Raw genomic sequence first — 229,461 nt, 5'->3', positions numbered from 1 at the left:
AGCGGATCCCCGACCCCAAGGTCGTCCACGTCACCACCGGCCTGGTCGAGCACGGGTTCGTCACCCCGTCGCTGGCCGTGCTGACCCACCTCGACCTGGTCGGCCAGAAGGCGTCGACCAAGGACATGCGGCGGTTGCCGTCCCGGCGCCGCAACATGGTCGACCCGCTCCAGCTCAAGGTCGGCGACAACGTCGTGCACGAGCAGCACGGCGTGGGCCGCTACGTCGAGATGGTGCAGCGCACCGTGCAGGGCGCCACCCGCGAATACCTGGTGATCGAGTACGCCAGGGGCGACCGGCTCTACGTGCCGACCGACCAGCTCGACGAGGTCACCCGCTACGTCGGGGGCGAGTCGCCCACGCTCAACCGGATGGGCGGCGCAGACTGGGCCAAGGCCAAGACCAAGGCCAAGAAGGCGGTCAAGGAGATCGCCGGAGAGCTGATCCGCCTGTACTCCGCCCGGATGGCCTCACCGGGACACGCGTTCGCGCCCGACAGCCCGTGGCAGCGCGAGATGGAGGACGCCTTCCCCTACGCCGAGACCGGCGACCAGCTTGAGGCCATCGACGAGGTCAAGCGCGACATGGAGCGCCCGATCCCGATGGACCGGCTGATCTGCGGCGACGTGGGCTACGGCAAGACCGAGATCGCGGTGCGGGCGGCGTTCAAGGCGGTGCAGGACGGCAAGCAGGTGGCCGTCCTGGTGCCGACCACGCTGCTGGTGCAGCAGCACATGTCGACCTTCGCCGAGCGGTTCTCCGGATTCCCGCTCAATGTCAGGCCGATGTCGCGGTTCCAGAGCGACGGCGAGGTCAGCGCCACCTTGGAGGGGCTGCGCGAGGGATCGGTCGACGTGGTGATCGGCACGCACCGGCTGTTCTCGTCCGAGGTCGGGTTCAAGCAGCTCGGCCTGATCATCATCGACGAGGAGCAGCGGTTCGGTGTCGAGCACAAGGAGGCCATGAAGCACATGCGCACCCAGGTCGACGTGCTGGCCATGTCCGCGACCCCGATCCCCCGCACGCTGGAGATGGGACTCACCGGCATCAGGGAGATGTCCACGATCCTCACCCCGCCCGAGGAGCGGCACCCGATCCTCACCTTCGTCGGCCCGTACGACGAGAAGCAGATCGGTGCCGCGGTCCGGCGCGAGCTGATGCGTGACGGCCAGATCTTCTTCGTCCACAACCGGGTGGCCAGCATCAACAAGGTCGCGGCCATGCTGCGCGAGCTCGTGCCCGAGGCCAGGGTCGCCGTCGCGCACGGCCAGATGCAGGAGCACCAGCTGGAGAAGATCATGGTGGGCTTCTGGGAGCGCGACTTCGACGTGCTGGTCTGCACCACGATCGTCGAGTCGGGCCTGGACGTGCCCAACGCCAACACCCTGATCGTCGACCGGGCCGACAACTACGGCCTCTCCCAGCTCCACCAGTTGCGCGGCCGGGTCGGCCGGGGCCGCGAGCGCGGCTACGCCTACTTCCTGTACCCGCCGGAGAAGCCGCTCACCGAGACCGCCCACGAGCGTCTGGCCACCATCTCCCAGCACACGGAGATGGGCGCGGGCATGTACGTGGCGATGAAGGACCTGGAGATCCGCGGCGCGGGCAACATCCTGGGGGCGGAGCAGTCGGGCTTCATCGCGGGTGTCGGCTTCGACCTGTACGTGCGGATGATGGCCGAGGCGGTGCAGGAGCAGAAGGCCAAGCTGGCCGGCACCTACCAGGAGGACGAGCGGCCCGACGTCAAGGTCGAGTTGCCGATCAACGCCCACATCCCGCATGACTACGTCACCTCCGAGCGACTGCGCCTGGAGGCGTACAGGCGGATCGCCGCGATCGGTTCCGACTCCGACATCGGCGCGGTGCGCGACGAGCTCGTCGACCGGTACGGACGACCGCCCCAGCAGGTGGAGAATCTACTGGAGGTCGCCCGCTTCCGGATCCGAGCTCGCCGTGCCGGGCTCACCGACGTCACCCTGCAGGGCCAGAACATCAAGTTCGCGCCGGTGGAGCTGAAGGACTCCCAGCAGGTCAGGCTCCAGAGGCTGTACCCGAAGGCGCTGCTGAAGCAGGCGGCGGGTACGTTGCTGGTGCCCGTGCCCAAGACCAGGCCCCTCGGCGGTCAGCCGTTGCGCGATCTGGATCTGCTCAAGTGGTGCGGCGATCTCGTCGAGGCGATGTTCCTCGAAACCGCGCGGGTAGAGTAAGCACGTTTGTCGTGAAGGGAACGCATGTGAAGTCGACCCGAGTGCGCGTCATCCTGGCGGTCGCCGCCGCCGGTGTCGCGCTGACCGCCTGCTCTCCGAACCAGGTCGGCGCCGCCGCCGTCGTGGGTGGGGAGCGCATCAGCTCCAGCGAGCTGGACAGGAATGTCCGTGAGTACGAGGCGGCGCTGTCCAAGGCGGGTGTCTCCGCCTCGGAGCTGCAGTTCCAGGACAGCGTCCCGCAGCTCGTGCTCTTCCAGCTGGCCAATGCCAAGCAGTACGCGAAGGTCGCCGAGAGCAAGGGCATCACGGCCACCGCCGGCGAGATCGACCAGGTGATCGCGGGTCAGGGTGGTCAGGAGAAGTTCGAGCAGCAGATGCTCCAGCAGGCGGTGGCCCCCTCGCACGCACGCGAGTTCATCAGGTCGCAGGTGCTGATCAGCAAGCTCGTCGCCAAGTACGGCGGCGGCACGGACGAGGCGGCCATCCAGCGCGGCCAGCAGCAGGCGGTCAAGGACCTGCAGGCCATGCCGATCACCTGGAACCCGCGCTACGGCCAGCTCAACCAGCAGCGGAGCCAGGAGCAGCCGAGCGTCTTCGTCGACGCCGGTCGCTTCGGTGCCCCGGCGGCACCCGCCGCCCCTGCCGCCGAGCAGCCCGAGACCCCGCAGCAGTAGCCTCCGGGCATGTCGCTGATCATTGTCACCACCTCGCCCCGGGTCGCCCCGGGGCTGCTCGGCCATCGCGCCTGGCAGGTTCTCGCGGAGGGTCCGGTCCGCACCGGGGCCGCGGACCATCCGCACCTGCCCTACCTGGCGGAGGCCGGGATCGACGTCGAGGTGGTCGCCTGCGACCCGGCCGCGCTGGTCCGCGAGGCGGTGGCGGCGACGGTCGTGTGGCTGGAGGCCGACGAGGCGCTGATGCGCTCCATCGGCCACGCCGCCGTGGCGCTCGAGGACCCGCCGGTGATCGAGGTCTTGCCGGGCTCGTACGACCTGCCGGGCGCGCGGCTGCTCGACCTGGTCTCGGTGATGGACCGGCTACGGGTCGAATGCCCGTGGGACGCCCGGCAGACCCACGAGTCCCTGGCCCCGTACCTCATCGAGGAGGCCTACGAGGTGCTGGAGACCATCGAGGAGGGCGACCACGCGGCGCTGCGCGAGGAGTTGGGCGACCTGCTCCTCCAGGTGGCCTTCCACGCGCGGGTCGCCCGGGAGCGGCCGGACGGGTTCGACGTCGACGACGTGGCCGACGGGATCGTCGCCAAGCTCGTCCGCCGTCACCCGCACGTCTTCGCCGACACCCGGGTGGAGGGTGCGGGCGAGGTCAGCGCCAACTGGGAGACCATCAAGGCGGCCGAGCGCGCGGCCAAGAGCGGCGGTGATCCCGGCTCGGTGGTCGACGGCGTTCCGATGGGCCAGCCCGCGCTCTCCCTCGTCGCGCAGCTCCTGCGCCGCGCCGAGCGCGCCGGAGCTTCCGCGGACCTTCCCGAGGGGGTGCCCGCCGACGGCCTGGGAGCGAAGCTCTTCGAGCTCGTACGGCAGGGGCAGGCGGCCGGTCTCGACCCCGAGGCCGAGTTGCGCGCCGTCGCCCGCGCCTACCGCGACCAGGTGCGTGCCAATGGCGACGCTAACGCGTCGCGGTGAGGCCGCTCTTATCCGGCTCCTTCCCTTGTCGAGGGAGGCCGCTCTTATCCGGCTCCTTCCCTCTCCTCAGTCCAGTCGCCGGCGCGGCCTCACGGGTAGTCCCCCTAAGGGAGAAGCGCGGGGCGCGTCCTCAGGGGGCTCCTTGGGATGGTCTTCTCAGTCCAGTCTCCGGTGGGAGCTGAGCGCCGGGCGGGTCCTGATGTCGGCGGCGGAGCGCCTTCGGGTCCTCATATGGAAATTGCGCGAACATTGTTCGGCGGTATCCCGGTCACCGTACCTGCACATAGATCTCGATAGGCTTCCGAGGCAAACTGTCCTGCGACTTTAGGAGCGCTTCGTGGCTTCCATCGAGGGCGTTACCGCCCGAGAGATCCTTGACTCCCGGGGTAACCCGACGGTCGAGGTCGACATCCTCCTGGACGACGGCAGCCAGGGGCGCGCCGCGGTTCCCAGCGGCGCGTCCACCGGCCAGTTCGAGGCTGTCGAGCTCCGTGACGGCGATGAGCGCTACGGCGGCAAGGGCGTGGAGAAGGCGGTTCTCGGTGTGACCGACGAGATCGCCGACGAGATCCTCGGGTTCGACGCCGCCGAGCAGCGCAGCATCGACCAGGTCATGATCGACCTGGACGCCACGCCCAACAAGGCACGCCTGGGCGCCAACGCGATCCTGGGCGTCTCGCTCGCCGTGGCCAAGGCGGCCGCGGACAGCGCCGAGCTGCCGCTCTTCCGTTACCTGGGCGGGCCGAACGCGCACGTGCTGCCGGTGCCGATGATGAACATCCTGAACGGCGGCGCGCACGCCGACACCAACGTCGACATCCAGGAATTCATGATCGCCCCGATCGGGGCGGAGACGTTCCGGGAGGCCGTGCGGATGGGCACCGAGGTCTACCACGCCCTCAAGGCGGTGCTGAAGGAGAAGGGCTACGCCACCGGTCTCGGCGACGAGGGCGGCTTCGCCCCGAACCTGCCCTCCAACCGCGACGCGCTCGACCTGATCCTGGTCGCCATCGAGAGGGCCGGGTACGTGCCCGGCGAGGACATCGGTCTGGCCCTCGACGTGGCCGCCTCCGAGTTCCACTCGGACGGCGTCTACACCATCGACGGCAAGGGCCTGTCCGCCACCGAGCTGATCGCCTTCTACGAGGACCTGGTCGCGAACTACCCGCTGGTCTCCATCGAGGACCCGCTGGACGAGAGCGACTGGGAGGGCTGGAACGCCATCACCCGCGCCCTCGGCGACAAGGTCCAGCTGGTCGGTGACGACCTGTTCGTGACCAACCCCGAGCGCCTGGCCCGCGGCATCGCCGAGGGAACCGCCAACGCGCTGCTGGTCAAGGTCAACCAGATCGGCACCCTGACCGAGACCCTCGACGCGGTGGACCTGGCCCACCGAAGCGGTTACCGCTGCATGATGAGCCACCGCTCCGGCGAGACCGAGGACACCACGATCGCCGACCTCGCCGTGGCCACCAACTGCGGCCAGATCAAGACCGGCGCCCCGGCCCGCTCCGACCGGGTGGCCAAGTACAACCAGTTGCTCCGCATCGAGGAGCTTCTGGACGACGCGGCCCGTTACGCGGGTCGGGCGGCCTTCCCCCGCTTCCAGCGGTAGTTTCTTCTGGCGGCTCGTACCCGTGCCGAGCGCGGGCGCACATCGGGAACGCCGGCTGCGGTCCGGCGTTCCCGATGTGCGGAGATCGGCATCCGCCGGTGTCGGAGCCGCCGTACGGGGCACGGTGGACGGCGCCGCGAGAACGTGTGGACGAGGAGGGGCGCATGGCGACACGGCCGCAGTTGACGGGACGGGCCGCGGTCCTCGCGATCGTGGTGTGCGCGATCGCCATGAGCCTCGCCTACCCCATCAGGGAGTACGTCGCCCAGCGCCGCCAGATCGCCCAGCTGGAGCAGGAGAAGGCCAGGGAGATCGCCGCGATCAAAGCCCTGGACGACCGCCACAAGCAGCTCCTGGACCCCGGTTTCATCAAGCGGCAGGGCAGGGAGCGGCTTTTCTACTGCGACCCCGGGCAGAAGTGCTACGTCGTCATGGGCGAGCAGCCCTCGCCGGGTAGGGGCACGACCGGTGGGCGGAAGGCCGTCGCCAGGCCGCCGTGGTACGAGACGCTGTGGGACTCGGTCAAGGTCGCCGACAGCGGTGGGGGACAGAAGGCGGCCAGGGCCGCCGGGTGACGCGGATACCCTGGTTGTCATCTTTTGGGGGTGTCACGAATGGTTGATGACCGCGACGTGGCGGCGGTGGAGCGACAGCTCGGCCGGGCGCCGCGAGGACTGCGGGGGGTGGCGCACCGCTGCCCGTGCGGGCTGCCCGATGTCGTCGAGACCGCCCCGAGACTGCCGGACGGATCGCCCTTCCCGACCCTGTTCTACCTCACGTGTCCCAGGGCCGCCTCGGCCATCGGCACGCTGGAGACCTCGGGGATGATGCGGGAGATGCAGGCCAGACTCACCGATGATCCGGAGCTGGCCGAGGCGTACCGGGCCGCTCACGAGGACTACGTGGCGCGCCGTGACAAGGCGGCCGCCGCGGGCGGCCTGGAACCGTTGCCCCGCGACATGCAGAGCACCGGGGGCATGCCCACCCGGGTCAAATGCCTGCACGCCCTGGTCGGGCACGAGCTCGCGGTGCCGGGGAGCAATCCCTTCGGCCGTGAGGCCCTCGACGCGCTCGGCGAGTGGTGGGCCGCCGGGCCATGTGTGGAAGTCGAAGACATAGAGGAGAGCAAGTGATCCGCGTCGCCGCGATCGACTGCGGTACCAACTCCGTCCGCCTGCTCATCGCCGAGGTCGGCAGGGACAGGCTGATCGACGTCGAGCGCCGAATGGAGATCGTCCGGCTGGGGCAGGGGGTCGACGAGACCGGCAGGCTGGCGACGGACGCCCTGGAGCGCACGTTCACCGCCATGCGCGGCTATGCCGAGCTCATCGATCGGCACGCGGCCACCTCGGTCCGCGTGGTCGCCACCAGCGCGACGAGGGACGCCGCCAACCGGCAGGACTTCGTGGACGGTGTACGCGAGATCTTCGGCGTCGAGCCGGAGGTGATCACGGGCGTCGAGGAGGCGGAGCTGTCGTTCGTCGGGGCCACCCGCGAGCTGGTGCGGTTCTCGCCCGAGACGGGACTGCCCGCGCCCGACGGCACCCGCCCCCCGTACCTCGTGGTCGACATCGGTGGCGGCTCGACCGAGTTCGTGCTCGGTTCGACGCATGTGGAGGCCGCGTTCTCCGTCGACATCGGGTGTGTCCGGTTGACCGAGCGTCACCTGCGCGGCGCGGGTGACCCGCCGTCGGCGAAGGCGATCGAGGCGGTGACCGCCGACATCGACGACGCGCTCGACCGGGTCGCGGCCGAGGTGCCGGTGGAACGGGCACTGACGCTGGTCGGGCTCGCCGGCTCCGTTACCACGGTCGCCGGAATAGCCCTTGGGCTGCCTGAATATGATTCGCAGAAAATTCACCACTCGCGAATTTCGGCAGGTCAGGTGCATGACATCGCCGACAGCCTGCTTGGAATGACAGTCGGGCGACGGGCGGCGATTCCGGTCATGCACCCCGGCAGGGTCGACGTGATCGGGGCGGGCGCGCTCATCCTCGACCGGATAGTGACCCGGTTCGGTTTTGGCGAGGTGGTCGCCAGCGAGCGCGACATCCTCGACGGCATCGCGTGGTCTGCTGCCAAATCATAACAAGACCTAGACAATTCACCCGTTTAGGGAGTATTGAGAAAAGCTTCCCGTTTATGGTTAGGTAAAGAAGCTTTAGTGAGACTTTGCCGTGGGCCCGGCACAGCTGTTGCCGGGACGGCAACCGTCTCCGGAGCGAATCTTGCTTCCCAACGAACGGAGCATCCCCTCATGAAGTCCGGACTAGCAAGGAAGCTAGCCGCAGCAGGAGCCGGCGCGGCCATGCTGGCAACCATGGCAGTAGGCATGCTGGCCACGCCCGCAGCGGCGGCCAGTGGGTCGGGCCAGGCGGTCTCGGCCGCCGCCAAGCCGAAGCCCGCGGTGTGGGCGGGCACTCCCAAGGCGTCTCCCTCGAAGTACGAGGGTGAGTGCCCGGTCAAGGTGACCTTCTCCTCGAAGATCAAGGTGAAGGCCGTCAAGGCCAAGACCACCGTCGCCTACCGGTGGTTGCGCGGAGACGGATCCAAGGGCAAGGTCAAGACCTTCACCTTCCGCGGCAAGGGCGTCAAGAGCTTCACCGTCAAGGAGAAGGCGACCTTCAAGGGCGACGTCAAGGGCTGGCAGGCCATCCAGCTCCTGGCTCCGCGTGCCGCCACCTCCGCGAAGGGCTACTTCTCGGTCTCCTGTGGCGCGGGCGAGGATGACCACGAGGTCGTCAGGCCCGGCGTCGGTGCGCAGGTGTGGGTCGACGAGGGCAACTGCAAGGCTGCCCTGATCGGCCGGATCACCACCTCCGACAGCCGCTGGGTGCGTTACCAGTGGGTCGTCAACGGCCGCGTCGTCGACCGTGACGCCGTTCGCGTCGACGGCTCGCGCAAGGTCTACCACGTGATCAGGCCCCGTGACGACTTCAGGGGCTGGGCCTCGCTGGAGATCCTCAGCCCGGTCGAGACCTCGTCCAACCGCGCCTACTTCAAGATCTGGTGCAAGGACACGTCGCCGAAGATCTCGACCTACGTCAGCGCCCCGACCGACTACGTCGGCACCTGCCCGGTGACCCGTACGTTCACCGGCACGATCAGCGCTTCGCACGTCCGTGGCTCTGTGAAGTACCGCTGGATCCGCGACGGTGTCGCGGGCGACTGGCAGAGCGTCTACTTCAGCGGTCACGGCCCGCAGAGCCAGAGTGTGACCGACACCTGGACCGCCTCGACGTCCGGCTACGCCAAGCGTGCGATCGAGATCTACGACGGCCCGACGAGTGGCATCGCGGTGGGCAAGGTCTCCTGCACGCCCGCCCCGACTCCTACTCCCACCCCCACCTCCACCTCCACTCCCAGCGCCTGATGACCTGACAGGTCGCGACAGCGCGCCCGGCGGCTGCCGCCGGGCGCGTCCGGAGTGAGACAGGCGGCGCCCGCATCCAGCGGGCGCCGCCTGTCGCTTTCCCGCCCTGCTCCGCCGCCCCGCCCCGCCCTTTTCCCGCTCCCCGCCCCACTCCGCCGCCCTGTCCTGTCCTGCCCCGCCCCACTCCGCCGCCCTGCCCTGCACCGCCGCCCTGTATCGCCCCGCCCGCCCGGGACAGGGCGGGCGGGAGGCGGGCCGCACGGTGTGGGCACCGCGGCTCCCGGTGTCGGGCACCATCGAACGCATGACCTATGTTCCTCCTGGATCCGGCTGGCCCGATGATCCCGCCCGACCCGACACCCCCGTCGCCCACGACCCCGCCGAGGTGCGCAGGCTCGCGGAGGGGAGCGGCACCCTCGCGGAGCTCACGGCCGCGGAGTCGGTCTGCAGGGCCTGCCCGCGCCTGGTGGAGTGGCGCGAGGAGGTGGCGAGGGTCAAGAGGCGGGCATTCGCCGAGGAGACCTACTGGGGCCGGCCCATCGCCGGATGGGGCGACGAGCGGCCCGAGGTCCTCATTGTCGGGCTGGCCCCGGCGGCGCACGGCGGCAACAGGACCGGGAGGATCTTCACCGGCGACCGCAGTGGTGACTGGCTGTTCGCCTCGCTGTACCGGACTGGTCTGGCCGTACAGGAGACCAGCCTCCACGCGGGCGACGGGCAGAGGCTCGTCGGCACGCGAATGGTGGCGGCGGTCCGGTGCGCTCCGCCCGCGAACAGGCCCACGCCCGCCGAGCGGGCCGCCTGTTTCCCCTGGCTGGCCCGGGAGGTCGCCCTGCTCTCGGCGGACGTACGGGTGGTCGTCGCGCTGGGAGGATTCGCCTGGCAGGCGATCTGGCCCGCGCTGAAGGACGCCGGATACGCCTTGCCCCGGCCGAGGCCGTCCTTCGGGCACGGCGCCGAAGTGGAGATCACCTCCCCCGGGGGAAGGCCCGCACGTCTTCTCGGTTGCTACCACCCCAGCCAGCAGAACACCTTCACCGGCCGCGTGACCGCGCCGATGCTCGACGAGCTCTTCGCCAGGGTGAACGCGCTCCGCAACTTGTGAACTCAATCACAAACAGAAGATCAATGAAAATTTTCGCGAGAAGGGGGCAGGTTTCTAGTCGTTATCGGAAATTCCGTATAGATTGCCGGGATCGCGGCTGGCGCGACCGGGAGTACGCACGTATTCTTGTGAAAGGTTTCACAAGCCTCGAAACTTAAGGATGGCGTCGAAGTGGACCGCAACTCCAAGCACATCGTGGTCGTCGGTGGAGGCTATGTCGGCCTTTATACCGTGCTGCGCCTGCAGCACACGCTCCGTAAGGAACTGCGCGACGGAAGCGTGCGAATCACTGTCCTCACCCCCGAGTCCCACATGACCTACCAGCCCTTCCTGCCCGAGGCGGCCGCGGGAAACCTCTCGCCCCGGCACGTGGTCGTCCCGCTCAGGCGTGTGCTCTCGAAGGCGATGATCCTCAACGGCAAGGTGACCAAGGTCAACCACGCTGCCAAGAGCGTCACCTTCGCGCCCAACGTCGGCACGTCGCACGAGATCGGCTACGACATCGTGGTCATGGCCGCCGGCTCGGTCTCCCGTACGCTCCCCATTCCCGGCCTGGCCGACGCCGCGATCGGTTTCAAGACCGTCGGTGAGGCGATCGCGCTGCGCAACCGGGTGCTTGAGCTCCTCGACCGGGCCGAGAGCGACGACGACGAGGCCCTGCGCAGGCGGGCCCTGACGTTCGTCGTGGTCGGCGGTGGCTTCGCGGGTGTCGAGGCGCTCGCCGAGCTGGAGGACATGGCGGTCGACGCCACCCGCTACTACCGCACCATCTCCCGCGAGGACATGCGCTGGGTCCTCGTGGAGGCCACCGACCGCATCCTCCCCGAGGTCGGCCCCGAGATGGGCAGGTGGACCGCCGAGCAGTTGCGTGAGCGCGGCATCGAGGTCAAGATGAACACCCGCCTCGACTCCTGCGAGGGCGGCCTGGTCAAGCTCTCCGACGGCGACGAGTTCGAGTCCGCCACCATCGTGTGGACCGCCGGGGTGAAGCCCAGCCCGGTCGTCAACGCCGGAGACCTGCCCCTCGACGAGCGTGGCCGGATCAAGACGAGCAGCCGGCTGACCGTGGTCGGCGTCGAGGACGCCTACTCGGCCGGAGACGTGGCGGGTGTGCCCGACGTGACCAACCCGGGCCAGTACTGCGCGCCCAACGCCCAGCACGCCGTACGGCAGGCCAAGGTCCTCGCGGACAACATCACCCGCAGGCTCCACGGGCAGGAGCAGCTCGACTACCGGCACAGGTATGTCGGCTCCGTAGCCGGGCTGGGGCTGTACAAGGGGGTGGCCAATGTCTATGGGATCAAGCTTCGCGGGTTTGCCGCATGGTTCATGCACCGTACCTACCATTTGTCGCGGGTGCCCACTTTCAATCGCAAGGTCCGCGTTACGGCCGACTGGACTCTGGCGCTCTTCTTCAAGCGTGAAACCGTCTCCCTCGGAGAGATCGAGGAGCCACGCACGGAGTTCCGCGCCGCGGCGAGGACCTGAACCCTTCCGGGGGTGGACACTCGCGTCCGCCCCCGGATTGCTCGTTCCCGGCGGTGTGCTATTCCTTGACCGGGTTCCCGAATCCAGCGCGGGTCCGTAGATTTGGAGCGGTGAGTCATGCGACGGTTGGCTTGAGCAGTTACGCATGAGTGGTCTGTTACGTATGATTAGGCGCCCCCGTAGCCCAATGGCAGAGGCAAACCCCTTAAAAGGGTTCGAGTGAGGGTTCGAGTCCCTCCGGGGGTACCGCATTTCCCATTCGACAGTCGGCCTGTGACCAGTGCAAATGTGGCCATGGGCCGATTTTTCTTACTACTTGGGATTCGATGTGACCCTGGTATAAAATGGTAACCATGGGGAACGAGGCGAACCTGGAGTCGATGCTTCGGGCCAATGGGATCGCCCGGCAGGTGATCGATCACATCGGGGACAAGTGGTCCCTGCTGGTGATCGCGGCCCTGGGGCACGAGGCCCAGCGGTTCTCCCGGCTCAAGGTGCGGATCGAGGGGATCAACCAGCGCATGCTGACCCGGACGCTGCGTGCGCTGGAGCGCGACGGCATCGTCGAGCGCAACGTCTATCCGACCTCGCCGCCCAAGGTGGAATACGTGCTCACCCGGATCGGCCGCGACCTCTCGGTCACCGTGACCGGTCTCTGCGAGTGGGCGCGCCGCAACCTCGACGAGGTCGAGGCGTCGCAGCGCCTGTTCGATGAGAGATCGGCGAAGGAGATGTGAGGTCCGGGAACCAGACGTGCCAACCGTTCGTTGACACCATCGGCGGTAGCCGTACGGTCACTTGAACAACATGGATATCAGCACGATACGGCCGTGTGACAACCGATCTAATACGCTGATCGCGTAGGTCGCAGCGTGGAGGCAGCGATGGAGAGCAAGAACCCCGTATTCAGTCGGCAGGCCAAGGGGCCTCAGCAGGGCTGGGGCGTGCCGACCCCCACCCCTGATCAGCTTCAGGGAATGTACAACACGCCGTCATACGCGCCGCCCGCACAGCGGACGATGACGATCGACGACGTGGTCGTGCGTGGCTTCATCACGCTCGGCACGCTCGTTGTCTCGGCGGCGGTCGCCTGGGTGCTCAACCTAGGCATGGTCGCGGCGATCGTCGGCGTCGTCGTCGGTCTGGTGCTGGCCCTGATCATCTCGTTCAAGCAGAGCACCAACCCCGCGTTGATCCTCGGCTACTCGGTGTCGTACGGCGTCGCGATCGGCGTGATCAGTCACGTTTACAACAACCTGTACAGCGGCATCGTCTTCCAGGCGGTGCTCGGCACGGCTCTGGCGTTCGGTGCCATGCTGACGGTCTACGCGTTGCGCATCATCCGGGTGACGCCGAAGTTCACCAAGTTCGTGGTGGCCGCGGGGCTGGGCCTGATGGGTCTCATGCTCGTCAACCTGCTCGCCGGCTTCTTCATCGAGGACGGCATCGGCATCCGCTCCGGTGGCCCGCTGGCCTACGTGTTCAGCATCGCCGCGATCCTCATCGGCTGCTTCTTCCTGCTGCTGGACTTCGACGAGGTCGAGCGCGGGGTGCGGGCGGGCGCCCCGGAGAAGTACTCGTGGCTGATGGCCTTCGGCCTGACCGTCACCCTGGTCTGGATCTACCTGGAGATCCTGCGCCTGCTGAGCTACTTCTCGAGTAGCGACTGACAACCAGGTCAGGAGGCCCCGCCGGACCCGATCCGGCGGGGCCTCCTGTTTTTCTGATCGGGTACGCGAGTGAACGGAAGGCAACGGGGGATAGACGAACCGCGACGGGAGAGAGCATCGCGGGGCTTGCTATCTGCGCTTTCGTGATGCACTGTCGAGCAAAGGAGCCTATCCGTGGAGGTGCCCATGTCGTTGAACCACTCAATGGAGACGCAGAGCAAGCTGATCGCAAGGGTTCCGGATATCACGGGACGCGCACTCCCCGAGTGGTTCCGAGCAATCGACAACGGCCCGTCGTTCCTTCGCTGTGATGAGCGCGCCACCTGGCTCGCCAATGAGCACGGGCTGTCCCACGGCTATGCCGCCGCCATAGTGCACGAGCACGAGCGGCACCGCCGTACCCGCCACCTTTAAGTCGACCGTCTCTGCCAAGCCCGCGCCACCTTGGTGGTGCGGGCTTCGCCGTGTGCGCCATGATGAGGGCATGGATCATGAGAAGGCGCGCGGGTTCATCCGCGCCAACCACCGCGCGATCATGCTGACCTCGCATGCCGACGGACGCCCGCAGCTCTCTCCGGTCGTCGTGGGGCTCGACGCGGAAGGGAATCCGATCGTCAGTACCCGGGAGACCGCGGCCAAGGTCCGCAACCTGCGCAGGGACCCGCGACTCTCGCTCTGCGTGACCACCGACGCCTTCTTTGGCGAGTGGATCCAGATCGACGGCACCGCGGAGATCGTCCCGCTGCCCGAGGCGATGGAGACCCTGGTCTCCTACTACCGCGACATCTCCGGTGAGCACCCCGACTGGGACGACTACCGGGCCGTCATGGAGCGGGACCGGCGGGTGATCGTGAAGATCACGATCACCCGTGCCGGCCCCGATGTCCACGGCTGACCGGAACACCGGCCGGCCCTGGCCTCAGCTGAAGCGTTCCAGGACCATGGCCATGCCCTGGCCGCCGCCGACGCACATGGTCTCCAGCCCGATCGACCTGTCGTGGAAGGCGAGGCTGTTGATCAGGGTGGAGGTGATGCGGGCCCCGGTCATCCCGAAGGGGTGGCCCACCGCGATGGCGCCGCCGTTGACGTTGAGCCTGTCGAGGTCGATGCCGAGGTCCTGGTACGACGGGATGACCTGGGCGGCGAACGCCTCGTTGATCTCGACGAGATCCACGTCGCCGATGGACATGCCCGCCCTGGCCAGGGCCTGCTTCGAGGCCTCGACAGGGCCCAGGCCCATGATCTCGGGAGACAGGCCGGTCACGCCGGTGGAGACGATCCGGGCGAGCGGGGTGATGCCGAGTTCGGCGGCCCTGGTGTCGCTCATCACGATCACCGCGGCGGCGCCGTCGTTCAGCGGGCAGCAGTTGCCCGCGGTGACCGTGCCGTCGGGCCGGAAGACCGGCTTGAGCGTCGAGACGGCCTCGTAGGTGGTGCCGGCGCGGGGGCCGTCGTCCTTGCTCACCACGGTCCCGTCGGGCAGGGTCACCGGGGTGATGTCCTTCTGCCAGAAGCCGTTGGCGATGGCCTTCTCCGCCAGGTTCTGGGACCGGACGCCGAACTCGTCCTGTTCCTGCCGGGAGACGCCCTTCAGTCCGGCGAGGTTCTCCGCGGTCTGGCCCATCGCCACGTAGACGTCGGGCACCTGGCCGGCCTCGCGCGGGTCGTGCCAGATCCCGCCACCACCCTCGGCGGCCCTGGCCGTACGGGCGCGGGCGTCGTCGAACAGTTCGTTCTCCGTGCCGGGCAGGTCGGAGTTGCCCTTGGCGAAGCGGGAGACGCACTCCACGCCCGCCGAGACGAACACGTCGCCCTCGCCCGCCCTGATCGCGTGCAGCGCCATCCGGGTGGTCTGCAGGGAGGACGAGCAGTAGCGGGTCACGGTGGTGCCCGGCACGGTGTCCAGGCCGAGCAGGGTGGCGACCACCCGGCCGATGTTGAAGCCCTGCTCGCCGCCCGGCAGGCCGCAGCCCAGCATGAGGTCGTCGATCGTGGTCGGGTCGAGTTGGGGGACCTTGGCAAGCGCGGCCTGGATGATCTGTACTGTCAGGTCATCGGGGCGGATGTCCTTGAGGGACCCCTTGAAGGCGCGTCCGATGGGCGAGCGCGCGGTCGCGACGATGACTGCCTCGGGCATGTGGCTCTCCTGGGTTCGTGGCTGCTCCTCCAGCGGAGCGTACCGCGCGGTATGCCCAAAGCCGCGCCCAGGGGGGCGTTAAAACAGAACTTTGTACGGGGTGTGCAGGGGCCCGTCCGGGGACGGGCCCCTGCCGCGAGTCGACCGCCCCTGCGGGCTGCGGACGCCTGCTGCGGGGCCGTACGGGGCCGCGCACGCCGACCGTGAATCGGCCGCCTGTGCCGATCGCCTGTGCCGGCTGCCCGTGTTGGCCGCACACCTCGGCCGCGGATGTCAGCCGTACATGCCGGGCAAGGTACCGTCGCCGTCCTTGATTCCGTGGAGGCCGCCCTTCTCGTCGCGCCACATCCGCCAGCCGTTCTGGCTGCCGGTGAACCAGGCGGGCGGGACGCCGGGGCCGGACACCCGCTTACCGTCGGCCAGTCTGAACTCGCACAGCGAGGCCACCGAGTAGAACCCGGAGTTCTGGCCCTTGAGCGCGAGCGGTTTGGGATCGGTCGCGCAGAAGGACCAGCCGTGCTCGTCCTTGACGTCGGCGTTGCGGCCGGTGGAAAGGTCGAAGGTGTTGCCAGGCTTGTCGTGTCGCAGGAAGCCGACCTTCTCCATCCGGGGTGGGAAGGCCAGCCACCAGCCGGATTCGGGAACCTGCTCGGCGGAGATCTGGCCGAGCACCCGGCCGCTGTCGGCCTCCAGCCGGGCGAACCCGCCGTACCGGCCCTGCTGGTCGACGGGGCGGACCACCGGTGCGAAGCCTGGGCTGCCGCTGGGGTAGACGCGGACCACCGACGGGCGCATCCAGTTGACGGTGCCGTCGGCGAGCTTGACGGAGAACAGGCCGAAGGCGGAGACCTTGCTCGTCTTCGGGTTGGTGTAGGGGGCGACGTACCCGACGAGGTTTCCCGCCGTCGCGCCGAAGGACCAGCCGCCCGACAGGTCCACCCCGGAGCCGAGGGCCTGCTCGACGGGGACCCGCCAGATGACCTTGCCGGTCTTCAGGTCGTGTGATTCGAGGACGGGATGGCGGGCGAGGCGGAGGAAGACCACACGGGAGGTGTCGGACCATTCGACCTCGGCGATGCCGGGGAGCTTCCACGCGATCCTGCCGGTGACCGGATCGAGCACCACGACGCGGGCGCTCGCGAGCGCGGTGTGCTCGGCCACGCACACGAAAGCCCCGCACCGCTGGGGGCCGAAGGTGGAGTGCACCGGGCGGCTCCATCTGCGCGCCCCGGTTCTGGCGTCGAGGCCGACGAGAGTGGCCTTCCAGCGACCCCGCCTGGCGGGGTCGATCGTCACCGCGACGGTCTGCCCGGTGGCGGTCTCGACGATCGCGGGAGCGGGCACACCCATGCCCGGCAGGCGGCCCGCCATGGTCGAGGGGTGGGCCCACAGTTTCCTGCCGGTGGTGAGGTCGACGGCCACCGTCTCAAGCGTGCCGTCCGGCTTCATGGAGGTCGTCGTGGCGACGCCGTTGGCGACGGTGGTGCGGCTGACCGCGTTCACCTCGGTGTTGTGCCAGGTGGGATGGTCAGGGGTGGCCGCTTCACTGCCGGAGCAGCCGCCCAGGGTCAGAACTCCGGCGAGCACCAGGGCCGGTTTCGCGAGGGGCCGGATCACGGGTATTCCACTCCAATGCGGGCGAGGCGTTACGGCTTCGCGGCGGAGGGTGACCGTGTTCAGGAGCCGTCGGGTCGCGTTCCGGGCCTCCGGCCGAGCATGGTCACCCACCGTCCGTGAGGTCCGGTCGCTCGACCGGCGACACGGGTCGCGGAGACCTCGGCGCCGGGCTCCTCCGCGGCCTTGGCCGCCGCGAGGTAGATCGACTCAGCGCGCCGGGCACGAGGTTCGGGCCACAGTTCCAACGCACTGCATACGGAAGGTAGCACTGCGTAAGCTATCTGGAGATAGCCTTGGCTAGATGGGTGATAACGATCAAGGCCGAACATCTCCGCCGGGTTCATGTCGAACTCCGGCCCCAGCAGGTCCGCGAAGGCCACGGTCCGCCCGCCCGCCTCGACCACGGCGACGGTCTGCGCGGCGGCCAGCTGGCGGCTCCATCGCCTGGTCACCCGGCGCAGCGGCTGCGCGATCGGCCTGACGGTGCCGAGGTCGGGACAGGTGCCCACGACCACCTCCGCCCCCGCCTCCCGCAGCCGCCGGACCGCTTTCTGCAGGTGTCGTACGGCCTGGGCCGGCATGGTCTGCGAGGTGACGTCCGGACGGCGGTTCCTCCATGCCGTGCGGGCGGCCGACCGCACGGCGGGCCACCATGGCCTCGGCCAGCAGCAGGCCGTAGGCCGCCGCGCCGAGCACGGTGATACCTCCTCCCAGCGCGGCCGCCGCGGCGATACGACGGGCGGCTCGCGCCGTCCCGAATGTCCGGATCACGTGACGTTGCTCCCTCCGTACGGGGCGGTAGCGTTGCCTTGGAACACGATCGAGGTCCCGCCACCCCCATGGGATCACGGCGATCGACACAACAAGCTGACAGAGCTTTGGTATTTCGAGGTGATATTCCGGTGCGCGTACATGACTCGCTCGTCGAACTGATGGGCAATACCCCTCTCGTCCGGCTGTGGAAGGTGACGGAGGGCATCTCCGCCCAGGTGCTGGCGAAGGTGGAGTACTTCAATCCCGGTGGTTCGGTGAAGGACCGCATCGCGGTGCCGATGATCGACGCCGCCGAGAAGTCGGGCGAGCTGCGGCCGGGGGGCACGATCGTGGAGCCCACCTCGGGCAACACGGGGATCGGCCTGGCCATCGTGGCACAGCAACGGGGATACCGGTGCCTGTTCGTGGTGCCGGACAAGGTGGCCCAGGATAAGATCGCGGTGCTGCGTGCCTACGGCGCGGAGGTCGTGGTCTGCCCGACGGCGGTCTCTCCCGACCACCCCGACTCCTACTACTCCGTCTCCGACCGGCTGGCCAAGGAGACGCCGAATGCCTGGAAGCCGGACCAGTACTCCAATCCGAACAACCCTGAGAGCCACTACCGCTCCACGGGGCCGGAGATCTGGGAGCAGACCGAGGGTCGGATCACCCACTTCGTGGCGGGCGTCGGCACCGGTGGCACGATCAGCGGCACCGGCCGCTACCTCAAGGAGGTCTCCGGCGGCCGAGTCAAGATCATTGGTGCCGACCCGGAGGGCTCGGTCTACTCCGGCGGCACCGGGCGGCCGTACCTGGTGGAGGGCGTCGGCGAGGACATCTGGCCGGCCACCTACGACACCACGATCTGTGACGAGATCATCGCGGTCTCCGACAAGGACTCCTTTGGCATGACCCGCCGCCTGGCCCGTGAGGAGGCGCTCCTGGTAGGCGGCTCCTGCGGCATGGCGACGGTCGCGGCGCTGCGCGTGGCCGGGCAGGCCGGACCTGACGACGTGGTCGTGGTGCTGCTGCCCGACGGCGGCCGCGGCTACCTGTCGAAGATCTTCAACGACGAGTGGATGGCCGACTACGGCTTCCTGACCACCTACAGCGACGAGGGCCTGGTCAAGGACGTGCTGACCCGCAAGAGCTCAGGCATGCCGGAGTTCGTGCACACCCACCCGCACGAGTCGGTCGACACGGCCATCTCGATCATGCGCGAGTACGGAGTGTCGCAGCTTCCCGTGATGAAGGAGGAGCCGCCGGTCATGGCCGCCGAGGTGGTCGGCTCGATCCTGGAGCGTGACCTGCTGGACGCCCTCTACCACGGCCGGGTGCGGCCGACCGACCCGCTGGCGGCTCACATGTCGCAGCCGCTGCCGACGATCGGCGCGGGGGAGCCGGTCTCCATCGCCGTCGAGGCGCTGGAGAAGGCCGACGCCGCGGTCGTCCTCGACAACGGCAAGCCCGTCGGGCTGCTCACCCGCCAGGACCTGCTGGTCTTCCTCGCCAATCGCTGAGTGCCGCCCGGACGCCCGCCGGGAGACCCCGGTCGGGGTTCGGGCCGTCTCCTTGCGGTCAGAGAGGAAACTCGGCCACCACCTCCCAGGCACCGGAGTGGGTGGGCCCGGCCATGAGCCTGCCGCCGAGCGCCTCGACGCGCTCGGCCATGCCCACCAGGCCGAAGCCGCCACCGAGGCGGGAGACCCTGATGTCGGACGCCGAGCCGTAGTTGCGCACCCGCAGCCGCACGGCGTCCCCGTCGGACCAGGCCTCCGCGGCGGAGGCGGCACGCCGGCTCCGCTGCTCCTGGCCGTTCCTCGCACGCCCGCTCCCGGCCCAGGCGCGCAGGTCGGAGCCGTCGGTCAGCCTCAGCTCCGCCTCCACCCAGCCGGTGCCCGGGGCATGCCGGCGAACGTTGGTCAGCGACTCCTGGAGGACCCGGTGGAGGGTGGTCATCACCTCGGGGGCCACGGTGCCGTCGGTGATGCCCTGACCGATGTCGAAGGCGACCTGGGGGCCGGCGGTGGAGAAGCGCTCGACCATCGTGCGCATCTCCATGAGCGTGCTGCCCGGTGAGCGGGCGGCCTCGTCCTGCGCGCGGAGCACACCGACCAGGCGGCGCATCGAGGTCAGCGCGTCGGCGCCGGCGCCGGCGATCGCCTCCAGGGCCGGTACCACGGCCTCCGGCTTCTGCTCGGCGACGACCTTGGCGGCCTGTGCCTGTACCACGATCCCGGTGATGTGGTGGGCGACCAGATCGTGCAGCTCCCTGGCCAACTCCAGGCGCTCGGCCCGCCGCACCGCCTCGACGGCCTCCCTGCGGCGCTCCTGCTGGAAGCGGAAATAGGCGCCGATACCCGCGGCGAACGACCAGCTCACGAAGAGCAGGAAGCCGGAGACCACGCTGGCGGTCGTCTCGTTCAGGCGCACGCAGGAGGTCTCCAGTACGACCATCGCGGCCAGCGAGAACAGCGCGGCCTGCCGCACCGGCTCGATCGCGCGCAGCCCGCCGACGGTGAGGACCAGCAGCGCCCCGATCTCGGCCAGCCCAGGACTGCCGTCGGCCTCGGCGATCCCGATGGCCAGGCTGGACAGGAACGACACCGCCAGCAGGGCGACGAATCCGTTGACCCGTCGGCTGCGGCGCCACAGCACCGCCGCGATGCCCACCATGCCGCACACGAGACTCGGCCACGCCGCCCCGTTGGGCTCGCTCGTCACCACCACGAGGTCGATCAGCAGGAGCAGGAGGAGCCAGCCGATCAACGCGATCTCGCTGAGCCTTTTGACCCAGTAGACGAGCCGATTCGTTTCCCCCACGGTCACAGAGCCTAAGCCTGAAGGGGGAGATGTCATATCGACCGTTCGGACGAATCATCCCGGTTCGAACCGGACCTTCAGCGGAGGCGGTGCCAGGTGGGCGTCACCGATGCTTGAGACGTCGAAGTGGGAAGAGAAGGGAGTGAGCCTGGGGGATGGGGCGGTTGCAGGTGCCCTGAGGGCGTCGATGTTGCGAGTAGCGTTGACCTCATGAACCAAGGATTCGAGACGCTGGCCATCCACGCAGGTCAGGAACCCGACCCCTACACCGGGGCCGTGGTGCCGCCGATCTACGCGGTTTCCACCTACAAGCAGGACGGCGTGGGCGGGTTGCGCGCCGGATATGAGTACAGCCGGTCGGCCAACCCGACCAGGACGGCGCTGGAAGAGGCCATGGCCGCGGTCGAGGGCGGCAGCCGAGGTCTGGCCTTCGCCTCGGGCCTGGCGGCCGAGGACACGGCGCTTCGCACGATCTGCAAGCCGGGCGACCACGTCATCATCCCGAACGACGCCTACGGGGGCACCTACCGCCTGTTCGCCAAGGTTCACGAGCGCTGGGGGCTGCACTACGACCCGGTGCCGCTGGGCGACCTGGCGGCGGTGGCGGCCGCGGTGACCCAGAAGACCAGGATCATCTGGGTGGAGACGCCCACCAACCCGCTGCTCGGCATCGCGGACATCGCGGCCCTGGCCCAGCTCGCACGCGAGTGCGGTGCGTTGCTGGTGGTGGACAACACCTTCGCCTCCCCGTACCTGCAGCAGCCGCTGGCGTTGGGGGCGGACGTCGTCGTGCACTCCACCACCAAGTACGTGGGCGGTCACTCCGACGTGGTCGGTGGCGCGCTCGTCGCACGCGACGCCGGGCTGGGCGAGGAGCTCGCATACCACCAGAACGCGATGGGCGCGGTGGCCGGGCCGTTCGACGCCTGGCTGACGCTGCGCGGCCTCAAGACGCTCGGGGTGCGGATGGACCGTCACTGCGAGAACGCCGAGCGGGTGGTGGAGCTGCTGCTCGCCCATCCGCGGGTGACCTCGGTGCTCTACCCGGGCCTGGCCGATCATCCCGGTCACGAGGTGGCGGCCAAGCAGATGAGGCGCTTCGGCGGCATGGTCTCCTTCCGGACGGCCGGGGGGGAGGCCGAGGCGGTCGAGGTGTGTGACCGGACCAGGCTGTTCACCCTGGGCGAGTCGCTCGGTGGTGTGGAGTCGCTGATCGAGCACCCCGGCCGGATGACCCACGCCTCCGTGGTGGGCTCGCCACTGGAGGTCCCCGGCGACCTGGTCCGCCTGTCGGTCGGCATCGAGTCGATCGACGACCTCCTCGCCGACCTCACCCAGGCACTGGGGTAGGAACGCGGGCGCGCTCAGACCGGGTTGAACCAGACCATCAGCGCCAGGATGATCATCCAGATCAGCACGATCACGCCGGAGAGCGCGGCGATCCGGCCGACCTGCACCTGGGCGCCGTCCTCCGGGCTCTCGCTGGAGAGGACCCGGATGGCGGTGCCCTGGTCGCGGACCACCATGACCAGCAGTCCCAGGGTGACGATGAAGAGCGTCATGGACACCGACAGGTACGGCCTGCCGAGGGATCCGCCACCCAGCAGCAGGCCGAACAGGAAGATCCCCAGGGAGGCGAGGCCGTAGATACGGGTGGTCTTGTGCAGGTAGCGCAGGACGCTGACGTTCTTGGCGCGGATGAATCTGGGAGTGGACATCGTGGCGGCGGTCACCGGGCCCAGAGCGAAGATCGCAAAGCCGATGTGCAGCCAGAGCAGCAGGTCTGTCATGCGCCAGACCTTAGTCTTCGCCGATCTTTTCTGAGTACGGCTCGCGCGCACGTCGCCGACCTGGAGCGATCTTTTGAAGGAGGCTCCGGCACAGCGGGCGGGCGTGCCCCGGACCCTTCGTCTCCGGCGGGCGCCGTTCGGGCCGGGTCGGTCGGACACCCGGGGGTGGAGGTCAATCGCCCTCGATGCCGTCGTGCCTGTCGCGGCCGTGCGGGACCATGCACACCTCGAAGCAGACGCAGACGATGAGCATCAGTGCCACGAGAATTCCCGCGAGCATCGGACTCATTCCTCCCCCTTGAATCGGTGAACTTTCTTTACTAGGTAGACGGCGGCCGCCCCGAAGGTGTTGTTACGAAAGGGTCACGTTTCGGGGGGTGGGCGTTGAGGTGGACGTTGCCGGTCGAGGGATGGTCGATCTTCGCATCCTGCTCTGAGCACACCCAGGGATTAGTAGGATCGAGGAAGAGCCCGTTCCCATGTGATGTGAGACCGGCGGCGAAGTCGTGGTCGTGCCGGGCGGGCCTTCCACCGAACAGAGATAGACGGCACGAAGGAGTGCCCGCCGTGGCTGTCAAACACGTTGAGCCGTACACCGAGGAGTGGCGGGACCAGCCGGCCCACTATGTCAGCCTCGCCGTCGAGGCACTGGGTGACCAGGTCGAGAGCTGGTGGCAGGGTCCCTGCGACCCGCGCACCGTCACCGTCCGCCTGACCGGGGGCGACGCGCTGGTCTGGGACGAGGAGAGCGGCTGGCGCCGTGGCCGCTATGCGAGCGGCGACCCGGGCACCCCCACCGTCCTCGCCGACGATCGCTATCTCGGCGGCGGCCTCCTGCTCGCTCCCCGCCGGCTCCCCTCCGCTGTTGCCGACGCCCGCGCGGGCGTCGGCAACAGCACGGCGTGGCGCCCCTGCTACCGCTCCTACCGCCACTACCACGACGGCTTCGACCTGGCACTCGACGGCTACATCGGCTAGGCCGACGTCCGAGGCCCCCGGTGGGTGAATGCCGGGCGGGACCCGTCAGCGCGTGCGGCGGACCCGCAGGAAGTCACTGACGACGTACTCTCCCAGGCGGTCGGCGCCGGGAGAGAAGACCCGGCCGCCGTTGCGCCGCCCGACCTCGTTCACGAAATCCTTCAGACGCTCGTCATCGGCGAGCATGAAGACATTGAGCGTCGCCCTGCGCCGGGTCATCTTGTCGACCTCGGCGAGCGTCAGCTCCAGCGTCTCCTGGGTGGGCGGCCACTCGAAGGCCGCCGAGCCGTTGCGCCGCAGGTGGGCGGTGGGCTCACCGTCGGTGACCACGAGCACGACCGGCTCGAAGTCGGGGTGGCGGTCCAGGTGACGTCCGGCGATCAGCAGGGCGTGGTGCAGGTTCGTCCCCTGGACCATGTCCCACTCCAGGCCCGCCAGTTCGTCGGGCTGCAGCACGCGGGCGTAGTTGGAGAAGCCGATGATCTGCACCGAGTCCTGGGGGAACTTCGAGGCCACCAGCGCCTGCAGCGCCATCGCCGTCTGCTTGGCGGCTGCCCAGGTGCCGCGCAGCGCCATCGAGTAGGACAGGTCGACCAGCAGGCACACCGCCGCCGCCGTGCGTCGCTCGGTCTCGGCCACCTCGAAGTCGTCGACGGACAGGGTCACCGCGCCGGTGCTTCCGCCGCGCCGGACGCCGTTGATCACCGTGCGGACCACGTCGATCGGCTGCTCGTCGCCGAACCGCCAGGGCCGTGAGGAGCCGGTGAGCTCACCGGCCGAGCCCGCGTCCACCTGGTCGTGGTCGCCGCGGCGCCCGCTCTCCAGGGAGGCGAAGACGCGGCGCAGCGCGGTCTCGCCCAGGCGCCTGACGGCCTTCGGGGTGAGCTCCAGCTTGCCGCGCCGGCGCAGCAGGTAGCCCTGCTGCTCCAGTTCGCGCTCGATCTGCCTGAGCGCCTGCAGGTCGTCGACGGCCGCCCGGCCGAGGGCTCGCCGGATCGCGGCCTCGTCGATGTCGTCCATCCGGGCACCGGGGTAGTCCTGGCGGAGCGCGGCCTCCAGCTGGGTCAGGTCGGCGAGCTCGTCCAGCGCGCTCACCGCGTCGGACATCCCCAACGGCTCGTCGCCGCTCAGCCGCTCGGGGGTGTTCCAGGCGAGGTCGGGGCGGCGGGCGTACAGGGATTCGCCCAGGCGGCGCATCTGCTCGTCCAGCCCGGCCTGGGCGAGTGTCTGCTCGATCAGCCGGCCAAGCTCCTCGCGCTGGGCCGGGGTCAGGGAGGCCAGCAGGCGCTGGGTGGCCGCGGCCCGCCGGGCGAGGGTGTCGACCAGCTCTTCCAGGTTCCGTGGTGATTCCGGGAACATGTCCCCATATTTCGACATGAACTGGTCGAAATCTGCCTGAGTGTGCTCACCGCGGGCATCCCGGCCGAGCATGTCGTTCAGGTCGGACATCATCTCCCTGACCCGCTCCATGGCGGCGGGGTCGGGATCGGCCAGAGCCTGCCGCATGCCGCGGAACCGGCTGTCGAGCACCTCCCCGCGCAGCAGGTCACGCAGCTCCTCGAAGGTCTGCCCGGCGGCGGCCGAGCGCCATTGGTAGTCACCCAGCTCCCGGATGGCGCTCGCCGTGTCGTCAGGAAGACCGGCCAGCTCCGCCTCACGCAGCCTGGCCTCGTCCGAGGGGTCGGGGAACAGCTCGGCCCGCTCCTGGTCGATCGCCTTGTCCAGTAGCGCCCTGGCCCGCTCCAGCGTGCCGTCCAGGCGCCCGCGCTCGCGTAGCTCCCGGCGCCGCCGCCGCACCTCGCGGAGCAGATCGTCAAGCCCACGCCGATCCTGCGCGCCCGGCAGGCCCTCCTTGAGCAGGTCGCGCAGGGCGTGGGCGGGGTTGGAACCGGACAGGATCGCGTCGCCCATCCGGTCCAGCGCCGAACGGACGTCGTACGGAGGGGCGAGCGGGTCAGGCCCGTCCCGATATTCGCCATAGCGATAGCTCATGCCAGACACCTCAGGTGCGGTAGATCGTCGTGCCGTCCACCTCGTCCTTGGAGAGCCGACGCAGGAGGTACAGGCCCTCCAGGGCGAACTCCAACGCGGCGGCGGCGTGGCCGGGGGACTCGTCGCCGATGCCGAGCTGGGACATGATCTTCGCCAGGCCCTGCACCGGGCCGATCCTGCGCAGCAGCTCGGCCGCCGGGACCGTCACCCCCGACTCGACCTGGACGCCCTCTGCGAACATCTCCAGCAGCGGGGCCAGGTCCGTGCCGCCGAGCGTGCCGCGGAACGTCTCGGACACCGCCCTGCGGAGCAGGTGTGAGAGCACCTCGGTCTCCCGGCCCTCCTCGCTGACCTCGAACTCCACCTTGCCGCGGAGCGTGTGCACGATCCCCGGCAGGTCGGCGACCCTGGCCACCGCGTGGTCCTCGCCGGTCAGCGCCGCACGCCGTACGGCCGAGGCGGCCGTGGTCTCGGCCGCGGCGATGGAGAAGCGGGCCGAGACCCCCGAGCGCGCGTCCACGGCGGTGGACTCACGGACCAGCCGGGTAAAGCGGGCGATCACCTCGATCAGGTGGTCGGGCAGGTCGGCGCCCACCTGGCCGAGCGCGGCCTCCTGGCGGATCAGGACCAGCTCGGTCTCGATCGAGAGCGGGTAGTGGGTGCGGATCTCGGCGCCGAAACGGTCCTTCAGCGGGGTGATGATCCGGCCGCGGTTGGTGTAGTCCTCGGGGTTGGCACTGGCGATCAGCAGGATGTCCAGGGGCAGGCGCAGGTTGTAGCCCCTGACCTGGATGTCGCGCTCCTCCAGCACGTTGAGCAGCGAGACCTGGATGCGCTCGGCCAGGTCGGGCAGCTCGTTGACGGAGAACACGCCCCGGTTGCTCCTGGGGACCAGGCCGTAGTGGACGGTCTCCGGGTCGCCGAGCGTACGCCCCTCAGCGATCTTGATTGGGTCGATGTCGCCGATCAGGTCGCCGACGGAGGTGTCGGGGGTGGCGAGTTTCTCGCCGTACCGCTCGTCCCGGTGTTTCCAGGAGATCGGCAACTCCTCGCCCGCCTCGTCGGTCAGGCGGCGACAGCGGACGCACGCGGGCTCATAGGGATGGTCGTTGATCTCGCAGCCCTCGACGACGGGGGTCCACTCGTCGAGGAGTCCGGTCACGGTGCGGATCAGGCGGGTCTTGCCCTGACCTCGCTCACCGAGCAGGACCAGGTCATGTCCGGCGAGCAGCGCCCGCTCCAGGTATGGCAGGACGGTGTCGTCGAAGCCCACGATGCCGGGGAACCGCGACTCCCCTGCCCGCAGGCGGGCCAGGAGGTTCTCACGGATCTCGGCCTTTACCGTACGGTGAATATGGCCGCTCGCGCGCAGCTCGCGCAGAGTACGTGGCTCTGGGATTTGAGGCACGGGACTGAGCCTACGTCCACAACGCCCGATCCGACACTCTCATCCATCTTTTGGATCTTGACCTTTGCGAGCCGAGAGGAGGTCAATATTGTGTGGGGCTTCACGCGAGTGCTTGTGTCGGCAGTGGGGAGAATCGCTCCAAGACAAGACACCGGGTGATTCCAGGATCAAGGCGTCATGACGACCTCGGAGGGGACGTCAGGCAGATCCGGCATTCACCAACTTCACGGCAGGCATCGGGCGGGACCGCGGTCACTCCCGGGCGAGCCGTCAGACGAGAGGGAGAGGCGAGACGAGTGGCGCTGATGACAAGCCGTTTCGCCGATGGCCTCGCAGTGGGGTCCGATCTGGTCGCCGCAGCCGAGACCGCGGTGCGTCAAGCTCTGTTCGGCCTGTCCGGACCCGCCGACCTGCTCTGCTTTTTCATCTGCGGAGACGATCCCGACGAGGTCTCCCGCGCCGGACTGCGTGCGATGAGCATGGCGCCGGGCGCCGCCGTCCTCGGCTGTAGCGCCACCGGGGTCATCGGTGACGGGCAGGGGGTCGAGGTCACTCCCGCGGTCAGTGCCTGGGCCGCCACCCTGGGCGGGGCCAGGCTGACGACCTTCGCGCTCGACACGCTGCGGACCGACGACCGCTTCGTCGTGGTCGGCCTGCCCGATCGCGGCCCCGATGATCACGCCGCCATCCTGCTCGCCGACCCCTACACCTTCCCCACCGACGGTTTCGTCGAGCGCTCCGAGGAGGTCATGGGAGACCTTCCGCTGATCGGCGGCCTGGCCAACGCGACCCAGGGCCGCGGCGCGGTGCGGCTGTTCGCCGACGGGAGGATCTACACAGAGGGGGCCGTCGGGGTGCTGCTCAGCGGTGACCTCAACGTCAGCACCGTGGTCAGCCAGGGCTGTCGCCCGATCGGCCCGACGATGGCCGTCACCTCCGTGGAGGACAACCTCCTGCTCGAACTCGCGGGACAGCCCGCCCTGGCTCGGCTGGAGGAGATCGTCAGCGCCCTGGACGAGGACGACCGCGACCTGGTCGCCTCGGGGCTGCAGATCGGCATCGCCATGGACGAGTACGCCGAACGGCACGAGCGCGGCGACTTCCTGATCCGGGGCGTGCTCGGCATCGACCCCGAACGCGAGGCCGTGGCCATCGGCGATGTCGTCGAGATCGGCCGTACCGTCCGATTCCAGGTCCGCGACGCCGCCACCGCCGACGAGGACCTGTACGAACTGCTGGACGCCCACCGCGAGGAGTTCGGCCGGGTGGACGGCGCTCTGCTGTTCTCCTGCAACGGCCGGGGCTCGGCCATGTTCGGCAGCGCCGACCACGACGCCGTCGCCGTCCGCGACACTCTGGGGCCCATCGGGGTGGCCGGATTCTTCGCCGCGGGAGAGGTGGGCCCCGTGGGCGGCCACAACCACGTCCACGGCTTCACCGCCTCGGTCCTGATCTTCTCCACCCGCCCACCCGCCGGCCACCCGTGAGGTCGGCGGGCACCGGTGGTGTTCAGCCGAGAAGGGCCGAGGGTCACAACGAGGGTCACAACGAGGGTCACAACGAGGCGAAGAGTTTGCCCGCGGCGTGGGCCGCCCGGTGTTCGGCGTCCACCGTCCTCTCCAGCACCTCGGGGTCCATGACGATGGCGGACTTGGGGATCTCGGCACGGCTGCGCGGCGAGATGGGCAGGCCGACGGCGGCGAACCGGTCCGCCAGACACGCGAACGCCTCATCGTCGATGCCGGAATCGTTGATCAGCGCCTCCAGGAGGGTGCTTCCCCTCGGGGCGAAGAAGGTGCCCTCGCTGTCGATCGCGACGATCGGCGGCCTCGCCGCCCGCTCATCCGGGTGCAGCCAGTATCCGTACACACCGTCGCCGAGCGAGGGCGAGTTGAACGTCTCCACGGCGGGGAACAGGTGGCTCAACAGCTCCGACCACGACCCGCCGATCTTTCGGTTGGCGTCGTCGTCGAAGACCGGATGGGTGCTCCCCGGCCCCAGCACGGTGATCTCCATCTCGTGCAGCGGGTCGGCGTCCCGGTCCGCACCGGGTGGCCGGGCGGCCTGGATGGCGACCATCCGCAGCAGCTCGCCGGGGATCGGGCGGTCGCCGAGCCGCCGCTTCGCCCATTCGACGTACTCCTCCTCTGTGAATCGCCCTTCCGTCATGTCAGGAAACCCTGCCCTCCGGTGTCGGTCACCGCGTACATCTGCGCTCCGTGTTGTCCAGGAACCGATTCCGTCTCCACCCGAGTCTGCTCGCACCGTCTTGTAAGGCCCTTGTAAGCGACTGGGGCGCCCCTGGACGGTGGCCGAGCCCGTCCTGGCCGTGACTCCCGCTTGATCCGGCGCGAGAGCGCGAGAGCGCGAGAGCGCGAGCGCACGTCGTACGATGGCCCGCATGTCGGAGTCCCGGGTGACCTACGAGGATGTGGTCGCCGCGCGCGAGTTGCTGGCCGATGTCGCCCTGCGCACCCCGTTGCTCCACTCGCACGTGCTGTCGGGCATCGTCGGCGGACCCGTCCACCTCAAGTGCGAGCACCTGCAGCGCTCGGGTTCTTTCAAGATCCGGGGGGCGTACGTCAGGATCGCCGGGCTGACCGAGAGCGAGCGGCGGCGAGGGGTGGTCGCGGCCAGTGCGGGCAACCACGCGCAGGGCGTGGCGCTCGCCTCCGGGCTGGTCGGGGCCTCCTCGACGGTCTACATGCCGCGAGGGGCACCGCTGCCCAAGGTGGCCGCCACCCGCTCGTACGGCGCCGAGGTGATCTTCGCGGGCGAGACCGTGGACGTCGCACTGGAGCGGGCGAAGGAGCATGCCGAGCGGACCGGGGCGGTTTTCATCCATCCCTTCGACCATCCCGACGTCATCGCCGGGCAGGGCACGATCGGGCTGGAGATCGCGGAGCAGCTCCCCGAGGTAGGCACGATCGTGATGTCGCTGGGCGGCGGGGGGCTGGCCGCCGGGGTCGCGCTCGCGGTCAAGTCGCTGAAGCCGGGCGTGCGGATCGTCGGGGTCCAGGCCGAGAGGGCCGCCGCCTACCCTGTGTCGCTGGCCGCCGGGCATCCGGTCGAGGTCCGGCCCGCCTCGACGATGGCCGACGGCATCGCCGTGGGCCGTCCGGGCGAGCTGCCCTTCGAACTGATCCACTACCTGGTCGACAACGTCGTCACCGTCACCGAGAGTCAGATCTCCCAGGCGCTGGTGCTCTGCCTCGAACGGGCCAAGCAGGTCGTCGAACCGGCGGGTGTGGCCGGGGTGGCCGCGATCCTGGCCCACCCACGGATCTTCGAGCCGCCCGTGGTGGCCGTGCTCTCCGGAGGCAACATCGACCCGCTGCTCCTGGCCAAGGTTCTCCGGCACGGTCTGGCCGCCGCGGGGCGCTATCTGACCCTGCGGGTGCCGCTCTCCGACAAGCCGGGCGCGCTGGCGGCGCTGCTGGTCAGGCTGGCCGAACTCGGCGCCAACGTGCTCGACATCGTGCACGAGCGGCTGGGCATGCACCCCGGCGAGGTCGAGGTGCAGCTCCAACTGGAGACCAGGGGGCCGGTGCACTCCGAGGAGGTGCTGGGCTCCTTGCGGGGGGACGGATACAAGATCAGCTTTACCTGAGTCATCAGGGGGGCGAGGGGGCGGACCCGGCCCGCGAGGTCCGCAGCCGGGTCAGGACGGGGGAGGGGATGTCTCGCCCGGGTTCTCAGGGTGGGCCGGACCCGGCCCGCGAGGTCCGCAGCCGCGTCACCAGGTGGACGGCTTCTCCGCGGTGAACAACCAGGCGTCGAAGAGCGCGGAGAGGTTCTTGCCGGAGATCTTCTCGGCCATCGCGATGAATTCCGGGGTCGTGACACTCCCGTACTTGTGTGTGGCGACCCACTGCTTCAGCAGCTTGAAGAACGCCGGGTCGCCGATCCGCTGCCTGAGCGCGTGGAGCGTCATGCCGCCCCGGTTGTAGACGGACTTGTTGAACAGGTCCTCCGGCTTGGCCCGGCCGGGGGCGTAGCTCCAGATGGGGTCGTCGGCGCCGGCGGCGTAGTGCCTGCGGAAGAGTTGTTCGGTGGTGGACCGGCCCTCGTGCTCCGACCAGAGCCACTCGGCGTAGGTCGCGAAGCCCTCGTTGAGCCACAGGTCCTTCCACCGCTTGATGCTGAGGCTGTCGCCGAACCACTGGTGGGCCAGTTCGTGGGCGATGATGTCGTCGCCAGGGGCGAATCCGCCGTACATGGGCTTGGTCTGGTTCTCCAGTGCGTAGCCCGCGGGGAAGTCGTCGACCACGCCCCCGGTGGAGGAGAAGGGGTAGGGCCCAAAAATCGTGCTCCAGTAGTCGGTGACCTTCCCCGACACGTCGTACAACCTCTGCAGCGAGCCGCGGAAGATCGGGTCGACGGCCGCCAGGTTCTTCAGGCCCCCGGCGGTCTTGCCCTGGAGCACCTCGAACCTGCCCAGTGTCATGGTGGCCAGGTAACTGGCCATCGGGTGGCTCTCCCGCCACCGGAAGGTCGTCTTGCCCCCGGCGGTCTTCGGCTCGCCGACGAGCTCGCCGTTGGCCAGCGCCGTCAGCCCCGTGGGCACGGTGAGCTCGAAGTCGTAGCGTGCCTTGTCGGCGGGATGGTCGTTGCCGGGGAACCAGGTCTTGGCGCCGTTGGGCTGACCCGTGACGAACGCGCCATCCCTGGTTGGAATGAAGCCGTACGTGCCCAGATTGGAGGAGTTCCGGACCGGTTTGGGCTCTCCGGCGTACGCGACCTCGACGGCGAACGCCGCGTCGTTCGGGATGGACGCGGCGGGGATGACGGTGAGCTCGCTTCCGGCCCGGTCGAATCTCGCGGGCCTGCCGTCCACGGTGACCCGGCTGACCGTGAAGCCTGAGAGGTCGAGGTTGAAGCTCGCCAGGTGCTGGGTGGCCCGGGCGTCGATCCTGGCCACCCCGGCCAGGTGTTTCGAAGACGGGTTGTAGCCCAGCTTGAGCAGGTAGTGGTCGACGTCGTAGCCGCCGTTGCCGTCTGTGGGGAAGCCGGGGTCGCCGATCCCGGGGGAGCCGGGCTTGGCCCCGCTGTCAGCGGTGGAGCCGGACAGGGGGGACGCGGAGGGGCCCGACAACGCCGAGTTCACCGCCGGGACGCTCTCCCCGCTCGACGCGGCACAGGCGACCGTGCCGACGGTCGCGAGTGTGCTGAGCAGAGCGGCGGTCGCCGTGGTGGCCAGCCGTTTGGACGCCATACCCTCAACTCCCCTTCCACGGCCCGAGAGGCCGAGCCCGTGTACGGCACACTACGCGACTGACCTGCGCCGATCAGGCGTCTACGACAAGGGTCCCGGCCGCGATGTCATGCACGGCCTGCTTGCGCGACTGAAAAAGGATGAAAGCCAGGTCTATCCACCCCAGGCAGCAGGTGACGTACATCACCCACCGGACCAGCTCGCGAATCGCCGTCTGCCCGGCGTCGGCCCTCCGTCCGCCCATGTCGGCCACGCGCAGATGGAAGAGGCGCTTGCCGGGCGTCTGCCCGTTCCAGAAGGCGGTCAGCAGCCAGTAGTACAGAAAGCCGATCACCGCCACCAGGAGGGTCTCCGCGTGGGGCGTTATCGAGACGAAGCCCTCGGAGCCGGTGATGGTGCTGACGGTCCGGTAGCTGAACGGCGCGGAGATGAGGCTGATGATGACGAGGTCGAGGATGCCCGCGAACAGACGGCGCCATCGCCCGCCCAGCCGTATGTTCCCGGCTCCGGGAAGCCCGCTGAAGGGCCCTCCGCCGTAACCGGGGCCGGGACTGTAGCCGGGACCGGGTTCCGGACCGGGACCGGGTTCCGGACCGGGGCCGTAGCCGGGACCGGGTTCCGGACCGGGCCCGTGGCGGGGGCCGGGTTCCGGGCCGGGTCCGTAGTGGGGACCGGGACCGGGGCCCGGGTGGCCCGGTCCCGGTGGAGCGGGCTCCGACCACGGGTCCGATCCCTGGTCATCCGGCGGTGGCGGTACTGATCCCATTTATGGTTGATTGCCGCAAGAGTGCCATCGCAAAGCCAAAGGCGGTTGTGGGTTGCCTCTGAGCCGCGATCACAGATTTCCCCTGAGGTCCTGCTCGCGCTCGATTGCCTCGAAAAGCGCCTTGAAGTTGCCCTTGCCGAAGCCGAGCGAGCCGTGCCGCTCGATCAGCTCGAAGAACACGGTCGGACGGTCCTGCACCGGCTTGGTGAAGATCTGCAGCAGGTAGCCGTCCTCGTCCCGGTCGACCAGGATCCCGCGCCTCTTCAGCTCCTCGATCGGCGCGCGGACCTCGCCGATGCGCTTCCGCAGTTCCGGGTCGTCGTAGTAGGAGGCGGGCGTGTCCAGGAAACGGACCCCGGCCTCGCGCATGTGGTCGACGGTGCCGAGGATGTCGTTGGTGGCAAGCGCGACGTGCTGCACGCCGGGGCCGCCGTAGAACTCCAGGTACTCGTCGATCTGCGACTTCTTCCTGGAGATCGCCGGCTCGTTGAGCGGGAACTTCACCTTGCGGGTGCCGTCCGCGACCACCTTGGACATCAGCGCCGAGTATTCGGTGGCGATGTCGTCGCCGACGAACTCCGCCATGTTGGTGAAGCCCATGACCCGCTTGTAGAACTCCACCCACTCGTCCATCTTGCCGAGTTCCACGTTGCCCACGCAGTGGTCGACCGCCTGGAACAGGCGGCCGTTCTTCACGTCGGGGGCTGGGAGGAGGGGCTCCGCCGGGACATAGCCGGGCAGGTAGGTGCCGCTGTAGTTGGACCTGTCGACGAGGGTGTGCCGGGTCTCGCCGTAGGTGGCGATCGCGGCGAGGACGACCTTGCCGTGCTCGTCCTCCAGCACCTGCGGCTCCGACAGCCCCCGCGCGCCCCGGGCGAGCGCGTGGGTGTAGGCCGCGTCCACGTCGGGGACCTCGATGGCGAGGTCGATCACGCCGTCGCCGTGCTCGGCCACATGGCGGGCGACGCCGGCGCCCGGGCGTACGGCCCCGCGGAACTCGAACCTGGCGGCGCCCGAGGTGAGGACGTACGCCACCTCGTCGCGGCTGCCGTTCTCCGGGCCCCGGTAGGCCACGAGTCGCATGCCGAAAGCACTGGAGTAGTAGTAGGCGGCCTGCTTGGCGTTGCCCACCGCGAAAACCACGGCGTCCATACCGTTCACGGGAAAGATGTCACTCATGCGGATACTGTCTGATTCGCTGGTCTGTTTGTGCAACACTCATTTGAAACAGTGCACAATATGTACAATCACCTGCCGATCATTGCGGAGCGCCTGTACATCATGACGATCGATCAGCTCGACGCCCGCCTCATCGCCCTGCTGGCGGCCGAGCCCAGACTCGGGGTACTGGAGTGCTCGCGGCGGCTCGGTGTGGCCAGGGGGACCGTGCAGGCACGCCTCGACCGGCTGGTCGCCCGGGGGGTGGTCACCGGGTTCGGCCCGGACATCGCCCCCGCGGCGCTCGGCTACGACGTGACCGCGTTCGTGACCCTGCAGATCCGCCAGGTCAGCGGGCACGACCCGGTCGCGGTGCAACTCGCGGCCATTCCCGAGGTGCTGGAGGTGCACACGATCACCGGTGGTGACGACATGCACTGCCGCGTGGTGGCGCGCAGCAATGCCGATCTGCAGCGGGTAATTGACCTGATCGTTGATGTCCGGGGCGTGGTCAGGACCTCGTCGGTGATCGCCTTGGACACCCCTGTGCCATACCGTGTTCTGCCTTTGGTGGCCGATGTCCCGCGCAAGGGGAGGAGCTAGCCGTACCATGCCAAGCAGGGGCCAGACACCGTTATCCATCGTTTACCCTTAACGGTCCGCGCAACCGTCGGGGGTCTGCGGCGGATCCGATCGGGGGGTCACGCGTGCTAAAGGGCGGGACGGGCAGTCCCAGGAGGAAGCTCCTGCGGATCACACTCATCGTCTTCGGCGTCGGTGTCATCTCGGTGATCGGCCTGCTCGGGGTGGTGTGGGCGATGACCCCCATCCCGGACAGCACGCAGCCCAGGGCCACCGCGCAGGGCTCGGTGATCTTCTACCGCGACGGCAAGACCGTGCTGGCCAAGCAGGGTGTCAACCGCAAGAGCGTGACCCTCGACAAGGTTCCGCAGAGCCTGCGGAACGCGGTCATCGCCGCGGAGAACCGCTCGTTCTACAACGACCAGGGCATCTCCCTCAAGGGCACCTTCCGGGCCATGTGGTCCACGGTCACCGGGCAGCAGCTCCAGGGCGGCTCCACGATCACCCAGCAGATGGTCCGCAACTACTACAGCGGCCTCAGTCAGGAACGTTCCATAATCCGCAAGCTCAAGGAGATCATGATCTCCCTGAAGGTGGACCAGTCGAAATCGAAGGACTGGGTGCTGGAGCAGTATCTCAACACGATCTACTTCGGCCGGGGCGCAGACGGGGTCCAGGCGGCGGCCGACGCCTACTTCCGCAAGGACGTGGGCAAGCTGACCCTCGCCGAGGGCGCCTATCTCGCCGCGGTGATCCAGCAGCCCTCCAGGTTCGCAGACCCGCAGGGCGCGGACCTCTACGCGGCCAGGGACCGCTGGAGGTCGGTGATCGACGGGATGGTGGCCATCGGGGCCGTCACCTCCACCGAGGCCGCCGAGGTGACCTTCCCCACCCTCGGAAAGCCCAAGGCGATCTTCGCGCCCAAGGGGCAGGAGGGTTACATGCTCGACCAGGTGGCGGCCGAGCTCAAGAGCAGGGGCTACACCGACGAGGTCATCAACCAGGGCGGGCTGAAGATCGTATCGACCTTCGACAAGAACCTGATGGCCGCCGCCGAGCGCGCCGTCACCTCGGTCCTGCCGGAGAGCACCCCCAAGAAGGTCCGCACCGGGCTGGCCGCCGTCGACCCCGCGACCGGTGAGGTTCTCGCCTTCTACGGCGGTCGCAACTACGCGACCAACAAGTTCGACAACTCGTTCTCGGCCAAGGTGCAGGCCGGATCGACCTTCAAGGCGTACACGCTGGCCGCGGCCCTGAACAACGGCTTCGGCCTCGACACCAGGGTCGACGGCAACTCGCCGCTGCGGATCGCCTCCGCCGACATCCCCAACTCGGGCGGCTACTCCTACGGTCAGGTCAACCTGGTCAAGGCGACCCAGAGCTCGGTGAACACCGCCTTCGTCGACCTCGCCCAGAAGGTCGGCCTGAACAAGGTGGTCAAGGTCGCCGAGGCCGCCGGAATCCCCGGCGAGCAGCTCGACCCACACCGGGGCGCGGCCACCCTCCCGCTCGGCGTGGCCTCGGTGAGCGCCGTGCAGAACGCCTCGGGCTTCGCCGCCTTCGCCGCCGAGGGCGTCCACCACGAGGCCCATGTGATCCGCTCGGTCACCGACGCCGACGGGAAGGTCGTGAAGAGCTCCACCAAGGGCAAGCGCGCCTTCAGCGAGCAGGCGGCCATCGACGCCACCTACGCGCTGACCCAGGTCGTCGAGGCGGGCACCGGCTCGGGCGCCCGCCTATACGACCGCCCGGTGGCGGGCAAGACCGGCACCACGGACGAGTCGGCGGCCGTGTGGTTCGCCGGGTTCACCCCGCAGCTGGCGACGGCGGTCAACATGTTCCGTGACGACAACAAGCCGGTGACCGTGGACGGCAGCGCCCAGTACGGCGGGTCCTATCCCGCCCAGATCTGGCGCGCCTTCATGACCGAGGCGATGAACGGCAAGCCGGTCAAGGAGTTCAAGGAGCCGTCCAGCTACGGCTACTCCAACCCGTACGACGACTACACCTCCGGCGGCCGGTACGACGACCAGGGCGGTGACCAGGGCGGCTTCACCCCCAACCCCACCCCCGGTGAGATGGGCACCCAGGACCCCGGCCAGAGCACGGGCCCCGCGCAGGAGACCCCGCAGGAGACCCCGGGTCCCGGTCGGACCTGGGCTCCCGGCGACGACGGGCAGGGTGGCCCCGACGACGGGGCCGGGGTGCGGGACGGAGGAGGCGGCGACGAGCTCGGCCTCGACGGCCTGGGCCGCCGGATCGAGGCCCCCACGCGGGGCGACTGACCCTACGCCTCCTGCGCCCCGCCTCCTGCGCCCCGCCTCCTGCGCCCCGCCTCCTGCGCCCCCTACGCCTCGCTCGCCAGCTCGGCTCGCAGGGCCATGGGGGTGGTGACGGGCATCTGGCAGGTGAAGCCGCGGCACACGTAGGCCGCGGGCCCGCCCCCCACCAGGCCCCGGCCGGCCAGGAGCGGAACCTCGCCGGAATCGGGCTCTCCGAGCGCCAGGACCAGGCCGGGCAGGGGCGACATCAGAGCAGCCCTGTGCAGGGCCGCCGTCGCCGGATCGCCGGCCGGCCCCACGACCGCGACCTCGATCGGGCCGGCCACCGCGGCCTGTGCCACCGCCAGGCCCCACCCGGCGAACCGGGCGTGCTTGTCGGCCAGGACGGTGACCGTGCCCAGGGCCGCCTCGGCCGCGACCCTGTGCCGGGACGAGCCGGTCAGCGCCGCGTACGACAGCAGTGCCCCCGCAGCGGCGAACTGGCCGGAGGGAGTGGCGTTGTCCGTCGGGTCCTGCGGGCGCTGGAAGAGCCGCTCGGCGTCGTCGGCGGTGTCGTAGAACCCGCCGGAGCCGTCGGGGAAGCGCTCCAGGACGGCCTCCAGCAGCGACTCGGCCCGCCGGAACCAGCGGACCTCCCCGGTCACCCCGAAAAGGGTCAGCAGGCCCTCCGCGAGGTCGGCGTAGTCCTCCAGGACCCCCGCGTTGGTGCCCGCGCGGCCGTCCCTGGACGTGCGCAGCAGCCGGTCGCCGTCAAGATGGAGTCCGTCGATCAGCGAGGCCGCCTCGCGTGCCGCCTCGACGAGATCCGGCCTGTCGAACAGGGCGCCGGTCTCGGCGAGGGCGGCGATGGCCAGGCCGTTCCAGGCGGCCACCACCTTGTCGTCGCGCCCGGGCCGTACCCGGCGGGCCCGCGCGGCCAGCAGCGCGGAGCGCACCCGGGCGAACCGCTCGGGATCGTCAGGGTCGGCGAGGAGCTGGAGCACCGAGGCGCCGTGCTCGAACGTCCCCGTCACCTCGAACAGGTCGATCGCCCAGGCGCCGTCCTCCTCGCCGAGGACCTCGCGGAGCTCTTCGGGGGTCCAGACGTAGAACTTGCCCTCCACACCCTCGCTGTCGGCGTCCAGGGCGGAGGCGAAGCCCCCCTCGGGGGTGCGCATCTCGGCCAGCAGCCAGTCGGCGGTCTCCAGTGCCACCCTCCTGCCTAGGACGGAGCCGCTTGAGCGCCACCAGTGCGTGTAGATCCGCAGGAGCAGGGCGTTGTCGTAGAGCATCTTCTCGAAGTGCGGCACCACCCAGTCGGCGTCCACGCTGTAGCGGGCGAAGCCGCCGCCGAGCCGGTCGTAGATGCCGCCCCGGGCCATGGCCTCCAGCGTCCGGTCGGCCATGGACATCGCCGCGTTCGCGGTCGTCCGCGCATCCTCCCCGCCCGCGGCCGCGCCGTACCTCAGCAGGAACTCCAGGACCATCGACGGCGGGAACTTGGGCGCTCCGCCGAAGCCGCCGCGGGCCGAATCGAAGGATTCGGCCAGGCTCTGCACGGCCCGCGTGAGCGTGCTCGGCGTGGGCAGTGGCCCGGCCGGCATCGCCGACCGCTCGTTCAGCGCCTCCACGATCTTCGAGCTCTGCTCCAGCACCGCCTCCCGGTCGCCGGTCCAGGCGTTCGACACACCGGCCAGCAGCCGCTGGAACTGCTGCCTGGGGAAGTAGGTGCCGGTGTAGAAGGGGTGGCCCTGCGGGGTGGCGAAGACGGTCATCGGCCACCCGCCCTGGCCTGTCATGGCCTGGGTGGCCGTCATGTAGACCGCGTCGACATCCGGGCGCTCCTCGCGGTCGACCTTCACGTTGACGAAGCGCTCGTTCATCAGCGCGGCCGTGCCGGGGTCCTCGAACGACTCGTGGGCCATCACGTGGCACCAGTGGCACGCCGAGTAGCCGATGCTGATCAGCAGCGGCACGTCCCGCCGCTCCGCCTCGGCAAAGGCCTCGTCCCCCCAGGCGAACCAGTCGACGGGGTTGTCCGCGTGCTGCAACAGATAGGGGCTCGTCGCGTCCTTCAAGCGGTTCATAAAGACCCTTTCTGCGTATGTGGTGCGTACGTTCTCCTCGCGAGGTGCGCGGAACTCGGCGCGTCACGGTTTTTCTCACACTAGGCCCTGTCCGGCGGATCTCGCCGTGGCGGGGAGAGATCTCGGGACAGGGCCACCCGCAAGGGAAGGTGTGTTCACCGTGTCTCGCCGGAAGGCCGACCGGCGGTGGTGAGAGACCTCGGGACAGGGCCACCCGCAGGGGAAGGTGTGTTCACCGCGCTTCGGGCGTAGGCTCACTGGGCGTGGATCTCGACTTCGTCTGTGTGCACGCCGGAAGGGCGGCTTCCGAGCTGACCCGGCGTGATGTTGCCCGTGCGCTGCTCGCCGTGCCGTCCGGGGTGGCTCTGGTGGCGCTGCCCGACCTGAGGCGGGCGCTGCTGGCGGCGGGCAACCCGCTGTCGGTGCCCTTCTGGGACTCCGCGAAGGCGACCCTCAGCGCGATCGAGTCCGGCGGCGCGACCGTGGGGGACGTGCAGCGCTGGATGGAGTCCACGGGCACCGAGCCGCTCCTGCTCACCCGCAGTTTCTTCGTCTGGCCTGAGGAGGACGAGCGGGGACCGGTCGGCGAGGAGATGTTCGACAGGCTGGTCGCCTACCTGGAGGAGCGGGTCGCCGCGGGGGAGATCGACCCGGACGCGCTCGCGCGGGGCGACGAGCAGGCCAGGGAGGTCTACGCGGACTTCCAGGAGCGCTGGCTCACCGGTCCGCTGCCCGACGGGCGAGTCCCGGGAACCGCGGTCTCCGACGAGCAGGACGAGGAGATGTTCGCCGCCTGGGACGAGGAGGAGGCGTTCGCCCTGGGCGAGCTGCGCCGCATCCTGGCCGAGCTGCCCGCCCCCGAGCGGCCTGTCAGGGAGCTGCGGGCCGCGGCCGCTCGGCTGCGCGAGGTGCTTGGCCGGCCCGGCTATCCGGGAAACGTGCTTCGGGCCTGCGCCGGGTACGAGGGGGGGCCGCTGCCGGCCGACGACGAGGAACTCTGGCTGACCGTCACGGCGGGTATCGCGGGGCCGATCTCCGACCTGCCGGAGGAGGAGGACCGGCTGGAGGTCTTCTCCGACCTGGACGGGGAGCTCAGCCACGAGGACTCGGTGCTGGCCGCCCTGTGCGCGATCCACCACGCCGACTGGCTGGCCGTGGTCGCGGCCCTGGCCAGGCGCGGCCCCGGGGTGCTCGCCTCGCCCGAGCGGATCGCCCGGCTCATCGCGGAGTCGGAGGACATCGACGTCGACATGGACGAGCCGGAGGACCTGGAAGCGGCCGAGACGCTCTTCAGCTCGGTCACCCCGCTCTGGGCGTGTCTCGGGATCGTCGACAGGACCGAGGTGCTCACTCCGCTGGGCCGATGGGGCCTGCCCAAGGCGCTGGAGCGAGCCTGGTCCTCGACGGACGCCCTGGGAGACTGAGGGCGGCGTGGCCGGGTCATCCGGGCGCCCTCGGCGGCTGACGGCAGGGGCGCGCGGAGGGGTCACGGGGACGGTTGTCGGCCAGGTCCGGGGAACCGGATGTTCGCCGTGCGGTCCCCGAGGTCAGGCGTCCTCGTCGATGTCGTCGGCCATGATCGTCCTCGGAGTGTCGGCCCTGCCGGGCGGGTTTTCGCGCGCGTCATACCCTCGCCGGTCGGGGTCACGGATCCGGCGATGCGGGTTGTCGCCCCCGCTCGCTCCCTGATCGCCCCCGGCGGCCGGGGACGTGCGCGGAGTCGGGCTAGGGGACGGTCGGTGTCGTGGTGGTCTCCTGCTTCCTCTGCTTCCTCAGCTCGGCCTCGGAGGGGACCTCGATCCGGGAGATCTGCTTCCTCATCGACTTGACGAGCATGTAGAGGGCGAACCCCATCGCCGCCACGACGAGGAAGCCCACGAGGCCAGGATTGACGACGGACTCATCGAGGACGTTAGGTGTAATCACACGTCAAGTCTGCCACCGCCACCCCATGGTCGCGTCAGTGGCAGGCGTGCGAGACCGCGTCCGCGTGGATGCCCGTGAACAGGTCGTTCTCGGGAAGCTCGACGTCCACGAGCGCGCGGGCCAGGTGGTAGTCCTCGGTAGGCCAGATCTCACACTGCAGGTCGCGCGGGCAGACGAACCAGAAGCCGTCCGGGTCTACCTGCGTGGCGTGCGCGAGCAGCGCCTCGTCGCGGATCTCGAAGTAGTCGCCACAGGGGACACGGGTGGTCACCGGCCACTTCTGCGGGCGGTCCTCCCAGCGGGAGATCCAGTCGGCGTAGGGGGAGCCCATGCCGCGGGAGTTCATCGCCTCGTGCAGCGCCTCGAACCGGTCCTTGGTGAAACCCATGTGGTAGTAGAGCTTCAGGGGCTGCCAGGGCTCGCCGGTGCCGGGGTAGCGGTCGGGGTCGCCCGCCGCATCGAACGCCTCCACCGAGACCCGGTTGGTCATGATGTGGTCGGGGTGCGGATAGCCGCCGTCGTCGTCGTAGGTGAGGATGACATGCGGCCTGAACTCGCGGACGGCCGCCACCAGTGCGGCCGAGGCGATTTCCAGGGGCTGCAGGGCGAAGCAGCCCTCGGGCAGCGGCTCGCTCTCGTCATCGGGCAGGCCGGAGTCGATGAACCCCATGAAGCGCTGCCGCACGCCGAGGATCTCGCGGGCGCGCTCCATCTCCAGGCGCCGCACCTCGCCGATGTTCTCCAGGATCTCCGGACGCTCCATCTTGGGGTTCAGGATCGACCCGCGCTCGCCCCCGGTGAGCGTACAGACCAGCACGTCCACGCCCTCGGCCACGTAGCGCGCCATGGTGGCGGCGCCTTTGCTCGACTCGTCGTCGGGATGCGCGTGGACGGCCATCAGCCTGAGTGGTGCACTCACGGGCTCGGTGTCTCCTCTGTGTCGGTCACGCTTCGGATCGTCGTCGGTTGCCTCACGGAGGGCCTAACCTGGCCGTATACCCCGCTCCGCTCGACGCGGTGCCCCGCGCGCCCTCGGCTTACGTCACTCTGTAAAGAGGTTAGTTTCTCTTGGGCGGTCGCGAGGGCGAGGCCCCCGCAGGGGACAATTGTCTCGGATAACACCGAGGTAGTGCAGGGAGATTCCGTCATGGCCACCAGCGAGGCCGAGAAGGGCCGTCAGAACGGTCCGGTCCTCGGCACCCCGGACGACTTTCCCGACCGTCCGGAGCGCAGGGGGCGCTTCGTCGTGCACGTCGTGATCGCGATCCTCTGCGCCGTGTGCGCGGGGGGTTGGGGCTATGTGATGTGGGCGTCCAAGGGCAACACGGAAGTCATCGACCAGGTCATCGCGTTCGATGCCGGCCGCGGCGATTCTGCGCAGATCGTGTTCGAGGTCGTCAAACCTTCCGATCGCGCGGCGCTCTGCCGCCTGCGGGCCACCGATGTCGGCCACGTCGAGGTCGGCAGCAAGGAGGTCAATGTCCCGGCTGGTGAGGGGTATGTTCGGCTTACCGAACGGCTAGAGACCAGTGCTCAGGCCACTTCCGTTCATGTCCAGTACTGCTATCTCGTATAGTGAGACATTTGAGGAGGCAGACGTAGGCTTAACTTGTTAGCCTGTCGAGATTCGACCGTCCGCAATCCCCAAGCACGAAGCCCCCTAGAGGAAGCAAGGAGAACCCGTGGCCGACTCCCACAACGAGAGCGTCACCTGGCTCACTCAGGAGGCGTACGACCGCCTGAAGGCTGAGTTCGAGCATCTCTCGGGGCCCGGGCGCGTCGACATCGCCAAGAAGATCGAGGCGGCCCGCGAAGAGGGCGACCTGAAGGAGAACGGCGGCTACCACGCCGCCAAGGACGAGCAGGGCAAGATGGAGGCCCGCATCTTCCACCTCCGTCAGATCCTGGACAGCGCCAGGGTCGGTGAGGCGCCCCGCACCGAAGGCGTGGTCGGTCCAGGCATGACGGTCACCGTCCGCTTCGAGGGGGACGACGAGGAGGTCGCCTTCCTGCTGGCCTCCCGCGAGGAGAGCGGCGCCCCGATCGACGTCTACTCGCCCAGGTCGCCGCTCGGCTCGGCGATCAACGGCAAGAAGATCGGTGAGAGGGCGACCTACACGATGCCGAACGGCCGTTCCAACACCGTCGAGATCCTTGAGGCCGTGCCGTACATCGGCAACTGACCTTCCCATACTCCGTTTGATGTGCTGATCCGCCGGGACGGGTGTCCCGGCGGATTGCCATGTCTTGGAGGATTTGGCAGGGTTTCATCAATCTTGCGGCCGCATTGCAGATAAGACGCTTTTCGATGAGTTCGCGGGCATCACTGGGCGGTGTACGGCACCCTCGTAGGATCGGCCCGGCGGGGAGGGGGGGATATGTCGTGTTCGATCGACGGCCACGCGTCTCCGACCTGATCCGGGAAGCCCGCAAGGATCTCGCCTACCGCCCCCGTCTCCGCCACAGCCGTCGCACCGCCCGCCTGATGAGGCAGGCGGTCCCGATCCTCGCCGTGCTGCTCGTCGGCGTGCTGGCCACCGGTCTGATGATCGTCACGCAGCTGCCGGAGGCCGATCCGGAGAGGGTCACCATGCGCAGGTCCGTCGCCACCGTGCCGACCCAGATGGCGAAGCCCACCCAGATGGCGCAGGCGCCCGCTCCGGTGGCGCCGCTCACCTCGATGCGGAAGCCGAATCTGTTCGTCGTCGCGCCCAGGCCGCTCAGTTCGGCGGTGGTGGCCAAGATCGCCCAGCTTTCCGGGGTGCAGGCGGTGGAGCGCGCCGACGCCGCGGAGGTGACCCTGGACGGTAAGCGGGTTCAGACGCTCGGGGTGAACCCCTCGACGTTCCGCGCCTACACTCCCAAGCCGACAGCGCGCTCCGACCGGCTCTGGCGGAACGTCTCGGCGGGGGAGGTCGCCGTCTCCTTCGTCCTGGGCAACGACGGGGGCATGCCGCTGGGCAAGACGTTCACCACCGCCGGGCGGAATCTGCGAGTCGGCGCCTACGCCACGATGGGCATGGGCGCCATCGACGCGGTGGTCTCCCGGCCGACCGCCCGCGCACTGGGCATCCCGGAGAACAACGCGCTCGTGGTGAGCGCCCCGAAGGCCGACTCTGCGAAGCTGCGCCGCACACTCCTGGGCGTACTGCCCAAGGGGGGGCAGGTCGCTGTGATCAACCCGGTGCTGACGGTCCCCCGGAGCACGAACTGGCCGGACGCCTCCTTCATGACCACTCCCCAGGTCAGGACCGCGCTCACCGCCGCGATCGGCAAGCTCGGCCGCCCGTACGTGTGGGGCGCGGAAGGGCCGGACAGCTTCGACTGCTCGGGCCTGGTCCAGTGGGCGTACGCCCAGGCGGGGATCAAGGTGCCCCGGGTGACGCACCAGCAGTTCGTCTCGGGCCCGCAGATCCCGCTCGCCCAGGCCCAGCCGGGCGACCTGCTGTTCTGGCGGCACGACCCCACCAACCCCGGCTACGTCTCACACGTGGCGATCTACTGGGGTGACGGCAAGATGCTGCACGCACCCAGGACCGGCGACGTGGTCAAGCTCGTCCCCGTCACCACCCGCAACTTCGCCGGGGCCGTGCGCATCAGCCCGGGGGTCGCCGCCCGCGTCCGTTAATGGCGCTACGGCGTGCCGGTGAGCGGAAGGCCGGCGGCGAGCCGGACGAGGGCGGTGTCGAGGAGGTCGGGCAGGTTCTCCGAGGGGTTCGCGGCCCATCCGCCGATTCTCGCGTCTGTGTGAACCTCCGTCCCCCCGTGGACAGCCACTGAAAACGTTGTAATCTAAATTACATGGAAAAAGATGAAGTGATGGAGAAGCTGCACGGCTGGTTCTCCGGAAGGCTGCCTCAGGAATGGTTCGAAGGCGAGCCTGAGATCGTGCTGGACCGTGAGGAGATCTCGGTGGTCGGCAGGCTCAGGCCTGCTGCGCTCGGTGACGACGTCTCGGAGGTGGAACGTTCCGCCGCGCTGGAGGGCGGCATCCTGCGCTTCCGCGAGGAGACCAGGGAGCGGCGGGTGGAGATCGCACTGGAGGCCGAGCACCGATTCCGCAGGAAGGTCTCCTGGGGGGTCGCCGTCGGCGACGAGACGGTGATGTTCACCACACTGTCGGTGCCCGTCATGACCAGGCTCAGGCAGTCGGAACGCCAGGTGCTCGACACCCTCGTGGCCGCGGGGGTGGCCCGCAGTCGCAGTGACGCGCTCGCCTGGTGCGTACGTCTGGTGGGCGACCACACCGACACCTGGCTGGCGGATTTGCGGGACGCGCTGCGGCACGTCGACCGTGTCCGGGCCACGGGCCCCGACGTGAATTCCTGAGGCTGGGCAGCGGAAATGACCGATAAATTGGTCTGAACCTGTGGCCCGATTGGTTTAGACCTGTCTCATTGGCCTATACCACTGCCGGAAAGGCTTTTTTTAGGATCGCTTCTTCTGGGTATGGGCTTCAGAGCCCTGCGGCTCCTGCCAGGCCATATGCCATCGGAGGCGTCGGGCCGGAAGTGCCTTGACATCTGATCGCGCGAATTCACTGGTCTATGCCAATTGGATTAAGTGCGCTTCTTTCCTCAATGATGTTTTGGCCCCGTGAAGCGTAAAGGAGCCCGACTAGTGTCCGTTACCATAGACGTGAACACCGCCAATCCGACCAGCCACGCCGAGCTGGCCGAATGGGTCAGGGAGATCGCCGAGCTGACCCGGCCGGACCGGATCGAATGGTGCGACGGCTCCGATGCCGAATGGACGCGCCTGACGAACCTGCTGGTCAAGCAGGGCACCTTCACCCGCCTGGCCAAGCGGCAGAACAGCTTCCACGCCACCTCCGACCCCAGCGACGTCGCCCGGGTCGAGGACCGGACCTACATCTGCTCGGAGCGCGAGGAGGACGCCGGGCCGACCAACAACTGGGTCGCCCCCGCCGAGATGCGCCGCACCTTTGGCGAGATCTTCAAGGGCAGCATGCGCGGCCGGACGATGTACGTCGTGCCGTTCTGCATGGGGCCGCTGGGCGGTGAGATCTCCCAGCTAGGCGTGGAGATCACCGACTCGCCGTACGTGGTGGTGTCGATGCGCGTCATGACCCGGATGGGCGCGGACGCGCTGCGGCTCATCGAGAAGCGCGGCGGCTACGTCAAGGCGGTCCACTCGGTCGGCGCCCCGCTCGAACCCGGTCAGGCCGACGTGCCGTGGCCGTGTAACTCCACCAAGTACATCAGCCACTTCCCCGAGACCCGCGAGATCTGGTCCTATGGCTCGGGGTACGGCGGCAACGCCCTGCTCGGCAAGAAGTGCTACGCGCTGCGCATCGCCAGCACGATGGCCCGAGACGAGGGCTGGCTGGCCGAGCACATGCTCATCCTCAAGCTCACCCCGCCTTCCGGGGAGACGCGCTACGTCGCGGCGGCCTTCCCGAGCGCGTGCGGCAAGACGAACCTCGCCATGCTCCAGCCGACCATCCCGGGCTGGAAGGTCGAGACGATCGGCGACGACATCGCCTGGATGCGCTTCGGCGACGACGGAAAGCTGCGGGCCATCAACCCCGAGGCGGGCTTCTTCGGCGTCGCTCCCGGCACCGGCGAGTCCACCAACGCCAACGCGATCAAGACGCTCTGGGGCAACAGCATCTTCACGAACGTCGCCCTCACCGACGACGGCGACGTCTGGTGGGAGGGACTCACCGACCAGCCCCCGGCACACCTGACCGACTGGAAGGGCCGCGACTGGACGCCGGAGTCCGGCGAGCCGGCCGCGCACCCCAACGCCCGCTTCACGGTCCCGGCCGAGCAGTGCCCGACGATCGCCCGTGAGTGGCAGGATCCCGCGGGCGTGCCGATCTCCGCGATCCTGTTCGGCGGGCGCCGCGCCAGCGCGGTCCCGCTGGTGACGGAGGCACTGAGCTGGCAGCACGGCGTCTTCATCGGGGCCAACATCGCCTCGGAGAAGACCGCCGCCGCCGAGGGCAAGGTCGGCGAGCTGCGCCGCGACCCGTTCGCGATGCTGCCCTTCTGCGGCTACAACATGGGCGACTACTTCGCCCACTGGCTCAAGATCGGCCAGCGGGAGAACGCCGAGCTGCCGCGCGTCTACTACGTGAACTGGTTCCGCAAGAACGACGAGGGCACGTTCATCTGGCCCGGTTTCGGGGAGAACTCCCGCGTGCTCAAGTGGATCGTCGACCGCCTCAACGGCCAGGCGGAGGCGGTGCGCACCCCCATCGGCATGCTCCCGGCCAAGCTCGACACCGAAGGCCTCGCGGTCTCCGACGAGGACATGCGGACGCTGCTCAGCGTCGATGAGGAGATCTGGAGGCAGGAGGCGTCGCTCATGCCCGCCTTCTTCCAGACCTTCGGCGATCACCTGCCCGCCGAGCTCTGGGAGGAGTACGAGGCACTCGTCGCCCGCCTGGGCTGACGGCGGCGAGAAGTCGAAGACGGGGGAGACTTCTGACAGGCTGTGCGCGTCAATCTGGATAACACGGGACGTCACGCCTGCGCCCCCTTTCCCCCGAGGAGGCGGACATGGGGTCTCCACTGTTCGTCATCGTCCTGGTCACCGGCCTGGTCATCGCCTTCACGGCCATCACGCTCAGCCGTGAGCACCGACGTGTCCGCTCGGCGGTGGCCCGCTACCATGGCGGGCCACCGACCCCGTACGAGCTCGCCTATCTCGCCGGAGGCCAGCGCCGTGTGATCAACACCGCGCTCGGCATGCTGACCAGGGCCGGGGCGATCCGGGTCTCGCGGGGCGGCCAGGTCAGCCTGGTCGCCGGGGCCGTGCCCTCTTCACACCCGATCGAGCACAGCGTCACGGAGGCGCTCGCCCGGCGCGGCGGCTCCGCCCCGGTGGGCGAGCTCCGCCACGCGGTGGCGGGGGGACAGGCCGTCGACGGCCTGCGCTACCGGCTGCTGGGGCTGGGCCTCCTCGTGCCCGAGAGCGTGCTCGACTACGCGGAGGGGCTGCTGAACAGGCTTCTGGTCGCCTCGGTCGTCGAGACGGTCGTCGTGGGGGTGACCCTGGCCACGGGGGCCGCCGCGGGAGCCGGCGTTCTGGCGTTGCTGGTGGGCCTGCTCTCGGCGTTCGCCGGTTTCACCGTCCACTTGCGGCAGAAGCGGGCACTGCGCGACGTCCTGAGCCACGCGGGCCGCGACGTGCTCGCCTCCGCCCGCAGGACCTACGTTCGGGGCGCCCGCCCCGTCGCGCCCGACCTGGCCCTCGCCGTCGGCATTCCCGTCGCCCTGTACGGGCTGGGGGAGCTCAACGAGCCGGGACTGGAGGAGGAGAGCCAGAGCCAGAGTCAGAGCGTGAGCGGCTCGGGGAGCGGGTAGGCGGTCGGTCAGGTTGAGCCGGTACATGATCGGGCGCCTGTGTCGGGAGTGACCGTGGGGAAGTTCGTCGATCACGCGGCCCGCTCGTCTTCGCCCCGGTCGCCATGACCTCGCCGGACGGGGAGATCGCCCACTTCCCGCGTGCCCTGTGCCGGTTCGAGGCCGAGGACGGGCGTCTGGGGGGATGGAGCGAATGGCACCAGCCGCCCGGCTGGAGGGGACATGGATGGCGTTGATCATGTTTTGATGGTCTGAGCCGGGGATACCCTCTCTGAGGTGGGGGGACTGCGTTGTCTTGATGGTTCTTATCTGACCGTTACGCCGGTGGCGTGCCGGGACAGCGTCGGCACGCCGTACGAGATAACGCTTGAACTCCATCGCGACGGCGCGCTGTACGGGACGGTGGGCGAGCGATGCGGCTGGATTCTCACCCGCCTGGCGCGGGAGGTCGCCGAGGCCCGTGTCGGCCACGAGACGCGGTGGCCCGATCCCGACGACCGCTTTCCCGGCGACGCGGAACTGTTCGCCTTTCGTTACCGGGCCAGGAACGGTGTCGTCGACGGGGGCGAACTCCGCTGCCAACTGCGCACCATCCCGATCTGGGTGCCCGGGGGGCGAGGGCCGGCCGGGGCGTGGCGGCTCACCAGGAGGGCGTTCCTGGAGGCGTGGGGTGGCGGCGGGGTGGGCATGCGCGCCGTGCTCACCTCGGCTGAGCTGGGGGTTTTCGTGGAAGAAATCATCGCGGAGGCCGAAGAGTGCCTAGGGCCATATAAGTCTGGCAAGTCGGTCAGATCCCTGTAGAGGGGGCGGAGGGGTCCGCGGGACAGCGATAATTGCCTGTCAGCACCCATTCATGGCGGGTGCTGAGGGAGGGGCTCCAATGGGCGTGCGCGATCTCGTCTATCGACTGTACGAGCGCCGGCTCGAAGCGAAACTGTCCCGTCAGCGGGAGATGGCTCCCCGGCATGTCGGCGTGATCGTCGACGGCAACCGGCGATGGGCGCGCTCGATGGGCATCGACGACGTGAGCCGCGGGCATCGCAAGGGCGCGGACAAGATCTCGGAGCTGCTCGGCTGGTGCCGCGAGGCCGGTGTCGAGGTCGTCACCGTGTGGCTGCTCTCCAGTGAGAACATCAACCGCTCCAAGGACGAACTGGATCTTCTGGTGAAGATCATCGAGGACGTGGTCCAGGAACTCGTGGCCGACGGCTGGCACGTCAAGCCCATGGGTGCGCTAGATCTTTTGCCGGATCACACGGCTCGTGTGCTTAAAGATGCAAAAGAAGCGACATCACATCGTCCCGGGTTGATTGTGAACGTTGCCGTTGGGTATGGAGGAAGGCGTGAGATCGCTGATGCGGTGCGCTCCCTTCTTCAGGAGCACGCGAGCAAGGGCGCGAGCATCGAGGACCTTGTCGAGGTCCTCGATGTGGAGCACATCGCGGAGCATCTCTACACGCGCGGTCAGCCCGACCCGGATCTGGTCATCCGGACATCGGGAGAGCAGCGGCTCTCCGGCTTCCTGCTCTGGCAGAGCGCCCACTCCGAGTTCTACTTCTGCGAGGCCTACTGGCCTGACTTCCGCAGGGTCGACTTCTTGCGGGCCCTCCGCTCCTACGCCGCGCGGCACCGTAGGTACGGTTCCTGAAACACCATATGAACAGCCCCTTTCGGTCAGTCTTAAGCAGTTGGAAGTAGGGCATTCAGGACGTACCTTAAGAAGTAGGAGAGTGCAGCTCACCTACGCCGGAGAGGGTCCGCCTTTGCGTCACGAGTCGCTGAGGAGGGCCGGTCACCGGTCCCTGCTCGGTGTTCTCGTGAGCGGGTCCGAGGCCGGTCCGCATCCCAGCTCATGGCAGGGCGCCGTCCTTGGCGCCCGGGGGAGAACGCGTGGCAAACCCTTCGTCCTCACCCACGTCGCCGGCAGTCAAGCGGCGCACGTACGTCCTGGACACCTCGGTGCTCCTGGCGGATCCAACGGCGATGAGCCGTTTCGCCGAGCATGAGGTGGTCATCCCGATCGTCGTCATCACCGAGTTGGAGGGCAAACGCCATCATCCAGAGCTCGGATACTTCGCGCGCAAGGCGCTGAGGTACCTCGACGACCTGAGGGTGACGCACGGACGGCTGGACGAGCCCATGCCGATCGGCGAGGGCACCATCCGGGTCGAGCTGAATCACAGTGACCCGTCCATCCTGCCCGTCGGGTTCCGGCTCGGCGACAACGACACCCGCATCCTGACCGTGGCCCGCACCCTCGCCGCCGAGGGGAACGACGTGGTGCTGGTCTCCAAGGACCTGCCGATGCGGGTGAAGGCCGCCTCCATCGGGCTCGCGGCGGACGAGTACCGCGCCGAACTCGTGGTCGAGTCCGGCTGGACGGGCATGGCCGAGCTCCAGGTGACCTCCGAGGACGTCGAGGCGCTCTTCGAGCACGGCAGCACAGACCTGGAGGACGCCCGAGACCTGCCCACCCACACGGGTCTGCGGCTGCTGTCGAGCAGGGGGTCGGCGCTGGGCAGGGTGCTGCCCGACAAGTCGGTGCGGCTGGTGCGCGGCGACCGCGAGGTGTTCGGCCTGCACGGCCGTTCCGCCGAGCAGCGGATCGCGCTCGACCTGCTGATGGACCCCGAGGTCGGCATCGTCTCGATGGGCGGCCGGGCGGGCACCGGCAAGTCCGCGCTCGCCCTCTGCGCGGGCCTGGAGGCGGTGCTGGAGCGCCGTCAGCACCGCAAGGTCATCGTCTTCCGCCCGCTGTACGCCGTGGGCGGCCAGGAGCTGGGCTACCTGCCGGGTTCCGAGAACGAGAAGATGGGCCCGTGGGGGCAGGCCGTCTACGACACCCTGAGCGCGGTCACCACACCCGAGGTGATCGAGGAGGTGATGGACCGGGGCATGCTGGAGGTGCTCCCGCTCACCCACATCCGCGGCCGTTCCCTCCACGACGCCTTCGTCATCGTGGACGAGGCGCAGTCGCTTGAGCGCGGGGTGCTGCTCACCGTGCTGAGCCGGATCGGCGCCAACTCCCGGGTCGTCCTCACCCATGACATCGCCCAGCGCGACAACCTGCGGGTGGGCCGGCACGACGGCGTCGTGGCGGTGGTGGAGAAGCTCAAGGGGCATCCGCTGTTCGCGCACGTCACGCTGACCCGCTCGGAGCGTTCGCCGATCGCGGCGCTGGTCACCGAGATGCTGGAGGACATCACGATGTGACGGGCGTCCAGGACCGATCGCGGAGCGCGGCCGCGGATGTCGTACGACATCCGCGGCCGCGCTCCGCGCGTCAAGGGGTGCTCACGGCGGCAGTCGCACGCCGGGGGCCGCGAGCTTGCGGTACTCGAAGCAGGTGTGCTCGCCCATCGACTCCGGGACCCCGGGGAAGAGCCGGGTGATCTCGACGCTCCAGATGCTCTCCTGCTTGTTCTGCCGGATGGTGCAGGTGATCTGGGCGAGGCCCTCCTTGGAGATCTTGCCCTCGCCCGTGATGATCACATTCAGCCGGTAGCCCAGGCTGTCGTCCGGCTCGCTGCGCTGGTCGGTGCTGTCGGAGTATCGGGTGGTTTTGGTGTCGTAGTGGCTGAAGCTGTTGAGCGCGCTGGTCAGCCCCGGTTTCGGCGGCTGCTTGCCCGCCCGGAAGAGGGTGTCGATGATGTTCTTGGCCGAGTCGGAGACCACCGGGATCCTGGCCGGTTCCAGCCGTCCGTCACGGAGCAGGTAGACGGTCACCCAGGTCGGGCTGTAGCTGATCACCGGCGGGCGGCCGTAGTCCTGGACCTCGGTGGGAGAGATACCGCAGCCGCACAGCACCGCGAGGGCGGCGAGCAGGCAGGTGAGCCGCCTCATACCGGGGGGAGCCAGACCGTGAAGAGGGTTCCCGGCCGCTGCACGCGGACCGAGATCGTGCCGCCGTGCAACTGGGCGTTGGCCCGCGCGATGGACAGACCGAGCCCGCTGCCGTCGCCCCGGGCGCCCGCCTTGTAGAAGCGGTTGAACACGAACGGCAGATCCTTCGCGGGGATGCCCTTGCCGTGGTCGCGCACCTTCACCTCCAGACCGTTCGGGGTACTGCGGGCGGTCACCAGTACGGGGGGCTCCCCATGGCGCAGGGCGTTGCCCACCAGATTGGCCACGATGACGTCGAAGCGCCTGGGGTCGACGGAGAAGACCAGTCCCTGGGGCACGTTCACCCGTACCTGGTCCGACCAGCCTCGCATCTCCAGGCAGTCCCAGATCACGTCGATGATGTTCACCGTGTCCACGTTCAGTGTGGCGGTACCCGAGTCGAACCGGCTCGCCTCGATGAGCTGCTCCACCAGGGTCCGCAGCCGCGCGATCTCCCGCAGCACCAGCCGCACGGCGGCCGCGGGTTCGGGCGGCAGCCGCTCGGCCTCCTCGGAGAGCATGTCGGTGACCGCGGTCATCGCGGTCAGCGGGGTCCTGAGCTCGTGGGAGACGTCGGCGACGAAGCGGCGGGACATCGCCTCCAGCGAGCGGAGCTCGGAGACGCTCCGCTCCAGGGCGGCGGCGGTGTCGTTGAACGTGGCGGTGAGTTCGGCGAGCTCGTCCTGGCCGCGCACGGGCAGGCGGGTGTCCAGGTGACCGGCGCCGAGCGCGCGGGCCGCGGAGCCGAGCCGTCTGACCGGCAGCAGGACTCGCCGGGCCGACACCAGCCCCAGGGCCAGCGCGATGATCAGCATGGCGACGCTCGCGACGGCCAGCGGCTGCCGCAGGCCGCTGAGAAGGCGCTCCTCCTCGACGAGAGGGGCGAACACGAAGACGGTCATCCCGGTGGGCTGGGCGGTGTGGATGGGCTCGATCCGCCAGACGGGTGTGCCGATGAGCAGCCACATGTCACCGTCGATGGTCTGCCGCTTGGCGACCATCCGCTGGGTGGCCCTGGCGGAGAGGTCGCCGGGGACGTTCCTGATGCCGAATTCGCCGTCGGGGTAGAAGAAGTCCTCGTAGCGGACCACCACCCTGCCGCCCTGCGGGCGCAGGCTCTTCTGTAGCGCGCTGATCTCGTCGTCGGTCGGCGGGCTGTCTCCGGGCCAGAGCGCGCCGATGGGCACCCTGATGCCCTCCAGGACGTCGCGTACGCCGTTCACGGCCACCTGCTCGGCGCGCCCGATCATGCGGCTCTTGACGAGCTCGTAGCCGATCCCCGCGACCAACGAGGAGGCGGCGACGGCGATCAGAGTGAAGGTGATCACCAGACGGCCGCGCAGACCGCTGTAGGCCCGCTTCACGGTGGGCTGAACCGGTAGCCGAATCCCCGTACCGTGTGGATGAACTCGGGCTCGGCGGGAACCACCTCGATCTTGGCGCGGACCCGCTGCACGCAGGCGTCGACCAGCCGGGAGTCCGCGACGTGTGTGTGGTCCCAGACGGCCCGCAGCAGGTACCTGCGGTTGAGCACCTGGCCGGGATGGCGGACGAGTTCGAGCAGGAGCCGTAGTTCGGTGGGGGTGAGGTGGACCTCACGACCGCCCAGCGACACCTTGAGCGCACCCCTGTCGATGACCAGGTCGCCGAAGGTGATGCGGTCGGAGGCGACCGACTCCATCCGGCGCAGGACGGCGCGGATGCGGGCGTCCAGCACGCGGGGCTCGACCGGCTTGACCACGTAGTCGTCGGCCCCGGCCTCCAGCCCCACGACCACGTCGAGGTCGTCGCCCCTGGCGGTGAGCAGGATCACCGGCAGTTGGTCCAGCCTGCGGATGCGGCGGCACACCTCGACGCCGTCGATGCCGGGCAGCATGACGTCCAGGATGGCGATCTCGGGGCGGCGGGACTTGATGTGCTCAAGCGCCTCCTCACCGCTGGCGTATGCGGTGACGGAGTGGCCCTGCCGGGTGAGCGCGAGCTCCAGCCCGGTCCTGACCGAGGGGTCGTCTTCGACGAGGAGGATGCCTGCCACCGGGTAATCATTCTCCCAAGGCTTGGATGGATCTGCCAGGTCACGAACCTGACATAAGGCAAACAGTACCTGAATAAGGTGGTCAAGCCACGATTCAGGCACTTCCGTGATCACATAGAGTGGCTAAGTGGTGTCGCCGGGTAAAATGTGAGCAAAGTCACTCCCATCTTCTCCTTGCCGGGAAAGCGGCTGTGGCCTGGCGGTTAGCTTAGGAGAAGCTCGGCGGATCTCGTGGGGCGCAGGCCAACTCTCCCGTTCCGGTTGCGGACCACCCCCCTCCGCACGGCAAGCTCATAGGTCGTGAGTCCAGGATCACAGCAACTGAAGGACCGCTCGGCGCCCCGCGCTCGCCGTGCGAACCGCAGAACGGCCCGGACGAAGGGGCCAGGCCGGTTGACTCCCAAGCGTGTCCTGATCCTGGGCACCGTGCTCGTGGTCGTGGTGGGTGGTGGAGCCTTCACCGCCTACACCGCGATCCAGAACGCCTCGGCGCCACCGGCGCAGCCGCTCAGCCTGGACGAGATGGCGCAGATGCTCGGCTCCGACCCGTTCGGCTCCGACCTGGAGTCCGACATGCTGAAGGCCCAGGCCGCCCAGGCGCTCAAGGCCCAAAAGATCGCCGCCGAGCGGGAGAACCGCAAGGTGCTCAACCCGGTCAAGATCGTTGACGAGGCGCCGGGCGGTGGCGGGTTCAACCCGCAGCGGCTTCCCCCCGGCACCGCCAACCCGACCGGCAACAGGGCACTGGGCAAGCAGATGCTGGAGTCCCGCGGCTGGGCCGACCAGTGGGGCTGCCTGGAGAAGCTCTGGATGAAGGAGAGCGGCTGGAACGAGCGCGCCATGAACACCTCCAGCGGCGCCTACGGCATCCCCCAGTCCCTCCCCGGCCACAAGATGGCCAGCTCGGGAAGCGACTGGCAGACCAACCCGGCCACCCAGATCGAGTGGGGGCTCACCTACATCAAGGGCCGCTACGGCACGCCCTGCGGGGCCTGGGCCCATTCCCAGGCCAAAGGCTGGTACTGAGAGACCAGAACTCGGCAAGTCTGACCGCCTCCCGGCCCTGGGCATCGCACCCTTGGCCGCATGGATGTGAAGGTCAGCGTGGTAGTGCCGGTGCACAACCCCGGTGATGGCGCCGACGCCTGTATCCGGTCGGTGCTGGAACAGTCGATGGCCTCCGAGGACTACGAGGTGATCTTCGCCGACGACGGCTCCGACGACGGGACCCGGCAGCGCCTCGACGCCGTGGCCACGGCGCGATCGAACGTCAAGGTGCTTCACCTGGAGCGGACCGGTTCGCCGATGCGCGGCCGCAACGTCGCCCTCATGGTGGCCAGGGGCGACTACATCTACATGCTCGGCCAGACCGACCGTCTGGAACGGATGGCGCTGGAACTGATGTACCGGCGTGCCGTGGAGACCGAGGCCGACATCCTCGTCGGGCGGCTGGTCGACGACCAGAAGCCGCCCTCCCCGGTCTTCGACGCCAACCGTGAGCGTGCCGACGTCGTCAAGGACCGGTTGCTCACCCTGCTCACCCCGCACAAACTCTTCCGCCGGGCCTTTCTCGACGACGAGGCGCTGAACTTCTCCGACCCCGGCGGGCGCCTGGCCGAGCAGGCCTTCGTCGTCCGCGCCTACCTGCGAGCCAAGATCATCGTGGTCATGGCCGACCAGATCTGCTGTCACGTCACCGAGCGGCCCGAGCCGGAGGAGGACCCGTACGTCTGGGCCGCCGAGCTGCGCGAGCTGCTCGACATCATCGACGACGAGGTCCCGGAGGGCCGCCGCCGCGACCGGATGTACGCCCAGTGGTTCCGCACCGCTGTGCTGCGACGGCTCGGCGGGGGCATGTTCGCCACCTCCTCTCTGGGCAGGGCGGCCACCTTCACGACCCTGCGCGAACTGGTGGTCCAGCGCTTCCCCCCGCGCCTTGACCCTCTGCTGCCGGTGCAGTTGCGGGCCCGTGCCGCGCTACTGCGGGCGGGAAGGCTCGACCAGCTCGTCATGCTGGCCGGAGCCTCCCGCGGTATCCACCTCCAGGCCGACCTGATGGACGTCGTCTGGGACGACGGCGTGTTCACCATGGGGCTGACCGTGGAGATCATGCAGGCGGACGGCACCCCGATGCGCTTCATTCCCTACGGAGAGGACGGCCTGCTCTGGGAGCCTCCGGTCCCCCTCGACGGGCTCCGCCTCCCACCCGAGATGGCCGATGTCAGCCAGGCGGCGGCCAGGGCGCGGTTCGAGGTCTACATCAGGCACGAGGAAACCGGGGGCGTCTACTTCCTGCCCGTGGAGTGCTCGATGATCCGCTGCCGTCACCGCAACGGGGTCAGGCTCCAGGTCACCGGCACGGCCCGGCTGGACGTCGACTCGGTGGCCGTGGACGGCCCGCTGCCGCCGGGACTCTGGGAGATCCACGTGCGCATGTACGGGGGGGCTCAGCAGGCCCGCACCCGGGTGACCGGGTCACCGCTGAACTGCACCGGGGTGGTCGCCGACTACTCCAAGCGGCTGGTCGTCCCCTGGTGGTCCGACAGGGGAGAGCTGGGGATCTGCGTGGAGCCCCGCTCGTTCTCCGAGTCGATAGTCCTGGTCTCGCCGGGTACGACGGTCATCAGGCAGCGCAAGCACGTCTTCGTGGTCGTGCCCGTGCCGTACGTGCCACCGAGCGGGGGGCCGCCCGTGGAGCTGGTGCTTCGCCAGACCATGGGCAGGAAACGCGAGGTCACCGCGCCCGCCCTGGTCGAGCCGGGCGTCCCCGGGCAGCTCGCCGGGCGGCTGATCGCCAAGATCCCGACCCGGCTGGCGTACCGGGAGGGGTTCCTCGCGCCGGGCGTCTGGGCGCCCTTCCTGCGGGTGGACGGCAAGGAGACCGGGCTCCGCTTCAAGATGGAGATGAACCGCGGCGGGCGAGTGGAGATCCTCAAATCCGCCGCGGTCCGGCCTCCCGAGCCCTGGTACCCGCTGCTGAAACGCCTCGCACTGCGGATACCGTGGGTCAGGAACGCGGTCCGGGTCACCAGGACCGTGCAGCGGCGCTACATGCTCAACTGAGGCCGGTCATCCGTACCGCGACAGCCGCCTCAGGCACCCGGCCGGCACTCGTTGGGCAGGTCGTCGCCCGAAGGCCTCGGCAGGGTCGCGCCCGGCGGCGGGCTCTGCCCGCGCTCCCCCCGGCTCTCATGTTCGGCGAGAGGACTGCCGGGTTCACCCGGCAGGTTTACGGTTCCGGTTCACCCGGCAGGTTTACGGTTCCGGTTCACCCGGCAGGTTTACGGTTCCGGTTTACGGTTCCGGTGTTTGAAACGGTGTCAGCCGCTGAGGCGGTGCAGGCGGAGGGCGAGTTGGATCTCCAGGGCACGGTCGGGGGCCTGCCAGTCGTCGCCGAGGAGTCGGCTGATCCGATCCAGGCGCTGGGTGACCGTGTTGACATGGATGTGCAGGGCCTCGCTCGTACGCGACAGTGAGCCGCCCCCGCCGAAGTACGCGGTGAGCGTCCGCACCAGCGTGGTGCCCTTGCGGGCGTCATAGTCGATCACCGGGCCGAGCGTCGAGGTGACGAACGCCCCGATGTCGCGTCCCTCACCGACCAGCAGTCCGACGAAGCCGAGCTCCCTGGCGTCGGCACCGTCTCCGGCCCGCCCCAGGGCCACCAGGGCGTCGGCGCAGCGCTGCGCCTCCCGGTGCCCCGCGGCCACCGCCGCGGCGCCGCGTACGGGCCCTCCGGCGCCCGCCGTGGCCGGCTGGCCCAGCGAGGCGCTCAGTTCGGTCGCCACCCGCTTCGCCAGAGGGCCGGGCCGGTCCCCCGGCAGCAGCAGGACCACCTCGTCGCCACGCTGGGCGGCGAGGCCGTGGTGCAGGGCCGCCTGGGAGGACGCCCAGAACGCGGCCCGCTCCCGCCCGCCGCCGTGGCGGACCACGACCACCACGTGGTCGGCGTCCAGGTTCACGCCCACCCGCCGGGCACGGTCGGCCAGGCCGTCGAGGGCGGGCCGCGAGATCAGGTCGTCGAGCAGCTCACCCCTGACCCGGCCCTCCGCCTCGGCCACCGTACGCCGGAACAGCAGTAGCAACGCGGTGACCAGCGCGGCCCGTTCCAGGATGCGATGATCGGCGTCCGACGTCTGGCCGCCGTTGCGCAACACCAGCGTGCACAGCGGTTCCGCTCCCACATCCACCGAGGCGACCAGCAGGTTCCCCCGCCACACGGTGCGCCCGAGCGTCCTCGACGACCGCGCGGCGTCCGCGATCACGTCCGCCGCCTTCCGCGGCGACTGCCCGGCGCCCTCCTCCCGCCCGGCGCCGGCCCCCCGCGCCGGTTTCCGCGCCGACCGTCGTGCGGATCTCGGTGCGGATCTCTGCTCGGATTCCGTCTGGTCGAGCGTCTCCTCGTCCAGCGTGCCCTCCAGCACGCTCGCGTCCCCGGCGATCGGGCGCCCGGCGCCGTCGAGCACCGTCAGCGAACCGCCGAGCACCTCCGTCACCACCGCCGCCACGTCTTCGATCCCGCCGCCGCGCAGCACCAGACCGGTCATCCGGTCGTGCGCGAGAGCCGCGCGTTCCACGGCCTGGCTGTGCGCGTTCACCTGCCGGCTGGCCTCGCTGAGCTCCTCCAGCGCGTTCCTGGTCTCCTGCAGCAGCCGGGCGTTGTCGATCGCCACCGCCGCGTGCGCGGCCAGTGAACCCAGCAGCACGACCTCGTCCTGGGTGAAGGGCCGCACGCTCCGGTTGGCCGCGAACAACACCCCGATCACCCGGGTGCCCAGCTTGAGCGGTACGCCGAGGATGGCGACCAGCCCCTCCTCAAGCACCGCGTCGTCGATGTCGGTCTTGTGCCGGAAGCGCGCGTCGGCGAAGTAGTCGGCGGTCGAGTACGGGGTGGCGGTCTGGGCCACCAGCCCGCCGAGACCCGCGCCCATGGGCAGCCGTAGCGCCCGGAAATTCGCCGAGACCGAGCCGTCGGTCACCCGCATCCAGGTGTCGCCTCGCTCGGGGTCGTGCAGCGTCATGTAGGCGGCATCGGTCCCGAGCAACTGCCTGGCCCGGTGCACGATGGCCTCCAGGACGGCGTCCAGATCCCGCAGTCCCGCGAGGTCGCCCGCCGTGTCGAACAGCGCGGACAGCTCCGCCTCACGCTTCGCCCTGCGCCGCAGCAGCGCCCGTACCCTCAACGCGGTGAGCTTGGCCTCCTCCAGCTCGGCCAGCGCCTCCGCGCCGACCCCGCCGCTCCTCGCCGCGAGAACGGGGCCCTCGAACTCGACGGCGGACGCCTCCCTGGCCAGCAGCTCAAGAAAGACTGTGTTGTTGGCGACGCTGGCGCGTCGCGGTTCGGCCGCTGGGATCCGGCTCCTTCCCTCGTCGTTCATCCGCTTCGCTCTGTGTTGTTGGCGACGCTGGCGCGTCGCGGTTCGGCCGCTGGGATCCGGCTCCTTCCCTCGTCGTTCATCCGCTTCGCTCCTTCACTCCTCAGTCCAGTCACCGGCGCGGCCTCACGGGCACTCCTCAGTCCAGTCACCGGCGCGGCCTCACGGGCACTCCTCAGTCCAGTCACCGGCGCGGCCTCACGGGCACTCCTCAGTCCAGTCGGCGCGTCGCGGTTCAGAGGTTGGCACGGTCTCATGGGGATCAGCGGGCGGTCCAGCCGCCGTCGAGGGGGAGGGAGGTGCCGGTTATGGAGGAGGCGTGCGGGCCGCAGAGGTAGGCGACGAGTTCGGCTACCTCCGCGGGTTCGATGAGCCGTTTGATGGCGGCGGGGGCGAGCATGATCTGCTCGACCACCTCGTCCCTGCCGATGCCGTGGGTCCCGGCCTGGGCGCCGATCTGGTTCTCCACCAGGGGGGTGCGGACGTAGGCGGGGCTGACGCAGTTGGAGGTGACGCCGTGCGGGGCGCCCTCCAGGGCGATCACTTTGGACAGCCCTTCGAGGGCGTGCTTGGCGGTGACGTACGCGGACTTGTAGGGCGAGGCACGGAGCCCGTGGACCGAGGAGATGTTGACGATCCGGCCCCAGCCGCGCTCGTACATTCCCGGCAGCGTCTCCCTGACCAGTAGGAAGGGGGCCTCCACCATCACTTTGAGTATCTTGGAGAACACCTCGGGGGGGAACTCCTCGATCGGGGCGACGTGCTGGAATCCCGCGTTGTTCACCAGGATGTCCGTGCCGGGCGGGATCGCCCGGGTGAAGTCCGGTGCCGACAGGTCCGCGACGACGGGTGTCCCCGAGATCTCCGCGGCGACCTTGGCCGCGGCCTCGGCGTCGATGTCGACCACCAGCACGTGTGCTCCGGCCGCGGCCAGCCGGTGCGCGCAGGCGCGCCCGATCCCGCTGCCCGCCCCGGTCACCACGGCGCGCCGACCCGCTAGGTCCATCATGCTGCCGAATCTAGGCAATGACCTGAATCCCAGCCCATGTCGCCCACCCCCACACTCCATTCCCGGTATATGTGGCCTGACTCCGCCCTCCCGCCCGGTTCGGGGAGATGTCGATGCGTGCCGGAGTACGAGCCTCCCGGGCCGGCCACCGCCGAGGGAAGGGCGGTGTCTCAGACGGTGGCATGCGGAGGCTGGGACGGAGGCCGGGTCATGGAGAGCACGTCGAGCAGGTCGTCGAGCCGTTCCTCGGTGAGGGAGCCGTTGGTGACGTGGCCACGCTCGATGACGACCTCGCGGATGGTCTTGCGCTCGGCCAGGGCCTGCTTCGCTATCTTGGCGGCCTCCTCGTACCCGACGTAGGGGTTGAGCGGGGTGACGATCGACGGCGAGGACTCCGCGTACTCGCGCAGCCGGTCGGTGTTGGCGGTTATGCCGTGCACGCACCGGTCGGCCAGCAGCCGGGAGGCGTTGGCGAGCAGCCGGACGGACTCCAGGATGTTGCGCGCGATGACCGGGAGCATCACGTTGAGCTCGAACGTGCCCGAGGCGCCGGAGAAGGTGATGGCCGTGTCGTTCCCGATGACCTGGGCGGCGACCATGGTCACCGCCTCGGGGACGACCGGGTTGACCTTGCCCGGCATGATCGAGGAGCCGGGCTGGAGATCGGGCAGGTTGATCTCGCCCAGCCCCGCCCGGGGGCCGGACCCCATCCAGCGGAGATCGTTGGCGATCTTGTTGAGCGATACCGCGACCGTACGGAGCTGACCGGAGAGCTCCACGATGGCGTCCCGGGCACCTTGGGCCTCGAAGTGGTCGGGAGCCTCGGAGAACGGCAGCCCGGTGGCCTCGCGTAGCTTCTCGATGACCCTGGCCGCGAAGCCGGGAGGGGTGTTGACGCCGGTGCCGACCGCCGTACCGCCCAGGGGCAGCTGGGCGAGGTGCGGAAGCGCGCCGCGCACCCGCCCGACGGCATTGTCGATCTGCGTGGCGTACCCGCCGAACTCCTGCCCCAGCGTGACCGGGGTGGCGTCCATCAGGTGCGTACGTCCCGCCTTCACCACGCCGTCGAACTCCAGGGACTTGTCCCGCAGCGCGGTGGCCAGGTGCCGTAGCGAGGGGATCAGGTGGTACGACACCTCGGTCATGGCGGCGACGTGGATGGAGGTGGGGAACACGTCGTTGGACGACTGCGAGGCGTTCACGTGGTCGTTGGGGTGGACGGGGCGCCCCAGCCGCTCCTCGGCGAGGGTGGCGATCACCTCATTGGCGTTCATGTTGGAGGAGGTGCCGGAGCCGGTCTGGAAGACGTCGACGGGGAACTCGCCGTCCCACTCGTTCTCCGCGACGTCGGTGGCGGCCTCGGCGATCGCCTGTGCCGTCTCCTTGTCGAGCACCCCCAGTTCGGCGTTGACCTCGGCGGCGAGGGCCTTGATCAGGCCGAGCGCGGAGATGTGCGGGACCTCCAGCCCGCGCCCGGAGATGGGGAAGTTCTCCACCGCACGCTGGGTCTGCGCCCGCCACTTCGCGCCCGCAGGCACCCGCACCTCGCCCATCGAGTCATGCTCGATCCGATACTCGCTCATACGTCCAGTCTGCGTCCTCGGGAGGGAATCAAACCGGCGGGCACGGGTCCTTACCGGAGGGGGGTGTACTCAGGCGAAGGCGGCCACCACCAGGATCATGATCGTTACCAGTGCGATCGCCGCCACGCCCATGAGGACGAGGATGCCGATCGGAGGCTTCCGCGAGGGAGCCTTCCGCTCTCCCGGAGCGCCGGGGACGGGCTGGGCGTTCTGGCCCGCGATCGCGAACAGGTCGGTGCCCAGGCCGGAAGAGCGGCCGAAGGCGCCGTCGGACGCCTCGGGGCCCGGCGGGCGCCAGGGTTGCGGGGAGATCGGGGTTCCCGCGTCGGCGGGTCGGTCACCGGGGAGGAGGCTGTGCGGCGGGCGGCCGCCGAGGGCTCCCGGGTGTTCCGCGACGGGTGCCCCGAACTCCGGATCGACCGGGGGGAAGCCGTGTGGCGGGGTGGCGGAAAGATCAGGTTTTCCGCTGTCGGGGAATCCGCGCTCGTTTCCCTGCCGTCTGAAGACGCCCGGGCCGCGACCGGCGGCCACGGGGCCCCGCGCGACCGGGGTCCCGAGACCGGGAGGGCCCTGCCGTCCGGCGACCGGCCTGCCCGGCTCCGCGAGGGGCGGGCTGTCCGGGTAGGGCGAGGCCGTCTGGCGGCCGGGAGCCTCGGCAGGGGGAGGGGCGGCGGTGGGTTCCGCGACGGGCGTCGTTCCGCCGGGGATGCGCAGGCCGTCCCTGGGGCGGATGACCACCATGGTGCGGTCGGCATCAAAGTCGTCGCTGTCGTTCTCTGCCGCGTCCTGCCCGAAGGGTGTCTCCGAGGTGGGATGGGACGGTGCGAAGGGCGGCGCGGGGGTGGGGGGGATGGAGTCCGCGAGGTGCGAGGGGGTGTCCGCCACGGCCCGGAGCATCGCGCCCGCCTGGGAGGTCGTCAGCCGCGCCGTGTGGTCCTTCTCCAGCAGTTGTTCGAGCACCGGGCGCAGGGGTCCCGCCTGGGTCGGCGGGTCGACCTGCTCGCTCATCAGTGCGGCCAGGGTCTCCGCCACCGAGGCCCGTTCGTAGGCAGGGCGGCCCTCGACCGCGAAGTACAGCGTGGCGCCGAGGGACCACAGGTCCGACTCGGGTCCGTTGTGCTCGCCGCGGGCCCGCTCGGGCGCGGTGTAACCGGGAGAGCCGATCACCATGCCGGTCTTGGTGAGGTTCGTGTCGCCTTCGGCCTTGGCGATGCCGAAGTCGGTGAGCACCACCCGGCCGCTCTCGGTGATCAGTACGTTGCCGGGCTTGACGTCGCGGTGCAGCACTCCCTGGGCGTGGGCCGCGCGGAGCGCCCCCAGCAGGTCGGCCCCGATCTCGGCGACCAGGCGGGGCGGGAGCGGCCCCTCCTCCTCGATCACCTGTTCGAGGGAGCGTGCCTGTACGAGCTCCATGATGATCCAGGGGCTGCCGTCCTCGATGATGGCGTCGTGGACCGTGGCCACCGAGGGATGGCTGATGCGGGCGGCCGTACGACCCTCGCGGATCATCCGTTCCCGAAGTTCGGTGCGTTGCGCCTCGCTGAGGCCGGGCTCCTGACGGATCTCCTTGATCGCGACCTCACGGCCAAGGGAACGGTCATGGGCTTTCCAAACTGTGCCCATCGTGCCCCGGCCGAGCGGCGCGATCAGCTCGTAACGGTCCGCGAGCACGCGCATCTGCTGTTCCGGCATGAGAAGAAGATAGCCATTCCACCTTGAGAAGCGCTTTACCCGCGCTTACGGAGTTCCCTCGGCCAGAGAAGACGCGGGAGCATCAACCTTATAAGGGGCGTCATGAAACGGACAAATGGGCGATAGCTTGACGAAACCTCTGTCGGCTTTCTGTGTACGCCCTCGCCCGGGCGCCGGTGCGCACGAGGCTGAGACACCGGTACCGACATCGGTCCGGACGGCGGCGGGGCCGACAGGGGAGCCGAGGACCGAGGGGCGGGCGTCGGCGCCGAACCGAACCGGTGCAGCCCACGGTGCTGGGAACGGCGGCTGAACGGCGGACCCGAGGTCCCGTCGGACCTGCCCGCGGGCGGCCTGGCGTCGAATCGCCCGGAGGGCCTGGCGTCGGGCCGGCCGGGAGGCATGCCGAAGGGCTCCTCGACCAGCCCGCCGGCCGCCACCCGGGCGAGCATCAGCGAGGCCCGTCCCGCGTCGAGCCGGGAGTTCGGGTCGATGGTGAGGAGGCCCCGCAGCACCGGCGTCAGCGGTCCCGCCCGCTCTATGGGGATCGGCTCGCCGCTGGTCAGCGCGGCGAGCGCGGCGGCGGCCGTACGGCGGCCGTGCAGGCCGCGGCCCTCGACGGCGGTGTAGAGGGTCGCGCCGAGCGACCACAGGTCGCCGGACGGGCTGGCCTTGGCGCCCAGCACGCGCTCGGGGGCGATGTACCCGGCCGAGCCCAGCACGATGCCCGCCTGGGTGATCGACACGTCGCCTTCGAGCGCGGCCAGGCCGAAATCGGTGAGCACCGCCCGGTCGTCGGTCACCAGGACGTTGCTGGGCTTCACGTCGCGATGGAGGATCCCCTTGGCGTGCACGGCGCGCAGCGCCCCCAGGACCTGCCGGCCGATCTCCGCCACCTGGCGTGGAGGCAGCGGGCCGTGGTCCTGCAGGAGCTGCTCCAGCGATCTGGCGCGGAGCAGCTCCATCACGATCCAGGGGCGCTCGTCCTCGGTGACGACGTCGAAGACGGTGATGACCGAGGGGTGGGCGACCATCGCGGTCGCCCGTCCCTCACGCTCGGTCCTGGCGCACAGCTCGGCGCGGAGATCCTCGTCGAGGATCAGGGGGAGGCGGACCTCCTTGACCGCCACCTCGCGGTTGAGCAGCTCGTCATGTGCGCGCCAGACAGTGCCCATGCCACCGCGCCCAACCGGTTCCGACAGCCGGTAGCGCGCTGCAAGAAGGTATCCGGGCGGCGCACGCATGTGGTGCAGCTTACCGATTTGCGTAATGAGACCAGTAGAGACCGGGCCGAATCTTCTTGCCAACTTCGGTCAGATTTTCGCGCTCGTAACTGTTGAGAAACGCTACGTGATATCTGGCCAATTGCCCAGGGGTCCCGGCTTCTCCGGATAACCAGGATGAATGTTGCGAAACTGCAGGTAATAAGCGTGCTCCCCGGCGTCGGCCGGCTGCCCCGCGGGCGAGCGCGCCGGGCTTTCGCCGTCCGGCCGTTCACCTCCGCCAGGCGCTCCGAGGTCGAGGTCGTCGACCTCGGGCGCCTGTGTGACGGAGTTCGGCGAAGGCCGGGGTGTGATCAGCGGCGGCCGATGCTCAGCACGGGGCCGGTCGAGTCCGTAAAAAAATCTTCGCCCTTGTCGTCGACGACGATGAAGGCGGGGAAGTCCTCGACCTCGATCCTCCAGACGGCCTCCATGCCCAGCTCGGGGTATTCCAGGACCTCCACCTTCTTGATGCAGTCCTGGGCGAGGCGGGCGGCGGGGCCGCCGATGGAGCCGAGGTAGAAGCCGCCGTGGGTCCTGCAGGCGTCCGTGACCTGCTTGGAGCGGTTGCCCTTGGCAAGCATGACCTTGGAGCCGCCGGCGGCCTGGAAGCGTTCGACGTAGGAGTCCATCCGGCCGGCGGTGGTCGGGCCGAAGGAGCCGGAGGCGTAGCCCTCGGGGGTCTTGGCGGGGCCGGCGTAGTAGACCGCGTGGTCCTTGAGGTACTGCGGCATCTCGCCGCCGGCGTCCAGGAGCTCGCCGATCTTGGCGTGCGCGATGTCGCGGGCCACCACGAGCGGCCCCGTCAGCGACAGGCGGGTCTTGACCGGGTATCTGGTCAGCTCGGAGAGGATCTCCTGCATCGGGCGGTTGAGGTCGATCTTCACCACGTCGTCCGACAGGTGCGCGTCCGTGGTCTCCGGCAGGAACCTCGCAGGGTCGGTCTCCAGCTGCTCCAGGAAGACCCCCTCGGGGGTGATCTTCGCCAGGGCCTGGCGGTCGGCGCTGCAGGAGACCGCGATGGCGACGGGGCAGGAGGCGCCGTGACGGGGGAGGCGGATGACGCGGACATCGTGGCAGAAGTACTTGCCGCCGAACTGCGCGCCGATGCCGAGCTTCTGGGTGAGCTCGAAGACCTTGGCCTCCAGGTCGGTGTCGCGGAAGCCGTGGCCGGAGGGGGATCCTTCGGTGGGGATGGAGTCCAGGTAGCGGGCGCTGGCGTACTTGGCGGTCTTCAGCGCGAACTCGGCCGACGTGCCGCCGACGACGATCGCCAGGTGGTACGGCGGGCAGGCGGCGGTGCCGAGGGAGCGGATCTTCTCCTCCAGGAACTGGAGCATCCGCTTCTCGTTGAGCACGGCCTTCGTCTCCTGGTACAGGAACGACTTGTTGGCGCTGCCGCCGCCCTTGGCCATGAACAGCAGCTTGTACTCGTCGGGGTGGCCGAGCGGGTCCTCGGCGTAGAGCTCGATCTGCGCGGGGAGGTTGGAGCCGGTGTTCTTCTCCTCCCACATGCTGAGGGGGGCCATCTGGGAGTAGCGCAGGTTCAGCCGGGTGTAGGCGTCGTAGACGCCGCGGGAGATGTGCTCGGCGTCGGCGCCGTCGGTGAGCACGTGGCGGCCGCGCTTGCCCATCACGATCGCGGTGCCGGTGTCCTGGCACATCGGGAGCACGCCGCCCGCCGAGATCGAGGCGTTCTTCAGCAGGTCGAGGGCGACGAAGCGGTCGTTCCCGCTCGACTCGGGGTCTTCGATGATCTTGCGGAGCTGGGCCAGGTGGGATGACCGCAGGTAGTGGGAGATGTCGTGGACGGCGGTCTCGGTGAGCAGCCGCAGCGCCTCGGGCTCGACCTCCAGGAACCTGCGCCCCGCGGCCTCGACGACCCGCACCCCCTCGGCGGTGATCAGACGGTACTCCGTCTCGTCCGGTCCCATGGGAAGCAGGTCGGTGTAGTCGAACTCGGGCATCGTCGTGGATCCTCCGTGCGGGCGCCGTTTTCCTAGAGGGTACGGCCCTCGCGATCGTGCCCGACCGCCGCGGTCGGGCGGGCGGCGTCTCGATCCCTCTCCACACGAACACTTGGGGACAGATCATATGAAAACTACATATTTGGGACAAATATTAATGGCATATGCGCTCTTTGTTCACATATGTCCGAAGAGGCAGGGAAAATTGAAAAGGGGCCGGACCGAGCGTCCGGTGGAAGTTGGGAGACATCATGGACATCGGAAACACCATCATGATCGGTGACATCATCCTGTTGATCCTCGTGGCCGTCTTCGTGGTGGCCGGTCTCGCCATATCGCTGATAGCCATCACGCTGACAAGCATCAAGGAGGGCAATGGACGGACTCCTCAATGGCCGGTGAGCTGGCCGGATTCTCGGACCGCCGTCCCCAGGCAGCGGATCGGCGCCGAGTCGGGACAGGTGATCCTGCCCCCGCATCAGGGGGCGGCGCCCCTGCGGCGGGCCGACAACGCCGAGCGGGTCAGCCTGCCCCAGCAGGGCGACGCACCTTCACAGACGATGAGCCTGCCCCGGCAGCGCGTGCACCGGCTCTGAGGCCGATGACGATGCCGGCGACCACGAGCGCCGCGCCGAGCAGGTCGGGCACCGAGGGCGTACCGAGGCCAAGGATCGCGCCGGTGGCGATGGCGCCGACCGGGATCAACCCGGCGAACAGTCCCGCGGTCCCCGGGCCGAGCCGGGGCAGCGCGTCGTACCAGAGGAAGAACGCCACGGCCGTCACGACCAGCGACTGGTAGCCGAGACCCGCGATCTCGGGTGCGGTCGGCACACGGATCATCGCGGTTCCGTCCGCGAGCAGGCCCGCCACGGCCAGCAGCGGCACGGCCAACGCCGCCGAATAGGCCGAGACGCGTACGGCGCCCAGCTTCGGCAGCAGCGGGATGGCCAGCATGGAGAAGCAGATCTCGCAGCCCAGCGCGCCCAGCGACCAGAGCAGCCCGGCCGGGTCGCCGCTGCCCAGCCCGGTGGCCACCGTCGCTCCGGCGACGACCACCGCCGCCGCCAGCAGGAGCCGGGGTGAGGGGCGCCCGCCGAGCAGGGCCAGCGCCAGCGGTACGGTACCGAGAACGGTGCCGACCAGGGCAGGGCCGCCGTGCCGGGTGGCCTCGATCACGCACACATTGAAGATCACCAGCCCCGTCAGGGAGAGCGACGCCAGCAGCGCCGTCTCACGGGGCGTGAGCCGCACGAACCGCAGCCCCGCCATCCGGGCGACCGTGAGAAGGACCACGGCCGCCAGCAGGTAACGCATGGCCTGGCCGCCGTAGACCGGATAGTCCCCGATCACCCCGGCGACCCCCGCCAGGGTTCCCACCAGGAACATCGCTCCCGCGGCCTCACTCAGACCGCGTAACTCCGGCCGGGCGGTGGTGCTGACATCCACGTTCATGTGCGGAATGCTAGGAAGCCAATGGCTCCCCCGTCGGGTCCAATGGAGCGTTGAATCAGAGGACCAATTGGCCGATCTGCATCTCATCGTCGACCGTGCGGCGGGCGGCGTCGCCGCCCAGATCGCCCGCGAGCTCCGCGAGGCGGTACGGCGCGGACGCCTGGCCGCCGGGGTCCGGCTGCCCGCCAGCCGCGAGCTGGCCAGAGACCTGGGGCTCTCCCGGGGCGTGGTGGTCGAGGCGTACGAGCAGCTCGTCGCCGAGGGCTTCCTGATCTCCAGGACCGGGGCGGGCACCACGGTGGCCCCGGCCGCGGGCCGCCCCACCGCCGTTTCCAGCGCCGTTCCCGGTGGCCTTTTCCGGCCGCGGGACAACACGCCCCCGCTCGCCGGCCCGGGGCCGGCGAGCCCCGCGAAGGACCGCGAGTCGTATCACGGGCGCCGCTCCACCGCGCCCGACCTGGGCGCGTTCCCCAGGGAGCGGTGGCTGGCCTCGATGAGGCGTACGCTCACCGCGCTGCCCGTCGAGGCCCTGGACTACGGCGACCCCGGCGGCGTTCCCATCCTCCGTGAGGAGCTGGCCGCCTACCTCGGGAGGGTCCGGGCGGCCAATGTGATCTGCGACAACCTGGTCATCGTGGGCGGAGTGGCGCAGGGGCTGAGCCTCACCGTTCAGGCGCTCGCGGGAAGGCTTCCCCGGGTTCGGGCGCGCCACGACCTCGACTGGTTCGTCCAGCGGGTCGCGCACTCCGTGTCCTCCCCGGGCCGGATCCTGCTGGCGGTCGAGGACCCGGCCGGGGTGCGCCAGCTCCCGCTGCTCCGCGCGGCGGGAGCCGACCTGGTCGCCGTCCCCGTGGACGACGAGGGCATCGATGTCGGGGCACTGGCCCGGACCGGGGCGCGGGCGGTGATGCTCACTCCCGCGCACCAGTACCCGACGGGGGTGGTGCTCTCGCCCCGCCGCCGCGCCGAGTTGATCGAGTGGGCCGCCGCGACCGGCGCGATGATCCTGGAGGACGACTACGACGCGGAGTTCCGTTTCGACCGCGACCCGGTGGGCTGCCTGCAGGGGCTGGCCGCCGACCGGGTGGTCCTGATCGGGAGCGTCAGCAAGTCCCTGGCCCCAGGGCTCCGCCTGGGCTGGGTGGTCGCTCCGCCCGAGATCGCCGAGTCGCTGCGGCTGGCCCGCGGCGAGCTGGACCTGGGCTCGCCCGTACTGGAGCAGTACGTCCTGGCCGACTTCGTGGCGACCGGCGACTACGACCGGCACCTGAGAAGGATGCGCCGGCAGTACCGCTCCCGGCGCGACGCCCTGGTGCTGGCCCTCGGCGAGCACCTGCCCGAGATCACCGTACGGGGCGTCTCGGCCGGGCTCCATCTGCTCGCCGAGCTGCCGTACGGCTGGGATGAGGCATCGGTGACGGACAGGGCGGAGGAATGCGGGCTGGCGGTCGAGCCGGTAGGTCCGATGCGCTACGCCCCCGGCCCGCCCGCGCTGTTGATGGGCTTCGCCCGCCTGCCCGTACACCGCGCCGACCAGACGATCCGCGCCCTCGCGGGTGCCCTGGGACCAGGGCCTAGGGGCGCGCGGTGACTTCCGGTTCCGGCTGGAAACCCCTGGCCAGGAACACGATCAGGGCCACCAGGACCACCGCGGGTAAGAAGGCCACGCGGATGTTCACCTCGTCGTTGAGGGTGCCGACCACGGCGGCGCCGACGAGGAAGCCGACGTAGTTGAACATGTTGACCCGTGCGATCGCGGTCTCCGCCCCGGCGCCGAGGCGCCCGGCGGCCGAGAACGACTGCGGGGCGATGATGGACAGGCCGACGCCGAACCGGCTCGCCAGCAGGCCCGCGATCGCGCTGCCGACACCGGCGATCATCGGCACGAGCAGCAGGACCAGGGTGAGGTCGCCGTCGCTGAGCCCGAACCTGTGCTGGAGGTCGATCACATGGGTGAGCAGGGTGGCGAAGCAGAGGCCCTGGACGAAGAACGCCGCCCAGGTCGCCACGCGCGCCTGTCTGTCACGTGGGAGGGGCACGCCGACCTCCAGAGAACATGAGGGGGGTTCAGATTCCCGTCAGAGTAGGGGCGGCGTACCCGGCGGTCAATGGCCGGCTACCTGCCGGGTTCGCCTACCCGGCCGGGGTTTGTGGTGGGCCGGAGGCCGGGGCCTGCAGTGGGCCGGAACGGATCGATGGAGCGCTCGGGGGCGACGACCTGAGCCCACCGCGCCCGCTGCTCGCTTTTCCGGAGCATGTCGGTGACCCGGCGACGCCGCCGGAGCCCCGGCAGGGATTATGGTCGAGATGTGGAGAGTCCCCGGCCCCCTGCCACCCGTCATAACAGCCCCGAGCCACGTCCCGCCGACCTGAGGGCCGGAGACGTCGACCGTGAGAGGGTGGCCGCCGTGCTGGGCGACGCGCTCGCCGATGGACGTCTCAGCCACGACGAGCACGACGAGCGCACCGACGCGCTCTACCGCGCCCGCACGCTGGGCGAGCTCTCCGCACTCACCGCCGACCTGCTCCCACCGGAGGCACAGCCGCTCCGCATCGACGTCGGCCCGGTGACGGCCCTGTTCGGCTCCGAGGAGCGTACGGGCCGCTGGGTCGTGCCGACCAGGTTCTCCGCCACCGCGATCTGCGCCAACGTCAAGCTCGATCTGTGCGAGGCAGTGCTTCAGTCCAGCCGGGTGACCCTGCAGGTCACCGTGGTGGGCGGCACCCTCACCCTGATCGTCCCCGAGGGCGTGCGGATCGAGATGCCCGCCTCATCCTTCATGGGGGGCAAGAAGAATCAGGTCCCCCCGGCCTCGCCCGACGGCCCGGTCATCGAGATCACCGGCGTCGTCACGCTCGGGAACATCGTGGCCAAGTCCCCCAAGCGCCCTCGCCGCCCTTGGTTTCGCCGCTGACCACCGCTCCCGGCGCCGTCGCCACTCCTCAGCCGGAGCTGTCGGAGTTGGTCGCCCCTCCTCAGCCGGCGCTGTCGAAGTTGATCGCGCTGTACGCCCGCAGCTTCCAGAGCTGGTGCTCGCTCTCGATCTTCCGGATCGTCCCGGAACGGCCGCGCATGACCAGGGAATTGGTGATGGCCCGCCCCGCGCGGTAGCGGACGCCCTGCATCAGCTCACCGTCGGTGATTCCGGTGGCCGCGAAGAACACGTCGTCGGACCTGACCAGGTCGTCCGTGCTCAGCGTGGCGTCGAGATCGAGGCCCGCGTCCAGCGCCCGGCGGCGTTCGGCGTCGTCCTGCGGCCAGAGCCTGCCCTGGATGACGCCGCCGAGGCACTTGAGGGCGCACGCGGCGATGATGCCCTCCGGCGTGCCGCCGATGCCGAGCATCAGGTCGACGCCGGTGCCCACCCGGGCCGCCATGATCGCACCGGCCACGTCGCCGTCGGTGATGAGCCTGATCCGGGCACCGGTCTCCCGGATCTCCTGGATGATCTTTTCGTGGCGGGGCCGGTCGAGGATGACCACGGTCACGTCCGAGGGCTCGCCGCCCTTGGCGCGGGCCACCGCGGCGATGTTGTCGGCCACCGGCGCGTTGATGTCCACTGACGAGGCGGCCTCGGGGCCGGTGACCAGCTTGTCCATGTAGAAGACGGCGGACGGGTCGTACATCGAGCCGCGCTCGCTGACCGCGATCACCGAGATCCCGTTGGGCATGCCGAGCGCGGTCAGCCGGGTGCCGTCGATCGGGTCGACCGCCACATCGCACGCCGCGCCGCTGCCGTCACCCACGTTTTCACCGTTGTAGAGCATCGGCGCGTTGTCCTTTTCGCCCTCGCCGATCACCACCACGCCGCGCATCGACACCGTGTTGATCAGCTGGCGCATCGCGTTCACCGCGGCGCCGTCGGCACCGTTCTTGTCACCCCGCCCGACCCAGCGGGCCGCGGCCATCGCGGCCGCCTCCGTGACGCGGACCAACTCCAGGGCGAGGTTGCGATCAGGGGCGTGCTCGCCCGTGGCGAGGGCGGCGGGAACGGACGTCTGATCAGACATGGTGGGAAACCCCTCTCGTGGATAATGCAACGATCGTAGTTGGAGCCCCTCTGAGCGGTCGGCGGAGGATAATGTGCCCAACATGAGCAGCGACACAGAACGGCTGGTGAAAGGCGTGGGCGGACGGACCTCCGAGCGAGGAGCCGCCACGCGCGTCGCGCTTCTGTCCGCCGCCAGGGAGATTTTCGTCACAAGCGGGTTCGCCGAGGCCGGGGTCACGGACGTGGTCGCCCGCGCGGGGGCGAGCGTCGGCAGCCTTTACCACCATTTTTCCGGCAAGGCCGACCTCTACCTTACGCTCTTCGACGAGTTCCAGGCCCGGCAGACCCAGCGGACCAAACAGGCGGTCGGTGAGGCCAGGGCGGCGGGCGAGAGCGATCCGATGCGGCTGTTCATCGCCGGGGCCCGCGCCTACCTGGAGGGCTGCCTGGCCGAGCGGGAGATCTCCGCGCTGTTCCTGCGTGGTGACGGGCCGCCGGGGTTCGAGGTCATCGTGCGCGACCGGCTCCGGCAGTGGGCCAAGCGCAACGCCGCTCTGTTCGAGGGGGACGAGGGAGCGCTGGTCGTGGTCCTCACCGGGGCGCTCGCCGCCGCGGTCTCCGAGGTTGCCCTGTCCGACGACGAGGACGCCTCACGGGCGCTCGCCGAGGACGTGCTGGCCATCATCGCCCAGATTCGCCGCCCCTGAGGCCGGACCACCTCCCTGAACGGATAGTGTCGACAGTCGTGCAAAAGTTCACTCAGGGCTTCTACGGCTACGTGGTCGCGATGGCGGTCTGCCTGGCCGCTGTCGGCCTGTTCCTGCTGGTCACACCGCAGAGCAGGACCGAGCACATCCCCAGGGTCGACTACTCGATCGCGCTGGCCGACCTGCGCCGTACGGCGCCCTTCCAGATGTGGGCCCCCGAGCCCGTCGCCGCCGGGTGGGTCCCGAACAGCTCCCGGAGCACCCGCGAGAAAGGCGCCACCACCTGGAAGCTCGGCTTCGCCACCGCCAAGCGCTTCCACGCGATGCTCGCCCAGAGCGACGAGAAGCCCGCGGCCGAGTTCGCCAACCGGTTCTCCAACACCTCCACGGTCACCGGGACCGTCCAGATCGACGGCGTGACCTGGGAGCAGCGCGTCCGTGAGGACAAGAACCAGCGTTCCCTCGTACGCTTCCTGCCCGACGTCACGATCGTCGTCACCGGCACCGCCCCGTGGGACGAGCTGTCCACCCTGGCGGGCTCCCTCAAGCGGCAGCCGAGGAACGACTCCTAGCTCTTCGGGGCCTCGTCGCCCGCCGGGGCCCGCCGAACCCTGACCTGTTCTCCCCAGGCCGGGACGCCTGTTCCCCGCAGGGACCTTTCAGTCCCTGATGGCAGAGACGCCGGACCTTGGAACACGCCTTAGAAAGGCGCTTCCCCGGCAGGGTCGGGGTGCCGCCGCTGAGCCATGGCCGCCGCGAGCTTCACCCGGGCACCCTGAAGCCACTCCTCGCAGACCGCGGCCAGCTTCTCGCCGCGCTCCCAGAGCTCGATCGACTGTTCCAGGGTGAGCCCGCCCGCCTCAAGGCTGCGGACCACCTCGGTCAGCTCCTCGCGCGCCTGCTCGTACGACGGTCTCTTCTCATCGGCCACGCACCCCACCTTAAGTCGTGACGTCCACCCGATGACGCCGCGCCGTACCGGGGATCGCCACCGGCTCGCGGCGCCCACCCGCGACGGTGTGATCGGCAAGGCCCCTCCCCGGTCGCTCCGCCGGGACGTACGGCTGGAAGAATGCCCAGGTGAACGTTCGTGACGCGACCGCCGGGGACATCCCCGAGCTGGTGCGCCTCCGTGAGATCCTGGCCGACCGGATGGCCCAGGACGGCAGCCTCCCCATCGAGGAGGAGTGGCAGAGGGCCTACGCCGAGAACCTCGAAGAGCGGTTGGGCAGCTCCGACACCGCCGTCTACGTGGTGGACTCCCCGGAAAGGGGGCTGGCGGCCTGCGGGATCGGCCTCATCTTCGACCGTTTCCCCGGCCCCAGCCTCCCCGACGGTCGCTACGGTTACATCCAGGGCATGACCACCGACCCGCGCCACCGGCGCAGGGGGCACGGCCAGGCCATCATGGGAGCCCTCCTGAAGTGGTACCGCGACAGCGGGGTCCGCAGGGTCGACCTGCACGCCACCTCGGACGCCGAGCCGCTCTACCGGCGGCTGGGATTCGTCGACAACGGCTATCCCGCGCTCACGTGGCGGGATCACTCCTGACCCGCACCCGGTCGTCGGAGAAGCGCACGGTCAGCTCGTCGCCGGGGGAGACCTCGCTCGCGAGCCGTATGACATCGCCCGAGGGGCGCTGCACGATCGCGTAGCCGCGCTCCAGCGTGGCAGCGGGAGAGAGCGAGATCAGGCGGGCGCGCAGGTGCTCCAGCGAATCGCCGGCGCGGTCCAGGGAACCGGTGAGGGAACGTCGTGCCCGGTCCCTGAGCTGCTCGGCCTGCTCGGCCCTGCGCTCGATCTCACGCACCGGGTCGGAGAGGGAGGGGCGGGAGCGGGCCGCGGCCAGCCAGGCCGTCTCGCGGTCCAGCCAGCCGCCCACCACCCTGCGGCCCCGGTCCCGGAGCTGGCGGATCAGTGTCATCTGCTCACCGACATCCGGCACCACCTTCTTCGCCGCGTCCGTGGGCGTGGACGCGCGCACGTCGGCGACCAGGTCGAGCAGCGGATTGTCCTGCTCGTGGCCGATCGCGCTGACCACGGGTGTGCGACACGCCGCGACCGCCCGGACGAGTGCCTCGTCGGAGAAGGGCAGCAGGTCCTCCATCGACCCGCCGCCCCGTGCGACCACGATGACGTCGACCTCGGTGTCGGCGTCGAACTTGCGCAGCGCCTCGGTGACCTCGCCGACCGCGTACGGCCCCTGCACGGCCACCGACTCGACCTTGAACCGCACCGCCGGCCAGCGGCGCCGCGAGTTCTCCAGCACGTCGCGCTCCGCGGCCGAGTCTCGGCCGCAGATCAGGCCGACCGTACCCGGCAGGAACGGCAGCCGCCGCTTCCTGTCGACGCCGAAGAGCCCCTCGGAGGCGAGCAACCGGCGCAGCCGCTCCAGCCGGGCCAGCAGCTCGCCGACCCCGACCGGCCGCATCTCCAACGCGGTGAACGCGAAAGAGCCCTTGTTGACCCAGAAATCGGGCTTCAGATGGGCCACGATCCTCGCGCCGTCGACCGGCCGGGGGACGGTCGCCTCGTAGACACCACGCGGGCAGGTGATCCGGGCCGACACGTTGGCCACCGGGTCACGCAACGTCAGGAACACCGTGCCGCCGCGGGCGGTCAGCTCGGTGATCTGTCCCTCGACCCAGACGGTGCCGAGCTTGCCGATCCAGCCGCCGACCATCTGCAACACCGTGCGAACCGGGAGGGGCTGCTCAGGGGTGGTGTTCGAGCTCATGGCCGGGAGCCTACGCGCCGGAGGCGACTATTCCGCGGCCTCCAGCTTGGCCAGGCGGTTCTCGTACATCCGTACGACGGCCTCGCGGTCGGAGGTGGCGCGCTCGTAGGCGATCAGCTCCCGGATCTGCTCGGACGTCCTGCCGCGCATCCGCGCCCGCAGCGACGCGATGCTCAGTCCCGCGTAGCCGGGCAGCGGCTCGGCCGGCGTGGTCGTCCCCGAGGAGGGCTCGGCCGTCTCGGGTGCCGCGTCCCCGGTCTCCGTCACCTTGACCGCCGCGGCGTCGGTGCTCTCGGGCTTCGCGGTCTCGACCCGCTCGACCTCGGCCTTCACCGCCGCGGGCGTCTCGACGGGGGCATCGCTCTCCGTGCCCTCCGCCACGGCGGTCGCCGGGGCGGCGGCCTTGGTGGTCTTGCGTGCCCTGGTCGCCTTGGCCTTGGGGGCGGCCTCGGGGGCGGTGACCTCGGGCTCCGCGGTCTCGACGGCCTTGGCCTTGGCCCGGGTGGCCCTGGGCTTCTTCACGGCGGGGGCCTCGGCGACCGGGGTCTCCGCGATCTTCGTTTCGGTGGGGGTTTCTGCGGCTTCCGGCTCGGTGGCGGGGGTTTCTGCGGCTTCTGGTTCGGCGGCGGCGGGGACCTCTGCGGTGACCGGGGCCTTGGTGGCCTCTGCTTCGACGGTGGCCTCCGCGATGGGGGCCTCGGTGGGCTTGGCCTCGGCGGACTCGGGCTCCGGGGTGGCGGCCGGGGTCTCGACGGCCGCTGCCTCGGCGGCGGCAGAGGGCTCCGCCGCCTTGGCCTCGGCGGCGAAGGGCTCCGCCGCCTTGGGCTTGGCGGGGCTGAAGATGACCGGCTCGTGGGTGGTCCTGGCGCCGTTGCTCTCGGCGGCGGTCGGCTTGTCCGCGGCCTTCTCCGGGCGCGGTGCGAAGATGACGGGCGCGCGGCGGGCGGGCTTCTCCACCTGGTCCGCGGCCTTCTCGCCGGTCTCCGTCGACTGGCCGTTCGCCGCCTCACGGGCCCCGTCGGGCTCTTCCCCCTGGCCGGAAGTACCCTTGATCTTGGACCGTACGCGGTCGCCGAGGAGCAGGGCCTGGCCTACCCCGCTCAGCGCGGTCTGCAACATGTGCAGCGGCAGGTCTTTTGCCTTTTGTGTGACATTGCGAATGATGTCGGGGACTGACATGTCGTCTCCCTGGGAGGTCTGTATCGAGAAGGCTAGTGTGGCAAGACTGTGCCGCATGAGCTTGTGGGGCGTTTGGGCTGTCTCGCGGGCGTCTCCACGTAGCATAAGAGCATGACTTCGAAGACCCCCGCGACCCGACGCGTACTGGTGGCGAAGCCCCGCGGTTACTGCGCGGGGGTCGATCGTGCTGTTCAGGCCGTGGAGAAGGCGCTGGAGCAGTACGGTGCCCCGATCTACGTCCGCAAGCAGATCGTCCACAACACCCACGTGGTCAAGACGCTGGAGGCACGCGGAGCGATCTTCGTCGAGGAGACCGAACAGGTGCCGGAGGGGGCCATCGTGGTCTTCTCCGCCCACGGCGTCTCCCCGGCGGTCCACCAGGAGGCCGCCCGGCGCAGCCTCAAGACGATCGACGCCACCTGCCCCCTGGTGACCAAGGTGCACAACGAGGCCCGGCGCTTCGCCTCCCAGGACTACGACATCCTCCTCATCGGCCACGAGGGCCATGAGGAGGTCGAGGGCACCGCGGGCGAGGCACCCGACCACATTCAGCTCGTCGACGGTCTGGAGTCGGTCGGCACCGTGCGGGTCAAGGACCCCGAGCGACTGGTCTGGCTGTCGCAGACCACGCTGTCGGTGGACGAGACGGTCGAGACGGTCTCCCGGCTCAAGGAGCGCTTCCCGAACCTGATCGACCCCCCGAGTGACGACATCTGCTACGCCACCCAGAACCGCCAGGTCGCCGTCAAGGAGATCGCCGCACAGGCACAGCTGGTCATCGTCGTCGGCTCGGAGAACTCCTCCAACTCCAAGAGGCTGGTCGAGGTCGCCCTCGACCACGGGGCCGACGCCTCCTATCTCGTCGACGACGCCTCGCTCATCGAGGACGCCTGGCTCGACGGCGTCACCACGGTCGGTGTGACGAGCGGCGCCTCGGTGCCGGAGGAGCTCGTCGCCGAGGTTCTGGCCCGCCTCGCCGGGCACGGCTTCGAGGACGTCGAAGAGGTCGAGTCCGTCCAGGAGAGCGTGCGCTTCGCGCTCCCGCACGAGCTGCGCAAGGATCTGCGCGCCACGATCTGACCGCGCCGGTCCGATCAGTCGCCTCCTCAAGGGCGCCCCGCTGTCGGGGTGCCCTTGCTGTTTGGGGTGCCCTGCTTCGGTGCCCTGCCGCCTGAAGGGTTCGGATGGGCACGATGTCGCCGTACGACCCGCTGCGGATGTCCGGCCCTGTAGGGACCCGGCCGTCTGTGAGATCTACTGACCGGCGGTTACGCGCCCTCGCGCGGTGTGCCGTACACCTTGGGCTCGAAGTACCCCTCGGGCTCGGGGGCGAAGGCGGTGTCGCCGCTCCTCGGGGCGGGAACGGAGGCCCTGCCGACCCTGAGCTCGTCGCGCAGCTCACGGACGCAGCGGGTCAGGCCGCGGCGCCAGGCGATGACCAGCACCAGGAGCGAGCCGCCGAACAGCCACGGGGCGCCCTGCGAGAGCGCGGTGTACATGCCCAGGCCGAAGGCCTGGATGGGGGTGGACGCGAACAGGGAGCGGACCGCCTCGATGAACACGGTGGTCACGAAGAAGACCAGGGGCGGGGAGACCACCAGCGACAGCAGGTCCCTGCGGTTCACCAACAACGCCGTGGCCACGCAACCGGCCACGAACGCCGCCCCGGTCAGCGCCGCCACCTCCAGCAGCGCCTGCAGCACGCTGCCCACCAGCGTGGACGCCAGCACGAGGGCCAGCGCGCCCCGGACGGTCAGTCGGATGCCGCCGGCGGCCCGGCCAAGCTCACTCATATGATCACCCCGCCGGCCGGCTCTACGCCGCCTCGCTCGTCCACCACTCGCCCCCTTGACCTCGGCCCCCGCGTCGTCAACCCCGCCGCCTCCAGTGTCCGGCCGTCGGCGCCTCGGGGGAAGTTTTCAGGGCAGGTCGTTGGCCAACCTACCGTTCATACGGGATACGAGAGGCGAGCTTGGCTCCTCTTCCGCGAGTAGTTCCGGCGAGGTCAGCGCGCGGGGCAGGTCCTCGACCACCTGCGGCCTGTCCAGATCGGTCTCGACCAGTCCCAGATCGTTGAGTTTGCGTGCGCTCACCAGCACCCGGGTCTCCAGCGAGCCGACAGTCCTGTTGTACGACTCCACGGCCCGGTTCAGCGAGCGGCCCAGAGCGTCGACGTTACGCCCCATGCTGCTCAGCCGCTCGTACAGCTCCTTGCCGACCTCGAAGATCGCCCGCGCGTTCTCGCTGAGCGCCGCCTGCTGCCAGGCGTACTGCGCGGTGCGAAGCATGGTGATCAGCGTGGTGGGGGTGGCGATGTGGACCCGCCGCCGCATGGCGTACTCCAGCAGGGCGGGGTCGCGCTCCAGCGCCGGGGCGAGGAAGGCCTCGCCGGGGATGAACAGCACCATGAACTCCGGCGCCGGGCTGAACGCCTGCCAGTAGGTCTTGGCAGCAAGCCGGTCCACGTGCTCGCGTACGTGACGGGCGTGGGAGTCGAGCCGGGCCGACTGGTGGTCGGGGTCGGCTGACTCGGCGGCCTCCAGGTAGGCGGCGAGGGAGACCTTGGAATCGACCACGATGTTCTTGCCGCCGGCCAGCCGCACGACCATGTCGGGCCGGAGCACGCCGTCCGGCGTGGTGACGCTCACCTGCTCGTCGAAGTCGCAGAACCGCTGCATCCCGGCGATCTCGGCGACCCTGCGGAGCTGGAGCTCCCCCCACCGGCCCCGGGCCTCGGGGCGCTGCAGGGCCCGTACCAGCGAGCTCGTCTGGGCGCGGAGCTGCTCGTTGCTCTCGCGGACGACGTCGATGTGCTTGGCCAGCTCCGCGTAGACGGCCCGCTGGCCCGTCTGCGTGTCGCGCAGCTGCGTCTCGACGCGGGCCAGGGTGTCCTTCAACGGCTCGATCAGGTGCTCGACCGCCTGCTTGCGCTGCTCCAGCTCTCCGGCCGCCTCGGCCCGGTTGGCGGCCAGCCTCGTCTCGGCCAGTTCCAGGAAGCGCAGGTTGTTGACGTCGAGCGCCCGGCTCGACAGGGCCTGGAACCGCTCGGAGAGCTGCTCCTCGATGTAGACGACCTTCTCCTCGGCGACCTTCGCGCGGGCCTCGGCGTCGGCCAGGCGCGCGATGACGTCGGCGGCTCCCGAGGAGGCACGCGCCCGGCCCAGCAGGAAGCCGATCGCGAGCCCCGCGGCGAGACCCACCGCGAGCTGGAAGGAGAGCGCCATGACGTCCACCCCGGCATGATTCCAGGCCCGGCCACTCCTGGCGCGCCGACACGCCTTCGGAAGGCGCCCTGGGCCCGGCCGGGGGTCGGGCGAGGGACATGCGGAATCGTGTCCGAACCGGCCCGAATCCGGGAGAGTCGCCTTGACGGCTCCGAGGCGCGGGTGAGTTCAACCCGCCGTCGGCGAGGGGCACGGGGATGTCCACCACCCTGTGACCTGCCCGCGGCGGGTAGCAGTGGGTGATTCCGCGTAAACTCGGCTCACGTGAGCCTGAGCATCGGCATCGTCGGATTGCCCAACGTCGGCAAGTCAACGCTTTTCAACGCGCTGACGAAGACCGCCAACGCCCTGGCGGCGAACTACCCGTTCGCCACCATCGAGCCCAATGTGGGCATCGTCGGCGTTCCCGACCCGCGTCTTGAGAAGCTGGCCGAGATCTTCGGGTCCGCGAAGATCCTGCCGGCGAAGGTCGAGTTCGTCGACATCGCCGGGCTGGTCCGCGGTGCCTCGGAGGGGCAGGGGCGGGGCAACCAGTTCCTCGCCAACATCCGTGACACCGATGCGATCTGCCAGGTCATCCGGGTCTTCAACGACCCCGACGTGACCCACGTGGACGGCGGCGTCGCCCCCGGGCGCGACATCGAGACGATCAACACCGAGCTGATCCTCGCCGACCTGCAGACCCTGGAGAAGGCGATTCCCCGCCTCCAGAAGGAGTCTCGGACCAACAAGGACCGCAAGTCCGTGCTCGACGCGGCGGAGGCGGCGTTCAAGCTCCTCGACGGCGGCACCACCCTGTACGCCGGGGCCTCCGGCGCCGGGATCGACCCGAAGGACCTGCGCGAGCTGCACCTGCTGACCGCAAAGCCCTTCCTGTACGTCTTCAACCTCGACGCCGACGAACTGGTGGACGAGAAGCTCCGGGCACAGCTCTCGGCGCTCGTCGCACCGGCCGAGGCCGTCTTCCTCGACGCGAAGATCGAGTCTGAGCTGGTCGAGCTCGACGACGCCGAGGCGCTGGAGCTCCTGCAGTCCGTCGGCCAGGAGGAGTCGGGCCTGACCCAGCTGGCCAGGGTGGGTTTCGAGACCCTGGGCCTGCAGACCTACCTGACCGCCGGCCCCAAGGAGACCAGGGCCTGGACGATCCGCAAGGGTGCCACCGCCCCCGAGGCGGCCGGGGTCATCCACACCGACTTCCAGCGCGGCTTCATCAAGGCCGAGATCGTCTCCTTCGACGAGCTGCTGGAGACCGGCTCCATCGCCGCCGCCCGCCAGGCCGGCAAGGCCCGCATCGAGGGCAAGGACTACGTCATGCGCGACGGCGACGTGGTGGAGTTCCGCTTCAACGTGTAGGCGATCATGGAAACCACGCTCTGACCTGGGCCGAGGTGATTCACTGAGCCACCTCGGTCCGCACAGAGTCCGCATGATCTTGAAATGCGGTGTCGATGGCCTTCCTCGTCCGGTCCTCCGAATCGGGGAACAGGTGGCTGTAGACGTTCAAGGTCATCGTCGCGTTCGTGTGCCCCAGGCGCTCGGAGACGACCTTCACCGACTCGCCGCCCGCGATCAGCATCGAGGCGTAGGCGTGCCGCAACGCGTGAGGCCCGGTGCCCGCAGGAAGGCCCGCTGTTCTCACCGCCTTGTGCCACGCGTTATCCATGAAGTGTGTGTAGACGATCGGGCCGCCTTCCGGTGCACTGAAGACGAACTCCTCCGGCTTGTAGATGGGGTGTGTCCAGTCCGCATCCTGACCACATGACCCGATGTTCGATTTGTGTCTATAAAGGTGGATATGCATCACAATATCCTATTTGAATGGCACTGGTAGGTAGTAGCGCCTGCCTATCTGCGAGGTCGCGTCCACGGATGTGGTGTACGAGTATCCGAATCCGGTAAGCCGATCACGGTGGAAAAGCGCGGCGTTGTCCGTGGTGAAAGCGCGGCGTTGTCCGTGGTGAAAGCGCGGCGAGGGTGGTGGAGTGGTTCAGGGCCGCTCGTCGGTGTCGCGTCGTGCGGGGTCGAAGATCAAAAGCGCAGCGAGGGCAGTGGAGTGGCCCAAGACCGCTCATCGGTACGGGTCCGCCGCGGTGCGGCAGGATTCGGGGCCGCTCCTCGCCGCTGCTCGCCGCCGCCTCGTGCGGGGCTCTCGCCGTGCGGGGTACGAAGGTCCGCGGGGTGTCCGGTCACGGGTCGCCCCCGGCCGGGTGCGGGGACGAATCGGGCCTTCCACCACGAAAAGCGGCCCACCCGAGGGGCCGGAGTTGTGCTTTCCATGATCTGGGTGAATCCGCACGCCCCCAGCGTGCCAACTCACCCAGATCATGGAAAATCCCCGATCGTCACCACCACGGCCCCGCCTCCACGCCCGCCATGACCCGCTTTGCCCCCTCCCGGAGCTCCACCGGCCCGCCCCCGGTCACCCACACCCGACCAACGCCCGCCCCCACCCTGCGTGATGCGTTACCGGTGAGCGGCCCCCGACCACTCCACCGCCCTCGCCGCGCTTTTGATCTTCGGCCCTGCGTGATGCGTTACCGGTGAGCGGCCCCCGACCACTCCACCGCCCTCGCCGCGCTTTTGATCTTCGGCCCTGCGTGATGCGTTACCGGTGAGCGGCCCCCGACCACTCCACCGCCCTCGCCGCGCTTTTGATCTTCGGCCCTGCGTGATGCGTTACCGGTGAGCGGCCCCCGACCACTCCACCGCCCTCGCCGCGCTTTTGATCTTCGGCCCTGCGTGATGCGTTACCGGTGAGCGGCCCCCGACCACTCCACCGCCCTCGCCGCGCTTTTGATCTTCGGCCCTGCGTGATGCGTTACCGGTGAGCGGCCCCCGACCACTCCACCGCCCTCGCCGCGCTTTTGATCTTCGGCCCTGCGTGATGCGTTACCGGTGAGCGGCCCTGAACCAGGGCACCGCCCTCGCTGCGTTTTTCCCCACGGACGACGCCGCGCTTTTCAACGGCGATCAGCCAGGCGCGACGCAGGTACCGATCTCAAACACTCGTACACCACCTGAGCGGACGCGACGGGGTCCCTGTCAGGGTTTCAGTGACGTTATTTGGCAGAGTCAGTTGGTGCCGACGACGAGGGCGTCCCGTGCGGCATCGATGACTTCAGCGGTGACTCGATCGAGCCCGTTGAGCTTCATGACGCGCTCGCCCTGGTTCAGCAGGCGGGTGACGAGCCGGAAGTTGCCTGCGGTCGTGCGGGTGATGGCGGCAATGGCATCGGTTGTGGTGACGTCGGGGACATCCAGGCCCAGGTGGGCGAATGCGGTGGCAAGGACGGCGGCCAGTTCACCGGCGGCGAGAGTGCGGTAGTGGTGGACGAAGCCGACGCGACTGTAGAGCTGTGGATAGCGGGCCGGTCTCTTTCCGATGCAGGGCATGCCGATGAAGACCAGGACGAGGGCGCTGCGGTCGTAGAAGTCGCGGACCTGCTCGATCGCGCGGGTACTGAGGCGCTCGGCCTCGTCGATATTACCGACCGGGGGAGCTCGGATCCCTGCTCTGACCTGTGGATATTCATAGACTGCATGTCCGCGATGAGGGCCGATGGAGCTCGGCAGCGTGGGCGTGTCGGCTCCGCCTCAGAGTTCGCTCTCGCGCATGTCCCAGACCGGTCTCTGGCCGTCAGGCGGGCCGGAAAGCACTCGAAGAGCGAATGGCCGGTATTCCTCGTGGGCGTCGGCAGCGGAGAATCCTGCTGATGTCAGAACGTCGATCATCGCGTGCATCATGGCACGGGAGATGGCGCCTTGGTGGCGCACCGCCGCGATCTCCGCGTCGTCTTCAGGCGGGGTGCGCATGTATTTGAGCTCGCGCAGCGCGCAGTCCCTCAGGCGAGGGCTCACCTGCCAGCTGACGAAGACGCCGCCTGCCGCATCGTCTCCGGGGTCAACATCGACCTCGGCTCCAGCGGCGAGCTGCGGAGCGAGTTCGGGTGCGAGGACGGGTAGTCCAGCGGTGACCAGTGCGTTCCGAACTTGGGCCGCCAGCCGGTTCAGGCGGGCCGAGGCCTCGGCGCTGACTCTCTCGAACATCCCGGCAATCTATCTGCCGATCATGAGGCCTCTTGGGACGAGCTATCCAGGCGTCTGCGGTGGCGCGAGTTGGGCTTCGAGGTCGGCGATGCGCCGGTCTTGGAAGCGCAGGCCGAAGGCGTGGATGCCGTAAGCCTGCTGAATAGCGCCGCGCGTCACAACTTTCGCGACGCATCTACGCGTGCGCGAGCCTGTCCCGTTCGGGTGAGGACCGGCCGCGTACCACCACCCGTTCAACGTCCATACCGCCCACCTGGGGAAGGCGTGGCCGATGACCGCGGCGAGCGCGGATGACTCGGAGAGCGTAGTCATGGTGTGACAACACGTTGCCCTTGTCTGCAACGTCGCCCATATGGGCAAGGTGGGATACGTCTCTAGCGTCTTACTCATGGAAATTGACCGTTTCGACCCGTCGCCCATCTACCAGCAGGTGGTGCGGGTCGTCCGTGACCGGATCAAGGCCGGTGAGTTGAAGCCGCGCGATCCCATCCCGAGCGAGTCGAGCATGGTCGCGGACCACAACATCGCCCAGGACACCGCTCGAGCGGCTGTTGCCCTGCTCCGCGAAGAGGGTTACGTGATCACGCTGCCCCAGCGAGGAACGTGCGTCGCGACCAAGGAGAACTGGCCGGGGAAGTAAGCGGGCACCCCAGATCAGGCGACACGTCCGGATACTGCCCAAGTTTGAATTTACTCACTCTGAGTAGTCAAGCTAGTGCGCATAGTAACGGATGGGGTGGTCCGCAGCAGGCGGGGCACCCCTGCTCAAAGGAGAGAACCGCGGATGAACCGCAACACGATCGCCGCTGCACTGATTGCCCTCGGCGCCGTCCTGGCCGCGCCCGTAGCTGCCGGCCCGGCCCACGCGGCGCTCCCAACTGACCTCGTTGGCGATCTGGTTAACAGGATCACGGGCTCCAGCGACTCGCCCCCCGATGATCACGAGCCTCGCGACGCCAACTCCGACAGCAAGTCCGACAGTGACTCCGACAGCAAGTCCCGCTCCGACAGCAAGTCCGACAGTGACTCCGACAGCAAGTCCCGCTCCGACAGCAAGTCCGACAGTGACTCCGACAGCAAGTCCCGCTCCGACAGCAAGTCCGACAGTGACTCCGACAGCAAGTCCCGCTCCGACAGCAAGTCCGACAGTGACTCCGACAGCAAGTCCCGCTCCGACAGCAAGTCCGACAGTGACTCCGACAGTGACTCCGACAGCGACTCCCGCTCCGGCAGCTCCGGCAGCTCCGGCAGCTCCGGCAGCTCCGGCAGCTCCGACGACGACGACGACGACGACAACGACGACGACGACAACGACAACGATGACGACGGCAACGATGACGACGACAACGACAACGACGACAACGACAACGACTAGGGGGCCGTGGAAGGTAGCGAGGGCGGTGAAGGACTTCGTGACCGACGCCTGCGGCACCCCGGTTCACGTCCTGCCCGACGACAACCGGCCCCGCCCAGCGCTCTCGCAGGTAACCCGCCCCCCTGCCCCCCAGGGCAGTTTTCAGGGGTTGTGGCGGCACCCGTCAGGGCTGCCTAAAGCGCCTGCTGAACCTGAAAGCTCGACGTGACACGCGATCATGCCTCTGACCTGCAGTGACAGGCGCGTTCTGCGTAACGTCGACCTTTGATCATCAGTAGGTCGCAGATCAGGAGGGGTCTAGAAAGCTAGGTGGAGGGTCTGGAAACTAGACCCTCCTCGCCTAGATCTAGACCCCGTGGCGGGTCCTAAACGCTGCTCTAGGCCCTCTCCAGCGCCCTCAGCACGTCGCCCCGCGGTAGCCCGTTACGGTTCCGGCCGCCCACGCCAAGCTGCCTTGGAGCCACGCCGAACGGGTGCAACTCATCGGCGAGCCGGGCCGCGTGCCCACACGTACGGGCTCCACCGCGACCTGGGCCAGGCCGACGTCGGCACCAGTGGCGAAGTCCAGACGCTTCCCGGCTGCTTTCACCGCGGGGATGCGGGCCGGGCAGAGGGGGCGGCCCGCAGAGATGGTCGCGTGGATGGTGCCTGTGGTGCGGGCCTGCAGGTTCACGGGAAGAAAGGTGTGAGCCGATCATCCAGAAGGCCTCCGCTCGCCGGTCGAGTGGAGGCCTTCTCCAGTTCGTGCGAGATGCATGTCACCTCGCACGGTCACCTCGCACGGTCGGCTTGCCGCGATTGGCTGCCTCGTATGCTCCGGAGCCGAGCACGCTGCTAACGGCCGTCCAAGACGTCGGCGAGGATTTTTGCCCGTATTTCCGCCCGTATCAGGAAGGCGAAGGTCATGATCATTCATGACGGGAGCGGGCCGGATCATCCTCCCGTCGCGTAGTGGGACGACGACCTGTGGTGACCGGTTCTGTCCGCGAGTGGGAGAGTTCCGGTACCTGGCGGCTTTTCCGGCTCGCCGTCCTCAGAGTGGTGAGTTGTCTGGTTGGAGGCAGGTAGGCATGGCCATTCCGGGGGGTGTGACACTGGGTGACGTATTTCGGGTTAAATGCGCAGGTCGCGACAGTCAGAGGGCCGTCCAGTTAGCAATGCGTGGCGTTTGAGTAATCGCACCATGCGCTGGCCAGGGGCAATGTGCTTTTCGCCGGTCATCGATGACATCGGCGGCCTCGTCGGGGCTCCAGACCCGGTTTGCTCAGTCATCGCGATGCCTGCAGCATAGGCGTGGCTTTCCTGGAAGAATCGGCGGGGCGGCTAGAGTAAGTGCGTCACCATGGTCAACGGGATCAGCGGCAATACGACACCGTGCGGCCGAGGATTGACGCGAGCGGAGGCGTGATGGCTCGAAGGTCGACGGTCCAGCGTGATCCCCGGATCGCTGGCGACCCTGAGCTGTCGGCATACCCGGACTTCCCCGACGACCCCGATCTCGGACGCGCCCCGGCGCGCGGGCGGGGCGCGTCGCGTGGTCGCTGGTCCGGTGGAGGCGGTCGCTGGCTGGTGTGGACCGGCCGCGCCGTGCTCTGGGCGCTGATAGTCGTCATCGTCGTGAACGGGGTCCGCGCACCCTTTGAGCGCTTCACCCAGCAGAACGCCCCCTCGGGCGCGGCGCCCGCCTCCGCGGACGGATTCCCCGCCGCCCAGGGGTCCGCCTTCGCGACCCAGTTCGCCGAGGTCTACCTGAACTTCGACGGGGCCCGGCTTGAGGAGAGGAAGTCGCGGCTCGTCCCCTACCTGCCCGAAGGCACGGAGCCGCAGTTCGGCTGGGACGGTTTCGGCCGGATGAGCGCCGGCGCGGTGCAGCCGTACGGGATCGAGGTCGTCGACACGGACAACGCGGTCGTCACCGTCCTCTACCAGTCGGACGACCGCCGCCAGCTCCTGTCGGTGCCCATCTACCACGACCGGTCCACGAAGAGGTTCGTCGTCGCGGGGCGCCCGGGCATCCTGCCGGCGCCGAAGGCGGCGAGCCTGCCGCCCAAGGCCGCACCCGACCGTGACCGCGCCGCGGAGCAGGAGCTGCGCACCCCGCTGGAGGACTTCTTCAAGGCCTACGCGGCGAGCGACACCGCCTCGCTGCAGCGTTACGCCGACGCCGGGATCACCCTGGAGGGGTTCGGCGGCGCGTTCACCTTCCTGCAGCTCAAAGAGCTCGCCGTGCCCCTTCCCGGGGGGGCCACCCGCGAGGTGACCGCGACGGTCCTGTGGGGCGTGCCGTCGAAGGCGAGGCAGTCCACCGAACCGGAACCCGCCGATCCCGGCCAGATGGAAGGCAAGCTCGAGCAGGCCTACCTGCTCACCGTGGTCAAGCAAGGCGACAAGTGGTTCGTCAAGGATATTCGCGGTGCATATCGATCTGTGGCGAGGTAACACATGATCGAATGGTGCCGGTCCACGGTGAGCAGACCCCCCCTGATCGACGAGCCGCCGGTTCGGGTTCGCGCGCGAGTGCGTCGCGGGCCCGTCGCCGCCAGGAGGCCGCGATCGTGAGTACGGAGGACAAGAAGTGATTCTCAAGACCATGCTGCTGAGCGCCATGGAGTTCGCTCAGCCCACAGCCCCTCCGGCAGGCGTCAACACAGAGGGCCTCGCTGACTTCCTCCGCAGTTTCTTCGCGCCGCTCTTCCTCGTCATCGTCTCGGTGGTGGCCCTCTTCTTCCTCTTCACCCGTGAGATCACCAGATTCGTTCAGTTCATCATCCTGGCGATCGCCATCGGAGTGATCTTCTACGTGCCGAACATCATCGAGGTGACTGCCAAGGCGATTGCGGGCGCACTGGGCATCTCGGGGGGTTGAGACCGCCTCCAAACGGTCAAACAAGGAGAGGCGGAAAGGAGGATCACGTGGATCTGCCCACGTACACCAATATCTGGAGGATTGAGAAGCGGCTCTACAAGCTGTACGACCTACGGCTGCCGACGCCGCTCCCGATCGTCTGGATCGGTGGATTCGTGGGAGTGCTGGCCCCGTGGTCGCTCCTGCTCTACCTGCTCGGCCTGCCGTTCGCGGCCCCCTGGCATGTGCTTTACCTGGTGCCGCCCGGTGTCGTCACCTGGCTCTCCACCCGGCCGGTGATCGAGAGCAAGAGGCTCACCGAGCTGCTCCAGTCGCAGATGCGCTATGTGGGTGAGCCGCGTACCTGGTGCCGGATGGCTCCCATCTCCGAGCCCGCCGAGGTCACGTTGAACGGCCGGATCTGGCGGGCCGCGCCGCGGCCCGCGTCGGTCCGGGTCAGGGCGTCGCGCAAGGCCCGCCACGCCCAGTCCAAGCGTGCCGCCGCACGCTCGCGCGAGGTACGTCCAGCCGTGGCCGCCGCGGCTGCTGCGGCAGCCGCGGCCCCGGTCGCCCGCGAGCGCGTCGCCTGGGGTGAGGCCCGCGCACTCCGTCAGGGCACCGCCCCGGCTCTCACCCAGACCGCGGCGGCCGAGCCGTCCCCGGCGGGCGTCCCCGTCGTCCCCGTCATTTCCGCGGTGCCCCGCGCGTCCCTGCCTGTCGCGCCCCAGGAGTCCGGTCCCGCCGAGCTTGCCGCCTCCATGCCGGACACGCCGGTCCGGGGTCCGCTCACCGGCGGCTCTTTGGGCCGGTCCGAGGCTCAGACGGACCGTGCTCCCGCCGCGACCGGGCCTGTTTCCCGGGGGGAGGAGGCTCCGGCGGCGCCCGATGCGCCCGACGCGCCCGACGCTCCGGCCGCTCCGATCAGCACCGAGGCGCTACGGCGCCTGCGCAGGCTCGCCGCCTCCGCCGGGGCCCAGCGCGCCGCCCCGCCCGCGCCCCCCGTGCCTTCTGAGCCTGCGGTGCCTTCTGAGCCTGCGGCGGCGTCCGAGCCCGACGCGCCTTCCGAGCCCGAGGCGTCTCCGGAGATCTCCGTGCCGGCTTCGCGCTCTCCCGTTCGGGGGCGCCCCGAGGCCCCGGCCGTGCCGACGCCCTCGCCCTCGGCTCCGGAGTCGGTCCGGGCGGAGACACCCGCCACGGGCCGGGCGATGTCCGCCGAGGGGCCCGCCGAGAGGCCGTCCTTCGTGTCCGACCCCGTGGAGAAGCCCTCTGCCCCGGCCGTTCCGTCCTTCGTGCCCAGGTTCGTCGGGCCGGCGTCGGCCGGGCGCCATGACGCGGAGGCGGCCGGACTCTCACCGGACGAGGAGAGCGCGCGTCGCCGGCACCGCAGGGGGCAGCCCGCGCCGATCGGGCGGTCGGCCGACACCTCGAAGGCGTGGCCGCCTGAGCGGGTCACCGGGGAGCAGGCGGGCCCAGGCGTCCCGGAGGAGGCCGATGTCCAGGCAGGCGCCGGCAGGGCGGCCAACATGTCGATCCGCGCGGTCCCTTCCGGGTCGGCGAAGGCCGATCCGGTGGCCCCCGTGGTGCCGGTGCCCACCTCCTCGGGTGGCGAGGCGGCCAGGGTACGCCGGGTGGAGTCGGTGGTCGGCCGGGACTCCTCGGGCGGCTGGCGGCGACTGGCCCAGGTGGTGATCGGGCCGGGAGGCGGTGGCCGTACGGACGGCTCGGAGGTCGACGAGGCCCGGGCCAGGGCGGTGTTCAGCGGCAGCCGCCGGGTGGTGGTGCTGGGATGCACGGGCGGCGCCGGGCAGACCACGACCGCGCTCATGCTCGGCCACACCCTCGCCCGCTACCGGGAGGACCGGATTCTCGCGGTCGACGCCGGCGCCGGCTCCCACGCCCTGTCCAGCCGGATCCAGGGCGAGTCGCCCGAGACCCTGAGCTCCCTGCTCGCCGGCCTCGACAACGTCCAGGGATATCTGGGCATGCGCGCCTACACCAGTCGCTGCGCCTCGGGGCTTGAGGTTCTCGCCGGAGACAGCGACGCCGGTGCCGAGCAGCGCCTGTCCGACCGCACGCTCTTCTCCGATCGGCGGCTCGGCCAGACGATGGACACGCTCGACCGGTACTACAAGATGATTGTCATGGACCCGGCGGCGGCCCTGGCCGCACGGGTCCTCCCCTACGCGGATCAGCTTGTCCTCGTCGTCCCGGCCAGCGAGGACGGGCCTGACGCGGTGGCCATGACCTACGAGTGGCTCGACGGGCACGGCTGCGCCGACCTCCGTCGCCGGGCGGTCATGGTCGTCAACGGGGTGAGCCGCCGCAGCATGGAGGACGTGGAGCAGGCGGAGGCGGTCGCGCGGGGCAGGTGCCGGGCGATCGTCAGGGTCCCCTGGGAGGACGCACTGGCCCCCGGCAGGGCCGATCGGGTGGAACCGTCCCACCTGAGGGCGCCGGGCCGCCGGGCGTACCTCGCCCTGGCGGGCGTCGTCGTGGCGGGCTTCGGAACGGTGCAGGCGAGTCGACCCAGCGAGGAGGAACTAGCTCAGTGATCCCCCGGGCGCGAGAAGACGTGGTGAACGGGCGTGACGAGGTGCGGGTGAGTGGGTGGGCCGGAGGCCGCGCGGGCAGGGCCGTACGACCGGTGGGGGAGGGCCTGTGAGTCGTGCGTCCCGAGCGCGCAGCCGCCTCGCCGTCCGGTACTTCGACGACCGGATCCTGCTGACCGAGTCGTCGGTCTGGGCCTATTTCAGGCTTCCCACCGTGAGCTACGAGTTCATCACTCCCGAGGAGCGGGAGGCGCTGGCCACCAACATCACGATCGCGCTGGCCGCCATCCGGATGCCGGACGCCGAGGTGCACCTGCGGGTGGCGCACCGCACCTATCCGGCCGCCGAATGGGCGATGGCGCTGAACGCCACCTCCGACGAGGGCCCCGGCTGGCGCGACTACCTCGAGGACATGTACCGGCACGTCTGGGCCAAGGACTTCTGGACCAAGGAGGTCTACCTCGGCGTGCGGCTCGGCACGCGTGGCAGGCAGCTGGGCGCCGGGGTCCTCTCCCAGCTCTTCGGCTTCTACCAGCGCAGCGAGAAGGCACTGGGCATCGAGGACGACCACGTCCCCAAGGCGGAGATCGCCAAGTGGTCCGAGCAGGCGGAGCGGCTGGGCAGGGCACTGTCGGCCAGCGCCCTGTACGCCAGGCACGCCACCTCCGTCGAGCTCGCCTGGCTGTTCCAGCACGCCACGACCGGCTCCCTCGGCGACCCTCCGGCCTCGGCCAGCCCCAAGCGGCGGTGGGGGCAGGGGGAGATCGAGTCCCTGGTCGAGGGGCAGATCCACAACGGCAGGGCGCTGCTCCGGATCGAGCAGCCGCACGGCGACTCCTACGTGGCGCACATGTCCTTCGCCCGCTTCCCCGACCTGATGCCCTTTCCCGACGGCGAACCCTGGATGCACTTCGCCGACCAGCTGCCCTTCCCGGTGGAGATCAGTTCGAGGATGCGGCTGATCCCGCCGGTCAAGGCGAGCAAGGACGTGGCGCGCCAGCTCGCCCATGCCCGTGACATGGACATCCACATCCGCGAGGCCGGGGCGGAGGCGCCGCTGGCCCTGGCCGAGCAGATCGACGCGGCCCGGATGCTGGAGCACGGCATCACCAAGGAGCGCCTGCCGTTCGTGTACGGCTGGCACCGGCTGATCGTGTCGGCCCCGACCGAGGAGATCTGTGTGCAGCGGGTCGAGGCGGTCGTGGAGCACTACCGCGACATGGGCATCGACATCGTTAACTCCACCGGCGACCAGTTCTCGCTGTTCTGCGAGACGCTGCCGGGCGAGCGGGTCAGGGTCAACGCCTACGCGCAGCGGCAGCCGCTGCGCACCATCGCGGGCGGCATGGCCACCGCCACCGTCGACCTGGGCGACCGGACGGACGAGGGCGGCTCGGGCTGGATGGGCCCGTACGTCGGGGAGACCCTGGGCCGGGCGCGCAGCATCGTGCACTTCGACCCGCTGGTGGCGGCGACGCGTAACCGGCCGACGGCCATCGCCATCACCGGCGAGCCGGGTGGCGGCAAGACCACGCTGGCGCTATTGATGATCTATCAGATGGCGCTGCGCGGGGTGACGGTCGCGGTCATCGATCCCAAGGGCGACGCCGACTCGCTGGTGCAGCTGCTGCGGAAGCGGGGCAGGAAGGCGCGGATCATCCCGCTCGGTTCCGCGGCGCCGGGCCTGCTCGACCCGTTCTCCTTCGGCGACGATCTCGCGGCCAAGAAGACGATGGCCACCGAGACCCTGCGCCTGCTGCTGCCGCGCATGTCGGAGGAGCGCGAGTCGGCGATGATCCAGGCGGTCGCCGCGGTCTCCAACGCCGAGGACCCGTCGCTGGGCAAGGTGGTCGACTTCCTTGAGCAGACGGACGACGCCGCTTCCAAGAACCTGGGCGCGGTGCTCCGCTCCATGTCCGACATGCATCTGGCCAGGCTCTGCTTCGACCCCTCGGGCGGTGACCAGATCGACACCGAAGGCTGGACCACCGTCTTCACCCTGGGCGGTCTGACCCTGCCCGACGCCTCCACCGGCCGCGACGACTACTCCTACGAGCAGCGGCTGTCGGTGGCGCTGCTCTACCTCGTCGCGCAGTTCGCGCGGGGGCTGATGAACGGCCTGGACCGGCGGACCCCCAAAGCGATCTTCCTGGACGAGGCGTGGGCGATCACCTCCACTCCCGAGGGCGCCAAGCTGGTGCCCGAGGTCAGCAGGATGGGCCGCTCCCGCAACACGGCGCTGGTCCTGGTCTCGCAGAACGCCGGTGACCTGCTGAGCGAGCAGGTGACGAACTGTCTCTCCTCGGTGTTCGCGTTCCGCTCCACCGAACGGGTCGAGGTGGAGCACGTGATGGCGCTCCTCGGCGTCGAGGCGTCCGAGGAGCACAAGGCGGTGCTGCGCTCGCTCGGTAACGGCGAGTGCGTCTTCCGGGATCTGGACGGCCGAGCGGGCCGTATCGGGGTGGACCTGATCTCGGACGAGCTGCTGCGCTGGCTGGATACGAATCCTACCCGCGACAAACCCGACGAGAAAGTGCATGATCTTCCTGGGGGCGACAGAGTCGGTAGACCGGGGGCTGCGGCGCTGGAGGTGCGGTCATGATGGGCTCCCGCAAGGGGCTTGGGATTTTTCGCGAAAGAGGTGCCCGCAAGGGCTCCCGCAGGGGAAGGCTGGGCCGGCGGATCGCCATCGGGCTGGTGGCGCTGGCGGCGTTCCTCGCGCTGCCGCTGGTGTTCCCCGACGACACGTCCACGGCCGTCGCCGCGGCTCCCTGCGACATGTCGCCCGACCTGTCCCCTGACATCGTCGCGGGAGGTGTGGACGGCCTGATCAAGCCGCCGGTTCCCGACCTCGCGCAGCCGGGTGCCCAGGCGGCGGCCCCGGTGGCTCAGGGCAACTACGCGACCTACGGCATGAGCGGCCAGTTCTGGCACACCCACCTGCTCGGCTGTGACGACATCGCGGCGGTGATGGGCAACGCGATGGCCAACACGGTCTTCCTGTGGGCCAAGGCGCTGGACCGGCTGACCATCACCACCTATCAGGCGGCGGCCACCGAGGGCCCGCTGGAGTCGATCAAGAACGTCGTCGACGACATGGTGGTCCGCCTGGCCGATGCCATGTACTGGCCGTACCTGCGGCCGCTGGTGATCCTGGGCGCCATCTGGCTGGCCTGGTACGGGCTGATCCGCAAGCGTGCCACCACCACCGCCGAGGGCGTCATCTGGATGGTCCTCGCGGTCACCGTGGCCGTCTGGTTCTTCAGCCGTCCCGGCGACCTCACCGGGCTGGGCAAGGTCGTCACCGACAAGACCGGCGAGGTGATCAACTCGGCCTTCTCCGGGCTGCCCGGCGCGGGCGGTACCTCCTGCCTGCCGAGCAAGGGTGACACCAACCCGCAGGTCCAGGGCGGCGGGTACGGCCAGAGCGGCGTGCCCGGCGTCGACCAGAACTCCGACGCGCTCTGGTCCACCCTGGTCTGCAAGCCGTGGCTGATGGGCCAGTTCGGCACGGCCGACGCCGACGCCCCGGTCATCAAGACGTTCGGTGCCAGACTGCTGGAGATCCAGACGATCGACGCGGCCGAGCTGAAGGCCCAGCAGATGCCCGAAGCGGGATCTCATCAGGCACGATATGAGACAGAGGTCGCCGACAAGCTGCAGAACACGCCGATCTTCCCCCTTTTCCAGGGCAAGGACTGGACGAACCGGCTGGGGGTCGCGATCGGTGCCCTCATGGCCGCGGTGGTCGCGGGACTGCTGATCTTCCTGGTGGCGGTATCGCTGCTGGTCCTCAAGGTCGGGTTCCTGCTGCTGCTGATCCTCGCGCCGGTCTTCCTGCTGATCGGCGTCCACCCGGGATCCGGGCGGATCATCGCCATGCGCTGGGTGGAGATGCTGATCGGCACGTTGCTCAGACAGGCGGTGCTGGCCCTCGTCCTGGGTGTGCTCGTGTACGGCTACGCATTGATCATCTCCACCGCGATGCCGTGGGGCATGCAGGTCATGTTCATGGCGATCCTGACGATCGCGGTGTTCTTCTACCGGCGCCCCTTCCAGCACCTGTTCGCCTCCATGGACGGGCACACGCTCACCACCCGGATGCTCGGCGACGCGGCCACCGCGCCGACCCTGCAGCGGGCCGCGTCCGCGCTGCCGCCGGTCGCGGCGGCCAGGGTGGGCCGCTGGGGCATGCGCAAGGCGGAGCCGATGCTCCAGGCTGCCGCGATGGCCGGCGGAGCCTCCGTCGGCGCTGCCGCCGCCGCGGTCGCCCAGGGCAGGGGCCGCGGTGAGGACGGTGGCGCCACGCCGGCCACCCCATCGGGCACTCGGGTCCCGGTCGGCGCGCAACCGGCGCCGCTCGACACCGACGCCCAGGCGGCGGGGCGGCGCAAGGGCGCCGGCCGCGTCACCGCGGCCCGCTCGGGCGCGGCGCCACCGCTCAACCTCTCCGGCGCCGGCACGGGAGGCGGCGCGCCCCCCACCAGGTCCGGAGGTTCCTCCGGACGCGGCTCCGGTGGCTGGTTCGGCGGCCCTTCCGGCGGCTGGGCGCCGCAGGGCGGCCCGGTCTCAGGCTCGGGCGGCAGGTCCTCCTCAGGAAACGGGTCGTCCTCGGCGGGCAGGTCGTCCGGCCCCTCGGCGGTCAGGCCCTCCGCGCCGTCCTCGGGTTCCTCGGGTTCCTCGGGTGGCGGCCGGTCGGGTGGGAGCATCTTCGGCGGCTCCTCGCGAGGCGGCTCCGGCTCCGGCTCGGGGGCGCGTAACGGCGGCTCCTCCCGTGGCTCTTCGGGGTCCAAGGGCTCCGGGTCGGGCGGTTCGAGGTCGGGCGAGAGCATCTTCGGCGGCTCACGGAACTCCTCCGGTGGTTCGCGGAACCGGGACGCCTCGGGCAGGTCGTCCGAGGCGCCCCCACTCTGGATCACCAGGCGCGCGGAGCGCGGCGGGGACGCCGGTGAGCCGCCACCGTTCTGGCTCCGCCCGTCCAACCCGGACAGGGACTGACGTTGATCGAGGGAGGCAACCGGCGGGGAGCCGTCTTCGCGGTGCTGGTCGTGGTGCTCGCCGTGGTCGGCATCTACCTGACCATGTGGCCGGAGAGCGAAGACGAGGTGGGGGACCAGACAGAGCCGGCGAGCGTCACCCGTACCGTGGCGTCAGGACAGGAGCCGGCCGTGGAGCCGGCGCGCCCGGCGGCGACGGCCAGCAACGCGCCCTTCGACGTCTACGCCTACCTGCCGATGACCAAGCAGGAGCTGGCGGCCGCCGCCGACTACGCGCAGCGCTTCACCGCCGAGTACGGCACGTTCAGCTACGACGAGGACCCGGCGGTCTACGGCGACCGCCTCAGGGGTTACACCACGGCGGAGTTCTCCGGGGCGCTGCTGCGTACGGTCACCTCGCCGGGCACCGTCGAGGCGAACAGGGCCGACGAGATCGTCTCGGTCGGCGCGGCGAGGGTGAAGGGGATCCGGCAGATCGACAGCGCCTCGGTGGTGTTCGTGGTCGTCGGCACCCAGAACGTCACGGCCAAGAGCGGGGTGAACGAGCGGACCGCGGAGTACGCCGTCACGCTCATCCAGGTCGGCGCCGAATGGCGGGTCCACGACCTCCAGCCGGCGGATTCCGGCCAGGAGGGAGACGACCAGCCTTCCGAGACCGGTGCGACCGGATGAACGGCGGAACCCCATGAGGGACAACAGACACCTCCGCCTCGCGCTGGTCCTCGGAGTCGCCGCGCTCTGCATGATCACGCTGGTCATGGCGCCGATGATGATGATCAGCGGGTTTCCCTCATTCCCCTCCATCACCGGGCAGGCGCAACCCGACTGCGGGGAGAACGCTCAGACGGTGGGTGACGAGTCGGAGACCGCGACGTCCGACATCCCCGAGGAGTATCTGAAGCTCTATCGCGAGCACGGGCAGAAGGTCGGCGTGCAGTGGAACGTGCTCGCCGGGGTCGGCAAGCGCGAGACCGACCACGGCCGCTCCACCCTCCCCGGCGTGCGCGGCGGCGTCAACTACGCCGGCGCCGCCGGGCCGATGCAGTTCCTCATCAGCACCTGGGGCGGCAAGGCCAAGATCAAGATTCCGTCCACGTTCAACGGCTATGCCTCCGACGGCGACGGAGACGGCTGGGCCGACGTGTACAACCCGGCTGACGCCATCCTAGGTGCGGCGAAGATGCTGAAGCGGAACGGCGCGCCGGAGGACGTACGGCGTTCGCTGTTCGTCTACAACCGTGCCTGGTGGTACGTCGACCAGGTCATGGAGATCGCCAAGAAGTACGCCAAGGACGGCGAGGTCACCACCCCGCCCGAGGCGGACGACAGCTGCGACGAACCCATGCTGGAGGCGGCGCCGACAGGCACGGTGGCCGGGATCCTCCAGTACGCGCTGGCCCAGCGCGGTAAGCCCTACATCTGGGGCGGCACGGGGCCCGCCGGCTACGACTGCTCGGGGATCATCTACATGGCCTACCGGAGCGTCGGCCTGAGCATCCCGCGGACCACGTTCGTCCAGTGGCCGTTCGGCGTGAAGATCTCCGCGGGGCAGGAGCAGGCGGGTGATCTCGTCTTCTTCAACGCCGGTCCCGGCACCGGCCCGAACCGTCCGGGGCATGTGGGCATGGTGGTGTCACCGGGCAAGATGATCGAGGCGAGATGCCGGCTGTGCGGGCCGATCAAGGTCACCACCTACCGGGAACGCACCAACATCATGGGATACACCCGCCCGCTGCAACACCCCCAGGTACTCGCGCAACTCAAGTTGAGGGAGCAAGGCTGACAGAATCGGATGCCATGGAAAAGGTCGTTGTGGGCGCCGCGATCATTGACGGCCAGGGCAGGCTGCTCGCCGCCCAGCGCGCCGACCCTCCCGAGCTGGCCGGTGGCTGGGAACTGCCGGGAGGCAAGGTCGATCCCGGTGAGGACGAGCACACGGCGCTGGTCAGGGAGTGCCAGGAGGAGCTTGGCGTACTGATCGAGGTGGGCGAGCGGGTCGGCGGCGACTGGGCGCTCGCCGGCGGCTACGTGCTGCGGATCTGGCTCGCGGTGATCGCCGAGGGCAGGCCGGAGGCCAGGGAGCACCTGGAGCTGCGCTGGCTGAAGGTGGACGAGTTCTACGACGTGGCGTGGCTTCCCGCGGACCTTCCAATCGTGCGGGCGGTACAAGGTCGCCTCAACGATGGGCAAGGTCGGTTCAATAAGGATTGATCGACTCCGCACCGTGACATAACTGCTACTGGACGTGGCGATGTTGCGTGTCCGTACCCGGGGAACGGAGATATGCGGTGACCGTATGGTGGCGTGGTACTCGGATCGTTTCGGCAGTCGGGGCGGGGGTGCTCATCCTCGGCGGGGCCTCAGGGGTGTACGCCGCCCAGATGGCCGAGCCGGCCGAGCTGCCCCTCGATCTGGCCGCCGCCGACCCCGGTACGTGGTCGCGGTGGAGCCACGCCGACGAGGCGATCCGTTTCCGCATCCGCCTGCGAGGGCCGGGCGCCGGCGCGCGGCTGGCGGTTGTGACGACCCCCGCCGATGCCCTCAGGAGCATCGAGTGCCCGGCGGCGACCAGGCCCGCGACACCGCTCCCCAAGGGGACGGCGGTCTGCGCGGTCGGTGACCTGCCCGCCGAAGGCGGGCTCGTCGACGTGCTGCTCGCCGTGCCGGAGCGCCCGCGGGACGTCACACTGACCGCCATGGCCCGGATGCGCGGACCCGGTGGCGAGACGGTGCAGCAGGGGCAGGGCACGCTCAGGGGCTCGGATGTGGTGACGCGGCAGGTGCGGGGCGCGGTCGAGAGCCCGGACGTGGTGACGCGGCAGTTCCGGGGCGCGGTCGGAAGCCCGGATGTGGTGACGCGGCAGGTCCTGGGCGCCGTCGAGAGCCCGGAGACGCCGGAGCTCGCCCGCGCAGAGAGGGAGGTCGGACCGGCTCTACCCGGCTCCGCCCTGTCCGGGCCCGTCTCCGGTGTGAACACCGGGACGTCACACGGCGCCTCCGGTGCTCCGGGTGCTCCGGGAGTGCCGGGAGTGCCGGGAGTGTCCGGCCCTTCCAGGATCTACCTGGCTGATGCTCCGCTGTCCCTGCCCGCGGATCCGCACCCGGGAGTGGAGACGCTCGGTGCCGCCGACCTGGTTCTCGACGCCCCCCGGACGATCGGGGAGAGGGGCTGGGTTCCGAAGGTCGCCCCCGGCGCCTCGAAGGTGGAGAAGGTCGAGCAGCGCACGCTGGCGTTCCTTTTTGATGTGCTGGAAAGGTCGTCCGTCCCGGAGGCGCCGAGGTCGGTCGTGGCAGGCACGGGTACGGGCGCCGGTACGGGTGGCGGCTCCGGTGCGAGCGCGGGTGCGGGCGTGGACGGGAGCGCGGCCGTGCCCTCGGCCCCGGTGGCTCCCGCTGTCCCGGTTCGGCCGGGAACGAGGCTTCCCGCCGGTGCTGCCGCCTCGGGCGTTGTGCCGGGAACGCGGTCTCCCGCCGGTGCTGCCGCCTCGGGCGTTGTGCCGGGAACGCGGCCTTCCGCCGACGCTGCCGTCCCGGACGTCGTGCCGGAGACGAGTGGCGGTGTGTCCGGCCATGACCCGGCCGCCGCCGTACCGAAGCCGGCGAGAATACCTGGGGAGCATGTTCTTCAGGGGCAGAACGGCAGGAACCGTCCGGTCATGGGTTCTCACACGGGACGCGGGGCAGCCGGACGGAAGGTGTCCGGGAAGCAGCGGGCGGCCTGCCGGTCCGGCGCGCGCCGCCAGGGAGCGGGCAGGTCGACGCTCGGGCCCATGGGACCCGGCTATCCGGGAGGCGGCCAGCAGGTGATCGGCAAGTCCGGAGCACGCCGCCCGATGGTGGTGCCCATGGGGCCGGGCTATCCGGGAGCCGCTCAGTGGCCGGCCGGACAACTCGTCCAGCCCGGGCAGGGCGTGCCCGGTCGGCTCGTTCAGCCTGGTCAGGGTGTGCCCGGTCGGCTCGCCCAGCCCGGTCAGCTCGGCGCGCGGCCACGGGGAATGGGGCAGCCGATGCTTCCGGGCTATCCGGGAGCAGGCCCGCAGGGAATGCCCGGTGGGCCTGGCGGGCCGCAGCGGGGAGCGGGCCGCCCGGCGGGCGGGCCTGTCGGTCCCGGCTACCCGGGGACCGGTTTCCCGGGGGCGGGACAACAGGTGCCTGTGGGGCAGCTGCCGGGCGGTCAGGCGCCCATGGTGCCGCCGCAGGTGCCGCCGCCCATGGGGCAGGTGCCGGGCGGTCAGGTGCCGCAGGTGCCGCCGACCTCCATGGGGATGGCGGGGGCGGGTCAGCTGCCCGGTCTCGGGAACGGCCTCCAGTTCCAGTTGCCGTCGGCGGGATCCTTCCCCGCCGCCGCGCAGGTTCCCGTGCCGCAGGACCCACGCCCGCAGGGGGCACCCCTCCCGCAGGATCTCGACGGTCCGAACACTCAGGTCCAGCCGGTCGCCGAGTCAAGCCCGCTGCTGACAGAGGTACGAGGCCTACCGGCGGTGGGAGCAGGGGTGGGGGCACTACTCGGTCTCCTCTGGCTGCAGAGGAGAATCCAGCGCCGCCGTCGTTCGCGACACGTTTTGTAAAAGGCGGTTTACTGTTACTTTTGCCCAACTAGTATTTCTTTGACGTGTTCATGGTTGACTGCGCGGAGGGCATCGGTGACGCGAGCACGGCTCGGGGCAGCTGTCTCCGCCGTTGTGATGTCTTTGGGGATCAGCGGTGCCTTCCTGCTCGCCGTGGCGCCGCTGACCGGTTCCTCCGCGGCCGGCGCGACGGTCAGGACGATGGTCGTCGACCCGTCGTCGATCCCAGGATGTGACGTCGATCCGGCGGGGCCCTGCGAGGAACCCACGCCGGTCGTCACGGTCACGGTCACCGAGGATCCCGGGGGCGGCACCTCGGAGACCCCGGTTCCGCAGCAGACCGTGACCACCACGGTGACCGTCCCACCGACGACGAAGCCTCCGAAGACCACGGCTCCGCCGCCCCCGCCGGAGACGACCGCTCCGCCGGCCCAGGAGAGCACGGCCCCGATCGCTCCGCCGGAGACCGAGGCCACCCCTCCGGCCTCCGAGGAGTCGGAGGTCCAGTTCCCGGTGAGCACCCCGTCGGCCACGCTTCCCTCCGCCGGGCCCTCACCGGGAGAGACCGGCACCATCGACGAGGGCGCCTCCAACTCCTCCGTGGCCGAGATCCGCAACGCGGGCTCCGAGTTCGACGGGGCCACGCTGAGCCGCCAACTCGGTATCCCGGCGCTGATCCTGGTGCTGCTGGTGCTGTTCGCCGTCCTGATCTTCGAGGGCAGGTTGCGCCGCCTGGCCCACGCCGCGGCCATCCGCCGGGCCGGTCCCCGGGGGATGGCCCCCCGCGTCGACTCGATGGACCCGCTGGCCTACCACGGGGGTCCCGGCTACGCCGCCGGACCCGGTTTCGTCCCCGGCCCCTACCAGAGCGGTACGGCCTACGCGCCGATCATCAGCCTCGTGCCCATGCAGATGTACTCTCCGGTCTACCCCGAGGGCTACGTCCCCGGGCAGTACCCCTACGGCTACGAGCAGACGACGGCGTACATGCCCGCGCCCGGCTACGAGCAGCAGGTCACCGGCCACGGTGACCCGTACGGCCAGCAGGCCCCCCAGGGACAGGCGCCCTACGGCCCGGTGGACCAGGGCGGCCCGGCGGCGTTCCACGACACTCCGCCCTTCGGCCAGGGACCGCAGGGTGACCGGAGCCGGTCGGACCACCCCCAGGGCGACTTCCAGCCCTTCGGGCCCGAGTCGCAGGGTGCTCCGGGGCAAAACGCTCCGGGGCAGGGCGGCCCCGGTCAGGACGCCCCCGAGCAGGGTGGGTCGGGCGATCGTACGCAGCCGGGCTGGCAGGAGAACCCCGGAGCCCTCGGCCCCGAGCCTCGTGAAGGACGTTTCCCGCAGGGGAATGCCGAGTTTTCCGGGGCGCCGTTCCCGAAGGAGCCCGGCCGAGGCGGTTCGGGAGCTCACGGGGGTCCCTTCGGCGGGGTTCCCGGCGGTCCCGACGGCCTCGGTGGCGATCCGGCGACTCTGATCGGTCCCGGTGGTTCCGGGGCTTACGGTGGTTCGGGTGGTCCTGGGGCTCACGGTGGTTCCGGGGCTTACGGTGGTCCCGGTGGTCCCGGTGGTCCCGGTGGTCCCGGCGCTTACGGTGGCCCCGGTAGCCGGCCGGATGCGGGCGAGCAGCCTCCCACGGAGCCGGCCTCGACGGCGGTCTACCCGCTCCCCGGTCAGGAGGTCGGCAAGAAGAAGCGCGGTCTCTTCCGCCGCTCCAGCTGACTGCCGCTCCAGTTGACCTCCGCTCCAGTTGACCTCCGCTCCAGTTGACCTCCGCTCCAGCTGACCTCCGCTCCAGTTGACCTCCGCTCCAGCTGACCTCCGCTCCACCGACCTCTACCGGCCCGATGGCCGGTGGAGACGCTCCCGAGCCTCTGAAAGGATCCTCGCGATCATGTCGCCGGGCTGGGAGGCCGGTGAAGGCCGCGGGTTTGAGACTGTGAGGATGAAGGGGGCCGCCCGGCGCCCGGGGAAACACGACGGCGCCGCCCGGGGAGAGCCCGTGGGCGGCGCCGCTGTGAAGGGGGTCAGCTCTTCGAGCTGGAACGCTTGAAGATCTTGTTGCCCAGCCAGACCAGCGGATCGTACTTCCGGTCGATGACACGCTCCTTCATGGGAATCAGCGCGTTGTCAGTGATCTTGATGTGCTCGGGGCAGACCTCGGTGCAGCACTTGGTGATGTTGCAGTAGCCCAGACCGTGCTCCTCCTGGGCGGAGTCCTTGCGGTCGGCCACATCGTACGGATGCATGTCCAGCTCGGCGATCCGCATCAGAAAGCGCGGACCGGCGAAGTCGGGCTTGTTCTCCTCGTGGTCACGGATGACGTGACAGACGTTGTTGCACATGAAGCACTCGATGCACTTGCGGAACTCCTGGGACCGCTCGACGTCGATCTGCTGCATGCGGTATTCGCCCGGCTCCACGTCGGCCGGAGGAGTGAAGGACGGGATCTCCCTGGCCTTCTGGTAGTTGTACGACACGTCGGTGACCAGGTCCTTGATCACCGGGAACGTCCGCATGGGCGTCACGGTGATCGTCTCCTCCTCGGTGAAGGTGGACATCCGGGTCATGCAGCCGAGCTTCGGCCTACCGTTGATCTCCATGGAGCACGAGCCGCACTTGCCGGCCTTGCAGTTCCAGCGGACGGCGAGGTCGGGGGCCTGGGTCGCCTGGAGCCTGTGGATGATGTCGAGGACGACCTCGCCCTCGTTCACCTCGACGGTGAAGTCCTCAAGCTTGCCCTCGCCGCCCTCGCCCCGCCAGACGCGGAACTTCGCCTTGTAACTCATGGTTACTCCTTGGCCAGCGCGTCAAAGGCGGCCAGCTCTTCCTCGGTGATGTACTTCTTCAGCTCGTCGCGGTCGAACAGCGTGATGAGGTCGTCCCGCATCGCGGTCTGGACCTGCTCCTCGACCGTGATGCCGGAGCCGTCCGGGGTGAGGCCGCAACTCAGGATCCTGGTCCGCCACTCGGCGGACATGCCCGGGAAGTCGTCACGCGTGTGGCCGCCTCGGCTCTCCTCCCGCAGCAGAGCGGCCTTCGCCACGCACTCCGAGACCAGGAGCATGTTGCGCAGGTCGAGGGCGAGGTGCCAGCCCGGGTTGTAGATCCGGCTGCCGGCCGCGCCGACGTTCTGGACGCGCTCCTTGAGCTTCTTCACCGCCTCCAGTGCCTCGGAGACCTCCTCGGACTTGCGGATGATGCCGACCAGCTCGTTCATCGTCCGCTGCAGCTCGTGGTGGACCTCGTACGGGTTCTCACCCGAGCGCTCCAGCGGGGCCAGCGCCTCCGCGCCCGCCTCGGCCACGGACTCCTCGGAGATCTTCGGCCGGGCCACCAGGCCGTTCACGTACGAGGCCGCTCCCAGGCCCGCGCGGCGGCCGAACACCAGCAGGTCCGACAGCGAGTTGCCGCCCAGCCGGTTGGAGCCGTGCATGCCGCCGGAGACCTCACCGGCGGCGAACAGGCCGGGCACGGCCGCCGCGCCGGTGTCGGCGTCGACCTCGACGCCACCCATGATGTAGTGGCAGGTCGGGCCGACCTGCATGGCCTCCTTGGTGATGTCGACGTCGGCCAGCTCCTTGAACTGGTGGTGCATCGACGGCAGCCGCTTGATGATCTCGGCGGCCGGGAGGCGGGTGGAGACGTCGAGGTAGACGCCGCCCTGGGGCGATCCACGGCCTGCCTTCACCTCGGAGTTGATGGCCCGCGCCACCTCGTCGCGGGGGAGCAGCTCCGGAGGGCGGCGGTTGTTTGCCTGGTCGGCGTACCAGCGGTCGCCCTCCTCCTCCGAGGTGGCGTACTTGTCCTTGAACACGTCCGGTATGTAGTCGAACATGAAGCGCTTGCCCTCGGAGTTCGTCAGCACCCCGCCGTCGCCGCGGACGGACTCGGTGACGAGGATGCCCCGGACCGAGGGCGGCCAGACCATCCCGGTGGGATGGAACTGGATGAACTCCATGTTGATCAGCTTCGCCCCGGCCAGCAGGGCCAGCGCGTGGCCGTCGCCGGTGTACTCCCAGGAGTTGGACGTGACCACGTACGACTTGCCGATGCCGCCGGTGGCCAGCACGATCGCGGGCGCGTCGAACAGGATGAGCCTGCCGTTCTCCCGCCAGTAGCCGAAGGCGCCGGAGATGGCGTCCCCGTCCTTGAGCAGGCGGGTCACCGTGCATTCCTGGAAGACCTTGATGTACGCCTCGGCGTCGCCGTGGAGCTTCTCGTCCTCCTGCTGGAGCGCGACCACCCGCTGCTGCAGGGTGCGGATCAACTCCAGGCCCGTGCGGTCGCCGACATGGGCCAGCCGCGGGTACTCGTGCCCGCCGAAGTTACGCTGGCTGATCTTGCCGTCCTTGGTGCGGTCGAACAGCGCGCCCCATGCCTCCAGCTCCCAGACCCGGTCGGGTGCCTCCTTGGCGTGCAGTTCGGCCATCCTCCAGTTGTTGAGGAACTTGCCGCCGCGCATGGTGTCGCGGAAGTGCACCATCCAGTTGTCGTCGCTGTTGACGTTGCCCATGGCCGCGGCGGCGCCGCCCTCGGCCATGACCGTGTGCGCCTTGCCGAACAGGGACTTGCAGACGATGGCCGTCCGCTTCCCCTGCTGGCGGGCCTCGATGGCCGCCCGCAGCCCCGCTCCGCCGGCGCCGATGACGACGACGTCGTATTCGTGACGCTCGATTTCCACAGGTGATCCTTATGCGAACGGGAAGGGAATGAGGTTCTTGGCGACCAGGCGAACGTAGATGTCGGCGCCCATGACGCTGAACATGGAGATCAGTGCGAGCTCCTGGTGCTTGGCGTTGAGCTTTGACACGATGCCCCACGCCCGGTAGCGGACCGGGTGCTTGGAGAAGTGGTTCAGGCGCCCGGCCGTGATGTGCCGGCAGGAGTGGCACGACAGCGTGTACAGGTTGATGAGGATCGCGTTCACGATCAGGATCCACGTGCCCAGGCCGGTCGGCTTGGCGATCAGCGCCTTCACCGCGTCGTACGCCAGGATGATGCCGATGACGATCGCCGCGTAGAAGAAGTAGCGGTGAATGTTCTGAAGAATCAGCGGGAAGCGAGACTCGCCAGTGTACTTCTTGTGCGGCTCGGACACTCCGCACGCCGGGGGCGAGAGCCAGAACCCCCGGTAGTAGGCCTTGCGGTAGTAGTAGCAGGTGAAGCGGAACCCCGCGGGAAGACCGAGGATCAGCAGTCCCGGCGGCAGGGCGTACCAGTCGCCGAACGGGGCGAGGCCGAACAGCCGTGCCTCCTCAGGGCAGCTCGTCGCGAGACAGGGCGACGCGAACGGCGCGTGATATGGGGACACGAAGTAGCTCGCGTCGAAGATCGCCCACGTGGCGTAGACGAGGAATGCCGTGAAGATGATGAATGTGACCAGTGGATAGCGCCACCACGGGTCGGTTCGCAGGGTGCGCTCCTTGATCTGCGCACGTTGCCTTCTGGCCGGGTTCTCGGCCGTTGTCTGGGTCATCGAGACCTCTCCACCTCCCGCGAACCCCGCTCGCCTTGGGGTCCGGGTCGTTTCAGTTGTGCCGCGCGCCGGGCCATGGTCGCGCCGGCTCACACGTGCGCGCGCATGTTGGTGGGGGATACGTTACGACGGAGCCCGGGGGTTGTGTGAGAGAGGTCACTCACAATTTCACTGACCAGGTGTGATTCCTGTCACGTTGACTGAAGAGGCGCCCTGCCTGCGCTGTCTCAGGAGGTGGACGATCACGGGGACGTCTCAGGAGGTGGACGATCACGGGGACGTCTTGGAGTGGACGATCACGGGGACGTCTTGGAGTGGACGATCATGGGGGTCGGGAATCAATCCTGGGTGATCAGGTCCACTCCTTGAGGGAGGCTGCCCTCGCGGGCGGCCTCGGCGAGGAAGAGGAGCAGGGTCGCGCGGAAGGCCTGGGCCGCGCGGGTGGGCTCGACGTCCTTGCGGTGCGCGATGGCGATGGTACGGCGCAGCCCGGGAGGCGCCAGGGGCGTTCCGGCCAGTCCCGGACGGCCGTCCAGGACCATCGAGGGGACCAGCGCGACCCCCAGCCCGGCCTCCACAAAACGCAGCACGGCGTCCATCTCGCCGCCCTCCACCGCGAACCTGGGCTCGAACCCGGCCTGCCGGCAGGCGCTGAGCGTGGCCTCCCGCAGGTCGTATCCGCGTCTGAACATCACCATCGGCTGCCGGCGCAGCTCTTCGATGCGCACGTACGGCTTGCGGGCGCGAGTGGTCGAGGGGGAGGCGACGACGAGGTTCTCCCGCAGGATCTCCTCGGTGAGGAGGGCGGGGTCGTCGCTGTGCAGCGGCAGGATGATCAGTGCCAGGTCGAGCTGGCCTCGGGCGAGGGTGCGGACCAGGTCGCGGGAGCCACCCTCCTCCACGAACAGTTCGATGCCGGGGTAGGTGTGGTGGAACCTGGCCAGCGCGTCGGCGAGCAGCCCCGCGCAGAGCGAGGGCGTGGCGCCCAGCCGGACCCGTCCACGGCGCAGCCCGGCCAGCTCGCCGACCTCGCTCCTGGCGGTCTCGGCGTCGGCCAGCATGCGGCGGGCCAATGGCAGCAGCGCCTCGCCCGCGGGGGTGAGCGTGACGTTCCCCCGGGCACGGCTGAACAGCGGTGCGCCCAGCTCGGCCTCCAGGCTCTTGATCTGCTTGCTCAGCGAGGGCTGGGCTACGCGCATCCGCTCAGCGGCCTGGGTGAAGTGCCGAGCCTCGGCGACCGCCACGAAATAGGCGAGTTGCTGGAGCTGCACGGTTCCCTAGCGTACGGACTCCTCGACCGCGGATTCGGGGCGGGTGGTGGTGGGGGGGACAATGTGAGATTGCTCGCATCGCGCCGGGAGGCGCGACGCCGGAAGCGACAGGGACGCAGAGGTGATAGCCGCAGGCTATGGAAACCACATCCACGATGACTTGGACTTGGATAAACCCCCCTACCTAGCGTCACATGTGTGACTGCCACGATTGAGCGCGGATCCGCCACCGCGTCTGTGAACCCCCCCGCGGATACCGCGAAGACCGCGAAGACCGCGAAGCCCGGGCGAAAAGGCGGCTTCCTGGGCTCCTCCAACGGCAAGAAGGCCGTGATGGCCATCACGGGCGCCGTGATGGTGCTCTTCCTCATCGGCCACATGGCCGGGAACCTCAAGAGCTTCGCCGGTGCCGAGTCCTTCAACGCCTACGCGGCCTTCCTACGGACCATGGGCGAGCCGATCCTCCCGTACCGGGCCCTGCTGACCGTCGTCGAGGTCGTGCTGGTCGTCGCGGTCGCCCTGCACATGTGGTCGGCGATCTCCCTGGCCCGGCGGGCGAGCAAGGCCCGCCCGGTGAAGTACGCGGCCAAGCGCAAGTCCAGGGCGAACGGCTACGCGGTCCACACCATGCGATACGGCGGCATCGTCATCGTGCTGTTCGTGATCTACCACCTGCTGGACCTGACCTTCGGCGCGGTCAACCCGGCCGGTGGCGGCGCCACCCCCTACGACCGCCTGGTCGAGGGCTTCGCGCCGTCGCGCTGGTGGGTCACCCTGTTCTACGTGCTCGCCCTCGTCATGGTCGGCCTGCACCTGCGCCACGGCCTGTGGAGCGCCTTCCAGACGCTCGGCCTGGCGGGCAGCCGCAACTACCGCCCGCTGAAGGCCGTCGCCGCGGGTCTGTCGGCGCTGCTGGTCATCGGCTTCCTCGCGGTCCCGGTGGCGGTCGCGATCGGAGTGATCAAGTGAGTATGAGCGCGAACCCGGCGGGTCACCCGAACGGCGAACAAGGAGTGAGGACCACGATGAGCACGGGGTACACCGAAGGTGAGCCGATCCGTGACACCAAGGCCCCCGAAGGCCCGATCGAGGACCGCTGGGAGAAGCGCAAGTTCTCCGCGAAGCTGGTCAACCCGGCCAACAAGCGCAAGCTCAGCGTCATCGTCGTGGGCACCGGGCTGGCGGGCGGCTCGGCCGCCGCGACCCTCGGTGAGCTCGGCTACAACGTCACGTCGTTCTGCTACCAGGACACGCCCCGCCGCGCGCACTCCATCGCGGCCCAGGGCGGCATCAACGCCGCCAAGAACTACCGCGGCGACGGCGACTCGATCTACCGGCTGTTCTACGACACGGTCAAGGGCGGCGACTTCCGCGCCCGCGAGTCCAACGTCTACCGGCTTGCCCAGGTCAGTGTGAACATCATCGACCAGGCCGTGGCCCAGGGCGTACCGTTCGCCCGCGAGTACGGCGGCCTGCTCGACACCCGCTCCTTCGGCGGCGCGCAGGTCTCCCGTACCTTCTACGCCCGAGGCCAGACGGGGCAGCAGCTCCTGCTCGGCGCGTACCAGGCGCTGGAGCGCCAGATCGCGGCGGGCACCGTCAAGATGCACACCCGCCACGAGATGCTCGACCTGATCGTCTCCGACGGCCGGGCACGCGGCGTCATCGTCCGTGACATGGTCACCGGCGAGATCGAGCGGCACGTCGCCGACGCGGTCGTGCTGGCCAGCGGCGGGTACGGCAACGTCTTCTTCCTGTCGACGAACGCCAAGGGCTGCAACACCACGGCGATCTGGCGGGCGCACCGGCGCGGCGCGATGTTCGCCAACCCCTGCTACACCCAGATCCACCCGACCTGCATCCCGGTCAGCGGCGATCACCAGTCGAAGCTGACCCTGATGTCGGAGTCGCTGCGCAACGACGGCCGCGTGTGGGTGCCGATGAAGGCGGGCGACACCCGTCCGGCCTCGGCGATCCCCGAGGAGGAGCGCGACTACTACCTGGAGCGCATCTACCCGGCGTTCGGCAACCTGGTCCCGCGTGACATCGCCTCCCGCGCCGCCAAGAACGTCTGCGACGAGGGGCGCGGCGTCGGCCCCGGCGGCCTGGGCGTCTACCTCGACTTCGCCGACGCGATCCGCCGTCTGGGCCGCGACGCGGTGGAGAAGAAGTACGGCAACCTCTTCGAGATGTACGAGCGCATCACCGGCGAGGACCCGTACGCCCAGCCGATGCGCATCTACCCCGCCGTCCACTACACGATGGGCGGCCTGTGGGTGGACTACGACCTGCAGTCCACGATCCCCGGCCTGTTCGTGATCGGCGAGGCCAACTTCTCCGACCACGGCGCCAACCGTCTCGGCGCGTCCGCACTGATGCAGGGCCTGTCCGACGGCTACTTCGTGCTGCCGACCACGATCGGCGACTACCTCGCGAACGGCCCCTACGACGAGGTCGACGAGGATGACGTGGCCGAGGCCGAGGCCGAGGTGCGCCAGAAGATCGACAAGCTGCTGAAGAACAACGGCACCCGCACCGCCGACTCCTACCATCGTGAACTCGGCAAGATCATGTGGGAGTACTGCGGTATGGAGCGCACCGAGGAGTCGCTCCGCAAGGCGCTGGAGCGGATTCCCGAGCTTCGCGAGGAGTTCTGGCAGAACGTGAAGGTGTCCGGTGAGGCCGACGAGCTGAACCAGGCTCTGGAGCGGGCCGGACGGGTCGGGGACTTCTTCGACCTGGCCGAGCTGATGTGCGTCGACGCGCTGCACCGCACCGAGTCGTGCGGCGGTCACTTCCGCGCCGAGTCGCAGGACGCCGACGGCGAGGCCCTGCGCGACGACGAGAACTTCTCCTACGTCGCGGCCTGGGAGTACGGCGAGCAGGGTCCGATCCTGCACAAGGAAGACCTCGACTACGAGTACGTCAAGATGAGCCAGCGGAGCTACAAGTGAGCGCGGCGGCACACGAGGAACGACACATCGTGCCCCGGACGCGTCCGGCCGGCTCGTGCGCAGCGAACGAGGAGTGGTAGGAAAACCATGGGTATGAACCTCACGCTCAAGGTCTGGCGGCAGAAGGGCCCCAACGACGAGGGCCGGATGGTCAACTACCGGGTCGAGGACGTGTCGCCGGACATGTCCTTCCTGGAGATGCTCGACGTCCTCAACGAGCGGCTCATCCTGGAGGGCGACGACCCGATCGCCTTCGACCACGACTGTCGCGAGGGTATCTGCGGCATGTGCGGCATGGTCATCAACGGAGTCGCGCACGGCGAGCAGGTGGCCACCACCACCTGCCAGCTGCACATGCGGCACTTCAAGGACAACGCGGTCATCACCATCGAGCCGTGGCGCGCCGCGCCCTTCCCGGTGGTGAAGGACCTGGTCGTGGATCGCTCGGCGTTCGACCGGATCATCCAGGCGGGTGGCTTCATCTCCGTCCCCGCCGGGTCGGCCCCCGACGCGCACAGCGTCCCGGTGAAGAAGGTCGACGCCGACGCGGCGTTCGACGCGGCCACCTGCATCGGCTGCGGCGCCTGCGTCGCCGCCTGCCCGAACGGCTCGGCCTCGCTCTTCACCGCGGCCAAGATCACCCACCTGAGCCTCCTGCCGCAGGGCCAGCCCGAGCGCGACTCCCGCGCCGTCGCGATGGTCGAGCAGATGGACGCCGAGGGTTTCGGTGGCTGCACCAACACCGGTGAGTGCACGGCGGTCTGCCCCAAGGGCATCCCGCTGGACACCATCGCCCAGATGAACCGCGACTACCTGCGGGCCGCCAAGTAGGCCCTTCGGTGGTCCGCACGCCCCGGCGCCCGGCCACGACGGCCGGGCGCCGGGGCGGCCGCTTTTCCCGGCTGTGCGTATATGCCGTGCGGCCGCTTTTCCCGGCTGTGCGTATATGCCGTGCGGCCGCTTTTCCCGGCTGTGCGTATATGCCGTCCGGCCGGTTTTCCCGGTTGTGCGTATATGCCGTGCGGCTGGTTTCCCGGGCCCGGACCCGAGGTGGGTGTCCTTCATGTCCGGGGTTCCGGAGGGACATCCCAGCCGGGTGCCGGAGGGCCGCCCGCTCCGACCGTGCCCGCTCTACTCGGGTGTCCGCCGTGTCCCGAGTTCCCGGACGATCTCCCGGCGCAGCGTCTCCGTGTCGATGCCCGCGTCGGTGATGACGCGCGAGGCCACTCCCTCCCCCTCGCGGAGCAGCCCCAGCAGGATGTGGCCGTCGCCGATGTATTTGTGCTTGAGGGCGATGGCCTCCCGGAGGGACAGTTCCAGGGACTTCTTCGCGGCTGCGGAGAAGGGGATGTGGCGACCGCTGAACAGGCCGCCACGGTGGTTTCGCTGCGGTGGCCGGTCCAGGGAGCCTGGGCCGAAGGCGGCCTCGACCTTCTCCCTGATGGCGGAGAGGTCGATGCCGATCGTCTCCAGCGCGTCCGCGTCGAGCGCGTCCTTCGGCGGGTGGGGGACGAGGCGCACCACGGCCAGGTTGGCCCGCTCGTGGTCCAGGCCGTGCCGTCCGAGGATCCGGGCCGAGACGGTCTGCGGCTGGTCGAGCAGTCCCAGCAGGAGGTGCTCGGTGCCGATGGACGGGTGCTTCAGCCGGCGGGTGTTCTCCTGGGCGAGTTTCACCGTCTGCCGGGCCTGATCCGTGAACCGTTCGAACATGACTATCTCTCCCGTCTCAGCAGGCCCCGGCCGCCCGCGTACTTCTTGTGCACCGCCTGCCGGCTCACTTCCAGACAGTGCGCGATCTCCTGCCAGGACCAGCCCTGATCTCTGGCGTTCTCCACCTGAAGGGCCTCCAGCCGGTCGACCAGCGTCCGTAGCGCGCGTACGGCCCGCAGGCCGACGGCAGGATCGCGGCTACCGGCGTCGGATGCCAGTTGTGCCGTATCGCTCATGGATGTCAATTTAGGTTGACGCGGCCCGCCTGTCAACCCTGATTGACGACGCCACGCCGGGGAGGCCGAAAACCGTTTGCCTGGCCAGGTCGGAGTTTGTGACCCTTGCTGTGAGATGCGCTCCTTACCAGCCGCCGATCCCGGCATTCCCGACGCCCGCAGCCCGCTCGGCTACCTGCGGTGGGTGGCCCGCATGCAGCGAGGCCCGCTGCTCCTGGGCATCACCTACGCCACCCTGTGGTGGCTCGCGATGGCGCTCGTGCCGGCCGCCATGGGCAGGGGCATCGACGCGATCAGGGCCGAGGACGTGCCGGCCCTGGTCACCTGGGGCACCGTGGTGCTCGCCCTGGGGATCACGCAGGCCGTCACGGGCATCCTGCGGCACCGGATGGCCGTCTACAACTGGCTGAGCGCCGCCTACCGGACCGTCCAGGTCACCGCCAGGCAGTCGACCCGGCTGGGCGCGACCCTGCCCAAGCGCATGTCCACCGGCGAGGTGGTCAGCATCGGCAACTCCGACATCGCCCACATCGGCAACGCGATGGACATCCTGCTCCGCGGCGTCGGCGCCGTCGTCGCCATCGCCGTGGTGACCGTCATCTTGATCGGCGCCTCGCCGCCGCTGGGCCTGACGGTGCTGGTCGGCCTGCCCCTCGTGGCGGTCGCCGTCGCGCCCCTGCTCAAGCCGCTGCACCGCCGCCAGAACGACCACCGCGACCTGCAGGGCGACCTCGCCACCCGCGCCGCCGACATCGTCACGGGCCTGCGGGTGCTCCGCGGCATCGGCGGTGAGCGGGTCTTCGCCGACCGCTACGGCGCCGAGTCGCAGCGAGTGCGCCACGCCGGCGTGCGGGTGGCCTCCGTCGAGTCGATGCTGGAGGGCGCGCAGGTCCTGCTGCCCGGGCTGCTGATCGCCGGGGTGACCTGGCTCGGTGCGACCTTCGCGATACGCGGCGAGATCACCGTGGGCCAGCTCGTCGCCTTCTACGGCTACGCGGTCTTCCTGATCGCCCCGGTGCGCACCCTCACCGAGGCGGCCGACAAGCTGACCAAGGGGCACGTCGCCGCCCGCAGGGTGGTGCGCATCCTGGCGCTGAGGCCCGAGGTGGAGGGCGGCACCGGCCGCTCGGAGGGCGGCCTGCTGCGCGACGTGACCTCCGGGGTCGCGGTGCGTCCCGGGATGCTCACCGCCGTCGCGGCGGCCGACCCCGAGGAGGCCGTGACCATCGCCGACCGGCTCGGCCGCTACAGCGACGGCGACGTCGACTTCGGCGACGTGGCGCTCGACACCCTGCCGATCTCCGAGGTCCGCCGCCGCGTCCTCGTCGCCGGCAACGAGGCCCAGCTGTTCGCCGGGGTGCTCAGGGACGAACTGGACGTCGCCGGCCGTGCCTCCGACGAGGAGATCACCCGGGCGTTGCAGGCCGCGTGCGCCACCGACATCGTCGAGGCGCTGCCCGGCGGTCTGGAGGGGCACGTCGCCGAGGCCGGCCGGGAGTTCTCCGGCGGCCAGCAGCAGCGGCTCAGGCTCGCCAGGGCGCTGACCCTCGACCCGGAGGTGCTCATCCTCATCGAGCCCACCAGCGCGGTCGACGCGCACAGCGAGGCCCGCATCGCCGACCGGCTGGCCAAGGCCCGCGCGGGCAAGACCACGCTGGTCTGCACGACCAGTCCGCTGGTGCTCGACCGCACCGACCACGTCATCTACGTCGAGGGAGGTGTCGTGCGCGCCCAGGGCACGCACCGGGAGCTGCTGGCCACCCACCCGGGCTACACCGCCGTCGTGACCCGGGGTGAGGAGTCGTGAGCAGGCAGATCCTGCCCGTCGCCGACACCGCGCAGGTCCGGGCGTACGCCCGCAGGCTCACCCTGAAATACCCCGGAGAGCTCACCGCGGCGCTGGGCCTGCACGGCCTGGCCGCCGTCGCGGGCCTGGCGGTGCCGTGGCTGCTCGGCGGCCTCGTCCAGGGCGTCCAGGACGGCACCGGGGTCGACGTCACCGCGGTGTCGCTGGCCATCGGCGGCTTCCTGGTCGCCCAGGCCGTGCTGGTCAGGTTCGCCGTCTACGCCTCGGCCAGGCTGGGCGAGAAGGTCCTCGCCGAGCTGCGTGAGGAGTTCGTCGGGCGAGTGCTCGGCCTGCCGCTGTCCGTCGTCGAGCGGGCCGGATCCGGCGACCTGATCTCGCGGACCTCGCGTGACGTCGACTCGCTGTCGCGCACCGTGCGGCACGCCGTGCCCGAGACGCTGATCGCGCTGGTCACCTGCCTGATCACCGTTGGCGCGCTGGTACTGGTCGGGCCGCTGCTCGCGCTGCCCTCGCTGCTGGCCGTCCCCATCCTGTGGATCTCCACCCGCTGGTACCTCAACCGGGCCAGGGACGGCTACCTGCGCGAGAGCGCCGCGTACGCCGACATGACCGACGGGCTGGCCGAGACGGTCGGCGGCGCCCGCGCGGTGGAGGCCCTGGGCCTGCAGGAGCGGCGGCACCGCCGCACCGACACCGACATCGCCCGCTCGTGGGCGGCCGAGCGCTACACGCTGGGGCTGCGCACCGTCTGGTTCCCCTCGGTCGAGCTCGGCTACGTGATCCCGATCGTGGCGACGCTGGTCGTCGGCGGCCTGTTCTACGTCCAGGGCTGGGTCTCGCTGGCCCAGGTCACCGCCGCCACGCTCTACGTTCAGCAGCTCATCGACCCGCTCGACCGGCTGCTGATGTGGATCGACGAGCTCCAGGTCGGCGGCGCCTCCATGGCCCGGCTGCTCGGCGTCGCCGAGGTGCCCGACGACCGCGAGGCCACCTCCACCGCCCCCACCGGCAGCGAGCTGGCGGCCGACGACGTCCGCTACGCCTACCGCGAGGGCCACGACGTGCTGCACGGCATCGATCTGCTGGTCAAGCCGGGCGAACGGCTGGCCATGGTCGGCCCGTCGGGGGCGGGCAAGTCCACGCTGGGCCGCCTGCTCGCGGGCATCCACGGCCCCCGCACCGGCTCGGTCACCGTGGGCGGTGTCCCGCTGGTCGAGCTACCCCTGAACGACCTGCGCGGCCAGGTCGCCCTGGTGACCCAGGAGCATCACATCTTCCGGGGCACGGTGCGCGACAACGTGCTGATCGCCAGGCCCGACGCGGACGACGCGCGGGTCCGCGAGGTGCTGGAGGCCGTGGACGCCTGGGACTGGGTCGAGGCCCTGCCCGAGGGGCTCGACACGGCGGTCGGCTCCGGTGGCGAGCACGTTCCCCCCGCCCAGGCCCAGCAGCTGGCCCTGGCCCGGCTGGTGCTGGCCGACCCGCACACCCTGGTCCTCGACGAGGCCACCTCGCTGATCGACCCCCGCGTGGCCCGACGCCTGGAACGCTCGCTGGCGGCCGTCCTCGAAGGCCGTACGGTGATCGCCATCGCCCACCGCCTCTACACGGCCCACGACGCCGACCGCGTCGCGGTCGTGGAGGACGGCCGTATCGGCGAGCTCGGCTCCCACGAGGAACTGGTCGCCGCGGAAGGCTCCTACGCGGCCCTGTGGCGCAGCTGGCACGGCACCTCCAGGTGAGAGCAGGTTTCTGTGGCTCTCACCTGGACGCGCGGGTACAGATCCGCGCCACACTTTCGGAAACGGTGGAATGCGACCGTCAGGCCGTTCCCGACGTGCCGGTAGACGTGATCTCCGCCCAGATGACCTTTCCGTCCATCAGGGGAACCATGCCGAACTCGTCGGCATAGCGTGCCGCGAGAAACAGGCCGCGCCCGTCGCACGCTTCGAAATCCGGTGCTTCCTGGGGAACGACCGGTAGTGCGGCGGAGAAGTCACGTACGCTCAGACGCACGTTGGAGCCGAGGGCGCTCACCGTGAGTTCGAACCGCTCGTCATCGGTATGTCTGACGTTGCTGCACAGCTCGGTGAGGATCATCATGCAGCGGTCCACGATGACCTCTTGCATTTTCCAGAGGATCAACTGGATCGTCACGATGCGCCGGATCGGCTCCATTGTCTCCGGGCTGTATTGCTGGGCCCGGGAGAGCCGCCGGTGTGAAGCCCGGGCCTTCTCCGTTGTCATGGCATCGTTCATTGCCCCTCCGGGGGTGGGCAGGTGTGTGCATGGGGCGATCGCATCACGTTTCGAGGTTGTTCGGATACGATCCGTGTTCTTGAAAGATGATGCTGTGAGATCCAGTGTCAGCGCAACCTCAATTTGGAGAAAGTTGCTCCAGCGAAAATCCGAGCGCGGCAAGATGCTGGGTTAGACCAGGTTTGTCCCAGAGAGGTGCTCATGCCAGAGGTCAGGGCTACGGTCCGCCGCCGACGCCTGGGGCGCGAGCTGGAGATGCTGCGCCACGCTCGCAAGCTCACGCTGGAGGATGCCGCTATCCTCCTTATGCGTCCCAAGACGTCTCTCAGCAAGATCGAGAACGGTAAGCAGCAACTTCGCGTCAGAGACGTGCCCTTCATCCTCGATAAATACGAACTCGACGATCCGGCTCGCCGTGAAGAGATCATGGCGTTGGCGAGCAAGGCCGCCGAACGTGACTGGTGGCAGAAGTTCCAGGGAGTCGTACGCGATCCCTTCGCCGATTACCTCAGCCTTGAGGAGTCGGCAACATTGATCTTCAAATGGTCACCGCTTCTCATCCCGGGATGGCTGCAGACCGAGGCTTACGCCCGTCACGTGGTGGCGGCCAGTCGCATGTGGCAGACCAAAGAGGAGATCGACAAGTTCGTGGCCCTGCGCATGAAGCGCAAGACCACGGTTCTGGACCGAGAGGAGCCCCCGCAGGTTTGGGTGGTGCTGTCAGAGATGGCCGTCCGTCAGCACGTCGGTGCTCCAGACATGCGGGTCATGAAAGAGCAACTGGAGCACCTGAAAGATGTGGCCGCCGACCGCGGTCGCCCTCACGTTCAGATCGTGCTTCTGCCCTATCTGGCGGGTGAGCACGCAGGGCTTGAGGGCGCTTTTACCTGGATGCGCTTCGACTCCGGCCCAGAGGTCATCTGTCTGGAGGCGCTGACCTCGGCGCAGTATCTTGAGGACGAAGATGAAGTGGCTCGATATGCGATGGCCGCTGACCACCTTCGGTCGGCTGCTCAGCCACCTCGCGACACGATCGCGACGCTGAGTAAAATGATCAAGGAATTGTGAGTAAAATGAGCGTTTGCCCTACCCCCGAGTCCCTGGCCTGGGTTACGAGCAGCTTCAGTGACGGCGGAGCCAACTGTGTCATGGTCGGCAGGGGAACTGCCGATGTCGTAGCGGTGCGCGATTCCAAGGCTGCTGACATACCGGCCATCATGTTTTCCGTCATGGCCTGGTCGCAGTTCCTTGATGTCGTGAAGGCCGAGGCCGCAGATCACGAGCTTGTGGCATCTCCGCAGAATAAAACGGAACTGTACGACCTCGATCTTTCTGACGTGGCATGGCTGAGTGCTGCCGGGAGCAGTCCCGCCGACCGGGTTGAGATGGCTCACTTGCCTAAAGGAGCGATTGCACTGCGCCATCCGATGGCAAAGACGACCCTGCGTTACACCTGTACGGAATGGATTGCTTTCAAGCATGGCGTTCAGGTCGGCGAGTTCGCTGTATCAACAGCTGCGTGACAGCAGACGCCGTACTCGCTCTCGCTGCGCGGTGAGCTCTTGTTCGCGAGTGAAGCGCTGGCGCCACAAAACGGCCAGCCAGCGCAGTGCGCAGGTGCGCTGTGCGGCTCGGAAGCGCGGCGTCAGCGCTGTGGTGACCCCCACGGCCCCGGCATCTCGAAGTTTTGACCGGGTTTGATTCCTTGCGCGCGAATGGCTGCGCCTCTGCCGCTGGTAATAACTGACCCAATTCGGGCATGGAAACGGGCACGACTCCCGAAGATCGAGGTTCTCACACCAATCGATCCGGGAGGAAGCCGTGCCCGTGCCCCTATCATCGCTGATCAGCCCGATCGAGAGCGGCAACACAACGGGATCGGTGCCCGATCGGGTGGCCCGCGAAGGACTGCTGGCCCGCTTCCGCCGGATTTCCGACCACCGCTCCACCCGAAACGTCCGGCATCCGCCGGCCTCGATCCTGGCACTGGCCGCGTGCGGGGTGACCGTGGTCGGCGGAGACTCGATCATCGCGGTCTGGCACTGGGCCTCCGACGCGTACCCGCAGGAAGTACTGGCCGAACTGGAGGTGTGACGTGATCCGTTCACCGGGCTGCATGTGCCGCCCGGCGAACGGACCTTCCGCCGGGTCCTGGGCGAGGTCGACGGCGACCAACTGGATCGCGAGGTGTGCGCTTACCTGGCCGGGCAGGAGCCCCGCCCAGCCGACGCACCCGGCCATCCCGATACCCCCGGTGCGGCTCGACCGGACACCGCCGAGCCGGCGGAGCCGGCATGGTCGAACGAGCGCGAAGCCCGGCGGGTCCGCCGACGCAACCGGGAACATCCCGCCATGGTGGGGTTGCTGCCCGCGGCTGCAGCCGACGGCAAGGCCGTCCGCGGAGCCCGCCGCCCCGACGGCCGCCGTCTCCAACTGCTGTCGCTGTTCTGCCACACCCGGCATGCGACGCTCGCTCAGCGGGCCATCGACGCCAAGACCAGCGAGGTGCCCGAACTCAAGCCACTGATAGCCGAAGTGGATCTGGCAGGCACAGTCCTGACCGCCGACGCGCTGCACGCCGTCCGCGAGACCGCCCGACATCTGACCGAGGACCTCGGCGCGTACTATGTCCTGATTTTGAAGCACAATCAGCCCGTGCTCCTGGCCACGGCGATGACCGTCCTGGCCGAGGGGACCGACGCCGAGCACGAGCGGGCCGGTACCGGGCATACAGAGATCGACCGGGGCCACGGCCGCAGCGAGCGCCGCACCATCCGTACCGCCCCCGCAGACGGCGTCGACTTCCCCGGCGCGGTTCAGGTCATGCGGATCGTACGGCACGTCGCCGATCTGCACGGCGCGGGCAGTAGTAAAGAGGTGGCCTACGCCATCACGAACCTGCCCGCCGACCTGGCCGGACCCGCCCATCTGGGCACCTACGTCCGCCGGCACTGGGGGGTGGAAAACCGCGAGCACTACGTCCGGGACGTCACCTTCCGTGAGGACGCCGGCCAGATCCGTACCGGCAGCCTGCCCCAGGTGATGGCGACCTGCAGAAACCTCGCGATCGGCGCGTTCCGCCACGTCGGCCACGTCAACATGGCCTACGCCCGGCGGCACTACCGAAACGACGCTCGCCGCCTGCTCACCCTGTTCGACCTATGAGCTCAAATCACCCACGAGAGAGCACACCTTCAACATGCCGGGGCCGTGTGGTGACCCCCAGATCGGCATGCAGACTTTCCCAGACCTCGTCGTCAATATCGCGGGCGCTGATGTGCTCACAGAGGTCGGCGGCGTCGAACGCGGTATCGGAGTAACCGGAGAACTCGAAGTCGACGCAGCGAATTTCGCCTCCGTCCCACAGCCAGTTCAGCAGGTTGGAATCTCCGCGGCAGAACACCGCGGGCGCCGGCCCCGGTAGGAGCTCTCGGTCGCCTGATTCTTCCCACGGGTGGAGCAGGGTGAGCATGTCGGCGGTGAGTGGCTTTGAGGCCAGCTGAGGATGGGCCAACCGTCCGACTGGTGACGCGGAGGCGAGGCCAGAGCTATGGGGCTTTGCCACCGAGGATTACCGTCACCACCAGCGCGCTTCTCGCTGGGGGCCAGCCGTCGGAGTAGGAGTGCGCGTGCGCTAGCCCTGTGATCGCCTCTCGCACGTTGAATGATCTTCCCTCGCAGAAATGGCCGCGAAGTGGCAACGGTTTGGCGTACTGGTGCCACGAAGCGTGCGTCATGGTGGGCTCGGGCTGATATCGGCCCGCGCCGAAAAGCATCAGTGCGAGGAGATGAGGAGTGCCCCCGACGACCGCCGAGTTGATCCGCGACTACGGCCTGGGAGAACTGGTCGACCATGCCGACGTTGCCCTCAGCAGGGTCGCCGCTCCTCAGTCGGTCGCCCGACAGCGGGTGCGCACGGCACTAACCCGTCATGCCAGCACAGAGCAGATCGACGACGCGGTACTCGTAACCAACGAACTGGTCGGCAACGCCATTCAGCACGGCAACGGAGTCGTCTCGATGACCTTGGACGTCTACGAGAAGGGCGCCGCGGTGAGCGTCGTGGACCGTGGAGCCAATATCAGTGCTATCCCCACGGCTTCGACGGTGGACCTGGTTGGCGACGCCGACAGTGAAAGCGGCCGCGGCCTGTACCTGGTCGCGCAGTTCTCGACCGCCTGGACGGTCCAGGCGGTCGAAGGAGGAAAAGCCGTTGTGGCTGTGTTCGATCTGACCGGTGGTGCCCTGTGACACAGGCATTCAACCTGGTGCCGCAGCACCTGTGCTGCGGCGTGTGTGACAACCCCACCCGCCGGGTTCCCCGAGAACCTCAGACCCAATGTCCCCACCGACCCAAGGTGATCCGTCTGAGCGAGACGGCCGCCGCCTCGGTCCAATGCGACCTGGAGAACAATGAACACGCACACCAGAGCCGCCATCCCAACGAGGGAAACCAACTTGATCGTGGCGGAACTGTTCGGCCCCACCTTCCAGGGCGAAGGACCCAGCCTCGGCACACGTGCGGCCTTCCTGCGCCTGTCTCGATGCAACCTGGCCTGCAGCGGACGGATGCCGTGCGACACCCCCTACACCTGGGACACCACCCGGTATGACCTGCGCAGAGAGTCGTCCCGGCGCAGCGTCACTGAGGTGGGAGACGAGTTACTGCTCCTGGACACCGCCCTCGTGGTAATCACTGGCGGGGAGCCCTTGATCCAGCAGCAGCAACTCGTTCCGCTGGTGCTCCGCCTGGTTGACGCCAACCGCCGAGTGGAGTTCGAGACCAACGGCACGTTCGGACCGCTACCCGAACTGCTCATAGACGGTGTCCGGTTCAACGTTTCGCCCAAGTTGTCCAACGCTGGCATGGCCGAGAGCATGCGCATTGTCCCCGAGGCGCTGACCGCCCTCGTGGGCAGCGGTAAGGCAGTCTTCAAGTTCGTCGCCACCGAGAGGTCGGACCTGGACGAGATCGATGATCTCGTCCAGCGCTACGGGCTCTCCCCGGTGTACGTGATGCCGGAGGGCAGGACCCCGGATGCCGTGATCACCCGAGCCCGCGAACTGGCCGACGACGTAATCGCCCGCGGCTGGTCCATGACCCAGCGCCTCCACGTCCTGCTGTGGGGCGACGAGCGCGGCCGCTGACCCGCAAACCCGTTCATCACGCTCCTGCCGAAGAGTCACGTGGACCCACCCTCGCCGGTTATCCACCCGCCCAGGGTTCCTGCCGTTCCTCACCGCCTTAGGAATCCACAGCACCACAGATGAAGCGTGGGACTACATGACTGTCTTGCGGCCTCCTGCCGCCCGCATTTCCAAAACCCCGTCGCACAGGAGGAGTCCATGGACTTCAGCACGGTGCCGCTCCCACCCGGCAAGCACACCATCGGCAAGCTGTTCGATTTCGAGGCCGGGCACCGGCTACCCAGCCTCGCGCCCGAGCATAAGTGCTCGCGGCAGCACGGGCACAACTACATGGTCGAGGTGATCCTGACCGCCCCCGTCCTGGAAGAGCCGGGCTTCGTCACCGACTTCGGAGACCTCGCGCCGTTCAAGAAGTTCCTGGACACCGAATTCGATCACCACAATCTGCACGAGATCATGCCCTGCGAGCCGACCTCTGAGCGCTTGGCCCAGTTCCTGGCCGGTTGGTTCATCCAGAACGTTGAGCCGGTCATCCCCAGCCAACTGGTCGCCATCCGGGTTCGCGAGACAGAGCGCAGTTGGGCTCGCTTCGACGTAGAAGAGCGATAACCCCCTCCTCAGCTCAAAAGATGCCCGGATGGAGCGCCACCGAGTTCTGGCTGATCATCGCCGAGCGCATCCGCGTCTCCAGCCGATCTTCAGTACGGATGGGTTCGGTGGCCGTGATGCTGGAGGGCCCCACGGCGAAGGGCGGGCATCGAGGCCACCCGAGTGTTCGCGGCTCGGAGCCCGACCGGCCACTGACCAATGGCGCATAGCTAGGCATCTGCACCCCCTGGCGTTCGCACCTCTCGGACGCTGACCGCACACCCCGTAGCTCAGCCCTCCATCCTCAGCACTTGGAAGCGAGGCAAAATCTCATGACGAACGCCGTCTACAGTCCGGTGTCCGGCCAGAGTGCCGCCGTGCCAGCACAATCCGACCCGGTTGCTCCAGTGTCGGTCGACACCGAGCGCGTCACCGAGCTGATCGGCCAGCTCTTGGCCGCGCTCGGCGAGGACCCCAGGCGGGAGGGGCTGGCGGACACGCCGGCTCGGGTCGCGTCCTGGTGGAACTCGTTCCTGTCGCCGGAGCCGTCTGCGAAGGTCATGTCTTTCACCGAGACCCACCTGAGCGACCAGCTCGTCGTGGTCGGCGGCATGAGCGTGTGGTCTCTCTGTGAGCATCACCTTCTGCCCATGAACCTGGAGGTCGCGGTCGGCTACCTGCCTGACGGTGAGGTGGTCGGGCTGTCGAAGTTCGGGCGGATCGCTCTGCGTTACGCCGGACGGCTCCAGGTGCAGGAGCGGTTCACCCGGCAGGTCGCCGAGGAGATCGCTAGCGTGATCGGCAGCAAGGACGTAGCGGTCGCTGTCCGTGGCACCCACCTATGCATGAGCATGCGTGGAGTGCGCTTGGAGGCCGCCCGTACCACCACGTTGCAGGTCGGCGGCCGGTTCCAGGACGATCCGGCGCTCTCCCAGCAGTTCCTCACCCTCGCCATAGGCCAGTGGGGGGCGGCGTGATGGCCATCGATTTCTCCGTGATCGCCCCGCCCGGCTACCTGGAGGTGTTCGTCGCCCAGGAGCCTGCCCGCGTGCACCACGTGGCCGCCCAGCGTGTCCTGTCCGACTCCGCCTACCGGGAATTCTTCCGTCGTGAGGCCAAACGCGGTGCGGAGATCGTCGTCGACAACGGCGTCTTCGACCTCGGCCATGCCCTGCCACCCGTCGATCTGGTCGCGGCTGCTCGTGCGGTTGACGCTCGCGAGATCATCCTCCCAGACGTCTTGTCGGACGGCGCCGCGACGATCAAGGCCAGCGACGAAGCCGCACGTGAGATCCGCGAGCTGAGCGATGAGTTCCGCCTGTGCGCCGTGCTGCACGCAGCGGACGACCAGGAGTGGCTGCGCTGCTACGACCACTTCGTCTCCAGCGACTACGCGGGCGCGATCGCACTGCCCGCCTCCCGGCGTCCCGCCCCGGAGGAGTGGTTGTGCCGTACTCGGTGGACAGCCACCCGCTACCTGGAGGACCACGGCATGCTCGAGGAGCGGATCGTCTACCGGCTGCTGGGCCTCGGCCGGACCGGGCACCTGGAACTGGCCGAGCAGTGCGAGCATGAGTGGATCGCCTCTGCCGACGGCGCCGCCCCGGTCATCCTCGGCGCGATGGGCATCGCGATGCTGCCTGACGGGCCGTACGACAAGCCCAAGACCCCTCGCATCGAACATCTCGGCCCGATCCCCGAGAAGCGGTTCGACCTGATCCGGCAGAACATCGCCGTCGTCCGGTCGGCGGCGGGCAGCAATGTGCGGATCCCGGAGGGTCGTTCATGAGCATCCTGCCCGACCCCCTGCTCGCGCGCAGTGCCGGTGCCGTGGTGCCCGCGCCGCCGATCGAGGTGGACAGGCACACGATGAGCCCGGACAGCCTGCTGCGTTATCTGCGGATCAAGGTCCATCACCTCATCCAGGAGCAGCCCTGGGACAGCATCCGCATCGTCGGCGACTACGACCGCCTGGCCGTGATCTCCCAGTACGAGAAGAATGGCAAGTTGTTCAACTGGGAGCGCCCCACCGCAGAAGTCCATGGCCGAGATCTGGTGGTCAAGGCGTTCCCCGGTGCCGACTATGTTCACCACTACGGCCTGATCATCGCCACGTACCTCGCGATGACCGGCCGCCCCGCCGACAACGTCACCTATCAGCTGCCCGATCCCGACCTCTGCCGTAGGGCCGTCGAGCAACTCGACCTCGCGCTCGACGGTGACCTGGTGATCGTCGGCTGGGCACTGGAGCACCTGGCACCCGCTGGCGCGGTCTGGACGCATGGGCCGGGCTACGCCTGGCACCTCGCCAGACTGCATGGCCACCGGTGGTCTACCTCGGCTTCCGGCACAGCATCTGGGGCGACGTCGCCGGCCGAGTCGTCGGCCGACTGGCCGAGCTCGGCGCCCGTGCTGTCGTCTACGTCGGCAAGGTGGGCGCTCTGATGCCCCAGATGGAGCCCAACATGATGCTCGCGACCGGCAAGGAGAGCCTCGTCGACGGCTCCCTGATTACGTGGAACGACTTCTTCGGTGACTTCGCCGCTGCCCAGCTCGATGTGCAAACGGGCGTCCACGTGACCTCGCCGTCGATCCTCTTGGAGAACCGTGACTGGCTGGCCAGGTACGCCGGACACGCCTTCGTCGATCCCGAGATCGGCCCCATGGGGGCGGCCGCGCGCCGCGCGGGGATCAGCTTCGGCTACCTCCACGTCATTTCCAACAATCTCGCCCGCCACTACCCAGCGGACCTATCCAATGAGCGTCACGGCGATGTCGTCCGGCGGCGCGCCGTCCTGGTCAGCCGGATCCGCGACACCATCGCCAACCGCCTGGCAGTCCGCCCCAGCTGAGCCTCCATGGAGGAACACGACCATGACAGTCGCAGCACAGCCCGCCAGCCCTGTGCGCGGGCGGGAGATCACGGTCACCGGTATCGACGGCGCAGGCAAGTCCACCCTCGCCGCCCGCCTGCATCAGGCATTGGTCGACGCCGGCCACCCGGCCATCCTGGTCGGCAAGCACACCACCGACGTCCCCATGGACCCTGACCTGTCCGCCTACCTGGACCGGCTCAACGAGCTCATCTACCGTCGCGACACCCGCGTCGCCCAGGCCTGCGGCGACCACTACTGGCTGCTGGCGCTGGCTGCCTGGTACTCCCTTCAGGACGAACTGGTGATCCAGCCTGTCCTCGCCGCCGGTACCCACGTCATCCTCGACAACGCGCACCACAAGATCCTCGCTCGCTACGCGGTCAACCCCGAGGTCTCCACCCGCCTCGCCGAACGGGTCTTCGCCCACCTCACCGAACCCGACCTGGTGATCTTCCTGCGCATCGGCGCCCGCGAAGCCCTGCGCCGTAAGGGCGAGTTCACTTCCCTGGAGACTGGCCACTCCGGTCGCAGCGAGGAGAACTTCATCCGCTACCAGGACACCGTCCTAGCCCAGCTGAGCCAACAGGAGCAGCGCGGCGGCTGGCTGTCACTGGACGTCACCGGCATGGACCGCGACGCCGTGTTCAAGAACGCCGCCGACGCCCTTGCCGAGCGCCTCCAGCTCACGCTCTGACTCATCCCTACGACAAGGAGTCCGCCATGCCAGTGCCTCTGCCCGAAGAAGGTGAGTACGTGTGCCACGGCATCACCTGGGCGACCGGGGACCCCCGGCTGCTGCTCGCTCCGCTACCCGGCGGGCCACTGGCGTACGCCGAGATCATGCACCAACGACTTGGCTTCCAGGTGACTGGTACCGGCCGATGGTGCACTGGCCGGTACCGGTTCGCCGACACCGTCCGCGTCGAGGCCCTCGCCTGTCCCGACCGTGCGCCCGCCGAGCAGAGCGGCCAGTGCACCCGATGCGCCGGACGCGACGACTTCCGTTCCGCCCACCAGTTCCACCAGGGCAGCCATGCTCCCGAGGCCCTTGTCAGGTATATGGACCAGCCGCACTGGCTGTACCTGGCGACCTTCGCTGACGGAACGACCAAGGTCGGCACCGCAGCCGAGCCGCGCAAACGCTCCCGTCTCGACGAACAAGGAGCGCTGTTCGCCACCTACCTGACCAAAAGCCCCGACGGCCGGGCCGTACGCCATCTCGAAGACGCCCTCACCCACCGCCTTCAGCTACCCCAGACCGTACGGGCCGCGGCTAAACTCCAAGCCCTGGTCGGCCTGACTGACCTGTCTACTCCCCGCGCTGCCCACGAGCAGCACGTCGCCCGCGCCTCCGACACGCTCGCCGACATGAGCACCCCCTCGGTGCTGGAGGCATGGACCCCGCCAGCAGAGGGCGACCGCCTCCGCACCGCCAGCCGGGAGCGGGCCCTCTACCCGCACGACCTGCGAGAAGGCAAGCACGGATTCACCCCCGTCTCCTGCGTCGGCTCCCAGGTTCTCGCCGTCCTGGACCACAACGACGCGATGGGCTACCTCCTCGATCTCGGCGCGCTCAAGGGCCGCCGCATCACCCTTGGCCCGTTCTCCTCTCCAAGCGCCGCAATCCAGACCTCCCTGTTCTGAACCCCAGCCCCGCTCTTCAGCGCCACATCCGCCCACGGGCAGGGGCTCTCACCGGGAAATGAGGCATACATGGCACCCCACGACGCCCTTACCGGCTGGAACGAGGACACCACGGCCGAGGCATACGCCGCCTTCACGCGCGATTTCCCCATGTACGGCGCCACCAGCCGCGACCTTGCCCGCCGCGCCCACCTCGCCGGCAGCCGACTGGTGGTCGATCTATGCGGCGGGGCTGGCGCGACCGCCGAGGCGATCCTCGCCCTGGTCCCGGCCGAGGCCCGAGTCATATCTCTGGACAGCGCCGCCGCCATGCAGCGGGTCGGTCGCGGTAGCGTGACCGATCCGCGTCTGCTCTGGGTCACTGCCCGGGCCGAGGATTTGGCCGAGCACGTCTCTGGCATGGCCGACGCTGTGGTCTGCAACTCTGCGATCTGGAAAACGGATGTCCCGGCCGTGTTCGCTGCGGTTCGCAGCGCACTGCGGCCCGGCGGCCGGTTCGTGTTCAACATCGGCGGCGGCTTCGCCGGGATCGCCCACCCCGACGAACAGACGGTCCGCACCAGCCCGTCGCTCAACATGCTGATCCGCCAGGTCGCCGCCCGCGAATATGGCCACACGCCATCCCTGGCGACAAGCGCAGGCCCCAAGCTGCCGCTGGAGGTGGTCACTGAGCATCTGGCCGCGGCTGGGCTGACCCTTCTGGACACCCAGGTCACCGCTCAGCACGGCACCATGGCGGAGAAGAAGGCGTGGTTGTCTGTCCCCGTGTTCGCCCGTCCCCATGGTGACTTCACCCATGAGCAGCGCATGGCGATCCTGGACGAGGCATACGCCCTGACGACGCCCGAAACCCCGACCGTGACCAGCTGGCTCGTTGCCGTCGCCGAACGGCCCGCGGAGGAGCCCTGATCGCCCTACTGTCCTGCCACTGGCGGAGACGCTCTCCGCGAGCGCACCAGAGCGAGTCGCTCACCTCGCAGGCGTGGCTCAGCGCATCCCGTCCGAGCGCTCGGCCGCCAGCCGACGTATGTGTGCTCGGATTCGGCCGTGGTCCTCTGGGAAGACGCTCTCCCACTCCTCGCCGAGGCCAAACCACTTCGGCAGCTGGTCGCTTTGCCCGCCGAGCGGGACATCAGGGCTGGTGATCGCGCTGTAGGACAGGCCAAGCGTCGGCGACCAGTCGGCACGGTAGGAGCGGACGGACACCGCCGCCGGAGCAGGCAACAGCTCCGCTCGCACGCCGGTCTCCTCGGCAAGCTCCCGGGACGCGGCGGCTCGCGGTGTCTCACCCGGCTCGACCTTGCCCCCGGGCGGCACCCACCCACGCCAGCGATGCCTCACCAGCAGGACGCACTTGAAGGCAGGATCAGTCACCCAGACCTCGGCTGCGAATGGCTCCATTGGCCTGTGACGGGCCTGCTCCAGCCAGGTCCGGGCGTCATCGAACTCCAACTCCGCGAGACGGGCGTCCGTGACCGCCGCGTCCAAGGTCACTTGGTCAACCACACCGTGAATCACCCGCCACACCTTATGTCGCTGCAAGGTGTGGCGGGTGGAGGCGACCCGCCGACGCCCGCGCGTGCGCACTCTAGTCGGCGGCGAGCCGAGAGCGACAGGGCGATGACATCGACGCAGCCAACGTTAGGCGCCATGCGAGTGTTCACTCCAGGAAGGGTAATCAGCGATGGACTCTGACACGCCGCCGCGAGGCGCCTGGGTCGTCCTGGGAAAGATCCACCTGCTCAATCGGGCCGCGCCTCGCCGCCCGGACGAACCGATCATTTTGGTACGGGTGCCCCCGCAGGAGGTGTGCATCCCCAGCACCACCGTAGTCATGCGGTGGGACGCACTTGGGATGTGCCAGGTCACCGCTCTGACCGCGGAAGGCACTCCACTCGCAAACGGCCAAATCCAGGGCAGCGCGCTGTTGCCCGACGCCATGCCTGGCCTCGCGTTACGCGAGATGATCGGCGATGCCGCCGCTTCCAGTCTGGTACCGCTGTGTTACCTGGCCGGACATCCCAACGGCTACCACGCGTACGCGCAGATCCGGTTCTACCCAGAGGACGCGTGCTTCGTCCGCATCACCCAGGAGCCGGTAGGCGAGGGCCCGGTCGAGGCGCTGATCTGGCTTGACCCGGTGCTGATCGCCCACGAGGCGTCGGCACTGCGGCTCAACAACCACCTGAGGTACTTCCACAGCCACTTCGCCGGAACCGAACTGGAGTACAAGTACAACCTGACGCCGGGCACGGACATCTGGGCGGCCTCCATGGAACTACTGAAGGTTCTGCGCCATGGTGAACTGGCCGACTGCAGGCCGGAGTACCGGGACGAATTCCAGATCTACTTCTTCGACAACCACCTCTTCGACGTCACAGGGCCTGACAACGAGCGCGGCTACGCCTCCTTTATTCCCACGGTCGACGGCAAGCACGTGCTGAAACGCAAGTGGTATGCCAAGGACACCTTCGCCCGTCGTGAACAGCTCTACACCGACATCGAAGTCGACGCCGACGGCTTCGGAGAGTACCTGCGCTCAGAGCTGGGTCTCCAGGTACGCGCAATGCCGCCCTTCCGGCGCGTCCGCTACGACATCCAGTGCGAGTCGATGCGCACCGGCCACATCTTCGGAATCTTCCTTGACCACTGTTCACTCCTGGCCGCACCGGAGGTAGTTCTGTCGCAGTGCGAACTGGAGTACCGCCGTTCCCGCAGCGTCCTGAACCACGACGAAGACGAGGTGCTTCGGGAGATGGAACGTATCGACCACTGGCTCTTGGACTACCTTGCCACGAAGGGCCTGACGAAACAGCGCACGTTCTATTCCAAACGCAGTTTCCTGCGTGACATCGTCATCGCCCGGCCTGACCTGGCCTTGGATCACTGACGAAATAGGTAGCAAGATCCCTCCGTCCGAGCCCGGCGACCGCAAAGGCGCGAACGGTTGCAGCACCTTGTAGAACAAGATCAAATCCAAGCCTTGGGGGCTGGCCCGCCTCTGCTCGCAGGTCAGTTGGGCGAGTTCCACGTGGCCTTGCCGACGTGGCTGCCAGCGGTCCCGTCCTCACGCCGTCACCGCTTCGACCAGCTGATGAAGCACCATCTTTTGGGCCTGGCTCTCCGATCTTTCCCGACCCGGTCAACGCTGTTCATCAAAAGTGAGCAGTGGAACGTCGAACAGGCTCGGCTGCCGAGGCCGTGTGAGGCTGGGACCCGTGATCTCCACGATGATGAGCTCCGCGATGAACTGCACCTGGGCAGCGAGCAAATGGCTGGTCCGCCCGTCGGCGGAATCGGCCTTCAGACCGGTTGAGACATGAATGTGGGGGGCCAGGCAGTCCCGATCAGGATCCCAGGCCAAGGTTCCGCCGCCGAGCGCCTCAAGCGTTTTCACCTCAATGTGGTCCCACAAGGGGGCCTCGGGATTCTCCAGCGGCCCACAGGTTCCCACCAGCTTGGCGGAGCTGAACCCTCCGACAAAGGCGGGAAGATAGCCTGCACGGATCGCATGCTCTGCGCAGAATTTCTCGAGCGAGGTGAAGAAGTCCTCCCCATGGTCGAAGGCGACGACGAACTCCCGGCCTCGGGTGAACTGTGTGGCGCGCATTCGGATCTCCTGCTCGTAGTGCGATTATCGACGTTCGGTGAAGGCGGCCTCGACCCTCGCGCGATCGGCCCCCGCACGCAACTGGGCCAGGAGCAGGAGCCGCGCCTTGTAGGGATCCAGCGAGCCGGCGCTGATCAGCCCGCGAGCCAGCAGGTCGCTTTCGGAGCCCGGGAAGGCATAGGTGGCGGCGAGGACGCTGCCGGCCCCGGTCCGGGAGGCCAGCACCACCGGGATGCGCTGCGCCAGCCTCTGCAGGGGTTCAACCCAGGTCTCCGGCACGTGACCGGCACCGAACGAGGCAACGACCAGCCCATCCGCGCGTAGGTCAAGGTCGTTGAGCACTGAGGTGTCGCCGCCCAGGGTCGTGTACACGATCTCGACGACGCCCGGCTGCAACGGCAGCGGCACCGCGCGGTGGCGTCGCAGCCCGAAGTGCAGCCGAGGAACCCCTTCGATCACGTGACCGATCGGACCGGCACCCGGTGAGGAGAAGGCCGCGATGCTGGTCGAGTGGACTTTCCGGACATGGCGTGCCGCATGGATCTCATCGGCGAAGACCACAAGCGCTCCCATGCCGCGAGCGTCAGTGCTGGCGGCCGTGCGCGCCGCCGCCAGCAGGTTCGCCGGGCCGTCGGCACCGGGCATTGCGGCGTTGCGCATCGCCCCGGTCAGCACCAAGGGCGCGTCCCCGTCGTAGAGCAGGTCCAAGAGGTAGGCGGTCTCCTCCAGCGTGTCGGTCCCCTGCGTTACGACGAAACCGTCCTTGTCAGTTACTGCGGCCTTGTGAAGCAGTCCGACGAGCTCGGACATGTCATCGACGGTGAGTGAGGCACCTGGGATCCGGCGGAAGTCCTCAACGATGATCGTGATCCCTCGGTCCAGACCGGGTACTGCGGCGACGAGGTCAGCGCCGGTCAGACGCGGCGACACCCCACCCGTCTCACCGGAGGCCCCGCTCATCGCGATGGTGCCGCCGAGGGTGACCACCAGGATTCGGCGGTTCTGTTCTGGGGTGTCAGGAGGCACGGGCTGGCCTTTCTGTAGGGACGGTTGGCTGCTTGTACAGGGATCAGCTTCGTCGGCCTACCGGTCGGCGGCAAGGCAGCCCAGGAAGCGCAGTACCTGGTCGAGGGCCTCGATGCTGATCAGTCTGCTACGCGGGCGCACCAGACTGGATACCCCGCAGTCGCCCAGGTCACGGCACCTACTGGTGATCCAACGCCAGTCGAGGTCGAGGTAGGCGGCCAGGGCGCGCAACCGCGTCTCGGGATCGGGCCCCATCATGAGGCCTTGATCGGTAGCCTCGCCGAGGGCCTCGTGATAGCTACGCAGGTCGGCCCGGGCGGTGGTGGTGTCCGCTCGCCAGAGCGCCTCGGTGCGCACCCATGTCGCCACGATCGCGCGCTGACCTGGCACCAGCACGAATCCGTCGACGGTGGAGTATTCAGGGCGTGCCGTCACCTGGACGCGGATGCCGTACATCTCCATCAGCGCAATGGCCAGGAAGAGGAGAACCCGCTCGTACCGACCGCTGCGGGCGACCTCGGCCTCAGGGATACAAAACGTCCGCGACAGCGGACTGGCCGCACCACCGAACCGCTGCCCCAGGGACTGCAGGTAGGCGATCTTGTGCCGGAAGAACAGCCAGGCGGCGGCCTCCTCACCGGTTTGCTCCCTGGTCCAGAACAGCGGCACCTCCGACGCTCCGTCGAGACGACGCTGAATGTGCTGCGCACAGAACGCCGACCCGAGCCACGCGGCACCGACCGCGGTGAGCATGGGAAGTGTCATCCGGCTGGGAGCCGAACGCGGAAGCTGGAGGTAGGTCTCAAGCACCTGCTGCTCGTCATCAAGGGTCTGGTCATCGGCCAGGAGCCCGTCATCGAGCTGTACCAATGACCACAGAATGCCGTACGTCAGGTCGTCCAGTTCGTGGGCACCTGGAACTGCGAATCCCTCATCGCGGGGTGTGAAGGCGGCCAGGTTCCTGCGGGTGTTCGCGGAGTCGATGACATAGAGGCGCAGGTCATCGACGTGCCCCTCTATCCCGACGAGCAGGCCGCGGCGGGCTGGCCGGAGGAACCTGCCCAGGGCCGCAGTGTCCGGAGGACGGAGACGGACCTCCTCACCACGTCTTGCCGCCGAGAGGAAGTGGACAGCCGAGGTGGTGCCGTCCAGGACGTTGCGTCCGATCAATTCCCAGGAGTCCGCAACGTCATCGGTCGCCGAGAGGAATAGTCGCGAAGTGGGCCATCGCTCACCGATGACGACGGACGCCTGTAAGCCGTCACGGTCGTGGACGGTCTTGCGGGCGTGGAGGACATCAGGGGCGGGAGAGAACAGGTCTGTCCAGGGGAAGCCCAGGAGGCGCTCCAGCACCCGAGAAGCATCGTTTTGTGGACGTCCGTACCAGTGTCCGGCGTACCAGCGGTCGAATGTGCGCCGAGCCACGGTCACGCTGGCAAGCCGAGGAGCCTCAGCCTCTTTGGCGAGCGTGCGTGCCGTCTCCTCGAAGTGACCGCAGAACACCACCCAGTTGTCCCAGTGACGCTCCTGGACCAGGAGGCGGAACAACGAGGGGCGAGGCATCGTGGCCCTCCTGAGGTTGAAGGTCGGGCGGGTGTCGATCAACGTAACCAGCGCATGTGCCACGAGAGGCAACGGGTTCTACCCTTCATGGCCCCCTGGCCAGGATGCTCTCCTCCGTAAGGTTTAGCAATATGACTGAGCAAATTGCTCGACATATTGGTTGTGTTAATTGGCGCGAGCTCTCACACTGACCATCATGTCGGAATTGAGGCAAGCGCCATGGTCGATGATCCTTGTTGAGGTCGGGCTACGCTTCGAAGACCTGCGCGAGCGTCGCAACCTGACGCAGAGCGATGTCGCCGGGCATACCGTGCTGCGCGACCGTGGCATCAGGATCGACAAGAGCGGACTCAGCAGGCTGGAACGAGGCCAACGCCGCCAGATCTCGAGCGCACTGGCTGAGGCCCTGCTGGACTGTTACCAGGCCGACGCCGCCGAACGCGCCGAGATCCTGCGACTCCTCAGCGTGGACACCACGCCCGCCGGGCGACCGCGTCCAGCGCTCTGGCGGCGGAACGCGGCGCTCCTCGGCTCTATGCATTTCGAAGGCTTCCTGAAAATGGAGCGGCGGGCCACCGAGCTCTTCAACTACGAGAGAGCTCTCATCCCCGGGCTCCTCCAGACTCCGGACTACGCCCGCACCGTGATCGCCGGCATGCGTCCCGAACTGAGTCGCTCCGAGGTCAAGGCCCTCGTCGACGTCCGCATGGACCGTCAGCAGCAGATGTCGGACGGAGTGCTTCAGGACTTCCGCGCCCTCATCGACGAGGGCGCGCTCCGCCGCGTCATCGGGGACCGGTCGATGACTCAGGCACAGTTGGAGCGGCTGCTCGCCGAATCCGAGCAGCCCCGGAACACAATCCGAGTCCTGCCGGACTCGATTGAATGCCACCCCGGCATGGCCGGCCCCTTCGTACTCATGCACTTTCACGAAGCCGCCCGTACCGTCGTATGGGTGGAAACCATGGTCAGTTCGGTGTACTTCGACGGAGAGGCAGACGTCGGGCGCTATACGGGGGCCTTTACCACTTTGTGGGAGCGGGCGCTGAGCCCCAGCGATACACTCGCACAGCTCAAGGAAATGATCAAGGAGCTCCAGCAGTGACCCCGCGCAAGCCTCACCCGTCTTCCTTCGACCTGACCGACGTCGAATGGACAATCTCCAAGCACAGCGGGGGTGGTGGAAACTGCGTTCGCGTTGCCGTGGTGAATGGCCATGTCCTGGTCGGCGACTCCCAGAACCCTGACCGATTGCCCCACGTGTTCACGCCTGCGGAGGCGAGGGCATGGCTGTTGGGGGCGAAGGACGGCGACTTCGACTTCCTGCTCAACCTTTAAGGAACCTCTACCCGGTACGCCTCCCGACAGCCTTCGGTCGATCCCTGAACGCCTAGACTTCACCGACGCCCACGCTTGACCACCCTTCGGTTCCGGCCAATACTGCTCTTTCAAGCTATTTGCTCGCATTTTGGCGAAATTTACCCGAGGCGTATCTTGAAATGCCTATAGGTGCGACAGATTGCATCCGATGACGCCTACATCGATTATCTGAATTGTCCGAAGCGTGCTCTCATTTGTTCTCGAAGACGTACTGTAGGAGGCCGATAGCCTTCCGAGAGGTGCGTCCACCGGTGAATGAGAACGCTGCCGACATCCTTCTTTCCCCGCTCCTCACCCTTGAGGAGATCGGGTCGCTCGCGGAGATCCCCGTCACCTACGAGATCAAACAGAATGGCCGTTCGCACAATCCGTCCTGCCGGCAACGAGGCAAGCGAACGACCGAACAGGTGACCACCAGCGTGAGGGAGTTCCGAGTCCAGGGCCACCATGAACGGGCCTGCCGGACGTGTGGCGGAGGAGATCTGCCCGAGCTGACTCACGAGCAGGAAGCTGGTGTGCGACGGCTGGCGCTCCTCCTGCCCGAACGCGAGGAAACAGCCCGACGCGAGCGGGAGGCCCAACGCGCGGCCGCCACCCGCGTACAAGCCGCGGAAGCTATTGACCAACGGGCGCGCGAGGTGCTCCACGGCTGGGATTCGCGGCTCGCCCATGAACGACGCCATCTCCAGGGACGCCCCGCACGCGTCCTGACCGCTACGACGGTCTGTTCCGAAGGGGACGAATGCGGTGCCGGAGCCGAACTTTCCATCGACACGCGGACACTTGAGATGCGCTTCCGATGCCCCGTCGACCCAGGGCACGGCCGACGCGACCTGCGCGGCGAACCGGAGGAGTTCTGGATGTACGCCGCCCCCGCCGAGTACGATGCGCTCGCCCTCGTTGTTTCCGTGATCGCCGAGGATGCCAGCGCGTGGCACGAGGTATACGGCACTCGCGCCCACGACTACCGCATGACCACTGCTGCTCTTCAGGCTTTCGACGAGGCGAACCCACAGCCGTTGGACCTCGGCCTCAATATCCAGTGCGGGCTGTGCGAGCGGCGAATGTCCTTCCACGAAGGGGATCCGGATTCGAGGCTTCCGGCAGCGTACTCCTGCAATCACAAGCATGACGATGGCCGCTATCATCGCGTCAGCAGCGAGGATGTCGACGACGCGATCGACCGGCACCTTCGCTCTCGCCTGAGAGGGCGGCGCCATTGGGTTCTGGCCCCGGAATTGGCTCCAGAGCCGGAGCTTGTGGCAGCGTACGCCGACCATCTGAATGCGAAGATCAAGACATATGACGATCATATCGGTGCCGCCAAGTTGGACCGGTTCCTCGCGCGCGAACGCGCGCGGCTCACGAAGCAATTGGAGCAAGTTCGCGGGGTCCAGGAGCACGGCGTCTTCGTGGTTGCCGACTTAAACACGTTCGCGGATGATTATTGGCGCAGCACCTCGGCACCCGACCGGGCAACCGAACTGGGACGTGCGCTACTTGTCGAGAGCGTCGTGTGCTACCGATCCAGCATCCGAGTTGTCACCCGCTTCGACGACCACACCGCTCTCTACCGCAGGTTACGAACTGAAGAGCTCCGACACGAGATCGCCACTGCCCGTGCGCACCTGTCGGAGTTGGAGGAAGAACTGCACGAGTTGACCGATCCGGTGGCCTGATCTATTAGGAATTACGGTGTGAGTACAGGATATCCAAAGGCGGTCCTACGTAGCGATGCTGGTAGTCCTTACGAGCTGTTCCAAACTCTGGTACGGAAGGCGGCCTGCCATCCTTCACCGTGCTGTACGTGCGATCCTCACCGGCCTTCAAGGGCCGGCGCTGGGCTCCAGGTGCTCATCGCCTCGACGACGGCAAAACCCGGCCATCATGCCGCAACGCATGGAATAGACGCCGTTAGCATTAAGCTGAAAATCTCCATCTGAATTCCCGGTGGGTCAGGCATAACGTGGTGAACCGGCACTGGTCCGGCCTAAATTCGATGCCTCCGGTCGAGAGGACCGCAGCCCATTCTTCCGATACGCGATGAACAACAATCGCGAAGAGGTGGCGGTGTACCTCGATATCGCATGGGAGTTCACCGCCCATCCTCGGCGTTTCGCGATCCCCGTATGGGCATGGACGACGTGCTCGAAGGCTAGGTTGGAGCGACTTCGCAATTAGCCGATCCGCAGGCCCATACAGCAGTTGTGCGATCGGATACGGCAATCCGAGTCACGTTCCGGGTGGGTGACGATCGACCGGCAATTATCTATGATCGCGACTAGTTCAAGATCTCCAGGACCGGGAGTTGATTCACAATCTTCATCGTCTCCAAGCTGACCGTCACAATCCGCTTGAGAAGATTGATGATGTAACGCGGATCGTTGGACTGGGGGTCAGCCTCGGAGAGCCTTCGGCCGGTCCGTGTCCTGTTCCGGGCGCTTGGCGGCGTTGGGAGGCTCGGAGCGGCGGACGTAGACCGGGGTCCCTGTCGGGGTCATGTCGAACAGGGGCTTGGCGTCCTTCCACGCGGTGAGCAACTGGCGGCGCAGGTCGATCTCCACCCTTGTCGGCTCCCCGTAGGACACCAGCGGTCTGACGCGCGCCGGGTGGGCGAGTGCCTTCCAGGTCGACGGGTCGATCTCGTCCAGTGGCCGCATTGCGATTTCTTGCGATTTTCGCAACTCGGGCGTAGGGTCGATGCATGGCTGGAGAGATGGCAGTGGTGCGTGTCAGGCAACTGATCGCTGAGAGTGGTCTTACCCAAGCGGAATTCGCCGCGAAGGCGGGGCTTGACGCGCCCAAGATTTCCAAGTCGTTGTCAGGGGTTCGTCGATTCACATCTTTGGACCTTGCCCGCATCGCTAACGTGGGCGGAGTGACCGTCGACTGGCTGCTTGGTGCTGAGACCACTGCGCCATCCATGGCCACACGGATATCGGCGGCTCCACGGAGCCCTGCCGATATGGCCGTACAGGAAGCAGAGCGTTTTGCCCAAATCTGGGCAGATCTTGCATACCTTGGCTATGGCCAGAATCTATACAAAATACCGCCAGTGCCGAAATCCGGGCGCCCTGTCGATCAGGGGCGTCAGCTCGCCGCGCGGGCGCTCGATCATTTTCGGTCTGTGGGCGGCAGCCCCTACGAAAAGCGTGATCTGGCCGAGGCGGTTGAGGAAGTTTTCGGCATTGACGTGGCGATCGTACGGCTCCCCGACGGCTTCGACGGTCTCACCTGGGTGGATGACCAAGCGAGTCTTATCATCGCGGGAACATCCAGGTTTCCTGCCCGCCAACGATTCACCATCGCGCACGAACTGGGACACATCCTCGCGGGAGATGATCAGAAGCCGCACCTGGATGCGAACCTCAATGATGTGCTTCACAAGCAGCAGTCATCGGAGACGCGAGCGAATGCCTTCGCAGCCGAGTTCCTCCTTCCTGAAGAGGTGCTCCGCGAGGAAGCCGGTGAGGTCACCTGGTCCGACACCTCATTCGCGGAGCTGGCCTGCCGCCTGTGGGTATCTCCGAGCACACTCGCGTGGCGTCTGTTCAGCCTCGGGCTGATCGACCGGCAACTGTGTGATTCATTCAGGCGGTTGAATACCGCCGAGGCGGCACATCTGGCCGGTGCGGTGAATTCGCTGGCGGAGTGGATCGAGCTGGCGTCACGTCCACGGACGCCGGCTCCGCTTATACGCACCACATTTCAGGCATATGCCGATGGTAAGGCAACGTTAAGGCCATTCGCCAATCTGATCGGTGTCGAAAGCGCCACGCTCCGGCAGGCTCTCAACGAGGAGCGAGAGGAATCCCCACTCGCGTCATGACGTGGTACTGGTTTCCTGACAACACGGTGCTGTGCAACTTCGCATGTGTATCCGGCCTTCCTCTCCTGGAAGAGGTTCTGCGTGGCCGCGGGCGCTGGGTGGAGGCGATCGCATACGAAGCGGAGCGGTCATCACGCATTTACCCGGATCTGGCCACCATCGCCCGGGAACGTTGGTTGGGGGACCCGATCGAGGTTGACGATGCCGTGGAGATCGATCAGATCGAAAGAGTCCGCCGAGCAGTCTTCGGCGGATCGCCAAATGAACCGCTGAAACATCTTGGGGAAGCACAGACCTGTTACGTCATTCTGAACCGGATGGAGTTCGCCGGCTCATTCTGGATTACTGACGATCGTGACGCGCAGGAGTACGCGCACGCCCGAGGTATTACCACCCGTGACACGATGGATCTCGTCTCGGAGGCGGTTGCAGACGGTTGTTGCACGCGTGATGACGGGTTCAAACTACTTCAGCGGATGCGGCAAGAAGGGCGGTACCTGCGCGTACCACCGCACCCGTCACATCTTTAATGTCGCACCTCCTCTCAAGGCGGCCCCGGCTGCCGCCATGACCGTGGACGGGTCCCCGGCCTGTGCCATCGGCTCCCCCTCGTGGATCACAGTCGTTCGGTGGCGCCATCACGGCCGGTATCGCAGTGCCCCCGGCCGGGACGTGTCCTGTTCGGGACGTTCGGAGCGTTCGGGGCGCTTGGCGGCGTTGGGAGGCTCGGAGCGGCGGACGTAGACCGGGGTTCCGGTCGGGGTCATGTCGAACAGGGACTTGGCGTTGTGGAGTGGGACGCGGATGCAGCCGTGCGAGGCGGGGTGGAGCGGGACCCGTTCGGAGCCGTGGAAGCCGATGCCCCCGTTGAAATAGATGGTGTAGAACTGGTCGCCCAGTGGCCCGTGGGTCCATCCGGTGGTCCGCCACCAGGCGCGGAAGTCGCCGGTGGGCGTGACGGCGACCCCGCAGTGGCCGTTCTTGCAGTAGTGCTTGTCGTTACCGGTCGAGATATGGGAGACCAGGGCCGGCTTGCCGTCCTGCCAGGCGGTGAGCAGCTGGCGACGCAGGTCGATCTCCACCCTGGTGGGCCCCCCGTAGGGCACCAGCGGCCTGATGCGCGCCGGGTGGGAGAGCGCCTTCCAGGTCGACGGGTTGATCTCGTCGACGGCGGGCAGCTCGTTGGCCTTCTGGAAGGCCCACACGGCCGCGCGCAGCTCGGGGCCGTACTCCTGGCCGGGAGATCCCGTGTTGAACCCCAGCCGGTCGAGACGTTTTTTGAGCTCCTGGACCCGGGTTCCCCGGTCACCGGGGCGAAGGGCGGGGAAACGGGACACCGGGGTGTGCGCGGAACGGGGCGGGTGGTCATCGGCGACGGCGGGTCCGGAGCGTCTCGGTGACGCGACGCCGGTGTTCGCGATGCCGAACGGCAGGCACGAGGTGAGCGCGAGGGCGGTGTTCGCGATCAGAAGGCACTTGACGATTCTCTGCATTTTAGTGAGCCTTTTTTGGTCTGTCGTCGCGACCGATCAGGGTGATATGCGGCGATGGCGGCACCGGGCAACCTCGCCGTATTCAGGCCGTCTCGCGTCGACTCCGGGAAGGAAACTTGATGAAAGAGAATGTTCAGCAGGAGTAGGAGTACGTGCGGTCCTGCACGGCCGCGCGCACCAGACTGACGGCCTCCTGGGCGCAACCCCAGGAAAAGCTGAATCCGGCCCCGCCATGTGCGAAGTTGTAGATGATCCGTCCTTCCTCGTCCCACTCAAGGCAGACGTTTTCCTTCCGGAACGGCCGCAAGCCAGCCCGTACCGGCTCATCGGGATCCAGTGCGAAACTTCGCAGCGCGGGCATGAAGGCCAGGCAGCGCTCATACATGTCCCGTACCGGAGGGTGGTTCTCCAGGTTGATTCCGGTGTCCCACTCGTCTTTTTCCGCCAGCCCGCCGAGAACAAGGATCCGCGGACTGCGCGGCACGATGAAGACGATGTCCTGCTCGCCGTTGTTCGCCTCGTCGTGGGAGACGCAGTGGGCCTCGTCTATCCCGTCGTTGCGGACCCGTACCAACGCACCGCGGAGTGGATACATGCCGACACCGCGGAGCTCGGCGGTGCCGATTCCCGCGCAGCAGACGATCGCTTCGGCGTCGAACCGGTCGAGGAGCTCGGCCTTCCGCTCGGTCAGCGACCCCTCGATCCGATGCCGCCTGACCCGCACCCCGTGCATTTTGACCTGCCGCATCAGCCACAGCATGTACCGGTCTGTATCGATCATGGGCGCCATATGGGAGTAGGCGTCGACCACGCCGTAGCCGGGGTCGATGCCGTTCCGCTCGACGAGCGATCGGTCGTGGACGAAGCCGCGCACCTTCCCCGCGAGCTCCCGCATCTTGTGGAGATCGTGGGGATTCTCCTCGACGGGGTGCTTGAAATAGAAGTTGGACCTCCGCATGGCCACCCCGGGAACCCCGGTCCGGGCCAGCTCCTCGAATATCCGGTACGAGGTGACGCACCAGTTCTTGGAGCGAGCGAGCGAGACCTGGTCGTGGTGGTAACCGCAGACCGCGGGCGGCCACTCCCACAGCGCGCCCGCGACGACCGAGACGATGTCGGGTGCGAACCTGTCCGCGATGACGGTGACCCGGAACCCCTCCCTGGCCAGACACAGCGCGGTCGTCAACCCGCTCACACCGGCTCCGACGACAAGTATCTTCTCTGAATTCGCGCGCACCTGGGAACGCCTTCTTTCTGGATCCGTCCAGCTCGATCAATTTTCGGCGTGGCCGGCCGAGGAAGGTCGTCACGACGAGCGCTGAAACTTCTCCAGGGTAAATCGAGGCATCGGTGAACCCCGGAATGGCGGCGAATCCGGGATGGTGGAGGGGGGGCCACCGGCGAATGGGAAACAAGTACCGAACCGGGAAAAGCCATACCCGTGCCAAATCCCACGATGACGAGCGGTTGGCGGCGTGCTGGATTTTCATCGCCGATCCAGGGATCGGCCCGGGAGAATACCGGCGTATTCTTGGCCGTTCCCCGGCGGGCGCGGTGGGCCGATCGGGGGCACGGTGGGGCGGATTGCCTACGTTGCCCTGGGGACTCGCCTATATATCCTCGGTGGGACTGTTAGAGGTAGCTGGCCGGTCGAGTCGCACTTGTTCCAGAACGTGGCGACCGATGGGGGACGCCGGGCCGGTGAGCGGTTCTGTGCCGCACCGGCACGGCGTCATACCTGCTGCCGGGAATGGCCCCGGCTCAGACCAGGGCCTTCTTCAGGAAGTCGACCTGGAGCAGCAGCAGGTTCTCCGCCACGACCTCCTGCGGGGTCATGTGAGTCACCCCGGACAGCGGCAGCACGTTGTGCGGGCGGCCGGCGGCCAGGAGGGCGGAGGAGAGGCGGAGGGTGTGGGCGGCGACCACGTTGTCGTCGGCCAGGCCGTGGATCAGCAGGAGGGGGCGGTCCAGCTTCTCGGCGTCGGCGAACAGGGACGAGGAGTCGTAGTGCCCCTCGTCGGGCCGGCCGAGGTAGCGCTCGGTGTAGCAGGTGTCGTACAGGCGCCAGTCGGTCACCGGGGCTCCCGCGACGGCCGCGTGGAACACGTCGGGGCGGCGGAGTACGGCCAGGGCGGCCAGGTAGCCGCCGAAGGACCAGCCGCGGATGCCGACCCGTGTCAGGTCCAGATCGTCGGGGAACCGCGCGGCGGCGCCGTGCAGGGCGTCGATCTGGTCCTCCAGGACCGGGGTGGCCAGGTCGTGCAGGACGGCCCGCTCGAACTCGGGGCCCCGGCCGGGGGTGCCGCGGCCGTCGGCCACGACCACCGCGAAGCCCTGGTCGGCGAACCACTGGCTGGTCAGGTGCGCCCCGGCGGCGGCCAGGACGCGCTGGGCGTGCGGTCCGCCGTACGGGTCCATGAGGACCGGCAGCCTCGCCGAGCCCGGCACGTGCCCGGAGGGCAGGAGCACCGCGGTGGCCAGGTCGCGCTTGCCCGCCTTGATCAGGGAGACCCGCAGGTCCAGGCCGGGACGCTCGGCGTACGAGGTGATGTGGCCGCGGGGCGTGCCGTTGTGCAGGACGCGGGTGGCCGAGCCCTCGCTGTCGAGGGTCTGACCGGTGATCACGAGGGTGCCGCCCGCGGTGTGGCCGCTGTAGACGCCGCCCTCTGTCGGGCTGACGAGCGTGATCTGGCCCCTCCGGTACGCCCATACCGCGATCTCGGTGGGCTCCCCGCTCGCCCGGAAGAGCACGGTCTCGCCGTCGATGTCGAGGATCTCGCGGACCTGGAGGGTGGGCGGCGTGACGGGGCCGTCGCCGACGATCAGGCGGTGGCCGCCCTCGGAGGCGGCGGCCCAGACGAGGCTGCCGTCGGCCAGGTGGCCGGGAACGCCGGTGACGATGTCGACCCAGGCGGGGTCGGTGTCCTCGCGCACCAGGGTGGAGGTGCCGGTGGCCGGGTCGACGGCGAGCAGTCGCATGGTCCGCTGGTCGCGCGTCATGGTGACGATCAGCAGGCCGTGGGCGTCCCAGGCGGCGTTGACCAGGTATTCGTCGTCGAAGGGCACGGGGACCCGGGCTCCGGTGAGGGTCAGCACGAAGAGCTCGACCCCCGCGTTTGCGGTTCCAGCGGAGGGGTAGCGCTGCTCGGCGGCGGGCCGGCCCGGGTTGGCCGGGTCGGCGATGTGCCACCGCTGGACCGGCGACTCGTCGGCACGCTCGACCAGGATCGCGTCCCCTGACGGGGACCACCAGTAGCCCCGCATGCGGTCCATCTCCTCGGAGGCGATGAACTCGGCCAGGCCGTAGGTCACCTCCGGGGCCTCGGGGCGGGCCAGCGCGTGGTCGACCTCGTCCGCCAGGTCCTGGATGTGGAAGGCGCCGCCGGTCACGTAGCCGACGTGCTCTCCTGTAGGGGACATCCGGGGGTCGATCACCGGTCCGGGGGTCTTCGGTTTCCTTATGTACCCGGTCTTCAGGTCGACGACGTAGAGGCCGCCGGAGAGCGCGAACGCGGCGGTGGTCACCGCGGCGTCGGTGCTGTATCCGACGATGCCTCCGGCCTGTTCCCTGCTCCGCTCGCGGCGTGCCCGCTCCTCCGGCGGCAGGTTCTCGTCGTCCGCGGCCAGGACGCGCGGGTCGACGACGAGCCGTTCCGCGCCGCTGAGGACGTCGTACTCCCACAGGCAGGTCACCGGGTCGGAGCCGCCCCTGGTCCGCAGGAAGACGACGCGGTCACCGCTTGGCGCGATCGTGAAACCGCGGGGCACTCCGAGGGTGAATCGGCGGGTTCTGGCGTGCAGGCGAGGAAAGCTCTCACTCATACGAGCCATCTTGCCAGCTCCGCATCGGGTGTCTTGTTCTCCGAAGTGGCGAATTCGGAGGTTCTGGGCGATCCCTGGCATCGATACCCTCAACCGTATGACTGATCGGCGCCTGATGCTCGTGCACGCCCATCCGGACGACGAGACGATCGGCAGCGGGGCCACCATGGCCAGGTACGCGGCCCAGGGCGCGCACGTCACGCTGGTGACCTGCACCCTGGGGGAGGAGGGCGAGGTCATCCCGCCGGAGCTGGCCCACCTGACCGCCGATCGTGACGACACCCTGGGCGAGCACCGCGTCTCCGAGCTCGCCGCGGCCTGCGCCGCGCTCGGCGTCACCGACCACCGGTTCCTGGGCGGCCGGGGCCGCTGGCGCGACTCCGGCATGATGGGCGTCGTCTCCAACCACGCCGCGAACGCCTTCTGGCAGGCCGACCTGGACGAGGCGGCGGGCGAGCTCGTCAGGATCATCCGCGAGGTGCGGCCCCAGGTGCTCGTCACCTACGACGAGAACGGTTTCTACGGCCATCCCGACCACATCCAGGCCCACCGGGTCGCCTGGCGGGCCTTTGAGCTGGCGGCGGACCCGGCGTTCGGTGCGGGCGCCCCGTGGAGGGTCGCCAAGTTCTACCACACCGCCATGCCCAGGTCGGTGATGATCAGGGGCGAGGAGGCGATGCGTGAGAGCGGCGCCCCCTTCCTCATCGAGCCGGTCGCCGACCTGCCGTTCGGCTGCGCGGACGAGGACGTCACCACCGAGATCGACGCCCGCGCCCACATCGAGCGGAAGATCGACGCGATGCGGGCGCACGCCACCCAGATCAGCGTGAAGCCGCCCTGGTTCGCCCTGTCCAACGACGTCGGCCAGGAGCTGCTCGGGATCGAGCACTTCATTCTCCGCTCCGGCGCGCCGGGCCCCGCAGGTCCGGGAACGCCGATCGAGGTGGGAGGACTCGGCGAGCCTTACGGCCGCGAGGACGACCTCTTCGCCGGGATCCGTTAGCCTCGATGTTTGTGATGGAGCAGGTCCCAGCGACACGCGAACCCTCGGAGACGGTTGTCACCGTGGCGGTCAACGCTGTGCTCGTTATGCTCGGGCTGCTGATGGGCGTCCTCGGCGGGTTCGGGCACTCCTGGTACGTCGGGCCCGTCCCAGCCTCCGCCTTCGGCTGCGTCGCCCTGCTGTTCGTGATCGCCTACGGGGCGGGCCGGGTGACCCGAGGCAAGGCCGCGGCCCTGTCGTTCGCGATGGGCTGGGCAGCGATCACCATGATCTGGATCACCGGGCGGCCGGAGGGCGACCTGGTCATCGCCAACGACCTGTCCGGTTACGTCTACCTCTACGGGGGCCTCGCGGCGGTCGCGATGGCGGTACTGCTCGTGCCACCGGCCGCGAACAGCGGGTCGTGGCTGCTCACCCAGCACGGGTACGGCCCTCGCCCGCAGGCGTCACCCGCACCGCCGGGTCCGCAGGTCCCACCTGATCAGGCACCGCCGGGTCCGCAGGTCCCACCTGATCAGGCACCGCCGGGTCCGCAGGTCCCACCCGGCTAGCAGGTCCTATACCGCGAGTCGCCCGGATGACGCACAATCCCGGTATGCGGCGGTTGCATCGGGTACGGCGGAATCTCAACTACATCAACCTGTCCACGCCTCTGGGGCTGCTGCTGGCGCGCCTCGGCCGCGCCCGGGTGTCCGCCGGGCCCGACGGACTGATCCTGGCGTACGGCTACCGCTTCCGGTTCCCGATCGCCTCGGCGTTCACCGTGGGCAACGTGGTGCTGACCAAGCACGGGGAGGGTTTTCTCACCGGCGCCCTGCTCAGGCACGAGGACCGGCACGCCTCCCAGTACATGCTCTGCGTGGGCCTGCCGATGCTCCCGCTCTACGTCGTGGCGGTGGCCGTCTCCATATTGATCTGCGGCAATCAGGCCTCGTGGAACCTCTTCGAGCGGCTGGCGAACCTGGAGGACGGCAACTATGCTCGCAGGTCCCCCTGGTGGTTTCGTACTAAATCCTCTTGAAAAGGGATGAATCTCTCTGTGGGGGGATCAACAGAGGGTGAGCAGATGATGACCGAAGGGGGCCGCCCATGTCGCAGACGTCCCACCCCGAAGCCGCATCCCAGACTGCCGCGGAACCCGTGGGCCTTGCCGAAGAGCCACCCCGCCGTTCCGGGTGGTCCGCCCGCTTCGCCACGCGGCCGGCGCGCGCGCTGAGGCAACTGGGCCGGGCTTCCAGGCGGGTGGCCGCGGCCGAGGCGGTGACCTGCTCTCCCGCGCCTCCGGAGTCCCCCACCCGGCCGGAGTCCCCCACCCGGCCGGAGCCTCCCCCACGACCGGTGCTCCCACCGGGCCGCCCGGCACCCGCGCCGCGGCGGTCGTGGCCGGGCGGTTTCAGGGACCGGCTGACCTCCCCGGTCCCGACCTTCCAGGAGTTGCTGGCGGTCACCTGGCACGGCATGCTCCGTCCAGGGATCGGGGACGCGGACCGCATACCGGTTCACCGGAACGGGCTTGCCCACGTTACGGGGACCGCCGCGGTCGTCACCTGGGTGGGCCACGCGACGTACGTGGTGCAGATCGGCGGGCTGACCGTCCTCACCGACCCGGTCTGGGCGAGGAAGATCCCCGGCAGCCGGCCCCGCCTCACCCCGCCCGGCGTCGCGTGGGCGGACCTGCCCCGGATCGACGCCGTGGTGATCAGCCACAACCACTACGACCACCTGGACGCGCAGACCGTGCGGAGGCTGCCGCGGAGCACGCCCGTCCTGGTCCCCGCCGGGCTCAGGTCCTGGTTCACCAGGCGCGGGTTCCGCCACGTCACCGAGCTCGACTGGTGGGAGAGCACCTGGGTGGGCGGTGTCCGCTTCGACTTCGTACCCGCCCACCACTGGAGCCGCAGGTCGGTGTGGGACACCTGCAAGACCCTCTGGGGCGGCTGGGTGATCGCCTCCGAGGACCAGACGATCTACTTCGCCGGGGACACCGGCTACGGCGAGCGCTTCGCCCAGATCGGGGCACGCTATCCGGGCGGCATCGACCTGGCCCTGATGCCGGTGGGCGCGTTCGAGCCCCGCTGGTTCATGAAGGCCGTGCACGTCGACCCCGCGCAGGCAGTACGGGCGTGCCAGGATGTCGGGGCGCGCCGGATGGCGACCATGCACTGGGGCACGTTCGTGCTGTCAGGAGAGTCGCTCCTCGCGCCGGTGGAGGAGGCCAGGGCGGCCTGGGCGGAGGCGGGACGGGACCGCGTCGACCTGTGGGACCTCGCCGTCGGCGAGTCCCGCGTCCTGAAGACCTGACGCCCGTGATCTGACGGTCATGATCTGACGCCCAGGTCTGACGGTCATGACCGACCGGCCCACGACTCGACGACCCGGCGTTCCGACAGCCCGGCACCCTCGCGTACCGGCGGTCTGACAGCCGGGGCGGGCACCGGGAGGCGGCACCCGCCCCGGCTGTCAGGGGTTGAGCGTCAGGACGTTGGTGGCCGCCTTCTTGATGGACTCCTCATGGGCGAGCATGGGGACGGTCTTGCCACGCGCCCAGAGTGACGCCTGGTCCCAGTAGTTGTCGTGGAACGCGTGGCCGGAGGCGCCGGTCAGGTTGATCCATTGGGATTCGTCCAGGTTGCCCAGGTCCACCACCATTCGCATGGACGGCAGCCAGCCCACCGTGTAGTCGAACTGGACGTCCCAGCCGGCGGCGTTGACCGCGTCGTCGCTGCCCGCCACCGGGAACGGGCCCCGGTTGAACAGCCACTCGATCGGGCCGATCCCCGAGGTTCCGAAGGTCTGGTGGACGAGTTTCAGCGAGTGCAGGTCCCCCCAGCGCCAGTCCTTGACGTCCGGGCCGAGCTGGGTGTTCAGCTCGTCGTAGGCCAGGGCCATGGCCCGTCGCAGCATGTCGTCGCGGGTCTCGGTGCGTGGTGTGCCGCTGTCGTCCCAGAACGCGTCGTTCGGCTTGTCGAGCATGACCCGTACGACCTCGAACCAGCGGTCGCCGCCGCCGGGCCAGGCTCCCTCGGGCAGGTCGTCGTTGAAGGTCTCGATGAGCAGGCGCCGCCAGACGGCGTTGAAGTACATCGCGGGGGCCGAGTCCTCGCCCTGCGAGCGGTCCCACTTCCGCAGCAGCTCGCGGGCGTCCTCGGCGGGGCCGGCGATCTTGATGTCCATCAGCTTGGGCACCAGGAAGTCGGCGAAGCCGTTGTCGGTGTCCTGCTGCAGCGCGCTCATCGCCGCCACGTCCACCTTGCCGTCCTTCACCGCCTCACGGAGGCGGTCCAGGATGCGCTGGGAGCGGTATCCGTACGCCCAGTCCTTGGTCAGGATGTACGGGTAGCGGGTGGGGTCGATGACCGCGTTGTTGGCGGTCACGATGTAGCCCTCCGGCGGGTTGTAGACGCTGGGCAGCTCATTGAAGGGGATCGTCGACTGCCAGGCGTACTCGCCGGTCCAGCCCGGCACCGGCCAGGTGCCGTCGCCGTGGCTCCGCACCGGGATCCGCCCGGGGGCCTGGTACCCGATGTTGCCGGCGGTGTCGGCGTAGATCAGGTTCTGCGCGGGCACCTCGAACTTGCTCGCCGCCGCCCGGAACTGCTGCCAGTCCTGCGCGGTGTTCAGCGCGAAGATCGCGTCAGCGGTCCTGCCCGGCTCCAGGGCCGTCCACTTGAGCGCGACCGCTTCGGCCTTCTCCCCGAAGGCCGCGTCCATGCCGGGCAGCGTGTCCTTCGTGCTCTCCAGGGCGTCGGAGATGATCGGCCCGTGCATGGTGTCGCGCACCTTGAGTTGTACGTCGGCGCCCCCGGCCACCTTGATCGTCTCAGTCCTGGTGGTCAGCGGCTTCCAGTCGCCCATGAACAGGTACGAATCATCCTTGATTCGTTCCAGATAGAGGTCGGCGACGTCCGGGCCGAGGTTGGTGAGGCCCCAGGAGATCCTGTCGTTGTGGCCGATGATCACGCCGGGCACGCCGGAGAAGGTGAATCCGGTGACGTCGAACGGGCACTCGGGACTCTTGGCGCGGCAGTGCAGCCCGGCCTGATACCAGACCGAGGGCATGCTCGGGGACAGGTGAGGGTCGTTGGAGAGCAGGGGTTTGCCCGACTTGGTGTGCTTGCCGCCGACCACCCACGAGTTCGAGCCGATGCCGCTGCCGCCCGCGGGATCGCCCATTAGGCTCGGCACCGCGCGGATGGCCTCCGCCGCCCGGATCAGCGCCCCCGCGGCCGGTGTCCCCGGCGGCTCGGTGACGCTCTTCTTCGGCTCCTCGGCCTGGTCGAACCCGCGTTCGCCGACCGAGCCCCGGGTGACGATCGGCTGGTTGGTGTCGTACGGATAGGTGGGCCAGAGCTGCTCCACCCGCCCGCGCGGCAGCTTGCTCGCGGCGAGGGCCCGGCCGATCTCGTCGGTCATGTTGGAACGCAGGTCCCAGGCCATGGCCTTGAGCCAGGTCAGCGAGTCGACCGGGGTCCACGGCTCGGGCCTGTAGTCGGGGCTGGTCGCCCGCAGGAGCACGTACTCCAGGCTCCGGGCGGCGAAGCCGTCGTGTTGCTCCATCCAGGCGTTCACCCCGCCGGCGTAGGCGTCCAGGTAGCGTCGGGTCTGCTCGTCGAGCAGGGGCAGCTCCTTCTCCGCCACCTTCCGCCAGCCCATGGTCCGGATGACCCTGTCCTCGGTCAGCGTCGCCGAGCCGAACATCTCCGACAACCGGCCGGCGGTCACGTGGCGGCGGAAGTCCATCTCGAAGAAGCGGTCCTGCGCGTGCACGTAGCCCTGGGCGAGGAACAGGTCGTCGGGGGAGTCGGCGTAGATATGCGGGATACCCGTTTTATCGCGATATACAGTGACTTTCCCGGTGAGGCCGCGCACCTTGAGCTCGCCTTCGAGCTGAGGAAAGGACGCCCGTACGCTCCACACACCGGCCCCGGCGAACAGCAGGCCGAGCACCACGAGAACGGAAAGTACGCGTGCCAGCCACTTGAGCGGTCGGGGCATCCAGGCGTACGGGCGGAACCTCACAAAAACCTCCTAGGCGACAAGCTCCAGCAAGTGTGGCACCACCCCAGCAATCCCGGCATTGTGATCATTAGTGAAGATGCGGGTATGACACTTTCCACGGCCGATCTGGTCGACGCCCACGGCGCCGCGGTCGCGACCGGAGAGGTCGACGTCCCCGTCACCTTCGGCGAGGTCGTCTTCACCCCCGGCGCCTGGCTCTACAGCGACGAGGACGGCATCCTCGTCAGTCTCGTCGAGCTCTCCTGACCGGCCGCCCGTCAGATCGGGCCGATTCCCCAGTGGTGGACGGCGCGGCCTCCGGGAGCGAGCCGGATGACGTCCTCACCGCTGCGGAAGGCGTTCGGCGGGCAGCTCATCGGCTCCACCGCCAACCCCTGGCGGCGGTGCCCCTCGGGGAGGGTGTCACCGGTGTAGAGCTGGAGCCACTCGATCCCCTCACCCGCCCACAGCTGGACCCCGCGGGTGCCGTCCGCGTCGCTCAGCCTCACCCGTACCAGCCCGTCGGCGCCGCGCTCCAGGTCGGTGAACGCGGTGTCGAGAACCGTCCCGTTGATCGGGCGGGCGGTCCTGAAGTCGTACTCGGTCTCCTTGACGTCCTGGCGGCCGACGGGGATCTTCCGGTCGTCCACCGCGAGCCACTGGGCGGCGGGAAGCTCCAGGACGGCATCGTCGAGGGTGCCGTCGAGGGAGCCCAGGGTCAGGTAGGGGTGGGCTCCGAAGCCGTACGGCGCGTCGGTGGTGCCGACGTTCTCCGCGGCCACCTCGACCTCCAGACCGGACGCGCCCAGTGTGTACCGGATGGCGAGATCCAGGATGTGCGGGTAGCCGAGCTGGGGGAAGAGCCGCAGCCCCAGCAGGATCGAGGCGTCGTCGTGGGAGAGGACACGCCAGGGGAAGGACCGGGAGAAGCCGTGGATCGCGTTGCCGGTCCGCGGCTCGCTCAGCGCGAGTTGCCTCTCCTTACCGTCGAACGTGTAGCGGCCGTCCTCGATCCTGTTCGGCCAGGGGAGCAGCGGCAGCCCCGCGCCGCCGATCGGGGACAGGTCCTCGGGGAAGCCGACGACGAGCGGCCGGCCGTCCAGGGTGAGGCTCCGCAGGCCGGCCCCGACCTCGGTGATGACCGCCTGGAAACCGCCGGCCACGATGCTGTACTGAGTCCCGGTGGGCGCGATGTTTGTCACAGTAAGTGGGTCCCATCGTGGGTGCGGGTGAACGGACCGTCGTCGCGGAGGGCGTCGAGGACGCGGATAGCGCGAGCCTCGGGCATAAGTGTGCACACCTGGTCGAGGGTAAGCCAGATGGCCTCGGACGCCTCGTCGGCCTTACCCTGCGGCCCACTCGTATGACAGCTGCGCCGTCGTCATAGTCCAGCGTCACCCGCCTGCTTGACGTTCCCAGTGTCGATACACCCCTGGATGTCGCTGAACTGGTCGAACAGCAGTCGTAGCCGGGTAGGCAACCGACGCCGGTGTTCGGCCGCCGAGCGGAAACCGCGTGGCTCCGTTGGTTGAGGGCGTGGCGGCGCTGCTCCTTCAGGCTCGCGCCGCCGCGCCGGTCTTTCAGCGGAGTTCGAACCAGATGACGGTTGCGGTGGGGTCGCGGTGGAAGCCCCAGCGGGTGGCGAGTTCGTTGACGAGCAGGAGTCCTCGGCCGCCGGTGGCGTTGGGTTGGGGGTTTCTGGTGCGGGGGATCTGTGCGGAGCCGGGGTCTTGGACGGTGACGATGACGCCGTGCGGGGTGAAGGCCACCGTGACGACGAACTCCCGTGGCCGGTCGTCCGGTGTGGTGTCCGCGGTTCTGGCGCCTGGGGTTTTGGTGTCTGCCGGTTCGGTGTCGGTCGGCCTGGTGGAGTGTTCGACGGCGTTGGTGGCCAGCTCGCTGGCTAGGAGCATGGCGTCGTCGCGGAGTGGGTGGTCGTCGCCGAGGATGTCGGCGACGAAGGTGCGTGCGGGTCTGACCTGGTCGGTGGTGGCGGGGAAGCGCTGGGAGATGACGGGGGTGTGGTTCGGCGTCGTCGACCAGCCGGGTATCCGGCCCAGGTACGGCGACCACATTGGGGCGGCCGGTGCGTTGGTGTCGCCGGTTGTGGTCCGGAAGCGGTCAGCGAGCACGCCGACGAGTACGGACAGCAGTCGCGCGGCCATCCCGGTCACCTCCCTTGCTCGTGATCTCGGTGCTCTGGCTGCCTCCGGCGCCCCTGATGTCCCTGACGGCCGTTCGGTGGTCGGTGTCGGCCAGGGGGTGTGGTGGCTGGTCGTGCTGTTCGGGGTGGGGGTGGAAGTCCTCGATGTGCCGCATCCGCGCGGCCAGTTCGGCGGGGGTGTCGGCCTCGACGAGGCCGATGTGCTGCCGGTATCGGGTGGGGGAGAGTGCCCACCAGTGTCCGGTGGTCTTGCCGTACCAGGGGCACCAGCCGGGGAAGCGGAGCGTCAGCGTGCGCAGTGCCCGGAGATCTTCGCCAGGCTCGTGCCGGAGGCTCTCCGCGTCCGCCTCGATGGAGGAGGCGCTCATGCCGTCGCCCCCTTCCGGTGCGACTCGCGCCTGCCAGGCCGTACCTCCGGCGGCGACTCCCGCCCGTGCGACGCATGCGACGGATCACGAGGACAGACGTGACTGGACAATTAACAGCGAATGCCTCGACGGAGTGGCGGGAGTTCGGCCACACCCTGCGAGCATGGCGGGAGCGTCGTGAGCTGAGCCTGCGTGATCTCGCCGAGCGGGTCCGGTGGCACTTCTCGCTGATCGGCAAGTGGGAGCAGGGGAAGAACCGCCCGCCCGTCGAGGCGATCACGGCCCTTGACGCCGAACTCGACGCGGGGGGCGAACTCATGGCGCAGGCACTTCGCGCGGCCATGGTTGACGCCGATCAGGCGCGGAAGAGTACCGTCGAGGCAAAAGCCTCAACCCGGGATGAGGGCGAAGATATGGAGCGCAGACGGCTCATCCGGGATGCCGCTGTCGTTGCTGTCGGCGGTGCCGTGGCGCCTGTGCTGGCCGCCCTGACGGATGCCTGGCAGGCGTCTGAGCCTCGGATCTCCGGTGCGAGCGTGTCGGGGGTAATGATCGACGATTGGGAGGACGCCGCCGCCGCGCACGCGAAAACCGCCCGCACCGAACCGCCCGCCGTCGTCCTCGCCGCGCTCGCCGCTGACTTCGCTGAGATGGCGCCCCATCTTGCCCGTAAGCAGCCCGACGCCGTACGACGAGATCTGACCCATGCCGCCGCCCGGCATGCCGCTTTGATCGCTGGAAAGTGGACCGACATGGGCAGTCGCCGGCAGGCGCGCCGTTGGTGGGGAACAACCCGGGCGCTCATCGACGAATCCGGAGATCGGTTGCTTGCCTCCTGGTTGCGTAGCCGCGAGGCGATCCACAGGCGCAGCGACCCGGCCGAGGATCTCACCGAGGTTCTCAAACTCTCTCAGGAGGCTCGCCGTCTGGCCGGTCAGCGGCCGAACGCTCCGCTTGTGGCCGCTTTGACCGCAGAGGCGAAAACGCTCGCGGCAATGGGTTCCCACACGGACGCGATCGGTGCACTGCGAGAAGCCGAGAAGACGTTCGACCAGCTTTCGGCCATGACCGGCGCATTCCGTAGCCTCGGCGAACGCGGACTGTGGTTCGATCGGAGCCTGATTTACACTCTCGCGGGTGATGTGAAGAACGCTACCCAATCGCAGGATGCCGCCGAAGATCTGTACCCGGTGAATGATCAAACACTGCCTCGGATTCGGTTGCACCGTGCCGCGCTACACGCTCGCACTGATCCGGGGAACGCCGTACAAGAGGCTCTCCGGATTGTCGATGACCTTTCCATCGAGCGCTGGATGACCCGCTACGTGATGGATGCACATCTCGTGCTCGGCGCTCTACCTGAGCAGGCCCGTGCTCTGCCTGCTGCTCGTGAGCTGCGCGCGCTGACCGCCAGCCGGTCGGCCTGAGTCGGACACGACGATGCCCCGCCGGGCACCGACCGGCGGGGCATCACATTGTTGATCAGCGCCTACGGCACCACTCGTCCAGGCTGAACACCTCGGCGTCCTGGCCCTCGTTGACCTCCCGACGCCAAGGGGGCTTGGGGTCACCGCTGATCGCGTGACAGCGGAAGGTCAGCGAGACGACGCCAAGGAGCATGTTCTTGTACGCGCCGGTCAATGTCTCGGGCTTGACGTGGACGCCGGTCTTCTCTTCTGCGATGAGCGGGGCCGCCTGGTCGAACTGATGCGGATCGTCGCGAACCCGATGTGGGTCCGACTCATCGAGGAAGACCTACCGCTGGCATCTTCCCGAACCGCTTGACGACCCTGCGCACTCGGGTCAGGCTCACGAGTGCGCAAGTCCGCGCATACTCCGAGCACGGGAGACCGTCATGGCGCTACGGTTCGTTGGGATCGACCCCAACACTGGCGGCAACAACTGCCCTTCAGTCTGGGTGGACGACAAAGACGGCAGCATAGTAATCCAAGGATGGGAAGTGACCGACTCCGCCGAGCTGGCGCAAGTCGCGGCACGTAGCCCGATCCCGGATCACGAAAAGGTCGTTCGGATTCCCCGGCGCATGGCGTCGATGCTCATGGAGGCGTGTAATGCCGAAGCCCCACATGACGTTCGCTGACATGCTCGCCACCGCGCAACACTCCGCCGTACATCTGGAGATGCGCGACGAGTACACTCCCGATGACCCCGCTTACCTCCGCTGGAAAGCAGACGGAACGATCGACGTGGACGCCTACTGGCGGGAGTGGCTTGACCTCGCAGGCGCGACAATCGCCCGAGGGGTGAGTATCCGGCGGGCACGCATCATCTCGGAACCCGTGACCGACTTCGTTCGGCATGAGTATGACCTCACCGGCCCGCTGAACCTCGCGGCCGGTGAGTCGGTGCGGTGGCTGCCCCGTCGGCAAGCATCCGATCTGGCTTTGCCTGGCAACGACTTCTGGGTGTTCGATGATCACCTCGTCCGATTCGGCTTCTTCTCAGGCATCGGGGATTACCTGGGCGAGGAACTGGCCGACGCCCCCGCCGTGATCAAGCTGTGCTTGTCGGCGTTCGATGCCGTCTGGGAACGAGCGATCGACCACGCGGACTACCGGCCCGCCTGACAACGATTCCCGCACGTGTCCACCTCTCCGCATTCCACCACCCAACAGGCCCAACAGGCACTAGCCGCACGCTTACGGGACATCCGCCTGGACGCGGGCCTGACCGCCCGTGCCATCGCGAGATCGGCGGGGTGGCACGAATCGAAATCTTCGCGAATCGAACATGCCCGTATGAAACCGTCAGACGCTGATATCCGCGCATGGTGCGCAGCGTGCGACGCCGAAGACCAGGTGTCCGATCTCATCGCAGCATCACGCGTGGTCGATTCGATGTACGTCGAATGGCGCAGACTCCAAAAGTCGGGCCTACGCCAGCTCCAAGAGTCGAAGGTCCCTCTCTACGAAGCCACCCGACATTTCCGCGTGTACTGCTCCCACGTTATCCCCGGATTCCTGCAAACCCCCGCATACGCCCGTGCGCTCCTCACGGCCTTCGGGTCGTTCCACGGCGTCCCCGACGACACAGAAGAGGCCGTAGCCGCGCGAGTCGCGCGCTCACGCATCCTGCACGAGGGCGACCACCGTTTCGCCCTCCTCCTGGAAGAATCGGTGCTGCGCTACCGCCTCGGCGACGCCGAAGCGATGGCCGGGCAACTCGGTCACCTCCTGGCCATCGTGTCGCTCCCATCGGTGGCCCTAGGAGTGATCCCCTTCACCGTTGAACGTCCCCTTTGGACTCTCGAAGGTTTCAACATCTTCGATGATGACCTTGTGCAAGTGGAATTGTTAACGGCGACTGTTTCCGTCACCCAGCCTCGCGAGGTGGCTTTGTACGTGAAGGGCTTCACCGAACTAGCTGATATCGCCGTTTATGGGGCGCAGGCGCGCAGCCTTATCACAGCGGCCATCGCCGCCTTGAACTAATCTCCGCAAGTTTCCGCATACTCATTGAGCCACAGAAACGCGCACTCCTACCGTCTGATGCATGGCCACTGGACAGACAGCAACAGGGTCCCGCGCCAAGGGGCATGAGAACGACGAGGTCACCGACGCAACGGCGGAAAAGCACGACCAGGCGTTGGCAGCCGTGCAGCGGCTGCTGAAGGTCCAGGGAGTCCGCTCGTACGCCGTTCACACCGTCGGCCTGAAGCTGACGGACGACGCCAGCCGACTGATCCCGCTGGAGAAACCCAAGCGGCACGTGCCCGAACTCGTCGTTCACAACGACGCCGGATGGGTGGACGCCACAGTGACCATCGGGCCGCGCTCCGGCTGCTACCTGGTGTCCCTCCGCAGCGGTCCCAGCCTTGAGACGGTGCGGGAACCTCGACAGGTCGCAGACTTGATCCTCACCGCTCAACCAGGCGGCAGGTCATGACGGCCGCCGCGGCCACACAGCTGATCGTCCAGGTTCACGACCTCCAGCCAGCGACCCAGGACTGAGAGCGGGTCACGAAGACCATGATCATCGCACCACAGGTAACGGCTTCACGGCAGCAAGACCGCGAGCGGCGGCGCGGCCGTACGCGGGAGCCGGCCCCTCCCTCTCTAAGACTCCCTGACAGGGACTCCCCTGTCAGGGCCGCACCAGCAACAACGACAGAAAGCAGGACAGCATGACCACAGTTGCCCCCTGGGGACTCAGCCGGATGACCGAGCCGCTTTCGGAGTGCCCGCCGCTGTACGACACCATCCAGTTCGACCCGGTGACCCAGCTCACCAGCTTCCGCAACCGTGCCGGCGTCATCGTGGACATGGGCAACAAGGTCACCGTGACCACGTCGAAGGGCGGCGGGAGCGACGGCTCTGGCGGTAGCGCCAACGTGGCCGACGACTCCAACACCGACAGCTAGCGGATGCGGCCATCACCACAGACCGTGCTGGTCATCACATCGGTAGAGGACGCCACTGCCAACCTGGTGATCGGGGTGCTGAACGAGCGCCAGGCGCGGGTCGTCCGAGCCGATCCGGCCGATATCGGCGCCGGGCTGATGTTCAGCGCCGCCATTGATGACCGCGGGGAATGGGCTGGTCGGCTGCGTACGGCGAGTCGCGACATCGCACTCGCGGAGGTTGGGGCGGTGTACTACCGCCGCCCCAGCCTGTACTCGGTCCGATTCGCCCACCTGCCCGCTCGGCAAAGCACCTTCGCCACCGCCGAAGCCCAGCACGGGCTCGGCGGCATCCTGCGCACCCTGCACGGCGCGAGATACGTCAGCCATCCCGCAGCGATCAACCGCGCCGACTACAAGGTCGCGCAGCTCCGAACGGCTGTCCGGCTCGGGCTGAGCATCCCGCTGAGCCTGATCACCAACGACCTCGAACAGGCGCGGAAGTTCGCCGCTGAGCATGGCCCGATCATCTACAAGTCGTTCCGAGGCGTCCCACCCTCTTCGGAGGGTCGCGTTGCGATATGGACGCAGCGGGTCACCTCCGAAGACCTGGATGACTCAGTGTCGGTGACCGCCCACCTGTTCCAGCAGGAGGTGCGCAAGGTCGCGGACGCGCGGGTGACAGTGATTGGGCGGCGCGTGTTCGCCAGTAGGATCACCACTCCTGACGGTGCGCTCGACTGGCGCAGCGGCGACTGGGAGCAGTTGACCCATGACCCCATCGATGTGCCCGAGCCGATCAGGAACGCTCTACACGCCTACCTTGACCACTTCGGGCTGATGTTCGGCGCGTTCGATTTCGCGCTCGAAGCCAGCGGGAAATGGATCTTCATCGAGTACGACCCCGCCGTGGCCGAGCGTGCGAGGAAAGCCATCACCGAGGTCGGATACGCGCCGACACTCGTGACCGGGGACGGCCTCCACGGCTACGACGACAACGCCCCCTACGACCGGCTGATCGGCACCTGCTCGGTACGGACGATCCCCCCGGCATGGATGGGGCAGGTCCGTACCGGAGGGACCATCACCACGCCAACGTGGGGCTGGATGGGCGGAATCGCGTTCGCGCACCTCACCCTCGACGAGGACGGTACGGCGAGCGGACGGTTCCTGAAGGATGACGTGTACTTCATGCGTGCCCGCTCCCACCTGCCGCCGCCGCGGCCACCCATCATGACGGGCATCGGCCAGGCCCGAGAGACCAGGATCGACCCGGCGATCCTCAATGGCGAAGCCCCGCTGTTCGTCGCCCAGCTCGCTGCGCCGGCCGCCCAGCGATCATCGAGCGGAGACACGACAATCCTGTTAGACGTCGGCACCGGATCACGGGCCGACACCAGGCCGAACCCCGACGGCGGGTGGACGGTTCACCAGCACGGCCCGCTGCGGCTGTGGGACGCGATTGAGGACGCCATCCTGATCTGGCAGGACGCCGGATCTCCGCACCAGTCGGCGTTCGGACTCACTGTCACCAGGGACCGCCAATACGTCTGGCTGGGCGAACCGGATGGCCGGTCCTGGGACCTGCCCGCTTAGGAAACACGAAGAAGCGCCCCGCGCCTCCCAAGGGGGGTTGGGTTCCGCCCCGGCCTGCAACGCGTCCAGGGGGGACGGCTCTCGGTGTATGGCCCGGAAACGGCCCCGGTCACTGGTGATCAACCGCCATCCCGGGATGGCCGATGCGGGCACGGTGGCCCTAGCATCGCTCATGGATCGCAGCTCCTTTGCGATCAAGGAACCCCGCATGGCCTGTCCGCCTGCGGGGTTCCGCTTTACGTGACGCTGATTGGTGTCCATAGTTGAAGTCGCGGAGAGTGTGTGACAAGACACACCGAGTCGCGCCGATGTCAGTGCGACGCATGCGACGGACCACGAGGACACACGTGACTGGACAATTAACAGCGAATGCCTCGACGGAGTGGCGGGAGCATGTCCCGGCCTTCCGCGTAGCCAGTTGTCGAAGTCCTAACCGAAACTGACCTCCAGTTCGGCCGCGAGTGCCTGGGCTAGACCCTGAAGCTGTGGCTGATCAACGATGATCTTTCTGAGCGCGCTCACTCCGCGAAGGCCGGACAGGTCGTTGCCGCGCAGGTCGCAGCCGCGATAGGTGCCGCCGTCGAACTCCGTCAGGTGCAGGTCGCACTCATCGAATGCCACGTCGCTCAGGTCGGACCCGACGAACCGCGCTTCTCGCAGCGAGCAGCCGGTGAAGATTACCCGGCCTACGGCACGGAGGTGAGTGACGGTCGCGTAGTCCAGCTTGCACCGCTCGAAGACCACGTCATCGAGCGTGACGTTCTCCCACTCGGCGCCGAGCATCTTGCAGTTGGTGAACGTGACCCTGGAGAGCTTGCTGTCCTCCCAGCGGAGGCCGGACAGGTCGCAGTCGGAGAACTCCACCGAGTTCAGACGCAGCTCGTCTAGGCGGGCACGCTGGGTGGTGAGGCCGGTGACGCGCCCGTCCATGAGCTGAGTCCCCGACAGGGGTGGCTCGCGCAGATGGGCGTCAAGGTATCGGAAGTCGCGCAGCTTGCCGTGCTCGCCTTCCAGCGAATCGACCTCGTCCAGGTCCGTGTCGTCCAGATTGGGCAGCGTGACGCTCGTCTGGCGTACGGTGCGTGTGTCCATCGTCTTGCCTTCCAGGGGGCAGGGCCCCGGCGTTGATTCGTTATGTCCAGTTCCGGCATGTTGATCAGATGTTGTAGACGGCGAATGCGGCATTGAGGTCGAGGAGGTCGAGGCCTTTTGGTCGTGTCCAAGATGGCCATCTCGCTGGGCTTCGACGAAACCCCCATTGCAGGACATACGGTCTGGGCCGAGCTTCCGATTGAAACAGGCGTGTGCTTGTTGAATGGCAGTAAGAACTGATTATGGCGGAGACCGGATCGTCGATAGCAGGTCGATTCCCTGGCCGATCATCGGCTGATCCCCGATTCCGTACGCGACCCTGTCATCACGCACATCTTCACCTGACCGTCAGGACCAGGTCTGGCCGTCCGGGGTGTCGGCGACCTTCACGCCGAGGGCGGCCAACTCGTCGCGGAGGCGGTCGGAGGTGGACCAGTCCTGGGCGTCACGGGCTCGGGCGCGTTGCTCAAGCAGTTCAGCGGCGCCTCCGGGCAGGCTCCTCGGCCTGACCGACCGGCCGATGTCGAGGGAGAGGTCCAGGGCGAGGATCTGGTCGAGGTGCAGGAACGCCTCGAAGCGGGAGCCGGGGGCGACCGAGCCGTCGCGTTCCAGTTCGCGCAGCAGCCGGAGCGCCAGCGGGGTGTCGAGGTCGTCGTCGAAGGCCGCCTCGATCCGGGAGACCCGATCGGCGGGCATCGGGCTGCTCGGCGACTCCGACCACTCGGCCACCTGGCTCCGCCAGCGTCGCAGGGTCCTGTCGGCGGCCCGCAGGGTGTCCCAGGTGAGGTTCATCTGCTGGCGGTGGCGGTGCTCAAGCAGCGCCAGCCGCACGGCCAGCGGATCCAGGCCTGCGTCCGCCACGTCCTTGAGCAGGACCACGTTGCCGGTGGACTTCGACATCTTGCGCCCGTCGAAGAGCAGGTGTTCGCCGTGGACCCAGTGCCGTACCACCTCGTGCCCGGCGGTGGCGTCGGACTGGGCGCGCTCGTCCTCGTGGTGCGGGAAACGCAGGTCGATCCCGCCGGTGTGCACGTCGATGCGCTCGCCGAGGAACCGCAGTGACATGGCCGAGCACTCGATGTGCCAGCCGGGGAAACCTCGGCCCCACGGCGTCTCCCAGGTCAGCTCCCGGTCCGAGGGCTTCCACAGCGCCCAGTCGGCGTGGAAGCGCTTGCGTGGATCGACGCCCTCGACCCGATGGCCCGGCCTCAGCTGGTCGAGCCGGTTGCCGGAGATCTCGCCGTACGTCGGGAAGGATGCCGCGTCGAAGAAGACCGACCCGTCGGGCACCGCGTACGCGTGCCCCTTCTCGATCAGCTTGGCGATCATCTCGATCATCAGGTCGATCGTCTCGCTCGCCCGGGGCGAGTGCTCGGGCGGCCGGATGTTCAGCGCGGCCGTGTCCGCGAGAAAGGTCCCCTCGTAGAAGCGCGAGATCTCCAGGGCGCTGCGCCCCTCGGCCCTCGCCTGGGCGAGTACCTTGTCCTCGCCGGAGGGGTCGATCTCGGCGTCGTCGACCAGGTGACCGACGTCGGTGATGTTGCGGCAGACCACCACCCGGACCCGCTGCCGCTCGCTGACCCGCCTGATCAGGTCGGAGAGCAGGTACGACCGGAGATTGCCCACGTGGGCCGACCTGTAGACGGTCGGTCCGCAGGTGTACATCCGCAGCGAGCGGCTCCCCTCGGGAACGATCCGCTCGATCCGCCGATTCCGCGTGTCATAAAGCCGCAACATACGCCGAGCCTACGCAATCAACCCCACCCCACACAGGACGGGCTCCACAACACGCGATGGGACCCGGCTCGGCCGCGGCCGAGCCCGCGCGAGCGGAGCGAGCGCCATCAGACACTGCCTTCCAGGAAGGCCAGGATCTCGCGGTCTCCTCGGTCGCGCAGGCGGGCGATCACCTCATCGCGGGTGCAGCCGTCCGAGAGGCCGATGCGGGCGCCGATCAGGCGGATGCCCTCGGCTTCCGAGGCCACCGGTGCCGTGTAGCCGATCAGGTGCAGCGCCCGGTTCAGGGCGGGCAGCGCCGGTGAGGCGGCGGGCAGGTAGCGGGTCAGCAGCTCGCCGCCGTCGGACACGGTCAGGAAGACGTGGTCACCCTCGGAGGCGTTGGCGGCGATCAGCACGGGGCGGATGGAGCCCATGGTCGGCTGGTTGTGCCAGCTGATCACCACGTCGCCCGAGGGGGTGGAGGCGGTCAGCTGGCCGCCGGGGGCCATGCCGAGGTGCGCGGCGAAGCCGGTCGGCAGCGGGGAGCCGGAGCCGCGCAGGTGCTCGGCGTTGACGTCCACCCGGTGCCACCAGCGCCCGTCGCGGCTGCGGAAGCAGCGCCGGGTCTCCGAGACGTCGCGGCGTGGCTGGTAGTCGGACTGCTCGGCTCCGGCCACCCGGATCCATCCGCGCTGGGTGCGCTCGAAGCCGGGGCCGCCGGCGTACGCGCGGACCGAACTCTCGCTCACGTCGTAGCGCGCGGTGAGGTTGGTGACGATCGTGTTGACGGACGCCTCGCCGTTGGCGCGTTCGATCTCCCGAACGATCATTTCCCGGATGCCCAGATACTGCTCGCCGCCCCAGCGTGCCAGCCCGTACTTGTTCCGGTCGACCCGCAGGAACCGGTCGTCGGCGGTGAGCTGGTTGCGGATGCCGACGAGGCTGTAGTCCTCGCCGATGCGTTCCTGGATCTCCTCGGGCGTCAGCGGGTTGCCCGCCACCGCGAGCACGGCCTCGGCCTTGTCGTTGACGCTGCGCGGCCAGGGCACCACGTGGTTCTCCAGCACCCGCAGCTGGGGCACCGCGATGAGCCAGCGCTCGGCCACGTCCTCGCGGATGCCGAGCTGGCTGACCAGCGTGACGGCCTCGTCCAGCGGGCGCGGCCCGTCTGTGAACAGCTGCCGGGTCTTCTCCCTGAGCTCGTCCGAACCGCCCGCGACCAGCCAGCCGTCCACCTGCTCGTATCCGCTCAGCAGGGTCCTGACGAACCGCCAGGAGGGGATGCCCAGCGTGGCCAGGTCGGTGCGGTGCCAGGGCACCGCCGCGGCCAGGTCGTCGGCGGGCACGGCGGAGCCCAACCGGCCTCGCAGCCAGGACACGTGGCCTGTCAGCGGAGCCGCGTCGTCCTTGGCGAGCCAGGCCTCGACATGGTCGCGCAGGTCACGCTCGATCTGCCGGATGCGTTCCCTGGTGACGGAGAAGCGCTGGGCCAGGTCGTCGAGCGTGGCCCGCTGGGAGGCGTAGAGCCGGTCCCTGGCGATGGCCCGCTGCCGCTCGTCCAGCGTGGCGAAGACCTCGTCGATCAGCTCGGGCAGCGGCCGGTCGGGCCTTGCGGGGCGGACCTGGGCGACGCTCTCCTCGGTGACCGGTTCGAGCAGTCGCTCCAGCACCCCGGTGAACAGCTTGTGCACCGTCTCGCGGCCGAGCCCCTCGGGCGTGCGCACGCTCGAAGCGGGGTCGGAGAACCTGAGCAGGGGGAGGACGTCGCCGAGCATCAGGTGACCCCAGCACGTCAGGGCGAGGTCGGTCAGGCGTCCGGCGACCTCGGACGTCCCGATGGTGGAGCAGGCCCTGTCGAGCGGAAGCGCCTGCCACCACGCCTCTGGGAGGCGTGGATCGGTTGCGATCGGCGCTACCTGGCCAGGAGAGGTCCAGCGCAAAGGTGGCGCGATGTCGCTCAGGCTGAGGTTCATTGAGGTCCAACCGGCAAAGGGGATTACATCCGCAGTTCAGACTATGTGGTCAGTTGGGAAGGAAGGGACTCGCCCGTCCGGAATGGGATACGTAAAGGAGTTCTCGTGCCCGGGTGCAGGCGACATAGAGCAGGCCACGCTCCCGCTGGAGATCGTGGGCCCTGGCGGCTGGATCCTCGCCGACCGGGGTCAGCGAGTCGGGGTCGGGCACGATCCCCTCGCCCACGCCGATCACCGCGACCCGCCGGAACTCGAGTCCCTTCATGCCGTGCAGCGTCGTCACTCGCACCCCCAGCTCGCGCAGAGCGGTCCGCGCGTCACGCACGAGGCCGGCGGTCCTGGCGGCCACCGCTATCTCCTCGGGCGTCACGCCCTCATCCACCCACTGTCCCACCTGTGCCACCAGCCCCGTCAGCTCATCTCGTGGTGAATCGTAGGCACGGACCATCGGCCTGAGCCCGTGCCGGGTGCTCCGGAAGCCGTAAAGCTCCTGCACACCGTTGACGAGCCCGTCGGCGGGACCGCCTCCGCGCAGCCGGACCCCCCAGGACAGAATCTCCTGCGGGAGCCGGTACGACACCTGCAGGCGCTGCCGGATCGCGTCGATCCCGACGGCGCTGAGCGTCACCCGAGTGTCGAAGATGCGCTGGTGCGGGTCGCCCACGATGAACAGGTCGTCGCGGGTGTGCGGCACCGCCGCCCGCAGCAGCCGCCACTGCGCGGGGTGCAGGTCCTGCGCCTCGTCCACCACGATGTGCCGGTACGGCTCCCGCATGGGCTCCGCCTCCTCCAGCAGGTCTCCCGTGGTCTGGCCGAGCAGCACCGACGCCTCGGAGGCCAGTTGCAGCAGGGTCCGCTTGCCGCGCTCTCGCAGCCGGCCGGTGACGTGCCCGATGGCGTCCCAGACGGCGACGCGCTCCTCGGCCGACAACTCGACGCCGCGGCCCGAGCGGGGGGTGTCCAGATACTCCTCCAGCGTCCGGAGGTTCTGCGCCAGTACCACCTGCTCCCATTCGCGCAGCAGGAACGCCGGGCTGTGGCCCGTCTCCGTCTCCCCCCAGAGCGCCGTCAGCTCGGCGGCGCCGACCAGCGAGGGCGGACGCCCCTCGGCCTCGGCGACGATGCGGTGGGCCAGCCGGTCCACGTTGCCGACCTCGATCCGCTTGCGGATCATCTCGTCCTCGATCAGCACGTCGAGTTTGGCCGCGAGTTCGGCGCTCAGCCTCTGGGAGAAGGTGACGAGCAGGATCTGGCCGCCCGCGCGCCTGGCCAGGTAGGCCGCCCTGTGCAGGGCGACGAGCGTCTTGCCGGTGCCCGCGCCACCGGTGACCAGCGTCGGCTGCTGGTAGGACGCCCAGTACGCCAGCCGGTGCTGAGGCGGCCGCAGGAACACGCACCAGCCGGGCGCGTCGAGCACGCGGTTCAGCTCGCGCGGGTGGTTTGTGAAGACGGCCCGGTCCGGGCTGCGCAGGAGCGCGGCACCGAAGTCCTCGGGGTTGATCGGCTCGGGCCCCGCGGCGACGGCGCGGCAGTTCTCCAACTCCCGCCAGGCCGCGGCCATCGACTCGCCCCTGGCGAGCGCCGCCAGCGGCTCGTACTGCGTCGGAGGCAGGAGCGGTTCGAGCGCCTCCAGGGTGAGCTGGTCGGTGATCTGCCTGACCAGCGGCAGGAACCGGCCGTCCACCCCCAGTTCGGCCAGGTCACTGTCGCAGATCTCGGAGAACAGCCGTGTCGTGGACGCCTCGGCAGCCCTGCGCACCGCGGGTCGTACCTGGTCCAGCGCCTCGGCGTCCCACATCTCGACCACTCCAATCGCCGTGTTGACGCCGAACCGGTAGCGCTGGGCGTACGCCCACGCCTCCACGTCCGGCAGCACGGTCAGCAGCCAGTAGACGTCCCGCTGCTTGACCACGACACCCCGGTGGCGGTCGGCCAGCCTCAGGGTGACGATCCGGGGGTCCCTGGCCCCCCTGACCCGCTCGGGGTGCGGAGCACCCGCCACGTTCTGCAGGAACCTGCGTGCCGACACCACGACGTCCCGCCGCACCGGCTGGGCCAGGGCGCCGAGTTCGACGGGGAAGTCGGGGGAGATGGCGAGGCGGGGCATGAGCTAGGCCAACAGTGACAGGAGATCGCGGTCCCCGCGTTCTCGCAGCCGGGTGAGAAGGTCGGGTATGCCCACGGGGCCTGTCATGCCGACCCGGGTGGCGATGACCCGCCCGGCCTGCTCCGGGGTGCCGCCCGAGGCGGTGTAGCCGACAAGCCTCAGTGCCTGGGCCGTCGCCTCGCCCTCGCCCTCCGAGGCCGGTAGGTGCCTGGCCCGCAGGACCCCCTCGTCCGACAGGGTCAGGAACAGGTGGCTGCCCTCTTTGGCTCCCACGTCCTCCAGGAGCGTCCTGAGCGACTCCAGCACGGGCCTGTCATGCCAGCTGAGGACCAGTTCGCCGACCGCGCTGCTGACTGTGCGGCCCTCACCGGGTGACATCCCGAGATAGGCGGCGAACCCGCTGGGCAGCGAGCACTCGGCGCCCTGCAGGTGATCGGAGGTGACGTCGATCCTCAGCCACCAGCGGCCGTCGGGCTGGCGGAAGCAGCGCCTGGTCAGCGAGACGTCCTTCAGCGGGCGGAAGGGTGCCTTCGCCGGTTCCCCGTTCTTCCTCGGCACGCCGGCGGGCATCTCCGCGATCAGGGCGGGGACGCCGTTCGGGCGCTGGGGAGGTCGTTCACCCGCGCCGAGGATGCGGAGCTGCGGAACGTTCTCCAGCCACTCCTTGGACACCTCGGGGTGGATGCCCAGCGAGGAGACCATGTCGAGGGCCTTGTTGATGGTCAGCGGCGGCGGGGCCTCGCTGAGCATGTCGCGGGTGCGGTGGCGGAGCTCGGCGATGTCGCCCTCCACCAGCCACTCGTCGACCAGGTGGTAACCGGGGAGCGTGGCCAGCACGAACTGCCAGGCCGGTATGTCGAGAGAGTACAGCTCCTGGGTGTGCCAGTCGGCGGCGTTGATCAGCCGCTCCTTGGGTGCCGCCCTGCCGAGGAGCCTTTTCATCTCTTCCAGGTGCTCCCGGTACGGGGCGGCCTCGTCGGAGGCGATCCACTCCCCGAGCTCCCGGCGCAGGTCGACCTCGATGCCGAAGATGACCTCCGGCCGCACCGCGAAGAGCTTGGCCAGCGCCTCCGCGGTCGCCGGGGTGTCGCTGAACAGCCTGTTCTGCGCCACCGCCCAGCGCTTGTCCTCCACGTTGGCGAAGACACCGTCCACCAGCGCGTGCAGGCTCTCCGCAGGCCGCTCGGCTCCCTGGCTCCGCACGGCCTTCTCCGGCTTTTCCGGCTCGGGAGCGCCCGCCGCCTCCGGGGCGTCGGCGGGTACGGAGTCCTCGCCGGCCTCGGTGACCGACTCGACCGGGGCGTCGGCACCCACCTCGGACTCGGGCACGCTCTCGGCGGAGGACTCCGTCGGCCGGGCCTCTCCTGACGCGGCGGCCCGAGCTTCCATGCCGGCCGCGGGCGTGTCGTTCCTCGCCGGGTCGGCCGTGGGCAGGCCGTCCCTCGCCGGGCCGGGCTGGAAGAGCGATCCAGGGACGGCAGCGGGCTCAGCCTCAGCCTTGGTCTCCGCCTTGGTCTCCGCCGCGCGACGTGCCTCGGGCACCGGTAGGGCTTCCGGCTCTGCTAGGGCTTCCGGCTCTGGCCGGGCTTCTGGCTCCGGTAGGGCTTCCGGGTCGGTGGCGCTCTCGGCAGGGGGCGCGGGGGGTTCGGCGGGGGACTCCGTCACGACGCCGGGCCCGGTCCCCGGCACGGGGGCGGGGGTGGCTTCAGACTCATTCGGTATGGCATCGGACTCGCCCGGGGCTGACTCGCTCCGCGCGGCAGGCGCCGGGACTGAAGCGACCGGGACCGAAGCGACCGGGAGCGGGGTCGCCGGGACCGGAGCCGCCAGGCGTGCGAAGACCGCTGTGAAAAGGGCGTGCAGCAGCGGGACCGGCTGGATGAACGGCTGGTCGCGCAGGTCGTGGCCGGTCAGCGCGAGGAGACCCGGCCAGGATCCCGCGCGGTCGAGGGCTATGGCCGTGCAGGGCTCGTCAGCCTCGTCCGGATCCAGGACGTGCAGTGCGGGCAGCACGTCGCCCACGGTAGCGGCAGGCCAGTGGCTCAGGGCGAGCGCGGTGAGGATCTCGGCCAGCCTCTCAGGAGGCAGTACGGCGAGCACGTGGGCCATCGGCAGGCTCCGCCACCAGGCGTCCGGCAGGTCCGGCTGGTCGCGCAGAAGTGGGATCGTGGCCGCGTCGCTCCAGCGTAGCGGCGGCACGAGGTCACTCAGACAGAAGTTCATCCGTTCCCTTCACCAGCCCCTTAAGCCGCCCGAGTCACTCCATGTGGCCGGGAACGAGACTCATGGAACAGACCATAGTCTGGCAAATCGCCGCGGCGCATTGGGTCGGTTCAGCGGCGTACAGCCGCGAACCGCAGTCGCACGTAGTCGGCCATCCAGCCGCTCTCCCGCCGCAGGGCGGGGGCGGCCAGCTCGTTCACCCGGTGGAGCAGCGAGTCGACCATCTCCGGCGGCACTTCCTGGAGCAGTGAACCGGCGAACATCCGCACCCAGTCGGCCGCCCCGTTGGGGCACTCGTCGAGCGGGGTCGGCCGATCAAAGTATTCCAGCAGGCGGACTGTGAAGCCGCCTTTCTCCAGCCTCGTGGCATATTCGGCGGGGGTGGGGAAGTACCACGGCAGGCCGGGCTCACGGAGCCCGTACTCCCGCCATGCGGTGGACAGTGCCGCCGTCAGCGCGGCGCAGTTGCCCGCCCCGCCCATCTCGGCCACGAACCGCCCACCGGGTGCGAGGGCCTCGCGGACGCTGGTGATCACCGCATCCGGCTCCTGGCCCATCCAGTGCAGGGCCGCGTTGGAGAAGACCGCGTCGTAGGGCTGGGCCACCGTGAAGTCGCGGCCGTCGCCGACTATGAAGTCCAGCCCCGGATACTGCGCCAGGGCTTTTTCGATCATCGCCTGTGATCCGTCGATCCCCAGGACACGCGCACCCCGGGAGGTGATCTCGGCGGTCAGCGTCCCCGTGCCGCAGCCGAGATCCACGATGCGTTCCCCCGGCTGCGGGTCGAGTAGTTCGACCAGGGGGGCGCCATGTGCTGAAACGTACCCAAAGCTGCTGTCGTAGGCGCGAGCGTTCCACCTCGTCAAGCTAGGGGTGTCGTATCGCAAGACGTCAGCTCACATTCTGAGACGCTAAGGTCTCTTATCGGTACTCTCCAGACACTTTAGAGCCTCTGGGAAGTCACGACATATCAGTCTCACCAGCCTCACCCTCATCTCACCTTTCTGGCCCACTCGCGCTGGAGGTAGGCCCTGGCCCTGTCGATCTCCGAGACGGTGAGGATCACGGGCTTCGTACTGGTGGCGGGGAGCTTGGCCGCGAGCTCCTCGTCCAGGGTTCCGCGCATCTGGAGGGCCTCCATCCTGACCGGGCGGGCGTAGCCCTTCAGGAAGAGGTTCTGGCCCCTGTCGGAGAACAGGAACTCCTGCCAGAGCCGGGCGGCGGCCGGGTGCGGGGCCTGCTTGCTGATGGCCTGGACGTAGTACGAGCCGAGCACGGCGTCGCCGGGAATCGCGACCTTCCAGTCCTTGCCGCCGGCCGCCCGTTCGGCGTTGTGGTAGTCCCAGTCGACGATGACCGAGGCCGCCTTGGGGTTGGGCGCGAGGTTGCCCGCCCCCTTGAGTCGATGGAAGAACTCCACACCTCGTTCCGCCCTCGCCTCGCCGCCCCTGAGCGAGACGGCCATCACCCCGTTGAAGGCCGCGGCGACCTCCCGGGGGTCGCCGGGTAGCGAGACGCTGTGACCCGGCTTCAGCAGGTCGGAGAAGGAGGCGGGCGCCGCGACCTTGCTCGGGTCGTAGCCGATGGACATGTAGCCGCCGTACCCGGCGTACCAGGCGCCCCTGTGATCCTTCAGGTGGTCGGGGATGTCCTGCCAGCCCTGAACCCGGTACGGGGCGAAGAGGTCGGACTTGGCCACGGCGACGTCCACGCTCAGGTCGAACACGTCGGGTTTGAGAGCGGGGATGGCCGCGATCTCCCTGGCACTGTTCGCGTCGGGCTCCAGCTGGTCGACCTTGATCCCGTATTCCTCGGCGAAGGTGTCGATGATCTCGCCGTAGTTCACCCAGTCGCGCGGTAGCGCGATCACCGTGAGGGTCCCCTCCTTCTTGGCCGCCTCGACGAGGCGTTCCATCGTCGAGAAGCCCTCCTTCATGGAGGCGGCCCGGGTGTTGACCGGCGGGAATTGGACGTTCTGGGGAGCCGGGGCGCCACATCCGGCGATCGTGGCCGTGAGGATCACGGCGGCTGCGGCGCTGATACGTACGGTCACGGAGAAAATACTCTCCGCTGTCGTTCGCCTGGTCGAGCAGGCGCGGCCCTTCCTACCGGACGGCTTATACGTGTCTTGGCGAGCGGCTTACCGGAACGTGCCGGCGGGCGCCTCAGGCACGCGGACGCCGAGGCTCCTGGACCACCTTCGCCGCGGCGAGCGTCTCCTCGCCGATCTCGACCAGTGTGCCGTCCCGTTTGCGCACGCCGAGTACCCCGTCCCGCCAGAATTCCAGCTCGCCCACCGCGTCCCGGAATCCCTCGGGAACCCGTCTCCGCGTGGTGACTCTTTTGCCCACGTCAGAGGGGGTTATGGTGATATTCAGGTGGGCACCGAAACCAAGGGCCATCGACTTTTGCCCCCTCCCGTTTCAGACACGTGGCAGGCCCGGCAATACTAGGGCTAAGCAACCCGCGGTCGAAGTCGTGCCTAGGTGCGTAAAGAAGAAGGAGCCCGAGGTGACCTACGTCATCGCGCAGCCTTGCGTGGACGTCCTGGACAAGGCGTGCATCGAGGAGTGCCCTGTCGATTGCATCTACGAGGGAGGGCGGATGCTTTACATCCACCCTGACGAATGCGTCGACTGCGGCGCGTGCGAACCCGTCTGCCCGGTGGAGGCCATCTTCTACGAGGACGATCTCCCCGAGCAGTGGAAGGACTTCTACAAGGCGAACGTGGACTTCTTCGAGGACCTGGGGTCGCCTGGCGGCGCCTCCAAGGTCGGCAAGATCGAGAAGGACCACCCGGTCGTCGCGGCTCTGCCCCCGCAGGCCGAGAGCCACTAGGTGTCCTGTGCCGGAGGGGCGAGGACTCGCTCCTCCGGTGCGTGCCATCGCCAGTTCCGATAGAGCGAAAGACGACGGCTGATTCAAGTGAGCGCCATTCCCGACCGGTCAGAGAACCCGAACATTTCCGCGAGGCTCCGATGATCGGTCTGCCGGACTTTCCATGGGACCGGCTCGCGCCGCTGAAGGAACTGGCGGCGTCGCACCCCGACGGGATCGTCGACCTGTCGGTGGGCACTCCCGTCGATCCGGTGCCCGCCGTCGTGCGCCAGGCGCTCGCGGACGCCTCGGACAGCCCCGGATACCCGCAGACGCACGGTTCCGAACGCCTTCGCTCGGCCGCGGCCGGATGGCTGCGACGCAGGCACGGAGTGATCCTCGACCAGGCGAACGTGCTGCCGCTGATCGGTTCCAAGGAGTTCGTGGCCTGGCTGCCGACGCTGCTCGGCATCGGGGCGGGGCAACGAGTGATCTTCCCCGAGCTGGCCTACCCCACCTACGACGTGGGAGCCCGCCTCTCGGGCGCCGAGCCGTACGCCGCCGACGGGCTGCTCGCGCTCGGGCCCGAGCGGGTGCCGCTGCTCTGGGTCAACTCCCCGTCCAACCCGACGGGTAAGGTCCTGCCCGCCGAGCACCTGCGCAAGGTCGTCTCGTGGGCGCGCGAGCGCGGGACGGTCGTGGCCTCCGATGAGTGCTACATCGAGCTGGGCTGGGAGGAGCAGCCGGTCTCGATCCTGCACCCGGACGTCTGCGGTGGCTCGCACGAGGGCCTGCTGGCGGTGCACTCGCTGTCCAAGCGTTCCAACCTGGCCGGCTACCGCGCCGGGTTCGTCGCCGGCGACCCCGCACTGATCAAGCGGCTGCTGGAGATACGCAAGCACGCCGGCATGTTGATGCCCGCGCCGGTCCAGGCGGCGATGGCCGTCGCCCTGGACGACGACGAGCACGCCGAGGAACAGCGGGTCCGCTATGCCGCCCGCCGCGCGGCGCTCCGTCCCGCCCTGGAGGCGGCCGGTTGGAAGATCGAGCACTCCACCGCGGGTCTGTACCTGTGGGCGTCCAACGGGACGGGCTGCTGGGAGCAGGTCCGCGCGCTGGCGGAGAGAGGGATCCTGGTCGCTCCCGGCGACTTCTACGGGACCGCGGGCGAGGGGCACATCAGAGTCGCCGTGACGGCCGGCGACGAACGCATCAGTGCGGCAGTGCGCCGCCTCCAGTAGGATCGCGCGGCATGACCCCCGAGGTCGCTGTGATACTCGGATTGAGTGTGGCAACCCTTGTCCTGTTGTTCGGCGCGTTCTTCGCGACGACGCGTCAGGACAGGAGGGCCGACGACTCCGAGCCTCCCGGCGAGACCCCCCCCTCCTCGGTTGGGGCCGCGCAGCCGCCCCAACCGGCCATGGGCCGTGTCGGCATCGACTATCCCGACCCTCGTACGATCAAGGTCGGCGACGCGATCGAATGCCAGGGGGTGCGCAGCCGGGTTCTCGGCGCCCTGTACCTGTCGTGGCAGGGCACCCAGTGGACCGAGTACCTCCTCGACGACGGCAACCGCCGCTACCAGTGGCTGTCGATCCAGATGCGCGACGGCCTGGCGACCGGTGAACCGCCGCACCTGGAGGTGCTGCTGTGGACGCAGGTGCCCACCGAGGGCATGATCCCCGCCAAGACCACCCTGAGCGTCGAGGGGGTCGACTTCTTCCCCGTCGACCGTGGCACGGCGGCCTTCCGTGGCGAGGGTGTCACCTCGATGCCCGAGCGGGGTCTGCTCGACTTCGCCGACTACCGGGCGGCCGACGGCCGCCTGCTCAGCTTCGAACGCCTGCAGGGCCAGCGCTGGAGATCCTCGCACGCCGAGCCCCTGCCCCCCGGCACGATCAGGATCGAGAAAAAGGGCGTCTGACGGGGCGCCTCCGGCTCCGGCACGAGAACGACCGGAACGAGAACATCTACCGGCACTGGAACGGCCGGAACAGAACGTCTACCGGCACAAGAACGTCTAGGAGAGCTCGATCTTCCCGGCGGACGCCTTGGGGTCGGGCTTCCATCCGTCGTGGCCGTTCACGGAGACCCACGACTGGCCGTCGTAGCGGATGCCGGTCAGCCCGAATTCCTTGGCGTGGGCGACCGACCAGCCGGCCACCAGCCAGCCGCGCCTGCGCGAGGGGGCCTCGAACGCGGCCCCGAGCGCCCTGGTGAGCTCGCGCTTCGCCTCGCCCGTGTCAGGGCGCGGGGTCTTGCCCGAGGGAGCGGGAAACCAGCAGTGCACGGCCTTGGGGACACGTCCGGTGAACGCCGCGGCGAGGATCTTCCCGTCCTCCTCGTGCTGGGCGTACGCCGACCCGTCGGCCGAACGCTGCACGGCCTGGGCCGCCTCGTGCAGCGGCAGCTCCCGGTATCCCCGCACCTTCACCAGCTCGGCGAAGAACTTCTCCGAGGCGTAGACGGGATCGATGAGCTGGCTGGGTTCTCCCCACCCCTGGGAGGGCCGCTGCTGGAACACGCCGACCGAGTCGCGGTCGCCGCCCCTCAGGTTCTCCAGCTTCGACTCCTGAATTGCGGTGGCGTAGGCGATCACGGCGGCCCGCTCGGGCAGCCTCCTGCGAGCCGCCACGGCCGCGATGGCCGCCGCCACCTGGGCCTGCGAGATATCTAAGTCCAGCGAGCCCTCCGGAGTCGTGACCCTGCACCCCTCGCCGAGGTCGACGAACGGTTTCGCCCGCTTGAGCAGGGTGAACAGACCCGCGGTGATGGCCACCACGAGCACGACCACGATCGCGATGATCGCGATAACCCCTTTTGAGAAGCGCCTTCGCACGGTCAAGAACCTACAGGCCCCCAGCGATTGCTCAGCCTGTGATAACGCTGTGAACACTAGGCTCCGGCCCATGACCCAGAGCGATGCCAGCCCGCTGCCCGCGGCCGTCGACGAGCTGTGGTGGCGCCGGGCCGAGCTGAGCCCCGCCGACACCGAGGCCCGCGCCGTCGTGGTGAGCGCGGTGGACATGCTCGACGGCGGAAAGGCCCGGGTGGCGGAGGTTTCCCCTACCGGCGAGGTGGTTGTGGACGAGCGCGCCCGGCGGGCTGTCATGCTCGCGTTCCGGGTGCTCGGCATGGCCAGGTCCCAGGTGGGTGATTTCCATCACCATGACCGCCTTCCGTTGAAGACCTCCGTCGACGGGGTCCGCGTCGTGCCGGGGGCGATCGCCCGCTGGGGTGCCTACCTGGCACGAGGTGTGGTGCTGATGCCCTCGTTCGTCGACATCGGCGCCCATCTGGACGAGGGCAGCACCGTGGACACCTGGGTCTCGATCGGCTCGTGTGCCCAGATCGGCAAGAACGTCCACCTGGCCGGAGGGGTCGGCGTCGGAGAGGCGGGCGGCCAGGTGGGCGAGGAGGGGGCCGGTGCCCCGTGGGAGCCTTCCAGGGCCGCACCCGCGGTCGTCGAGGACGGCGCGCTGATCGGCCGCCGTGCGGTGATCGCCGAGGGGGCCCGCGTGGGCCGGGGCGCCGTGGTCGGCGCCGGGACGATCCTGTCGGGCTCGACCCCGGTCGTCGATGTGCGGACGGGAGAGGAACTCGGCCGCGGCCGCGTCCCCGACTGGTGTGTGGCGGCGCAGGGCACCCGGTGGCGCGAGTTTCCCGGTGGCACCTTCGGCCTGCGCTGCGTCTTGGTGCTGGAGCGCCTGGAGGAGGGCCACCGGCCCGGCAGGGGCGAGCTCGACCGGATGCTGCACGGACACGGATAGGGCCGGCGGGGTCGGGCTCGGCGGGATCCCTCGCGGGCACTAGGGTCGCGGACATGAGTACGCGTCTGGATCTCACACAGGATGTCGGGGAGCTCACCGCCCGGATCGTGGACGTCGAGTCGGTCAGCGGCGATGAGAAGGCACTGGCCAACGCCGTGGAGGATGCCCTCCGGCTCCTCCCGCACCTGACTGTCGAGCGCGACGGCGAGTCGATCGTGGCCCGTACGCATCTGGGCCGCGGCGAGCGGGTGGTGATCGCCGGGCACCTTGACACCGTCCCCGTCGCCGGCAACCTGCCCAGCCGCGTCGAGGGCGACCTGCTCTACGGCTGTGGCACCTCGGACATGAAGTCCGGCGTCGCGGTCGCGCTGAAGCTGGCCGCGGCCCTCCCCGAGCCCAGCAGGGACGTGACCTACGTCTTCTACGACTGCGAGGAGATCGAGGCCGAGCGCAACGGCCTGCTCGGGCTCAGCCGCAGGCATCCCGACTGGCTCGCCGGGGACTTCGCGGTGCTCATGGAGCCCACCGACGGCACGATCGAGGGCGGCTGCCAGGGGACGCTCCGGGCCCAGGTCGTCACCCGGGGCAAGCGGGCGCACAGTGCCAGGTCCTGGTTCGGGGTCAACGCGATCCACGCCGCCCAGCCGGTGCTCGCGATCCTGAACGCCTACGAGGCGAGGCTCCCCGTCGTCGACGGGCTGGAGTACCACGAGGGCCTGAACGCGGTGGGCATCGGCGGTGGCGTCGCGGGCAACGTGATCCCGGACGAGTGCGTGGTGACCGTGAACTACCGCTTCGCCCCCGACCTGTTCCTGGAGGAGGCGCGGGCCCATGTGAGCGAGGTGTTCGAGGGGTACGAGGTCCGCTTCACCGACGGCGCCGCCGCCGCGCGGCCCGGCCTGACCCATCCGGTGGCGGCGGCCTTCGTCGACGCCGTGGGGGGCACGCCGAGGGCCAAGCTCGGCTGGACCGACGTCTCGCTCTTCGCCGGTCTCGGCGTGCCCGCCGTCAACTACGGTCCCGGAGATCCGAATATGGCGCACCAGCAGGGGGAGTTCGTGTCACTGAAGAAGATCGCCGACTGCGAGCGCGGAATGCTCGGCTGGCTGTCCTGAAAGGCCGGACTCACCGGGCCAGGAGTGCCGTTCACGGTTGTGCCGTTCACGGTGTTGTGCGGTCCCCGGCGTGTGGGATCCGCCCCTCCCTGACGTGGGCGGTTGCGCCGGGCCGGGCCGGAGCGGGGCCGGATGCAAATGAAAGTGGCTTTCCTCGCCGGCCATTTGGCGGGGAAAGCCACTTTCAGTCCCGAGCAGCACCCTCGGCAGTTAGACGCGCCCCCGTCAAAATCCGGTTCCATGTTTTCATGGAGATTTTTCAAGATTTTTCCGGGACGGCACTACGGTGTCCCGCATGAAGAAAACACGTCCTGAACGCCGCCAGGGAGCCGCGGTGGTCCGCGGTGACCTCGTCTCCGACTCCACCTACGACCAGCGGCTTCTCGACAGGAGAGGTCCGGCCGACTGGCTGCACATGGACCCCTGGCGGGTGATGCGGATCCAGGCCGAGTTCGTGGAGGGCTTCGGCCAGCTCGCCGAGCTGCCCCAGGCCGTGACCGTCTTCGGATCCGCGCGTACCCCCGCGGGCACCCCCGAGTACGAGATGGGGGTCGAGCTGGGCACGAGGCTCTCCCAGGCGGGCTACGCCGTGATCACCGGCGGCGGCCCCGGCTGCATGGAGGCCGCCAACAAGGGGGCGGCGGAGTCCGGCGGCGTCTCGGTCGGCCTGGGCATCGAGCTGCCCTTCGAGCAGAGCATGAACGAGTACGTCGACCTCGGCGTCGAGTTCCGCTACTTCTTCGTCCGCAAGACCATGTTCGTGAAGTACTCCTGCGGTTTCATCACGCTGCCCGGCGGGTTCGGCACCCTGGACGAGTTGTTCGAGGCGCTCACCCTGGTCCAGACGGGGAAGGTCACCTCCTTCCCCGTGGTGCTGATGGGCACCGAGTTCTGGGGCGACCTGATCGGCTGGATCAGGAAGACCCTCGTGGGGACCGGCAAGATCTCCGCGTCGGACGCGAACCTCATCCACGTCACCGACGACGTGGATGAGGCGGTCCGGATCATCGTGGAGGCCGATCAGAACAGGATCGGGCGGGCGAGGGACGAGCGGAGAAGGCCGTGACCACCCCCGGCGATGCCGAATAAGGTCGGGACGTGTTCATCTGTGTATTCCTCGCGTCGAGTCAGAGAATCGACCAGAAGTATCAGGAACTGGCTGAAGAGGTCGGTGCCGAGCTCGCCAGGCGCGGGCACGACCTGGTGAGCGGAGGGGCCAAGGTCTCCTGCATGGGTACGATCGCCCGCGCGGCCCGCGCGGGCGGCGCCCGCACCGTGGGTGTGATCCCCCAGTCGCTGGTGGACATCGAGCTCGCGGACGAGGAGGCCGACGAGCTGGTGATCACCGGCGACATGCGCGAGCGCAAGGGTGTCATGGACGCCCGCTCCGACGCCTTCCTGGTGCTGCCGGGCGGCATCGGGACGCTGGAGGAGCTGTTCGAGATCTGGACGTCCCGCACGCTGGGCCTGCACGACAAGCCCCTGGTGGTTCTCGACCCGTGGGGCATCTACCGGCCGTTGCGGGACCTGGTCGAGGGCATGCAGGAGGCGGGTTTCACCCGGCCGAACGTCTTCGACGCCATCTCCTGGACCGCCACCGTCGACGAGGCGTTCCGGCTGCTGGAGAAGTCGACCAGGCACCTGGAACCGAGCGCCGAGGAACTAGGCGAGGCCACGGCGGGTTAGCGCGGGTGGACGCCGCCCGGCGAGGGAGTCGGTCATCTCGACGGCGAGCCGCACCTGTTCCCGGCGGTTCGTACGGAACACGCGGGCACCCGCCCAGGCGCAGATCGAGGCCGCGGTGAGCTCCGCGGCCTCGGCGTCCCTCTCGCTTCCGGCGGTGGCGTCGGCCTCCTCGACGGCCCTCCCGGCCCTCCTGGGGGGCGTGGCGGCCGTGGCGGCCAAGTCGGCGGGGGTGACGACCACGGTGTGCCCGGTACGGACGAGCTCCTCGACCTCCCCGATCGAGTGGGCCTCGACCCAGCCGGGCTCGCCCGGGTCGCCGGGGCCGAGCACGACGGGAGCCGTCGTCGGCATCGCTGGGAGTGCTGCCGGAGCCACCTCGCGGACGGATCGGCTTCCCGCCCCGGTCTGCCCGCTCGGAGAGGTCGGAGCCTGGCCGTCGCCCACCTCGACCGAGGCCGGCGGGAGGCTGCTCTCTTCAGGGAACGGAGGAGTCACGACCCGATCCTAGGTCAGCGGAGTTGTGGCACGATTCGTATGTGCTGGTCGTATTAGCCCTCGCTGCCGTAGCCGTCATCGCCGGTGTCACGATGGTCGCCATGGGCCGAGGAGGTGAGCTGAGTGAGTTCGCCCCCGACGTGCCTCCGCTGGACCTGCCCAAGGGCGGCCAGCTCGGTGCTGTCGACTTCATGGCACTCCAGCTCCCGGTGAGCCTTGTCGGCTATCACACCCAGAGCGTGGACGAGACGCTGAACCGGGTCGCCGGCGCCCTGAGCGAGCGAGACACCAGGATCGCCGTGCTGGAGCAGCGGGTGTCCGAGCTGCTCGCCGGCAGGCTCCAGGCCCGCCACGAGCTCAAGGGCGGCCTGTCCGCCGCTCTGCACGAGCTTGAGGCGCCGTACGAGCTCTCCGGCCACGGTAGGTCCACGGTGGGCGAGGAGCGTTCCGGCGGGTCGTCCGCCGTTTCGCTCGTCGAGAGCGAGGTGTCGTACCGGCTCCCCGACGCGGCCGGGCCCGCGGTGGGCGAGGAGCCTTCCGGAGCCTCGCCGGAGCCGTCCTCCGGTGCCGTCGGTGTCCACCTCGATGAGCGGCCCGGGAAGAACGAGAAGGAGGAGCCTCGTTGACCGAGACCTCGCGCCCCGTTGTGCCGGTGGCACCCGTGGAGCTCGTGGCACCCGTGGCACCCGTGGAGCTCGTGCGCTGCGGGTGGGTGACCTCGGCCCTCGACTACGTCGCCTACCACGACGAGGAGTGGGGTCGCCCGGTCACCGGTGACGACCGGGTGTTCGAGCGGATCACGCTGGAGGCGTTCCAGTCCGGCCTGTCATGGATCACGATCCTGCGTAAGCGGGAGAACTTCCGTGCCGCCTTCGCGGGATTCTCCATCTCGGCCGTGGCCGCCTTCGACGAGCGGGACGTCGACCGCCTGCTCGGAGACGCGGGCATCGTCAGGAACCGGGCCAAGATCGAGGCGACGATCGCCAACGCGAGGGCCGCGCTCGGCATCGGCCTGTCCGACCTCGTCTGGAGTCACGCGGACCCCGGCGCGCCGGTCCCGAAGATCCCGGCGGACCTGCCCGCCCAGACCCCCGGTTCCAAGGTGCTGGCCAGGGAGCTCAAGTCACGCGGCTTCCGTTTCGTCGGCCCGACCACCGCCTACGCGCTGATGCAGGCCATCGGCCTCGTCAACGACCACCTGGCCGACTGCTGGACACGCCGCGCCTGACGGCCTCCCCGCCGCGAGCGAGGGGAGCCTCGCGCGAGCGCCGCACCGTCCGCGCGGCCGGGCTCCGTTGACGCCGGGAGTTCCCCGCCGGCACGTACGCGGCGGTTCGGCGGGGTCATCCGTGGCGACGGCCGACCGGTTCCCGGCGGGCACCGGCCAAAGGTCGTCAGTGGCCCCGGAAGAGTCGTCAGTGGCCCTGGAAGACAGGGCGCTCCTTGGCGAGGAAGGCGCGGGTCGCGTTCAGGTGGTCGTCGGTCTTGACGCAGGCGTCCTGGAGGTCGGCTTCCAGCTCCAGGGTCTCGGCCAGGGAGGCGGACGCGGCGAACCGCAGGGCGTGCTTGGCCGCCGCGTAGGCGCCGGTGGGGCCCTGCGCCAGCCGTACGGCCAGCGCGCGGGCCGCGGTGTCCAGTTCGTCGGCCGGGACGACCTGGGAGACGATCCCGAGTTCGAGCGCGCGGGCCGAGCCGAGGGGCTCGCCGAGCAGCAGCAGCTCGGCCGCGCGGCCCGCGCCGACCAGGCGCTGCAGGGTCCAGGAGGCGCCCGAGTCCGGGGCCAGGGCGATGCCGGAGAAGGCCATCGCGAACCTGGCCTTCTCCGAGGCGATTCGCAGGTCGCAGGCGAAGGCCAGCGCGGCGCCCGCGCCCGCGGCGACACCGTTCACCGCCGCGACGACCGGTTTGTCCATCTCGGTGATCGTGCGGACGATCGGGTTGTACTGCGTACGTACCGTGTCGTTCAGGCCCCGGCCGGCCTCCAGGTTCGCGGCGTGCTCGCTCAGGTCCTGGCCGGCACAGAACGCCCGCCCCGCCCCTGTCAGCAGTACCGCCCGCACCGCGCGCTCCTGCGACGCCGCGGTCAGCGCCTCCAGCAGGGCGGCCCTCGCCCGAGAGGTCAGTGAGTTCATCGCCTCCGGCCGGTTGATGACGATGGTGGCGACGGCGTCGTCGATGGAGTGGAGAACGTCGTTCAACAAAGGCTCCTTCAGGCTTCTCGGCTCCGCGTGCTACGGCTCGCCGAGGTGGCGGTCGACGAAGGCGGCGGCGGCTGGGAGCAGCCGTCCGGCCTCGTGTTCGAAGTAGATTCTGGCCTGCTCCCCCGGCCAGCCTCGCGGCAGGAGCTCGGTTGGGAGCCCGGGGTCGCGGAACAGGAAGTTGCGCCAGCCGTGCAGCAGCCTGCTGCGGGCGGCGAACACCCGGGCGTCGCTCGCGCCGTCGGGCAGCTCGCCGATCAGGTCCATCGCCTGGGCCAGCCAGCTCTGGTAGGCGGCACCGATGCCGTCCAGGTCCCATGTCCTGGCGACCAGTGCCGCGGGGTCACCGTCGAGCACCGCGTCGAACCGGTCGGCGCCGACGCCCCCGCCGCCGAGGATCGTTTCCAGCTCGGGGGAGGGCCGGGGCCCGATCCAGGTGGTCTCGGACAGGGGGGCGTACCCGATGAAGGACAGCTCGGCCCGCAGGCGCTCCCTTCTGGACCGCTCGCGCACGGGGCCGACCACGAGGATGTGCCACCGGCCGTTCCAGGGGATCGTCCCAACTCGGTAAATTCTCAGCGCGGCTTCGTCGAGGCGGCGCACGCACTTGGGGGTGACCTCGTAGCCGGGGCCCCGAGGCAGCCGGGCGGGCGCCAGCCAACCCTGCCGTACCATCCGCGAGACGGCGGTGCGCACGGCTGGGGCGGCGATGTCCAGCGGGGCGAGCAGTCGAACGAGGGCGGCCACGGACGCACGACCGCCTCGGGATCTGAGGTGGTCCCCGTACAGATCGAAGAGAGCGGCGCGGGCGTTCACGAGGACAAGTTTGGCCGTCTGAGGGGTCTCGGACAACGGTCTTGATCGCCGGATGAGCCGACGCTGAGACTGATCGTTCCCATTCTCCGTGCGGAGGCGGGATAATAGGACATCACAGAAGACGTGAATGCGTCGGCCACCCTCGGGTCAGTCGGAGATCCGGAGCCCGAAGCAGGAAGGGATACACGCATGGCGGCTATGAAGCCGAGGACCGGTGATGGTCCGCTGGAGGTCGTCAAGGAAGGCAGGGGGATCGTCATGCGGGTTCCTCTGGAGGGTGGCGGCCGCCTCGTCGTTGAGCTCTCAGCGGACGAGGCAAGCGCCCTTGGTGAGGAATTGAAGAAAATCGTCGGTTAATCCCGACCTAAGACAGAGCGGCGGAGCCGGGCCCTATTTGAGCTTGCTCGGGGAGCATGACACCTTCGATGGCCCGCGCGACCGACGATGAACACGGCCCTGGCCGTCGGACCGCCTCACGGCGGCTCGCGCCAGGGCCGCGGTGTTCTCCCCGGTGTTTCTCTCCTGCCGGGCCTGATGACTGGAGTCACCCCATGCCTATCTCCCCTTACCTGCTCCTACCCCGCGTGCCCTACGCCCAAGGGCTCTTCACCGGGCAGGACGCCCAAGGGCTCTTCACCGGGCAGGACGCCGAGACCGAGTCTTTCGGCGACGCCGAGTTGCTGGCCGTCCCCTTCGCCGAGGATCTCGCACCCGAGATCGGGCTACCGGTGCCCGCGGCGGCGTTACTGGCCCACTACCAGGCCAAGGGCGAGGCGGGTGAGATCGTCGAGGTTCCCGTCACGAACGGTGACGTCGTGGGCCGGGTGCTCCTCTACGGGGTCGGAGACGGCTCGGCGACGGCCCTGCGCAAGGCCGGCGCCGCGGTGGCGCGGCGAGGCAAGGGCAAGGACGCGATCAGGATCGTGCTGCCCGGCGGGCCGGTGGCGGCCTTCGTGGAGGGCGCGCTGCTGGCCACGTACACCTTCAGGGTCGGCGAGGCGAAGTCCCCGGTGACGACGCTCGAACTCGTCGGAGACGGGGTCGAGGCGGAGGTCGCCGGCGCGGAGGTGATCGCCGGGGCCGTCGCGCTCGCCAGGGATCTGGCCAACACCCCTGCCTCGGTGAAGTCGCCCGCCTGGCTCGCCGAGCGCGCCGCCGAGCAGGGCGTCGCCGCGCGGGTGTGGGACGAGCGGGAGCTGCGCTCCGGCGGCTTCGGCGGCATCCTCGCCGTCGGGCAGGGGTCGGTGAACCCGCCCCGGCTGATCCAGCTCTCCTACGAGCCCGAGGGCGCGACGCGCCACGTGGTTCTGGTCGGCAAGGGCATCACGTACGACACCGGCGGCCTGTCGCTCAAGCCGACCGCCGGCATGGTGTTCATGAAGACCGACATGGCCGGCGGAGCGGTGGTCATCGCGGTCCTGGGCGCGCTGGCCTCGCTCGGTGTGCCGATCCGGGTCACCGGCCTCGTCGCCGCCGCCGAGAACTCCTTCTCGGGTACGGCCCAGCGTCCCTCGGACGTGATCACGCAGTACGGCGGCCGGACCGTGGAGGTGCTCAACACAGACGCCGAGGGCCGCCTGGTACTGGCCGACGCGCTGGCCTACGCCGACGCGGAGCTGGACCCGGACGTCATGGTCGACGTCGCCACGCTGACCGGGGCGATCAGCATGGCCCTGAGCAAGAATCTCGGCGCGGTCTTCGCCTCCGACGACGCGCTGGCGGGCGCGCTGGTCGAGGCGGGGGAGGCCAGTGGGGAGCGGCTCTGGCGGATGCCGCTGATCGAGGACTATCTTCCCGCGCTCGACTCGTCGGTGGCCGACCTGACCAACATCGAGGCCGGATCGACCTACGGCGCGGGTTCCGTCACCGCGGCGCTGTTCCTGCGCGAGTTCACCGGCGGGCGGCCCTGGGCACATCTGGACATCGCCGGCGTTGGCCGTAGCGGCGCGGACGAGGGTCTCTTCAGCAAGGGAGCCACCGGGTACGGCGTGCGCCTGTTGCTCGAATGGCTGGCGGGGCTCCAGGAGCGGTGATTCCGCGGTGAGCGGGATTCTGTGGTGAGCGGTGATTCTGTGGTGAGCGGTGATTCTGTGGCCGGCGGGACGGTGCCACCGTCCCGCCGGCCCTTGGCCGGGTAAGCGCGGGAGGCGTCAGTCGGCGAGCTTGACGGCAGCCAGGATGCCGTCTCCGAGAGGCATCATCAGCGGGCGGAGCCGCTCGTCGGAGCGGACGAGCTTGCCAAGCTCCCTGATGGAGACCGTGTCGGGGTCCCGCTGCGCGGGGTCGGCCACCCTGTTGCCCCAGAGGGCGTTGTCGAAGACGACGATGCCGCCGACCCGGAGCAGCCGGATGGACTCGGCCAGGTAGTCGGCGTACTCGTGCATGGCGCCGTCGCAGAAGACCAGGTCGTAGCCGCCGTCGGACAGGCGGGGGAGCACGTCGAGGGCGCGGCCGGTGATCAGGCGGGTCCGGCCGCCGGAGAATCCGGCCTGGGCGAAGCTCTGCCTGGCCAGCCGCTGGTGCTCCGGTTCCACGTCCACGCTGGTGAGCGTGCCGTCCTGGCGCATGCCGCGGAGCAGCCACAGGCCTGACACCCCGCAGCCGGTGCCGATCTCCACGACGGCACGGGCGTTGATGGCGGTGGCGAGGAAGCAGAGAGCGGCGCCGCCGCCGGGCAGGATCGGGGGCGCTCCCACCTCCGCGCCGCGCATGCGCGCGGCCAGCAGGATGTCGTCCTCCCTGTGGAACTCATCGGCATAGGCCAGAGTGGCCTCCAACGGACTTGTCGGCGTCTCTGCCATCGGCCTCTCCTCCCGCTTTCTCCGTACACAGTCATATAGGCGCTGGGTCGCAGCCTAAGGGAGGCAGGCCCGATCGGGAACTCATGTCGCCCCCGGTGCGTTGCACGGTTTAAGCGGCCTTTGCCGGTCCTGAAGGTAGTCAGTGCGCACGAAGGGACGAAACCAGGCACTATGGCGATAGCGGTGGTCCCGGAGAGAGGAGTGCTGGTGGACGAGCCTGACCACCAGACCGAAGCTCCCGTGTCTGATTGGACGCCTCCTACATGGGAGGAGGTGGTCCGGGCGCACTCGGCGCGCGTGTACCGGCTGGCCTATCGGCTGACCGGCAACGTGCACGATGCGGAAGATCTCACACAGGAGGTCTTCGTCCGGGTCTTCAGGTCGTTGTCGAACTACACGCCAGGCACTTTCGAGGGCTGGCTGCACCGCATCACCACCAACCTGTTCCTCGACATGGCGCGGCGCAGGCAGCGCATCAGGTTCGAGGGACTCGCGGACGACGCCGCCGAGCGGCTGCGCGGGCGCGAGCCTTCTCCCGCACAGGTGTACGACGACACCCATCTGGAGCCCGATATCCAGGCGGCACTCGACGCGCTCGCGCCCGAGTTCCGCGCGGCCGTCGTTCTGTGTGACATCGAGGGGCTGTCCTACGAGGAGATCGCGGCGACGCTGGGTGTGAAGCTCGGCACGGTTCGAAGCAGGATCCACCGTGGGCGGGCGCAGCTGCGTGAGGCGCTGGAGCATCGTGCGCCGCGGAACGATCCATTCCCCCCGAGCGTTACTCACGGGGAGGAATTCGCATGAGAAATCACAGTCATGACGAATGTCACGACGAGCCACTTGGCAAGGAGTGCGCATGAGTCATCTAGGAGAACGCGTTTCCGCACTGGTAGACGGTGAGCTGAACCACCACGAGCGCGACCGAGCCCTGTCGCATCTGGCCTTCTGCGCCGACTGCCGGGCCGAGGTCGACGCCATGCGAGCGCTGAAGAGCCGGTTGCGGTCCCTCGACGGGCCCGCGATGCCGGCCGACCTGACGATGTCCCTGCTGCGGATGGCGGAGCCCGGCGGCCCGCTGCCCCCGCGTGAGCGCCCCTTTCCGGCCCCGCGCACCTTCGGCGGAGCGCCCATTCCGAGCATGCACAGCGTCGCTCCCCCCGACAACCGTCCCCGGGGCCGGGCCGGAGGCCCTCGCCGCACGCGAAGGGCGGGTTACGTCGCGGTGGGCGTCGCCTCGGCGGCCGTGGCGATCGGCACGCTGTTCGTGGTAGGCGGGGCCGACCCCAACCCGCGTGTCGTACCGCCGGTCGACATGTTCGCCAACCAGCACAGGAACACGGCACCCTACGGCGGATCGGCGACGCCGACCTTCTCGCTCACTCCGTGATCCGGCTGCCCGCCACGGTCATCCTGGTGGCTGTCATGCTGCTGGGGCTGGTGACGGGCGGTGCGGTGCACGCTGCGAGGACCTCGCAGGTCGTGCCGCCGGACGAGGCCGAGAACGAGGACACCGGCCTGCACCTGCTCCGTGAGGCGGCGGTCGCGGGCCGGACCCGTGGATACTCGGGCACCCAGTACGTCATGGTCTGGGGCGCCTCCGGCTCCGCCTCCGCGGTGCTGGAGGTGCACAACGTCCCCGGAAAAGGGTTGACGGTGCGCACCGAGCCCTCGGGCTCCGTGCAGAGCGCCGATCCCGGCACCCCCGCCGGAGGCATGTCCAGCCCGTCCGAGATGATGCTCAAGGTGCTGGCCCGCAACTACCGGGTCGTGGCCGCGGGGGAGGGCCACGCCTGCGGGCGCCCCGCCCGCCTCGTGAACGCCCTGCGCGCGGACGGTACGGTCGCCGCCCGCTACTGGATCGACGAGGCCGCGGGGCTGGTGCTGCGCCGTGAACTCATGGACGCCAGGGGCCGGGTCGTCAACGTCGGAGCCTTCGTCGATCTGGCCCTCGACCCGGTGCCCAGGGGGGCGGTGCCCAAGGTGCCGCCGATGGCCCCCGGCGGCCTCGACCTCGTGGAGATGCCCCGCCTGCTGGACGCCGGCTGGCGTATACCCCGTGCCCTGCCGGGCCGCCTGGAGTTGTTCGCCGCGCGTAGCGCCCCTCCTGGATACTTATATCTGGGATATTCAGATGGATTGTCAGTTGTGTCGGTTTTTGTGCAGCCTGGGGTGCTTGATGAGGATCACCTCCAGGGTTGGCATACGGAACGGCGCAGCGGGCATACGATCTGGGTTCGAGGCCCGGCTGGGCAGGAGATGATCTGGGCGAGTGGGGGGCATGTCTATACAGTCTTCGCGGACGCGCCGGCCGACATGGTCGACGCGGCTGTCACGGCCCTGCCACACGAGAACGTTCCGGATCTCTGGACGAGGCTCGGCCGAGGTGCGAGCCGCCTGCTCTCATGGGTCAATCCCTTTGGATGACGTGTGTTTTACACATCTCGTATGCCGCTCGGGGGAAGATTGCCGGGTTGACCCGGTGAGTGGTCGTCTGCGAGGCGAGGAGTAGTGAGTATTCGATGACCGACGAGGCCCGTACCACCCACGGGGCGCACGATGCTGCGGGGCGTACGCCGTCGGACCTCACCGACGGTGGCCACGGTGCTCCGGAGTCTCGCCACGACGACTCCTCGGGTCCTGAGTTCTCCCGTCCCGAGTTCCTGCCCGCGGGAGAGGCCGCACCGGCCCAGGCCGAGCAGCCCGACGACGGCTGGAGCCAGCTGGGCGCCCCGCCGGGTCGCGACCGGTGGGGTGGGCAGCAGGGGCAACCCGAGCTGCTCCGTCACGACGACAGGGAAACGCCGACGGGTGAGGGCCTCCGGGGACAGGGCCATGCGGGGGAGAGCTGGGGCGACCCCTCCGGCAGACCCAGGTACGACACGGCGGTCTTCGCCTCCCAGTACGCTCCGCCCCCGCCGCCCAGCCAGGCGTTCGGCATGGGGCCGGGCTGGGCGCCGCCTCCCGGCGTCCCGGGGATGCCGGGAGGCTTCGGCGGCCCGGCACCCGCGGCGATCCAGCGCGGGCCACGCACGGTCACGCTGGTCGTCCTCGCCGTGGTGATCGCGTTGATCGCCTCGCTTCTCGGCAGCGTCGGCACCTATCTCCTCACCAAGCCGACCGGCTCGGGGCGCGACCCCTCCTTCAGCCTGGGGAACGCGCCGACCGGTTCCAGTGCCCGGCCCCCGGAGTCGGTGGCGGGTGTGGCCTCGAAGGTCCTGCCCAGCGTGGTCTCGCTGGCGGTCGAGGGCGGGACGAGTTCCAACACCGGTTCCGGGTTCCTGATCAAGGGCGGCTACGTGGTGACCAACAACCACGTGGTCGCCAGTGCCGACCCGAGCGGCCAGATCCAGATCCAGTTCAACAACCGCAAGTCCACCTCCGCCGTCGTCGTCGGCCGCGACCCCGAGTCAGACCTGGCCGTGGTCAAGCCGGCGGAGACCTTCGGCGCCCCGGAGATCACCCTCGGTAACTCCGACAACGTGGTCGTGGGCGACCCGGTCATCGCCATCGGCTCCCCGCTGGGCCTGAGCGGCACCGTCACCTCCGGCATCGTCAGCTCGCTCAACCGTCCCGTTCAGGCGGGCGAGGAGAACAGCTCCGACACCACCTGGCTCAGCGCGGTCCAGACCGACGCGGCCATCAACCCGGGCAACTCCGGGGGACCGCTGGTCAACGGCAACGGCGAGGTGATCGGCGTCAACTCGGCGATCGCCACGCTCGGCAGGTCGGTCGGCGGCCAGAGCGGCAGCATCGGCCTCGGCTTCGCCATCCCGGTGAACCACGCCCGCCGCGTCGCCCAGGAGCTGATCACCACGGGCAAGGCCAAGAAGTCGCGGATCGGCGTCGCCATCGACCCGACCTACCAGGGAGTCGGGGTGCGTATCGCGACCGAGCCCAGGGAGGGTTCCCAGCCGGTCGAGCCGAACGGCCCCGCCGCCCAGGCGGGCCTCAAGCCGGGAGACGTGATCCTGGAGGTCGACGGCATCGTGCTGCAGGACGGCAACGAGCTGATCGCGCTGGTCCGCAACAGGGCCCCCGGTGAGAAACTCTCGGTCAAGTACCAGCGCGGAGGCCAGGAGAATACCGCGACCGTGATCGTCGGCACCGCGCCGGACCAGCCCGCACCCGAACCTTCCTGAGCCGTCGGGCAGGGGCGCGTGCTCACGCCTGACGGTACTAGTCTGAAACCTCTCCGGTGTGTAGCCGGAGAGGTGCCCATGGCATCGTCCCGGTAGGAGATCACCGTGTTCGGACTCGGCTGGCCTGAGATCGTGGCGCTGGTGGTCATCGCCCTTCTCGTCTTCGGCCCGGAGAAGCTGCCCCAGGCCGCGGCCCAGGCGGGCAAGACGCTGCGCAACCTGCGCCGGATGGCCAACAACGCGAGAGACGACCTGCGGAGCGGTCTGGGACCGGAGTTCGCCGACTTCGACCCGGCCGACCTGAACCCGAAGAACTTCGTCCGCAAACACCTCACCGCCGACCTTGAGGACGACTGGAACGCCACCTCGGCCACCGCCACCGCCGAACCCGTCCCCTCCTACCCGGCGGGCGGCGAACTGGGCTACGGCGAGATCCCCCCGTACGACTCCGAGGCGACCTAGACCCCGCCTGGGCGATCGCAGTGGGCAAAAGGCCCGAGCAGTGAGCAAAACGCCCACCCAGGCAGCGGACAACAACCCAAGCGGCGGGCAAAAGGCCCACCCAAGCAGCGGGCAACAACCCAAGCGGCGAGCAAAACGCCCACCCAAGCAGTGGGCAAAAACCTAAGCGGCGGGTAAAAGACCCACCCAGGCGGCGGACAAAAGACTCAAGGGCAGGGCCTGGTCCGCCTCAGACGGCCGACGGCGGCGTCCCCCTACCAGGGGGCGCCGCCGCCGTGTCGGAGCAGGTGCCGTCAGCCGCGCCGGGTGGGCGAGATGCCGAGTTGGAGGCCCTTGAGACTGGTCGACTTCTTGCTGAGGGAGCCTGCGACGCGGATCAGCTCGGCCGCGGCCGGGGCGTCCGGGTCGGTCAGCACGAGCGGCTTGCCCTCGTCGCCGCCCTCGCGCAGGCGTATGTCGATCGGCACCTGGCCGAGGAGCGGCACGCGGGCGCCGAGGGTGCGGGTGAGCGCGTCGGCCACGGTCTGGCCGCCGCCCTCGCCGAAGACCGAGACCCGCTCGTCGCAGTGCGGGCAGGGCAGCCATGACATGTTCTCGATGACGCCGGCGATCTGCTGGTGGGTCTGGACGGCGATCGATCCCGCACGCTCGGCGACCTCGGCGGCGGCCTGCTGCGGGGTGGTCACCACCAGGAGCTCCGCCGAAGGCATCCGCTGCGCCACGGAGATCGCGATGTCACCGGTGCCCGGGGGCAGGTCCATCAGCAGCACGTCCAGGTCGCCCCAGTAGACGTCGGCGAGGAACTGGTGCAGGGCCCGGTCGAGCATGGGACCGCGCCACACGACGGGGGTGTTGCCCTCCGGCTTGAACATGCCGACCGAGATGACCTTGATGTCATGCGCCACCGGCGGCATGATCATGTCCTCGACCTTGGTGGGACGCTCGGAGGTGCCGAGCATGCGAGGGATGCTGTGGCCGTAGATGTCGGCGTCGACGACGCCGACCTTGAGACCGCTCGCGGCCATCGCGGCGGCCAGGTTGACGGTGACCGACGACTTGCCGACACCGCCCTTGCCGGAGGCGACGGCGAAGACGCGGGTCAGCGAGCCGGGCTGGGCGAAGGGGATCTCCTTCTCGGGGCCCTTGTTGCCGCGCAGCTTGGTCTGCAGCGCCTTGCGCTGCTCGGCGCTCATGACATCCATCTCAACGGAGACGCCGGTCACTCCGTCGATCTTGGAGACCGCGCTGGTGACGTCTCGGGTGATGGTGTCCTTCATGGGACAGCCGGACACCGTGAGGAAGATCGCGACACGCACCGCTCCCTCGGGGGAGATGTCGACGCTCTTGACCATTTCGAGTTCGGTGATCGGCCGACGGATCTCAGGGTCGTTGACGGTCGCGAGAGCGGCCATCACCAGTTCCGGGGTAGGTGCCATCGAAGTGTCGGCAACGCGGCGTCACCCTGGGGTGACGGAGGATGCCGTCCCTCCTTGTCTGTTATCGATGAGGCGTCTCAGGGGCAGGAACTGCCCGTCGCGGCGCTCGTATGGCTTGGCGAGAGGCCGATCCCTTCAGGGAACGGTCGGCGTCGTAAGTCCATGGTATGAACCCCGGGACGCCGATAGGAATTCCGGCCCCGGCCATGGTCGCCGGATTCGGACAATTCACTGTGTAGATGCGCGTGCAACGTTCTAAGGTTACTGCGTGACCCTCACGGCGGGCGAGTCCAAGGAGAACGTCAGCTCGGAGGAGCTGACGCTCTGGCGCATGCTCCAACGAGCCCAGGTCCGCATCGCCCGGGTGCTGGAGACCGACCTGCTGGTCGAGCACGATCTGCCCCTGGCCTCCTACGAGGTCCTCCTGCAGCTCTCCGAGGTGCCCGAGCGGCGGCTGAGGATGAACGACCTGGCGGACAGAGTGCTGCTCTCGCGCAGCGGCCTGACCCGGCTCATCGACCGCCTCCAGCGTGACGGGCTGGTCGAGCGCGAGGCGTGCACCAGTGACGCGCGCGGCCTGTTCGCGGTCCTCACCGACGCGGGCGCCGCGCGGCTGGCCGAGGCCGGCCCCACCTACCTGCGCGGCGTCCGAGCCCAGTTCCTGGGCATGCTCGACACCGACGAGTTGCGCCAGTGCGCGGCCGTGCTGAACAGGCTCCTGCCGACCTCCGGCACCGACCCCTGCTGAGGCCTCGCGGCACGGAGCCACACGCCCCCTCACCGCCTCCGTCTCACCGTCTCCGTCTCCACCCGCCCGCGGCACCCGCCCGCGGTCACGCCTCCGTGAACGTCTGCGGCTCCTGGAGATCCTCCTGCAGGCGCTGCAGTTCCGAGCGGATGTAGTCGCGGGTGGCCACCTCGCCGAGCGACATGCGCAGGGCGGCGACCTCCCGGGTGAGATATTCCAGATCGGCCTGGTTCCGTTCCGCGGCCCTGCGGTCGTGCTCGTTCTGGACCCGGTCGCGGTCGTCCTGCCGGTTCTGGGCGAGCAGGATCAGCGGCGCCGCGTACGAGGCCTGCAGGGACAGGATCAGCGTCAGGAAGATGAACGGGTAGGGGTCGAACCGCAGTGACGGGGGGCCGAAGGCATTCCACAGGCCCCAGACGGTGACGAAGACCGTCATGTAGACCAGGAACCTCGCGGTACCGAGGAAGCGGGCGATCTGCTCGGAGAGCCGTCCGAACGCCTCGGGGTCGTAGTGGGGCCGGAGCCGCAGGCCAGGCTGTCTGGGCTGGTCGAGGCGATCAGCCATCCCTGTCCTCCCGAGGCCGGTCGTCCTGCTCGCGCCAGTCCTCCGGCAGCAGGTGGTCGAGCACGTCGTCCACGGTGACGGCCCCGACCAGGCGCCCGGCCTCGTTCACCACGGGAACCGCCACCAGGTTGTAGTTGGCCAGGTAGAAGGTCACCTGGTTCAGGGTGAACTCCGGCCTGATCGGGTCGAGGGAGGTGTCCAGGATGCTGCCGAGCAGTGTCGACGGCGGCTCGCGTAGCAGGCGCTGGAAGTGGGCCAGGCCGAGGAAGCGGCCGGTGGGTGTCTCGATGGGCGGCCTGGCCACGTAGACCTGCGCGGCCACCGCGGGTGTGAGTTCGTGCTGGCGGATGTTGGCCAGCGCCTCGGCGACCGTCGCGTTCGGCGGCAGGACCACCGGCTCGCTGGTCATCATCCCGCCCGCGGTGTTCTCCGGGTAGATCAGCAGCCGTCTGATCGGCGCGGCCTCCTCGGGCTCCATCAGCGCCATCAGCGCCTCGGCCTGCTCGGCGGGGAGGTCCTGCAGCAGGTCGGCCGCGTCGTCGGGGTTCATCTCCTCCAGCACGTCCGCGGCCCGCTCCGGGGAGAGCCGGCTCAGAATGCTGATCTGGTCCCGTTCGGGGAGCTCCTCCAGCACGTCGGCGAGCCGTACGTCGTCGAGGGCCGCCGCCACCTCGACCCGACGCTTGTCCGGCAGCTCGTGCAGCGCCCCCGCCAGGTCGGCGGCGCGCATCGACTCGAAGGCGACCAGCAGGTTGGCGGCGCCCTGGTCCTTCTGGACGGCGCCGAAGCCGCGGACCTCGGCCCAGTCGACGATTTTGGTCGCGCCGCGCCGGCGCAGCGCCATGCCGGGTGTGCTCGGGACCACCGCCACCTTGGTGACCAGCCACTCGGCGCGCCCGGTCTCCTCCATGGCCAGGTCCAGGACCGTCATCCGCTCGCCGCCGACCTCCACACCGAGGTCGAGCAGCTCGGCGACGGCCAGGGTCTCGGTCGCCCGCTGCTCGAATCTGCGCATGTTGAGCTGGCCGCCGAAGACGACGGAACCGGCCTGGGCGGACCGTATCCGGGTGATCGGCAGGAAGACCCGGCGCCTGGGCTGCACCTCGACGACCAGCCCGTGCACGTGCGGCGGCGCGCTGCCGGCGATGGCCACCACCACATCGCGGACCCGGCCGATCTGGTCCCCGGCGGGGTCGAAGACCGGGGTACCGGCGAGACGCGCGATGAAGATCCTCACATTCGAAGCGTAGGCCGCGTCTCGGGCCAACCGGCTGCTGCCACGCTCCCCGGCTCACATGCCGGATTTGATTTGCTGGCCAGTATCCCAACATGACAGCATCAAAGGTGCATAACGGTAATTACGAGAATGGTGCTTCATGAGACGTGCAGGACTGCTGATCGCGCTCGCCTCGTCTCTGTGTTTCGCCTTCTCGGGCCCCATGGCCAAATACGTGGGCGCGGCCGGGCCGGCCCCGCTGGAGGCGGTCTGGGTACGCATGGCGGGCGCCGGGCTGCTGCTCGTCGGTGTCCTCGCCGTGGCCAGGCCCTCGGCCCTGCGCATCCCGCGCTCGCGGCTGCCGTTCCTGGCGGCGTACGCGGTGATCGCGGTCGCCGGCGTGCAGGCGCTCTTCTTCGCGGCGATCACCCGGCTGCCGGTCGGCGTCACCCTGCTGATCGAGTACACCTCGCCGGTGCTGGTGGTGCTCTGGGTACGGTTCGTCCGGCGGGTACGGCTGCCGCGGGCGGCCTTCGTCGGGGCCGCCATCGCCGTGGTCGGGCTCGGCATCGTGGTGGAGGTCTGGTCGGGTCTCGCCCTAGACCCGGTGGGACTGCTCCTCGCCTTCGCCGCGGCGGCGTGCTGCACCGGCTACTTCCTGCTCAGCGACAGCTTCGGCGACGACGTCGACCCGCTCGGCCTGGTCGCCTGGGGCCTGCTCGGCGCCGCCGTGGCGCTTGTCCCGATCTCCCGGCCCTGGGACATCCCCTGGGAGGCGTTCGGCACCACGGCCACGCCCGCGGGCGGCTACACGCTGCCGGTGGCCGCGGCGCTGGTCTGCCTGATCGTGGTCGCCACGGTCGTCGCCTACATCCTCGGCGTCATCGCGGTACGCCGCCTGTCGGCCGCCATCGGCTCCACCGTCGCCTCGCTCGAGGTCATCGCCGGGGCGGTGGTCGCCTGGATCCTGCTGGGCGAGGCGCTCGGCCCCTTTCAGATCGCGGGTGGCGTGATCGTGCTGATCGGCGCCTACCTGGCCCAGCGGGCCACGGCCGTGTCGCCCGCGTCCGTGCCGGAGGTCAGGGAACCGGCTCCCGTGGGGTGAGCCGTATCACCTGGGAGCCGGCGGCCCAGCGCTCCACCAGCCTCGCGCCGTCGGGGGCGTTGAGCCGCTCCTTGGCGAGCGCGGCCACCGCGTCGGCGGCCTCCACCTGGTCGATCACCTCCACGCCGGCGTCGAAGGCCACCAGGCGCCCGCCGTTGTCCTTGCTGCGCAGCGTCACCCGTACCTCGCCGGCCTCGGCCAGCCCCGGCAGCGGCTGCTCGCCCCCGCCGGTGACCAAGTAGATCGCCCCGTCGTGCCAGGTGTGCCAGGCCAGCCGGGGCCGGTCCAGCGACAGCCATAGGACGCTCGACTTCTTCGCGCCCTCCTCGATCACACCCATGAGACGAATGTACGGCCTGTGCCTCCCCGAGGGGCGATACAGGCCGCACACATCGCGAGGTCAGCGCCGGGAGAGTTTCCAGGCGGCCGGGAGCAGGCCGGCCGCGACGATGATCTTGAGGGCGTCGCCGACCAGGAAGGGCAGCACGCCCAGGGCGAGCCCCGTGGCGAGGTCCACCCCGGCGACGGCGACGAGGACCGGCAGGCCGAAGGCGTAGATGACCAGGTTGCCCAGGATCATCGTGCCGACGGTGCGCGGGACGGTGCGGTCGCCGCCGCGCTCGGCGAGTTTGCCGACGAGGCCCGCGGCGGCGATGAAGCCGATGACGTATCCGAAGGAGGCCCCGCCGAAACCGGAGGCGCCCTCGGCGAACCAGGGCATGCCCGCGACACCGGCCAGCAGGTAGAGCGCCATGCTCGCCACCGCGCGGTTCATGCCGAGGGCCGCGCCGATGAGCACGACCGCGAAGGTCTGGCCGGTGACCGGGACGGGTGAGCCGGGCAGCGGGAAGCTGAGCTGCGCCGCCAGGCCCGTCAGGGTGGCGCCGCCGACCACGAGCGCGACGTCGCGGGCACGGGAGCCCGGGATGAGGTCGGACAGTACGGCGGGCCTGGCCACAGAAGAGGCGTTTGCCATCGTGCGTGTCTCCTTTGCAGATTCTTGATGCTCATTCTTCTGGCAGCTCGGGTGGAGGCCCTGCGAGATCACCGCCAAGAACGGGGGGAGGTCTTTGTACGGACGCCATAGCGCCGCCCTGCCACCGATCTGCTTTCGGGCGGGCGTTAACGTGTGCCCATGCGTTCTCGACGTTCGTGTCTCGCGGTGCCCGGCAGCAACCCCCGATTCCTGGAGAAGGCCCAGGGGCTCCCGGCCGACGAGATCTTCCTCGATCTGGAGGACTCCGTCGCGCCCCTCGTCAAGGAGGGGGCGCGGAAGAACGTCGTGGCGGCCCTGCGCGAGGGCGACTGGTCGGGCCGGACGAGGGCCGTCAGGGTCAACGATCTCGGCACCCAGTGGACCTACCGCGATGTCATCGAGGTCGTGGAGGGTGCCGGGGAGTTCGTCGACTGCCTGATACTGCCCAAGGTGGAGGACGAGGCCCAGGTGATGTGGCTCGACACGCTGCTCACCCAGATCGAGAAGGCGAACGGTCTTCCGGTCGGCAGGATCGGCATCGAGGCCCAGATCGAGAGCGCCAAGGGCCTGGTGAACGTGGACGCCATCGGAGGCGCGTCCCGGCGTCTTGAGACGCTCATCTTCGGCCCGGCCGACTTCATGGCCTCGATCAACATGCGGACCCTGGTGGTCGGTGAGCAGCCGCCCGGCTACACCGAGGGAGACGCCTACCACTACATCCTGATGCGCATCCTGATGGCAGCCCGGACGCACGACCTGCAGGCCATCGACGGCCCGTACCTGGCGATCAAGGACCTGGACGGCTTTCGCCGGGTGGCGGGGCGTGCCGCGGCACTGGGCCTCGACGGGAAGTGGGTGCTGCACCCGACCCAGATCGAGGCCGCGAACGAGGTGTTCTCGCCGACGCAGGAGGACTACGACCACGCCGAGCTGATCCTCGACGCGTACGACTACTACACGACCGTCGAGAGGCGCGGCGCGGTCATGCTCGGCGACGAGATGATCGACGAGGCGTCCAGAAAGATGGCACTGGTGGTGGTTGCGAAGGGCAGGGCCGCCGGTCTCGTGCGAACCACGGCCTTCACACCACCCACGGCCTGACACCGACGGTGTCGACGTGACGGTGTCGACGTGACGGTGTCGACACGAGGGTGGGCCGCGGTGGCAGGTAGAGGTGAGCCAGGGGCCATTGGCCTCGGGAGACCAGTGATTCAGGATTTTTGTGGACAAACTATGACGATTCAGGCGCCTAGCTGATAAATCTGACTAGAGAGGTCTCGTCATCACGGCCGGGACGTGTTGCTCTTGACTGTGTACGGCCGAGATCCGGTCGGTCGGCCGCAGGAGGTGATCGTTTCCGGAGAACGGGGTAGTAGTAGGGTCGCGTGCGATTTGCCGCATCCGTAGGGATTGCGGCCTACCGTTACGGAGACGACTGGAACGGTCCGGGGTGGTGACTCCGGGCTGAAACGGGCTTCCTGCGAGGAGGTGCTGAGCGTGGCCTCGGGCCCCCACGACCCGCGCTCGCGAGAGTGGCCGGCGGATGACGGCGGCGTTCACGACGACGCCATGCGTGAAGGCAGGTCCCAGGAGCCACACGCGTCCCCGCCGACGATCCAGCACTCCCCACCAGGCCCCTCCGGTGACGACGCGCTAGGGCTTCCCATGGCCTCCCCGTGGATGCTCCCGCCGTTCGCGGCCCCGACCCCGGACGACGGCGAACCGCCCCAGGCCCGCCCTGAAGGTCTCGGCGGCGAGCGTCGCCGTCCGTACGCCCAGCCCTACGCCCCCACCCCGTACCCCGGGCAGTCGTTCCCGTCAGAGCCCCCCACCGCCGATCACCCCCTCATGGGCTCACCGCCCGCCGAGGAACCCGCGGAGGAACGGGGTACGGGGTGGGGGCGTAGGGCCACACCGGAGCAGGGACGCCCGCGCCTGGTGGACCGTCCTGACCTGCTGGTCGCCTCGGGGCCGACGCCCGAGCGCAGGGGCAGGAGGAGGGCGGACCGGCCCGATCTCCTGGTCGCCTCGGGGCCGGCCCGCGAGCGGGGGGAGGACGGGCGGACAGAGTCCCCGCAGCCACCGCGGCCCGCGTCCGAGGACAGGATCAGGGTGCGGCCGAGCATTCCGGCGACGCCCGAACCGGCGCCCACTCCGGCGCCCACTCCGGCGCCCACTCCGGCGCCCACTCCGGAGCCCGGGTCGACGTCCGGGTCGACCCCCGAACAGGGGAGAGCACCCGGTTTCGAACCGGAGCCGGGACCCGAGCCCGAGGGGCTCGTCGCGCCCGTCGAGGACGCTTTCGAGCCCGTGCGCAGGGTGGGGCGCCCGCCCGGTGGCCGGCCCGCCCGGCCCGACCTGCTCGTCGCGGAGGGCCCGCCCGGCAGGCGGGGCCCGAACGGCGGGCGGCATCACCGCCCGGCCACCGCGCCCTCCGCGGTACGCCGTTCCAGCCCGACGCGGCGCAGGCGTGGCAGGGGCCTGGCGATCCCGTTCCTGATGGTCCTGGTCCTCACCGTCACGGTCGGCGGCGGCCTGGCCCTGTGGGGCTGGGTGAGCAGCCCGTTCGCCACCGGTCTCCGACTGGTCGGCGACGAGGCGGGCTCGGGCGACGACAATTTCGTGCCGCGGGCCGGTGTCGGCGGCAACGGCTCCAACCAGGTTCTCAACGCGGTGGCCTCGGTGGGCTCCGTCATGGTCGCGGTCGGCAGCGACACCACCAGCCCGGTACCCAGACCGTTGTTCCTGGTCTCTCCCGACGGCGGCACGACCTGGCAGCTGGGCAGGATGACCGGCCCCGCGGGGTACGAGACGGGACCGACCACGGTGGGCCGGGTGGCGGGCGGCGACGGTCGCTGGCTGGCGGCGGGCAACGACCCGCTCGGCTCGGGGCACGGGCTGTGGACCAGCTCCGACGGCTACAGCTGGACCGCGGCCGACCCCGGTGATCTGGGCGCCTTCGCGCGCGGGGACAAGATCATGGACCTGGCCAGGACCGACTCGGGTTTCGTCGCGGTCGGTGCGGCCGTGCTGGAAGACGGCACCACCGGGGCCGTCGCCTGGGTCTCTCCCGACGGGCGCGCCTGGAAACGGGTGGCGACCAGGGAGATCGGCATGCCGGACAAGGTGCGGGGTATCAAGGCGGTCGCCGCCAGGGGTGACACCGTGGTCGCGCTGGCGGACCCGGCCCAGGGGCAGTCCACCTCGGTCATCCTGCGCTCGGCCGACGGGGGCGGGAGCTGGCAGCGGACCGGTGCCGCGCTCAACGGAGTCATCCCCGAGCCGGGCGCGCTGGCCGTGGCCGCCGGGGGGTTCGTCCTCGTACCGACCCAGCAGCGCAGCGAAAAGGGCGAGGTCCGCGTCTACTGCTCGCCCGAGGGCACCGACTGGAAGGCCTGCGGGGCCATCACCGGCCTGGGGGCCGACGGTTCCGGCGTCAGGCGGCTGGCCTCCTCCTCGGCGGGGGTGGCCGCGGTCGTCGAGTCGGGCTTCGAGCGCTACACGGTCCACACCAGTCAGGACGGCCAGGACTGGAGCAAGACCACGGACCTCGGCGAGGTGCCGGGCTCGCTGCGGGCGCTCGCCCTGTCCGACACCGGCACGCTCGTCATCGGTGGCGACGAGCGCGCCGCCGACGTGGACAACAGGGTGGTTCTCATCACCGCGCCCAAGGGCGGGGAACCGAGGTCGGTCTCCCTGGGGAGTATCGAGGGCCTGGCCAGGGCCGCCCGCGAGACGGCCAGGGTGGCCGCAGGTGACGGCAGATTCGTCGCGGTGGGGGCCGTCTCGGGCGATGCCGGTATCTGGAGCAGCGCCGACGGCCAGAGCTGGAAGGTGGCCGGGCCGGAGCAGCTCCTCGGCGGCCCGAGGCGGCAGGCGCTCGCCGACGTCGCGCACGGCAGGCGGGGCTGGCTGGCCGCGGGCAGCACGATGACCGACGCCGCCTCCACCGAGCCGCTGCTGCTCACCTCTTCCGACGGCGAGAGCTGGCGCAGGGTTCCGGTGCTGGGTTCCCTCGCCCCGGCGGGCGACCACGACTTCCTCGCCCCGCACGCCGTGGCGGCGGGCCCTTCCGGTTACGTCATGGCGGGTGAGGACCAAGGTCCCGCCGCCACCGTGCCCGTCCTGTGGTTCTCAACCGACCTCAAGCGCTACTCCAGGGCGGCCAAGCTTCCCGCGGGCGGTACGGGCGTGCGGCTGCACGACGTCTCGGCGACCTCGTCCGGGTACGTGGCCGTCGGCGGCACCGGCACGGCCGAGCGCGAGACCGGGGTGGTCTGGGTGTCGGCCGACGGGGTCAACTGGAGCGCGCGCAAGCCGGTCCTGCCCCCGGGGGCGACATCGGCGGGGCTCCGGCACGTGGTCCTTTACGGCGGGGACATCGTCGTGGCGGGCACGGCCAGGACGGAGGACGGCCAGAAGGCCTTCGGCGCGGTGTCCGCGGACAACGGGACGAGTTGGGAGTTCTCCTGGCTCCCCACGGATGCCGCGTCCGCCGTACAGGATCTCGCCGCGACGCCGGAGGGCGTGGTGGCCGTGGGCTGGCACGGGGTTCCCGGAGAGGGCGACAGCGCGGCCTGGACCTCGGAGGACGGGCTGAACTGGCAGCTCCATACCCCCAGCCAGGGCAGGCTGGAAGGCGACGGAGCCCAGTGGCTCGGCGCGGTGGCGGTCCTGGGCGGCCAGGTCGTGGCTCTGGGCCGCTCCACCACCTACAGCGCGGACCACCTCACCCTGTGGCGCTCCAAGCTCACCTCGACACGGTGAGGTGGGTCCCGCGTCACTCACCTCGACGCGATGACCGCCCATTCGACCAGCGCGTCCAGCAGGCCGGGGGCGAGCGGGAGCCGCCGGAGCTCCGCGCGGGTGACCCAGCGGACGTCCGCGGCGTCGTCCCCGGCGGCGAGCGTGCCGCCGGAGACCTCGGCCAGGTAGTCGCGGATCTCGTAGACGGCACCACCGGGGCCGGGGCGGTCGACGGTTCCCGCCAGGCGCCCGGGGACGACGACCAGGCCGGTCTCCTCCAGCACCTCCCTGGTGACCGCCTCGGGGTCGGACTCGCCCGGCTCGACCCGGCCACCCGGGATGGACCACAGCCCCATACCGGGCGGGCGGCCGCGGCGGACCAGAAGCATCCGCCCCGCGCCGTCGAGAATGATCGCGCCGACACAATTTACGCGCACGTGAACAATATTACGGTGTGATAATGACCAGGCCTCTTGACGGATGGACTGTCGAAGAAGCAGCGTGGGTAGGCGTGAAAGCCGCCCCTACATGCCCACGCTGTTTCGGCCCGCTCCGTCCGCCGAGTGCTTGGTCAAGCTCCTGGAGATGCGGTCCCCACGGCGATGTCCTGCCGTTCCAGCCACCCATGCCTCCCTCCGCCGCCGCTGTGGAGGCCATCACCCGCACCTCCCGTGTCCCCGTCTGGGTCCCCTGGCCGCTGCCCACGGGATGGCTGGTCACCGGGTTCGCCCACGTGGGTGACGAGCGCAGCGGCGTACGGGCCACGGTGGTCGCGGTCTCCGGGCCCTCGCTGACCTACGGGCCCGCCGATCTGCTGCTCATCGCCGAGGAGCCCGGGGTCGGGCTCGGCGCGGCGTTCGCCGGGCTGAAGAGCACCGATCCGGGCAACGGGTTCGACAAGGGGCCACCGCACGCCAAGATCGACGTCAAGGGCCACCCGGCCGCCCTGTGGTGCGTCACCGCCGCCCCCGACCGAGCCGTCTACGCGGGTGAGGCGCTGGGAAACTGGCTCTGGGCGGTCGTGTGGCCCGCCGAGGCCGGTTACCTGATAACCCTGGCCGAGCTGTCCCTGCGCGATCTGCGCGACCAGGACCAGACCCTCGACCTGCCCTTCGGGGCGTTTTCCCCGCGCCTGGAGGCCCCGGCCCCCTGACCGCCCGCTCGGTATGCGAACCCTTGACCGTTCCGTCCGAACCGGAGGGCGGGGCGAGGCAGTAAAGTTCAGAAGCGTGACAGCGCGTATCGAGCGAGTGGTGACCGAGGGCGTCGTCGATGTCGACGGCGTCGAGCACAAGGTCGAGAACAACACGTGGATCCTGGGCGACGACGAGGATGTCATCGTCATCGACCCCGCGCGCGACGCGGAGGCGATCCTGGAGAAGGTCGGCGAGCGGGAGGTGCTGGCGATCATCTGCACCCACGGTCTGCCCGACCACGTGGGTGCGGCCATCGAGGTCGCGGCCAGAGATGAGGCGGTGATCGCCTTGCACCCCAAGGACAGGCCGCTGTGGCGGCTGACCTGGGCCGACACCTGGCCGGACATCGACATGGAGGACGAGGGCCTGTTCGAGGTCGGCGGCGTTCATCTGGAGGTCATGTCCACCCCGGGCGTCTCCCACGGTGGCGTCTCGCTCTACTGCGAGGCCCTCGCGACGGTCTTCACCGGCAAGACCCTCCAGGCCGACGGCCCCGGCAAGATCGGCGGTGAGTATCCCGCCCTGGCCGACCAGCTGACCGCCATCGGCGGACGGCTGTTCACCCTGCCCCACGGCACCCGGGTGCTGCCGGCGCACGGTGAGGAGACGACGATCGGCGATCTGGAGCCTCAGTTCGACGCCTGGCTCTCCGGCTCGCTGACCCGCGGGGTGGAGGCCCAGGAGGAGGGGCCACTGACCGATGGCACGCGCGCGGCGGGAATCCGGCTGAATCTCCGGGACGAATAGCCCTTGATGGACCAGCTTCCCCTGGAGGGCATGCCGCGGCGGCTGTACGCCTGCACGCCGTCGCGGCTGAACAACTGGCTGGACTGCCCCCGGCGCTACCGGTTCACCTACATGGACAGGCCCGCGCCGCAGAAGGGCCCGCCGTGGGCGCACAACAGCGTGGGCGCCAGCGTGCACAACGCCCTGGCCGCCTGGTGGCGCGAGCCGTACGAGCGGCGCACGCCCGAGGTCGCCGTCACCCTGCTCACCAGGGGGTGGATCGGCGAGGGCTTCCGTGACGCGGAACAGTCGGCCACCTGGCGTGACCGGGCCGGGGAGATGGTCCGCGGATACGTGGCGAGCCTCGACCCCGCCGCGGAGCCGGTCGGCGTCGAGCGTACCGTCGCCACGCGCACCTCGGTCGTCGCCCTCTCCGGCCGGGTGGACCGGCTCGACCGGCGGGGCGAGGAGCTGGTCGTGGTCGACTACAAGACCGGCCGGCGCCCGCTGACCGCCGACGACGCCCGTTCCTCGCTCGCCCTGGCGGTCTACGCCATCGCCTCCTCGAAGATGTTGCACCGACCCTGCCACCGGGTCGAGCTCCACCATCTGCCGACCGCCTCCATCGTGGAGTGGGAGCACACCGACGAGTCGCTGGCCCGGCACCTTGGCCGCGCCGAGGAGATCGCCGTCGAGGCGTCCGAGGCCGACGAGCGTTACCGGGCGTGGTCGGCCACCCACCCCAGCAGGACGGGCTCGGCCGCGAGGAGGACCAGGGGGGCCGAGCGGACTCCGCCCCCGGTGCCCCCCGAGATCGACGCATCCTTCCCGCCCCGTACGGGTCCCCTGTGCTCGTGGTGCGACTTTCGCCGCCACTGCCCGGAGGGCCAGGCCGCGGGCGGCGACCGCGAGCCGTGGGACGCCCTCGCCGACTGACCACGTGGCGCGTCGTCAGTTCGGCGCCGGCTCGGTCGTCGCGGCCCACCTCGCCGACGCCCTCGCCGGCTGACCGCGTGGCGCGATGTCAGGCGGTGCGGGGCAGCCGGTCCGGCCAGCGGCGCGGGTCGGTCAGCCCCTTGAGCCCCCTGGTCATGTCGTAGCCCGCCGAGGCGAGCCGCTCGCGGGAGGCTCTGAGCATCTCGCGGGTGCCGGGCGTGAACGCCCGGTCGTGGACGTGCTCGGGAAGCGAGTTCATGGCCAGCCGGAACGCCTTCAGCGCCGCCGTCACCGTGCCGGGCGGCACCTCGGGCAGTACGCCGTACATCCGTCTGGCCCAGTCGGGCAGCGAGTAGTAGCAGAGCGCGCCGAAGGCGAAGTAGGCGGGTTCGCCGGGGGCGAGGGCACGCAGCCCGGCGGGCAGCCGCGGCCACAGCAGGAAGCGCACAGTGGACGCGGCCTCGGGGGTGACCCTCAGCGCCGGGCGGACCGAGGCGAGGTAGCCCTCCAGCTCCGCCAGGGAGCCGGGCACGTCCTCGGCGTGCAGGCCGACGTAGGTGGCGCTGCGGCGCTGCTCGGCCAGGTAGCGGTCGGCCTGGCGGTCGCTGAGCCCCAGGCCCGCCCGCCGTGCCACGGCCAGGTAGGAGGAGACCTCCGCGCAGTGCACCCAGAGCAGCAGTTCCGGGTCGTCCACCCGGTGGGTACGGCCGGTGTCGGGATCGTCGATACGGAGCCGCCGGTGGATTCCCCGGACGCGGCGGCCGATCTCGTCGGCCTCCGCGGGACTGCCGAAGGTGACCCTGCCCACGAAGTCCGCCGTGCGGCGGAGCCTCCCGAACGGGTCCTGCTGGAAGTCGGAGTTCTGCCAGACCCCGCGCATCGCGAGGGGGTGCAGGGCCTGGAGCATGAGGCCGCGGACCCCGCCGACCCACATGGAGCGGTCGATGTGCACCAGCCACGTCGCGGTGTGCGGAGGCTGGACGACGATGTCTTCGATACTCGCCATGGTAAGTAAATCATTACATGGCATTCGACGACTCGTCCAACAGGGGTCCCCTGGTGGAAGATCCCAGGTGACATGAGGGCAGGGGTCCTCCAGTGGAAGACCCCAGGTGACATGCGGGCAGGGGGTCTCCCCGAAGGAAAACCCCAGACGACATGCGGGAGATCAGCTTCTCAGCCGGTTTTCCGCGGCGTTCCAGAAGCGGACGAGTGCGGCGGCCGTGGTCTCCGGGGCCTCCACCGCGGGGGAGTGGGCCGCGCCGGGGACCACCACGCAGTCGGCGTCCAGCCGGTGGGCCATCTCCGACTGCATACGCGGTGGCCAGCCGTCGTCGTGCTCGCCGTACAGGACCAGGGTGGCGACATCGACCTGTGTGAGCTCGTCGCATCGGTCAGGCGCGGAGAGCACCTCCTCGGTCATCGTGGCCATACCGGTGGGCGAGTTGGCGAACAGCCGCTTGCGCAGGAAGGCGATGATCTCGTCGGACACCCCGGCGGACAGGGCCTCGGGCTCCATCCGGGTGTGCCACAGGTGTTCCAGACCGAGGTCGGGCAGCTCCGAGAGCATGATGCGGCCCGCGTGCTCGCGGGGCCCGACGATCGCGCCGGGCCCGGAGCTCATGAGCGTGTAGGACGCGAACCGGGTACGGCCGTCGATGACCGCCTCCCGGGTGACCAGGCCGCCGAAGGAGTGGCCGACCAGGTGGATCGGGCCTTCGTGGCCGAGCAGCTGGGCCAGAACGTCGACGTCGTTGCCGAGCGCGGCACAGGTGTAGAGGCTCCTGTCGTCAGGGCCGCTCGACTCGTACTGGCCTCTCATGTCGATCGCGACGACCTGGCGGCCCGACTGGGCGAGCGTCTGCAGCACCGCGATGAAGTCTTCCTTGCTCCCCGTCAGACCGGGGACCAGCAGGGCCGGCCAGCGCTCGGGAATGCCGCTGACGGGCAGGGCCTCCAGGGCGGCGAAGCTGCCCACCGCCGTCTCGATCTGGCGAGAGCGAACGCCAGGAGGCAGGGTCAGAAAACGCGGCGTACTCACGTGGCCCCACGATACCTCTCTTGGTGACATCGCTCCGTGCGTCCGGGAGCGCGAAAAGGGGCGCCACCGGTATGGTCGCGCCCCCTTCAATGCTGGTACTGCTAGTTCGGGCGACGATTTCCTCGCTGCGGGCCGCGCACCGGCGGGCGCCGGCGGCTCTGCACGCGCTCAGAGGCCGCCGAGGGGGCGATCTCGTCGTCGTCCGACGCCAGGTCCGGAGACTTGAAGATCACCGCGAACGGGCTCGGCGGAATGATCTTCTCGGGCTGCGGCAGGGGCGTGTAGATCTCCGCCGGAGGTTCGTCGTCCCAGCGCTCGGCCATGGTGTCGTCCTCCTCGGCCGTGAACTCCGCCACTGGCTCCTCGCCCCAGGAGGGGGCCTCGGCCACCTGCTCGCGCCTGGCACGGCGCTGCCTGCGGACCGGCTCGTCCGTCGCGGAATCGGTGTGAGCCGGAGACTCGGACTTCCCGACGAGGCTCACCTCGGGGTTCAGCCCGGCCCTGCGGGTCCGGCCCCGGCGGGGCGCGGCCTCGGCGGCGTGCTGGTCGTCATGGATGTCCTTGCGGGGTGCCACGTCCGTCTCCACCTCGGCGATCTCGACGACAGGGGGCTCAGCGGGCTGGATTCCCTCGGCCGTGGCCGGCGCGGGGGTCTCCTCGCCGGTACGGCCGCCGCGAGTACGGCGGCGCTCACGGGATGTGCGCGCCGGGCGCTCGCGACGCTCCTCACGATCGTCCTCGCGCCCCTTGCGGGGGGAGCGGGAGCGGATTCGCCCGGTCTCGCCGAGATCCTCGACCTCCTCGGCGGCCAGGCCGGCCCGGGACCGGTTGGCGCGCGGCAGCACGCCCTTGGTGCCCTCGGGGATGCCCAGGTCGCTGAAGACGTGCGGGGAGGTCGAGTAGGTCTCGACCGGCTCGGGGAAGGCGAGCGAGAGCGCGTTGTTGATGACCTTCCAGCGAGTGAGGTCCTCCCACTCGACGAAGGTCACCGCGACGCCCGTCTTGCCGGCCCGGCCGGTGCGGCCGATCCGGTGGACGTACGCCTTCTCGTCCTGCGGGCAGTCGTAGTTGACGACGTGGGTGACGTCGTCGACGTCGATGCCGCGCGCCGCGACGTCCGTCGCGACCAGCACGTCGATCTTGCCGTTGCGGAAGGCGCGCAGGGCCTGCTCTCGCTGGCCCTGGCCGAGGTCGCCGTGGACGGCCGCGGCGGCGAAGCCGCGCTCCTTGAGCTGCTCGACGACCATGTCGCAGGCGCGCTTGGTCTCGCAGAAGATCATCGTGAGCCCGCGGCCCTCGCACTGCAGCAGGCGGCCGACGATCTCGATCTTGTCCATCCGGTGCGTGCGCCAGACGAACTGGGTCGTCTGCGGGGTCGCCTCGGCCTCGGCGTCGTTGTTCTCGGCCCGCACGTGGGTGGGGCGGGTGAGGTAACGCCTGGACAGGGCGACGATCTCGCCCGGCAGGGTCGCGGAGAACAGCATCGTCTGCCGCTCCGCGGGGATGAGCTTGATGATGCGCTCGATGTCGGGCAGGAAGCCCAGGTCGAGCATCCGGTCGGCCTCGTCGAGGACGAGTGTCCCGATCTGGCTGAGGTCGAGGTGCTTCTGCTTGACCAGGTCGAGCAGGCGGCCCGGGGTGCCGACGATGACGTCGACGCCCTGCTTGAGCGCCTCGATCTGAGGTTCGTAGGCGCGCCCGCCGTACACGGTGAGAATCCGCGAACCGAGCTTTCCGGCCGCCGTCACGAGGTCCTCGGTGACCTGGACGGCGAGCTCACGGGTCGGTACGACGACCAGCCCGCGGGGCTTCTTGCGGTTCTTCCTCGGCTTGCCGACACGTTGCAGCATCGCCACGCCGAAGGCGTAGGTCTTGCCGGTGCCGGTGCGCGCCTGGCCGATGATGTCCTGGCCGGCTAGGGCCAGGGGGAGTGCCATTTCCTGGATCGGGAACGGCGTGATGATGCCCTCGGTCTCAAGGGCATCGGCGATCTCTGGGGTGACTCCGAGGTCTCGGAACGTCGTCAGCTTGGCCTGCCTAAATCTCCGTTGAAGGCAGGCCCGCCGGGACCACGGGCAGAAAACGTGTTCCCCGTGCCGAGTCCTCGCGGAAGGTCCAGCCCTCGTCATGTCATCAGCGACCGCTGCGGCGTCACGCCGACTTTTGGGGGCGTCCGGGAGTGGATATCCCGGATTAACACGGTGCGGTCGCACTTTCACAGAGCAGTGTACTCGATACCACAACGGAGAACCGATTTCTTTGTATTCCCGGTGAATCGAGAGGTCGGTCAGCTCGTAGGCTGCGTCCATGAGTGATTCCCCTCCCGGTGTCTGTGACCTGCTCGGTGTTCTCGCCTACGCCGAGCTGACGGCGTTCCTCAGGCTCGCCGAGGACGCCACCCGGTATGCCCCCTCGCTGACCGATCGGGCGGCCCTCGGTGGCCTCGCGGCGGTCGAGTACGCGCATTTCGAACTGCTCCGCGACCGGCTCGCCGCCCTCGGGACCGATCCTGAGGAGGCGATGGCGCCCTTCGTCGGGCCGCTGGACGACTGGCACGCCCAGACCGCTCCCGGAGACTGGCTGGAGGCTCTGGTGAAGGCGTACGTGGGTACGGGGATCGCGCTCGACTTCTACCGCGAGGCGGCCATCGGCATGGACGACGAGACGCGGGACCTCGTCGAGGAGGTCCTCGCGGACGAGGAAAGGTCCCGGTTCGCCGTGGAGAGGGTCGGCGCGGCGCTGCAGGAGGACCCCACGCAGGCGGGGAGACTGGCACTGTGGGCCAGGCGGCTGGTCGGGGAGGCGCTGAGCCAGGGACAGCATGTGGCCGCGGCCAGGCCGGAACTCGCGACGCTGCTGGCGGAGGCGGCCGGGGAGGACATCGGCCGGATGTTCGCCCGGCTGACCGAGAAACACGGCAACCGGATGATCGCTCTGGGGCTGTGAGCCGCTGCCCCCCGCGCCCCTGGCATGGGGGCCGGGATGGTCGTTCGGGGGATGTTCCCGGCTCCCGGAGCGGCCCTGGGCCTGTTCGCCGGGGGGCGGAGCAGGAGAACCGGTCCGCGGATCGAGGCGCGTGGGACGCCGAACAGCGGTAGCGTGCGAGACATGAGGGCCTCGCGCCGCTATGGCAGTTCCTTGACGAGATGTGGGCCGAACCGCTGGACATCGCGTCCCGTGCTACGCAGAGGAGGCGCGGGGTGTCCGGCCGTCGGCCGGGGCCGGGAGCATCTTCGCCGGGTCAGACGTCCGCGCTGCTGCGGGTTCGGCGAGCGGGACGAGTGCCCGGGCACATGGGGGAACGAGCGTTTCTGAGCCCGGCGAGACGGGTGCCGGGGGTCCGGGGCGCCCCACATCGGATTCTCCGCAAGAGATGATCACTCGACGCCCGTGCTCGCGCCGGATCCGCGGACCGCGCCATGCCGGCGGGGGACGACGATCCGGCGCGAGCCTCGGAATCCGTTAGAGCGTGCCGCCGAAGCCGACGGGACGCGCCGCCTCCTCGCCGATCTCGATGAAGCCGAGTGACGCGACCGGGACGATGATCTTCCGGCCGTTGACGTCGGTGAGGGTGAAGACACCGCTGCCGGATGTGAGGGCGGCACCGATCTCGCTCTCGACCTGGTCGGCCGTGAGGTCGGTCTCCACTACGAGTTCACGGTGCACGGAACGTACGCCGATCTTGATTTCCATCGTGCTCCCTTTCGATGAGGGTTGCTCGTCCCATGGTCGCCCCATCGAAGGTCCGACGCGCCGGTTGATCGCGCCAAGCGAACAGATGTCCTGGGGCCGGCGGGGCCGGCGGGGCCGGCGGGGCCGCGGGACGTTCTCAGTGGTCGGCGACGGTGCGGGGGAAACCGGAGATGCCGCGCCACGACAGGCGCGCGATGAGCTGGGTGGCCGCGTCCTTGGGAATGGAGCCGTTGCTACTGATCCAGTAACGTGCGCTGACCTCGGCCATGCCGACCAGCCCGACGCCCAGCAGGCGTGCCTCGTCGCTGGAGCAGCCGGTGTCCTCCTGGATGACCTGGCTGATCATCTCGGCGCTCTCACGGAGGTTGCGCTCCATGCGCTGGCGGACCGGGGCGGCGTTACGCAGATCCGACTCGAACACCAGCCGGAAGGCCTCGCCCTGGCTGGAGACGAAGTCGAAGAACGCGCCGATGGCGGCCTGGACACGCTGCTTGTTGTCCGTGGTGGAGGCGAGGGCGTCGCGGCAGCGAGTGATCAGGTCGTCCACATGCAGGTCGAGCAGGGCCAGATAGAGCTCCTGCTTGCCTGGGAAGTGCTGGTAGAGGACCGGCTTGCTGACCCCGGCACGCTCGGCGATCTCGTCCATCGCGGCCGCGTGGTAGCCGTTCTCCACGAAGACCTCCTGCGCCGCGCTGAGCAGCTGGCGGCGGCGGGCTGTCCGGGGCAGCCGGGTGCCCCGGGGCTTGGCATCCGGGGTAGCGGTCACGTGGTCTCCTTGGGTGAAACTCCTGGTGTCTGGGGCCATCCTACGCGCGGGTAACAGGGGTCAGCGATAATCGTCCTCATCGAGCTCGATCGTGCGTCGCTGCTCGAAGATGTCGGCGGGATTCGCCTCCATGGGGACGGTATCGGGCCACTCCTGATCCTCCTCGCGCGCGGTCCGGTCCTGCTCGGCGGCGTCCGCGGGGTCGACCTCCGCCTCCGCGGAGAGGTCGGGGGACAAGACGGAGCCGCCCTCGCGCGCCGACTGACGCTGCTCGGCGGCGTCGGCCTCGGGCGTCTCGATCGGGATCTCCTCGGACGGGTCGTCGACCGTTTTCCCGTGCTTGCCGGCGCCGTGCACGTTCATGTCTGACATCCCCTGTCGTCATCCGGGCTTCGGCACGTTTCCTGTCCTGGCCCGGTTCCTGCAAACGTCGGACATCGCCCAGCGTACGACCTCGGATGCCGCGCGCTGAGAAAGGCACGGCATCGGATTGCCCATGGCGGTACCTGCCGCATTGGCGATGCTTTACATCTGTCCGGCGATTTTTAGAACATGTATGCGATAGTTGGCCGGAGGTGTCGGGCCCGGTGGGTCGCGTCGGCATTGAGGTGACCGGGGGCGGGCGCCGCTCGACCGACATTCGAGGGAGAGGGTTGGCGGAGGGGCGGGGGATTTGGCAGAGGGGCGGGGGATGTCGCAGCGGGGCCCGCGGTTTGAAAACCGCGGGCCCCGCCGGTAATTCCTGAGAAATGAGAACTCGCACTGTATATGAGAGCCAGGAGCTTAGGCACTTCTCCTCAAGCTCCGGTATTTGCCGTCCGACCGCTTTTTCTCGGTGAGAAGCCGTGATCGTGGCGAATGCGGGATCCTGTCTCTCCGTCACGGTTTCGGAGCCACTGGAAATCGCGGATCCGGCCGTATGTGGTTTCGGCCTCTGGTCGTGCCGCGCCCCGCCCGGGGCGCGCGGCCCTGGTCAGGAGACTAGGAGACCGGGGGGGCGGCAAGGTCGTTGTTGCCACCGTTGCCGCCACCGTTGCCGCCACCGTTGCCGTCGCGGCCGTCGCGGCGGCGCTCCTCGCGGAGGGGCTCGAAGCGGTCCTGGCGGTTGTCGTTCCTCAGGTGGTTGCGGTTGTTGTTGTGGTTGTTGATGATCAGCCTGAACCGCCGGTGGCTGTGACGGCGGTGGCAGCCGCCACCGCAGCCGCCGCCCCAGGTCGGGAAGGCGACGGAGGTGACCGTGGTGGTCATCGCGCTGGCGCTGGTGACGGTGGTCGCTGCGCCCATGCCGACGACTCCGCCGGTCAGCGCCGTGCTGATCGCGAGCCCTACGAGGACACCCTTGAACTTGGGCATTGCGTTTCCCCCTTGAAAGGATCGGTTGCCCCGATTTTCTGCATTTCCTGGGTTGGTAGGAAATTGCCGGAGATAGCCGGTGATGAGCCATCCCTGGTTGTCATAGTTTCCTGGCATCTCTGCTGATAAACGGAGATCGAAGGCTTTTGCTCTCTCCTTAGATATTTATCATCGATGTTGAACTCTTATTGATTGATTTCAAATGAAATGTTCTTAATGTCGCATTTGTGCTTTGTGGGGGAGGGGTGTCGAGGTGAGGGGTGTTGGGGAGGGGGTGGGGAAGGTGATGTGCCGGGGGCCGGGTGCATGGGCGAGGGCCTCGCGGTTCGAAAACCGCGAGGCCCCGCTGTAATTCCTGAGAAATGAGAACTCGCACTGTGTTGGGAGTCAGGGTCTTGGGGATTTCTCCTCAAGTTCCCGTTTCCGCTGTTCGATCGCTTTTTCTCGGTGAGAAGTGGTGATCGTGGCGAATATGGGGTCCTGTCGCTCCGTTACGGTTCCGAAGCCGCTCGACATCGCGGATTCGGCCGTGGGTGGCCTCGTGTTCCGACCGTGCCGCGCCCCGGTCGGGGGTGCGACCTCGGTCCGGTGACCGGGAGGCCTGCTATTACCTGCCGTCGCGCTCGGCGAGAACGGGCACGAGGCGGTCGTTGCGGTTGAAGTTGTCCAGGTGGTTGTCGTTGTTGTTGCGGTTGTTGATGATCAGCCTGAAGCGGTGGCGGCTGTAACGGTGGTGCGAGCTGCGGCAGCAGCAGCCGCAGCCACGCCTGCAGCTGCCGCCGCCGCAGGTCGGGAAGGCGGCGCCGGTGATCGTGGTGGTCGTCGCGCTGGCGCTGGTGACGGTGGTCGCTGCGCCCATGCCGACGACTCCGCCGGTCAGCGCCGTGCTGATCGCGAGCCCTGCGAGGACACCCTTGAACTTGGGCATTGCGTTTCCCCCTTGAAAGGATCGGTTGCCCCGATTTTCGGCATTTACCGGATTGGTCGGAAAAGCCGGAGATGATCGGTGATGAGTCATCCCTGGTTGTCATGGTTTCCTGGTATCTCTTCCGACAAACAGAGATCGAAGGCTTTTGCCCTCTTCTTATCTCCTTATGGTTGATGTCGAACTCTTATTAGTTGTTTTAAAGTGAGATGTTCTTAATGTCGTATTTGTGCTTTGTGTGGGGGGAGGGCGCCGGGGCGTTGTCGAGGGGAGGGGCGGAGTGCGGTGGGGGGAATCCTCGCCGGCTTTCTGGGGGTCCTGCCGGGGTCGTCTCCGAGGTGTCCTGCTGTCGAATCCGGTGAGCGTGGGTGGATGCCGTGGGGGCCGTTCTCGTGCGTCGGTGTCGAGGTGAGGGGTGTTGGGGAGGGGGTGGGGAAGGTGATGTGCCGGGGGGCCGGGTGCATGGGCGAGGGCCTCGCGGTTCGAAAACCGCGAGGCCCCGCTGTAATTCCTGAGAAATGAGAACTCGCACTGTGTTGGGAGTCAGGGTCTTGGGGATTTCTCCTCAAGTTCCCGTTTCCGCTGTTCGATCGCTTTTTCTCGGTGAGAAGTGGTGATCGTGGCGAATATGGGGTCCTGTCGCTCCGTTACGGTTCCGAAGCCGCTCGACATCGCGGATTCGGCCGTGGGTGGCCTCATGTTCTGGCCGTGCCGCGCCCCGGTCGGGGGTGCGACCTCGGTCCGGTGACCGGGAGGCCTGCTACTCCCTGCCGTCGCGCTCGGCGAGAACGGGCACGAGGCGGTCGTTGCGGTTGAAGTTGTCCAGGCGGTTGTTGTTGTTGTTGTGGTTGTTGATGATCAGCCTGAAGCGGTGGTGGCTACGACGGTGGTGGTGCGAGCGGCTGCAACCGCAGCCGCGACCGCAGCCGCCGCCCCAGGTCGGGAAGGCGGCGCCGGTGATCGTGGTGGTCGTCGCGCTGGCGCTGGTGACGGTGGTCGCCGCGCCCATGCCGACGACTCCGCCGGTCAGCGCCGTGCTGATCGCGAGCCCTGCGAGGACACCCTTGAACTTGGGCATTGCGTTTCCCCCTTGAAAGGATCGGTTGCCCCGATTTTCGGCATTTACCGAATCGATCGAGAATTACCGGAGATGGCCAGTGGTGAGCCATCCCTGGTTGTCATGATTTCCTCGCATGTCTGCCGATAAACAGAGATCAAAGCCTTTTGCCCTCTCCTTATCTATTTGTGGCCGATCTTGGATACTTAGCGGCTGCTTTCGGGTTAAATGTCTTTAATGTCGCATTTGTTCTTTGAAGTACAGGGCATTGAAGGAGGCATCTAGCTAATGGTGATAAAGCGTGTAATAAAAAGACATCTGGCGAAAATAGGCTTATGTGCCTTTTGTGGTACCCGGGGGCCGTCGTCCGGCGTGTCGCGAGGCGAACTATCGTGGAAGGGCGGAGGGGCGACAGGAGGTACGAGTGGTGCACAAACCGATCCCCAGCTGGCAGGGCGAGATGATCGACCTCGGCGATCAGCGAATCCATGTGCGGTCGACGCCGCCAGGCCCCGCGGAGACCGCCGTCTATGTGCACGGCCTCGCGGGCTCCGCGACCAACTGGACAGATCTGATGGGTGAGTTGTCCGACGTGGTGACCGGCCACGCCGTCGACCTGCCAGGGGCCGGATACTCGCCCGAGCCGCCCGGCGGCGACTACTCCGTCGACGCCTACGTCCGGACCGTCACCGCCCTGATAGAGCAGGTCTCACGAGCCCCCGTACACCTGTTCGGCAACTCCCTGGGCGGAGCCGTCTCCGTGCGGGTCGCCGCCACCCGCCCCGACCTGGTCCGCTCGCTCACCCTGATCTCACCGGCCCTGCCCGATCTGCTGCCCAGGTACGGTCCCGCGCGGGTGGCGCTGTCCACCGTGCCCAGGCTCGGCGAGTGGGCGGCGAGCCGGCTGAGCCTCCTGCCCGCCGAGCGCAGACTCGGTGCCACGCTCGCCATGTGTTACGCCGATGTGGGGAGGATTCACCCGGAGCGGCTCAAGGAGGCGATCGAGGAGCTGCGCCGCAGGGACGGTCTCCCGTACGCGGGGGCGGCACTGATCAACTCGGCGCGCGGCATCGTCGCCGAGTACTTCCGGCGCGGCGAGACGAACCTGTGGCGGCAGGCGGCCCAGGTGACCGCGCCCACACTGGTCGTGCACGGCCGCCACGACCGGCTCGTCAACCCTCGGATGGCGGCCCGGGCCGGCCGGACGTTCCCGCAGGTGAGGCTGGTGCTGCTGCCCGACGCCGGGCATGTGGCCCAGATGGAGTTCCCCGGCAGGGTGGCCCGCGAGGCCAGGATCCTGATAGGTGAGACGGTCCTCACTCCGGTTGGGGAATGACCAGGGCACCAGGTTAGGTTGTGAGTGGAGCGTGCTGCGCTAGCCGTATCGTCAAGACCCCCTGAAACGGGAGCAGAACTGTGTCGTTGCCACCGCTGGTAGAGCCGGCAGCCGAGTTGACCGTCGACGAGGTGCGCCGTTACTCGCGTCACCTGATCATCCCGGACGTGGGCATGGCCGGGCAGAAGCGCCTGAAGAACGCGAAGGTGCTCTGTGTGGGCGCGGGCGGCCTGGGTTCCCCGGGGCTGCTCTACCTCGCCGCCGCGGGAGTGGGCACGCTCGGCATCATCGACTTCGACGTGGTCGACGAGTCCAACCTGCAGCGGCAGGTCATCCACGGCCAGTCCGACATCGGCCGTCCCAAGGCGGAGAGCGCCGCGGACAGCGTCAGGGAGATCAACCCCCTGGTCAACGTGATCGTCCACAACGAGGCGCTCACCACCGACAACGTGATGGAGATCTTCGCCGGCTACGACCTGATCGTGGACGGCACGGACAACTTCGCCACCCGCTACATGGTCAACGACGCGGCGGTCCTCCTCGGCAAGCCGTATGTCTGGGGCTCCATCTACCGCTTCGACGGTCAGGCCAGCGTCTTCTGGGCCGAGCACGGCCCCTGCTACCGCTGCCTCTACCCCGAGCCCCCGCCGCCCGGCATGGTCCCCTCGTGCGCCGAGGGCGGCGTGCTCGGCGTGCTGTGCGCGTCGATCGGCTCCATCCAGGTCAACGAGGCCATCAAGCTCCTCGCGGGCATCGGTGAGCCGCTGGTCGGCCGTCTGATGATCTACGACGCCCTGGAGATGAACTACCGCTCGGTCAAGGTCCGCAAGGACCCCGAGTGCGTGCTCTGCGGCAAGAATCCGACGGTCACCCAGCTCCTGGAGGACTACGAGGCGTTCTGCGGCGCGGTCTCCGAGGAGGCCCAGGAGGCCGTCTCCGGCTCCACGATCACCGCGGCCGATCTCAAGTCCATGCAGGACGCGGACGAGAACATCTACGTGATCGACGTTCGCGAGCCGAACGAGTACGAGATCGTGTCCATCCCCGGTGCCGTGCTCATCCCCAAGGGCGAGTTCCTCAACGGGTCCGCGCTGGAGAGGCTCCCGCAGGACAAGAAGATCGTCCTGCACTGCAAGTCCGGTGCCCGTTCCGCCGAGGTTCTGGCGGTCGTCAAGAGCGCCGGCTTCTACGACGCCGTCCACGTGGGCGGTGGCGTGCTCAGCTGGATCAAGACCGTCGACCCGAGCCTGCCGACCTACTGACCGACCCGGCGGGGTTTTCACGGCACGCGCCCCGTGGAGCACGCGCTCCACGGGGCGCTCGCTGTTCCCCTGCCGTTCGGGCGGCACTCGCGCCGCCGCCACATGTGCTTTCCATGCCGACGGATATGGACGGAACGGCGGATGCCACCCGCCTCACCGCATTAAGGTCGAGAGCGTGAACGAAGTCCCACGTCAGCGACGGCATTCATGGCCGACGCTGGTCGTGGCATCGGCGCTGACGCTGTTCTGCGCGGTCGTGGCCGGGGTGGCGACCAGCGCCGCCGGGGCGGAGCTCACCCGGGGGCCGACCCAGGCGGAGCTCGATCGGGCAGCCCTCGACGAGGTGGCCCGGCGCTGGCAGGCGTGGCCCGCCGGACGGGTCTTCCCCAAGACGGTCCGTTACGCCGCGGAGCAGGGGGGCGAGGAAAAAGCGCAGAGGGTGGGCATCTCGCCGGAGACCCGCTGTGACGACGCGGTCGACGCCAAGCTGCGCAAGGCGCTGCGGCAGGCCGGCTGCCTGGGCATCCTGCGCGCCACCTACATCGACGCGCTCCAGGGGGTCGTCGTCACCATCGGGGTCGCGGCCTTCGCCGACGAGATCGGCGCCACCAGGGCCAAGGCGGCGCTGCCCAGAGGGGGCCGGCCCCTGCCGGGTCTGAGGGCGCTGGCCTTCCCCGGCACCGTCGCGGACCGGTTCGTCTCCGCCGGGCGCCAGGCCGGCCTCGTCCGGCAGGCGGGCACGTACGTGGTGATGGCCACGGTCGGCCAGACAGACGGCCGGCCCGCCAGTGCGGTCGGCGAGCAGCGGCCCACCCTGTTCGCGTTCACCGGCGACATCGCCGACCGGATCCTTGCCGGCCTGTCCAGGCCCGCTCGCCCCGACTGTGCCTCCGCGGAGTGGCGATGCTGACCATGCCGAGGCGTCTTTCCGCCGCCTGCGGGGCGCTCGCGGCGACAACGCTGGTGGGACTGGCGGGGTTGGCGGGACTGACGGGGCTGACGGCACTGGCCCCGGCCGCGCGGGCCGACGACGTCAGAGACAGCCAGCGGGATGTGCTGCGGACCCTCGGCCTGCCCGCCGCCTGGCGGGTCTCGGAAGGGGAGGGCGTGACCGTGGCCGTGCTCGACTCAGGGGTGGACGGCGACCATCGCGACCTGGCCGGATCGGTGATCGAGGGCAAGGACTTCACCGCCGGGGCCAACCCGCGAGGTGTGCAACCCCTCCGGCTGCACGGAACGTACATGGCGTCGCTGATCGCCGGGCACGGTCACGGGCCGGGCGGGGCAGACGGGGTGATCGGCGTCGCGCCCCGCGCGAAGGTGCTGTCGGTGCGGGTCATCCTGGAGGACGAGGAGCCCGGTTTCCGAGAGTTCAACACCGCCGAGCGCTACGAGAACGTGGTGGCCAGGGGCATCCGGTACGCGGTGGACCACGGTGCCGACGTGATCAACATGTCGATCTCCAAGGAGCTGGCGACCAAGGAGGAGCGGTCGGCGATCCGCTATGCGATCTCCAAGGGGGTCGTGCTCGTCGCGGCGGCGGGCAACGCCGGTGCCGAGGAGCCCGACGCCGGCGGCAACGCCCCCTACTCCTACCCGGCGGCCTTCCCGGGGGTGGTCTCGGTCGCCGCGACGGACCAGGGGCTGCGCCGGGCCTCGTTCTCCAACCGGAACCCCTCGGTCCTGGTGGCCGCGCCGGGGGTGGACATCCTCGGGGCAGGCCCCGGTGACGAGTACTGGGTCGGTCGCGGCACCTCGCAGGCGACCGCCCTGGTATCGGGCGTCGCCGCCCTCATTAAGGCGAAATATCCAGAAATATCGCCCGTGCTGGTTGTCCAGGCGATCACTGCGGGAGCCACCCGGCGGCCCAACGGCGGCTACGACACCGGTATGGGCTTCGGCGTCGTCAACGCCACCCGGGCACTCGCCGCGGCCGCCAGGATCTCCCGGCACACCCTCACCGCCGAGGGGGCCGGCGGACACGACCCCGCCCGTCCGCTGGGCCTGGCGGTCGAGCCGGTGCGGGTCGTCCACCGTGACCGGCACAGGATCAACCTGTACGGCGGGGTGGCCGTGGTCGCGGGTCTCGGCGCGGTCGCCTGCCTGGTCACGATCGCCGTGTCCGTCGGCCGCCCACGCTCACCGGTGACCTACGAGGAACCCGTGCCCGACCCGGTCGCCGCGCCCTGGCCGTGAGCACCGGGGGCGGCCCCGGTAGCGGTCGGGGCCCGGAGTCGGGCTTGGAGCCGGAGCCGGGCTTGGTGCCGCGAAAATACACGCCGCTGATGAGGCGGAGAGGGCATGCGACGTAGCATCGGAGTATGTCGCAGTCAGGGCGGTCCCGGGAGCCGGAGCGGCGTCCGGGAACCCCGGCCTCCCGCGCTCGCGGCGGCTGGCCACCATCCGGCTCCCGGGTGAGCGGTGCCGGGGGCGGCGGGACCAGGCGGACGCCCGCGTCGGGCGCCACGCCCAGGCGATACCGTGTGCGCGCCTGGCCGGCGGCGGGCCGCGACCGCGCGATGGTCCAGCGTGCCGAACTGGCGACCCTGGAACAGGGCATCCGCTTCCGTACGATCTTTCTGATCCTGGTGGGCACGATCCTCGCCATCTCCGCCACCAACGTGCTGACCGGCACGGTCGGGCTGCTGCGCGAGACGAGTTCGCGCCCGCTCACCGCCGCCGAGCAGGCCCGCTACATCTCCGACGACATCGCCAGACGCTGGTACACCTGGACCGCGGACCTGGTCTTCCCCATCGAGTTGCAGTACATCGGCCTCGGGAGGGTCCAGCAGTACGCCCGCAGGGTCGGCCTCGCCCCCGAGGTGGCCTGCGCGGCCGGTACCGACGCGCAGGTGGGGTCGGTGCTCACCCGGTACGGCTGCCGCACGCTGCTGCGGGCCACCTACGTCGACCAGACGTCCACGTTCGTCTTCACCGTGGGCATCGCCGTGCTCGACGACGAGGAGCGGCGGCTCGCCGCCTCCGCGCAACTGGCCGTGGACGACAGGGTGGGGGTGCGTCCCGTGGCCTTCCCCGGCACGGCGACCGAGCTGTTCGGGGCGGCCCAGCGCCAGCGTAACGCCTGGGGCGGCGTCGGCCCCTACATCGTCTTCTCCACCGCCGGCTACGCCGACGGCCGCACCCGCCAGGCGGTCGCCCCCGAGGAGATCCTGCACAGCGAGCTGTGGCCCGCGGCCCAGGCGGTCGCCGGGCGCATCGCCAGGGCCCTCGGTGACGAGCCGAGCGCCGTGCCCCAGTGCACTCAGGGGAACGTGTGCTGAGGCTACGGCTGTGGGCGGCAGGAGCGCTGTTCGCGACCTCGATGGCGGCCCCGCTGCCGGTCTCCGCTGCCGTGTCCGCCGCTGCCGTGTCCGCCACCGCCGTGCCCGTCGCCGTGTCTGCCGCCGTGCCCGTCGCCGTGTCCGCCACCGCCGTGCCCGTCGCCGTGTCTGCCGCCGTGCCCGTCGCCGTGTCCGCCACCGCCGTGCCCGCCGCTCCCGTACTGGCCGCGCCGCCGGAGGGCACCGCCGACGTGCGCGAGGACCAGCGCTGGGTGCTGGAGATGCTGCGCGCGCAGGAGGCATGGAAGGTCACCAGGGGCTCGGGCGTCACCGTGGCCCTGGTCGACAGCGGTGTGGACGACCAGGTGGCCGAGTTGCGCGGGCGGGTGATCTCCGGACCCGACATGGGATCTGTCAAGTTCGACCGGAACTCCCCGGACGCCGGACGGCACGGCACCGCCATGGCCTCGCTCATCGCCGGGGCGGGCAACGGCGAGGAAGGCCTTCTCGGGATCGCACCCGAGGCCAGGATCCTCTCGCTGCCGCTGATCGTCGAAGAGCGGCCCGAGGACGGTTCCGCGCTGTCCCAGGAGGATCTGCGCTCGCGCGGCGACAGCCCGCTGGCCCGTGCGATCCGCTACGCCGCCGACAACGGGGCCAAGGTCATCAGCATGTCGCTGGGTGCCTACGGGCCGCACAGGAGCGAGCGGGAGGCGGTCTCCTACGCGCTGTCCAGGGGCGTGGTGCTCGTCGCCGCCGTGGGCAACGACGGAGACTCCCAGTACGCCATGGACAACTCCACCTCCTTCTGGAACTTCCCCGCCGGATACTCCGGGGTCATCGGCGTGGGCGCGGTGGACAGGCTGGGCAGGCCGGCGAGGTTCAGCAGTGACAATCTGTCGGTCCTGGTTTCGGCGCCCGGTGTCGGGGTGCCGGTGGTCGTCCCCGGCGGAAAGTACGGATCCTCTGAGGGGACCAGTTCGGCGACCGCGCTGGTGGCCGGAGTCGCCGCACTAATAAAAGCGAAATATCCGAATATGGCGCCGCAGATGGTGGCGCAGGCTCTGGTCTCCACAGCTGTAGCCGGTCCCGACGCCGGCTACGACGACCACGTCGGCTACGACGACCACGTCGGGTTCGGCGTCGTCGACGCCGCCGCGGCGCTCGCCAGAGCGGATCGGCTCGTGGCGGGTGCGGTGGAGATCCCGGTCCCGGAGGGCAAGCACTTCGGCGTCGGCATCCCGCACGTGGAGTCCGGTAGACCGGGCCCCGATCCCCTGAAACTCTGGCTGTACGGAGTGGGCCTTGTCGGCGGCCTGCTGGCGTTCGTGGCGGCCGTGGTGATGCTCGGCCGGCAGCCGGACAGGAGCGGACCGGTAGCGGCCGATGCCGAAACGACCAGGCGTGGGAGATCCCGGAGATAAGCGCAGTTTGAAGTCAATTAGAACGCGTTTAGGACACCGTTCGGATGCGGTAGCCCGAATGTCTGGATTTACACTCCGAGAAACCTGGAAGGTTCGCTATTCTCCCGCGTCATGGGGTACGAGTTGCGCGTGGAGCGCCCTGCGCCTCTCGCCTTCGCGGAACTCGCGACTGTGCTGGGGCAGGCGGGGTTCGAGTTCAGAGGATCGCAGGAGTCAGGGGAGGTCCTGGCCCGCCACAACGGCGCGGTTCATGCCATAGCGCTATGGAACGGCCGGTTGTCCGGCGCCCCCGGATCGGACTGGCAGGTGGCCCAGCTGGCACGCGTGTCCGCTCTGCTGGGAGCGCGGCTGGTCGGTGAGGACGGCGAGTCCTACGCGATCCGCGGCGGTCTGGTCGAGCAGCTGAACGGCTCGGTGGCCTACGAGTTCGGCAAGCTCGATGAGATCCTCACGGCCGGGCCGACCGTATGGAGCCAGTAGGCCATCCCACCCCGTACGCCGAGCGGGTGCTGGACCTGGTCGAGCGCATTCCGCCCGGCATGGTGATGTCCTACGGCGACATCGCCGAGTACCTCGGCGAGGGGGGCCCACGCCAGGTCGGCAGGGTGATGTCCACCTGGGGCGGGGGCGTGCCCTGGTGGCGCGTCGTGCATGCCGACGGCACCCCGCCACCCGGCCACGAGCAGCGATGCCTGGTGAACTGGCGCGAGGAGGGGACTCCGCTCAGGGGCGCCCGAGTCGATATACAGGAGGCCAGATGGGACGGAAACCCGTAGATCACAAAAGCCTGTAAATCCTACAGACCCGTAAATCGCAGCGTAACCGGGCCTGCTGTGGCGCACTACCATGGCCTAGGACAGCGCTCTGTCCGAAAGGCGGTGCTTTCCCCATGGCCATCGGTGCCACTCCCGCGCGAGCCGGCGGCGACCCTGTCGTTGATCGCCTTCGGGTCGTCCAGGATCTCTGCGACCGGGGAGAACCCCTCGAATCGATCATGGCTGAGGTGCTGGCCGACGGGCTGAAACCGGATGAGCGTCGCCGGTTCGACGCCGACGCGCTGGCCGGGCCGCTGGGTTCCCGGCTGGACATCGTGACCAAGCGGGGCGCCGCACGGCGCCGCGAGTTCGTCACGCTCCTGAAGCCGTATGTGACCGGTGTCGACGCGAGGGTCAAGCGAGACCTGCCGGTCGCCCGCAGGATCGCCTTTCATCTGATCGAGCACCGCGAGATCGACGACCTCGCCGACGGCGAAGCGCTGCAGAAGCTCGTGGCCGCCGCCGCGGAGCCGTCCAGGCGCGTCCGCAAGAAACTCCGCTGGTACGCGGACCTGCCGCTCCAGGACGAGCTGCCCGAGGCCCTGTTCCGGCTGCGGGCGGCGGACCTCATCCCGATGACCCAGATCGAGGACGTCTCCTGGTCCGGCGGGCGGCTGCACGTCAGCGGCCACGCCTATCTGGCCGGGTTGTCGGTGCGTAGTCGCCGATTCAACAGGGCCACGGTGGTGCTGCGCGGCCCGCGCTGGCTGCCGCCGGTGCGGCTGCGCACCCGGAGGGTCTTCCACCCCGAGGCGACCCACGGCGCGGAAGAGGCCGGCTGCAACTACGACTGGTCCGGTTTCACCGCCGAGCTGGGCCCGTGGTCGCTGCGCTGGCGTTCCGCGGTGCGGGCCGTCGTACGCGGCGGCAAGCGGCTGCTGCGCCACCGCGCCACGGTGCAGGACACCACCACCTGGCGCGCCGAGATCGTGATCTGGAGCAGGGGCGCCCGCGCCGGCGGCCTGCTGCGCGGCCCCTCCACCGGCCGTACCGAGCGCCCATCGGGGCTCGACCTCGGTGGGGGCTGGTGGATCCGCCCCGTCTGGACCTCCGACCGGGCACTCCAGGTGGTGCTGCAGCCCACCAGGGCCGAACTGACCGGCGTGAAGCTGGACGGCGAGCGGCTGGAGGTCCAGGTCTTCCTGCCGGGCAAGGAGGCGAGCAGGGGCCACGCCCGGCTGGACGGTCACCGGATCGCCGCGGACTTCACACCCGTAGACGGCGGCACCGCGGTCGTCGTGCCGCTCGCCGTGGCCTCCCTGCTGGAGGAACGCGACGGCGGCCGTCTCTGGATCGAGCCCAAGGGCGACCCGGCGGCCTCCGTCATGATCGGCAAGGCGGAGGAGAGCCGTACGGTCGTCGGGGACCGTGAGATCACCGTGCTGCGTGACCGGCGTGACCGGGTGAGCGTCTCCGCGCACCGGATCCGCCCGGTCGTCACCGCCGCGACCTGGGACGAGCAGGGTGCGCTCACCCTGGAGGGCTCCTACCCGGGCTCCGGCGCGGCCGAGCTGACCCTCAAGCACCGCAGCGGGCTGATCCACGCCGTCCCCCTGGAGCGGGAGGGCTCCCGTTTCACGGTGCGGATCGCGGCCGCCGCGATGCCCCGTTTCGGGGACACGGTCCCGCTGGGCAGCGGCACCTGGAGCATGGCGGTCCGCGACCCGGCCGGCCAGATCGTCCCGTTCCGCGTCGACCACGCCATTCTCGACGGGCTGGACGAGGACACGAAGATCCGCGACGGCCGTGAATACCGCCTGATCTCCACCCGCTTCGACATTCCGGTGCTGTCCGTCGCCGAGCACCGCCCCGACGACGAGAAGGGCGCCGGCGGCCTGTACGCGCTGCGCCGCGGCTTCTACCCCGCGGAGCGGACCCGCGAGCTGAACGACGCGGTCGTCTACGTCGCCTACGACGGACGGCAGTACGAGGGCAACGTCCGCGCGATCTACGAGGAGCGCGTGCGGCGCGGCGACGCCGGAGAGCACGTCTGGGTGGTCAAGGACGGCGCGTTCAGGCCTCCGGGCCCCGCGGAGCTCGGCTTCGGCGAGGGTGAGGGGCCGACCGTGGTGCGCGCGGGCAGCCGCGAGCACTACGCGGTGCTGGCCCGCTCGCGGTACGTGGTGACCAACGGCTTCCTGCCGCCGTGGTTCCGGGCGCGAGAGGACCAGACGGTCGTGCAGACCTGGCACGGCACCCCGGTCAAGCGCCTGGGCAACGATCTGCCGCACATGTCCCGTGACCCCAGGCCGCCGGCCTGGCACCGGCAGGCGGTCGAGGTGCGCGGCTGGGACCTGCTGGTCTCCCAGAGTCCCTGGGCGACCCGGGTACTGCGCAAGGCGTTCGGCTACCAGGGCGAGGTCCTGGAGAGCGGCAACCCGCGCAACGACGTGCTGGTGGCCCCCGACCGTGACGAGATGGCGGCGCGGGTGCGCGCCGGGCTCGGCATCGCCGAGGGCGCCAAGGTGGTGCTCTACGCGCCGACCTACCGCGACTACGACCGCAAGAACGCCTCGATCCGCCTGGACCTGGCCGAGGCGCACCGGGTGCTCGGCCCCGGCCACGAGTTCCTGATCAGGGCGCACTCGATGCAGGCGGCGCCCAACGTGCCCGTCGGCCTCGGACGCGACGTCACGACATATCCCGATATTACGGATCTGCTGCTGATCGCGGACGTGCTGATCACGGACTACTCGTCGGTCATGTTCGACTTCGCGGCGACCGGCAGGCCGATGCTCTTCTTCACGCACGACCTGCAGCGCTACTCGTCCAAGCGGGGCATGTACCTCGACCTGGCCGCCGAGGCCCCCGGACCGCTGCTCTCCAGCGGGGCGGAGGTCATCAAGGCACTGCGGTCGATCGACGAGGTGGCCGTCGCCCACGCCGAGCGGTACGACCTCTTCCAGCGCACCTACGCGCCCCGCGACGACGGCAAGGCCACGGCCCGGCTCGTCGACCACGTCTTTCCCTCCTGAGCGGTTCCCTGGGGCGACCGTGAGCGGTTCCCAGGGGCTGCCGTGAGCGGCCCTCGGGACGGCCGCCCGGCTGCTGAATCCCTTCCAGAGGGCTGCGGCGCAGGTCAGCGCCGTGCCCCGGCCATTAACCCCACCCGGTTCCGCCCGTAGCCCGCCCCGCCGGGGCGGGAGTCCGCCATGCCGTACCCGCCGACTCGGCACGATCATCGTCCGGGATCTGGTGGAATGGCGAGTTGTGAGTGGTCAGGACTGGCGGCTGGTACGTCGTGAGGGTGCGGGGAGAGCTGTTGCCCCTGTGCTGGACGAGCACCAGCGGGCGGTGGTGGCCCACGAGAGCGGCCCGCTCCTCGTGCTCGCCGGGCCGGGCACCGGCAAGACCACCACGATCGTGGAGACCGTCGTCGACAGGATCGAGCGCCGGGGCGTCGACCCCGAGCGGGTGCTCGTCCTCACCTTCAGCCGAAAGGCCGCCGAGGAGCTGCGCGAGCGCATCACGGCCCGGATGCGCCGTACCACCCGCACCCCGCTCTCCCTCACCTTCCACAGCTACGCCTACGCGCTGCTCCGCCGCGAGGCGATGATCGCGGGAGGGGTGTCGCCACGCCTGCTGACCGGCCCCGAGCAGCTCCTGGAGATCCGTCGCCTGCTCCACGGCGAGCTGGAGGACGGCGCCGTCCACTGGCCGCAGGACGTGCACGAGGCGCTCAAGACGCGTGGCTTCGCCTCCGAGCTCCGCGACTTCCTGGCCCGCGCCGCCGAACGCGGCCTCGACGGGCCGGAGCTGGTCGAGCTGGGCCGCCGCCACGGCCGCTCCGACTGGGTGGCCGCCGGAGGGTTCGCGGACCGCTACCAGGCCAGGTTCGACCTCGACCTCGAACCGGTGCTCGACTACGCGGAGCTGATCCGGGCGGCGGGGGCACTGCTCTCCGACCCCGAGGTGCGCGCCCGCGAGCGATCGGCGTACGACGCCGTCTTCGTCGACGAGTACCAGGACACCGACCCCGCCCAGGAGTTCCTGCTCCAGCAGCTGGCGGGGGAGGGGCGCGACCTGGTCGCGGTCGGCGATCCCGACCAGTCGATCTACGGTTTCCGCGGCGCCGACGTCCGAGGGATCATGAACTTCCCCGACCGGTTCCGCGACGCCGACGGCGCGAAGGCCCCTGTCATCGCGCTGCGCGTCTGCCGTCGCAGCGGCCGGGACCTGCTGCGGGCCACCCGCCGCGTCACCGCCCGGCTGCCCGCCACCCCCGGCGGCGCCACCCACCGCGACCTGCGCGCGCTGCCGGACGCCGACCCCGGTGACGTACGGGTGCTGGTGGCCGACGGGGCACCTCAGGAGGCGGCGATCGTGGCCGACACGCTCCGCCGGGCGCACCTGCTGGACGGCGTCCCCTGGTCACGGATGGCGGTGCTGGTCCGCTCCGCGACCCGTCAGGTGCCGCTGCTGCGCCGTGCCCTGGTCACCGCCGGGGTGCCGGTCGTGGTCGGCGGCGGCGAGGTGCCGCTGTTCCAGGAACCGGGCGTCCGGCCGTTGATCAGACTCATCCAGGTGGCGCTCCACCCGGAGACCCTCGACGAGGGGGTGGCCGAAGAGCTGCTGACCGGCGCGCTCGGCGGCACCGACATGATCGGTGTGCGCCGCCTCCGTCGCGCCCTGCGGATCGCCGAGCACGAGGCGCTGGCCCACCCCGGCGAGTACGAGGCGGCCGAGATACCCGAGGCGGCCGAGATGGCCGAGATGGCGGAGCGCGAGGCCCCGGGCCCTCGCTCCTCGGGAGAACTGCTGGTCGCGGCGCTGCAGGACGCACGGGAGCTGGTGCGGGTGGATGAGCAGGTCGCGCTGCCCGCCGAGCGGCTCGCCGGTCTCATCTCCGCCGCCGCCGAGGCCGTACGGAAGGGCGGCACCGCGGAAGACGTGCTGTGGACGGTCTGGGAGGCCACCGGGCTGGCCAGGAAGTGGACGGACGTCAGCCTCAGGGGCGGTGTCAGGGGCACCATGGCCGACCGCGACCTCGACGCCGTCGTGGCGCTGTTCGACCACACGGCCAGGTTCGTCGACCGGCTCCCGCACGCCGGGGTGGACGTGTTCGTCGACGACCTGGTCGCCCAGGAGATCCCCGGCGACTCCCTCGCCGATCGGGCCCCCGACGGGGACAAGGTCCGCATCCTCACCGCGCACCGCTCCAAGGGCCTGGAATGGGACGTGGTGGTCGTCGCCGGGGTCCAGGAGGGCGCCTGGCCGGACCTGCGGCTGCGCGGGTCCATCCTGAGCACCGACGACATGGTCGCCAGGGCCGAGGGCTCCGAGCACGAGAACCCGGCGGCCGTCTCCGCCGCGCTCGCCTCCCAGCTGCTGGCCGAGGAGCGCCGACTGTTCTACGTGGCCGCCACCAGGGCCAGGAGCAGGCTCATCGTCACCGCCGTGGGAGGTGACGACACCGAGGAGCGGCCCTCCCGCTTCCTCACCGAGTTGGTCCCCGGCTCGACCGAGGAGGCGGGCGTCGACGAGCGCTCCCGCTGGCTGAGCATGTCCGCGCTGGTGGCCGACCTGCGGTCGGCGGTCACCGACTCCACCAGGCCGGAACCGCTGCGCAGGGCAGCGGCCGGGCACCTGGCCAGGCTCGCCGCCGAGGGGGTGCCCGGCGCCCACCCCAACGACTGGTACGCCCTCACCCCCATCTCCGACGACCGCCCACTGAGCTGGCCCGACGACATCGTGCGCGTCTCGCCCTCGGCGGTGGAGAGCTTCAGCAAGTGCGGCCTGCGCTGGCTGCTCGAAACCTCGGTGGGCGCGGGCGGCACCGACGCGGCCCGCGGTCTGGGCACCGTCGTCCACGCGCTGGCGGTCCTCGCCGCGACGGGCATGCCCACCGAGGAGACCCTCGGCAAGCGCCTGGACGAGGTCTGGCACGAGCTCGATTTCGGCGGTGTCTGGTACAACCGCAAGCAGCGCGCGGTCGCCGAGGAGATGATCTCCAAATTCGTCGCCTGGCACGAGAACAACCCCAGGACACTGGTCGGCCTGGAGGAGGCGTTCACGGCCATGGTCTCCGAGGGCGTGCAGATCAAGGGCCGGGTCGACCGGGTCGAGCGCGACGGCGAGGGCCGAGCTGTGATCATCGATATCAAGACCGGCAAGAACGGTCCGAAGGACGCCGAGCTCGAACGCCACCCCCAGCTCGGCGTCTACCAGCTCGCCGCGCTGCTGGGCGCCTTCCAGCGGCACGGCCTGACCGAGCCGGGCGGCGCGGCCCTGGTCCAGGTGGGCGACGCGGCGGGCAAGAAGCAGGCCAAGGAGCAGGCGCAACCTCCCCTGTCGGACGACCCGGAGCCCGGCTGGGCCAGGGACATGGTCGACACCGTCGCCGTCGGCATGTCGGGGCCGTTCTTCCAGGCCAAGGTCAACGACGGCTGCCGTACCTGCGCGGTGCGGTCGAGCTGCCCGGTCAGCAAGAACGGAGACCAGGTGTGCTGAGCCGCCTCGGCGTGGAGCGTCTCCAGCATCCGGCACCGGCCCTCGCGCATCTCCGCGTGGAGCGTCTCCAGCATCCGGCACCGGCCCTCGCGCATCTCCGCGTGGAGCGTCTCCAGCATCCGGCACCGGCCCTCGCGCATCTCCGCGGCGCTCTTCGGCAGAGCGCCCGGCACGGAGGCCTCGGGCACCGGGGCCGTGTCGCGCCCGCCGGGGGCGCGGCGTGCTGAGCCCGGTTCAGCTGGCCGCCAAGCTGGGCATCCTGCCGCCGACCCCAGAACAGGCGGCCGTGATCGAGGCCGGCCTCGAACCCATGGTCGTGATGGCCGGGGCCGGGTCGGGCAAGAGCGAGACCATGGCCGGGCGCGTCGTCTGGCTGGTCGCCAACGGGCTGCTCCGCCCCGAACAGGTGCTCGGCCTGACCTTCACCAGGAAGGCCGCCGCGGAGCTGGCCGCACGGGTGCGTGAGCGGCTCAACGGTCTCGTCGAGGTCGGGCAGGTGCCCGCGGAGCTGATGGAGGGCGAGCCGACCATCTCGACGTACCACGCCTACGCGGCCCGCCTGGTCACCGAGCACGCCCTGCGCGAGGCGCTGGAACCGACCATGCGCCTGGTCTCCCCGGCCGTCTCCTGGCAGCTCGCCAGCCGGGTGGTCAGCGCGTACGACGGGCCGATGGAGCAGGTCGAGTGGAGCCCGGCGACCGTCACCCGGGCGGTGCTCGAACTGGCCGGTGAGCTGGCCGAGCACCTGCGCACCCCGCAGGACGTGCGCGACGTCGGCGCCCGGCTCGCCCAGCGGTACGCCAAGCTGCCCGGCACCCCGACCAAGGAGCAGCGCAGACCGCTGCTCACCCAGCGGGTCAGGGAGCAGCTGCTACCGCTGGTCGAGGCGTACGACCGGCTCAAGCGCGGCCGGGAGGTGGTCGACCACGGAGACCAGATGGCGCTGGCCGCCAGGATCGCCGCCAGGCACGCCGACGTCGGCGAGATCGAGCGCGGGCGGTTCGCCGTGGTCCTGCTCGACGAGTACCAGGACACCAGTCACGCCCAGCTCGTCCTGCTCCGTGCCCTGTTCGGCGGCGGCCACCCGGTGACGGCGGTGGGCGACCCCTGCCAGTCCATCTACGGCTGGCGCGGCGCCTCGGCGGGCAACCTCACCCGGTTTCCCCGTGACTTCAGGACCGCCTCGGGGGAGCTCGCGCCCGTCAACCGCCTGTCGATCAGCTTCCGCAACGGCGACGCCGTGCTGGACGTCGCCGCCCGGCTCCAGCTGCCGCTCCGGATGGAGGCCAGGGAGGTGCCGGTCCTAGTGCCCGGTAAGAACCGGGTCGAGCGCGGCCGGGTGATGTGCGCCTTCCACGAGACCGCGGACGACGAGGCGCGCTGGGTCGCCCTGGAGATCGCCAGGGTGCTGGGCGTCGAGAGCGCGCCCGACGGCATGCCCTGGAGTGACGGCGAGCGTAAGAAGGCCAAGCAGAGCATGTGGGGCGGGCCGCAGTCGCTCCAGCCGCACGACGTGGCGATCCTGGCGCGCAAACGCTCGCAGTTCCCCGCGCTCCGCAAGGCCCTGGAGGAGCGCGGTATCCCGGTAGAGGTCGTCGGCCTGGGCGGCCTGCTCCTCGTGCCGGAGATCGCCGACATCGTCTCCACCCTGCGCGTGATCTACGACCCGAGCGCGGGGGACGCCCTGGTACGGCTGCTGTCAGGCCCCCGCTGGCGGATCGGCCCCGCCGACCTCAAGGAGCTGGGTGAGCGGGCCCGCGAGCTGAACCGGGAGACCCGCGAGGGTGCCTCGCCGGTGGCCGACCCGCTGGACCAGGTCGTGGCCGACATGGCCGAGGAGCGTGGCAGCCTGGTCGACGCCCTCGACGAACTGCCCGATCGTCCCGCCTGGCAGGACCTGTTCTCCCCCCTGGCCAGGGTGCGGCTGGTCGCCATGGCCCAGGAGTTGCGCCTGCTGCGCGCCCACACCGGCCAGCCGCTGCCCGACCTGATCCTGGAGATCGAGCGCAGGCTCGGCCTGGACATCGAGGTGGCGGCCAGGGGGACGGCCGTCGGCCCGTTCGCCGCCCGCGCCGACCTCGACGCCTTCCTGGACGCCGCCGCCCGGTTCGCCGGAGACTCCGAGGATCCGACGCTGGGCGCGTTCCTGGCGTTCCTGAAGGCGGCGGACGAGGAGGAGAACGGCTTGGACGCCGGGCGGGTGGGCGAGAGCAACAGCGTGAAGCTGATGACGGTCCATGCCTCCAAGGGGCTGGAATGGCCGGTCGTGGTGGTGCCCGGCCTCTCCCAAGCGCTGTCGAAGGCCGGGACGCTCACCGTCGGCACCGTGTTCCCCGCCCGCTCCACGACCAGCCCGAAGTGGACGGAGAACCCCCGAAAGCTGCCCTACCCGCTCCGCGGAGACGCCTCCGACCTGCCCGGGCTGGCCGGGCTGGCCAAGGAGGAGCTGGCCGACTTCGACGAGCGCTGCCGCGACCGCGACCTGCTTGAGGAGCGCCGCCTGGCGTACGTCGCCGTCACCCGCGCCCACTACCTGCTGCTCGCCTCCGGCTACCGCTGGGGCACCGCGTCCAAGCCGCTGGAGCCGTCGGACTTCCTGCTGGAGATCCGCGAGACCTGCGGCAGGGTGGCCCTCTGGGCCCCGGAGATGGAGAAGGGCGCCGTCAACCCGCTTCTCGCCGAGCCGGCCGAGTCCCGGTGGCCGATCGAGCCGGACGATGCCCGCTACGCCGCCGTTCTCGACGGCGCCACCATGGTCGAGGCCGCCCTCGCTGCCTTCGCCGGAGGGCCCGCTCCCGTCTCCTCCGAGCTGCGGGGGTGGGACAGGGAGCGGGCGAAGGCGTGGGAGCGGGACATCGAGCTCCTGCTCAGGGAGCGGGAGGTGAACCGGCGGCGCGGTGTCGGCCGGGTGGAGCTGCCCACCCACCTGACCGTCTCCTCCCTCGTCACACTGGCCTCCGACCCCAAGGCGCTGGCCAGGCAGATCCGGCGCCCGGTGCCCAGGAAGCCCGCGCCGCTGGCCCGCCGGGGCACCTCCTTCCACCGCTGGCTGGAGGGGCGCTGGGGCCAGCAACGGCTGATGGACGAGTTCGAGCTGCCCGGCGCGTCCGACGACTTCGAGGAGACCGACGCCCACCTAGACCAGCTGCGTGACCGCTTCGAGGAGAGCGAGTGGGCGGGCAGGGAACCGCTCGACGTCGAGGTCCCCTTCGAGACCGTGATCGCCGACCGGGTGGTCCGCGGCCGGATGGACGCGGTCTTCCAGATCTCCGAAGGGCGCTACGAGGTCGTCGACTGGAAGACCGGCCGGCGTCCCAGCGGGAAGAAGGCCGAGGCTGCCGCCTCCGTCCAGCTCGCCGCCTACCGGCTGGCCTGGTCCCACCTGGCCGCCGTCCCGCTGGACCAGGTGGGTGCGGCCTTCCACTACGTCCTGTTGGGCAAGACGGTCCGCCCCGTCGACCTCCTTGACGAGGCCGGCCTCGTCGCCCTCATCGAGTCGGTCCCCAAACTCCCCTAAAACTCCGCACAGTGAACGCAACGCTCTCGGCACAGTCGACTACTTAGCATGATTCCACGCCGTGGACGCCGGAGTATGACTCAATTACCCTCATGAGTATGACCAAGCGGATCACGATCTCCCTGCCGGACGACCTCGCGGATGAAGCGCAGCAGTCCGGCAACGCCTCCGGCTACATCGCCGAGGCTCTGCGGGAACAGCGCCGCATCAAGGACGGCATGGCGGCTCTGGAGCGCCTGTGGGGTCCGGACTGGCAGGGGGACATCACCGATGCCGACCGGGAGCGCGCGAACCGCCTGTTCGGTGCGGCATGACACCGGGAGATGGGGGACTGACCGGTCACGTCCTCGACCTCGATGCGATTCACCACCTGCTCGACGCCAAGAGCAACTACGGTCGTGAGATCGTCCGCCAGTCGGTGCTGCGTAACACCACGCTTCTGCTGCCCGCGGTGGCCGCGCAGTGCGTGGCCGGATTCCGGCCCCATCAGGCCGAGGCGCTCTTCTCGGTGCCGGTGGTGACGATCGGAGGTCTTCCTGTCGCCGATGTCCTGAGCGCCGCCCAACTCGGCCCGAAGATGTGGGCGAACCTGGAGCAGCACGCACCGGGCCGTCTTGCCGGGGCAGAGGTCGGGGCGGTTCTCGCGGCCGCACATGCCGTGATCCTGGCCGAAGCGCGCGGAGGCTGGCGAATCATCACCTCCGCGCCGCATCTGTACTACGGCATCCCCGATGTTCGACTGGAAATCCTGCCCTGAGCGCCTTCCACGAACATGCTGCCGTGCTGCTCGGCGCCGGGTCCGGCGCGCTGGTGGGGGTACGTCTGAACCGCACCTGGATCCACGCGTACGTCTGAACCGCACCTGGATCCACGCGTACGTCTGAACCGCACC

Annotated in this window: 211 protein-coding genes, 1 tRNA gene and 2 pseudogenes (1 of these 214 cut by a window edge); 129 read left to right on the top strand and 85 right to left on the bottom strand. The window is 69.2% G+C overall.

Annotation, left to right across the window (positions count from 1 at the left end; all coding sequences use genetic code 11):
• The 15 genes from mfd to OG884_RS11380 form a co-directional block, all read left to right on the top strand.
• A protein-coding gene (mfd, locus tag OG884_RS11450; RefSeq protein ID WP_326644856.1) for a transcription-repair coupling factor crosses the window boundary here: on the top strand, positions 1–2,207 show its 3' portion. It extends 1,351 nt beyond the left edge of the window; the window shows 2,207 of its 3,558 coding nt (coding positions 1,352–3,558); its start codon lies beyond the left edge, outside the window; the stop codon is at positions 2,205–2,207.
• A gap of 26 nt (positions 2,208–2,233) precedes the next feature.
• A complete protein-coding gene (locus OG884_RS11445) occupies positions 2,234–2,881 on the top strand; it encodes a SurA N-terminal domain-containing protein (protein ID WP_326644855.1) in 648 nt (215 codons plus the stop codon).
• 9 nt (positions 2,882–2,890) lie between these two features.
• Entirely contained in the window at positions 2,891–3,850 is a 960-nt protein-coding gene (locus OG884_RS11440; RefSeq protein ID WP_326644854.1) for a MazG family protein, read from the top strand.
• Positions 3,851–4,187: 337 nt separating this feature from the next.
• Positions 4,188–5,465 carry a phosphopyruvate hydratase gene (eno, locus tag OG884_RS11435; RefSeq protein ID WP_326644852.1) on the top strand — a complete coding sequence of 426 codons (1,278 nt, stop codon included), beginning with the start codon at positions 4,188–4,190 and terminating at the stop codon, positions 5,463–5,465.
• A gap of 164 nt (positions 5,466–5,629) precedes the next feature.
• Positions 5,630–6,040, top strand: coding sequence for an FtsB family cell division protein (locus OG884_RS11430; RefSeq protein WP_326644850.1), 411 nt, complete (start codon positions 5,630–5,632; stop codon positions 6,038–6,040).
• Positions 6,041–6,079: 39 nt separating this feature from the next.
• Positions 6,080–6,598 (top strand): DUF501 domain-containing protein, encoded by a 519-nt coding sequence (locus OG884_RS11425; protein ID WP_326644848.1) that lies wholly within the window; start codon positions 6,080–6,082, stop codon positions 6,596–6,598.
• Positions 6,595–7,554 carry a Ppx/GppA phosphatase family protein gene (locus OG884_RS11420; RefSeq protein ID WP_326644846.1) on the top strand — a complete coding sequence of 320 codons (960 nt, stop codon included), beginning with the start codon at positions 6,595–6,597 and terminating at the stop codon, positions 7,552–7,554. The genes OG884_RS11425 and OG884_RS11420 overlap by 4 nt, the downstream gene beginning before the upstream one ends.
• Before the next feature lie 231 nt (positions 7,555–7,785).
• Positions 7,786–8,838, top strand: coding sequence for a hypothetical protein (locus tag OG884_RS11415; RefSeq protein ID WP_326644844.1), 1,053 nt, complete (start codon positions 7,786–7,788; stop codon positions 8,836–8,838).
• A 304-nt stretch (positions 8,839–9,142) separates the two neighbouring features.
• Complete coding sequence (locus tag OG884_RS11410) at positions 9,143–9,943, top strand: uracil-DNA glycosylase (RefSeq protein WP_326644842.1); 801 nt, start codon at positions 9,143–9,145, stop codon at positions 9,941–9,943.
• Between the two features lie 171 nt (positions 9,944–10,114).
• Positions 10,115–11,431 carry an NAD(P)/FAD-dependent oxidoreductase gene (locus tag OG884_RS11405; RefSeq protein ID WP_326644840.1) on the top strand — a complete coding sequence of 439 codons (1,317 nt, stop codon included), beginning with the start codon at positions 10,115–10,117 and terminating at the stop codon, positions 11,429–11,431.
• 173 nt (positions 11,432–11,604) lie between these two features.
• A tRNA-Leu gene (locus OG884_RS11400) sits at positions 11,605–11,677 on the top strand.
• A 107-nt stretch (positions 11,678–11,784) separates the two neighbouring features.
• Positions 11,785–12,168, top strand: a complete 384-nt coding sequence (locus OG884_RS11395) for a winged helix-turn-helix transcriptional regulator (RefSeq protein ID WP_326644838.1) — start codon at positions 11,785–11,787, stop codon at positions 12,166–12,168.
• A gap of 147 nt (positions 12,169–12,315) precedes the next feature.
• Positions 12,316–13,101: a Bax inhibitor-1/YccA family protein gene (locus OG884_RS11390; protein ID WP_326644836.1), complete on the top strand. Its 786-nt coding sequence runs from the start codon at positions 12,316–12,318 to the stop codon at positions 13,099–13,101.
• Between the two features lie 186 nt (positions 13,102–13,287).
• Positions 13,288–13,515, top strand: coding sequence for a DUF4287 domain-containing protein (locus tag OG884_RS11385; RefSeq protein WP_326644834.1), 228 nt, complete (start codon positions 13,288–13,290; stop codon positions 13,513–13,515).
• A gap of 70 nt (positions 13,516–13,585) precedes the next feature.
• A complete protein-coding gene (locus OG884_RS11380; protein WP_326644833.1) occupies positions 13,586–13,996 on the top strand; it encodes a PPOX class F420-dependent oxidoreductase in 411 nt (136 codons plus the stop codon).
• Between the two features lie 24 nt (positions 13,997–14,020).
• On the opposite strand, the gene OG884_RS11375 is transcribed toward OG884_RS11380, so the two are convergent.
• From OG884_RS11375 to OG884_RS11365, 3 genes are all read right to left on the bottom strand, one after another.
• Positions 14,021–15,238 (bottom strand): acetyl-CoA C-acetyltransferase, encoded by a 1,218-nt coding sequence (locus tag OG884_RS11375; protein ID WP_326644831.1) that lies wholly within the window; start codon positions 15,236–15,238, stop codon positions 14,021–14,023.
• Between the two features lie 273 nt (positions 15,239–15,511).
• Positions 15,512–16,855 carry an outer membrane protein assembly factor BamB family protein gene (locus OG884_RS11370; protein WP_326644830.1) on the bottom strand — a complete coding sequence of 448 codons (1,344 nt, stop codon included), beginning with the start codon at positions 16,853–16,855 and terminating at the stop codon, positions 15,512–15,514.
• Between the two features lie 59 nt (positions 16,856–16,914).
• Positions 16,915–17,496 carry a GDSL-type esterase/lipase family protein gene (locus OG884_RS11365; RefSeq protein WP_326644828.1) on the bottom strand — a complete coding sequence of 194 codons (582 nt, stop codon included), beginning with the start codon at positions 17,494–17,496 and terminating at the stop codon, positions 16,915–16,917.
• Positions 17,497–17,757: 261 nt separating this feature from the next.
• Here OG884_RS11365 and OG884_RS11360 point away from each other — a divergent pair, with 261 nt between their 5' ends.
• Positions 17,758–19,128: a cystathionine beta-synthase gene (locus tag OG884_RS11360; protein WP_326644825.1), complete on the top strand. Its 1,371-nt coding sequence runs from the start codon at positions 17,758–17,760 to the stop codon at positions 19,126–19,128.
• 58 nt (positions 19,129–19,186) lie between these two features.
• Here OG884_RS11360 and OG884_RS11355 read toward each other — a convergent pair whose 3' ends face one another.
• The gene (locus tag OG884_RS11355) at positions 19,187–20,431 is read right to left on the bottom strand and encodes a sensor histidine kinase (RefSeq protein WP_326644823.1); all 1,245 of its coding nucleotides are present in this window, start codon (positions 20,429–20,431) and stop codon (positions 19,187–19,189) included.
• A 210-nt stretch (positions 20,432–20,641) separates the two neighbouring features.
• Here OG884_RS11355 and OG884_RS11350 point away from each other — a divergent pair, with 210 nt between their 5' ends.
• A complete protein-coding gene (locus tag OG884_RS11350; protein ID WP_326644821.1) occupies positions 20,642–21,781 on the top strand; it encodes a cystathionine gamma-synthase in 1,140 nt (379 codons plus the stop codon).
• Between the two features lie 14 nt (positions 21,782–21,795).
• Here OG884_RS11350 and OG884_RS11345 read toward each other — a convergent pair whose 3' ends face one another.
• Entirely contained in the window at positions 21,796–22,221 is a 426-nt protein-coding gene (locus OG884_RS11345; RefSeq protein WP_326644819.1) for a hypothetical protein, read from the bottom strand.
• 567 nt (positions 22,222–22,788) lie between these two features.
• Between OG884_RS11345 and OG884_RS11340 the strand changes: the two genes are divergently transcribed.
• A complete protein-coding gene (locus OG884_RS11340; RefSeq protein ID WP_326644817.1) occupies positions 22,789–23,199 on the top strand; it encodes a DUF6292 family protein in 411 nt (136 codons plus the stop codon).
• A 45-nt stretch (positions 23,200–23,244) separates the two neighbouring features.
• Here OG884_RS11340 and OG884_RS11335 read toward each other — a convergent pair whose 3' ends face one another.
• The gene (locus tag OG884_RS11335; protein ID WP_326644815.1) at positions 23,245–25,191 is read right to left on the bottom strand and encodes a vWA domain-containing protein; all 1,947 of its coding nucleotides are present in this window, start codon (positions 25,189–25,191) and stop codon (positions 23,245–23,247) included.
• Positions 25,192–25,201: 10 nt separating this feature from the next.
• Positions 25,202–26,599: a sigma 54-interacting transcriptional regulator gene (locus OG884_RS11330; RefSeq protein ID WP_326644813.1), complete on the bottom strand. Its 1,398-nt coding sequence runs from the start codon at positions 26,597–26,599 to the stop codon at positions 25,202–25,204.
• Positions 26,600–26,904: 305 nt separating this feature from the next.
• On the opposite strand from OG884_RS11330, the gene OG884_RS11325 reads away from it, so the two are divergent.
• The gene (locus OG884_RS11325; RefSeq protein ID WP_326644811.1) at positions 26,905–28,086 is read left to right on the top strand and encodes an FIST signal transduction protein; all 1,182 of its coding nucleotides are present in this window, start codon (positions 26,905–26,907) and stop codon (positions 28,084–28,086) included.
• Positions 28,087–28,153: 67 nt separating this feature from the next.
• Here OG884_RS11325 and OG884_RS11320 read toward each other — a convergent pair whose 3' ends face one another.
• Positions 28,154–28,768, bottom strand: coding sequence for a hypothetical protein (locus tag OG884_RS11320; RefSeq protein ID WP_326644809.1), 615 nt, complete (start codon positions 28,766–28,768; stop codon positions 28,154–28,156).
• A gap of 232 nt (positions 28,769–29,000) precedes the next feature.
• Here OG884_RS11320 and ilvA point away from each other — a divergent pair, with 232 nt between their 5' ends.
• Positions 29,001–30,209 carry a threonine ammonia-lyase gene (gene ilvA, locus OG884_RS11315; RefSeq protein ID WP_326644807.1) on the top strand — a complete coding sequence of 403 codons (1,209 nt, stop codon included), beginning with the start codon at positions 29,001–29,003 and terminating at the stop codon, positions 30,207–30,209.
• Positions 30,210–30,335: 126 nt separating this feature from the next.
• Here the strand turns inward: ilvA and OG884_RS11310 are convergent, their stop codons facing one another.
• From OG884_RS11310 to hppD, 3 genes are all read right to left on the bottom strand, one after another.
• On the bottom strand, positions 30,336–31,814 hold the full coding sequence (locus OG884_RS11310) for a M1 family metallopeptidase (protein WP_326644805.1): 1,479 nt from the start codon (positions 31,812–31,814) through the stop codon (positions 30,336–30,338).
• Between the two features lie 73 nt (positions 31,815–31,887).
• Positions 31,888–32,580 carry an RDD family protein gene (locus tag OG884_RS11305; RefSeq protein ID WP_326644803.1) on the bottom strand — a complete coding sequence of 231 codons (693 nt, stop codon included), beginning with the start codon at positions 32,578–32,580 and terminating at the stop codon, positions 31,888–31,890.
• 69 nt (positions 32,581–32,649) lie between these two features.
• Complete coding sequence (hppD, locus tag OG884_RS11300; RefSeq protein ID WP_326644802.1) at positions 32,650–33,759, bottom strand: 4-hydroxyphenylpyruvate dioxygenase; 1,110 nt, start codon at positions 33,757–33,759, stop codon at positions 32,650–32,652.
• 102 nt (positions 33,760–33,861) lie between these two features.
• On the opposite strand from hppD, the gene OG884_RS11295 reads away from it, so the two are divergent.
• On the top strand, positions 33,862–34,341 hold the full coding sequence (locus OG884_RS11295) for an Lrp/AsnC family transcriptional regulator (protein ID WP_030910940.1): 480 nt from the start codon (positions 33,862–33,864) through the stop codon (positions 34,339–34,341).
• A 104-nt stretch (positions 34,342–34,445) separates the two neighbouring features.
• A complete protein-coding gene (locus OG884_RS11290) occupies positions 34,446–36,605 on the top strand; it encodes a transglycosylase domain-containing protein (protein WP_326644799.1) in 2,160 nt (719 codons plus the stop codon).
• 62 nt (positions 36,606–36,667) lie between these two features.
• On the opposite strand, the gene OG884_RS11285 is transcribed toward OG884_RS11290, so the two are convergent.
• Positions 36,668–38,668, bottom strand: coding sequence for a thioredoxin domain-containing protein (locus OG884_RS11285; protein WP_326644797.1), 2,001 nt, complete (start codon positions 38,666–38,668; stop codon positions 36,668–36,670).
• Between the two features lie 263 nt (positions 38,669–38,931).
• Here OG884_RS11285 and OG884_RS11280 point away from each other — a divergent pair, with 263 nt between their 5' ends.
• Positions 38,932–40,092 (top strand): hypothetical protein, encoded by a 1,161-nt coding sequence (locus OG884_RS11280; RefSeq protein ID WP_326644796.1) that lies wholly within the window; start codon positions 38,932–38,934, stop codon positions 40,090–40,092.
• A gap of 301 nt (positions 40,093–40,393) precedes the next feature.
• On the opposite strand, the gene OG884_RS11275 is transcribed toward OG884_RS11280, so the two are convergent.
• Together OG884_RS11275 and mca are read right to left on the bottom strand one after the other, a co-directional pair.
• On the bottom strand, positions 40,394–40,594 hold the full coding sequence (locus tag OG884_RS11275) for a hypothetical protein (RefSeq protein WP_326644794.1): 201 nt from the start codon (positions 40,592–40,594) through the stop codon (positions 40,394–40,396).
• A gap of 34 nt (positions 40,595–40,628) precedes the next feature.
• Positions 40,629–41,513, bottom strand: a complete 885-nt coding sequence (gene mca, locus OG884_RS11270; protein ID WP_326644792.1) for a mycothiol conjugate amidase Mca — start codon at positions 41,511–41,513, stop codon at positions 40,629–40,631.
• Positions 41,514–41,741: 228 nt separating this feature from the next.
• Between mca and OG884_RS11265 the strand changes: the two genes are divergently transcribed.
• The 3 genes from OG884_RS11265 to OG884_RS11255 all read left to right on the top strand — a co-directional run bounded on the left by OG884_RS11265 (position 41,742) and on the right by OG884_RS11255 (position 44,222).
• Positions 41,742–42,170: a DUF4307 domain-containing protein gene (locus OG884_RS11265; protein ID WP_326644790.1), complete on the top strand. Its 429-nt coding sequence runs from the start codon at positions 41,742–41,744 to the stop codon at positions 42,168–42,170.
• Between the two features lie 106 nt (positions 42,171–42,276).
• Positions 42,277–42,777 (top strand): transcription elongation factor GreA, encoded by a 501-nt coding sequence (gene greA / locus OG884_RS11260; RefSeq protein ID WP_326644787.1) that lies wholly within the window; start codon positions 42,277–42,279, stop codon positions 42,775–42,777.
• A 200-nt stretch (positions 42,778–42,977) separates the two neighbouring features.
• A complete protein-coding gene (locus tag OG884_RS11255) occupies positions 42,978–44,222 on the top strand; it encodes a C40 family peptidase (protein ID WP_326644785.1) in 1,245 nt (414 codons plus the stop codon).
• Between the two features lie 5 nt (positions 44,223–44,227).
• Here the strand turns inward: OG884_RS11255 and OG884_RS11250 are convergent, their stop codons facing one another.
• A complete protein-coding gene (locus OG884_RS11250) occupies positions 44,228–44,371 on the bottom strand; it encodes a hypothetical protein (RefSeq protein WP_326644784.1) in 144 nt (47 codons plus the stop codon).
• A gap of 24 nt (positions 44,372–44,395) precedes the next feature.
• Here OG884_RS11250 and OG884_RS11245 point away from each other — a divergent pair, with 24 nt between their 5' ends.
• The 7 genes and pseudogenes from OG884_RS11245 to OG884_RS11220 all read left to right on the top strand — a co-directional run bounded on the left by OG884_RS11245 (position 44,396) and on the right by OG884_RS11220 (position 51,141).
• Positions 44,396–44,923 (top strand): hypothetical protein, encoded by a 528-nt coding sequence (locus OG884_RS11245; RefSeq protein WP_326644782.1) that lies wholly within the window; start codon positions 44,396–44,398, stop codon positions 44,921–44,923.
• 291 nt (positions 44,924–45,214) lie between these two features.
• A complete protein-coding gene (locus tag OG884_RS11240) occupies positions 45,215–47,014 on the top strand; it encodes a phosphoenolpyruvate carboxykinase (GTP) (RefSeq protein ID WP_326644781.1) in 1,800 nt (599 codons plus the stop codon).
• A 107-nt stretch (positions 47,015–47,121) separates the two neighbouring features.
• Positions 47,122–47,928 (top strand): TIGR04222 domain-containing membrane protein, encoded by an 807-nt coding sequence (locus OG884_RS11235; RefSeq protein ID WP_326644779.1) that lies wholly within the window; start codon positions 47,122–47,124, stop codon positions 47,926–47,928.
• Positions 47,929–48,017: 89 nt separating this feature from the next.
• Positions 48,018–48,164, top strand: a pseudogene (locus tag OG884_RS37455) (DUF7064 domain-containing protein); the annotation flags it as partial.
• Positions 48,165–48,252: 88 nt separating this feature from the next.
• Positions 48,253–48,729 carry a hypothetical protein gene (locus OG884_RS11230; protein ID WP_326644777.1) on the top strand — a complete coding sequence of 159 codons (477 nt, stop codon included), beginning with the start codon at positions 48,253–48,255 and terminating at the stop codon, positions 48,727–48,729.
• A 79-nt stretch (positions 48,730–48,808) separates the two neighbouring features.
• Positions 48,809–49,576, top strand: coding sequence for an isoprenyl transferase (locus OG884_RS11225; RefSeq protein ID WP_326644776.1), 768 nt, complete (start codon positions 48,809–48,811; stop codon positions 49,574–49,576).
• 242 nt (positions 49,577–49,818) lie between these two features.
• Positions 49,819–51,141, top strand: a complete 1,323-nt coding sequence (locus OG884_RS11220) for a PhoH family protein (protein WP_326644775.1) — start codon at positions 49,819–49,821, stop codon at positions 51,139–51,141.
• 81 nt (positions 51,142–51,222) lie between these two features.
• Here OG884_RS11220 and OG884_RS11215 read toward each other — a convergent pair whose 3' ends face one another.
• Genes OG884_RS11215 through OG884_RS11205 form a run of 3 tightly spaced genes read right to left on the bottom strand, consistent with a single transcriptional unit; the run spans position 51,223 to position 53,845 of the window.
• A complete protein-coding gene (locus OG884_RS11215) occupies positions 51,223–51,771 on the bottom strand; it encodes a hypothetical protein (RefSeq protein ID WP_326644773.1) in 549 nt (182 codons plus the stop codon).
• A complete protein-coding gene (locus tag OG884_RS11210) occupies positions 51,768–53,174 on the bottom strand; it encodes a HAMP domain-containing sensor histidine kinase (RefSeq protein ID WP_326644771.1) in 1,407 nt (468 codons plus the stop codon). Before OG884_RS11210 ends, OG884_RS11215 begins: the two co-directional genes overlap by 4 nt.
• Complete coding sequence (locus OG884_RS11205) at positions 53,171–53,845, bottom strand: response regulator transcription factor (protein WP_326644769.1); 675 nt, start codon at positions 53,843–53,845, stop codon at positions 53,171–53,173. The genes OG884_RS11210 and OG884_RS11205 overlap by 4 nt, the downstream gene beginning before the upstream one ends.
• A gap of 393 nt (positions 53,846–54,238) precedes the next feature.
• On the opposite strand from OG884_RS11205, the gene OG884_RS11200 reads away from it, so the two are divergent.
• Together OG884_RS11200 and OG884_RS11195 are read left to right on the top strand one after the other, a co-directional pair.
• Complete coding sequence (locus tag OG884_RS11200; RefSeq protein WP_326644767.1) at positions 54,239–54,871, top strand: transglycosylase SLT domain-containing protein; 633 nt, start codon at positions 54,239–54,241, stop codon at positions 54,869–54,871.
• A gap of 60 nt (positions 54,872–54,931) precedes the next feature.
• Entirely contained in the window at positions 54,932–56,908 is a 1,977-nt protein-coding gene (locus OG884_RS11195) for a glycosyltransferase family 2 protein (RefSeq protein WP_326644765.1), read from the top strand.
• A gap of 257 nt (positions 56,909–57,165) precedes the next feature.
• On the opposite strand, the gene OG884_RS11190 is transcribed toward OG884_RS11195, so the two are convergent.
• From OG884_RS11190 to OG884_RS11165, 6 genes are all read right to left on the bottom strand, one after another.
• Complete coding sequence (locus OG884_RS11190) at positions 57,166–59,220, bottom strand: helix-turn-helix domain-containing protein (protein WP_326644762.1); 2,055 nt, start codon at positions 59,218–59,220, stop codon at positions 57,166–57,168.
• A gap of 259 nt (positions 59,221–59,479) precedes the next feature.
• A complete protein-coding gene (locus OG884_RS11185) occupies positions 59,480–60,223 on the bottom strand; it encodes a 3-hydroxybutyrate dehydrogenase (RefSeq protein WP_326646902.1) in 744 nt (247 codons plus the stop codon).
• Between the two features lie 173 nt (positions 60,224–60,396).
• A complete protein-coding gene (locus OG884_RS11180) occupies positions 60,397–61,809 on the bottom strand; it encodes a class II fumarate hydratase (RefSeq protein ID WP_326644760.1) in 1,413 nt (470 codons plus the stop codon).
• A gap of 69 nt (positions 61,810–61,878) precedes the next feature.
• A complete protein-coding gene (locus tag OG884_RS11175) occupies positions 61,879–63,501 on the bottom strand; it encodes a protein kinase domain-containing protein (RefSeq protein ID WP_326644758.1) in 1,623 nt (540 codons plus the stop codon).
• Between the two features lie 35 nt (positions 63,502–63,536).
• Positions 63,537–64,745, bottom strand: a complete 1,209-nt coding sequence (locus OG884_RS11170) for a serine/threonine-protein kinase (protein ID WP_326644756.1) — start codon at positions 64,743–64,745, stop codon at positions 63,537–63,539.
• 332 nt (positions 64,746–65,077) lie between these two features.
• Positions 65,078–66,730, bottom strand: a complete 1,653-nt coding sequence (locus tag OG884_RS11165; protein WP_326644754.1) for a fumarate hydratase — start codon at positions 66,728–66,730, stop codon at positions 65,078–65,080.
• Positions 66,731–66,981: 251 nt separating this feature from the next.
• Between OG884_RS11165 and OG884_RS11160 the strand changes: the two genes are divergently transcribed.
• Complete coding sequence (locus OG884_RS11160) at positions 66,982–67,326, top strand: hypothetical protein (protein WP_326644753.1); 345 nt, start codon at positions 66,982–66,984, stop codon at positions 67,324–67,326.
• Here the strand turns inward: OG884_RS11160 and OG884_RS11155 are convergent.
• Positions 67,253–68,182, bottom strand: coding sequence for a DMT family transporter (locus OG884_RS11155; RefSeq protein ID WP_326644752.1), 930 nt, complete (start codon positions 68,180–68,182; stop codon positions 67,253–67,255). The genes OG884_RS11160 and OG884_RS11155 overlap by 74 nt on opposite strands.
• A 67-nt stretch (positions 68,183–68,249) precedes the next feature.
• Between OG884_RS11155 and OG884_RS11150 the strand changes: the two genes are divergently transcribed.
• Positions 68,250–69,773 (top strand): aminotransferase-like domain-containing protein, encoded by a 1,524-nt coding sequence (locus OG884_RS11150; protein ID WP_326644751.1) that lies wholly within the window; start codon positions 68,250–68,252, stop codon positions 69,771–69,773.
• On the opposite strand, the gene OG884_RS11145 is transcribed toward OG884_RS11150, so the two are convergent.
• Positions 69,757–70,221, bottom strand: coding sequence for a hypothetical protein (locus OG884_RS11145; RefSeq protein WP_326644749.1), 465 nt, complete (start codon positions 70,219–70,221; stop codon positions 69,757–69,759). The genes OG884_RS11150 and OG884_RS11145 overlap by 17 nt on opposite strands.
• Positions 70,222–70,437: 216 nt before the next feature.
• On the opposite strand from OG884_RS11145, the gene OG884_RS11140 reads away from it, so the two are divergent.
• Positions 70,438–71,097 (top strand): DUF1707 SHOCT-like domain-containing protein, encoded by a 660-nt coding sequence (locus OG884_RS11140; protein ID WP_326644747.1) that lies wholly within the window; start codon positions 70,438–70,440, stop codon positions 71,095–71,097.
• Positions 71,098–71,158: 61 nt separating this feature from the next.
• On the opposite strand, the gene glpX is transcribed toward OG884_RS11140, so the two are convergent.
• Complete coding sequence (gene glpX, locus OG884_RS11135; protein WP_326644746.1) at positions 71,159–72,193, bottom strand: class II fructose-bisphosphatase; 1,035 nt, start codon at positions 72,191–72,193, stop codon at positions 71,159–71,161.
• A gap of 82 nt (positions 72,194–72,275) precedes the next feature.
• Between glpX and OG884_RS11130 the strand changes: the two genes are divergently transcribed.
• Together OG884_RS11130 and OG884_RS11125 are read left to right on the top strand one after the other, a co-directional pair.
• Complete coding sequence (locus OG884_RS11130) at positions 72,276–72,881, top strand: TetR/AcrR family transcriptional regulator (RefSeq protein ID WP_326644744.1); 606 nt, start codon at positions 72,276–72,278, stop codon at positions 72,879–72,881.
• A gap of 38 nt (positions 72,882–72,919) precedes the next feature.
• A complete protein-coding gene (locus tag OG884_RS11125) occupies positions 72,920–73,453 on the top strand; it encodes a DUF4245 domain-containing protein (RefSeq protein ID WP_326644742.1) in 534 nt (177 codons plus the stop codon).
• A gap of 128 nt (positions 73,454–73,581) precedes the next feature.
• On the opposite strand, the gene OG884_RS11120 is transcribed toward OG884_RS11125, so the two are convergent.
• A complete protein-coding gene (locus OG884_RS11120; protein ID WP_326644740.1) occupies positions 73,582–73,812 on the bottom strand; it encodes an exodeoxyribonuclease VII small subunit in 231 nt (76 codons plus the stop codon).
• 149 nt (positions 73,813–73,961) lie between these two features.
• On the opposite strand from OG884_RS11120, the gene OG884_RS11115 reads away from it, so the two are divergent.
• Positions 73,962–74,432, top strand: coding sequence for a GNAT family N-acetyltransferase (locus tag OG884_RS11115; protein WP_326644738.1), 471 nt, complete (start codon positions 73,962–73,964; stop codon positions 74,430–74,432).
• On the opposite strand, the gene xseA is transcribed toward OG884_RS11115, so the two are convergent.
• Together xseA and OG884_RS11105 are read right to left on the bottom strand one after the other, a co-directional pair.
• Positions 74,410–75,618, bottom strand: a complete 1,209-nt coding sequence (gene xseA / locus OG884_RS11110; protein ID WP_326644736.1) for an exodeoxyribonuclease VII large subunit — start codon at positions 75,616–75,618, stop codon at positions 74,410–74,412. The two genes, OG884_RS11115 and xseA, sit on opposite strands and share 23 nt — an antisense overlap.
• 27 nt (positions 75,619–75,645) lie before the next feature.
• On the bottom strand, positions 75,646–76,797 hold the full coding sequence (locus OG884_RS11105) for a hypothetical protein (protein WP_326644735.1): 1,152 nt from the start codon (positions 76,795–76,797) through the stop codon (positions 75,646–75,648).
• A gap of 111 nt (positions 76,798–76,908) precedes the next feature.
• Here OG884_RS11105 and OG884_RS11100 point away from each other — a divergent pair, with 111 nt between their 5' ends.
• Positions 76,909–77,877, top strand: a complete 969-nt coding sequence (locus OG884_RS11100) for a 4-hydroxy-3-methylbut-2-enyl diphosphate reductase (RefSeq protein ID WP_326644734.1) — start codon at positions 76,909–76,911, stop codon at positions 77,875–77,877.
• 188 nt (positions 77,878–78,065) lie between these two features.
• Here the strand turns inward: OG884_RS11100 and OG884_RS11095 are convergent, their stop codons facing one another.
• Positions 78,066–78,590: a DUF6542 domain-containing protein gene (locus tag OG884_RS11095; protein ID WP_326644733.1), complete on the bottom strand. Its 525-nt coding sequence runs from the start codon at positions 78,588–78,590 to the stop codon at positions 78,066–78,068.
• 126 nt (positions 78,591–78,716) lie between these two features.
• Positions 78,717–80,021: a DNA recombination protein RmuC gene (locus tag OG884_RS11090; RefSeq protein ID WP_326646901.1), complete on the bottom strand. Its 1,305-nt coding sequence runs from the start codon at positions 80,019–80,021 to the stop codon at positions 78,717–78,719.
• Between the two features lie 264 nt (positions 80,022–80,285).
• Here OG884_RS11090 and ychF point away from each other — a divergent pair, with 264 nt between their 5' ends.
• Entirely contained in the window at positions 80,286–81,374 is a 1,089-nt protein-coding gene (gene ychF / locus OG884_RS11085) for a redox-regulated ATPase YchF (RefSeq protein ID WP_326644732.1), read from the top strand.
• 40 nt (positions 81,375–81,414) lie between these two features.
• On the opposite strand, the gene OG884_RS11080 is transcribed toward ychF, so the two are convergent.
• The 4 genes from OG884_RS11080 to OG884_RS11065 all read right to left on the bottom strand — a co-directional run bounded on the left by OG884_RS11080 (position 81,415) and on the right by OG884_RS11065 (position 84,380).
• A complete protein-coding gene (locus OG884_RS11080; protein WP_326644731.1) occupies positions 81,415–81,822 on the bottom strand; it encodes a tyrosine-type recombinase/integrase in 408 nt (135 codons plus the stop codon).
• 1,271 nt (positions 81,823–83,093) lie between these two features.
• Positions 83,094–83,414: a hypothetical protein gene (locus OG884_RS11075; protein WP_326644729.1), complete on the bottom strand. Its 321-nt coding sequence runs from the start codon at positions 83,412–83,414 to the stop codon at positions 83,094–83,096.
• A gap of 201 nt (positions 83,415–83,615) precedes the next feature.
• Complete coding sequence (locus tag OG884_RS11070; RefSeq protein WP_326644727.1) at positions 83,616–84,068, bottom strand: hypothetical protein; 453 nt, start codon at positions 84,066–84,068, stop codon at positions 83,616–83,618.
• A gap of 42 nt (positions 84,069–84,110) precedes the next feature.
• Positions 84,111–84,380, bottom strand: a complete 270-nt coding sequence (locus tag OG884_RS11065) for a hypothetical protein (RefSeq protein ID WP_326644725.1) — start codon at positions 84,378–84,380, stop codon at positions 84,111–84,113.
• Between the two features lie 76 nt (positions 84,381–84,456).
• On the opposite strand from OG884_RS11065, the gene OG884_RS11060 reads away from it, so the two are divergent.
• The 12 genes from OG884_RS11060 (at position 84,457) to OG884_RS11005 (ending at position 102,124) form a co-directional block, all read left to right on the top strand.
• Positions 84,457–84,708, top strand: a complete 252-nt coding sequence (locus tag OG884_RS11060; protein WP_326644723.1) for a winged helix-turn-helix domain-containing protein — start codon at positions 84,457–84,459, stop codon at positions 84,706–84,708.
• A gap of 144 nt (positions 84,709–84,852) precedes the next feature.
• Entirely contained in the window at positions 84,853–85,443 is a 591-nt protein-coding gene (locus OG884_RS11055) for a hypothetical protein (RefSeq protein WP_326644720.1), read from the top strand.
• Positions 85,444–86,850: 1,407 nt separating this feature from the next.
• Positions 86,851–87,882, top strand: a complete 1,032-nt coding sequence (locus OG884_RS11050) for a conjugal transfer protein (protein WP_326644719.1) — start codon at positions 86,851–86,853, stop codon at positions 87,880–87,882.
• A gap of 151 nt (positions 87,883–88,033) precedes the next feature.
• Entirely contained in the window at positions 88,034–88,309 is a 276-nt protein-coding gene (locus OG884_RS11045) for a hypothetical protein (protein ID WP_037970213.1), read from the top strand.
• 47 nt (positions 88,310–88,356) lie between these two features.
• Complete coding sequence (locus tag OG884_RS11040) at positions 88,357–90,840, top strand: TcpE family conjugal transfer membrane protein (RefSeq protein ID WP_326644717.1); 2,484 nt, start codon at positions 88,357–88,359, stop codon at positions 90,838–90,840.
• 106 nt (positions 90,841–90,946) lie between these two features.
• Positions 90,947–93,439, top strand: a complete 2,493-nt coding sequence (locus OG884_RS11035; RefSeq protein ID WP_326644715.1) for an ATP-binding protein — start codon at positions 90,947–90,949, stop codon at positions 93,437–93,439.
• The gene (locus tag OG884_RS11030) at positions 93,436–95,835 is read left to right on the top strand and encodes a type IV secretion system protein (protein ID WP_326644713.1); all 2,400 of its coding nucleotides are present in this window, start codon (positions 93,436–93,438) and stop codon (positions 95,833–95,835) included. Before OG884_RS11035 ends, OG884_RS11030 begins: the two co-directional genes overlap by 4 nt.
• A gap of 2 nt (positions 95,836–95,837) precedes the next feature.
• Positions 95,838–96,506, top strand: coding sequence for a hypothetical protein (locus OG884_RS11025; RefSeq protein ID WP_326644710.1), 669 nt, complete (start codon positions 95,838–95,840; stop codon positions 96,504–96,506).
• Between the two features lie 13 nt (positions 96,507–96,519).
• A complete protein-coding gene (locus OG884_RS11020) occupies positions 96,520–97,617 on the top strand; it encodes a C40 family peptidase (RefSeq protein ID WP_326644708.1) in 1,098 nt (365 codons plus the stop codon).
• A gap of 14 nt (positions 97,618–97,631) precedes the next feature.
• The gene (locus OG884_RS11015) at positions 97,632–98,045 is read left to right on the top strand and encodes a (deoxy)nucleoside triphosphate pyrophosphohydrolase (RefSeq protein WP_326644706.1); all 414 of its coding nucleotides are present in this window, start codon (positions 97,632–97,634) and stop codon (positions 98,043–98,045) included.
• Between the two features lie 77 nt (positions 98,046–98,122).
• A complete protein-coding gene (locus OG884_RS11010) occupies positions 98,123–100,402 on the top strand; it encodes a hypothetical protein (protein ID WP_326644704.1) in 2,280 nt (759 codons plus the stop codon).
• A gap of 117 nt (positions 100,403–100,519) precedes the next feature.
• A complete protein-coding gene (locus OG884_RS11005) occupies positions 100,520–102,124 on the top strand; it encodes a hypothetical protein (RefSeq protein WP_326644702.1) in 1,605 nt (534 codons plus the stop codon).
• Between the two features lie 305 nt (positions 102,125–102,429).
• On the opposite strand, the gene OG884_RS11000 is transcribed toward OG884_RS11005, so the two are convergent.
• The 4 genes from OG884_RS11000 to OG884_RS10985 all read right to left on the bottom strand — a co-directional run bounded on the left by OG884_RS11000 (position 102,430) and on the right by OG884_RS10985 (position 107,152).
• Entirely contained in the window at positions 102,430–103,191 is a 762-nt protein-coding gene (locus OG884_RS11000; protein ID WP_326644700.1) for a succinate dehydrogenase/fumarate reductase iron-sulfur subunit, read from the bottom strand.
• A gap of 2 nt (positions 103,192–103,193) precedes the next feature.
• A complete protein-coding gene (locus tag OG884_RS10995; protein WP_326644698.1) occupies positions 103,194–105,086 on the bottom strand; it encodes a fumarate reductase/succinate dehydrogenase flavoprotein subunit in 1,893 nt (630 codons plus the stop codon).
• Between the two features lie 9 nt (positions 105,087–105,095).
• Positions 105,096–105,881 (bottom strand): hypothetical protein, encoded by a 786-nt coding sequence (locus tag OG884_RS10990; protein ID WP_326644696.1) that lies wholly within the window; start codon positions 105,879–105,881, stop codon positions 105,096–105,098.
• A gap of 338 nt (positions 105,882–106,219) precedes the next feature.
• Positions 106,220–107,152: a LysR family transcriptional regulator gene (locus OG884_RS10985; RefSeq protein ID WP_326644694.1), complete on the bottom strand. Its 933-nt coding sequence runs from the start codon at positions 107,150–107,152 to the stop codon at positions 106,220–106,222.
• Between the two features lie 198 nt (positions 107,153–107,350).
• Between OG884_RS10985 and OG884_RS10980 the strand changes: the two genes are divergently transcribed.
• The 3 genes from OG884_RS10980 (at position 107,351) to OG884_RS10970 (ending at position 110,937) form a co-directional block, all read left to right on the top strand.
• Positions 107,351–108,121 carry a succinate dehydrogenase cytochrome b subunit gene (locus OG884_RS10980; protein WP_326644692.1) on the top strand — a complete coding sequence of 257 codons (771 nt, stop codon included), beginning with the start codon at positions 107,351–107,353 and terminating at the stop codon, positions 108,119–108,121.
• A gap of 56 nt (positions 108,122–108,177) precedes the next feature.
• Positions 108,178–110,106: a fumarate reductase/succinate dehydrogenase flavoprotein subunit gene (locus OG884_RS10975; protein ID WP_326644690.1), complete on the top strand. Its 1,929-nt coding sequence runs from the start codon at positions 108,178–108,180 to the stop codon at positions 110,104–110,106.
• Between the two features lie 93 nt (positions 110,107–110,199).
• The gene (locus tag OG884_RS10970) at positions 110,200–110,937 is read left to right on the top strand and encodes a succinate dehydrogenase/fumarate reductase iron-sulfur subunit (RefSeq protein WP_326646899.1); all 738 of its coding nucleotides are present in this window, start codon (positions 110,200–110,202) and stop codon (positions 110,935–110,937) included.
• A gap of 300 nt (positions 110,938–111,237) precedes the next feature.
• Here the strand turns inward: OG884_RS10970 and OG884_RS10965 are convergent, their stop codons facing one another.
• Positions 111,238–111,816 carry a Clp protease N-terminal domain-containing protein gene (locus OG884_RS10965; RefSeq protein ID WP_326644688.1) on the bottom strand — a complete coding sequence of 193 codons (579 nt, stop codon included), beginning with the start codon at positions 111,814–111,816 and terminating at the stop codon, positions 111,238–111,240.
• A gap of 2 nt (positions 111,817–111,818) precedes the next feature.
• Entirely contained in the window at positions 111,819–112,052 is a 234-nt protein-coding gene (locus tag OG884_RS10960; protein ID WP_326644686.1) for an RNA polymerase subunit sigma-70, read from the bottom strand.
• A 115-nt stretch (positions 112,053–112,167) separates the two neighbouring features.
• Here OG884_RS10960 and OG884_RS10955 point away from each other — a divergent pair, with 115 nt between their 5' ends.
• Together OG884_RS10955 and OG884_RS10950 are read left to right on the top strand one after the other, a co-directional pair.
• A complete protein-coding gene (locus OG884_RS10955; RefSeq protein WP_326644684.1) occupies positions 112,168–113,859 on the top strand; it encodes an ABC transporter ATP-binding protein in 1,692 nt (563 codons plus the stop codon).
• Positions 113,856–115,601 (top strand): ABC transporter ATP-binding protein, encoded by a 1,746-nt coding sequence (locus tag OG884_RS10950; RefSeq protein WP_326644682.1) that lies wholly within the window; start codon positions 113,856–113,858, stop codon positions 115,599–115,601. Before OG884_RS10955 ends, OG884_RS10950 begins: the two co-directional genes overlap by 4 nt.
• Before the next feature lie 79 nt (positions 115,602–115,680).
• Here OG884_RS10950 and OG884_RS10945 read toward each other — a convergent pair whose 3' ends face one another.
• Positions 115,681–116,118, bottom strand: coding sequence for an ATP-binding protein (locus tag OG884_RS10945; RefSeq protein ID WP_326644680.1), 438 nt, complete (start codon positions 116,116–116,118; stop codon positions 115,681–115,683).
• A gap of 201 nt (positions 116,119–116,319) precedes the next feature.
• On the opposite strand from OG884_RS10945, the gene OG884_RS10940 reads away from it, so the two are divergent.
• From OG884_RS10940 to OG884_RS10925, 4 genes are all read left to right on the top strand, one after another.
• Positions 116,320–117,186, top strand: a complete 867-nt coding sequence (locus OG884_RS10940) for a helix-turn-helix domain-containing protein (protein ID WP_326644678.1) — start codon at positions 116,320–116,322, stop codon at positions 117,184–117,186.
• 5 nt (positions 117,187–117,191) lie between these two features.
• A complete protein-coding gene (locus OG884_RS10935) occupies positions 117,192–117,641 on the top strand; it encodes a DUF397 domain-containing protein (protein ID WP_326646898.1) in 450 nt (149 codons plus the stop codon).
• A 298-nt stretch (positions 117,642–117,939) separates the two neighbouring features.
• Positions 117,940–118,212 (top strand): transposase family protein, encoded by a 273-nt coding sequence (locus tag OG884_RS10930; RefSeq protein ID WP_326644676.1) that lies wholly within the window; start codon positions 117,940–117,942, stop codon positions 118,210–118,212.
• Between the two features lie 24 nt (positions 118,213–118,236).
• Positions 118,237–119,283: an ISAs1 family transposase gene (locus OG884_RS10925; RefSeq protein ID WP_326644674.1), complete on the top strand. Its 1,047-nt coding sequence runs from the start codon at positions 118,237–118,239 to the stop codon at positions 119,281–119,283.
• Between the two features lie 7 nt (positions 119,284–119,290).
• Here OG884_RS10925 and OG884_RS10920 read toward each other — a convergent pair whose 3' ends face one another.
• A complete protein-coding gene (locus tag OG884_RS10920) occupies positions 119,291–119,590 on the bottom strand; it encodes a phosphotransferase family protein (RefSeq protein WP_326644672.1) in 300 nt (99 codons plus the stop codon).
• A 323-nt stretch (positions 119,591–119,913) separates the two neighbouring features.
• Between OG884_RS10920 and OG884_RS10915 the strand changes: the two genes are divergently transcribed.
• The 11 genes from OG884_RS10915 (at position 119,914) to OG884_RS10865 (ending at position 127,283) form a co-directional block, all read left to right on the top strand.
• Positions 119,914–120,369 carry an ATP-binding protein gene (locus OG884_RS10915; RefSeq protein ID WP_326644670.1) on the top strand — a complete coding sequence of 152 codons (456 nt, stop codon included), beginning with the start codon at positions 119,914–119,916 and terminating at the stop codon, positions 120,367–120,369.
• A gap of 213 nt (positions 120,370–120,582) precedes the next feature.
• A complete protein-coding gene (locus OG884_RS10910) occupies positions 120,583–121,266 on the top strand; it encodes a 7-carboxy-7-deazaguanine synthase QueE (protein ID WP_326646896.1) in 684 nt (227 codons plus the stop codon).
• A 198-nt stretch (positions 121,267–121,464) separates the two neighbouring features.
• Positions 121,465–121,875: a 6-pyruvoyl trahydropterin synthase family protein gene (locus tag OG884_RS10905; protein ID WP_326644668.1), complete on the top strand. Its 411-nt coding sequence runs from the start codon at positions 121,465–121,467 to the stop codon at positions 121,873–121,875.
• Between the two features lie 20 nt (positions 121,876–121,895).
• Positions 121,896–122,084, top strand: coding sequence for a hypothetical protein (locus OG884_RS10900; protein WP_326644665.1), 189 nt, complete (start codon positions 121,896–121,898; stop codon positions 122,082–122,084).
• 147 nt (positions 122,085–122,231) lie between these two features.
• Positions 122,232–122,831 carry a GTP cyclohydrolase I gene (gene folE, locus OG884_RS10895; protein ID WP_326644664.1) on the top strand — a complete coding sequence of 200 codons (600 nt, stop codon included), beginning with the start codon at positions 122,232–122,234 and terminating at the stop codon, positions 122,829–122,831.
• Positions 122,831–123,643, top strand: coding sequence for a hypothetical protein (locus OG884_RS10890; RefSeq protein WP_326644662.1), 813 nt, complete (start codon positions 122,831–122,833; stop codon positions 123,641–123,643). Before folE ends, OG884_RS10890 begins: the two co-directional genes overlap by 1 nt.
• A complete protein-coding gene (locus OG884_RS10885) occupies positions 123,640–124,299 on the top strand; it encodes a hypothetical protein (protein WP_326644660.1) in 660 nt (219 codons plus the stop codon). Before OG884_RS10890 ends, OG884_RS10885 begins: the two co-directional genes overlap by 4 nt.
• Positions 124,300–124,319: 20 nt before the next feature.
• Complete coding sequence (locus tag OG884_RS10880) at positions 124,320–124,706, top strand: hypothetical protein (protein ID WP_326644658.1); 387 nt, start codon at positions 124,320–124,322, stop codon at positions 124,704–124,706.
• Positions 124,707–124,728: 22 nt separating this feature from the next.
• Positions 124,729–125,424, top strand: coding sequence for a dTMP kinase (locus OG884_RS10875; protein WP_326644656.1), 696 nt, complete (start codon positions 124,729–124,731; stop codon positions 125,422–125,424).
• 26 nt (positions 125,425–125,450) lie between these two features.
• The gene (locus OG884_RS10870) at positions 125,451–126,374 is read left to right on the top strand and encodes a DUF2797 domain-containing protein (protein WP_326644655.1); all 924 of its coding nucleotides are present in this window, start codon (positions 125,451–125,453) and stop codon (positions 126,372–126,374) included.
• A 69-nt stretch (positions 126,375–126,443) separates the two neighbouring features.
• A complete protein-coding gene (locus tag OG884_RS10865) occupies positions 126,444–127,283 on the top strand; it encodes a class I SAM-dependent methyltransferase (protein ID WP_326644653.1) in 840 nt (279 codons plus the stop codon).
• Between the two features lie 78 nt (positions 127,284–127,361).
• On the opposite strand, the gene OG884_RS10860 is transcribed toward OG884_RS10865, so the two are convergent.
• Positions 127,362–127,868 carry an NUDIX hydrolase gene (locus OG884_RS10860; protein ID WP_326644651.1) on the bottom strand — a complete coding sequence of 169 codons (507 nt, stop codon included), beginning with the start codon at positions 127,866–127,868 and terminating at the stop codon, positions 127,362–127,364.
• 190 nt (positions 127,869–128,058) lie between these two features.
• Here OG884_RS10860 and OG884_RS10855 point away from each other — a divergent pair, with 190 nt between their 5' ends.
• Positions 128,059–129,264, top strand: a complete 1,206-nt coding sequence (locus OG884_RS10855; RefSeq protein WP_326644649.1) for a hypothetical protein — start codon at positions 128,059–128,061, stop codon at positions 129,262–129,264.
• A gap of 252 nt (positions 129,265–129,516) precedes the next feature.
• Here the strand turns inward: OG884_RS10855 and OG884_RS10850 are convergent, their stop codons facing one another.
• Genes OG884_RS10850 through OG884_RS10840 form a run of 3 tightly spaced genes read right to left on the bottom strand, consistent with a single transcriptional unit; the run spans position 129,517 to position 132,573 of the window.
• Positions 129,517–129,984, bottom strand: a complete 468-nt coding sequence (locus tag OG884_RS10850) for a PPC domain-containing DNA-binding protein (RefSeq protein ID WP_326644647.1) — start codon at positions 129,982–129,984, stop codon at positions 129,517–129,519.
• A 24-nt stretch (positions 129,985–130,008) separates the two neighbouring features.
• A complete protein-coding gene (locus OG884_RS10845) occupies positions 130,009–131,010 on the bottom strand; it encodes an asparaginase (protein WP_326644645.1) in 1,002 nt (333 codons plus the stop codon).
• Positions 131,011–131,067: 57 nt separating this feature from the next.
• Complete coding sequence (locus tag OG884_RS10840; RefSeq protein WP_326644643.1) at positions 131,068–132,573, bottom strand: hypothetical protein; 1,506 nt, start codon at positions 132,571–132,573, stop codon at positions 131,068–131,070.
• 196 nt (positions 132,574–132,769) lie between these two features.
• Between OG884_RS10840 and OG884_RS10835 the strand changes: the two genes are divergently transcribed.
• The 3 genes from OG884_RS10835 (at position 132,770) to OG884_RS10825 (ending at position 135,632) form a co-directional block, all read left to right on the top strand.
• Complete coding sequence (locus OG884_RS10835) at positions 132,770–133,678, top strand: helix-turn-helix domain-containing protein (RefSeq protein WP_326644641.1); 909 nt, start codon at positions 132,770–132,772, stop codon at positions 133,676–133,678.
• Positions 133,675–133,911: a DUF397 domain-containing protein gene (locus OG884_RS10830; protein ID WP_326644639.1), complete on the top strand. Its 237-nt coding sequence runs from the start codon at positions 133,675–133,677 to the stop codon at positions 133,909–133,911. The genes OG884_RS10835 and OG884_RS10830 overlap by 4 nt, the downstream gene beginning before the upstream one ends.
• Positions 133,912–134,204: 293 nt before the next feature.
• Entirely contained in the window at positions 134,205–135,632 is a 1,428-nt protein-coding gene (locus OG884_RS10825; RefSeq protein WP_326644638.1) for a hypothetical protein, read from the top strand.
• 717 nt (positions 135,633–136,349) lie between these two features.
• Here OG884_RS10825 and OG884_RS10820 read toward each other — a convergent pair.
• Complete coding sequence (locus OG884_RS10820) at positions 136,350–136,613, bottom strand: hypothetical protein (RefSeq protein ID WP_326644636.1); 264 nt, start codon at positions 136,611–136,613, stop codon at positions 136,350–136,352.
• Positions 136,614–136,657: 44 nt separating this feature from the next.
• Here OG884_RS10820 and OG884_RS10815 point away from each other — a divergent pair, with 44 nt between their 5' ends.
• The gene (locus tag OG884_RS10815; protein ID WP_326644634.1) at positions 136,658–137,782 is read left to right on the top strand and encodes a helix-turn-helix domain-containing protein; all 1,125 of its coding nucleotides are present in this window, start codon (positions 136,658–136,660) and stop codon (positions 137,780–137,782) included.
• Positions 137,779–138,312 carry a hypothetical protein gene (locus tag OG884_RS10810; protein WP_326644633.1) on the top strand — a complete coding sequence of 178 codons (534 nt, stop codon included), beginning with the start codon at positions 137,779–137,781 and terminating at the stop codon, positions 138,310–138,312. Before OG884_RS10815 ends, OG884_RS10810 begins: the two co-directional genes overlap by 4 nt.
• 108 nt (positions 138,313–138,420) lie before the next feature.
• Here the strand turns inward: OG884_RS10810 and OG884_RS10805 are convergent, their stop codons facing one another.
• From OG884_RS10805 to OG884_RS10795, 3 genes are all read right to left on the bottom strand, one after another.
• Positions 138,421–139,275 (bottom strand): L,D-transpeptidase family protein, encoded by an 855-nt coding sequence (locus OG884_RS10805; protein WP_326644631.1) that lies wholly within the window; start codon positions 139,273–139,275, stop codon positions 138,421–138,423.
• A 133-nt stretch (positions 139,276–139,408) separates the two neighbouring features.
• Positions 139,409–140,512: an FAD-dependent oxidoreductase gene (locus OG884_RS10800; RefSeq protein ID WP_326644629.1), complete on the bottom strand. Its 1,104-nt coding sequence runs from the start codon at positions 140,510–140,512 to the stop codon at positions 139,409–139,411.
• 524 nt (positions 140,513–141,036) lie between these two features.
• Positions 141,037–143,097, bottom strand: a complete 2,061-nt coding sequence (locus tag OG884_RS10795) for a S9 family peptidase (RefSeq protein WP_326644626.1) — start codon at positions 143,095–143,097, stop codon at positions 141,037–141,039.
• A 97-nt stretch (positions 143,098–143,194) separates the two neighbouring features.
• Here OG884_RS10795 and mshB point away from each other — a divergent pair, with 97 nt between their 5' ends.
• The 4 genes from mshB (at position 143,195) to OG884_RS10775 (ending at position 146,401) form a co-directional block, all read left to right on the top strand.
• Positions 143,195–144,100, top strand: a complete 906-nt coding sequence (mshB, locus tag OG884_RS10790) for an N-acetyl-1-D-myo-inositol-2-amino-2-deoxy-alpha-D-glucopyranoside deacetylase (RefSeq protein ID WP_326644625.1) — start codon at positions 143,195–143,197, stop codon at positions 144,098–144,100.
• 62 nt (positions 144,101–144,162) lie between these two features.
• Complete coding sequence (locus OG884_RS10785; protein WP_326644624.1) at positions 144,163–144,651, top strand: DUF6113 family protein; 489 nt, start codon at positions 144,163–144,165, stop codon at positions 144,649–144,651.
• 44 nt (positions 144,652–144,695) lie between these two features.
• Positions 144,696–145,121 (top strand): hypothetical protein, encoded by a 426-nt coding sequence (locus OG884_RS10780; RefSeq protein ID WP_326644622.1) that lies wholly within the window; start codon positions 144,696–144,698, stop codon positions 145,119–145,121.
• Between the two features lie 68 nt (positions 145,122–145,189).
• On the top strand, positions 145,190–146,401 hold the full coding sequence (locus OG884_RS10775; protein ID WP_326644620.1) for an MBL fold metallo-hydrolase: 1,212 nt from the start codon (positions 145,190–145,192) through the stop codon (positions 146,399–146,401).
• A gap of 159 nt (positions 146,402–146,560) precedes the next feature.
• Here OG884_RS10775 and OG884_RS10770 read toward each other — a convergent pair whose 3' ends face one another.
• The gene (locus OG884_RS10770) at positions 146,561–149,095 is read right to left on the bottom strand and encodes a penicillin acylase family protein (RefSeq protein ID WP_326646894.1); all 2,535 of its coding nucleotides are present in this window, start codon (positions 149,093–149,095) and stop codon (positions 146,561–146,563) included.
• Between the two features lie 162 nt (positions 149,096–149,257).
• Here OG884_RS10770 and OG884_RS10765 point away from each other — a divergent pair.
• Positions 149,258–149,365: pseudogene (locus tag OG884_RS10765) on the top strand (ribonuclease E activity regulator RraA); the annotation flags it as partial.
• 11 nt (positions 149,366–149,376) lie between these two features.
• Here OG884_RS10765 and OG884_RS10760 read toward each other — a convergent pair.
• From OG884_RS10760 to OG884_RS10750, 3 genes are all read right to left on the bottom strand, one after another.
• On the bottom strand, positions 149,377–150,300 hold the full coding sequence (locus tag OG884_RS10760) for an aldose 1-epimerase family protein (protein WP_326644618.1): 924 nt from the start codon (positions 150,298–150,300) through the stop codon (positions 149,377–149,379).
• A 378-nt stretch (positions 150,301–150,678) separates the two neighbouring features.
• Positions 150,679–151,263: an ATP-binding protein gene (locus OG884_RS10755; protein WP_326644616.1), complete on the bottom strand. Its 585-nt coding sequence runs from the start codon at positions 151,261–151,263 to the stop codon at positions 150,679–150,681.
• Positions 151,220–151,630 (bottom strand): hypothetical protein, encoded by a 411-nt coding sequence (locus OG884_RS10750; protein WP_326644614.1) that lies wholly within the window; start codon positions 151,628–151,630, stop codon positions 151,220–151,222. Before OG884_RS10750 ends, OG884_RS10755 begins: the two co-directional genes overlap by 44 nt.
• A 98-nt stretch (positions 151,631–151,728) precedes the next feature.
• On the opposite strand from OG884_RS10750, the gene OG884_RS10745 reads away from it, so the two are divergent.
• Entirely contained in the window at positions 151,729–153,057 is a 1,329-nt protein-coding gene (locus OG884_RS10745; protein ID WP_326644612.1) for a helix-turn-helix domain-containing protein, read from the top strand.
• Between the two features lie 55 nt (positions 153,058–153,112).
• Here the strand turns inward: OG884_RS10745 and OG884_RS10740 are convergent, their stop codons facing one another.
• A complete protein-coding gene (locus OG884_RS10740; protein ID WP_326644611.1) occupies positions 153,113–153,271 on the bottom strand; it encodes a hypothetical protein in 159 nt (52 codons plus the stop codon).
• 431 nt (positions 153,272–153,702) lie between these two features.
• On the opposite strand from OG884_RS10740, the gene OG884_RS10735 reads away from it, so the two are divergent.
• The 5 genes from OG884_RS10735 to OG884_RS10715 all read left to right on the top strand — a co-directional run bounded on the left by OG884_RS10735 (position 153,703) and on the right by OG884_RS10715 (position 157,586).
• A complete protein-coding gene (locus OG884_RS10735) occupies positions 153,703–154,218 on the top strand; it encodes a DUF6879 family protein (protein WP_326644609.1) in 516 nt (171 codons plus the stop codon).
• Between the two features lie 15 nt (positions 154,219–154,233).
• Entirely contained in the window at positions 154,234–155,082 is an 849-nt protein-coding gene (locus OG884_RS10730) for a helix-turn-helix domain-containing protein (RefSeq protein ID WP_326644607.1), read from the top strand.
• Between the two features lie 61 nt (positions 155,083–155,143).
• Complete coding sequence (locus OG884_RS10725; RefSeq protein ID WP_326644605.1) at positions 155,144–155,536, top strand: hypothetical protein; 393 nt, start codon at positions 155,144–155,146, stop codon at positions 155,534–155,536.
• Positions 155,537–155,774: 238 nt separating this feature from the next.
• Positions 155,775–156,011, top strand: a complete 237-nt coding sequence (gene tgmA / locus OG884_RS10720; RefSeq protein ID WP_326644603.1) for a putative ATP-grasp-modified RiPP — start codon at positions 155,775–155,777, stop codon at positions 156,009–156,011.
• 3 nt (positions 156,012–156,014) lie between these two features.
• Positions 156,015–157,586 (top strand): MvdC/MvdD family ATP grasp protein, encoded by a 1,572-nt coding sequence (locus tag OG884_RS10715; RefSeq protein ID WP_326644602.1) that lies wholly within the window; start codon positions 156,015–156,017, stop codon positions 157,584–157,586.
• A gap of 429 nt (positions 157,587–158,015) precedes the next feature.
• Here the strand turns inward: OG884_RS10715 and OG884_RS10710 are convergent, their stop codons facing one another.
• The 8 genes from OG884_RS10710 to OG884_RS10675 all read right to left on the bottom strand — a co-directional run bounded on the left by OG884_RS10710 (position 158,016) and on the right by OG884_RS10675 (position 169,051).
• Positions 158,016–158,678 carry a pentapeptide repeat-containing protein gene (locus tag OG884_RS10710; protein WP_326644601.1) on the bottom strand — a complete coding sequence of 221 codons (663 nt, stop codon included), beginning with the start codon at positions 158,676–158,678 and terminating at the stop codon, positions 158,016–158,018.
• Positions 158,679–159,026: 348 nt separating this feature from the next.
• Positions 159,027–160,415, bottom strand: a complete 1,389-nt coding sequence (gene cysS / locus OG884_RS10705) for a cysteine--tRNA ligase (RefSeq protein WP_326644600.1) — start codon at positions 160,413–160,415, stop codon at positions 159,027–159,029.
• Positions 160,416–160,522: 107 nt separating this feature from the next.
• On the bottom strand, positions 160,523–162,370 hold the full coding sequence (locus OG884_RS10700) for a sigma factor-like helix-turn-helix DNA-binding protein (RefSeq protein WP_326644599.1): 1,848 nt from the start codon (positions 162,368–162,370) through the stop codon (positions 160,523–160,525).
• A 49-nt stretch (positions 162,371–162,419) separates the two neighbouring features.
• A complete protein-coding gene (locus tag OG884_RS10695; RefSeq protein WP_326644597.1) occupies positions 162,420–164,477 on the bottom strand; it encodes a UvrD-helicase domain-containing protein in 2,058 nt (685 codons plus the stop codon).
• 3 nt (positions 164,478–164,480) lie between these two features.
• Positions 164,481–166,700: a hypothetical protein gene (locus tag OG884_RS10690; RefSeq protein WP_326644595.1), complete on the bottom strand. Its 2,220-nt coding sequence runs from the start codon at positions 166,698–166,700 to the stop codon at positions 164,481–164,483.
• 110 nt (positions 166,701–166,810) lie between these two features.
• Positions 166,811–167,566 carry a class I SAM-dependent methyltransferase gene (locus OG884_RS10685; protein WP_326644593.1) on the bottom strand — a complete coding sequence of 252 codons (756 nt, stop codon included), beginning with the start codon at positions 167,564–167,566 and terminating at the stop codon, positions 166,811–166,813.
• A 125-nt stretch (positions 167,567–167,691) separates the two neighbouring features.
• On the bottom strand, positions 167,692–168,753 hold the full coding sequence (locus OG884_RS10680; protein WP_326644591.1) for an ABC transporter substrate-binding protein: 1,062 nt from the start codon (positions 168,751–168,753) through the stop codon (positions 167,692–167,694).
• Positions 168,754–168,865: 112 nt separating this feature from the next.
• Positions 168,866–169,051, bottom strand: a complete 186-nt coding sequence (locus tag OG884_RS10675) for a putative acetyltransferase (protein WP_326644589.1) — start codon at positions 169,049–169,051, stop codon at positions 168,866–168,868.
• 160 nt (positions 169,052–169,211) lie between these two features.
• On the opposite strand from OG884_RS10675, the gene fdxA reads away from it, so the two are divergent.
• The 3 genes from fdxA (at position 169,212) to OG884_RS10660 (ending at position 171,441) form a co-directional block, all read left to right on the top strand.
• Positions 169,212–169,538: a ferredoxin gene (fdxA, locus tag OG884_RS10670; RefSeq protein ID WP_326644588.1), complete on the top strand. Its 327-nt coding sequence runs from the start codon at positions 169,212–169,214 to the stop codon at positions 169,536–169,538.
• A 140-nt stretch (positions 169,539–169,678) separates the two neighbouring features.
• Positions 169,679–170,758 carry a succinyldiaminopimelate transaminase gene (dapC, locus tag OG884_RS10665; RefSeq protein WP_326644586.1) on the top strand — a complete coding sequence of 360 codons (1,080 nt, stop codon included), beginning with the start codon at positions 169,679–169,681 and terminating at the stop codon, positions 170,756–170,758.
• Between the two features lie 47 nt (positions 170,759–170,805).
• On the top strand, positions 170,806–171,441 hold the full coding sequence (locus tag OG884_RS10660) for a DUF4178 domain-containing protein (protein ID WP_326644584.1): 636 nt from the start codon (positions 170,806–170,808) through the stop codon (positions 171,439–171,441).
• 96 nt (positions 171,442–171,537) lie between these two features.
• On the opposite strand, the gene OG884_RS10655 is transcribed toward OG884_RS10660, so the two are convergent.
• On the bottom strand, positions 171,538–172,356 hold the full coding sequence (locus OG884_RS10655; protein WP_326644582.1) for a hypothetical protein: 819 nt from the start codon (positions 172,354–172,356) through the stop codon (positions 171,538–171,540).
• A gap of 70 nt (positions 172,357–172,426) precedes the next feature.
• Here OG884_RS10655 and OG884_RS10650 point away from each other — a divergent pair, with 70 nt between their 5' ends.
• The 4 genes from OG884_RS10650 (at position 172,427) to OG884_RS10635 (ending at position 176,088) form a co-directional block, all read left to right on the top strand.
• Positions 172,427–173,287 (top strand): 2,3,4,5-tetrahydropyridine-2,6-dicarboxylate N-succinyltransferase, encoded by an 861-nt coding sequence (locus OG884_RS10650; protein ID WP_326644580.1) that lies wholly within the window; start codon positions 172,427–172,429, stop codon positions 173,285–173,287.
• Positions 173,288–173,340: 53 nt separating this feature from the next.
• Entirely contained in the window at positions 173,341–174,402 is a 1,062-nt protein-coding gene (gene dapE, locus OG884_RS10645) for a succinyl-diaminopimelate desuccinylase (RefSeq protein ID WP_326644578.1), read from the top strand.
• A gap of 295 nt (positions 174,403–174,697) precedes the next feature.
• Positions 174,698–175,468, top strand: a complete 771-nt coding sequence (locus OG884_RS10640; RefSeq protein WP_326644576.1) for a TIGR00730 family Rossman fold protein — start codon at positions 174,698–174,700, stop codon at positions 175,466–175,468.
• Positions 175,469–175,500: 32 nt separating this feature from the next.
• Complete coding sequence (locus OG884_RS10635; RefSeq protein ID WP_326644574.1) at positions 175,501–176,088, top strand: TIGR00730 family Rossman fold protein; 588 nt, start codon at positions 175,501–175,503, stop codon at positions 176,086–176,088.
• Here the strand turns inward: OG884_RS10635 and OG884_RS10630 are convergent.
• Positions 176,065–176,583, bottom strand: coding sequence for a hypothetical protein (locus tag OG884_RS10630; protein ID WP_326644571.1), 519 nt, complete (start codon positions 176,581–176,583; stop codon positions 176,065–176,067). The two genes, OG884_RS10635 and OG884_RS10630, sit on opposite strands and share 24 nt — an antisense overlap.
• A 41-nt stretch (positions 176,584–176,624) precedes the next feature.
• Here OG884_RS10630 and OG884_RS10625 point away from each other — a divergent pair, with 41 nt between their 5' ends.
• Positions 176,625–177,209 carry a hypothetical protein gene (locus OG884_RS10625; protein ID WP_326644569.1) on the top strand — a complete coding sequence of 195 codons (585 nt, stop codon included), beginning with the start codon at positions 176,625–176,627 and terminating at the stop codon, positions 177,207–177,209.
• A 44-nt stretch (positions 177,210–177,253) separates the two neighbouring features.
• Positions 177,254–177,811 carry a DNA-3-methyladenine glycosylase I gene (locus tag OG884_RS10620; protein WP_442811720.1) on the top strand — a complete coding sequence of 186 codons (558 nt, stop codon included), beginning with the start codon at positions 177,254–177,256 and terminating at the stop codon, positions 177,809–177,811.
• A 187-nt stretch (positions 177,812–177,998) separates the two neighbouring features.
• Here the strand turns inward: OG884_RS10620 and OG884_RS10615 are convergent, their stop codons facing one another.
• Positions 177,999–178,781, bottom strand: a complete 783-nt coding sequence (locus OG884_RS10615) for an enoyl-CoA hydratase-related protein (protein ID WP_326644567.1) — start codon at positions 178,779–178,781, stop codon at positions 177,999–178,001.
• A 33-nt stretch (positions 178,782–178,814) separates the two neighbouring features.
• Complete coding sequence (locus tag OG884_RS10610) at positions 178,815–179,597, bottom strand: PaaX family transcriptional regulator (protein ID WP_326644565.1); 783 nt, start codon at positions 179,595–179,597, stop codon at positions 178,815–178,817.
• Between the two features lie 189 nt (positions 179,598–179,786).
• Here OG884_RS10610 and OG884_RS10605 point away from each other — a divergent pair, with 189 nt between their 5' ends.
• Together OG884_RS10605 and OG884_RS10600 are read left to right on the top strand one after the other, a co-directional pair.
• Positions 179,787–179,954, top strand: coding sequence for a DUF3117 domain-containing protein (locus tag OG884_RS10605; protein WP_084195322.1), 168 nt, complete (start codon positions 179,787–179,789; stop codon positions 179,952–179,954).
• Between the two features lie 194 nt (positions 179,955–180,148).
• A complete protein-coding gene (locus OG884_RS10600; protein ID WP_326644561.1) occupies positions 180,149–181,630 on the top strand; it encodes a leucyl aminopeptidase family protein in 1,482 nt (493 codons plus the stop codon).
• Between the two features lie 117 nt (positions 181,631–181,747).
• On the opposite strand, the gene OG884_RS10595 is transcribed toward OG884_RS10600, so the two are convergent.
• Positions 181,748–182,398, bottom strand: a complete 651-nt coding sequence (locus tag OG884_RS10595; RefSeq protein WP_326644559.1) for an O-methyltransferase — start codon at positions 182,396–182,398, stop codon at positions 181,748–181,750.
• Positions 182,399–182,569: 171 nt separating this feature from the next.
• Between OG884_RS10595 and sigE the strand changes: the two genes are divergently transcribed.
• The 5 genes from sigE to OG884_RS10570 all read left to right on the top strand — a co-directional run bounded on the left by sigE (position 182,570) and on the right by OG884_RS10570 (position 186,999).
• On the top strand, positions 182,570–183,202 hold the full coding sequence (gene sigE / locus OG884_RS10590) for an RNA polymerase sigma factor SigE (RefSeq protein WP_326644557.1): 633 nt from the start codon (positions 182,570–182,572) through the stop codon (positions 183,200–183,202).
• Between the two features lie 52 nt (positions 183,203–183,254).
• On the top strand, positions 183,255–183,785 hold the full coding sequence (locus OG884_RS10585) for an anti-sigma factor family protein (protein ID WP_326644555.1): 531 nt from the start codon (positions 183,255–183,257) through the stop codon (positions 183,783–183,785).
• Positions 183,782–184,822: a sigma-E factor regulatory protein RseB domain-containing protein gene (locus tag OG884_RS10580; RefSeq protein WP_326644553.1), complete on the top strand. Its 1,041-nt coding sequence runs from the start codon at positions 183,782–183,784 to the stop codon at positions 184,820–184,822. Before OG884_RS10585 ends, OG884_RS10580 begins: the two co-directional genes overlap by 4 nt.
• A 95-nt stretch (positions 184,823–184,917) precedes the next feature.
• Positions 184,918–186,537 carry a S1C family serine protease gene (locus OG884_RS10575; protein ID WP_326644551.1) on the top strand — a complete coding sequence of 540 codons (1,620 nt, stop codon included), beginning with the start codon at positions 184,918–184,920 and terminating at the stop codon, positions 186,535–186,537.
• Between the two features lie 105 nt (positions 186,538–186,642).
• Positions 186,643–186,999 (top strand): sec-independent translocase, encoded by a 357-nt coding sequence (locus OG884_RS10570; RefSeq protein WP_326644548.1) that lies wholly within the window; start codon positions 186,643–186,645, stop codon positions 186,997–186,999.
• Positions 187,000–187,292: 293 nt separating this feature from the next.
• Here the strand turns inward: OG884_RS10570 and OG884_RS10565 are convergent, their stop codons facing one another.
• Positions 187,293–188,435, bottom strand: coding sequence for an Mrp/NBP35 family ATP-binding protein (locus tag OG884_RS10565; RefSeq protein WP_326644546.1), 1,143 nt, complete (start codon positions 188,433–188,435; stop codon positions 187,293–187,295).
• A 268-nt stretch (positions 188,436–188,703) separates the two neighbouring features.
• Here OG884_RS10565 and OG884_RS10560 point away from each other — a divergent pair, with 268 nt between their 5' ends.
• Positions 188,704–189,183: a MarR family winged helix-turn-helix transcriptional regulator gene (locus tag OG884_RS10560; protein ID WP_326644544.1), complete on the top strand. Its 480-nt coding sequence runs from the start codon at positions 188,704–188,706 to the stop codon at positions 189,181–189,183.
• Between the two features lie 85 nt (positions 189,184–189,268).
• Here the strand turns inward: OG884_RS10560 and OG884_RS10555 are convergent, their stop codons facing one another.
• Positions 189,269–189,748: a DUF1003 domain-containing protein gene (locus OG884_RS10555; RefSeq protein WP_326644542.1), complete on the bottom strand. Its 480-nt coding sequence runs from the start codon at positions 189,746–189,748 to the stop codon at positions 189,269–189,271.
• Positions 189,741–190,985, bottom strand: coding sequence for a magnesium transporter MgtE N-terminal domain-containing protein (locus OG884_RS10550; RefSeq protein ID WP_326644540.1), 1,245 nt, complete (start codon positions 190,983–190,985; stop codon positions 189,741–189,743). Before OG884_RS10550 ends, OG884_RS10555 begins: the two co-directional genes overlap by 8 nt.
• A 139-nt stretch (positions 190,986–191,124) precedes the next feature.
• Here OG884_RS10550 and OG884_RS10545 point away from each other — a divergent pair, with 139 nt between their 5' ends.
• Positions 191,125–192,069, top strand: a complete 945-nt coding sequence (locus OG884_RS10545) for an EamA family transporter (RefSeq protein ID WP_326644538.1) — start codon at positions 191,125–191,127, stop codon at positions 192,067–192,069.
• On the opposite strand, the gene OG884_RS10540 is transcribed toward OG884_RS10545, so the two are convergent.
• Together OG884_RS10540 and OG884_RS10535 are read right to left on the bottom strand one after the other, a co-directional pair.
• Positions 192,044–192,409 (bottom strand): hypothetical protein, encoded by a 366-nt coding sequence (locus tag OG884_RS10540; RefSeq protein ID WP_326644537.1) that lies wholly within the window; start codon positions 192,407–192,409, stop codon positions 192,044–192,046. The two genes, OG884_RS10545 and OG884_RS10540, sit on opposite strands and share 26 nt — an antisense overlap.
• A gap of 60 nt (positions 192,410–192,469) precedes the next feature.
• Positions 192,470–193,045: a biotin transporter BioY gene (locus tag OG884_RS10535; RefSeq protein ID WP_326644535.1), complete on the bottom strand. Its 576-nt coding sequence runs from the start codon at positions 193,043–193,045 to the stop codon at positions 192,470–192,472.
• Between the two features lie 159 nt (positions 193,046–193,204).
• On the opposite strand from OG884_RS10535, the gene OG884_RS10530 reads away from it, so the two are divergent.
• Both OG884_RS10530 and OG884_RS10525 read left to right on the top strand, forming a co-directional pair.
• The gene (locus OG884_RS10530) at positions 193,205–194,146 is read left to right on the top strand and encodes an HpcH/HpaI aldolase/citrate lyase family protein (RefSeq protein ID WP_326644533.1); all 942 of its coding nucleotides are present in this window, start codon (positions 193,205–193,207) and stop codon (positions 194,144–194,146) included.
• 396 nt (positions 194,147–194,542) lie between these two features.
• Positions 194,543–197,812: a hypothetical protein gene (locus OG884_RS10525; RefSeq protein WP_326644531.1), complete on the top strand. Its 3,270-nt coding sequence runs from the start codon at positions 194,543–194,545 to the stop codon at positions 197,810–197,812.
• A 17-nt stretch (positions 197,813–197,829) separates the two neighbouring features.
• Here OG884_RS10525 and OG884_RS10520 read toward each other — a convergent pair whose 3' ends face one another.
• On the bottom strand, positions 197,830–198,228 hold the full coding sequence (locus OG884_RS10520) for an NUDIX hydrolase (protein ID WP_326644529.1): 399 nt from the start codon (positions 198,226–198,228) through the stop codon (positions 197,830–197,832).
• Positions 198,229–198,251: 23 nt separating this feature from the next.
• Between OG884_RS10520 and OG884_RS10515 the strand changes: the two genes are divergently transcribed.
• The 3 genes from OG884_RS10515 (at position 198,252) to OG884_RS10505 (ending at position 200,649) form a co-directional block, all read left to right on the top strand.
• Positions 198,252–198,944, top strand: a complete 693-nt coding sequence (locus OG884_RS10515; RefSeq protein WP_326644527.1) for a DUF6758 family protein — start codon at positions 198,252–198,254, stop codon at positions 198,942–198,944.
• A gap of 76 nt (positions 198,945–199,020) precedes the next feature.
• Complete coding sequence (locus tag OG884_RS10510) at positions 199,021–199,734, top strand: MBL fold metallo-hydrolase (RefSeq protein WP_326644525.1); 714 nt, start codon at positions 199,021–199,023, stop codon at positions 199,732–199,734.
• Positions 199,735–199,740: 6 nt separating this feature from the next.
• Complete coding sequence (locus OG884_RS10505; RefSeq protein WP_326644523.1) at positions 199,741–200,649, top strand: RecB family exonuclease; 909 nt, start codon at positions 199,741–199,743, stop codon at positions 200,647–200,649.
• 88 nt (positions 200,650–200,737) lie between these two features.
• On the opposite strand, the gene OG884_RS10500 is transcribed toward OG884_RS10505, so the two are convergent.
• The 3 genes from OG884_RS10500 to OG884_RS10490 all read right to left on the bottom strand — a co-directional run bounded on the left by OG884_RS10500 (position 200,738) and on the right by OG884_RS10490 (position 204,627).
• The gene (locus OG884_RS10500) at positions 200,738–201,655 is read right to left on the bottom strand and encodes an oxygenase MpaB family protein (RefSeq protein WP_326644521.1); all 918 of its coding nucleotides are present in this window, start codon (positions 201,653–201,655) and stop codon (positions 200,738–200,740) included.
• A gap of 162 nt (positions 201,656–201,817) precedes the next feature.
• Entirely contained in the window at positions 201,818–202,690 is an 873-nt protein-coding gene (locus OG884_RS10495) for an alpha/beta fold hydrolase (RefSeq protein WP_326644520.1), read from the bottom strand.
• Between the two features lie 101 nt (positions 202,691–202,791).
• Positions 202,792–204,627 carry a DEAD/DEAH box helicase gene (locus OG884_RS10490; RefSeq protein ID WP_326644518.1) on the bottom strand — a complete coding sequence of 612 codons (1,836 nt, stop codon included), beginning with the start codon at positions 204,625–204,627 and terminating at the stop codon, positions 202,792–202,794.
• Positions 204,628–204,997: 370 nt separating this feature from the next.
• On the opposite strand from OG884_RS10490, the gene OG884_RS10485 reads away from it, so the two are divergent.
• A complete protein-coding gene (locus tag OG884_RS10485) occupies positions 204,998–205,636 on the top strand; it encodes a ferritin-like fold-containing protein (RefSeq protein WP_326644516.1) in 639 nt (212 codons plus the stop codon).
• 516 nt (positions 205,637–206,152) lie between these two features.
• Here OG884_RS10485 and OG884_RS10480 read toward each other — a convergent pair.
• The 6 genes from OG884_RS10480 to OG884_RS10455 form a co-directional block, all read right to left on the bottom strand.
• Positions 206,153–206,383: a DUF3107 domain-containing protein gene (locus tag OG884_RS10480; RefSeq protein ID WP_326644514.1), complete on the bottom strand. Its 231-nt coding sequence runs from the start codon at positions 206,381–206,383 to the stop codon at positions 206,153–206,155.
• Between the two features lie 136 nt (positions 206,384–206,519).
• Positions 206,520–207,149 (bottom strand): TetR/AcrR family transcriptional regulator, encoded by a 630-nt coding sequence (locus OG884_RS10475; RefSeq protein ID WP_326644512.1) that lies wholly within the window; start codon positions 207,147–207,149, stop codon positions 206,520–206,522.
• Between the two features lie 60 nt (positions 207,150–207,209).
• Positions 207,210–207,512: a hypothetical protein gene (locus OG884_RS10470; protein WP_326644510.1), complete on the bottom strand. Its 303-nt coding sequence runs from the start codon at positions 207,510–207,512 to the stop codon at positions 207,210–207,212.
• Between the two features lie 618 nt (positions 207,513–208,130).
• Positions 208,131–208,502, bottom strand: coding sequence for a hypothetical protein (locus OG884_RS10465; protein WP_326644508.1), 372 nt, complete (start codon positions 208,500–208,502; stop codon positions 208,131–208,133).
• Between the two features lie 607 nt (positions 208,503–209,109).
• The gene (locus tag OG884_RS10460; protein WP_326644506.1) at positions 209,110–209,430 is read right to left on the bottom strand and encodes a hypothetical protein; all 321 of its coding nucleotides are present in this window, start codon (positions 209,428–209,430) and stop codon (positions 209,110–209,112) included.
• A 757-nt stretch (positions 209,431–210,187) separates the two neighbouring features.
• Entirely contained in the window at positions 210,188–210,505 is a 318-nt protein-coding gene (locus OG884_RS10455; RefSeq protein ID WP_326644504.1) for a hypothetical protein, read from the bottom strand.
• Positions 210,506–210,908: 403 nt separating this feature from the next.
• Here OG884_RS10455 and OG884_RS10450 point away from each other — a divergent pair, with 403 nt between their 5' ends.
• From OG884_RS10450 to OG884_RS10390, 13 genes are all read left to right on the top strand, one after another.
• Positions 210,909–211,820: an alpha/beta fold hydrolase gene (locus OG884_RS10450; RefSeq protein ID WP_326644502.1), complete on the top strand. Its 912-nt coding sequence runs from the start codon at positions 210,909–210,911 to the stop codon at positions 211,818–211,820.
• Between the two features lie 80 nt (positions 211,821–211,900).
• Positions 211,901–213,082: an adenylyltransferase/sulfurtransferase MoeZ gene (moeZ, locus tag OG884_RS10445; protein ID WP_326644500.1), complete on the top strand. Its 1,182-nt coding sequence runs from the start codon at positions 211,901–211,903 to the stop codon at positions 213,080–213,082.
• A gap of 175 nt (positions 213,083–213,257) precedes the next feature.
• On the top strand, positions 213,258–213,992 hold the full coding sequence (locus tag OG884_RS10440) for a hypothetical protein (RefSeq protein WP_326644498.1): 735 nt from the start codon (positions 213,258–213,260) through the stop codon (positions 213,990–213,992).
• Positions 213,986–215,278, top strand: a complete 1,293-nt coding sequence (locus OG884_RS10435; RefSeq protein WP_326644496.1) for a S8 family serine peptidase — start codon at positions 213,986–213,988, stop codon at positions 215,276–215,278. Before OG884_RS10440 ends, OG884_RS10435 begins: the two co-directional genes overlap by 7 nt.
• Positions 215,279–215,565: 287 nt before the next feature.
• Complete coding sequence (locus OG884_RS10430; RefSeq protein WP_326644494.1) at positions 215,566–216,363, top strand: hypothetical protein; 798 nt, start codon at positions 215,566–215,568, stop codon at positions 216,361–216,363.
• Positions 216,357–217,787: a S8 family peptidase gene (locus OG884_RS10425; RefSeq protein WP_326644493.1), complete on the top strand. Its 1,431-nt coding sequence runs from the start codon at positions 216,357–216,359 to the stop codon at positions 217,785–217,787. The genes OG884_RS10430 and OG884_RS10425 overlap by 7 nt, the downstream gene beginning before the upstream one ends.
• Before the next feature lie 111 nt (positions 217,788–217,898).
• The gene (locus OG884_RS10420; protein ID WP_326644492.1) at positions 217,899–218,267 is read left to right on the top strand and encodes a hypothetical protein; all 369 of its coding nucleotides are present in this window, start codon (positions 217,899–217,901) and stop codon (positions 218,265–218,267) included.
• Positions 218,255–218,563: an MGMT family protein gene (locus OG884_RS10415; protein WP_326644490.1), complete on the top strand. Its 309-nt coding sequence runs from the start codon at positions 218,255–218,257 to the stop codon at positions 218,561–218,563. The genes OG884_RS10420 and OG884_RS10415 overlap by 13 nt, the downstream gene beginning before the upstream one ends.
• A 218-nt stretch (positions 218,564–218,781) precedes the next feature.
• Complete coding sequence (locus tag OG884_RS10410) at positions 218,782–221,577, top strand: CDP-glycerol glycerophosphotransferase family protein (RefSeq protein WP_326644488.1); 2,796 nt, start codon at positions 218,782–218,784, stop codon at positions 221,575–221,577.
• Between the two features lie 295 nt (positions 221,578–221,872).
• Positions 221,873–225,052, top strand: a complete 3,180-nt coding sequence (locus OG884_RS10405) for an ATP-dependent helicase (RefSeq protein ID WP_326644486.1) — start codon at positions 221,873–221,875, stop codon at positions 225,050–225,052.
• 220 nt (positions 225,053–225,272) lie between these two features.
• Positions 225,273–228,569, top strand: coding sequence for an ATP-dependent helicase (locus tag OG884_RS10400; RefSeq protein ID WP_326644484.1), 3,297 nt, complete (start codon positions 225,273–225,275; stop codon positions 228,567–228,569).
• A gap of 98 nt (positions 228,570–228,667) precedes the next feature.
• Positions 228,668–228,883 carry a hypothetical protein gene (locus tag OG884_RS10395; RefSeq protein WP_326644482.1) on the top strand — a complete coding sequence of 72 codons (216 nt, stop codon included), beginning with the start codon at positions 228,668–228,670 and terminating at the stop codon, positions 228,881–228,883.
• The gene (locus OG884_RS10390; RefSeq protein WP_326644480.1) at positions 228,880–229,326 is read left to right on the top strand and encodes a hypothetical protein; all 447 of its coding nucleotides are present in this window, start codon (positions 228,880–228,882) and stop codon (positions 229,324–229,326) included. Before OG884_RS10395 ends, OG884_RS10390 begins: the two co-directional genes overlap by 4 nt.
• The last annotated feature ends 135 nt before the right edge of the window (positions 229,327–229,461 follow it).

The sequence above is a fragment of the Streptosporangium sp. NBC_01755 genome (assembly GCF_035917995.1).
GTDB lineage: Bacteria > Actinomycetota > Actinomycetes > Streptosporangiales > Streptosporangiaceae > Streptosporangium.
The sequence above is the reverse complement of the archived record's forward strand: the minus strand, read 5'-3'. Positions and strand labels throughout refer to the sequence as shown.

What these genes read in the sequence shown, in the direction of transcription:
- OG884_RS11440 (WP_326644854.1), top strand. Translation starts at nt 2,891, where the DNA reads ATGTCGCTGATCATTGTCACCACCTCGCCCCGGGTCGCCCCGGGGCTG.
- OG884_RS11430 (WP_326644850.1), top strand. Translation starts at nt 5,630, where the DNA reads ATGGCGACACGGCCGCAGTTGACGGGACGGGCCGCGGTCCTCGCGATC.
- OG884_RS11425 (WP_326644848.1), top strand. Translation starts at nt 6,080, where the DNA reads ATGGTTGATGACCGCGACGTGGCGGCGGTGGAGCGACAGCTCGGCCGG.
- OG884_RS11415 (WP_326644844.1), top strand. Translation starts at nt 7,786, where the DNA reads ATGGCAGTAGGCATGCTGGCCACGCCCGCAGCGGCGGCCAGTGGGTCG.
- OG884_RS11410 (WP_326644842.1), top strand. Translation starts at nt 9,143, where the DNA reads ATGACCTATGTTCCTCCTGGATCCGGCTGGCCCGATGATCCCGCCCGA.
- OG884_RS11395 (WP_326644838.1), top strand. Translation starts at nt 11,785, where the DNA reads ATGGGGAACGAGGCGAACCTGGAGTCGATGCTTCGGGCCAATGGGATC.
- OG884_RS11390 (WP_326644836.1), top strand. Translation starts at nt 12,316, where the DNA reads ATGGAGAGCAAGAACCCCGTATTCAGTCGGCAGGCCAAGGGGCCTCAG.
- OG884_RS11385 (WP_326644834.1), top strand. Translation starts at nt 13,288, where the DNA reads ATGTCGTTGAACCACTCAATGGAGACGCAGAGCAAGCTGATCGCAAGG.
- OG884_RS11380 (WP_326644833.1), top strand. Translation starts at nt 13,586, where the DNA reads ATGGATCATGAGAAGGCGCGCGGGTTCATCCGCGCCAACCACCGCGCG.
- OG884_RS11375 (WP_326644831.1), bottom strand. Translation starts at nt 15,238, where the DNA reads ATGCCCGAGGCAGTCATCGTCGCGACCGCGCGCTCGCCCATCGGACGC.
- OG884_RS11350 (WP_326644821.1), top strand. Translation starts at nt 20,642, where the DNA reads ATGAACCAAGGATTCGAGACGCTGGCCATCCACGCAGGTCAGGAACCC.
- OG884_RS11345 (WP_326644819.1), bottom strand. Translation starts at nt 22,221, where the DNA reads ATGACAGACCTGCTGCTCTGGCTGCACATCGGCTTTGCGATCTTCGCT.
- OG884_RS11335 (WP_326644815.1), bottom strand. Translation starts at nt 25,191, where the DNA reads ATGAGCTATCGCTATGGCGAATATCGGGACGGGCCTGACCCGCTCGCC.
- OG884_RS11325 (WP_326644811.1), top strand. Translation starts at nt 26,905, where the DNA reads ATGACAAGCCGTTTCGCCGATGGCCTCGCAGTGGGGTCCGATCTGGTC.
- OG884_RS11320 (WP_326644809.1), bottom strand. Translation starts at nt 28,768, where the DNA reads ATGACGGAAGGGCGATTCACAGAGGAGGAGTACGTCGAATGGGCGAAG.
- ilvA (WP_326644807.1), top strand. Translation starts at nt 29,001, where the DNA reads ATGTCGGAGTCCCGGGTGACCTACGAGGATGTGGTCGCCGCGCGCGAG.
- OG884_RS11310 (WP_326644805.1), bottom strand. Translation starts at nt 31,814, where the DNA reads ATGGCGTCCAAACGGCTGGCCACCACGGCGACCGCCGCTCTGCTCAGC.
- OG884_RS11305 (WP_326644803.1), bottom strand. Translation starts at nt 32,580, where the DNA reads ATGGGATCAGTACCGCCACCGCCGGATGACCAGGGATCGGACCCGTGG.
- hppD (WP_326644802.1), bottom strand. Translation starts at nt 33,759, where the DNA reads ATGAGTGACATCTTTCCCGTGAACGGTATGGACGCCGTGGTTTTCGCG.
- OG884_RS11295 (WP_030910940.1), top strand. Translation starts at nt 33,862, where the DNA reads ATGACGATCGATCAGCTCGACGCCCGCCTCATCGCCCTGCTGGCGGCC.
- OG884_RS11285 (WP_326644797.1), bottom strand. Translation starts at nt 38,668, where the DNA reads ATGAACCGCTTGAAGGACGCGACGAGCCCCTATCTGTTGCAGCACGCG.
- OG884_RS11265 (WP_326644790.1), top strand. Translation starts at nt 41,742, where the DNA reads ATGGCCACCAGCGAGGCCGAGAAGGGCCGTCAGAACGGTCCGGTCCTC.
- OG884_RS11245 (WP_326644782.1), top strand. Translation starts at nt 44,396, where the DNA reads ATGGAAAAAGATGAAGTGATGGAGAAGCTGCACGGCTGGTTCTCCGGA.
- OG884_RS11235 (WP_326644779.1), top strand. Translation starts at nt 47,122, where the DNA reads ATGGGGTCTCCACTGTTCGTCATCGTCCTGGTCACCGGCCTGGTCATC.
- OG884_RS11225 (WP_326644776.1), top strand. Translation starts at nt 48,809, where the DNA reads ATGGGCGTGCGCGATCTCGTCTATCGACTGTACGAGCGCCGGCTCGAA.
- OG884_RS11215 (WP_326644773.1), bottom strand. Translation starts at nt 51,771, where the DNA reads ATGAGGCGGCTCACCTGCCTGCTCGCCGCCCTCGCGGTGCTGTGCGGC.
- OG884_RS11195 (WP_326644765.1), top strand. Translation starts at nt 54,932, where the DNA reads ATGGATGTGAAGGTCAGCGTGGTAGTGCCGGTGCACAACCCCGGTGAT.
- OG884_RS11190 (WP_326644762.1), bottom strand. Translation starts at nt 59,220, where the DNA reads ATGAACGACGAGGGAAGGAGCCGGATCCCAGCGGCCGAACCGCGACGC.
- OG884_RS11185 (WP_326646902.1), bottom strand. Translation starts at nt 60,223, where the DNA reads ATGGACCTAGCGGGTCGGCGCGCCGTGGTGACCGGGGCGGGCAGCGGG.
- OG884_RS11180 (WP_326644760.1), bottom strand. Translation starts at nt 61,809, where the DNA reads ATGAGCGAGTATCGGATCGAGCATGACTCGATGGGCGAGGTGCGGGTG.
- OG884_RS11175 (WP_326644758.1), bottom strand. Translation starts at nt 63,501, where the DNA reads ATGCCGGAACAGCAGATGCGCGTGCTCGCGGACCGTTACGAGCTGATC.
- OG884_RS11170 (WP_326644756.1), bottom strand. Translation starts at nt 64,745, where the DNA reads ATGCGTGCGCCGCCCGGATACCTTCTTGCAGCGCGCTACCGGCTGTCG.
- OG884_RS11165 (WP_326644754.1), bottom strand. Translation starts at nt 66,730, where the DNA reads ATGCCCGAGTTCGACTACACCGACCTGCTTCCCATGGGACCGGACGAG.
- OG884_RS11160 (WP_326644753.1), top strand. Translation starts at nt 66,982, where the DNA reads ATGGACATCGGAAACACCATCATGATCGGTGACATCATCCTGTTGATC.
- OG884_RS11155 (WP_326644752.1), bottom strand. Translation starts at nt 68,182, where the DNA reads ATGAACGTGGATGTCAGCACCACCGCCCGGCCGGAGTTACGCGGTCTG.
- OG884_RS11140 (WP_326644747.1), top strand. Translation starts at nt 70,438, where the DNA reads ATGTCGGTGACCCGGCGACGCCGCCGGAGCCCCGGCAGGGATTATGGT.
- glpX (WP_326644746.1), bottom strand. Translation starts at nt 72,193, where the DNA reads ATGTCTGATCAGACGTCCGTTCCCGCCGCCCTCGCCACGGGCGAGCAC.
- OG884_RS11130 (WP_326644744.1), top strand. Translation starts at nt 72,276, where the DNA reads ATGAGCAGCGACACAGAACGGCTGGTGAAAGGCGTGGGCGGACGGACC.
- xseA (WP_326644736.1), bottom strand. Translation starts at nt 75,618, where the DNA reads ATGAGCTCGAACACCACCCCTGAGCAGCCCCTCCCGGTTCGCACGGTG.
- OG884_RS11105 (WP_326644735.1), bottom strand. Translation starts at nt 76,797, where the DNA reads ATGTCAGTCCCCGACATCATTCGCAATGTCACACAAAAGGCAAAAGAC.
- OG884_RS11100 (WP_326644734.1), top strand. Translation starts at nt 76,909, where the DNA reads ATGACTTCGAAGACCCCCGCGACCCGACGCGTACTGGTGGCGAAGCCC.
- OG884_RS11095 (WP_326644733.1), bottom strand. Translation starts at nt 78,590, where the DNA reads ATGAGTGAGCTTGGCCGGGCCGCCGGCGGCATCCGACTGACCGTCCGG.
- OG884_RS11090 (WP_326646901.1), bottom strand. Translation starts at nt 80,021, where the DNA reads ATGGCGCTCTCCTTCCAGCTCGCGGTGGGTCTCGCCGCGGGGCTCGCG.
- OG884_RS11080 (WP_326644731.1), bottom strand. Translation starts at nt 81,822, where the DNA reads ATGCATATCCACCTTTATAGACACAAATCGAACATCGGGTCATGTGGT.
- OG884_RS11075 (WP_326644729.1), bottom strand. Translation starts at nt 83,414, where the DNA reads ATGCCCTGCATCGGAAAGAGACCGGCCCGCTATCCACAGCTCTACAGT.
- OG884_RS11070 (WP_326644727.1), bottom strand. Translation starts at nt 84,068, where the DNA reads ATGTTCGAGAGAGTCAGCGCCGAGGCCTCGGCCCGCCTGAACCGGCTG.
- OG884_RS11065 (WP_326644725.1), bottom strand. Translation starts at nt 84,380, where the DNA reads ATGACTACGCTCTCCGAGTCATCCGCGCTCGCCGCGGTCATCGGCCAC.
- OG884_RS11060 (WP_326644723.1), top strand. Translation starts at nt 84,457, where the DNA reads ATGGAAATTGACCGTTTCGACCCGTCGCCCATCTACCAGCAGGTGGTG.
- OG884_RS11055 (WP_326644720.1), top strand. Translation starts at nt 84,853, where the DNA reads ATGAACCGCAACACGATCGCCGCTGCACTGATTGCCCTCGGCGCCGTC.
- OG884_RS11050 (WP_326644719.1), top strand. Translation starts at nt 86,851, where the DNA reads ATGGCTCGAAGGTCGACGGTCCAGCGTGATCCCCGGATCGCTGGCGAC.
- OG884_RS11045 (WP_037970213.1), top strand. Translation starts at nt 88,034, where the DNA reads ATGCTGCTGAGCGCCATGGAGTTCGCTCAGCCCACAGCCCCTCCGGCA.
- OG884_RS11030 (WP_326644713.1), top strand. Translation starts at nt 93,436, where the DNA reads ATGATGGGCTCCCGCAAGGGGCTTGGGATTTTTCGCGAAAGAGGTGCC.
- OG884_RS11020 (WP_326644708.1), top strand. Translation starts at nt 96,520, where the DNA reads ATGAGGGACAACAGACACCTCCGCCTCGCGCTGGTCCTCGGAGTCGCC.
- OG884_RS11015 (WP_326644706.1), top strand. Translation starts at nt 97,632, where the DNA reads ATGGAAAAGGTCGTTGTGGGCGCCGCGATCATTGACGGCCAGGGCAGG.
- OG884_RS11005 (WP_326644702.1), top strand. Translation starts at nt 100,520, where the DNA reads ATGTCTTTGGGGATCAGCGGTGCCTTCCTGCTCGCCGTGGCGCCGCTG.
- OG884_RS11000 (WP_326644700.1), bottom strand. Translation starts at nt 103,191, where the DNA reads ATGAGTTACAAGGCGAAGTTCCGCGTCTGGCGGGGCGAGGGCGGCGAG.
- OG884_RS10990 (WP_326644696.1), bottom strand. Translation starts at nt 105,881, where the DNA reads ATGACCCAGACAACGGCCGAGAACCCGGCCAGAAGGCAACGTGCGCAG.
- OG884_RS10975 (WP_326644690.1), top strand. Translation starts at nt 108,178, where the DNA reads ATGAGCACGGGGTACACCGAAGGTGAGCCGATCCGTGACACCAAGGCC.
- OG884_RS10970 (WP_326646899.1), top strand. Translation starts at nt 110,200, where the DNA reads ATGAACCTCACGCTCAAGGTCTGGCGGCAGAAGGGCCCCAACGACGAG.
- OG884_RS10965 (WP_326644688.1), bottom strand. Translation starts at nt 111,816, where the DNA reads ATGTTCGAACGGTTCACGGATCAGGCCCGGCAGACGGTGAAACTCGCC.
- OG884_RS10960 (WP_326644686.1), bottom strand. Translation starts at nt 112,052, where the DNA reads ATGAGCGATACGGCACAACTGGCATCCGACGCCGGTAGCCGCGATCCT.
- OG884_RS10955 (WP_326644684.1), top strand. Translation starts at nt 112,168, where the DNA reads ATGCGCTCCTTACCAGCCGCCGATCCCGGCATTCCCGACGCCCGCAGC.
- OG884_RS10945 (WP_326644680.1), bottom strand. Translation starts at nt 116,118, where the DNA reads ATGAACGATGCCATGACAACGGAGAAGGCCCGGGCTTCACACCGGCGG.
- OG884_RS10940 (WP_326644678.1), top strand. Translation starts at nt 116,320, where the DNA reads ATGCCAGAGGTCAGGGCTACGGTCCGCCGCCGACGCCTGGGGCGCGAG.
- OG884_RS10935 (WP_326646898.1), top strand. Translation starts at nt 117,192, where the DNA reads ATGAGCGTTTGCCCTACCCCCGAGTCCCTGGCCTGGGTTACGAGCAGC.
- OG884_RS10920 (WP_326644672.1), bottom strand. Translation starts at nt 119,590, where the DNA reads ATGCTCACCCTGCTCCACCCGTGGGAAGAATCAGGCGACCGAGAGCTC.
- OG884_RS10905 (WP_326644668.1), top strand. Translation starts at nt 121,465, where the DNA reads ATGGACTTCAGCACGGTGCCGCTCCCACCCGGCAAGCACACCATCGGC.
- OG884_RS10900 (WP_326644665.1), top strand. Translation starts at nt 121,896, where the DNA reads ATGCCCGGATGGAGCGCCACCGAGTTCTGGCTGATCATCGCCGAGCGC.
- OG884_RS10890 (WP_326644662.1), top strand. Translation starts at nt 122,831, where the DNA reads ATGGCCATCGATTTCTCCGTGATCGCCCCGCCCGGCTACCTGGAGGTG.
- OG884_RS10885 (WP_326644660.1), top strand. Translation starts at nt 123,640, where the DNA reads ATGAGCATCCTGCCCGACCCCCTGCTCGCGCGCAGTGCCGGTGCCGTG.
- OG884_RS10880 (WP_326644658.1), top strand. Translation starts at nt 124,320, where the DNA reads ATGATGCTCGCGACCGGCAAGGAGAGCCTCGTCGACGGCTCCCTGATT.
- OG884_RS10875 (WP_326644656.1), top strand. Translation starts at nt 124,729, where the DNA reads ATGACAGTCGCAGCACAGCCCGCCAGCCCTGTGCGCGGGCGGGAGATC.
- OG884_RS10870 (WP_326644655.1), top strand. Translation starts at nt 125,451, where the DNA reads ATGCCAGTGCCTCTGCCCGAAGAAGGTGAGTACGTGTGCCACGGCATC.
- OG884_RS10865 (WP_326644653.1), top strand. Translation starts at nt 126,444, where the DNA reads ATGGCACCCCACGACGCCCTTACCGGCTGGAACGAGGACACCACGGCC.
- OG884_RS10855 (WP_326644649.1), top strand. Translation starts at nt 128,059, where the DNA reads ATGGACTCTGACACGCCGCCGCGAGGCGCCTGGGTCGTCCTGGGAAAG.
- OG884_RS10850 (WP_326644647.1), bottom strand. Translation starts at nt 129,984, where the DNA reads ATGCGCGCCACACAGTTCACCCGAGGCCGGGAGTTCGTCGTCGCCTTC.
- OG884_RS10840 (WP_326644643.1), bottom strand. Translation starts at nt 132,573, where the DNA reads ATGCCTCGCCCCTCGTTGTTCCGCCTCCTGGTCCAGGAGCGTCACTGG.
- OG884_RS10835 (WP_326644641.1), top strand. Translation starts at nt 132,770, where the DNA reads ATGTCGGAATTGAGGCAAGCGCCATGGTCGATGATCCTTGTTGAGGTC.
- OG884_RS10820 (WP_326644636.1), bottom strand. Translation starts at nt 136,613, where the DNA reads ATGCGGCCACTGGACGAGATCGACCCGTCGACCTGGAAGGCACTCGCC.
- OG884_RS10815 (WP_326644634.1), top strand. Translation starts at nt 136,658, where the DNA reads ATGGCTGGAGAGATGGCAGTGGTGCGTGTCAGGCAACTGATCGCTGAG.
- OG884_RS10810 (WP_326644633.1), top strand. Translation starts at nt 137,779, where the DNA reads ATGACGTGGTACTGGTTTCCTGACAACACGGTGCTGTGCAACTTCGCA.
- OG884_RS10805 (WP_326644631.1), bottom strand. Translation starts at nt 139,275, where the DNA reads ATGCAGAGAATCGTCAAGTGCCTTCTGATCGCGAACACCGCCCTCGCG.
- OG884_RS10795 (WP_326644626.1), bottom strand. Translation starts at nt 143,097, where the DNA reads ATGAGTGAGAGCTTTCCTCGCCTGCACGCCAGAACCCGCCGATTCACC.
- mshB (WP_326644625.1), top strand. Translation starts at nt 143,195, where the DNA reads ATGACTGATCGGCGCCTGATGCTCGTGCACGCCCATCCGGACGACGAG.
- OG884_RS10780 (WP_326644622.1), top strand. Translation starts at nt 144,696, where the DNA reads ATGCGGCGGTTGCATCGGGTACGGCGGAATCTCAACTACATCAACCTG.
- OG884_RS10775 (WP_326644620.1), top strand. Translation starts at nt 145,190, where the DNA reads ATGTCGCAGACGTCCCACCCCGAAGCCGCATCCCAGACTGCCGCGGAA.
- OG884_RS10770 (WP_326646894.1), bottom strand. Translation starts at nt 149,095, where the DNA reads ATGCCCCGACCGCTCAAGTGGCTGGCACGCGTACTTTCCGTTCTCGTG.
- OG884_RS10755 (WP_326644616.1), bottom strand. Translation starts at nt 151,263, where the DNA reads ATGGCCGCGCGACTGCTGTCCGTACTCGTCGGCGTGCTCGCTGACCGC.
- OG884_RS10750 (WP_326644614.1), bottom strand. Translation starts at nt 151,630, where the DNA reads ATGAGCGCCTCCTCCATCGAGGCGGACGCGGAGAGCCTCCGGCACGAG.
- OG884_RS10735 (WP_326644609.1), top strand. Translation starts at nt 153,703, where the DNA reads ATGCCGAAGCCCCACATGACGTTCGCTGACATGCTCGCCACCGCGCAA.
- OG884_RS10725 (WP_326644605.1), top strand. Translation starts at nt 155,144, where the DNA reads ATGGCCACTGGACAGACAGCAACAGGGTCCCGCGCCAAGGGGCATGAG.
- tgmA (WP_326644603.1), top strand. Translation starts at nt 155,775, where the DNA reads ATGACCACAGTTGCCCCCTGGGGACTCAGCCGGATGACCGAGCCGCTT.
- OG884_RS10715 (WP_326644602.1), top strand. Translation starts at nt 156,015, where the DNA reads ATGCGGCCATCACCACAGACCGTGCTGGTCATCACATCGGTAGAGGAC.
- OG884_RS10710 (WP_326644601.1), bottom strand. Translation starts at nt 158,678, where the DNA reads ATGGACACACGCACCGTACGCCAGACGAGCGTCACGCTGCCCAATCTG.
- cysS (WP_326644600.1), bottom strand. Translation starts at nt 160,415, where the DNA reads ATGTTGCGGCTTTATGACACGCGGAATCGGCGGATCGAGCGGATCGTT.
- OG884_RS10700 (WP_326644599.1), bottom strand. Translation starts at nt 162,370, where the DNA reads ATGAACCTCAGCCTGAGCGACATCGCGCCACCTTTGCGCTGGACCTCT.
- OG884_RS10695 (WP_326644597.1), bottom strand. Translation starts at nt 164,477, where the DNA reads ATGCCCCGCCTCGCCATCTCCCCCGACTTCCCCGTCGAACTCGGCGCC.
- OG884_RS10690 (WP_326644595.1), bottom strand. Translation starts at nt 166,700, where the DNA reads ATGAACTTCTGTCTGAGTGACCTCGTGCCGCCGCTACGCTGGAGCGAC.
- dapC (WP_326644586.1), top strand. Translation starts at nt 169,679, where the DNA reads ATGATCGGTCTGCCGGACTTTCCATGGGACCGGCTCGCGCCGCTGAAG.
- OG884_RS10650 (WP_326644580.1), top strand. Translation starts at nt 172,427, where the DNA reads ATGACCCAGAGCGATGCCAGCCCGCTGCCCGCGGCCGTCGACGAGCTG.
- dapE (WP_326644578.1), top strand. Translation starts at nt 173,341, where the DNA reads ATGAGTACGCGTCTGGATCTCACACAGGATGTCGGGGAGCTCACCGCC.
- OG884_RS10640 (WP_326644576.1), top strand. Translation starts at nt 174,698, where the DNA reads ATGAAGAAAACACGTCCTGAACGCCGCCAGGGAGCCGCGGTGGTCCGC.
- OG884_RS10605 (WP_084195322.1), top strand. Translation starts at nt 179,787, where the DNA reads ATGGCGGCTATGAAGCCGAGGACCGGTGATGGTCCGCTGGAGGTCGTC.
- OG884_RS10600 (WP_326644561.1), top strand. Translation starts at nt 180,149, where the DNA reads ATGCCTATCTCCCCTTACCTGCTCCTACCCCGCGTGCCCTACGCCCAA.
- OG884_RS10595 (WP_326644559.1), bottom strand. Translation starts at nt 182,398, where the DNA reads ATGGCAGAGACGCCGACAAGTCCGTTGGAGGCCACTCTGGCCTATGCC.
- sigE (WP_326644557.1), top strand. Translation starts at nt 182,570, where the DNA reads ATGGCGATAGCGGTGGTCCCGGAGAGAGGAGTGCTGGTGGACGAGCCT.
- OG884_RS10585 (WP_326644555.1), top strand. Translation starts at nt 183,255, where the DNA reads ATGAGTCATCTAGGAGAACGCGTTTCCGCACTGGTAGACGGTGAGCTG.
- OG884_RS10575 (WP_326644551.1), top strand. Translation starts at nt 184,918, where the DNA reads ATGACCGACGAGGCCCGTACCACCCACGGGGCGCACGATGCTGCGGGG.
- OG884_RS10565 (WP_326644546.1), bottom strand. Translation starts at nt 188,435, where the DNA reads ATGGCACCTACCCCGGAACTGGTGATGGCCGCTCTCGCGACCGTCAAC.
- OG884_RS10555 (WP_326644542.1), bottom strand. Translation starts at nt 189,748, where the DNA reads ATGGCTGATCGCCTCGACCAGCCCAGACAGCCTGGCCTGCGGCTCCGG.
- OG884_RS10545 (WP_326644538.1), top strand. Translation starts at nt 191,125, where the DNA reads ATGAGACGTGCAGGACTGCTGATCGCGCTCGCCTCGTCTCTGTGTTTC.
- OG884_RS10540 (WP_326644537.1), bottom strand. Translation starts at nt 192,409, where the DNA reads ATGGGTGTGATCGAGGAGGGCGCGAAGAAGTCGAGCGTCCTATGGCTG.
- OG884_RS10535 (WP_326644535.1), bottom strand. Translation starts at nt 193,045, where the DNA reads ATGGCAAACGCCTCTTCTGTGGCCAGGCCCGCCGTACTGTCCGACCTC.
- OG884_RS10530 (WP_326644533.1), top strand. Translation starts at nt 193,205, where the DNA reads ATGCGTTCTCGACGTTCGTGTCTCGCGGTGCCCGGCAGCAACCCCCGA.
- OG884_RS10515 (WP_326644527.1), top strand. Translation starts at nt 198,252, where the DNA reads ATGACCAGGCCTCTTGACGGATGGACTGTCGAAGAAGCAGCGTGGGTA.
- OG884_RS10505 (WP_326644523.1), top strand. Translation starts at nt 199,741, where the DNA reads ATGGACCAGCTTCCCCTGGAGGGCATGCCGCGGCGGCTGTACGCCTGC.
- OG884_RS10500 (WP_326644521.1), bottom strand. Translation starts at nt 201,655, where the DNA reads ATGGCGAGTATCGAAGACATCGTCGTCCAGCCTCCGCACACCGCGACG.
- OG884_RS10490 (WP_326644518.1), bottom strand. Translation starts at nt 204,627, where the DNA reads ATGGCACTCCCCCTGGCCCTAGCCGGCCAGGACATCATCGGCCAGGCG.
- OG884_RS10485 (WP_326644516.1), top strand. Translation starts at nt 204,998, where the DNA reads ATGAGTGATTCCCCTCCCGGTGTCTGTGACCTGCTCGGTGTTCTCGCC.
- OG884_RS10480 (WP_326644514.1), bottom strand. Translation starts at nt 206,383, where the DNA reads ATGGAAATCAAGATCGGCGTACGTTCCGTGCACCGTGAACTCGTAGTG.
- OG884_RS10470 (WP_326644510.1), bottom strand. Translation starts at nt 207,512, where the DNA reads ATGAACGTGCACGGCGCCGGCAAGCACGGGAAAACGGTCGACGACCCG.
- OG884_RS10465 (WP_326644508.1), bottom strand. Translation starts at nt 208,502, where the DNA reads ATGCCCAAGTTCAAGGGTGTCCTCGTAGGGCTCGCGATCAGCACGGCG.
- OG884_RS10460 (WP_326644506.1), bottom strand. Translation starts at nt 209,430, where the DNA reads ATGCCCAAGTTCAAGGGTGTCCTCGCAGGGCTCGCGATCAGCACGGCG.
- OG884_RS10455 (WP_326644504.1), bottom strand. Translation starts at nt 210,505, where the DNA reads ATGCCCAAGTTCAAGGGTGTCCTCGCAGGGCTCGCGATCAGCACGGCG.
- OG884_RS10435 (WP_326644496.1), top strand. Translation starts at nt 213,986, where the DNA reads ATGCTGACCATGCCGAGGCGTCTTTCCGCCGCCTGCGGGGCGCTCGCG.
- OG884_RS10420 (WP_326644492.1), top strand. Translation starts at nt 217,899, where the DNA reads ATGGGGTACGAGTTGCGCGTGGAGCGCCCTGCGCCTCTCGCCTTCGCG.
- OG884_RS10415 (WP_326644490.1), top strand. Translation starts at nt 218,255, where the DNA reads ATGGAGCCAGTAGGCCATCCCACCCCGTACGCCGAGCGGGTGCTGGAC.
- OG884_RS10410 (WP_326644488.1), top strand. Translation starts at nt 218,782, where the DNA reads ATGGCTGAGGTGCTGGCCGACGGGCTGAAACCGGATGAGCGTCGCCGG.
- OG884_RS10395 (WP_326644482.1), top strand. Translation starts at nt 228,668, where the DNA reads ATGACCAAGCGGATCACGATCTCCCTGCCGGACGACCTCGCGGATGAA.
- OG884_RS10390 (WP_326644480.1), top strand. Translation starts at nt 228,880, where the DNA reads ATGACACCGGGAGATGGGGGACTGACCGGTCACGTCCTCGACCTCGAT.